This window comes from Enterobacter cloacae complex sp. 677-3DZ2D5B (assembly GCF_004136695.1).
Taxonomy (GTDB): Bacteria; Pseudomonadota; Gammaproteobacteria; order Enterobacterales; family Enterobacteriaceae; genus Enterobacter; species Enterobacter hormaechei_C.
The window spans coordinates 230,687-461,372 of sequence record NZ_QFLS01000005.1; the positions used below are offsets into that span (position 1 = coordinate 230,687).

Here is a 230,686-nt window from a genome sequence, read left to right on the forward strand (position 1 = left end):
TCTGCGTCAGGTCTTCCCCGAGCACCAGAACCGCATCATAGGATTCGATTTCGCGCAGCGCAGGCGTGTGAATGCCGCCTTCACGCAGCACTTTCAGCACCAGCTGGAGACGTTCCTGCTCGCCCTGGGCGATACCGGTGTAGAAGTTTTCCGCCCCAACCAGCTCGCGCAGCGCGAAGTTGCTTTCGATGCTGGCGCGCGGGGAGCCAATGCCGATCACTTTCTTCGACTGACGCAGAATATCTGCCGCGCCCTGCATCGCCTGCTCAGCGTTGAGGGTAATGACGTCATCGCCACGGCGCTGAACCGGCTGACGCGGACGGTCTTTCAGGTTCACATAGCCATAGCCGAAACGACCGCGGTCGCAGAGGAAGTAGTGGTTAACGGTACCGTTGTAACGGTTTTCGATACGACGCAGTTCGCCGTAACGTTCACCCGGGCTGGTGTTACAGCCGAGGGAGCACTGCTGGCAGATGCTTGGCGCAAACTGCATGTCCCATTTACGGTTGTAACGTTCAGAGTGGGTTTTATCGGTAAACACGCCGGTCGGACAGATTTCTACCAGGTTACCGGAGAATTCGCTTTCAAGCGTACCGTCTTCCGGACGACCGAAGTAGACGTTGTCATGCGCGCCATACACGCCCAGATCCTGACCGTCTGCATAATCTTTGTAGTAACGCACGCAGCGGTAGCAGGCGATGCAGCGGTTCATTTCGTGAGAGATGAACGGCCCCAGATCCTGGTTACGGTGGGTACGCTTGGTAAAGCGATAGCGACGGAAGCTGTGACCGGTCATGACGGTCATATCCTGAAGGTGGCAGTTACCGCCCTCCTCACACACCGGACAGTCGTGCGGGTGGTTGGTCATCAACCACTCCACCACGCTTTCACGGAACTGTTTGGCTTCTTCGTCATCAATCGAAATAAAGGTGCCTTCGGCGGCTGGCGTCATACAGGACATCACCAGGCGACCACGCGTGTCTTCCGCGTTTTGATATTGCTTCACCGCACACTGGCGGCAAGCACCGACGCTGCCCAGCGCCGGATGCCAGCAAAAGTACGGAATATCGAGGCCAAGAGACAGACAAGCTTCCAGCAGGTTGTCCGCCCCGTTGACTTCGTATTCTTTGCCGTCTACATGAATCGTAGCCATTAGCATGCTTCCAGTTGGCTCGGCCGAAACCGAGCGTTAATCAAAATTCTGTTTTTACCAGCGCGCTTTCAGCAGGTTCGGCTGAATACCATTGATCGAATGGGTATTGCTGAACGGCTGCTTGATGCCTGCTTCGAATTCGTCGCGGAAATATTTAATCGCGCTTTGCAGCGGCTCGACGGCGCCCGGTGCGTGGGCACAGAAGGTTTTACCCGGTCCTAAGAATCGACACAGTTGCTCAAGTGTCTCGATATCGCCAGGCTGGCCTTCGCCACGTTCGATAGCACGCAGGATCTTCACGCTCCACGGCAGACCATCACGGCACGGTGTGCACCAGCCGCAGGACTCGCGGGCGAAGAACTCTTCCAGGTTACGCACCAGGGATACCATGCCGATCTCGTGGTCGACGGCCATCGCCAGCGCGGTACCCAGACGGCTACCTGCTTTACCAATGCTTTCGAACTCCATTGGCAGGTCAAGGTGGGCTTCGGTCAGGAAGTCCGTCCCTGCCCCACCCGGCTGCCAGGCTTTGAATTTCAGGCCATCGCGCATGCCGCCGGCGTAGTCTTCAAGAATTTCGCGTGCGGTGGTGCCGAACGGCAGCTCCCAGACGCCAGGGTTCTTCACGCGACCGGAGAAGCCCATCAGCTTGGTACCGGCATCTTTGCTTGAGGAGATGCCCTGATACCACTCCACGCCGTTCGCAAGGATCGCCGGGACGTTACACAGGGTTTCGACGTTGTTGACGCAGGTCGGTTTACCCCACACGCCGGAGCTTGCAGGGAACGGTGGCTTGGAGCGCGGGTTCGCGCGGCGGCCTTCCAGGGAGTTAATCAGCGCGGTTTCTTCACCGCAGATATAACGCCCGGCACCGGTGTGCACGAACAGCTCGAAGTCAAACCCGGTGCCCAGGATGTTTTTACCCAGCAGTCCCGCTTCGGTGGCTTCGGCAATCGCGCGACGCAGGTTTTCCGCCGCTTCGATGTATTCGCCGCGCAGGAAGATGTAGCCACGGTACGCTTTCAGCGCGAACGCGGAGATCAGCATGCCTTCCACCAGCAGGTGCGGCAGCTGTTCCATCAGCAGACGGTCTTTATAGGTACCCGGCTCCATTTCATCGGCGTTACACAGCAGGTAACGGATGTTCATGGATTCATCTTTCGGCATCAGGCTCCACTTCAGACCGGTGGAGAAGCCCGCACCACCGCGGCCTTTCAGGCCAGACTCTTTCACCGCGTTAACGATGTCGTCCGGCGCCATGCCGCCAAGGGCTTTACGCGCACCGGCATAGCCGTTTTTGCTCTGATATTCGTCGAGCCATACCGGCTGTTTGTCATCACGCAGACGCCAGGTCAGCGGATGCGTCTCAGCAGTACGAATTACAGTTTTCATTTGTACTGCTCCAGCAGGTCAGGAATCGCTTCCGGCGTCAGATGGCTGTGAGTGTCCTCATCAATCATCATGGTCGGCCCCTTGTCGCAGTTACCCAGGCAGCAGGTTGGCAGCAGAGTAAAGCGTCCGTCGAAGGTGGTCTGGCCCGGCTTGATATTGAGTTTCTTCTCAATCGCAGCCTGAATGCCCTGATAACCGGTGATGTGGCAGACCACGCTGTCACAGTAGCGGATCACATGGCGACCTACCGGCTGACGGAAGATCTGGCTGTAGAACGTGGCTACGCCTTCTACGTCACTTGCCGGAATGCCCAGCACTTCTGCGATCGCATAGATCGCCCCATCCGGCACCCAACCACGCTGTTTCTGTACGATTTTCAGCGCTTCAATGGACGCCGCACGCGGGTCTTCGTAGTGGTGCATCTCGTGCTCAATGGCGGCACGCTCTGCTTCACTCAGCTCAAAAGCCTCGGTTTGTGGTTGTTGATTCTCGTGCATAATTAGCGGTCCACATCTGACATAACAAAATCGATACTACCCAGATACACAATCAGGTCGGAGACCAGACTGCCGCGAATGGCGGCCGGGATCTGCTGCAAGTGCGCGAAGCTTGGCGTACGCACGCGGGTGCGGTAGCTCATGGTGCTGCCGTCGCTGGTGAGGTAGTAGCTGTTGATACCCTTGGTCGCTTCAATCATCTGGAAGGATTCCTGTGCCGGCATGACCGGGCCCCAGGAAACTTGCAGGAAGTGGGTGATCAGGGTCTCGATATGTTGCAGCGTGCGCTCTTTCGGTGGCGGCGTCGTCAGCGGGTGATCCGCCTTGAACGGGCCTTCCGGCATGTTGTTGAGGCACTGCTCAAGGATGCGCAGGCTCTGGCGCAGCTCTTCCACTTTCAACATCACGCGGGTGTAGCAGTCGGAAACACCGCCGCCAACCGGGACTTCAAAGTCGAAGTTCTCGTAACCAGAGTAAGGACGCGCTTTACGCACGTCGAAATCAATCCCGGTCGCACGCAGGCCAGCACCGGTAGTCCCCCACTCCAGCGCTTCTTTCGCGCCGTAGGCAGCAACGCCCTGGGAACGGCCTTTCAGGATGGAGTTACGCAGCGCGGCTTTCTCGTAAGACGCCAGACGTTTCGGCATCCAGTCGAGGAATTCACGCAGCAGACGGTCCCAACCGCGCGGCAGATCGTGCGCCACACCACCGATACGGAACCAGGCTGGGTGCATACGGAAACCGGTAATCGCTTCCACCAGATCGTAGATTTTCTGACGGTCGGTAAAGGCGAAGAAGACCGGCGTCATCGCGCCGACGTCCTGAATGAACGTGGAGATGTACAGCAGGTGGCTGTTAATACGGAACAGTTCAGACAGCATTACGCGAATCACGTTAACGCGATCCGGGACGGTGATGCCTGCCAGTTTCTCAACGGCCAGCACGTATGGCATTTCGTTCACGCAGCCGCCGAGGTATTCGATACGGTCGGTATACGGAATGTAGCTGTGCCAGGACTGACGTTCGCCCATCTTCTCGGCACCACGATGGTGGTAGCCGATGTCAGGGACGCAGTCGACAATCTCTTCGCCGTCAAGCTGAAGGATGATACGGAACGCACCGTGCGCAGAGGGGTGGTTTGGACCCAGGTTGAGGAACATGAAGTCCTCGTTTTCGGTGCCGCGCTTCATGCCCCAGTCTTCCGGCTTGAAGGTCAGCGCTTCCATCTCCAGATCCTGCTTGGCTTTGGTTAGCTCAAACGGGTCGAATTCGGTGGCGCGTGCCGGGTAGTCTTTACGCAGCGGGTGGCCGGTCCAGGTCTGCGGCATCATGATGCGCGTCAGATGCGGGTGGCCGTCGAAGGTCATGCCGAACATTTCCCAGGTTTCACGCTCGTACCAGTTGGCGTTCGGGAAAAGTTTGGTGATCGTCGGCAGATGCATGTCGTTTTCAGACAATGCCACCTTGAGCATGATATCCGTGTTGCGGTCTATTGAGATCAGGTGGTAGAAAACGGAAAAATCCGCGGCAGGGAGACCCTGGCGGTGCGTTCTCAGACGTTCGTCCATGCCGTGTAAGTCAAACAGCATGACGTAAGGTTTTGGCAATTTCTTGAGGAAATCGACAACTTCCAGTAATTGCTCACGCTTCACCCAAACAACGGGTACCCCGGTGCGGGTGGCCTGAACAGTAAAGGCATCCGGCCCAAAACGGTTGCGCAGTTCGCCAATGACCGGGTCATCGAGATGATCCCGAGTCTGCCAGGCGGCTTCTTGCGCGGTTAAGTCGGTCATATTGTTCACCATTGCAAATGGTCCGTGGTGACTGTTAAGCCTGGCTTCGCGCTATTTGAGTAGTGATATGCGAAGGTGTTCTCCAGGCCCACAGGCGCAAATTAAATTTCGTCAGGCGTACGCAGGTTGGTGACGGCAATACGTTCACCACGTTTACGCTCGCGCTCAGACTGCATGTTCGCGCGATAGACACCCTGATCGCCAACAACCCATGAAAGCGGGCGTCGTTCTTTACCAATTGACTCCTGGAGCAGCATCAGCGCCTGCATATAGGCCTCTGGACGCGGCGGGCAACCCGGGATGTACACATCCACCGGAATGAACTTATCAACGCCCTGCACAACGGAATAAATGTCGTACATACCGCCGGAGTTTGCACATGCGCCCATGGAGATAACCCATTTTGGCTCCAGCATCTGGTCATAAAGACGCTGAATAACCGGTGCCATCTTGGTAAAGCAGGTCCCTGCCACCACCATCAGGTCAGCCTGACGCGGAGAAGCACGCAGTACCTCGGCCCCAAAACGCGCAACGTCATGCACCGCAGTGAATGACGTCACCATTTCAACGTAGCAGCAAGAAAGGCCAAAGTTGTATGGCCAGATGGAGTTCTTACGACCCCAGTTGACCATGTCGTGCATGGCATGTTCGAGCTTGCCCATGTACACGCTTTTGTTGACTTCTTGCTCCAGGGGGTCGGTTACGATCTCCTGTTTTTGCAGGGGGTAACGGTCATTCTCACCGTTAGGATCTATGCGGGTGAGCGTATAATCCATCTTATTGCCTCGCTGTTACTGCTGACGATTAGAGATACTGTTTTCCGGGTTGATGTGTTCACGGCGTGAACGCACAGGTGTCCAGTCCAGCGCGCCAATACGCACCAGATAAACCAGACCGGCCAGTAACACTAAAATGAAAATTGCGGCCTCGACAAAGCCCACCCAACCACTTTCGCGAATGGAGGTAGACCACGCGAAGAGGTAAAGCGCTTCCACGTCAAAAATGACGAAGAACATGGCTACCAGGTAAAACTTGGCAGACAGGCGTAAGCGAGCGGTACCTACTGAATCAATACCTGATTCGAAAGGTGTGTTTTTGTGCCTTGCGCGGGCGCGACCGCCCAGGAACCAGCCGCCGACTAACATCAGGCAGCACAGGCCAATGGCTACAATAAGAAAGATTGCGAATGCCCAGTGATGAGCGATGACTTCTGTGGATGTTGACATACTCATTGCTTACTCATCAAAAGTGATACCGACGACACTGCTCTTGCTGGCAGATGGGCATCACATCGATTCATGGGGAGGAACAAAATAACCTTACACTAACTGTCAGAAATGAGACATAGACAGCAAAATGATGGGGTTTTTTACTCCTTTCTATAACCTTTTGTCAACTTTAACAAAGGTTTCTTCACATTAAATTACAACGTGCGATTCTCATTAACATTTGGTGCCCTTTAACCCTGGTGGGTACATGACTTTCCGTCAAATGCATCTTGTTGAATCGTGTCCGTTTTGGAAGTAAAAAAAATAACCCTCCTATTTTGACAGGATTTGCCAACGATTCCTCCCCCCAAATGGGAGTATTTTCTTGATCTGAGACACGCTTTTGTTAATTCAATCAAAAAAACAGCAACATATTTCCTGTTTTATTAACATCGGTGGGGTATGAGGTAAGTTAGAACAGGTCTTGTTTACATCTTAATCAAAAGCATTTTCTGCATTGATAAATAAGCGGTATTTGCTTTATCCCTGCTCCGCCCGCGGTTATGAATAGCAAAAAAAACCACTCGCAGGAAAAAATCATGCGAGTGGCTCTTTTTTGCACTTACATTTTGTTACGAGAATTTTGAGGGAATGATCACTCAAAATCCCCTTCCACGATCAGGGAGTCATCCCCTCCTTCGGGAGTAACAGCCGCGTACTGCCATGGATTGTGGTAGTTTTCCATTGCCTCGAATACCACTTTTGCCAGCTCGTTGTTGCTGGCGGCGTTATGGCACAGCAGGTACTCCGTATCCGGCAACGACGGGAGTCCCTCGGATTGACCCAGCACACGCAGATCGGGGCTCATCATTTCCACCGGACGGGCCGTTACGCCAAGCCCAGCCTTCACCGCCGCTCGCACTGCGGGCAAGGTTGACGCCACGTACGCCAGGCGCCATGGAATACTGGCTTCGTTGAGCGCTGCCAGCACCATATCGCGGAACGGACTGGGATCATCCAGCAGGACCAGGGGTATCGGCTCACCTTTCTGCAATACATACTCCGCGGCACAGTACCAGTGCGTTGGAGAAGTACGCAGCGTCAGGCTGTCAAACTGGCCAGGTCGATGCGTGGTGACCACCAGGTCAACCTCGTTTTCTGTCAGCATCTCAACCATGAAGGCATTGCGTTTAACGCTAACGTCCAGGGCAAGCTTCGGATAAACCGAGCTAATTCGGTTGAGAAGGAAGGGTAAAATGGTATCTGCTGATTCATCTGACGCCCCTAATGTTAACACTCCCTGAAGGTTGCTAAACATTAATGACATACAGGCTTCATCATTAAAGCGCAGTATCTTTCTGGCATAACCCAGAAGCTGAATACCATGTTCTGTTAAAAGCTTATTACGCCCATGACGCGCAAAAAGCTCTTTACCAACCAGTTGTTCCAGCCGCTGCATTTGCTGACTCACGGCGGACTGGGTACGGCAAACGGCGGCAGCAGCTGCTGCAAAAGTGTTGAGATCGGCGACCGCAACAAACGTTCTCAGCAGATCGAGGTCGAGATTCATTATCGGACGATTTGCATTTATCATATCTTTTCACTTTCAGGTTGCTCGTGCGGAGCTGCCCGGGTTGAAGCTGTGTGTAACAGTTAAGCAATTCCTTCTGAAGAGTTTCCCTCGCATCCCGGCCCGGCAGACTGCCTGACAGATAGTTATTGTACTGCGGTATATCACCAGTCAGAAATCACGTTTCATGACGTTATTTTTATTCTCTTGCGTCCAGGATATTTCTTTGTTTGCAGGTCGATGTAAATACCATAAAGAGTAAGACATGTTTTCTGCCATCTATATCGCAGCGTTGCCAGCGTAGCAAGATGTGACTTACCCAATCAGCCAGAGATAACTTTAACAATAACAATCGATTAATACAGAAAAGCAGAAGCCGATATACGTAACAGGCCTATCGCTATGCTGCATTCCCGAAACACATCTTAACCCAAATCCACTATATTTATAAGTCTTATTGCAATATTAAGGAGTTACCGCCAATGATAAGCAACTACACTCTTTTTATTAAAATTAACGAAAGTTGCATTTTCGTCGTTAATAATAAATAAAGTTTAATTTAGATTCAGGCCATTCATTAATAACCCTTAACATTAATTTCACATGAGTAACTTTTAGCCTGGCTTTGCTAATATGGCAATCGGTATCTCAGCATTCAGGTTTTACGAATGATCACTCAGGGGGACTAATGCATCAGCCCGAATCGTCTTTTTATTTACACCAGAATAAAATTCATAGTTACATGCAATTTTTAGCATAAAAAACCCATTAATAACCTTTATCACGATAAATTCAGGCACAAAATCACTCCGTCGTTAGAGTAAGCGATCACAGCGACATTCCCCGGTGGAACGAAATCTTCTTCTGTGCGCCCTTCAAAACGAAGCGCGGGGGGAGTACATTGTTCCGTGCACACTTCCACGGCAGGAAGTTGCAATAATAGCGAAAAGGTTAAAGGTTCATGTCCCCTATCGAAAAATCCAGCAAGCTCGACAACGTCTGTTACGACATCCGTGGCCCGGTACTCAAAGAGGCAAAACGCCTTGAAGAGGAAGGCAATAAGGTTCTGAAACTCAACATCGGCAACCCCGCGCCATTTGGTTTTGAAGCGCCGGATGAGATCCTGGTGGATGTGATCCGTAACCTGCCCACTGCACAAGGCTACTGCGATTCAAAAGGGCTTTACTCCGCCCGTAAAGCCATCATGCAGCACTATCAGGCTCGCGGTATGCGCGACGTCACCGTTGAAGATATCTACATTGGCAACGGTGTCTCGGAACTGATCGTTCAGGCGATGCAGGCGCTCCTGAACAGCGGCGATGAAATGCTGGTTCCTGCCCCAGATTATCCGCTGTGGACGGCTGCGGTGTCCCTGTCCAGCGGTAAAGCGGTGCACTACCTGTGCGACGAATCCTCTGACTGGTTCCCGGATCTGGATGATATTCGCGCCAAAATTACCCCGCGCACCCGGGGTATCGTGATCATTAACCCGAATAACCCGACGGGCGCGGTCTATTCAAAAGAGCTGCTGATGGAGATCGTCGAGATCGCCCGCCAGCATAACCTGATCATCTTTGCCGACGAGATTTACGACAAGATCCTGTACGACGCGGCGCAGCACCACTCTATCGCCGCGCTGGCACCCGATCTGCTAACGGTCACCTTTAACGGACTGTCTAAAACTTACCGCGTTGCCGGTTTCCGTCAGGGCTGGATGGTACTGAACGGTCCGAAAAAACATGCGAAAGGCTACATTGAAGGGCTGGAGATGCTGGCATCCATGCGTCTGTGCGCCAACGTACCGGCGCAACATGCGATCCAGACAGCACTCGGCGGCTATCAAAGCATCAGCGAGTTTATCGTTCCAGGCGGCCGCCTGTATGAACAGCGCAACCGTGCATGGGAATTGATTAATGATATTCCGGGCGTCTCCTGCGTGAAGCCTAACGGCGCGCTGTACATGTTCCCGAAAATCGACGCGAAGCGCTTTAATATTCACGACGACCAGAAAATGGTGCTTGACTTCCTGTTGCAGGAAAAAGTGCTGCTGGTTCAGGGTACGGCGTTTAACTGGCCGTGGCCGGATCACGTGCGTATCGTCACCCTGCCGCGCGAAGACGATCTCGAAATGGCCATCAGCCGCTTCGGGCGCTTCCTCTCCGGGTACCATCAGTAGCGCTGACTATCCGCCGGGTAGCGCTGCGCTTACCCGGCCTGCAACATCCGCAAATTTGCATCTTCCCTCCCCTCCCCGCACAATGAAGTCTGTCGCAGTGAAGACATAAGGTAACCTATGAGTCAGAGTCATTTCTTTGCCCACCTCTCCCGCCTGAAACTCATCAACCGCTGGCCGCTGATGCGCAACGTGCGCACTGAAAATGTGTCTGAGCACAGTTTACAGGTTGCCATGGTCGCGCACGCGCTGGCCGCGATTAAAAACCGCAAATTCAACGGGCAGGTGAATGCCGAACGTATCGCCCTGCTGGCGATGTACCACGATGCATCGGAAGTGCTGACCGGGGATCTGCCTACGCCGGTGAAATATTTCAACTCGCAGATTGCCCAGGAATATAAAGCTATTGAGAAGATTGCCCAGCAGAAGCTGATCGACATGGTGCCTGAAGAGCTGCGCGATATCTTCGGGCCGCTCATCGACGAGCATCAGTATACGGAAGAGGAGAAATCCCTGGTTAAGCAGGCCGATGCGCTGTGCGCCTACCTGAAGTGTCTGGAAGAGCTGTCCGCCGGGAATAACGAATTTTTACTGGCAAAAACGCGTCTGGAAAAAACGCTGGAATCTCGTCGCAGCGAAGAGATGGACTACTTTATGCGCGTGTTTGTGCCGAGCTTCCATTTGTCACTGGATGAGATTAGCCAGGATTCGCCGCTGTAGTTTTTTGCCGGGTGGCGGCTCCGCCTTACCCGGCCTACGTTTCTGCACTCACGCTAAAACGGGAATAACACCGGAATTAACACCACGCATACCAGCATTACCAGCACGGTGAACGGCACACCCAGCTTCACGAAATCACTGAACCTATAATTCCCGGGCCCCAGCACCAGCGTATTGACCGGGGAAGAGACCGGCGTCATAAATGCCGCGGACGCCGCCATCGCAACCATCATCGCAAACGGATACGGCGAAACGCCCATCGATTTTGCCATCGCCAGCGCAATGGGCGCCATCAGCACCGCCGTTGCGGTATTGGAGATGAACAAACCAATGGTGGCGCACATGACGAACAGGCAAACCATCATCAGGTACGGACCATATCCCCCGCCCGCGTCCATTAAGCCTTTTACGATCAAATCCACCCCGCCGGTTTTCTGTAGCGCCAGGGCGAAGGGCATCATCCCGACGATGAGAATGATGCTCGGCCAGTGAATCGCTTTGTAAGCGCTTTCGGCGTCGATACAGCGGAATTTGCCCATTAACAGACAGGCGATTATTGCCGCCACCGGGTTAGGGATCTCGTCCGTCAGCATCAGGGCAACCATCAATACCAGGCAAAAAATTGCATGGGGCGCCTGGCTGTGCGCCGGTGATGCATCGCTCTCTTCAATCGGCATATTTAGCACCACAAAATCGCGGCCTTTCTGCCCGAGCTGGCTAATCAGTTTCCAGTTGCCGACCACGAGGAAGATATCCCCCAGCAGGATCGGCTCATCCACCACCGCCCCTTCAAGGGCTACGCCATCGCGCTTCAGGCCTACCACGTTGAGGCCATAGCGGGTACGAAAGCCGATTTCACGCACGGTTTTGCCCAATAACTCCGATTCCGGGATCAGCGACACCTCGGCCATTCCCACATCCAGCGCCTGGTCAGAGAAATACTCGCCGCGCAGGACCATCGGCTCCAGCAGCTGCTCACTACAAAACTCCCGCAGATCCACGTCTGCGGTGGACATATCAATCAGCAGGACGTCACGCGCGCGAAACTCTGACACCCCGTTCACGTTAACGATCACCCGACGAAAACGACGCCAGCGCTCAACCCCGATGACGTTCGCGCCATAGCGTTCGCGTAGCTTAAGGTCATCCAGCCTCTGCCCCACCATAGGCGACCCCGGGCGGATAGCCAGACGTCGGGCACGCCCGGTCAGACGATACTCTTTAATCAGATCGCGGAAAGAGCGCCGCTTCCAGCCCTCTTTGGCTTTATCCTGCTTCTCCCCTTTCAGCGCAAAACGGGTCAATAGCATATAGATAATGCCCATCACCAGTACCACCAGCCCGATCGGCGTAACGCTGAAAAAGCTAAACCCCTCAAGCCCCTCACGGATCAGTTCGCTGTTCACGACGAGGTTCGGCGGCGTCGCGACCAGCGTCATCATGCCGCTGATGAGCCCGGCGAAGCTCAACGGCATCATCAGCCGCGAAGGGGAGATCTGCATCCTCATGCAGACGCTCAGCACGACCGGAATAAAGATGGCCACGACGCCCGTAGAGCTCATAAACGCGCCCAGCCCGGCGACCGTCAGCATCAGGTAAATCAGCATTTTGGTTTCGCTGCTGCCCGCTACTTTCACCAGCCACGACCCCATCATTGTCGCCACGCCGGTGCGGACCAGCCCGTCGCCAATAATAAACAGAGCGGCAATCAAAATTACGTTGGGATCGCTAAACCCGGAAAAGGCTTCCGGCAGGGAAAGGGTACCGCTTAGAACGAATGCGACAATCACAAACAGGGCGACGGCATCCATGCGCACCTTGCCCGTGGCAAAAAGAATGATGGCGATTAACAGCAGGCTCAGGACCCAAATCAGTTCACCGTTCACAACATGTCCTTGTCAGTGGAGGAGAAGCAATTCTGCCATAAAAAAGCCCCGGTAATGCGGGGCTATATCATGGGATTACATTTTTAGCGAGACGGTTACAACTCCGTCTGACACCTTCGAGACGTCGATGGCGGTCAGGGTGTTAAGCACGAAATCCGCCTCCTCCAGCCGGGGGGAACCCGCCGGGACGTTAACGGCAATGACGTGGCTTCCGGCGTTCAGCCCGGCCAGCACGCCTGCCGCCGCGTCTTCCACCACCACGCACTCCGCTGGCGCCAGGCCAAGCAGTTCTGCGCCGAGCAGGAACGCATCCGGTTCAGGCTTGCCGCGCTTCACGCGCTCAGCGGTAATGAAGACGTCCGGCGTCGGCAAACCTGCCGCCTTATGGCGTGCATGCGCGACGGGAACCGAGCCGGAGGTGACGATAGCCCACGGGATCTGCGCTTCATTCAGGTGCTCAAGCAGTTCGCGCGCACCGGGCAGCGCGGTGATATCCTCGGTATCGGTAGCTTCAATCTGCTCAAGATAGCGGAACTCCGCCTGAATCTCTTCCTCAGAACGTCCCGCAAGGAAGTGCCGCAATGAGGTAATGGCCTGTTTGCCATGGATGAAATTTAGTACGTCCTGATGGTCAATGCCGTGCCGGTCGGCCCAGTGGCACCACGAGCGCTCCACCACCGGCAGCGAATCCACCAGCGTACCGTCCAGATCAAACAGAAAACCTTTACACTGCACACGCACCTCCGTCAGGCATTAATGATTTGTTGAATTTCGTTGCTGCTTAAATGGTACTGGCGCGGACAGGCGTGCCACGCGCTCAGCATACGTTGATACTTATCCCACATCGGGGTCTGGGCGTTGAAGCCGTGCGTACCCGCATCAAAATGGGTGTAGCGCCCTTCGGTATTCACCATAAAGCGTACATAGCTCAGATAGCGCGCTTCCGTCGCAGCATCAAAGCCCAGGAACGTCACGCGGCGCTCGTCAATGGTCTGCTGGTCCTTCAGATTGGTCCAGGACACATGCAGCGCATGGTACATCTCCATGATGTCGATAACGATACGGCAGGTTTCCTCTTTCAGTTCGCCAAATTCGCGATCCAGTTCGCGCATCTGCAAGCCAAAACCACGTTCAACAATGGTTTGCAGGCGGCTGTAGCGCGCAGCGTTATCGGGATCAAGCATAGTCATCATCTTGTACTGGTTAGACAAAATCAGACGTTGAGCATGGGTCATTTCCATCTTTCGACTCCTGTAGCGCATTGCACTGTAAAAAAAAGACACGGTAACTGATTGTTACTGTGCCTTCTTTTGGTCGTCGTTTCGATGATCAATCACAAGTCATCGAGGAATGTTTTATCAAGCTGTTTAAACGCACGCTTGAGGGTATCCGCCAGCGCCTGATAGTCCGGCTTACCTTCAACCGGTGCCAGCGCCTGGCCAGCCTCTTCCAGTTTTCCACGCACTTCATAAAACCAGTGTAAAATAGAAGGCGGAAGTGGCGTGACGGAACGTTTACCTAACCACCATAGCCCCTGCATCGGCAGGCTTAACGCAAAGAGCGCCGTCGCGACGGCAGGGCCAAGCTGTCCACCTAACGCTATCTGCCAGCACAGGGTAAAAACGGCAATCGGGGGCATAAAGCGAATCGCATAGCGCGTGGCGCGAATAGTGTGATTTTCAATAAACATGGGCGCGAGGCGCTTTTCCATCGGCCATGTCTTTGCGTAATGCTGTCCCCGACGAAACAGACTAAAAAAGTTCACGGACGGGATTTCGGGTGTCGACATGGCTGTACCTCAACTTCACATATAAAAATTAAAATTTTCGTGCAAAACCACAACAGGCTATGACAACGTTCAAAATATTTTGTCATAGCTACCCCGTATCGGGTATCCTGTGCCAGCCTGATAGGGCCGTAGACGATAAGCGTTAACTCGTCAAATTATCGCATATTATGCCATTGTCTGAAAAATGTTCAAAATGGCTTAAAATCATAGGTATTTCTTTCATCCTGCCAGAATGTTCGTTTGGCATGATGTTAATCATAAATGTCTGGGTCAGCATGCGTTACGCTTTTAGACTCACTGACGTTTTTTTAGCCACGTATCAATAATAGGTACTTCCATGTCGAGTAAGTTAGTACTGGTTCTGAACTGCGGTAGCTCCTCACTGAAATTCGCCATCATCGATGCGCTCAACGGTGACGAGTACCTCTCTGGTTTGGCCGAATGTTTCCATCTGCCTGAAGCACGTATCAAGTGGAAGATGGACGGCAGCAAACAAGAAGCGGCTTTAGGTGCAGGCGCCGCTCACAGTGAAGCGCTGAACTTTATCGTTAACACTATTCTGGCACAAAAACCAGAACTGTCTGCTCAGCTGACCGCAATTGGTCACCGTATCGTCCACGGCGGCGAAAAATACACCAGTTCCGTGGTAATCGACGACTCCGTGATTCAGGGTATCAAAGACTCTGCGTCTTTCGCACCGCTGCATAACCCGGCTCACCTGATCGGTATCGCTGAAGCACTGAAATCCTTCCCGAGTCTGAAAGACAAAAACGTGGCCGTGTTTGATACTGCGTTCCATCAGACCATGCCGGAAGAGTCTTACCTCTATGCCCTGCCATACAGCCTGTACAAAGAGCACGGCGTCCGTCGTTACGGCGCTCACGGTACCAGCCACTTCTATGTGACTCAGGAAGCCGCAAAAGTGCTGAACAAGCCGGTTGAAGAAGTCAACATTATCACCTGCCACCTGGGCAACGGTGGTTCTGTTTCCGCTATCCGCAACGGTAAGTGTGTTGACACCTCTATGGGTCTGACCCCGCTGGAAGGTCTGGTGATGGGTACCCGTTCCGGTGATATCGACCCGGCGATCATCTTCCACCTGCACGACACCCTGGGCATGAGCGTTGACGACATCAACAAAATGCTGACCAAAGAGTCTGGCCTGCTGGGCCTGACCGAGGTCACCAGCGACTGCCGTTACGTTGAAGACAACTACGCAGAAAAAGCTGACGCTAAACGTGCAATGGACGTTTATTGCCACCGCCTGGCGAAGTACATCGGTTCTTACACCGCGCTGATGGAAGGCCGTCTGGATGCTGTTATCTTCACCGGTGGTATCGGTGAGAACGCGGCAATGGTACGTGAACTGTCCCTGGGCAAACTGGGCGTTCTGGGCTTCGAAGTTGATCATGAGCGTAACCTGGCTGCCCGCTTCGGCAAGTCTGGCTTCATCAACAAAGAAGGCACCCGCCCTGCTATCGTTATTCCAACTAACGAAGAGCTGGTCATCGCGCAAGACGCACACCGCCTGACTGCCTGATTCCACACCGCCAGCAATGCTGGCGGTGCTGTTTTGTAACCCGCCCAACGCGGCGGTAACGAAAGAGGATAAACCGTGTCCCGTACTATTATGCTGATCCCTACCGGAACCAGCGTCGGCCTGACCAGCGTCAGCCTCGGCGTGATCCGCGCTATGGAACGCAAAGGCGTTCGTCTGAGCGTCTTTAAGCCTATCGCCCAGCCACGTGCCGGTGGCGATGCGCCAGATCAGACCACCACCATCGTTCGCAAGAACTCCAATCTGCCAGCGGCTGAACCGTTGAAGATGAGCCACGTTGAATCTCTGCTCTCCAGCAACCAGAAAGACGTGCTGATGGAAGAGATCATTGCCAACTACCACGCAAACGCGCAGGACGCGGAAGTGGTGCTGGTTGAAGGCCTGGTCCCGACCCGTAAACACCAGTTTGCCCAGTCTCTGAACTTTGAAATCGCGAAAACCCTGAACGCAGAGATCGTTTTTGTGATGTCTCAGGGCACGGATACCCCAGAGCAGCTGAAAGAGCGTATCGAACTGACGCGCAGCAGCTTCGGCGGTGCGAAAAACACCAGCATCACCGGCGTGATTGTTAACAAGCTGAACGCGCCAGTAGATGAGCAGGGCCGTACGCGTCCTGACCTGTCCGAAATTTTTGACGACTCCTCCAAAGCGAAAGTCATCAAAGTTGACCCGGCTAAGTTGCAGGATTCCAGCCCGCTGCCTGTTCTGGGCGCGGTGCCATGGAGCTTCGATCTGATTGCCACCCGTGCAATCGATATGGCGCGTCACCTGAACGCCACCGTGATCAACGAAGGCGATATCAACACCCGCCGCGTGAAGTCCGTAACCTTCTGCGCACGTAGCATTCCACACATGCTGGAACACTTCCGCGCAGGTTCACTGCTGGTGACCTCTGCTGACCGTCCAGACGTGCTGGTTGCAGCGTGCCTGGCTGCAATGAACGGCGTGGAAATCGGTGCAATTCTGCTGACCGGCGGCTATGAAATGGACGCGCGTATCAGCAAGCTGTGCGAGCGTGCGTTCGCCACTGGCCTGCCAGTCTTCATGGTGAACACCAACACCTGGCAGACCTCCCTGAGCCTGCAAAGCTTCAACCTCGAAGTGCCGGTTGATGACCACGAGCGTATCGAGAAAGTTCAGGAATACGTTGCGGGCTACATCAATGCGGACTGGATCGAATCCCTGACTGCGACCTCCGAGCGCAGCCGTCGTCTGTCTCCTCCAGCCTTCCGTTACCAGCTGACCGAGCTGGCGCGTAAAGCGGGCAAACGCGTGGTTCTGCCAGAAGGCGACGAACCACGTACCGTTAAAGCGGCAGCCATCTGTGCAGAACGCGGTATCGCGACCTGTGTGCTGCTGGGTAACCCGGATGAGATCAACCGCGTTGCGGCGTCTCAGGGCGTTGAGCTGGGCGCTGGCATTGAGATCGTTGACCCGGAAGTGGTTCGCGAAAGCTACGTTGCTCGCCTGGTTGAACTGCGTAAGAACAAGGGCATGACCGAAGCCGTTGCGCGCGAGCAGCTGGAAGACAACGTCGTGCTGGGTACGCTGATGCTGGAGCAGGACGAAGTTGACGGTCTGGTTTCCGGTGCGGTTCACACCACCGCGAACACCATCCGTCCACCGTTGCAGTTGATCAAAACCGCACCGGGCAGCTCTCTGGTCTCCTCCGTGTTCTTCATGCTGCTGCCTGAACAGGTTTATGTTTACGGCGACTGCGCGATCAACCCGGATCCAACCGCAGAGCAGCTGGCAGAAATCGCTATCCAGTCTGCGGACTCCGCGATTGCCTTCGGTATCGAACCGCGCGTCGCGATGCTCTCATACTCCACCGGTACCTCTGGTGCAGGTAGTGACGTAGAGAAAGTCCGTGAAGCGACCCGCATTGCGCAGGAAAAACGTCCGGATCTGATGATCGACGGCCCGCTCCAGTACGATGCCGCGGTAATGGCTGACGTGGCGAAATCCAAAGCGCCGAACTCGCCGGTTGCAGGTCGCGCTACCGTGTTCATCTTCCCGGATCTGAACACCGGTAACACCACCTATAAAGCGGTACAGCGTTCAGCAGACCTGATCTCCATCGGGCCAATGCTGCAAGGCATGCGCAAACCTGTGAACGACCTGTCCCGTGGTGCGCTGGTAGACGATATCGTCTACACCATCGCGCTGACGGCGATCCAGTCTTCGCAGCAGCAGTAATGTTTTGCCGGATGGCGCTTCGCTTATCCGGCCTACAGGACCGTAGGCCCGGTAAGCGCCAGCGCCACCGGGCAACAAAAAGGCGACCACACGGTCGCCTTTTTTTATTACAACAGCTCCCGCGCCGCCGACACAATGTCATGTGCCGTCAGGCCATACTCCTTTTGCAAGAAGTCCTGCGTGCCCACCTGACCATATCGTTCCTTCACCCCCACCCGACGCAGGGGCACCGGACAGGTTTCCACCAGCACTTCCGCCACCGCCGACCCCAGCCCGTTGTGAATGCTGTGGTTTTCGCAGGTCACAATACGCCCGGTTTTCTCGGCATAGTTTTTCACCAGCATCCGATCGATAGGCTTCAGGGTAAACATGTCGATGACCGCTGCGCTTACCCCCTCCTGCTCCAGCTGGCGCGCCGCCTCCAGCGCTTCCGCCACCATAATGCCGTTAGCAATCAAGGTAATATCGGTTCCCTCGCGCAGCACGTTGCCCTTGCCGATGGTGAAGGTTGACCCCGGGGCATACACGCTCGGGGCTTGTTTACGGATGGTCCTCACCCAGTAGAAGCCTTCCAGGTCGATAAGCTGACGCAGCACATCTTCGAACATCACCGCATCGGTCACCTCCAGCACCACTGAATGCGCCAGACCGCGCACGATGCCCATGTCCTCGAACGACATATGCGTCCCGCCGTTGTGGCAGGCCGTCACGCCCGCATCCGAGGCAATCACCTTCACGTTATTGCGCTGGTAGTCCAGGGACATAAACAGCTGGTCGAAGCAGCGACGGCTGGCAAAGGCGGTAAAGGTATGGACGAACGGCTTACGTCCGGTGAGCGACAGCCCGGCGGCCGTCCCAATCACGTTAGCCTCCATAATGCCGCAGTTGATGACGTGCTGTGGATAATCACGCGCTACGCCGTCCATCGCCATCGAACTCATCAGATCCGCTTCGAGCGCAATAATCTCGCTCCCGGCCTCAATCTGTTTTGCCACAAAACCCGCGTAGACCTTACGCATCTCAACGGCATCTTTCTGTCCTGTCGGTGCAACCTTAATCATGTGAAGCCTCCAGTTGGCGAATCGTCTCGTTGAGCGCCGCTTTGCTCTCCTCAGTTAATCGCAGGTGATGCGAGTTGCTGAGCTGTTCCAGGTATGGCACCCCCTGCCCTTTGATGCTGTCGAGGATCACCACCCGCGGACGCGCATCGGCCGCAGGGATCGGCGCGGTCACCTCCAGCAGCGCCGGAATGTCATCCCCTTTCACCGTCACCACGTCAAAACCAAAGGCGCGGAATTTGCCTTCCAGGTCGAAGGCGCTGATGATTTCGTCCAGCTCGCCGTCGAGCTGCTGTTTGTTCCAGTCCACGAATACCGTCAGGTTGTTCAGTCGATGGTGAGCAATAAACTGGAAGGCTTCCCAGCACTGTCCTTCGTTCAGCTCCCCGTCACCGACGATGCAGAACACCCGGTTTGGCCTTCCTGCCAGCTTGTGCGACAGCGCCATGCCGCCAGCGATGGAGATCCCCTGCCCCAGTGATCCGGTGGTGGCATCCACGCCGCGTGTTTTCAGGCGATCCGGGTGACTTGGCAGACGCGTCCCGTTCTGGTTCAGCGTGCTCAGCTCTTCAATCGGGAAGTAGCCCTTAATCGCCAGCGTACTGTACAGCGCCGGGCCCGCATGGCCTTTCGACAGCACAAAGTAATCGCGCTCTGGCCAGTCCGGATCGGCCGGGTCAATTTTCATCACCGCGCCGTACAGCACCGCCAGCGTTTCAACGACTGACATGCTGCCGCCGTAGTGCCCAAAACCCAGCTGCGTAAGGGATTTCAGCGTCTCAAGGCGAATCTGACGCGCCAGTTCGGTTATTTCATTCTCATTCATGATTTGGCTCCGGGGTTTTCCTGCGCGTTACCGCTGGCAGGTTTGTTTTTAGCGAAGACGTTGTAGGCCACCAGCAGCGCGAACAACACAACAACCAGTCCGGTGATGGCAAACGGCGACAGGAAGCGCGCCAGGTTGCCCAGCACAATCCCGACCGCACCAAAATCAGCGTCCGAGAAGGTCGTATTCGCAAAGCCAATTGCGCCCAGAACAGGCAGCAGCAGGACCGGGAGGAAGGTGATCAGCAGGCCATTAGCAAAGGCGCCAATCATTGCCCCGCGGCGTCCACCGGTGGCGTTACCAAACACGCCCGCCGTTGCACCGGTGAAGAAATGCGGCACGACGCCCGGCAGGATCAGCACCCAGCTAAACTGACCGCAGATGAACAAGCCCACAATCCCGCCGACGAAACTAAACAGGAAGCCAATCAGCACCGCGTTTGGCGCATACGGGTAGACTACCGGACAGTCCAGCGCAGGCCGCGCATTGGGCACCAGTTTTTCCGAGAAGCCAGTAAAGGCCGGGACGATTTCCGCCAGAATCAGGCGCACGCCCTGCAAGATGATGAACACGCCTGCCGCGAAGGTGATGGCCATAATGATGGCGTACACCAGGTAGTTCTGGCCGCCGCTGAAGGTGGCCTCCACGTACTCACGTCCGGCGCTCACCGCCATGATCAGGTAGATAATCATCATGGTCAGGGAGATGGAGATTGAACTGTCACGCAGGAAGCTAAGGTTCTTCGGCAGGTTCATCTCTTCGGTGGAGCGCGAACCTTTACCGACCTTGCTGCCAATCCAGCCGGACAGCACGTAGCCCAGCGTGCCGAAATGACCGAAGGCGATCTCATCGTTGCCGGTAATACGCTTCATATAGCGCTGCGCAATCGCCGGGAAGAAGGCCATAATCAGGCCGAGGATCAACGAGCCGGTAAAGACCAGCCCGACCCCCTCGAAGCCTGCAACCGTCAGGATCACGCCAATCATGCATGCCATGTAGAAGGTGTGATGCCCGGTGAGGAAGATGTATTTCAGGCGGGTAAAGCGCGCAACAATAATATTCGCCACCATCCCGAAGGCCATAATGAGCGCGGTGGAAGCGCCATATTTTTCCAGGGCAATCGACACAATAGCTTCATTGTTGGGAATAATGCCCTGAATATTAAAGGCGTGCTCAAACATACCGCCGAGCGGATTTAATGAGCCCACCAGCACGGTTGCGCCGCCGCCCAGTACAATAAAGCCGAGAATGGTTTTAATTGTGCCTTTTACCACATCCGAAAAGGCTTTTTTCTGCGCCACAAGACCAATCAGGGCAATTAAACCGACCAGCACTGAAGGGACTTTTAAAATATCAACAACGAAGTTCAGCGTTTCAAGGATAAACATATCCACCTCGCCTTATCAGGATTATTGTCTTTCGAACCAGGCGCGCAACTGCGCTTCGAGTTCGTTAATATCGATGATATTGTTGATCACCACCAGCTGGCTTTCCGGCACGCTGGCGCTGGCGGCAATGTCTTTCGCCATTACAAACAGGTCCGCCGCGCCCGGCGTAGCCGAGGAGAGATCGGAGTGTTCAACCTCGGCCTCAATTTCCAGTTTTTTGAGCACCTTTTTAATATTCATTTCGACCATAAAACTGCTGCCCAGGCCGGAGCCGCAAATAGCCATGATTTTCATTGTTATCCCCTTTTTTGAGTAGAGTACGCCCCATCACGCTGATGCGTAATGTTGAGATGAATCGGATTAAATAATTAAATCAGAAGCGATCGATGATGGTTTTTATCTCCTCCAGCGTATTCGCCCGATGTAATTCAGCCATATCTTCGTCGCTGGAAAATAATTCCGCTAAGGCTGAGATCATTTCGATATGGCTATGCTTGTCCGGCGCCGCCAGCATCACAATCACATCGACGGGGTCAAACTCACCGGCACCAAAAGAGACACCCTGTTTCAGTTTTAATAATGACAGGCCAAGTCCTTTCGCCCCTTCTTCCGGTCGCGCATGGGGCATTGCCAGCCCTGGAGCCAGCACATAGTAGGGACCTAACGTGTGATGCTGCTCGATGATAGCCGTGACATATTCCGGCGCAATGACCTGCAAATCCAGCAGCGGTTTCGCGCACAGTTCCAGCGCCTGGGGCCAGCTTTCAACGCTATCCTGTAGGATGATGGTTGTATCATATATCCACTTTTTGAGCATTTTTCACTCCCGCTAAAGACCAGACATGGGCAAACTCTATTCAACCCATCAATTAATGACTGCGATCGCGATCACAAAGATAGCGCTACCAACAACTAACATGCAGAACTGTGATAGCGCTATCAAATTACTGTCATGGTGCGAAATCACAGCAAAAAAAGGGATTTAAGGCGTATACTGCCTGTCACGTAAAATGAAGGATGAAACTGAATCGCGTCCTGTCAGCAGGAAGAGGTATGTCTTTAACCCGAAAACGGCGCAGTACCGGAAAAGTAACGCTCGCGGATGTCGCGCAGCTTGCCGGCGTAGGCACGATGACTGTTTCCCGTGCCCTCCGCACGCCCGAACAGGTTTCCGATAAACTGCGTGAAAAAATTGAAGCCGCGGTGCAGGAGCTGGGATACATGCCCAATCTTGCCGCCAGCGCACTGGCATCGGCATCGTCATGGACGATTGCGATGGTTGTACCCAATCTTTCCGAAGCTGGCTGTTCCGAGATGTTCGCTGGGCTACAGCAGGTGCTCCAGCCAGCCGGATATCAGATCATGCTGGCGGAATCTCAGCATCGTCTTGAACAGGAAGAGAAACTGCTTGAAACGCTGTTGGCCTCGAACATCGCCGCGGCGATACTGCTCAGCGTCGAGCACTCTGATACCGTGCGACACTGGCTAAAAAACGCCTCTATCCCGGTGATGGAAATGGGTGCAATGCGTGCCGATCCGATTGATATGAATATCGGGATTGATAACGTCGCCGCCATGTATGAACTTACCGAGATGGTGATTCAGCGCGGCTACCAGAATATCGGCCTGCTGTGCGCTAACCAGGAACAGTGGATTTTTCAGCAGCATTTGCAGGGCTGGTACAAGGCGATGCTGCGCCACCACCTGGCGCCGAACAGAGTGATTAATGCCGCCATGCCGCCGAACTTCTCCACCGGCGCGGCACAATTGCCAGAGTTCCTGCTGGCGTGGCCGGAGCTGGATGCGCTGGTGTGCGTGTCAGATGAACTGGCCTGCGGCGCGCTGTATGAATGCCAGCGTCGGCGCATCAAGGTGCCGGACGATTTAGCGGTCGTAGGTTTTGGCGACAGCGACGTCAGTCGCGTCTGTCAGCCGCCGCTGACGACGATGGCAGTACCGCATCGCAAGATTGGGATTGAAGCCGGGAAAGCGTTACTGGAACGTCTTAATGACGGAGACTGGCGCGACCATAAACCCATCGCGTCCAGCCTGTGTCTGCGGGAAAGCTGTTAAGGCTTACTCAGCCTCTTCCTCTTTTTCCGCCTTATTTTCCGGTTTAGCGGATTCGTTTTTGGCGTTGCGGGTCATCCACAGCGCCAGTGCTTTAAGGGAATCCGGCGTGAATTCGTCGCAACGCGCGGTGATCTCTTCCGGCGTCATCCAGCTGACTTCGCTCACTTCCTCTTCCTGCAAGGCGAACGGACCGTGGGAAACGCAGCTAAACAGCCCGCCCCAGACGCGGCAATGCTCATCTTCAAAATAAAACTGGCCGTGCTCGGCAAACGGCACGCCAGCGATACCTAACTCTTCTTCCGCTTCACGACGCGCGGAATCCAGCAGCACTTCATCGGCCTGCACGACGCCACCCGCTGTGGCATCCAGCATACCAGGAAGAAAATCTTTGGTGTCGGTGCGACGCTGGACCAGAATCTTGCCCATGCCGTCATGAACAACGATGTACGTCGCGCGGTGACGCAGACGCTCCGCACGCATTTGTTCGCGGCTGGCCTGCGCGATCACTTCATTTTCTTCGCTGACAATGTCAACCCATTCAGTACTTGCCAAATGATTCTGCTCCACCATCGGGAAACCTTCTCGTCTAAGCGCTCTTTCGGCGCGTTTGCAGTTGTGGTGTAACTTACGGATTAATCGCTATCTGCGCAATAACTTGCTGATCATTAAGTGCGATAACGCTTAATGTCCCGTCTTCATACATGCCGTAGCTTGCCGGGTTGCCGCCTTTAGGAATGCTGACAGACCCGGGGTTAAAGTGATAAAACGCCCCGCGCTTTTCCGCCACCGGAATATGAGTATGACCATAAACCAGGACATCGCCAGCGGCGAGTGACGGCAGGTTATCCGGGCCGAACAGGTGCCCGTGGGTCAGGAACAAACGGCTGTTTTCCATCAACACCTGTTGCCAGGGAGCGGTGATGGGAAAATGCAGCAGCATCTGGTCAACTTCACTGTCACAGTTGCCGCGAACGGCGATAATGCGCGAGGCAAAATGATTAAGTTTTTCCGCCACCTGCGCGGGAGCATAGCCTTCCGGCAACGCATTGCGTGGGCCGTGATTTAACACATCGCCCAGGATCACCAGCCATTGCGCCCCGCTTTGGGCGAACAGAGAAAGCACGCGTTCGGTCGCGGGCAGCGATCCATGAATATCCGACGCAAACATCAGTTTCATCAGTTACTCCTCGGGAATACAGACTGCCCCTATCATACCTCAAGCGTCCCGTCTTATCAGCCCGCGCGCTTAGCAGAGAGTGCCAGATAGCGCTGTACCGACGCGCGTTGCCACTGGAATGTGGCGTAATCCACCAGCAGTTGTGGGACGTCATCCCCGTTGAGGATCAGGCGATTGAGCATCAGCGCCAGATCGATGTCGGCAATACACCACTCGCCAAACAGGTTGGGGTTACCCTGCGCCAGCAGCGATGACGCAGTTTCGATCAGCTTCCGGGCGCTGGATAAGCCTTCCTCACTGAGGGCGGGCTTTTTGACGCCAGCGAACACCACGTCCGTAGAGCGTTCTGTGCGAATCGGCACCAGGTCGCTACGCAGCCACGCCTGGATCTGGCGGGCGCGGGCGCGCTTTTGCAGATCGTGAGGATAGATGCGTTCCCACTCAGGCGGGGCAAAGCGGTCCTCAAGGTACTCGTCAATCGCCGAAGATTCACTCAACTCAAAACCGTCGATCTCCAGCACAGGGACTCGGCGAGTGAGCGCGTAGCCCTGCCACTGAGGCTTCAGGTGTTCGCCGCTGTCCAGGTCAACGGTTTTCAGAGTAAAAGTAAGCCCCTTTTCTGCCAGCGCCACATAAACGCTCATGACATAAGGAGAAAAAAAGTTCGCATCGGACCACAACGTTATTACAGGCTGGCTCATAACATCCTCTTCGGCTGATCGGTTTTCACTCAACATATAATCTCTTTGCCTCGCTGTCACTTGATGAAAACTCACGATTTACAACAAGCACCTATACTGATTTTTCATGGCAACACTATTCGCACTGACAGGAGTTGAGAATGATAGATCTCTATTATGCCCCCACCCCTAATGGCCATAAGATCACACTCTTTCTTGAAGAAGCCGAAGTGGACTACCGGATCATTCGCGTGGATATCAGTAAAGGCGACCAGTTCCGCCCCGTTTTTCTGGCCATCTCGCCCAACAATAAAATTCCGGCCATCATTGATAACCTGCCCTCTGACGGCGGCAAACCGTTAAGCCTGTTTGAGTCCGGAGAGATTTTGCTCTATCTGGCAGAGAAAACCGGCAAGCTCCTGAGCGGTGAGTTGCGCGAGCGTCATCACACGCTGCAATGGTTATTCTGGCAGTCGAGCGGCCTCGGGCCGATGCTGGGGCAGAATCACCACTTTACGGCCTATGCGCCGCAGACGATCCCTTACGCCATTGAGCGATATCAGGTCGAAACCCAGCGCCTGTACGGGGTACTGAACCGTCGGCTGGAAAAATCACCGTGGCTGGGAGGTGAGCATTACAGCATCGCAGATATCGCCTGCTGGCCGTGGATCAACACCCATGAACGCCACCGGATCGACCTGGCCACTTATCCGGCGGTGAACAACTGGTTTGAGCGCATCCGGACCCGCCCGGCCACCGAACGCGCCATGCAAAAAATCCATCAGATTTGATCCTGCGCCCCGTTGGGTGCAGGTGTTCTCCTCATGTATGATGAGGTGAAAATACTGACACGGAGAAGACCTGCAATGTCCCAGCATGACGCTATTATTCGTATAAAAAACTTACGCTTACGCACTTTCATTGGTATCAAAGAGGAGGAGATTGCGAATCGCCAGGATATCGTGGTGAATGTAGTGATCCACTATCCGGCAGACAAGGCGCGCGCCAGCGAAGACATCAATGACGCGTTGAACTATCGCACGATCACCAAAAGCATCATCCAGTACGTTGAGAACAACCGTTTTGCGCTACTGGAAAAATTAACTCAGGATGTGCTCGACATCGCACGCGAACACCACTGGGTCACTTATGCTGAAGTGGAGATCGATAAACTTCACGCCCTGCGCTACGCCGACTCCGTCTCCATGACGTTAAGCTGGCAGCGCCAGGCGTAAACCTGGAGGTTGTATGAAGATCCTGCTCACCGGCGGTACGGGCCTGATTGGTCGCCATCTCATTCCACGTTTGCAGGCGTTGCATCACGACATTACCGTGGTCACGCGCAGCCCGGAGAAAGCGCGCCAGGTGCTGGGCACCGGCGTTGAGATCTGGAAAGGCCTGGCGGAAAGGCAGGATCTGAACGGCTTTGACGCCGTCATCAACCTTGCAGGCGAACCAATCGCCGATAAACGCTGGACCGAAGAGCAAAAACAGCGTTTATGCAGCAGTCGCTGGAATATGACCGAAAGGCTGGTTGAGCTGATTCGCAACAGCGAGACGCCGCCCTCGGTGCTGATTTCAGGCTCTGCTACAGGCTACTATGGCGATCTTGGTGAAGTGGTGGTGACCGAAGAAGAGCCGCCGCACAACGAGTTTACCCATAAACTCTGCGCCCAATGGGAGCGTATCGCCTGCGGGGCGCAGAGCGATAACACCCGCGTCTGCCTGCTGCGCACCGGCGTGGTGCTAGCTCCGAAAGGCGGTATTCTCGGTAAAATGTTGCCGCCGTTTAAAATGGGGCTTGGCGGGCCCATCGGAAACGGTCGTCAGTATCTGGCGTGGATCCATATCGACGATATGGTCAACGGTATTCTCTGGCTGCTGGATAACGACCTGCGCGGGCCGTTTAACATGGTGTCTCCGTATCCGGTACGTAATGAACAATTTGCTCATGCCCTGGGTCATGCCCTGCATCGCCCGGCGGTGCTGCGCGTGCCTGCGACGGCGATTCGTCTGCTGATGGGTGAGTCTTCGGTGCTGGTACTGGGCGGGCAGCGCGCGCTGCCAAAACGGCTGGAAGCGGCCGGGTTTACGTTCCGCTGGTATGACCTGGAAGAGGCGCTGGGGGATGTGGTGCAGTGAATATGTTAGAGTTATACGCCATGTCTGGATGATATGGCGTAACTATGGCAACCATCACCACAACCCGGCTTAACCTCACCCCTTTCGAACCTTCTGACTGGGCATTCTTCCGCTCTCTGCGCGAAGACCCCGCCATCATGCGCTATATGGCCGCTATTACACCGGAAAAAGAGACGCGCCGCGTATTTGCCGCACGCCTGATGGCGGAGCATGTCTTTGTGATCCGTCTGCATAACGACGTTACGCCGCTCGGGGATATCGGCCTGCAAATCAGTGCGGCGAACCGTGAAGAGGCGGATATTGGCTACACGGTTGTGCCTGCCGCGCAGGGAAAAGGCATTGCCAGCGAAGCGCTGCGCGCGGTGTGTGAGTATGCATTTAACCAGACGGGCGTGAAGGCGATAAACGCGTACGTGCTGGCGGATAACGTCGGGTCGGTGCGGGTCCTTGAGAAAGCGGGTTTTGTGCGCACGCAGGTGCTGGAGAAGGCGTACGAGATTAACGGCGTACGGTATGACGACTGGGTGTATCGGCTCGAGTGTTGAATGCCGGGCGGCACTGCGTTTGCCCGGCCTACGGTTTTTGTAGGCCCGGTAATCGAAGCGCCACCGGGCAATTGGGCGGCTCTGCGGCCTGATGCCCTCACCCCGGCCCTCTCCCACAGGGAGAGGGAGAAAGGCCAAACCTACTTCAACGAGCCTTTCAGGAACTGCTGCAAACGCGGGCTTTGCGGGTTCGCCAGCACCTCGTCCGGATGACCCTGCTCTTCAATCTTGCCCTGATGCAGGAAGATAACGTGGTTAGAAACGTTACGGGCGAAGCCCATCTCGTGCGTCACCACCACCATTGTTTTGCCCTCTTCCGCCAGCTTCTGCATGATGCGCAGCACTTCGCCAACGAGTTCAGGATCCAGCGCGGAAGTCGGTTCGTCAAACAGCAACACTTCCGGCTCCATCGCCAGCGCACGGGCGATAGAAACACGCTGCTGCTGCCCCCCTGACAGGTGCACCGGATATTTGATCCGCTGCCGCTCGTCGATACCGACTTTCGCCAGGTATTTGACCGCACGCTCGCGGGCTTCCTGCTTGCTTAAGCCGAGCACCTGAACCGGCGCTTCCATCACGTTCTCCAGCACCGTCATGTGGCTCCAGAGATTGAAGTGCTGGAACACCATTGTCAGACGCGTACGCAGCAGTCGTAGCTGATTTTTATCCGCCACTTTAAGCTGGCCGTCTTTATCACGGACCATGTTGATGTTCTGTCCGCTCACCACAATCGACCCTTCGCTCGGCTTTTCGAGGAAGTTGATGCAGCGCAGGAAGGTACTTTTACCCGAACCTGATGAGCCGATAATACTGATCACGTCGCCCGCGTTAGCCTCCAGCGACACCCCTTTCAGCACTTCATGTTCGCCGTAGCGCTTGTGCAAATCAATTACGTTTAATTTGTTCTCAGCCATCATAAATTCTCAGTGCGTCGACGGTTTTATATGCTGCAACCAGCGTTTTTCAGCCTTACGGAACAGGCTGATCAGGACGTAAGAAATGATCAAATAGAGCACTGCCGCAATGCCAAACGCCGTAAACGGCTGGTAGGTGGCAGAGTTAATATCGCGGGCAATCTTTAACAGATCCGGTACCGTGGCGGTAAACGCCAGTGCCGTCGAATGCAGCATTAAAATCACTTCGTTGCTGTAGGCCGGCAGCGCAATACGCAGCGCCGAAGGCAGAATAATACAGCGGTAGAGCTTCACGGACGAGAAGCCGTACGCGCGCGCCGCCTCGATCTCACCGTGCGGCACAGAACGGATGGCCCCGGCGAAGATCTCGGTGGTATAGGCGCAGGTATTGAGGGTCAGCGCCAGCACCGTACAGTTCAGACCGCTGCGGAAGAACGCATTCAGCATTTCAGTGCCTTTTACGATCTCAAGCGTGTACATCCCGGAATAGAACACCAGCAGCTGTACGTACAGCGGCGTACCGCGAAACACGTAGGTGAACAGCCAGATAGGGAACTGAATAAATTTATTGTTCGACACGCGGCCAATGGCAAGAAACACCGCCAGAATGCCGCCCATTACCACCGAGGAGATCAGCAGCCACAGCGTGATCGCCACGCCAGTAAAGCGGTAGCCATCCGTCCAAAGCAGGGATTTCCAGTACTCCTGAATAATCTCAATCACAGGTCAGCCCTCTTCACACCCACGGAGTAGCGACGTTCGAGCAGAAGCAGCACACCATTGGAGACGGTCGTAAAGACCAGATAGATTACGCCGCAAACCACCGCAAAATAGAACGGTTCCCAGGTGCTTTTACCTGCCAGCTGCGTGGCCTTCACCACATCTTCCAGACCCAGCAGGGAGACCAGCGCCGTTGCCTTGAGAATAACCTGCCAGTTGTTCCCGATGCCCGGCAGCGCGTAGCGCATCATGGCCGGGAACATGATCCGGCGAAACGTTTGTGAGGAGGTAAAACCGTAGGCGGTCGCCGCTTCAATATGCCCTTTCGGCACGGCCATGTAAGCGCCGCGGAAAGTCTCAGTGAAATAGGCACCGTAGATAAAACCAAGGGTAATAATACCGGCCACCATCGGGTCGATATCGATCTGCTCCATGCCGATGGCATCCGTTACGCCGTTAAGTGCGATTTGCAGGCCGTAAAAGATCAGCAGCATCAGCACCAGGTCAGGCACGCCGCGAATCAGCGTGGTATAGCCTTCAAATATCAGCGCCAGCGGTCTGTTGGCGGATAATTTAGCCCCCGCGCCCGCCAGGCCTATCAGCACCGCCAGCACCACGGAGCTGATAGCCAGCTCAAGGGTGACAAGCGCGCCCTGTAAAATAACGCCAGAAAATCCGTACAGCATACCGCGTGCCCTGTCGTCTCGTGAGTGGTGGAACCGTGTCTTTTCCCCTCCCGGAACGGGAGGGGCCGCACGTTATCAGACGGGGCGATTAGCCGCCGTAAACATTAAAATCGAAGTACTTTTTCGCCAGCTTGTCATAGGTGCCGTCCGCGCGCATCTCGGCGAACGCTTTGTTCAGGGCTTCACGCAGTTCGTTGTCTTCTTTACGCAGGCCCATACCGGTGCCAACGCCAAAGAGTTTTTCGTCCTTAATGGACGGACCGCCGAACTTGTAATCTTTACCCACAGGCTGTTTCAGGAAGCCTTCGCTTGCCGCCACTTCATCCTGGAATGCTGCATCAATGCGGCCTGCCGTCAGGTCTGCGTAGATGTTTTCCTGACCCTGGTAAGAAACAATTTCAATCCCCTTTGGCGCCCAGTGCTCGTTGCCGTAGGTTTCCTGCGTAGTACCCTGCAACACGCCCACGCGTTTGCCTTTCAGAGATTCAAGGGTTGGCTGAATGTCAGAGGATTTCGCCACCACCAGACGTGAGTCCGCCGCGTAGAGTTTGTCCGTGAAGGCAATCTCCTGCTGACGTTTTTCAGTGATGGACAGGGAGGACATGATCACGTCAATTTTCTTCGCTTTCAGGGACGGGATCAGCGCATCCAGCGGGTTTTCAACGTAGGTACATTGCACTTTAATGCGTTTGCACAGCTCGTTAGCCAGATCGATGTCAAAACCGACCAGTTCTCCCTTCGCATTCTTCGATTCGAAAGGTGCATAGGTTGGGTCAGTTCCAATACGAATTTTCTGCGGAATTGCTGCGAATGCCGCGGTGGCGCTGGAAAAAGCCAGTACCAGAGAAAGTGACAACACCAGTTTTTTCATATCTGTCCTCAACAAACTGTCTTAATACGAGATTTTTACGACGACGGGGTGTTGCTAATGTGCCATTAATCCCCTCATTCAGGCAAAGATTAATGCCTTTGAACGGGAATTTTTGCATTATAAATGCTTAACTATGCACACAGCGATCCAGCATGGTGCATGCGTTGCACCATACTGGAACACAACCCCACAGAGATGCACCACTTCAGTGCATCTCATTCAGGCATTAATCACCGTAGACGTTGAAATCGAAGTATTTCTTCGCCAGTTTGTCGTAGGTACCGTCTTTACGCAGCTCATTAAACGCTTTGTCGAAGGCGGCTTTCAGCTCGGTATCATCCTTACGCAGGCCAATACCGGTACCGTCGCCAAAGTATTTTTTGTCTTTTACCGACGGGCCGGCAAAGGCGTACTCTTTACCCGCAGGCTGTTTCAGGAAGCCTTCGCTCGCGGCGACTTCATCCTGAAACGCGGCATCCAGACGGCCTGCCGCCAGGTCAGAGTAGATCAGATCCTGGTTCTGGTAAGCCACCACATCGACGCCCTTCTCGCGCCAGTTTGCATTGGCGAAACCTTCCTGGGTCGAGCCCTGAAGCACGCCAACATGTTTGCCTTTCAGCGAGTCGATGGTCGGCTGGATTGGCGAGCCTTTCGCGGCAATCAGACGTGAGTCGGCAGCGTAGAGCTTCTCAGAGAAGGCAATCTCCTGCTGACGTTTTTCCGTGATGGAGAGAGAAGAGATAATGGCATCAATTTTCTTGGCTTTCAGCGACGGGATCAGCGCGTCAAAGTCACTGCCCACCCATGTGCATTTCACTTCCAGGCGTTTGCACATCTCATTTCCCAGATCGATATCAAACCCCACGAAGTCGCCTTTCGCATCCTTGGAGGAGAATGGCGCGTAGGTTGCGTCTGTACCGATACGAACTGTCTGTGGAAGCGCTGCATAGCTACTTGCTGCCGCACTCAAGCCCACGAGCAAAGACAGAGCCAGAACCGTCTTCTTCATACATTTACCCTCAAGAACCGTGATTTTATTATGGTTTATGTTGTGTGTTGTGTTGCAGGCTGCTCTTGCAGGTCTTATGCCACATTGTCGTCGGGATAAAACTACGACGTTAAATATGTTAATAAAACGTTGCGATACTGCCTTAATGGTGAAAGATAGCAGGTCTGCCGAACGAACCGGAAAGAGAAAAAAGGAAAAAGCGAATTAAATGTCGAGGATATGATCGCGGTTGCAGTTTTGCCCTGAAACAGGGCAAATTGTCTTTCCATGCACCTTGTTTGTGCACAGCTTCACGCCCCCTGCCAGCGGGTAAAGAGATCTTCCGGCAGGTCGATATCGAACTGATCCAGCACGCGGTTAACGGTCTGGTTGATGACATCGTCCAGCGTTTGCGGACGATGATAGAACGCGGGGACCGGCGGCATAATCACGGCCCCCAGTTCGGCTGCCTGCGTCATTAAACGCAGATGTCCCAGGTGCAGCGGCGTTTCCCGCACGCAGAGCACCAGAGGACGACGCTCTTTCAGCACCACATCCGCTGCACGCGTCACCAGCGTGTCGGTATAGCTGTTTACAATGCCGGAAAGGGTTTTAATCGAACAGGGCAAAATAACCATGCCGGCCGTTTTAAACGAGCCCGAAGAGATGCTGGCGGCGATATCGCGGGCATCGTGGACAACGTCAGACAGGGCCTGAACGTCGCGCAGAGAGAGATCGGTTTCAAGAGAGAGGGTCTGACGCGCCGCCTGGCTCATCACCAGATGGGTTTCTACGCCTGCAACGTCACGCAGCACCTGTAACAGCCGGACGCCATAAATCGCGCCGCTGGCACCGCTGATCCCTACAATGAGTCGTTTCATGATTTTCGCCCTTGCTGATTTCAGGGCAGACTGTGCAGGATTTTACTGGGAGTTGCAAGTGAGGGCGAGCGCCCTCACCTGCATACGCATCAACCTTCGTTGTGCATCTCTAAGCTTTCGAGATCGTTTTGCAGCTGGACGGCTTTCGCATCGTCGTTACGCAGAGAATCCAGATAGTCGAGATACTGCTGGTCAACGTCTTTCGTCACGTAGATCCCATTGAATACCGAGCATTCGAACTGCTGAATATCCGGGTTCTCGGCGCGCACCGCGTCGATCAGATCGTTCAGATCCTGGAAAATCAGACCGTCGGCACCGATGATCTGCCGGATTTCGTCTACTTCACGACCGTGAGCAATCAGCTCGTTAGCGGTTGGCATATCAATGCCATACACGTTCGGGAAGCGAATTTCCGGCGCTGCGGAGGCAAGATACACTTTCTTCGCCCCGGCCTCACGCGCCATCTCGATGATCTGCTCAGACGTCGTGCCGCGCACAATGGAGTCGTCCACCAGCAGCACGTTCTTGTCGCGGAACTCGGCGCGGTTAGCGTTCAGCTTACGACGTACTGACTTACGACGCAGCTGCTGGCCCGGCATGATAAAGGTGCGGCCCACGTAGCGGTTTTTCACGAAGCCCTGACGGTACGGCTTGTCCAGAATACGGGCAATCTCCAGCGCGATATCACAGGAGGTTTCAGGGATTGGGATGACGACGTCGATGTCGAGATCGTCCCACTCGCGGGCAATCTTCTCGCCCAGCTTCGTCCCCATATTGACGCGCGCGCTGTAAACGGAAATCTTGTCGATGAACGAGTCCGGACGCGCGAAGTAAACGTATTCGAACAGGCACGGGTTGCTCACCGGATTGTCGGCGCACTGACGGGTAAACAGCTGGCCCTTCTCAGTGATGTAGACCGCTTCGCCTGGCGCGACATCACGCAGGAATTCGAAGCCCAGAGTATCCAGCGCCACGCTTTCGGAGGCAACCATGTACTCGGAACGGCCATCGCCGAGATCACGTTTGCCGAGCACCAGCGGGCGAATGCCATTTGGATCGCGGAAGGCCACCATGCCGTGACCGATGATCATCGCCACGCAAGCATACGCGCCACGGATCTGGCGATTAGTCGCGGCAACGGCAGCAAAAATGTTGTCTGCTTCCAGCGGATAATGGCGGAAGTTATCCAGCTCGCTGGCAAAGATATTGAGCAGGATTTCAGAATCAGAGGTGGTGTTAATGTGGCGACGTTTCTCTTCAAACAGCTTTTTACGCAGCTCGTGGGCATTGGTCAGATTGCCATTGTGGGCAAGCGTGATGCCATACGGGGAGTTAACGTAAAAAGGCTGAGCCTCAGAGGCGCTGGAACTGCCAGCAGTAGGATAACGAACGTGACCGATCCCCATATTACCTTGCAGACGCTGCATATGGCGGGCTTCAAATACATCGTTTACCAGGCCGTTCGCCTTGCGTAAACGGAAGCAGTTGTTTGCATCAATGGTGATGATACCCGCAGCATCCTGCCCACGGTGCTGAAGCACCGTTAACGCGTCATAAATCGACTGGTTTACCGGCATGAAACCGGCGATACCGACAATACCGCACATTCGTCTTTTCCTCGTTAAGCCACATCTCAGGGTTTATGCCCTGGGCAAGAAACTCGACGAGCTTTGCAGATAGTCAAAGAACCATCTGATGATGAAGCTGAACTCCGGAATGAGCTGCGATTTTTGCCAGTCTTCACTTTTGGAGAACCCGGTAAAGGTATCCAGGAAGAACAGGATCGCGGCCACAATGAGCACGCCTCGCAACGCGCCGAAACAGATGCCGAGCACCCTGTCCGTTCCTGACAGACCGGTTTTCTCGACCAGCTGACCTATCACGTAATTGACGATAGCGCCGACAATCAGCGTCGCGATAAACAGCACCGCGATGGCGATTCCGTTTCGGACCAGTTCATCTTCAAAGCCCGTGAACCAGACAGACAGGTAAGTGTAGTAATGACTGGCAACAAAGAAAGCACAACCCCAGGTTACCAGCGATAACGCTTCACGAACAAAGCCACGGATCAGGCTAACCAGACAGGAAAAACCAATCACCGCAATGATGGCGTAATCAATCCAGACCATATGTGTCCCACGATTTAACGCCCTGTCATCCAGTTCGGGGCGAATTCTAACAGAAAAAGAAAACGTTTGCGTAGGGATTTCCTTCCCACGCGTAAATAAAAAAGGCGCTGAAAAAATGCTCAACGCCCCGCACCTTTGACGTTTCTGTGAACGTCTGCCTCCCCCTCACCTCGGCCCTCTCCCTCAAGGGAGAGGGAGTAAACCGACCCCTCGCCCCTTTGGGGAGAGGGCCAGGGTGAGGGGATAATTTCTATCAGTTGGCGCTGTAGTTCATCACCACACCGCTCAGGCCGGAGATTTGCTTCAGCTCGCCAAGCGAACCTTTGAGCTTATCTTTCGACGCATCCGGCCCCACGAGGATACGCGTAATTTTACCCTGTACCGGCGTGGTGGGTGAAGTATAAACACGGTATCCCGCGCCGCGCAGTTTACTCACGATCTCATTGACCTTATCTGCATTTTTCAACGCACCGAGCTGAACGACATAGGCTTTGCCGGTAGGGGCCGCGTCCTGTTTTGCCTGCGGTGGCGTTTCTGAAGCGGCTGCCAGTTGCTCGGCCGCTTTATCCCGCTGCGGTTTCGGCTGCGGCTTCTCCACCGGTTTCGGCTTCTCAACAGGCTTAGGCTGTTCTACCGGCACCGGATCAATCTCGATGTTATTGTTCGTCGCCAGGCGCGAGGGATCGAGCGACGGCGCGGCTGCATCACCTGCGCGCACCTCTTCCGCTGCGCCTTCTGGCGGCTGGGCAGGCAGCGCCTGCGTTGCCGCTGGCAACATATCGGGCTCGTCGCGATCGCCCGGTTTGGGTACCAGCGGAATGGCCGCAAATTCATCCTGGTAATGCTTTTTCTGCCCGTCGAGCAATCCCGGGAGAATAATCACCCCGAGCGCGACCAGCACAATGGTTCCTGTTAAACGGTTCTGAAACTTACTCGCCACCGGTTCTCCCCGCGTCCATCACTTCCATGACATGTGCCACCGTGTGGAATGACCCACACACCAGCACGGTATCTTCTGGTTTAGCCTCCGCCATCGCGGCACGCCAGGCCGAAACCACACTGCTGTAGATTTCGCCTTTGCCGAGATGTTCCATCAACTGCTCAGCAGTCGCGCCGCGCGGCCCTTCCAGAGGAGCACAATACCAGCTATCGACCACACTCTCCATGCAGGCCAGCGTGCCGCCGATATCTTTATCATGAAGCATACCGATAACCGCCAGCACGCGCCCGGTTTTTGGTAACGATTTGAGACGTCCTGCGAGGTACGCCGCCGCATGCGGGTTATGTGCAACATCCAGAATCAGACGCGGTGACTCACTCACAATCTGAAAACGTCCTGGTAACAGTGCGTTCTGAATGCCATCGCGGATTGCCTGCTCGCTTACCGCTAATCCGCTGGCGCGCAGGGCTGCCAGCGCAGTCGCCGCGTTAGGCTGTGGCACCTGCGGCAGGGGCAGACTCTCCAGCACGCCCTGCGCATCGCTGAAGCGCCAGCCGTTGTCCTGCACCTCATACTGCCAGTCCACGCCGCGACGCAGCAGACGAGCGCCCTTCTCTTTCGCTACCTCAGCGATGGTATGTGGCATGTCCGGTTCGCCTACCACGGCAGGCTTATTGGCCCGGAAAATACCGGCCTTCTCACGGCCAATGCTCTCGCGGTCCGGGCCCAGCCAGTCGGTGTGATCCAGCGCGATGCTGGTGACGACGGCGACATCCGCATCCACCATATTGGTGGCATCCAGACGCCCGCCCAGCCCCACTTCCAGGATCACCACGTCCAGCTGCGCCTGCTTAAACAGCCACAGCGCCGACAGGGTGCCATATTCGAAATAGGTTAATGAGGTTTCGCCGCGCGCCGCTTCGATAGCGGCAAACGACGCCGTATGGGCCGATTCCGCCAGCTCGGTGTTTTGCACCCGCACGCGCTCGGTATAGCGCACCAGATGCGGCGAGCTGTAAACGCCAACTTTGTACCCCGCCGCCATCAGGACAGATTCCAGCGTGCGGCAGGTGGTGCCTTTACCGTTAGTGCCGGCGACGGTAAACACGAAAGGCGCGGGTTCCAGCACGTCAAGACGCGCGGCAACCTGGCTTACGCGCTCAAGGCCCATGTCGATAGTTTTACTGTGCAGGTTTTCCAGATAAGAAAGCCACGCGGCCAGGGGCGACGTGGCTTGAGGAATGCTTTTATTTTCCATGATGCCCGGTTGTCATTAACGGTTTAGAAAGCAAAAGGGCAGCGCCATTCGGCCCTGCCCTTTTCAGTTATCAGGCCTCGGGTTCCTGATCCGGTACCACCACGCCTTCGCGCGGCTCGTCCGGGTTCGGCGCCGGCAGATTCATCAGCTTCGCCAGAATGCTGGCCAGTTTCAGGCGCATTTCCGGACGGCGGACGATCATATCGATAGCGCCTTTCTCAATGAGGAACTCACTGCGCTGGAAGCCCGGCGGCAGTTTCTCACGTACGGTCTGCTCGATAACGCGAGGACCGGCAAAGCCGATCAGCGCTTTTGGCTCCGCGATGTTCAGGTCGCCCAGCATGGCGAAGCTTGCAGAAACGCCGCCCATGGTTGGGTCGGTCAGTACCGAAATGTACGGCAGACCGCGCTCCTGCATTTTCGCCAGCGCCGCAGAGGTTTTCGCCATCTGCATCAGGGACATCAGCGCTTCCTGCATACGTGCGCCACCGGAGGCGGAGAAGCAGATCAGCGGGCAGTTGTCTTCCAGCGCCTGCTCAACGGCACGCACGAAACGCGCGCCGACCACGGAGCCCATTGAGCCGCCCATAAAGGAGAACTCAAACGCGGCGGCAACCACCGGCATTTCATGCAGGGTGCCCTTCATGACGATTAGCGCGTCTTTCTCGCCGGTCTCTTTCTGCGCAGAGGCCAGACGATCTTTGTATTTTTTGGAGTCGCGGAACTTGAGCACATCTTTTGGCTCCAGTTCGCTGCCCAGTTCTACCAGAGAACCTTCGTCCAGCAGGCTATGCAGGCGGTTGCGCGCCGACATACGCATGTGGTGGTCACACTTCGGACACACCTCAAGATTGCGTTCCAGCTCTGCGCGATACAGAACCTGGCCGCAGCTATCACACTTCGTCCATACCCCTTCAGGAATGCTCGCTTTACGCGTTGGGGTAATGTTGCTTTTAATTCGTTCAATCCAGCTCATTGATAACCTTTCTGCCTGAACCTGGTCGTATGCCAGTTTTGCTGTAAGAGGCGAATAATGCCATTTTTGCCTCCAACAGACCATGAATGTTGCACATTAAAACATAACAGCCCGAAACTTTGGATAAAAAAGTGGTCGAACCGCCAGCGTGCATTTACTTCGCTTGCTTTGCCGCCGCGCGTTTGTGACGGATAATTTCGATGACGCCAGGCAGTACGGAAAGCACAATAATCGCTACAATCAGTAACTTAAGGTTTTCCTGAACCACCGGCAGATCGCCAAACAGGTAGCCCGCATAGGTAAACAGCAGTACCCACAGCAGTGCGCCCACCACGTTATACATTGCAAAATGACGATAGGACATGTGACCCATTCCCGCCACAAACGGTGCAAATGTACGCACAATAGGCACAAAACGGGCAAGGATAATGGTCTTACCGCCATGGCGCTCATAGAACGCATGGGTCTTATCTAAATAACTGCGGCGGAAAATCTTCGAGTCCGGATTACTGAACAACCGCTCGCCAAATACCCGCCCGATGGTGTAGTTGACCGCATCACCAACAATCGCGGCGATGATCATCAGGACGACCATCAGATGGACATTCAGGTCATTCGTTGGCAGTGCGGATAACGCGCCCGCCACGAACAGCAGTGAATCTCCCGGCAGGAACGGCGTAACCACAAGGCCGGTTTCACAGAACAGAATGAGGAACAGAATGGCGTAAACCCAGACGCCGTACTGCGCGACCAGCTCCGCCAGGTGAACATCAATATGCAGGATGAAATCAATCAGAAAACGTATTACGTCCATATTGTCTAAGCCCTAATTGCACCTTTGTTTAGTCCGCTAAAAACAGCGGGCCCATTGGCGGTTTTGGCAGGTCGAACCGGTCCGGATAATCCACCGAAACCAGATACAGCCCTTCCGCTTTCGCCGTTGCTGCCGCAAGCGTTCTGTCCTTCGCTGCAAGCAGTTCTGCAATCCAGCTCTCCGGCTGGTGTCCGGCGCCCACTTCCATCAGGCTGCCCACAATATTCCGCACCATATGATGTACAAAGGCATTGGCTTTGATATCCACCACCACATACGCGCCATACCGACTGACGTTAATGTGCATGACGTTACGCCACGGCGTACGGGACTGACACTGCACCGCACGAAACGACGTAAAATCATTCTCTCCAATCAGACACTGCGCCGCACGCTGCATACGTTCTGCATCCAGCGGTTCATAAAAATGCGTCACGCCCTGGCTTAACACCGCCGGGCGCAGGCGCTGGTTATAGATGACATAACGGTAGCGCCGCGCCGTCGCGCTGAAACGCGCGTGAAAATCATCCGGCACAGCTTTCACCCAACGCACGGCAATGTCACCAGGCAAATTCGCATTTACACCCAGCGTCCAGGCCGCGTCTTTGCGCACGGCGGTGGTGTCAAAATGCACCACCTGCCCCGTGCCGTGAACGCCGGCATCGGTGCGGCCCGCGCAGAAGACGCTTATCGGTTCATTCGCTACCTGAGAGAGCGCTTTCTCCAGCTTCTCCTGGACGCTGCGCACCTCATTCTGCCGCTGCCAGCCATAGTATTTACTGCCATCGTATTCAATTCCGAGGGCAATTCTGTGGACCGGCTTTTGTTCCACATCTGACATCAGTACAGATACTCCTGCACCAGTTTTTCCGCGATTTTGACCGCCATCAGCGCGCCGCCGAAACGCACGTTGTCGGCAACAGACCAGAACTGCACCTGCTCAGGCATACCGTAATCGTTACGCACACAGCCCACAGAGAGATGCGCGCTGCCGGTGGCGTCGCCCACCTGCGTCGGGAATTCGCTCTCTTCGGACAGGACAATGTCCTCTCCGCGGCCAAACGCGTCGCGGGCTTCTTCAGCCGCCAGCGGACGCAGGGCTTCAAACCCGACCATCTGCGCGTGGCCGTAAAAGACCGGAGACTGCACGACATTCGCGGAGATCATCAGCCCGTCATCCTGCAAAATTTTGCGTGCTTCATCGACGATACGACGCTCTTCCCGCACCGAACCTTCACGATCCGGCAGTAGCGGCAGCATGTTGAACGCCAGCTGGCGGCCAAAGAAATCATCTTCGTCGATCGGGATACCGTTCAGCAGCTTCGCGCTCTGCCCTGCCAGTGCGTCTACGGCTTTTTTGCCGTTAGCGGAGGCTGACAGCAGGCTGGTCACGGAAATACGCGACAGGCCACCGTCGTCGATCAGCGGCTTCAGCGCGGTCAGCAGCTGGCTGGTGAGGCTGTTCGGTACTGCAATGATGTTGCGGTTGCGGTAGTCAGCCAGCACAAACGGGTTGACGTCCGGCACCACCAGCGGCACATCCGGCTCCAGGGAGAACAGGCCGCTCAGGTCGATCACCAGACAGCCTGAATTTGTCGCTTCTTCAATGTAAGACGCCGTGGCTTGCGCACCTGCGGCAAAAAACGCCAGCTGAGCCTGCGTCCAGTCAAACGCGGCGGCGTCCTGCACCATCAAGGATTTCCCGCCGAAACGCAGATGTTCTCCTGCGCTGTCGGTACGCGCCAGTGCGTAAATCTCACCCACCGGGAACTGACGCTCAGCAAGGGTTTCAAGCAGGGCTTCGCCCACGGCGCCAGTGGCACCCAAAATGGCAATGTTCCAGCCTTCAGACATGGTGGTTTACTCCAGAAATAAAAAGCGTCCCTGCCGGAGCATCCGACAGGGAGCATTAAGAAGACATTAACGTGCCGGGTGGTGAACGGCGTTAAATCCCAGTTTATGCAGCAGCCCCGCCGCTGACGCGTCATCGCACATGACATACAGGGAAGACCACTCGCGGCGCTCAAGGTAATTTTTGCGTAGCTTGTCAAACTCACCCGGAATACCCGCCACTTTACGCAGCAGCGCGTCATCGCGGCGCACATCATACACCAAATGCACCAGTCTTTTCAGCGTTGCCTCATCCAGCAGGCCATGAAGGGTAATGCGGCCAAATTCCGGGGCGGGCAGCAGCGTATCCAGCGCCACCTGCTGCGGATGGCCGATAAAGGCGCTGTAAGCCTCAAACACCTGGGTTGTGCCACGCGCTTTGCCTTCAAGGGTATAACCCGCGATATGTGCGGTACCTACGTCTACCTTATCCAGCAAGGCGACGTTGAGATCCGGCTCTGGCTCCCAGACGTCCAGCACGACGCTAAGCTCTTGTTCTTCGTCGAGACATGCCAGCAGCGCCGCGTTATCCACCACCGGTCCCCGGCAGGCATTTATCAGAATAGTGCCAGCCTTCAGACGGCGGATCAGCTTTTCGTCGGCCAGGTGCAGGGTCTTATACGGCCCCTCTTTAAAGAGCGGCGTATGGAAGGTGATGACGTCGCACTCGTCGACCAGCTCATCCAGTGTGCGGAAGTCGCCTTCATCACCGTTATCCTTACGCGGCGGATCGCACAGCAGGGTGCGGATTCCCCAGGCTTCCAGACGCTTTTGCAGACGTCCGCCCACGTTGCCCACACCCACAATCCCGACGGTGCGATCTTTCAGCGTAAAACCATCGCGCTCGGCCAGCATCAATAGCGAGGAGAAAACATATTCCACGACGGCAATGGCGTTACAGCCTGGCGCCGCGGAAAAACCAATCCCCGCTTGCTTAAGCCACTGGTCATCCACATGATCGGTCCCGGCCGTTGCCGTCCCGACAAATTTAACCCCTTTGCCGGTGAGCAGCGCCTCATTTACTTTAGTCACCGAGCGCACCATCAGGGCGTCTGCATCGTCCAGTTCGCTGACCGGAATCGGGCGACCAGGGACAGCCTTAACCTCACCCAGGCGGCTGAACAGCTCACGGGCGTAAGGCATATTTTCATCAACGAGGATTTTCACGTCTGAGTACCTGTTTGAGAGGAAGTAAACCTGCCAAGTGTGCCATAATCTCGCCGCCGGGCATATATCTCCGCCCGGTTACGCAGAGTTTGACTTTAAGGATTTTTGACGATGCAGCCCATTTCAGGTACGCCTCCGCGCCCTCCGGGTGAAGGCCCCGTAACGCCCAACACGCCAGGCGAACAACCGCTCTCCACGCAGCAACGCACCGTACTGGAGCGTCTGATCACGCGTCTTATTGCGTTGACCTCACAGCAAAACGCAGAGGTGTGGGCCGGCGTGAAGCACGATTTGGGCGTCAGAAACGATGCGCCGCTACAGTCGCGCCATTTCCCTGCCGCCGAACAAAACCTGAACCAGCGTCTTACCAGCGCACAGCAGCAACATACCACCCGCCAGATTATCTCGCAGCTGACCGAGCTGTTGGGCCAGGGGAATAATCGCCAGGCGGTGAGTGATTTTATCCGTCAACAGTACGGTCATACCGCCCTGAGCCAGCTTTCGCCGGAACAGCTGAAAACCGTGTTGACCCTGCTGCAAAGCAATCAGCTTTCTATCCCGCAGCCGCAACAGCGCCCGTCTACAGAACGGCCATTGCAGCCTGCGGAGCATAATACGCTCAAGCAGATGGTCACTAAGCTGGCTGCCGCAACCGGCGAACCAACAAAGCTTATCTGGCAATCCATGCTGGAACTTTCCGGTGTGAAAGCGGGCGAGATGATCCCGGCAAAACAGTTTACCCATCTGGTCACCTGGCTCCAGGCGCGTCAGACGCTCAGCACCCAGAGCGCCCCGACCCTGCACAGCGTACAGGCGGCGCTGAAACAACCGCTGGAACCGCACGAGTTCGATACGATCCGGGATTACGCTCAGCAGAGCTGGCAGGCTACGCCGCAAACGGTGCTGACCACCGCCCAGGTGCAGGATGTGCTCAATCAGATCTTCGTTCGCCGCGCCGAGCGGGAAGGCGGCGTGCCGGAGGTAAGAAACATTCAGCCGATCTACAGCCCGCTGTTTGCCCCCGTAGTTGATACGTTCAAAACGCTTTCTGCCCGTCCGGGATTGATGTTGATCGCGTTGGTGATTGCGCTGGCGATTTTCTGGCTGGTTGCGTGAGGATTTGCCCGGTGGCGCTTCGCTTACCGGGTCTTCAACGGCTCGAACAGTAGGCCGGGTAAGGCGAAGCCGCCACCCGGCAACATACTACCGCTTGCGAAACGCCACCATCGTCACCACAATCCCCACCACCGCTGACACCGCACCGGCCAGGAAGACGGAAGGATAGCCAAACGACGTTGCAAGCAGCCCCGCCAGCGGCCCGGTGATGCCGTATGAGATATCCTGAAACGCCGCATAGCCGCCCAGCGCCGTGCCGCGCACCTGCGGAGCCACGCGCTTCACCACTTCAACGCCCAGCGCCGGGAAGATCAGCGAGCAGCCGCAGCCGGTTAACGCCGCACCCAGCAGCGCAACGGATGCGGACGGCGCCTGCCAGAGCAGTACCAGCCCCACGGTCTCAATGACAAGTGACGCCACGGCCACCTTCACGCCGCCAAAGCGATCCGGCATCCAGCCAAACAGCACGCGCATCAATACAAACGCGCCGCCAAAGGCCGTCAGCGTAAAGCCCGCCATCGCCCAGCCGCGGCTCATGAAATAGAGGGAGACAAAGGTACCAATAACCGCGAAGCCCACCCCCTGAAGCGCCAGCCCAAGCCCCGGCTGCCAGATTTGCCCCACCACGCTCCACAGCGAAGGACGCTCGCCTTTATGGGCGGGCACCTTACGCACCGAACCGTTAAACGCCCACGCCAGCAGCGGCAATACCATGGTGGTGCCTGCCAGCGCCGCAAAACCAAACTGGCTGTGGATCAGCAGCCCCAGCGGCGCGCCTGCCGCCAGCGCGCCGTAAATCGCCATCCCGTTCCAGGACATCACTTTTCCGGAACGCGCAGGTCCCACCAGCCCCATTCCCCAGGTCAGGGTGCCGGTCAGCAGCTGGCTTTCGCCAAAGCCGAGGATCAGGCGCCCTACCACCAGCAGCGCGAATTTATACGCTGCATCTATTGGCAACAGCGCCGCCAGCAGCCAGGCTCCCCCCGCCAGCCCGCAGGCAAACATGCCCTGCAACGCCGAGCGTTTTGCGCCGTGCTGATCCGCCAGGCGACCGGCGTAGCCCCGGGTTAATACTGTCGCTAAAAACTGAATGCCCACCGCAATGCCGACCATGGTGTTGCCATAGCCCAGCTCCTGGTGAACGAACAAGGGGATCACCGGCAGCGGCAGGCCAACGGTCATATAGGTCAGAAACACCGCAAAGGCGATGCGGAAAAGGGAAAGGTTCCCGGAAGGAGCGCTCTTCTCAGGGGTAACAGCCTTCATGCATAACTCCGTGTTCAGGCATAAAAAAAGGGAGCCGCGCGGCTCCCTTCTACTATACCTTCAAACGCTTACGCTTTCAGCTTACGCATCACCAGCGTGGCGTTAGTGCCGCCGAAACCGAAGCTGTTGGACATAACGGTCGTCAGCTCACGTTCGGTGGTTTCAGTCACGATGTTCAGGCCAGCCGCCTGCTCGTCCATCTCTTCGATGTTGATGCTTGGCGCGATAAAGCCGTTTTCCAGCATCAGCAGAGAGTAGATCGCTTCCTGCACGCCCGCCGCACCCAGAGAGTGACCGGTCATGGCTTTGGTTGCAGAGATAGCCGGGCTGTTGTCGCCGAACACTTCACGGATCGCACCCAGCTCTTTCACGTCGCCTACCGGCGTTGAGGTGCCGTGGGAGTTCAGGTAGTCGATTGGAGTATCAACACCGTGCATCGCCATCTTCATGCAGCGCACCGCGCCTTCACCGGATGGAGCAACCATGTCAGCGCCGTCAGACGTTGCGCCGTAGCCCACGATCTCAGCATAGATGTGCGCGCCACGCGCCAGCGCGTGTTCCAGCTCTTCAACCACAACCATACCGCCGCCGCCAGCGATAACAAAACCGTCGCGGTGTGCATCATAAGTACGGGACGCTTTGTCTGGCGTTTCGTTGTATTTGGTGGACAGTGCGCCCATCGCGTCGAACTCACAGGCCATTTCCCAGCCCAGCTCTTCGCCGCCGCCAGCAAATACGATGTCCTGTTTGCCCAGTTGGATCTGCTCAACCGCATTACCGATACAGTGTGCGGAGGTCGCACATGCGGAGCTGATGGAGTAGTTCACACCGTGGATTTTGAACGGCGTTGCCAGGCACGCGGAAACCGCTGAACCCATGGCTTTGGTCACAACATATGGACCGACCGCTTTCAGGCCGCGCGGGCTGCGCATGGCGTCAGCACCGAACACCTGAGCTTTAGAAGAACCGCCGGAACCTGCAATCAGGCCCACGCGTGGGTTGTTCTGGTAAACGTCTTCGCTCAGACCAGAATCCTTGATCGCTTCCTGCATGGAAAGATAGGCGTAGATAGAGGCATCGTTCATGAAACGAACCACTTTACGGTCAATTAAACCGGTGGTGTCCAGTTTAACGTTACCCCATACGTGGCTACGCATTCCAGAATCTTTAAACTCTTCAGAGAAAGTGATCCCGGAGCGTCCTTCACGCAGAGATGCCAGGACTTCCTGCTGGTTATTACCGATGCTGGAAACGATGCCCAGGCCAGTAATCACTGCACGTTTCATTCAATACCTCTGTAAGTCGCACTATAAAAAGTTTCGAGTCGCACAATAGCGTACACTTGTACGCCGAACAAGTCCGATCAGCCATTTTCTGTGGAAATTTGCACCGATGGGCTCACATCGCTAAGATCGTGCCACTGCCTGTCGGACGAGTAACTTACGTGAAACAAAACGCCATACAACCTGCCAACCTCGAATTCAACGCTGAGGGTACACCTGTTTCCCGAGATTTTGATGACGTCTACTTTTCTAATGATAACGGACTGGAAGAGACGCGCTATGTCTTCCTCGACGGAAATCATCTCAGCACCCGCTTCCCTGAGCATCCGCGCAGTCTGTTCGTCGTGGCGGAGAGCGGTTTCGGCACCGGGCTGAATTTTCTGACCCTCTGGCAGGCGTTCGATCAGTTTCGCGCTGCATACCCCGAGGCTACCTTACAAAGATTACATTTCATCAGTTTCGAAAAATTTCCGCTTACCGCGCACGATCTGCGGCTTGCCCATCAGCGCTGGCCGGAGCTTGCCCACTGGGCGGAACAGCTTCAGACCCAGTGGCCACCGGCTATCGGCGGCTGTCATCGTCTGATTCTGGATGACGGACGCGTCACCCTCGACCTGTGGCTGGGCGATATTAACGACCTGACCGATAAGCTTGATGACTCAATGAATCAGAAAGTGGACGCCTGGTTCCTGGACGGTTTTGCGCCCGCTAAAAACCCGGACATGTGGAGCCCGCACCTGTTCAGCGCCATGGCACGTCTGGCGCGCCCGGGCGCGACGCTTGCTACCTTCACCTCCGCGGGCTTTGTCCGTCGTGGGTTGCAGGAGGCGGGGTTTACCATGCGGAAAACCAAAGGCTTTGGCCGCAAACGCGACATGCTGGTCGGGGTGATGGAACAGGATCTGGCGATCCCGGTGCAGGCCCCCTGGTTTGCCCGCCGCGCCAGCACCTCGCGTGAGGTCGCTATTGTGGGCGGGGGTATTGCCAGCGCCCTGCTCTCGCTGGCGCTGCTGCACCGTGGCTGGCAGGTGACGCTCTACTGCGCTGACGAGGCGCCGGCGACGGGCGCATCAGGCAACCGTCAGGGCGCGCTTTATCCCTTATTAAGTTCACACGATCCGGCACTGTTCCAGTTCTTCCCGGCGGCGTTTACGTTTGCTCGCCGCCTTTACGATAGCCTGCCGGTTGCGTTCGACCACGACTGGTGCGGCGTGACGCAGCTCGGCTGGGATGAGAAGAGCCAGCAGAAAATCACACAAATGCTGTCGCTGGGGCTGCCGGAGGACATCGCCCATGCAGTGACGGCACAGCAGGTTGCTGAGACCGCTGGTGTCGACACCGGCTGCGGCGGAATTCAGTATCCACTCGGCGGCTGGCTATGTCCGGCTGAACTGACTTCTGCGGCGATAGCCCTCGGGCAGTCGCGTGGGTTGACAGTGCATTATGCCCATAAGGTTCAATCGCTAAGCCGCACTGCGCACTGGGAACTGCGTTTCGCTGACGGTAAAGAGGCCCAGCATGCCAGCGTTGTGCTGGCCAACGGACATCATATCAGCCAGTTTACCCAGACAGCATCATTGCCGGTTTATCCAGTCGGCGGCCAGGTGAGCCATATCCCGACCGCGCCCCAACTGAGCAAACTGCGTCAGGTGCTGTGTTACGACGGCTACCTGACGCCGCAAAATCCCTCCAACGGCCATCACTGCATCGGCGCCAGCTACCATCGCGGTGAAACAGATATGCATTACAGCGAAGCGGATCAGCAGCAAAACCGCCAGCGCCTGGTCGACAGTTTTCCGGATGCGTCGTGGGCGAAAGAGGTTGATGTCAGTGAGGGTCAGGCGCGCTGCGGCGTACGCTGCGCGACCCGCGATCACCTGCCGATGGCGGGAAACGTGCCGGACTATGACGCCACGCTTGAAGTCTATCAGGATCTTGCAGACAGCAAAGAAACGGCGGTAAGTGCGCCCGTTCACCCCGAGCTGTTTATGCTGGGTGGCTTAGGCTCGCGGGGATTGTGCTCCGCGCCGCTGCTGGCTGAAGCGTTAGCCGCGCAAATGAGCGACGAGCCGGTTCCGCTGGACAGGGTTACGCTCGCGGGGCTGAATCCAAACCGACTGTGGGTGCGGAAATTGCTGAAGGGGAAAATGGTCAAGTAGGGTGCGGTCTGGTGCCCTCACCCCGGCCCTCTCCCTGTGGGAGAGGGCGGTGATACACTTACTTCGCTTTCGCCTGCTGGAACAAATTATCCCACATGCCCAGCACTAAAGACTGGTCGCGCGGAGAGAGTTCCCCGGCCTGAATAGCGTTTTCCAGGCTGCGAGTGACTTCCGCGTGAACGGCGTCGGCAGAGTGATCGTCCCCGGCTTCCAGCGCGGCTACCGCCAGCGTCAGGTGACCACGCAGATAACCGCTGGCGAACAGCTCATCATCACTGGCGTGTTCCACCATGTCATCAATTAACGCCAGAATGCGTGATTCAAATTCTGCGATCATCTTCTTTCCTCTGTTAAAGATCTTCCGGCCACGGGAAGCGTTCCGCCGTGATCTCCGGCGTGTGGTAATAATTCTGTAAAGCCTCGATCAGGCGTGCCGGACGTGCCGGGATGCCTTTCTCAAGATATTCCATCACCTGCGCATGAACGCGGCGCTGGAAGACGATACGGTCTGGCTCGAAGTCGCCTTCGAGGTTGTCACAGCTCACGTTGAACGGGAAACCCGCCGCCACGCAGAACAGCCATTCCAGCGCCTGGGGTTTCACCTCCACATCTTCAAACTGCCCCTGGGTGGCGGCGTCGCGCCCGTCCGGGCAGTACCAGTAACCAAAGTCCACCAGCTCGCGACGCGCTTTCCCGGCGATACACCAGTGCGAAATTTCGTGCAAACCGCTGGCGTAAAAGCCGTGGGCAAAGATGATGCGGTTATACGGAACCTCGTCATCAGCTGGAAGATAGATCGGTTCGTCGTCGCCTTTAATCAGACGGGTATTAAAATCATCAGCAAAACAGCTATCGAAGATCTCAATCAGCTGTTCGTAGTTATGCGTACTGTTCATTAGTTCATCCCCAACCAGGTGAGGATCTCCTGTCCATGGCTGTCATAAAGAAGTTTGGCGCTCATCACCGCCGAGACGACAACAATCATCGGGCGGATCAGCTTTTGCCCTTTGCTTAATACCAGACGCGAGCCTGCGCGCGCGCCCAAAAACTGCCCTGCCATCATCACAAACCCGGTTGCCCAGATAACCTTGCCGCCAATGATAAACAGCAGCAGACCGCCGACGTTGGAGGTCGCGTTGAGGACTTTGGCGTGGGCGGTGGATTTGGCGAGGTTGAACCCGGCCAGCGTCACGAATGCCAGCGCGTAAAACGAGCCTGCCCCCGGGCCAAAGAAGCCATCGTAAAAACCGACGCAGCCACCGGCGATCAGCGCAAACGGCAGGCCGTGAAGGCGACGCTGTCGATCTTCTTCCCCGAGCTTTGGCATGAGTAAGAAATAGAGGCCGATACAGATAACCAGCAGCGGCAGGATCTGGCGCAGAATGTCGGACTGTACGTGCTGGACCAGCAGCGCGCCCGCCGTTGAGCCAATAAACGTCATCAGGATATTGAGCTTCTGATCGGCGAGATTCACCACTTTACGCCGAATGAAATAGAGCGACGAGGAGAGCGAACCGCCGCATGCCTGGAGTTTGTTGGTGGCAAGCGCCTGGGCAGGGCTCATGCCTGCCGCCAGCAACGCCGGAACGGTGAGCAACCCGCCGCCGCCCGCCAGGGCATCGATAAATCCGGCTAACATTGCAACAAAAAAGAGCACCGCCAGAAGCAGCGGTGACACCATGAACAGATCGACGAAATTATCCATTAAAGTACATGCTCATCCAGTAGCGCCTGGCAGGAAGGCGGCAACGGAGGCGGTGTCTTCTTCTCAGGCTTAGAGGTTCCAGGCTTGGCTGGTTCAAACCAGCTTTGCAGTTCGTAACCACAACCATCGCCAGGCGGTGGCAGCGGCTGATCTTCACATTCCAGGCTGTTCGCCGGGCAGCGCAGGCGAACATGCATATGGGCACGATGCTGGAACCACGGGCGCACTTTACGCAACCAGTCGCGATCCGTTCCCGCATCCAGGCAAAGCTGCTGCTTGATGGCCGGATTAACAAAGATCCGCGTGACGTCGTTATCCTCTGCCGCCAGCTTAATCATGCTGGAAATTTCCGGCGACCATCGTGAGGCGACGACCCGTTTACCGTCGGCCGAGACCAGATCCAGCGCCTGCGGTTTCAGCAGCTGCGCTGAGCTCCAGCGCGTTTTCGGCAATTGCAGGAAGATATCCACATCCAGTCCGGTCTGGTGGCTGGCGTGACCGCCGTTAAAGCGGCCACCGGCAGGCATCCCCATATCGCCAATCAGCATCGTGCCCAGCCCCAGATTATGCACCTGGTTGCCAAGACGCTGAATAAAAAGCACCAGGTCAGGATGGCCGAAATAACGGCGCTGGTCGGTGCGCATCACCTGATAGGTATCCGATTGCAGCGGAAGTTCCTGCGCGCCGACGATACACCCGTTGGAGAAAGCGCCAATGGACTGCGCGCTCCCCGCTACCGGGTGGGTGATTTTCTGCCACGGCGTAGCGGCCAGGCTTGCTCCACTGGCCAGCAGCGCCAGCAGAGCGATTGCGGTTTTTTTCATAGTTACCAGCGTGGAATGGTGGTCGTCACATCCGCATTCTGCGCGCGCTGGCGCAGGAAGTGATCCATCAGCACGATCGCCAGCATCGCTTCTGCGATCGGTACCGCGCGGATCCCCACGCACGGATCGTGACGCCCTTTGGTGATCATCTCAACTTCATCGCCAGCGCGGTTAATCGTGTGGCCCGGCACGGTAATGCTGGACGTTGGCTTCAGCGCGATATTGGCAATAATTTGCTGCCCGCTGCTGATGCCGCCCAGAATGCCGCCCGCATGGTTGCTCTGGAAACCCGCCTTCGTGATTTCGTCGCGGTTCTGGCTGCCGCGAAGCTTAACCACGTCAAAACCGTCGCCGATTTCAACGCCTTTCACCGCGTTGATGCTCATCAGCGCGTGGGCGATGTCGGCGTCAAGGCGGTCAAATACCGGCTCGCCCCAGCCAGCCGGCACGCCGTCGGCTACCACGGTGACTTTCGCACCAATGGAATCGCCCTCTTTTTTCAGGCCACGCATCAGCTCATCCAGCGCGTCCAGCTTGTCGGCATCGGCGCAGAAGAACGGGTTAAGTTCTACCTGCTCCCAGTCTTTGATGGCCAGCGGAATGTCGCCCATCTGGGTCAGACAGCCGCGGATAACGATGCCGAATTTCTGCTGGAGATATTTTTTGGCAATCGCCCCTGCCGCCACGCGCATCGCGGTTTCACGTGCGGAAGAACGTCCGCCGCCGCGATAGTCGCGAAAGCCATATTTTTGTTCGTAGGTGTAATCAGCGTGGCCCGGACGGAAGACGTCTTTAATCGCGCCGTAGTCCTGAGAACGCTGATCGGTGTTTTCAATCAGCAGACCAATGCTGGTCCCGGTGGTACGGCCTTCAAATACGCCGGAGAGAATTTTGACCTGGTCCGGCTCGCGACGCTGCGTGGTGTAGCGAGAGGTACCCGGACGCCGGCGGTCAAGGTCATGCTGTAAATCGGCTTCGGTCAGTTCGATGCCTGGCGGGACGCCATCAACGATACAACCCAGTGCCAGACCGTGCGACTCGCCAAAGGTGGTCACACGGAATACCTGTCCAATACTGTTTCCTGCCATCACGGCTCCGATGTTGTTGTTTGTGTTTGAGCGTTGTGAAACGGGCCGAAGCCCGCTGGATTAATCTTTGTAAATACTGAAGTATTCGCGTGCATCAAGCAGCTGCGCCTTGGTCAGCATAAAGACGCCGTCACCGCCGTTGTCGAACTCAAGCCAGGTGAACGGCACATCCGGGTACTGCTCTATCAGATGTACCATGCTGTTGCCCACTTCACAAATCAGAACGCCGTCGTCGGTCAGATAATCCGGCGCGCAGGCCAGGATGCGGCGGGTCAGCTTCAGCCCGTCAGAGCCGGACGCCAGACCCAGCTCCGGCTCGTGACGGTACTCGTTCGGCAGGTCGGACATGTCTTCTGCATCCACGTACGGCGGATTGGTGACGATCAGGTCGTATTGCAGCGTCGGCAGGTCGCGGAACAGGTCAGAGCGGATAGGCGTGACGTGATGAATCAGCCCGTGCTCTTCAATGTTGTGTTCGGTGACGGCCAGCGCGTCGGTGGAGATATCGACGGCGTCCACTTCCGCTTCCGGGAAGGCGTACGCGCAGGCAATGGCGATGCAGCCGCTGCCGGTGCACATATCAAGAATGTGCTGCGGCTGATGGTTAATCAGGCCGTCAAAGTGGTTGTTGATCAGCTCGCCAATCGGCGAGCGCGGCACCAGCACGCGTTCATCAACATAGAACTCATGGCCGCAGAACCAGGCTTTGTTGGTCAGGTAAGCCACCGGAATGCGCTCGTTCACGCGACGGATCACGCGCTCAACGATGCGGTGTTTTTCGCTGGAGGTCAGGCGCGCGGTGCGCATGTCTTCCGGAATATCCAGCGGCAGATAGAGAGACGGCAGCACCAGCTGAACGGCCTCATCCCACGGGTTATCCGTACCGTGGCCGTACCAGATATTGGCGGCGCTGAAGCGGCTAACCGACCAGCGCAACATGTCCTGTATGGTATGCAGCTCGTTTACTGCTTCATCGACAAAAATTTTATCCACTCTTTCCTCCAGGGCATGCTCGCATAATTTTCGGCGGCTAGTTTGCCATGAAGACGGCGATAAATCAGCAATGACGCGTGTCGCTTGAGGTTAAAAAATGCGTTTAGTCGGGTACACTATCGGAAATACGAGATGAGAATGACGAATGAAAAAGAAAACATCGCTCAGCGAGGAGGATCAGGCTCTCTTCCGCCAGCTGATGACCGGGACGCGTCAAATCACGCACGACACCATTGTCCATCGCCCGCAGCGTAAAAAAATCAGCGAGGTTCCGGTCAAACGTCTGCTCCAGGAGCAGGCCGATAACAGCCACTATTTTTCAGATGAGTTTCAGCCGCTGCTCAATACTCAGGGTGCGGTGAAATACGTGCGCGAAGACGTCAGCCATTTTGAACTGAAAAAATTACGCCGGGGAGATTACTCGCCGGAGCTGTTCCTCGATCTGCATGGGTTGACCCAGATGCAGGCGAAACAGGAGCTGGGGGCGTTGATCGCGGCATGTCGTCGCGAGCATGTTTTTTGCGCCTGCGTAATGCACGGCCACGGCAAACATATTCTTAAGCAACAGACACCGCTGTGGCTGGCTCAGCACCCGCACGTGATGGCGTTTCATCAGGCACCCAAAGAGTACGGCGGAGATGCCGCATTGCTGGTATTGATTGAAGTGGAGGAGTGGCAGCCGCCAGAGTTGCCCTGACAGGATGGCGGGAGGCACGCTGCACCCCGCCATATCGCACGTCACGTCAGATGGCTTTTGCCATCTTCAGGTTGCACGGACTCATTTGCCAGTTAAAGACCCCTTTGCCGGTTTCGTCGAGGGTGACGTTGGCAATGGCGGACGTAGTGAACATCGGTGGCGTTTCGCCCGGGCACAGCTCAGATACCAGATAGCCGACCAGCGGCAGGTGGGAAATGACCAGTGCGGAAGCGACACCTTCATTGCACAGCGCCTGAAGATAAGCACTGACAAGGCCAACATCGCCACACGGCGTAAGTTCAGGGAGCACATCCACACTGGATGGCAGGTTCATACACTCCCCTACCACATCCAGCGTCTGTTCTGCCCGCAGGAACGGACTCACCAGAACGCGTTCAATGTCCACTTTTTGACCTTTAAGCCATGTCGCCATCTGACGGGATTCGTCGCAGCCACAGACGGTTAAAGGACGTACTGAGTCACTGGCGGCATCGAGTGCCGCGTCGCCGTGACGCATGATAAAAACTTGCATATTGCACCGCTTTTGTTAACCAGAATCACCGGCGTTGACTACCCGCGATTAATGCTCTGAGGTAGAAAACCCGATGGCCGGGCATTGTGCCTGATCCATTCGGTGAATGAAACGCTGTTTTTTACCTCAATGGCGTAAGTATAGTCAATCTCTGTTTACAATTTCGCCAGAACAGGTTCCATCACCTCAGGATTTACCCTTCTTTGACTTCAGTTTACGCAATCAGTTTCCCTTACGGGCCAGAATGTCTGACCCCGTTCCGCCATCTGCAATAATTCGTCACAAGGTGTAAACCGTGGACCATATTGCGAGGCCAGACGTTGCAGAATCGCAACCACTTCACCCGCCCCGAGGGTATCCATATACCGGAACGGACCGCCAAGGAATGGCGGAAAACCGATACCAAACACGGCGCCGATGTCGCCGTCGCGTGCGCTCTTGATCACCTGCTCACCAAAGCAGCGCGCCGCTTCATTGAGCATCATCATTACGCAGCGCTCAGCACACTGAACCGCCGACAATTTTGCCTGACCCGTGACAGGAATAAGCGCATAAACCGAAGGGTCGACCTGTTTCTTGCTTTTACGCCCTTTCGCGGCGTAAAGATAGAAACCGCGTTCATTTTTTCTGCCTTTGCGATCGTCCTTCAAAATTGCAGAAACAAAGTTTGCAGGCGGCGCAAAACGATCGCCATAAGCCGCTTCCAGCACAGGGATAATTTTAGTCCCCGTATCAATTCCTACCTCATCCAAAAGTTGGATTGGGCCGACGGGGAAACCAAACTTCACCAGAGCGTCATCGACGTGCTCAATTTTCTCCCCTTCCGTCAGCAACCGCATCGCTTCGTTAATGTACGGCGCCAGAATGCGGTTGACGTAGAAGCCGGCTTTGTCCGCGACCACAATCGGGGTTTTGCCCTGTTTTTTCGCCAGCTTCACCACGGTGGCAATAGTTTGCGGGCTGGTTGTGGCATGCGGGATAACCTCCACCAGCGGCATTTTTTCGACAGGGCTGAAATAGTGCAGCCCTATTACCTTCTCCGGGCGCACGGCTTTCGCCGCGATGTCGCCGATCGGCAAAGACGAGGTGTTTGACGCGAAAATGGTGTGCGGCGCGCAGTGCTGTTCAACGTCCGCCACCATCTGCTGCTTAAGGGCCAGATCTTCGAACACGGCTTCAATCACCAGATCGCGGTGTGCAAACCCACTGTAGTCGGTGGCGCCAGTGATCATCGCGAGGGTTTTATCGCGCTCACTGGCCTTGATATGGCGGCGTTTCACTTTGCGATCAAGGTTCTGCCAGCTGTACTGCAACGCATGGTTGATACCCTTAGGGTTGATATCTTTGATACGTACGGGCAATTTGCCTTTGCTGGCGGTGACAAATGCGATGCCGCCGCCCATCAGCCCACCACCCAGAACGCCAACGGCGCGCAGCAGAGCCGGTTCAGCTTCACTGCCCGGATCTTTTTTAACCTCCGTGCTGGCAAAGAAAATGCCGCGCAGCGCCTGCGACTGCGGCGTCATCGCCAGCTCGCCAAAGGCTTTCGCTTCCGCAGCATAACCGCTGCTGCTGCCCTGCGATAAACCGGTTTCAATCACCTTCAGAATGCGCGTCGCTGCCGGATAATTCCCTTTGGTTTTTTGCTCGGTTTTTTTACCCACCATATTGAACAGCAGCGTGCGCCCCAGCGGCCCGGCGAGGATACGCTCGCGCACCGGCAGAGGGCGTTTCGCCTGACGACCTTTCAGCGCCCGCTCAACGGCGGCCTCAAGCAAGATGGCGTGCGGAACGACCTCATCAACCAGACCCGCCTTTAATGCCTGACGGGCGCGCAGCTGTTTACCGGTTAAAATCATCTCCAGCGCCGTACTGACGCCCACCAGACGCGGCAGGCGCTGCGTGCCACCTGAACCGGGCAGCAATCCAAGCTGTACCTCCGGCAGTCCGAGTACCGTTTTCGCATCGTCGGTACAAATGCGGCTGTGACAGGCCAGCGCCAGCTCAAGCCCACCGCCCAGGCAGGCCCCGTGGATCGCAGCGACAACGGGTATCGACAGCGCATGGATCTCCGCCATTACCTGCTGCCCTTGACGCGCCAGGTCTTCTGCTTCCTGAGCGCTTTTCGCCCGGGCAATCATGTTGATATCGGCCCCGGCAATAAAGTTATCCGGCTTTGCCGAGATAAATACCAGGCCACGTATCGCTTTGTTTTCGCGGATCTGTCTGAGCATCGCACGCACCTGAACGCCGAACTCGGCCTTCAGGGTGTTCATTTTTTCGTCGGGTACATCAATGGTGATAACAGCCACGTTATCAAGGCGAACAGCCAGGTTAAATGCAGATGTCGTTTCCATTATTCAGCCTCCAGAACCATTGCTGCACCCAGGCCGCCCGCCGCACAGGCGGTAACGAGACCAAAACCGCCGCCGCGGCGACGCAGCTCGTGCAAAGTCTGGGTTATCATTCTCGCGCCGGTCGCCGCAAATGGATGGCCGTAGGCGATGGATCCGCCAAGCACGTTAAACTTACTCTGATCCACTTCGCCGGTCGCGTGGGCGCGGCCCAGCACGTCGCGGGCAAAACGTTCGCTCGCCAAAAGCTGCACGTTTGCCAGCGTTTGTGCGGCAAAGGCTTCGTGCATATCAATTAACGTGAGATCGGAGAGCGTTAGCCCCGCGCGCTCCAGCGCCAGCGGCGTGGACCAGGCCGGACCGAGCAGCATGTCCTGCCAGACATCAATGGCGGTAAAGGCGTAGCTACGCAAATAGCCCAGCGGTGTGATGCCAAGCTCTTTCGCCCGGGATTCCGTCATCAGGATCACGGCGGCGGCACCGTCCGTCAGTGGCGTACTGTTGGCCGCCGTAACGGTGCCATGTTTACGATCAAACGCCGGGCGCAGTTTTGCGTAATCCTCCAGCGTCGAGGTGCCACGGATATTGTTATCTTCCACCAGCGGTTCGCGGAAAGGCGGGATATAAGCAGTCATCACCTCGTCGGCAAGTTTGCCTTCCGACCAGGCCTTCGCAGCGAGCTGATGCGAGCGATGCGCCAGTGCATCCTGCTGTTCGCGGGTAATACCGTAGGTTTTTGCCATCTGCTCGGCTGTATCGCCCATGCGCAGGCCGGTGGAGTATTCAGCAACGGCAGGTGGCACGGGCATGAGGTCGCGCAGGCGTAAACGCGAGAAGAGTTTAAGCTTTGCACCGGTAGTGCGAGCTTTGTTAGCATCCACGAGGATGCGGGCCAGCTGTTTGCTGACGCCGATGGGCAGCACGGAGGAGGAATCCGCGCCGCCGGCGATCCCCGCGCGAATGGTCCCCGCCATCAGGCTTTCCGCCACGTTCGCCACCGCCTGGAAACTTGTGGCGCAGGCGCGGCTGACGCTGTAGGCGTCGGTATGAACATTCATGCCGGTACCCAGCACGATTTCACGCGCGATATTGGGTGCTTCCGGCATCTGCACCACCTGGCCGAAAACCAGTTGCTCAATAACCTCTGGCGGGATCTCGCTGCGAGCCAGCATCTCCCCCACCACCATTTTTCCCAGATCGACAGCCGGTATACCGTGAAACGCGGTTGCCTGACGCGCAAACGGCGTACGTAACCCGCTGATAATGGCAATGCGGTCACCGTGTCGGGTGATAAGCGGTAATGCCTGACTCATAACACTCCCCTGTAAAAAAATTTTGCGCGCACATTAAGTGGTCTGACCTGATAATAGTCTTAACTATTTTTTTACATTGAGCCAATCGGGGAAGCGAAAAATTGCGAGCTAAGGCACAGAGAAGAAAAAGAAAATGCCCCTGCATAGCAGAGGCATTTGTGAGATTTGTTGCCGGGTTGCGGCGTTGCCTTACCCGGCCTACACGATCATAGGCCTGTGCAAAAAGTATTAACGCAGGCCTAACTGGAAGATCAGCGTTTCTGCTTCGCAGGCGAACACAAAGTCGATATCCAGCTGCACGCCGCCTTCTACTTCCGTGAAGGTGGATTTGATTTCACACGGATCGGATTCGACTTCACGCGCGCGCTGGCTCAGCGCGGCCAGCGTTTCTTCCGCTTCAGCACGGTTAGGGAATACGCGGCTGTAAGAGGCGGTGCAATCGGTGTTGTCCATAATGGTGCCAACATCCATACAGCAGCAAACCGGGGTTTCATCAGCACTGCATTTACTCATAGCTCAATTTCCTCTGTATTCGCGCAGGGCGCGAGATAAACACGATGCGTCTATTTTACGCCCCCGGACGAGCCCCCTCCAGCCGTTAATGGCGCAAAATCGGATAAGTGAGCAATATCACACTAAAAAATGATCTAAAACAAAATTCCCCTTTTCAGAGGAATCGCACTGGTCACAATTTTGCCAACCAGATCTCGTTTCAAGAAACATATCTGAAAATATTAATAAACAAACTTGCAACATCCCAGCTGGTCAGACCTATACTCTCGCCACTGGTCTGATTTGTAAGTCATACCTCAGACCCTACACTTCGCGCTCCTGTTACGGTATGTAACAATTATTGAATAAAAATAACTCAATGAGGTTATGGTCATGAGCCAGAAAACCCTGTTCAAACAAACTGCTTTAGCAGTTGCAGTGGCAATCGTCTCAACGTCCGCCTGGTCAGCGGGCTTCCAGTTAAACGAATTTTCTTCCTCTGGCCTTGGCCGTGCGTATTCCGGGGAAGGTGCGATTGCCGATGACGCAGGCAACGCGAGCCGTAACCCGGCGCTGATCATGATGTTTGATCGCCCTACCTTCTCTGCCGGTGCGGTTTACATCGATCCTGATGTCAATATTTCTGGCAAATCTCAGTTCACCGGCGCAGATCTGAAGGCGGATAACATTGCGCCGACCGCGTGGGTGCCTAACCTGCACTTTGTTGCGCCAATCAATGAACAGTTTGGTTGGGGTGCCTCTGTCACCTCTAACTATGGCCTGGCAACGGAGTTCAATAACAACTATCCGGCCGGGGAATACGGCGGTAAAACCGACCTGACGACCCTGAACCTTAACCTGAGCGGCGCATATCGTCTGAACGATAACTGGAGCTTTGGTCTGGGCTTTGATGCTGTCTACGCTGATGCAAAAATCGAGCGTTATTCCGGGGAGCAAACTGCTGCGCTGCCGAAAAACAGCAATAAAATTGCCAGCCTGAAAGGCGATGAATGGGGCTACGGCTGGAACGCCGGTATCCTGTATGAACTGGATAAAAACAACCGCTGGGGTCTGACCTACCGCTCAGAAGTGAAGATTGACTTCGATGGCGATTACAAAAGCGGCATCCTGAGCCCAGTCAACGGTATGGTCCCAGGCGCGGGCACCACCATTCCATGGGGTACCTCGAATCAAACCGTACCGGGTTCACTGTCGCTGCATCTGCCAGAAATGTGGGAAGTGTCAGGTTATAACCGCGTTGCGCCGCAGTGGGCCATTCACTACAGTCTCGCGTATACCAGCTGGAGCCAGTTCCAGGAGCTGAAAGCCACCGGCAGCAACGGCCAGACGCTGTTCTATAAAGACGAAAGCTTCCACGATGCTTACCGTATCGCGCTTGGTACGACCTATTATATGGATGACAACTGGACGTTCCGTACCGGCGTGGCATTTGATGACAGCCCGGTACCGGCAGATAAGCGTTCTATCTCCATTCCGGATCAGGACCGTTTCTGGGTGAGTGCGGGGTCAACCTACGCGTTCAACGAGAATGCCTCTATCGACGCGGGCGTGTCGTACATGCATGGACAGAAAGTGACCTTCCAGGAAGGCCCTTACGAGTTTACCTCTGAAGGTAAAGCCTGGCTGTTTGGTACCAACTTCAACTACGCGTTCTAATCCCAACACGATTAAAAAAGGTGAGCATTGCTCACCTTTTTTATTTATTCCGAATCGATATCTTTTAATTCGTTCTCGATGGCTTTCGCGTTCGGATTATCTTCCGGCTTCAGCTTACCGCCGTTGGCAATAAAGTCATGGTTCTGGAAGTAGGCCTCGCGGACCATGATGTACGGATCGGAAGACTGACGCAGCAGACCGTCAGAGTCCAGCAGTTGCGCACGTGTTTCAATTCCTTCCACGGTCCATTTACCAATCGACAGCGGCCAGGTGAGCCATGACAGCACCGGATACAACGTATCCACCATGTCGCCGCCATCATCACGCACGGTAAAGCTGCCGTAGAATGGCAGGTGCACATACGGCCCATAACCTACGCCATAATGCCCCAGCGTGCTGCCGAAACGGTGCGGCTGTTCACGCTGTAATTTCGGGTTCGCCATGCCCGCGACATCAATTAAGCCGCCCATACCCAGCAGGGAGTTCAGGAAGAAGCGGGTGAAATGCACCATCCCCTGATACGGGTCGCCCTGGAGGAAGTAGTTGACCATAACCGCTGGCTCTTCCAGGTTACTGGTAAAGTTGCTCAGCCCGTTACGCGCCGGCTGCGGAACGTAGTCACGCCATGCCACGGCAACCGGACGAACCAGATACGGATCCAGCACATTATAGTTAAAGCTGTACATTGAACGGTTAAATCCTTCGAGAGGATCGGAGCGTCCCGTTTGCTCGCCAGAGCTGGCGCAGCCCACAAGCATTGTTACGCCCAGCGCAAGCGCCGACAGCCGAAGCTTCATAAATTTCTCCCTGTTCAATATGGCTATCGTTGAATGCCATCTGTGACGGAGCCGGTGATGCTCCGCCTGAAACGTGCAAGTGATTGTAACAGCACGCTTACCGATGTCTACGAGGACAATGACGACCCGCTCGCGTCATCACGCTAATTTCAGCATAGCCTGTCTTTCAGAATTCGTTTCGCTGGCAATTTTATATTGGCTTTGAAAGAGATGTCTCACCTTTATTGCCATTTACAGCAATTTAAGAGCATCCCCACGGGCAAGGCGCTAAAAGCCGCTACGCTTAAATGAGCAATTACCCCGAAGGAGCTGTTATGAAAGACATTAACGAAGAAAAAATTGGCGAGAACAATGAAGAACTTGAGATTGAAAGTGAAGAGAAAGACCGGGGAGAAGAGATAGAAGTCGATGAAGATCGCCTGCCGTCACGCGCCATGGCTATTCATGAGCATATTCGCCAGGACGGGGAAAAAGAGATGGAGCGCGACGCGATGGCCCTGCTGTGGTCAGCCATTGCAGCCGGTCTGTCAATGGGCGCCTCTTTGCTCGCCAAAGGGATATTTCACGTTCAGCTGGAAGGCGTACCGGGCGGGTTTTTGCTGGAAAATTTAGGCTACACGTTCGGCTTTATTATCGTCATTATGGCGCGACAGCAGCTTTTTACGGAGAATACCGTCACTGCCGTACTGCCCGTCATGCAAAATCCGACCCTCGGTAATTTCGGTTTACTGATGCGCCTGTGGAGCGTCGTGCTGCTGGGGAACCTCATCGGTACGGGTATAGCCGCCTGGGCGTTCGAGTATATGCCAATATTTGATGAACCGACCCGCGACGCATTTGTGAAAATTGGCATGGATGTGATGAAAAACACGCCGGTTGAAATGTTCTCTAATGCCATAATTTCCGGCTGGATCATCGCCACTATGGTGTGGATGTTCCCCTCAGCGGGCAGCGCGAAAATCGTGGTGATTATCCTGATGACCTGGCTTATCGCACTCGCCGATACCACGCACATTGTTGTCGGAACCGTTGAAATCCTTTATCTGGTATTTAACGGCACACTCCACTGGAGCGACTTTTTCTGGCCGTTCGCCCTGCCAACCCTCGCAGGCAACATTTGTGGCGGGACCTTTATCTTTGCGCTGTTGAGCCATGCGCAAATCCGTAACGACATGTCCAACAAGCGTAAGGCCGAGCTTAAGGCTCAGGAAAAAAAGGATAAAACTGCCGAAAAATCGGCGTGAACGGTGACTCTTTGACCAGTCAGGCGGCAATGCGCTTAACGAAAAGTGTAAATAACGCTATACTCTTGCCGCTTCGTCCCCTTAGTTAAATGGTTAAAGTGCACATTAAATTCAATTAACTGATTTTATTAAATATAAACACCAACAAACCAATTATTATGTACCCATATGTGTACACAAGCCGATTTAAACCTTTACTTGACGCAGCATTGCTCTGAAGCTTAAATACTGTATATCCAAACAGTAAACAATGGAGCACATAATGTTTGTTGAACTGGTTTATGACAAACGCAATGTAGAGGGGCTTGAAGGGGCCAGAGAAATTATTCTGGCCGAACTGACGAAGCGGGTGCACCAGATTTTCCCTGATGCCGAAGTGAAGGTGAAGCCGATGCAGGCAAACGGCCTGAATAGCGATGCCAGCAAAAGTGATCGTGAAAAGCTGAACCGCATGCTGGAGGAAATGTTTGATGAATCCGACATGTGGCTTGTGTCTGAGTTTCCGACAGTTCGCCAGGTGGGTATGTGACAAAATCTGGCAGCCATCATTTATCTGGCTGCCAACATTTAATTACGAACCAGATTCATTCTCCGCAGCTTCCAAAGCTTCTTCCTGTCGTTGATTCCATACACTGTTTTCAGGCATGTCGAGGCGAACGTCGATCCAGCTGTTGGCCGGAACATCCATAGGAGCCCCTTTTGTTTTGACGATCTCCCCTTCATCGCTCAGCATGTATTTCCGCTTAAAAAGCCGAATCGTCAGCCCACCGCTTTCTGTTTGCTCAGCTTCAACAACACCCAGCTCCCCCATGCCGCCAGGGTCCATAGGCGGGAGGAGTTGCCAGCCAGAAGAAGCCAGACCGGCTGAACCGGTAAGCGTATAAACACCTACATCAAGACGAGAAATACTGATTCCTTCAGCTTCTGCATTCGCCGTACCGCAGCCGCACCAGATAAAATCATTTTCATCAATATCTGTGCGCTGATTCTCGTTCTGAGATTTCACGATTCTGGCCACCGGCGAAGCTGCTTTCAGCGTGCCATCGGAGGCTTTAGTGGTATTTTCAGAAGTGTAAACAACTGAGCCTGGCTTCACGGACAGCATTGTTGAGAATGCATCGGTGCTATTATTTCTTCCTGCGATTTGGTAAGAGACGGCACCACCAATGCCTGCAACACCTGCCCTAAAACGAGGAGTACCGTTAACCATCACCGTATGAGCCCATACACTACCAATAGTTGAAAGTCCTTCAACGGTGAAAGCGTAAGGGTTACCAGCGATACCGGCGATATTCAGGGAATTCGTTAACGTTCCTCCGCCAGTACCAAGAGCACCAAGTGCTGTTAGCGCTTCATTAGCTGTTTTCGCTCCAGTACCGCCCTGAGCGATGCTGAGAGCAGTTGTTAATCCGCTCAGGCTGGTAATGTCGCTGTTTGCCCCTTTCTTCGCCAGCGATTTCTGACCCGGTACGGTAACGGCAGTGCCATTGATAGTTATGGTGACATCAGATGTCCCGTTCATTACATCAGCGAACCCGCTCATGTAGCGCTGGTACATCGTGAAGGTTTCAGCGATATCCTGCGCCAGCCCATCCACGCTCAGACTGTCACTCAGAAGAATGGCAAATCGGGTTCCGGCGGGAACTGCTGGGTTAGCTGCTGGCGTTACGGTGAGACTTGTTGCGCTGCCGATGGTGGTAATCTGAAATACCTGCACAGGGCTGGTCATTGCAATAACGGTACAGCCGTTACGAATAAGAGAACCAGCAGCAGTGAAGTTTGTGCCGGTACCTGTAAGGGTGTTTCCGCTGATGGCGATAGTGCCAGTGGTATAAATCATGTTTTCTCCAGGCAATAAAAAAACCCCGCCGGAGCGAGGTTTGTTAAAAAGACAGTTTATTCAGACGTACATATCGGGGAGAACGGGAAGGTTCAGTGGCGTTACCGTGTCATTACCAAAAATTGCATACCGCTCGCGCCCCAGATATTTCCCACCCTGAACTGAAGCACTGCCGTTCTGTATTTTTATTCCGAACATTCTATACACGTACATGCCATTAACTTCGTGAGCCATCAGCCCGAACCTACCCAGCGGAACATACCCGCTGCCGATGCTCACGGCATTTTTTGAAGGCGTCCAGAGCTGGTTGAGGTAGACGAAAGGCCGCTTTGTCGTTGAAAACGTGCAGGCCCCGGCTGCATTGAAGATGTTTAGCCCCGTTCCCGGCTGCGGCGTCACACCACTGGCGAATATGACGATATCAATCGTGCCGGTTGTCGGAGCGTCATCGTTGGTGGATGGAGGGCTGAAGAACCTGACCGTGTTGCCATCGAAATCGACTGTGTTACCGCTATTGCAGCGCCCAAAGACGATATATTTGGACTTGTCGTATCCCGCTATTGTGGGAACTGCCCAGCCGCCAGTGGGGACATTGACGGTCCCCTTCCAGATACACTGCCCTGACTGCGTGGCATTGGTAATCGCCAGGAAGTCAGTACTGTCATCAATAAGCAGGCCTTCTCCTTTACGCTGGCCAGGAGGAAATATCTGCCAGATGCTTCCGGGGAACGTGTACGTACTCTCACGCTCACTGATGCTTACGTCCTTCATCGTGGAGTTCTGCGTCACACGGCCACCGGATATGGTGACCGAGTTCATTTTATGAAGCAGCCCTGAATCAAGGTAAGCTGTCGCGTGCGGGATAAACAGCACCTGCGCCCCGGAAACATAACCGGCAATATCAGCGTATTTGGCTTTCTGGTAGCCACTGTCAAAGTAGGCTCCAAAAGACGGGCACCGAAGACCCGCCGTTATCTCCATCCGCTTTCCGCCATCATTCAGATCAATTAGTAGTCCTCTTGGCATGTTATGTCCATTCTCCAAGTACGATACGGCCGCCTCCGGTCAGGTTGATAGTTACACCATTACTGTCTATCACCGTCGCCTTGTTCGGCCCACTGAATCCAAAGTTACCCGTTGTGGCGTAAATCGAGCCACGAACGGTCACGTTGTTAAACACGGCATACCCGGACTTGTTGATATGCCATCCGACATTCCCTGTCCCATCCCAGGTTGATGACTGGATGTAATTACCGATTTTACTGTTACCGATCGTCCCCTCCCCGATAACAGCATCGCGGATTATCAACTGACCATTTTGCGTGGTGAAGACGATGGTAGGGGTTCCTCCTGCCTGCATCATCACTGCAAAACGATCTGCGAGGAATAATACCTGCGACTGCATGCCAGATGGAGTATTCTCAACACCAATCCCCATACCAGCAGCATACTGTTTTCCGTTCGCATCCACGGCAACCTTGATGCTGTACATCGCCTTCAGGTCGCCGTTGACGTTCGCAATGGCCTGCGCGTTGGTGGTGATCGCTGAAGTGTGCCCGTTGATGGTCGCCGTAATGCCGTTTATCTGCGTCGCGGTGGCCTGCTGGTAATCGGAGAACGTCTGATTCAGGCTGTTGATGGATGCCTTGTTGCCGTTCACGTCAGTCTGCAAACTTAGCAGCGAACGTGCTGTTGCCTCCCTGTCGCTTGCCATGACGTTATCAATACGATCGATGTCGGCCTTGCTGTCACCGTACTGCGCACTGAGTCTCACCCGCTGATCAGCCTGCGCCAGCGTACTCGTTATTAGCGCGATAGCGTTATTCTGGATGCCGCCGCTGGCAGTATCGGTTCTTGCTCCCAGCTCCTCCAGGCGGGATGCCATTGATGAAGTCGTGTCTGTGACAACCTGTCGCAACGTGGTGATATCAGCAGTGTTTTGTGAGCTGGCTTGTTCAGCCGCATCTGCCTTACCTGATGCAGCGTCAGCTTTACTCGAAGCCGAATCAGCTTTATCAGAAATGACCTGAGTGCTCGCAGTGAGCTGATCAACAGCAGTAGCCCTTGCCTGAGCTTCATCTGACAGAGCCTGCCTTACCTCGGTAACTCCCGCCTCGTTCTGCGCAGTTTTTGCCTCAAGACGGGTAACATCCGTTACGCGCGCCTCCGTTTCAGTAGCGATCACCTCCCGGAGCTGTTCGAATGTCGCAGAGTTAGCGCCCTGTTGGGCTGTCTGGCGCACGACAACATCGGCAATAGCCAGCGCGTTGCCGATGATTGCTTCTGCTGTCTGCTTATTCGAACCTACGGCGGCAGCCAGCCCATCGGCGTTCTCCTTAATTGCATCAGAAAGCTCGGCCAGTTTCTCGCTACTGTCTACAGCACTTTCAATCAGATCCTTAAATACCTCGGAATCTTTAATCTCCTCCAGGATCGCATCGGTGATATCGGATACATCGATGCTGGCCTGACCGCGCACAAAGTCTGTATACCCTGATTCGTTTCCGCTTCGGTCAACCAGCTGCGCGCGGTACCAGAAAATTTGTCCAGCCTTAAGGCCCATCTGCTGATATTTGCGCTGCGGGTAAGGCACATCGGCCAGCAGCATCGCATCGTCTTCCGTCCCGGTCGGGCTGTACTGAATTTCCGTCTTCAGCGTGTCGTCGGTGTTCGCCGGGAATCCCCAGCTCAGCTCGATACCGAATACCACATTATCGGAAGCGATGAAGCCGACCGGTTTCGGCGGATTGCCCACTTTACCCGTAAGATTTACTTCTGATGATGTCGCCCATACTGATGAAACGTCGCTGGCGTTCACCGCCCTGACACGGACCAGATAGCGACCCGAGTAGATACCCTGCACTTCAAAGCCGAGAGAAGACGTTCGGGGCACACTAATCCAGTTGCCGCTGTCACGCCGCCATTCCGCCTCGTAAGCAACTGCACCCTGAACAGAATCCCAGGCAACGCGCATAGTGGTAATCGCAATGTTCTGGTTAACCGTAGAGTAACTGTCTACGACAATATTTCCTGGTGGAGCCTGAACCCCGGGTGGAATGACACTGACTGGCCGCTCGTCCAGTCTTGCGCCGGTATCAACGGCGGAATAGATGTCAGGGTTGTAAGTCGTCCCGGTGACTTCGAAAGTGCCGTCGTTGTTGTCCCGCGTTCCCGTAACACGGAAAAGCGCTATAAACAGATCGTCAGAGTCCACACCCCAGTTACATTCAGCCTCCGGCGTTTCGCTGTAGGATGTGGTGACAGTGACTGTGTTTCCGTTAACGGCCTGGACGGTTCTGGCCTGAGCTGCGCCTGATGGAAGATTCAAAAACAGCCGGTTCCCGGCCTTCACATCAGCGGCGCGATCGAGGGTTATGTTGCGACCGTTAACCGCACTCACCCTGCCGCCGATAGTTCTTCCGGCCAGCTCGTTAGCAGCCACGCCGATCACCTCCCCGACAGGTGGAACGTCCATGCCCGTGCTGAAGGTCACTACCTCGCCGATACCGTTAGTGAGCAGCGCCCAGCGCCCCCGCCGGTTTGCCTCTGACTGCCTGGTGCAGCCGATCGCAGTCATTTCGAGCTGACGATAATCGAAGCGCATGGCCAGATCGTTATCGTAAACAGGCTCAGGCGTGTCTTTATAGTGGTTGGCTGGGTCTGACCAGTTCACCAGCGCGGCAGTGTTTCGGGTGGTTTCACTCGGATCCGCAAAGGTAAATTTTCCTTCAACAACGCTGGCGTGGTTATAGATGTGCCACACATCCCGTGGCATATCAGCCAGGACATACATCTTATTGTCGCCCCAGTACGTCATGCCGCGAAATATACCCGCCAGATCACGAAGTACGGTCCAGGCGTCATTACGGTCCTGGATATAAACGTTGCAACGAAAACGAGGCTCCGTCCCACTTCCGCCCTTGCCATCTGGTACCAGTTGATCGCAATACTGGGCGATGCGATAAAGTTCCCATTTGTCTATCTGAGTCGCATCGATTCTTTGACCCAGCCCGAAGCGCTCGTTCAGAATGATGTCGTAATAAATCCAGGCAGGGTTATCCGTCCACGCCCATTTAAATACGCCCTCCCATGTACCAGAATAAGTGCGGGTTTCAGGATCATAAGTATCAGGTACACGGATGATTCGCCCTTTCGGATTGCACACAACCTGAGGAATGCCATTAGGGAACTGCTTTGCGTCAAACTCAACATACAGCAGCGCTGTGTTAACGTAGCGAAGTTTGGCGTCAATAATTTCAGTAACGGCCATAACGCGCATGGTGTCGACGATATTCACGCTCGTGGAATCCGGCGTGATTCTGCGAACCCGCAACTGCCATCCAGTCGAGGCTTTCGGAAGATTGACGCGGTGACTGCGCTCATAAAGCGACGTGGTTTTGTCATCAACAGCACCGTTAACCACCGTTTCATACGGCCCGCCATCGACCGACAGATCGATAGCATACTCGACGCGGGTGCCGACTTTATCACCGTTTTTTTTCTGGAGTAAAAGAGTTGGCCACCCCAGGCGAATTCGCAGCGCAGAGAGCTGCGTGTTGGATACCGCGCGCACGTACGGCACAGCCTGTTTCAGCTCATATGAAACCTGAAGTTCGTTTTCAATGCCGGGGAAGCCCTGAATGTAGTCCTGGTCCTGAGTACCGGAACGGAACTCATATTTCACATTATTGAAGTTATAACTTCCGTCGGCGTTCTGAAGAGGCGTGTAGGAAGATGAGTCACCAAGAAAAATGTTTTTACCATCAAGCCCGCCAGCGAACTCACCCTCTCCAAGCGCAATCAGCACCTTTGCCCTTGCAATGGACTGAATGCTGTCCGGTGCTTCAACGGGTGTTCGGGTCTGATTGCTGCCACCTTTACCGCGGCCTTTGATGATTGTCGTCGTCATATCGCGTCCATAAAAAAGCCACCGTCAGGTGGCTTGCAGTACGTGGTTTGGTTTATTGCTGATCTTCTGCATAAACCCCGGCGGATATAATGGCGCCGCCAATTTCCCGTTGCCCATAAAGCAGGGGGACGGGATTGCCAGATGCCGTCGTGTTAACGGGACCACCAAACGCATAGGAGGGTTTGTTATCAGGTTCCTGACGCATTCGCAGACCTGAAACCTGAGGAGAGAGCATTTGCACTACACCGCCAACGGCCATAGCGGCACCAACGGAAAACATGAGGTTACTTGCTGCGATACTAACTCCCGGCATCCATATGGCAGCAGCGACCAGAGCCGTTCCGAGCAACGCCTGGAAAACTCCAGCTCTTTTACTACCCCTTATCACAGGGATTATTCTTAACTCATCACCCGGCCCCAGGAGTTCAAACTCTTCGTGCCCAATATTGCGACGATCCCGGAAAATAACAAAATCCAGCCCCTTTGCCCGAGCCTCACGCAGGTAAGCATCAAAGCCATCAATGGTGTTAGATAGCGCCCTGAAAACTTCGCTGGCGGACGTTAGTGCACGGCGATGTTTCCTGCCAAATCGCTGAGCCATTGAGCCGCTGAGTTTGATAACGGTTTTTCTTTCCATTACATCAAATCCTTATAACGCAGAATTTTGATGGTACGGTCACGGTAATAGCCACCGTAGGGAATACGCTGGCTTAGCTGGCCATACATGTGATGCAGTAGCATGTTGCCATCAAGCAAAATCCCGGCATGGTTCGGGACGGTGGACTGAACCTGCATGATAACCATGTCACCTGGCTGAGCGGGACCGTCGTACTCACGGAAACCGCATTCCTGCCAGTTATCCATATAGAGGTTTTCACCCTGCTCCCACCAGTGGCGATCTACGCTGTAGTTGGGCAGTTCAATGCCGTGCTCGATGCGGAAATAGTCCATGATGAGAGACCAGCAGTCTGCATACCCGAGTACAAACTGGCGCCCTGTGAGGGGGCGGTCTCCGCGAGGCATGACGGTGCGAATGTCGCCCTCCGGCCACGATGCAATAATCCAGGGCAGTTCCGTGGCATCACACATCAGCATGTCGAGCTCGCTCGGCTGAGTTGTTGCCCCGTCGCCGGGATGGCTGTGGACGATCGCCACCACAGTGCCCTGCTCTTCGGCGGCCGCATAATCCTCAGGATTAAGTTCAAATTGCTCAGTCGGCGACTCAGCATTATTTTTGCAGGGGATGTATTTCTCCACCCGCCCCTTCTGAATAACCACGCCACAGCACTCCTCGGGGAAGGATGCGGCGGCATGCGCCAGAATGGCGCTAACTGTTTTGTCGCGCATGATTATCCTCTCAGAAGTGAAGCGCCGGGGAACCCGCCATAATCCAGCTGTTCATTCTCTCCGAAGCGAGGTTTACAGCCCGTTGACAGCAATCCGGAGCAAACATCCTGTGAAGGATCGTCCACCCGATTGCCGTCTTTATCGAACCAGCCGTTTTGCCCGGCGTAGGTGCAGCCGTTCCCGGTTTTGTACCAGCCCCGCATGCACCACGTGCACATTGGCTGAATTTGCCGGGTCGGAATGAGTTGCCCTCGCAAATCGGCTGGACTTGAAAGCTCAAACTCTACGGTTTCATCGTCTGACCCTGATTTACGGTCGATGTAATAAACCTGTTTGCGCTCCTCGTTGGGATTCGCAGTCGGGTTCCCATCAGGGAAGTTTCTGGCGTCCAGGTAATGGGCGAAGGTGTCATGGATGATCACCTTTGCTTTAGCCATCCCCTGAAACCTGCGGCAAAGCGCGCCAATCGTGCCGCTGATGTTTGCAACGGTGAGAGACGGCCGTGAACTCTGGCCGTCACTGCTGACAGATATGCCGGTCAGTTCATACGGCCACGCGCCATACTCCTGCCCCTGCCACCACACCGACTTCGGCTCAAGTTTTGACTCGTCGCCGCCTGCGGCGATGATTTCCGCCTCGGTATGGGGGATTGTCTCGTTGTGAAAGCGAAGAATACCCGCACCGAACGCTGAGCCGTCCACCTCGATCAGGCGGACGCGCTTACCCGGTTCCAGTTTCTGGACATCAGATGAAATGCTCATGGATGGTATGCCTGTATGAATGTGCTGCTGAGGGTGTATTTTTTGTTGCCGTGGGTAGATATCTGGAAGGATTCCGCGCGCCATAAACCTGAAGGCTCAAGCGGCGGCTTCCAGATAAATGACTTCCATCCTGTATGTCTGTTCAGAAAGTTTTTAATGGCCTGAATGTAAGCCTCGTCGCCGGTAAAGCTCACGCTCCACTGAGGTGTTACCGGGTTGATGCCGTCCCCGGCCACCTGTGTATAGCCATCGCCAAACTGCGCCTTTCGGTTACGAAAACTTGTATCAACCTGAGAGGCAACCTTTGGGCACCAGCTGAAGGTTTCGACTGCCATGGTTAAACTCCCTTGATTAATCGCCACAGAGGCGATCCCGGCATGCTGGCCTGTTCGTTAATGACGCCAGTGATGGCATCCTTAAGCTGCCTGCCTGCTGCTCCGGCAGTGCCCTGACTGGACGCCTGTGGAGATCCGCCCTGAATATTGATATCGCCGAAGTTAACTGAAGGCACACCACCAGAGACCTGAGGAGTACCGACTGCCCGAACGCCCAGCGACCCATCAGCAGCACGCGTGAGCGGCATAATGGCTTCCGGACCTGCCTCGGCAAAAACCCCTGCACCTTTGGCAAAAGCAAACAACTGAGGCGTCTGAAAAACGCCATTGCTGTAGGCGCTCAGGGAAGGAGAGTCATAAACATTACCCTTCGCATTAAAGGTAAAGTTCGCGCCAGCATTCTGAATAGCGGTACCGCTGCTGGCGGTTGCGGCTGACGAGGCACCAAAACTGAACAGTGATCCAATTGAGCTGACGCCATTAGCAACAGCCATGTTCACCAGAACGTTCTGGATAATCTTCAGTACGCTCACGCCCCAGTCCTTCCAGCTGTCAACGTTGCCATTGAGCATGTCGGTGATCGTGGTGACCGCGCCACCCATGGCCTGCTTCATGCCGTCAGCGGCCATGGAAGAATAATCAGTAGCTTCGTCCACCCAGTTCGCATAACCCTCAGACAGTCCCGTCATCCAGTCGTCACGCTGCGCATCAGAAGCTGCGTAATATCCCTCCTGGTCGCGCAGGCGCTCTTCGAGGTAGCGCTTATTAAGTGCCAGCCCCTGCTGATAGAACGTCTCGTCGATTTCACCAGCCTGACGCTGGCGGAGAAGATCGGTATTCTTCTGCTCAAACTCCTTACGCAGATTGAACTGCTCCTGAAGTCTTTCACGAAACCTGGTTCCCTGCCCGTAGCCCAGCAGTTGCGCTTCATTGGCTGCGCGGGCGCTTGCGTTACTGTCAGCAAGGTTGGCTTCGTAATTTCGCAGTTGCTCACGTAATTTAACCTGGTCAATCAGCGCAGCATTCTGCAATACCGTCTTTTTCTGGGCTTCTGTCAGAGAAGCAAGTTCGCCCTGGCTGACCTGGTATTTAACCTTCGCCAGTTCAGTATTCTGGCCTTGCAGGGCAATCTGCTCTTTTTGCTGCTTGATAAGGCGCTTATACACATCCTCGGTTTTCTCGCCTTCGGTTTTACCGCCCTTCGCCTTAGGTTTGTTGGCCTCATTATTCCGCCATTCAGCAAGACCGTTATTAATAAACTCCTGACGGCCTGTCTGGAATTGCGGATCACTGGTTAATCCCAGGTCATCGGCTGCATAACTCAGTCGCAGGCGCTCTTTTGCTTCACCCTTCAGGCGTGACAACTCCAGATCCCGGCGGCTCTTTTCGAGTGCATCGGTTTGCTTTTTGTTGAGATCGGCCTGAGGGAGTCTGAGCGGGACGTTAGCCAGCCCTTGCCGGGCCATTAATAGCTGATTTCCCAGACCCAGCAGACGGTTAAATTCAGTATGCTGACCATTCATCATGATCATCGACTGATATACCGCATTCTGTCGCCAGGCTTGTTCGCGTATTAAATCATTACGACGCCGCTCAATTTCTTCGAGAGCCTGCTGTATGCCGCGAGATTTATCTCGCATGTCATTCAATTTTCCCTCTTCAACAGCGAGTTGATCCGTAACAATAGCTATCGCTCTCAGTATATTTGCATCATTCTCGCTGGTAATGCCCGGTTTTCCACGCGATGCATTCAAATCATCGATCTGGGTCTTCAGCTCACCAACCTTTTTGGCTTGCTCATCAATCAGACGATTTTGCTCTACCAGAGCACCAACAGTCCTCCCCCTATTATCGTCTGTTTCAGACAAAGACATGCGGGAAGTTTTTTCTCGTATCTCGTCGATTTGACTGGCATATTCCTGAGCAGAACGCCGAGCCTGCTCCTGATTCTGATACATCGCATACCAGGCACCAGCACCCAACATGACCAAACCCGGTATTCCGCCGATGAGACCAAGTGCACCACTCATCAGGCGAGTACCAACTGATGTTACATTGTTGAGATTTCGCTGGGTGGAGACGCGATTTGCCAGATTCCTGTCTCTGGCTGCCTCCGCAGAAGCCAGTCGTCTTTCAGCAATAGCCTGAGCGTCGGCATTTTTTGCAGCCACCAGCCCTGCCTGCGCACGCTCAAGCGCAGTTCTGGCCCTGACTTTTTCTGTGGCGGAGCCACTTGCAAGAGCAGTGGTCAGCCTGGCTTGAGCTGCTGTGACTTTGGCTTCCGCTGCCGCAATTTTTTCTTGCTGAGCGGCCTGAACATCTGCACTTCGCGATCTTTGAACAGCTTGCTGGGCTCGATAAACTTCTGCCCTTGAAGCTGCAACAGCAGACTGAGCCGCTTTATCCTGCGCGACAGCAAGGGCAACCTCTGATTTCGCAGCTGAAATTAGCGCACCTGTTGCGCTACTGGCGCTGGTTACAACTCCGCTGAGGTATCTTGCCAACCCAACACCAACAAGCGCCCCAGCGACTGTTGTAATTGTTGACATATTGTCAGCAACGTCATTCAGCGCGCCGCTCACTGCTGATGAAGTAAAAGAATCAAGCGTCTGGGCAACATTATCCAATCCGCCAGACAACGCATCAGTAGCACCGGTTGCCTGGTTTACACCGCCCACCCAGGCCATGAATGAGTTAGTTACTTTTTGAAGGGATCCGGAAACCGTTTGTGGCATGCTGGCAAATTCGCCCTGCAATGCTCCTAACTGGCTCATTAAAGCTGGGACAACCTTATCGATCGTAAGCTGTCCCTGGTCAGCCATGCTCTTGAGGTCTTTACGGGCTACACCCATTCCCGCAGCCAGAGCGCGGATTACCCGATCACCGGCTTCGTTAACGGCATTAAATTCTTCACCACGAAGAACGCCTTGTGCGAGCGCCTGGCTGAACTGAGTAATAACAGAGCTCGCCTCCTGAGTGTTAGCCCCGGAAAGTTTTAGGCCGGTAGAGACAGCTTCGGTAATTTTCAGAACTTCGTCAGAGCTATAGCCGTACTCGCGCATTGAGGCAGCTGCTCGGGAAAAAAGGTTTGCGTTATCTGAAAATGCCGTGCCGGTTCTTTGGCTGATTTCCATTAACTGACGCTGTGAAGCGGCAAAATCGTCAGCAGAAGATGATGCCTGTTTAAGACGAGCGTTTACGGAGTTCCACTCATCAGCAATCTGCACAATTTTACCCGTTGCAAAAGCTGCCGTAGCTGCGGCGGCAGCCCTTCCAGCAGATGCAAATCCGGCAGTCAAATCAGAGAGCGCCCTTTCGCTCTCTCTGGCAGCAGCAGCGGCCTGCCGACCACCATTCTGCATAGTGCGGTAATAATCCTGCCCCATTCGTGAGGCGCGGGAAATTTCCGTCTGGAATGATTGCGAGTTAGCGGAAATTTTGATTATTAACTCACGTAATGTTGCCATCAATTTTCTCCAGGCGAAAAAAAAGCCCATCAACGGGCTTTTTGTTGTGATATAAACCTCATGGCTTGTCTAAAAATTCTCTTAGAGCTTCCGATTTATTGCATGAATCTTTATTAATCGTCATCCCTGCCTCTTTTTGCTTTTGACAGAAATAGTAGTAATCATCGTTTGTTTTTATATAGCCCATGAATTTAAAAAAAGCCTTTTTACACAATTCAGGATTTGCATGATCAGAGCAAATCGTAGACGTATAGCTTTGCAACTCATTTGGTTCTAATGGAGCCAGTGTTTGAGTTGCATTTGAAACACAACTGAAACCAAAAAATAATACAAATAAGACTAGTTTTTTCATTGCCTTCACCAAATCATAAAAAAACAATCCTATTATTTTGCAGTTCATTTGTCACTGAGTTGCAGCTGTAAGTGCAGCCTCAAGCCCTGCAAACGGGTCCTTCGGTTCTGATTGCTCATCGCCACCCCATCGCAGGATCGCATCGTCCAGCGGTACTTTTGCCCCCTGCGAGCCGTAGATGGCAGAGACGAGCTGAGCTGCCTGAATGTCACCACGAATATCGCCAACCGGACTTTGCCTGTCGTACTCAATCCACATTAGAAGCTCGCTTGCCGTCATATTCTGCCGAAGCTCTGAGAGCGTGCGCCCCATCCGGAGCGCAAGCGACATCAGAAACTTTACGCCGGGGGTTGAGACTTTTCCCGCGCTTCGTCCGCATTGTTGATCAGGTCAAGAGCCTGTTTGAGCAGGCGTGAATGGACGGGGCCGTAGATTTCACGCACCTGCTCTTCTTCGTCTACGCTGAATACCGGTTGCTTATCGGTGTCGCACAGGACGTCAATGAAGAGCACCACGTCAGCGCAAAGATTACGGTGCGCCTTTTCCGATACCGACACATTTTCATCGTCAGCACCCGCTTTCACCACTTCCTGCCAGCGCAGCCAGGCTTCACCTGACGGCTCACGGAGAACCACTTTGACGCCTTCCCACTCAGGAACGGCGACCGTCTTATGACGAAATCCCGACATCTTTGCCAGGGCGAGATTTTTAATATTCTTCATGAGACCTCTCAGGAGCCAGACTCGATGTTTTCAGGCTTACCTTTCAGGCGCAGGGAGAACGTTGCCGCCACTACGCCGTTGGTACCTGAAGACCAGGTGTGCTGGCGGATTTCAGCCAGGAACTTAAAGCCCTTGCCGGACGGGAAAATGACCTGGAAAGCGTAGGTCGTATCGTTGTCATACGCATCACGCAAGGCGTCCTGCGCCGGATTCTTGTAGAAGTTGCCGGACAGAGAGATTTCTGACGGAGAAGGCAGGCCGTTGATGTTCTCCTGCTCGGTAGAGCAAAGTGTTGTTACGTCGATATCCTGCTTCTGACCACCGGTGAACTGAATTTCTTTGATGGTGCAACTCAGATCGAGGAAGGTTGCGGAATCCATCGTTTCTTTGGTGGCTGGCAGGGAGGAAATAAGGATCTTCGTCAGCTGCGATTTTTCATAAAGTGCAGACATAGCTGTCTCCTGGAAAAAGAAAACCCGCCATCAGGCGGGTTCGTTGGGTGAATTAATTGTCAGGGGGTAACTTTAAAATCCAGGGTGGCACGGTAGAGCCGATAATCTGGCTCGTAACCGGGGATTTTTACCACCTCTGTAGGGTTTAAGGGCTTAAGCGAAGCGAGCGCCAAATCTCTCAGGGTGCGTGATTCAGTGATCGTAGTGGAATACACATCTACCTGAATGGAAACCCTGCTCTCTGCCTGGCCGCACAGCACGTCAGCGGAAACATCATCGACGATGGAAAAAATAATCCAGGGTGGCGAGACAGACGGTTTTCCGTCACTACCTAATGGCGCAACATAGGGGTATACCCGTCCTTCTGCCAGGGAAGAAAGCAAGGCGTAGATATTATCTTCATTCACTTGCTCAATACCTCATCAATAGCCTGATTCATCCTGGCAATGGCGACGCTGGCGGCCTCTTCCTCGCGAGTATCGTAAGCGGGTCGCACAAACGGATGTGCAGGCATGTTCGCGGTGCCCAGCTCAACGAATCGCCAGTAAAAGGCGTTTCTCGGGTTATTCGCCTTCATCGTGTTATCGCTGTTTCCGGTGCGCGGGTTAACGCCACGAATATGGACGCCGGAAGAAATCTCCCCGCGGCGGCGGCTTTTTTGGGTCACCACCACCACGTTTTTTTTCAGTTTGCCGGTTCGTTCAGGCGCCCTTTCTACCACCTCGTCTTTCAGAACCTCTGCACCAGCTCGAGTGGCATCACGCAGAACTTTGTTGTTTTCGGCGCGGCTCAGTAATTCCAGATCACGGGAAATCGCTTCAAGGCCAGAAAAATCAAGACTGATATCAATCACTTTTCCGCTCCATTTTTGCAGAGTATTTCCAGCCTGGTGGCTTTGCTGTCGGGTATGGGGGGACTGATGATATTCAGTACCGCGCCTTTAAATGGTCCTGTGAGCACCTTTAATCTTGACGCAGCAGTCACATCACGCCGGAAACGGACCCACACCCGGATCGTTGCCTGCGCCGTTTCCGCACCCGATTGCAACTGCTCCCTGCCGCTGATACCCAACACTTCCGCCCATATGGTCTTTCCCTCCCGCCACTCTTCAACCGGCTGGCCTGTCGTATCACGAAAAGAAGTAAAGTTCAGGATAGTAACGCGATGGCGTAATCGACCTGCCTGCATACTCCCTCCTACGTTCCCGGTCTTTTGCGGTGCTGTTTGAGAATCGCCTCAACACCGAATGGAATAGTATTGACGCTGTCGTGACTTACTGGCTCTCTGTTCTCATACCAGTGCGATACCAGCAACATCAGGGCCAGCTTGACATCGTCATCAATTACCAGTCCATCCGGGTCATCTTCCGGAACAGCGTCATCATAAAGATGGCGATTAACAATTTTTTCGGCATGTTTCAGAGAGGCATTAAGGTACAGTTCCAGCATTACATCTTCGGCATCGTCATCACTGTCGATGCGGCATTGGTAGCGAAGCTCTTGTATGGATGGCTTCATTTGGTTTTCCCGCGTTTTGTTACCGCTGGCTCTGGCTCTGGCTCTGGCTCTGGCTCTGGCTCTGGCTCTGGCTCTGGCTCTGGCTCTGCAGGGACATGAACACCGCCACCACCAAATTTGATAATGCCTAGTTCGGCAGCAATTTCCTCAGCGCGGACAGGTAGCTCACCGTCCGGATACACCCCTGCGGGAATGGATTCGACAATACAACCATCTGGGGACCACTTAAGTTCACGCAATAATTCAGGCATAAATCACCTCGAAAAATCGGGGCCGAAGCCCCAGAGAATTAAGCGCCAGTGCCGATCTGCAGCAGTTTAATGGCCTGAGAATCCACCAGCATTCCCCCGGTTCGTTTGGTGGTGTAGAAACCAACGAATGGTTTTTTGGTGTAGGGGTCACGAAGAATGCGGGTGCCGATGCGGTCAACAATGGTGTAACCACGCTTGAAATTGCCAAATGCAATTGCTTTAGCATCAGCCGCGATATCCGGCATCTGTTCGTTCTCTGCCACACCGTACCCGGCCAGAGAGGAAGGCTGACCCAGTTCCAGACCAGGACGCCACAGGTAGTTGCCTTCTGAATCTTTCAGGATTCGGATAGCAAACAGACTGTTGTTGTTCATCATGAACTTAGCGCCATTACGATGCACTTTACGCAGCGTGTAGACCAGTTTGATGATCGCATCAGCCGTTACGCCTGCCGCAGCGCCAGAGAGAATGTGCTGGAGAGTACCAAATGCACGAGTCTTGTCAGGATCAAGCGTGGAAGCGTATGCCAGAAAACCTTTCGGCTTCTTCGTCCCGTTACCGCTGGTAAAGGCGATTTCTTCCTGCTCTGCAAACTCAATTGCCAGTTCGCTGTTGATCCAGTCTTCGACGTTGAAAAAGGCATCATCCAGCATGGTTTGAGTCGCCTGCGGGTTACCGTAAATTTCTCCCATGAACGGCTCAATCTGACCGAGTTTAGACGCATCGGTTTCCGGGCGGGCATCAGTTTCACCAACCCAGCCGGAAGCCGTACCGCCGAGATTAACCAGTTTTTTATAGTTAGCGCCGCCGACTGTGATGGTTGTCGCCTCCTGGCGCATCACCACTTCATCTTTCAGAAGATTAAGGATCGTGCGATCCAGCTCTTCCGGCACGGCATAGCCACCATCTTCATCCACACCTACCTGCAGAGCTTTGCGTTCAAGTTCGCGCAGCCCGTCATCTTTACCCTTGCGCATAAAGCCAATGAAAGCGGTTTTATGTTCGCTTGCGGCTTTGCTCTGAGGACCACCGGCTGGACGTTTAACCTGCTTCAGTTCCTCTTCCAGCGCAGATTTAAGCTCATCCAGTTCAGACAACTTGCCGTTTAAGGTTTCAACCTCCCCCGCCAGCTTGCCCTTTTCCTGTTCAACTGCTTCCAGGCGCTTATCGTTCTTTTCTTTGAACGCATCAAACTTCGCCTGCAGTTCCTGCGCGACCTGCTCTACGTCTTTAACGTCAACTGACATAATTAACTCCTGATTAAAATTTGATGTTTTTCAGTGCATCCAGTGCGGTACTCACTTCATCAACATCACGCTGTGAAAGTGAGCTATAACCCCCGGCCATGAATGCTTTAGCCTGGGTGCGTGAGAGCCCAACATCGCGCAGGACTCGTTCAATACTTTTTTGAGAAGGGATTTCTCCGCGGGAAAATGCGCTTTTGACATCACTTACACGCGCTTCATCGTTCGACGGAAACGTGACGAGACTGACTTCCCACAGGTCGATCTCTTTGAGAAGGAACACGCCCTTAACACGGTCGTACTCCCAGTCTTTCAGCATGTAACCAATAGAAAGGCCGGTTAAAGAACCGGCCTTCATGTGGGCGTGTGCGCGTTTTGAAAGGGGATCGTCATCAATGAGTAACCGGCCTTTAACATAAAGGCCAACCTCATCTTCCTTCATCTCAGTGTAAATACCGATGGGTTCATCCATACGGTGCTGCCAGAGTAATGCAGGGAGAGCATTCTTTTCTTTCCATGCCTGAAGGGAGGACGAAAAAGCGCCTGGCACAACAACATCATCGTAGCTGTCCTTTACGCCAAAAACAGAGCCATAGCCTTCAAACTCCCCGCTGTCGCTGACAGACTTTAGCTGTAGCGGAATATCCAGCCGCTGTTTAGTCATCGGCATTATGTTGTTCCTCGGTTGTTTTGTTCTTGCTGCTGTCTGACGGCTTCGTCGTCATGTTCATTGGCGTAAGGTAAATATCTCCGCCTGCGCGTGGGTTAAGTTCTTCAAGTTCCCGGCAGTCATTTGGTGAGTAAATACCCCAGTTAATGCCTGTTGAATACGCCTCAAATCGCGACTTCATATCCCCGCGCAGCAATGCGCCGGCATTGAATTTTGCGTAGTACACACCCTGCTTTGATTCCTTCACCAGCCCGATGTTGATTCGCTGCTCAATACGGGTCATATACGGAACGAGTGAATAATTGATAAACCCCATGCCGAGATTTTCAATATTGTTAAACGTCGAGCGGTCAGTGTTCTGCACCATGTGCATCGGCACCCGGAACAGGCGGCATATTTCCTCCAGCTGGAATTTTCTGGTCTCAAGGAACTGACTGTCTTCCGCATTGAGAGCCATTGACTTCCAGTCCAGTCCCATTTCGAGAATCATTGGTCGGTGCGCGTTGCTCAGCCCGAGGTGACGATCCTCAAAATCTTTTTTCAGCCTTGCGTAAGCAGCATCAGTGAGCGTTTGTTCAGTACGGAGTACGCCGGAGGTAACCGCGCCATTTGAGAACAACCGCGCCCCATGTTCCTCTGTTGCCATTCCCAGAGATATTGCTTCTCTTGCATAGGCTATAGGGTTCAGTCCCACCAGCCCGTCAAAGGTAAGCGTTCTGACATGCCAGATATCATCCTGCCCAAGCACATCTGTTGAGCCATCGGGGAATGTTACCTGGTAAACCGGCTGCCACTGGCTGTTAAGCTTTGGTTCAACACACCCGGGGTCAATGGGAAGAAGCTCCACCACCTCGCCAAGCGCTTTAACTTTGTAGGCGTAAAAATTACCGCGAAGACAAAGACAGACAATGACCAGTTCCCAGAACTCCTGGGGGGTCATGTAATCATTTGGCTTCATCGTCAGTAATTTATGCAGCCTTTCGGAAGTCGCTTTTTGTTTACTGTTTCCGGTTATCTTGTAAAGGTTACAGGGCAGCATGCCCATCGACTCAGCAAGAACACGGATGCAACCGAAAACCGCTGTAAGCCGCATGGCTTTCTGGCTGCTTACCCTTTTCCCTGTATAGGTGTCGTAAGTCATTCCCACTGCTTCAGCGAGTTCTGCCGCAGTAGTGACAGGGGCATCACTTTTTTTGAACATTCCGGGGAAAAACATCAGTCAGTCCCTCCTCGCAATGTTTTCCCGGCCAGCGAAAGCGTGCGGGAAACCAGCCATGACCAGATAAGGCAAAGCATACCGGCACTGATTAAACCTCCTGGCGGATAAATCATCCATACACCAAACGAAAGCAAAATAGCGCCCATCACCCCGATCAGCGGGGCGAGAATCATCAGGATCATAACTGCCTCTTTATAATGAACGGACGCCGTAACTTTCCAGATGGTCAGAGAGGCTGTCCTGTTGTTCGCCGCCGTTTACAAGCATGCGGCTCATTGCGGTAAACAAGGCGGCAGGCCCGTCTATTTTCGCTTCTGGCGTGGATTTGTTCGGAAAAATATTGTCGTTTTTGTCAGGCTTGACGGTGACGTTAGACATCATCCAGTTCATAACCGGATGATTGCTGTGATGAAAACGCCCGCCATAAACCAGAGACTCCACCTCTTTCATTGACTCAGAAAAGTTTCTGACCGTCTGCGGAACCTCCACCAGCGGTACACCCTCTTCTGCCAGAGCCAGGCTAAACTGCGTTGCGCTCCAGGGGTCGAACCCTGTTTCCTTCAGGTTTTCGCCGCTAATCCATTCCAGAAAATCTGCTTTAATCTGCGCATGATCAATAACATCACCATCGGTCAGTTCCAGCTTCCCAAGCTCAGCCCATTTGCGATACATCTGCGCCATTTGAGCGGAACATTTTTCCAGTCGCCCTTCTGGTAACCAGAATTTAAAGTCTGCGTGCGCATGGCCGTTATCTGCCCGCCAGAGTTTTACCGCAGCGCAAATATCAATCTTGTGGGCCAGATCCACGCCAGCCCACATCGGGTAAGTTCTCAGCTCATGACGGGGGGCGATAAACTCGCAGTTTTCCCACTTAATCATGTCCATCCAGGCTGACTCAGCGGTCACCCAGATATTCATGTGTTTGGTGAAAAAGTTAACCCTGGCGGAAACCTGTTCTTTGGCCTTCTTAGCCAGACGGCGAAGGTCATCCCAGCGCTTACAGATACCGAGTCCGGGGTTAGCCTTTTGCCAGACCGTTTCATCAAACGGATCATCATCTTTATCCAGGGTGAAGATGATGGCGAAAAAGGTATCATCCTTCACCGCGCCTTCCACTTCGCTGTTATAGCCACGCAGCACCTTAATGGCATAATCGCGCAGCTCGTAACAAATCCCTTCTTTGTTAAACCCGGCAGTCGTTATACCAAACAGGAGAGACTGCAATCGTGCGCCGGTTGCAGTTTCCAGAACGTCCCAGACATCACGGGTTTTATGCGCATGAAGTTCGTCGACGATGCCACAATGGATATTGAGACCATCCAGATTGTTGGCATCAGAAGAAAGCGGCTCAAACTTGGATGCTGTCTGCTCCTGGTAAATCGCCAGTTTATTGAACTCAAACAGTCGCCCCAGTGTGGGTTTCGCTTTTTTAACCATGTTTTTCGCATCTTCAAAAACGATGCGAGCCTGATCCCGCGTTGTCGCTGCGGAATAAACCTCTGCCCCGCCCTCACCATCGGCGCCAGCCATATAGAGACCAACGCCAGAGGATAATGTCGACTTGGCGTTTTTACGGGCTACCTCGTTATATGCCGTGCGAAACCTGCGAACCATCACAGGACGGCCACTGCCATCATTACGCAGCACAACTTCGCCTGTTTCTTCATTTACCAGGGGAATAACAAAACCGAATATGTTGATCAGAATGAAAATATGCCAGTCCATCAACTCAATCGGCTGGCCTGCCAGTGCTCCTTTTACATGAGGCACGAATTTATAGAAATTGAGGATGTGCTGTGCGCGGGGCTCGCTGAAATAGATACCACGTTCCTCACCGTATTTCAGATCATCAAGAAAACGCTGGCAGGCGAGGCGGACAAATTCACAAGTGATAACTTCACCGGCAACGACGCGTTCGGCGTAACGTATCCCATCGGCAACTTTAGCCATTAGTCCCTCGCTTTCATAAATTCAGTAATAAGATCAACTTCGCCCGGAGTTTTTGTACTTACCTTAGCTCGACTGGCAGGCGTCATTCCGAACTCACCAAGCATGGCTCGCAGCCTCTTCCAGGCGTCGGCTTTCATCATGGCTGCCGGATGCGGCTTGATCATGCGTATTTCACGTTCTTTCCCTTCATCAGCATCATCATCGCTGTATACCGCATAGGTATAACCTTCCCGATCCAGCGTTTCACAATGATGGCGGTATTCCGTATACGCCTCTACCAGCAACTCCAGAGCCCTGGCATCCAACTGAGATATGACGCCAATGGCATCAAGTTCTTCGGCCATCCGCTTAAACCAGTACTTCCCCTGCTTGTCGAAATGCTTGGGAACTGGGGGGACCCCTTTAGGTGGCTGCGGTTCGTTTTTGTTGATTGGTCGTTTGGATGGGTTACCCCTCACCAAACGCAGATGGGTAGGGGTTTTCGGCGGTCCTGACATAATCGAAAACTCCTATTAATCATCGGCTGGGTGACCCCAAAAAAAGTTTTCTAACCTGCGGCGATGTGAAGAAAGGCTAGGCGGCGGTCCTTTAGGTGGCAGGCTCCAGAGATTTGACCCGCCCCTCCCCATGGCCGAACGAGATGATAATGATTATCATTTGATTCGTTCGCGCCCTGTTTTGGTGCGGTGGCAGGGCCAGCAAAGACTTTCGAGGTTTGAGTCATCATCAGTACCGCCGTGTGCCTTTGCCTTGATGTGGTCAACTGTCTTTGCAGGTACTACACGCCCACCGCGCAGGCAGTTCTGGCAAAAATGGTTGTCGCGCTTCAGGATGCGCGCACGCATGATATCCCACGGTCTACCGTAGCCACGCTCGTGGCGACTCTTTCCCTGTTGATGCTGTTGCCAGCCTTCATTGCGGTGCTTCTCGCAGTATCCTGAGCGATCAGTGGTTGTGCCAGGGCAGCCACGCTTACGGCACGCTCGTGGGATTAATGCCGGCATGATTGAAAGCTCGTCCAAATCATTCCACCGGGCTTCAGTGCGTTGCGAATAGCATCGCCAACTACATCATTCACTGCCTGTTGCAGAGCAACGGTTGATGCTGCCTGAGCATCTATCGCAGTCTGAATGGATGTAAACAGATCGCTTTCGCGTACAGCCTTGACAACCAGTTCTTGCATCTCGTCGGTTAGTCGCGTCTTGGTGGCTATGCCAGTCGCTGAAGCAATTGAACTGATTGGTTCAGCGGTAGCTTTATCGCCATCAGCGGGATTAGCCACATCATGACTAATTGCCCCAGGGAAACCACAGAAAGCCAGACCACCATTGAAGGCCGTCTCTTCATTATTGCTGGCTGATTGAGCGGCTTCATTCACCTTAAATCGGTCAGCCTCAAACGCTACCTTGCGCTGGTCACCTTCAACACAGAGATACATGCTAGCTTTCAGGACTTTAAATGCATCGCTGTTACGGATTTTGTTATCCAGTTCACAAATAATCTTTTGTACGTCTGTGGTGTCTATCTCAACACGAACCTTTATCGCTCGTACTAATGGTGCGCGCGGTTCATCAGATACAGATGGACCCTTATCGTCCACTGGCGCTGGCTGACGCTTATTTACCGTGACAGAGGAGGGAAAGTACTCAGGGATACCATTCACCTCGCGGCGCGCGCCCCACGCATCATATTTTGCCGTGCCAGCCGCACTTTGTAGTTCGATACCTTCATTGGTTTCAATAACGTGAAGGCTGCGCATTGCATCTTTTAGGCTTAAAGGTTTTTTCATTTTTAATACCCTTTTAGACGTGAGCCTTTCGCACTGCAAAGCCGCCGAAAGTTAACGGTTTGCCCAGGCTCACAGCTGAAAGACTTTCTTTGATGTGCGCGTGCGATGCGCATAAAAAAACCCCGCAAATTGCGAGGCCGACTTATCCCCTGAAAGGGATATTCAGTGCTTTATCCCTCAGAGGGGATAACCATTATCAAGCCCACCAGCAGGTGAGCTTTTTGTAATGGCTACGATTCCACCGCGTTATGCAGCACTTCCTGACGGGAAATATGCTCGTAACGAGATACCGTCTTCCCGTTCTGGTTCATCACGTAGGCGACCTCGCCGGGTTTAAGGAAAACATTTTTGTCCATTCCAGATACCGCGATGCTCTGCTGTTTGGGATTAAAGCCAACGCTCAGGCCGCAATGAATCTCTTCGCCGCCGCCCGGCGACATCACTTTTACTGTTAACATGCTTCTTCTCCTTCTTCTGGTAATAAAAAGCCCCGCTATTGCGAGGCTATAGGTTGGTTTCAGGACTAATTTATTTTTGTGCAGTGGCTAACCACTACCCTGTTCTTTTCTGCACCTCTGGCTTCAGCCATCGCTTCGGTGTAACCAGTCAGGCTATCTAAGAAAGAATCACCTTTATTAACCCTCATCACAAAATTTCCTTTCTCACACAAATTCCAGTCCTGGTCATAATATTCCCAGGTTAAAAGATATTCGGACATGTAAAGCTCCTTGAAAAATATGTCCGAAAACATTATCACAGGCACTCGGGGAATGCCTGCTGTAATGCCTTAACCCAACTTAGCTCGCACCAGCGCATCTTTGGCTTCAAGCAGTTTGCGTAAGCCTGCTGACTTTTCCGCGCTGTCTGGCAGGGTTTCGTCCATAAGCGCCGCGAGATCACCGATTGGCTTACTCACTTCCTGAAGGTGAGACGGGAGATGCTGATACGCGAAATACTTCATGATTGGAGATGACATTTTTTATCCTCAGTCCACATAGAAATCGTCATTAAGACAACGACGGTTAGATCTGCTGGCGTTGTGCGGGCAGGCGTTAGAATTGTGACCGGTGGCGCCGCAGTAGCTACAGCGCAGATTCTCCCGGTGAGCATTGCCGTTCCATGTATGCGGGCAATTCTCGCGGGTGTGCAAACCAGAACCACAAAAGGTGCATCGCGTGTAACTCATGGGCTGACCTTCTGGCAGTTCGCCTGCCACGCTTTGTTATGCGCCAGGATGTCGCGCTTCGTCTGGCGGTCCAGAACATCCCAGTCATGAGCGGTGCCGTAAATGGGTCTAACCCAATCGCAGGCAGTGTCCACTACCTCAACCCTTACGGGTCCAGTTTGTGCGCAGCTCACGATCAACATCATCGCCAGGCATATGGTTAACGGTCTGCTGTACATTGCTGGCCTCTTTCGTTGTCTCTACCCGGCGTTCTGCTGCTGCGACCATTGCCGCTGCGTTATCTTCGGTACGCTGCTGATCTGCTTTTGCTTCTGCTTTGCTTGAGCCGCGAATATGGCCCAGGCCGAAAGCGCCAGCGATGGCGGCAATGACTGCTGCAGCAATACCAATTAAAGTTTCAAACCCCATAGTGACCTCACACCAGCACAGATTTCGCCAGGTTAAACAGGGTGCGCCGTTGTTCCAGCCCGTTACGGCCGCCGTTGATAAGCAGCGTCACGCGCTCCACGTCGCCGGAATGGAGCAGGCATCCGTGAGAGACATAGAACCATGCAGCGGAGCGCGCAGCATATTCATCCTGTTCCAGCAATTCAGGCTGGGTTACAAGGTCCAACTTCAGCGCGTGGCCACAGTTGCGATAGTTGCTGAGCCCAGTGATTTGCTTCAGGCCGCGACCGCGATATTTCCAGCCATCACCAGCGACCTGATTGCCAAGGTGTTCTTTTCCCCACTCACCACCGTATACCAGATTGGCGATCGCTTTCTGGTTTGCCGGTTGCGTTGCCGTTCTGCCAAGTGCGGCGGCCTGCTGTTGCGTGATGCGGTGGCTACCGAACGTCGGTACCAGGTTTTCAGCCGCGTAATTCAGGTTTTCCACCAGCCGGGTAAATCTGGTGCTTTCGTGCCCCATCTGGGCAATAAACATGGCCTGGTCAAGCGGTGCTGTGATGCCGTATTCCTTCATGGCAGCGTCGATATGTGGAAACCAGCGCGCAGCTAACCCGGCGCTGATACCAGCCGCCTTCTGAAATTGTGATTGGTTCATTAGTGCCTCAGTGCATCAATCAGGCGCGCCATGTTTCCCCGTGCCCAGAGAAGAGCAGCGCAAATCAGAACGTTCACAAGCACCACAAACCAGTGCGATTCGTGATACAGGCCAAACAGGTAACGGAAAGGGACGCTGGCATAAACCAGCACCGTGAAATAAGCCATCAGCGATATCAGTGGACGATGTCTCGCCCCTCCACGCTGGTAAAACATGAGGGCAAGAACGATTACCCCGCAGATGATGGCATTCGCCATTGCACTCGGATCACTTGTTACCATTGCTGGTCCCTCCTCCACGTAAACGAGAGAGAATTCCAAACAGGCTACCCAAATCCTGGCTGTTGACGAACGTCAGCAGCTTAATCGCAATAGCGGCTACGATTACCGCGCCCAGCGCATCAAGTGGCCTGTCGCTATACCCCGTCCATTTGGAGAAGTAAGAGCCAAGAAGTGGAGCGCCAATAACGCCGAAGATGAATGAGGTGATGAAGTAGCCCACCAGCTTAAGGCGGCTGATATTAACCGCCGTAGCGACATAGAACACTGCACCAGCGAATGCGCCAAACACCACACCATAATCAATGCCGGTTGCCAGGCCGAACATGCTGGCCCCCATCAGACCACCAGCCGCTACCGTAGTGCCAGAAACAGGATCGGACATTTAGCCCCCTCTTATTGCCGTGAGTCCTCTCAGAACGAGGGGAAACAAAAAAGGCCGCCCAAAGGCAGCCCTTAAAATAAAAAACCCGCAGCAGTGGCGGGTTTATGTTTTGTTCTGTTGCTCAGTTCGCTTTAACGTCCCGAGCATAACACAATTTAAGCACTTTGCGCGCAAACTTTCAAGCTAAATTTGTCGTCATTTGTTCCGAATGCGTCACACATTGGTGCGTAAAGCATCGATTCTGCAAGATTTAGCCAGACATCAACTCGGCTCTCACAAGTACGCAAGCACCACTCAGGATGTTTTTTGTTCAGGTCGCGAGCCATCGCTTTTTTACTGAGGCGTTTAATGTAACGATCCTCAATTAACCAATATAAATTTTTATGGTCTGCCTGGATGAGCACCTTGCAAAGCACTGAGTTAACGATCAGAGCTTCTTCGTCTGTGCAGAACGCCAGACCACTTTTATGTTTGCTTTCGAGTAACTCTTTGAAGAATGCTTCCAGTTCTGGCTTCTTGATACCGGCTTTTTTCATGCGGCGCAGGGCATCATTGATGGCGGTCTTTGTAACTTTCCCTGCCGCGAGCAGTTGGTTAAACATATTTCCGCCAGAACCACCGCCGATATAAGACCATCGCCCCCACATGCGAAGCTTGCCCTGAATCCAGAGACTTTCGAGAGTCCTGAGGCGAATCATTTCGCCTTTTTTCCCAACTTCAGATGGATTAATCATTGGCGTTCACCTCTTTTATCTGTCCTGTAATAATTTCAATGCTGTTGGTGCATTCGTTTCCCCAGCGGTCCCATCCTTTCCATTCTTCCCGAGCGAATATTTCGATTCTTTTCACTTCTCCGTAAAGTTTTTCCAGTCGGTTCCTTACTTCCCACGGCTTCGCGCTATGTTCGCCAAGGCAGGTATGAACAACCTGTTTTACCGATGCGCTGACGCGGGTTAATCCTGCGCCTCGGGTTGCAATCAATACATCTTCTGTATTGCTGCGCGTATGGTTCCCGCCATTCATGCGGGTTTCACGGTCCAGCATTTCCAGCAGATCGTTAAAGTCCACCAGCTCTCCGGTGTTCAATGCCTTATTGAAGCGATCAGCGGCATTTTGATTCAGCTTCACCCACGTAAACCCTTTCATCGTTCTGACACGGAAACCCCAGGATTCCGCCAGCTCTACTGCTTCCCGGTTGTGTGTCCCGGTGTACCACATTGCCAAAACAGCGTTTTCAGCTGCCAGTGACCATATTGGTAAACGCTTAAGTTCCTCCATGCTCATTGTGCTGTAATGATTACAGGCAGCTCCGTTACTGATTTTGTTGCCATATTCCCAGGGTGGGTCACAGTAGATCAGTTGGTAATTCATGCAGCGCTCCGGTTTTTCAGCTCGCGAGTTTTACGGCGGTATTTGGCCGCAATTTCTTCCAGGTCTTCTTTTGAGTAATTCTTCGCTTCGTGTGGCCCCTCCAGCCATTCCACCAGCTCTAGCCCGTACCAATTAATTAAGGTTTCTCGGTACCGGGCATGAACCGTCTTATTTTTTGCTGTGAACCGGCCAGCGCCACCATTACAGGCCTTGCATTGTCGATAGGCATTTTTCTCTTCGAACCGAAGTTCAGGACGAGCGCCTACACTCATGAAGTGACCACAATCCCATTGACCGCCAAAGATCATCGGCGGGTGATATTCCCCGCAGGATGGGCAAGCTTTGCCCACGTCACGCTCGCGGATGAATGCATTGAATGCTGTCTGAGCCTTCTTAAGAAAATAACCCCGAGGCTGCAGCGCTTTTTTGCGCATCTTCAGCTTGTCCTTTCTTTCGGCCTCTGCCTTTTTGGCTTTGAGCGCACGGTTGTGACCTATAGCGCACAGAGGACCGCAGACCTTTTGCAGGTCACGATCTGGTGTGAAGGTCTCCCCGCAGTGAGCGCATTTTTTCGGTTTGTAAACCTTCAGTTTTGTTTTAACTGGTTTCTTCACTGCTTCATCCCTCTGTGAAATACCCATTCGAATACTTCTGAACCATTCAGAAGCAGATCGTTAAAGTCACCCTGTGCAGGCCAACGAACCGAGACGCTTTCCAAATCGTTCTTTGCGTGTAAGTTTGCAGCTGCACATTCGAATGCAGCTGCGTGACCGGCACCGTTCGCGTCGGAGTCTGCGAAAATAATGAGATTCTTTACCCCTGCAGGAACACGGAACTTCTTCATGAAAGCAGTGTTCATCGTTGCCCAGGTGTTGCATTTGGTGATCTGATGGCACGCCAGCGCGGTTTCGATACCTTCAGCGATGCCAAGCGTTGAGGCTGTAGGGAACATGCGAATTGCAACGGATTTAGCAAACTCCAGGTAACTATCCTCCTGCAGCTTCATCATCTTTTTAGATGCGCCGCCTGTGTTTGCTTTCTTGTCGCCGTCCAGGAGGGTGCGGTGCAGATAACACAGCTCGCCACGGTCATCAGTAGCCAGGGCATAGATGGCCTGAAGGTTTTTCCCGTCGACTGGCTGCGTATCGCAGAACCTGATGCTTTCAGCAGGAAGCGTATTTATTCCCCTTCCCTTCAGATATCTGTCAGCGTTGGTACCTCGTAACGGAATTAGCTTTGCAAACTTACGGCTCACCCTTTCTCGCTGTTGCGCCAGAGATGTACGCACGGGATTTGCAGCAGAGCGAGCAGCGGTGTACTCATTGCCGATAAGCTTGTCCACTTCCGAAGCGAGAACCTTAAACTCTTTGCCCGTTGCGCCAGTCAGCAGGGTCCATCCGTCGCCGGAACCACATACACAAATGAATGACCCGGTGCCGTTCTTGTTGTCACACCGGAATTTGCCCTTGCGACCGCATAACGGACACTCTCCCTTGAAATGATTTTTACCAGTAATGCCAGGCAGGCCGTAATACTCGAAAATTTCAGACCAGCGGCCAATGGCGGCTTGTTTGGTATTCATGCGGCTTGCTCTCCCTGTTTGTTTTTGCCTTTTGCAAAGGCGATTTGCTTGGATTTGATGTAATTGCTGACTTCAGGTGTGATCTCTTTTGGCGTGTGGTGAAGTCCGCGCGGCCAGACACCGAATTTCTGTCGATAGGTATGAGCACACCAACCGTCACTTACAGGTCGGCCCTGCGTTGCTCGGGTGCGCTGATAAAAAAGAATCTGTGACCACCAGGATTGCTTCTGCTCACTGGTGAATTTGACTTCCGCTTTGCTGACCTTCGTCAGTCCACGGGATTTATCGGTTTCAACGTCTTCCCCAGCCAGTGGTTTAAAACCACACTTCGGACAGATGTAAATTCCGGCAGGTTTTACGTAATGGCATTGACTGCACTCTTTCGGCAGTTTTTCCGGCTCGTCAGCTTTTACAACTCGCTGCGGGGCATCTTCCATTCCGTCTGAAGACGACGGGAGATAGTCATATTCAATATCATCGGGGTAGCCAAGTTTATTGACCGTCCCGCTGTGATCGAAGATCAGGCAGTAGTCTTTGCCAGGGGCCGCACGTAAACCACGGCCCAGCGTCTGAATCCAGCGCATTTCGCTTTTGGTTGGACGGGCAAAAATGATGCAGCGGACGTCGCTATCAAATCCGGCTACTAGTACACCAACGTTAATGATGATTTTGGTAATACCCTGCTCAAATCGGCGGATGGTCAGCTGGCGTTCGTCGTGTGGTGTGCTGGCAGTCATGACTTCAACCGCTACACCGGCACGCGAAAATTCCATGGTCACATAGTTCGCATGAGCAACATCCACGCAGAAACAAATCGTCGGCCGGTCTTCTCCATTCTCAAGCCAGTTTTTTACGATGTCGCCGACCAGTTTGGCTTCACTCATAACTTTACTGAGTTGGCCTTCTTTGTAATCACTCCCATAACCAGCGACATAGGACGTTTCAACACCTGAAAGATCGGGGTGTGACGGTGCGTAAAACTCATATTTACTAAGAGCGCCAATAGCGATCAGCTCTTTCATCGTCGTTGGCTTAATCAGACGCTGATAGTAATTGCCCAAGAATTTAGCGAAAGGTGTTCCAGAAAGGCCGATCACCTTCGTTGAAGTGTTACGGGTTAGGTTGTCGATAACTTCCAGAAGCTTTTTGCGCTTCAGGTGTGCTTCATCAACGATCAGCAGTTCGATATTGTCAGGAAATTCACGTCGAATAAGCGTATCAGCGCTCGCAATCTGAATGAGCGCGTTTGGGTTGTACGACGGATGATCACGCCAGACATAACTGATCTCTTCGCCAGGAAGGCCATATTCCATGAAACGCGTTGCTGTTTGGTCCAGCAGAACGGTGTAAGGCGCAACAAACATTACACGCATCTGACGACTTACAAATCCGTCAGTGATCAGCGCTGCAATGGCAGTTTTGCCAAAACCAACAGGTGCATAGAGCATGAAAGAATTATTTCCCTTCCATGCGCTGCGCAACATGTTGAGTGCGACGATCTGTTTCTCACGCGGCTGGATGTTAAGCATTGGCTGATACCTCCCCAAATGCTTTCGCAACCAGATCGGCGATTACAAACTTTTGACGCTGACGCTGTACCGAAAGCACAACGGTTTTGGTCCCGTCTTTACGCATCCGGCCTTTGAGAAAGCCACCGTGGATGTGCCGAATAAAATATTCAGAATTAGCCAGACGTGGAATGCTGCGCACCCGGCCAAGATTGCTGACTTCGTAAGCTTTGGAATAAAGCTCTACTGGGACTGGAGCCCATTTTTCGTTAGCTTCTGAATAAATCATTTAAATCTCCTTTTGGATGGCTAAACGTCTGGATTTCCAATCGACGGTTTAACCCCATACAGTGATCTATCTGTTAGATCGATCTCTTCTGGTAAAGCTGTTCCAGCCCTTCGGGCTAAAACCCAACACCGCCCCCTTTCCCCCAAACCAGATTTAAAAATTCATACCCTGGGTGGGGGTGACGTATATCCCCTGACTGCCGGGGTATACCTCGTGCAAAACTCTCGCAATCGGCGATTAGCATTCCGCCGTGCTGCGTTCTGCTGCCGGAATGACACAGGTTCAGCGTCGAACGCTTCCTGGTACGCCTGCGCATACGCAATCGCGATTTTTTCCCGCATACCTGCCGGGAGCGTTGATAACTGCTCTTTAATCCACGGGGCGTCCTCACGAGCAAAAACCGTGGGCATAGTCACGTGGAAATTTTGTTCCTGATACATCGGCCCTCCTGATTACATGGTGAGCCTGTAAGGAGTTACTCTCGCTTTGGTTTTCGTCGACCAAAGACGGCAAGGATGGAATTCACTTCTTCCTCTCGGGCGGCAAGATGCTTTCTGTGGTAAAACCTGATTTCATCAGCTTCGGCTTCATCAATGACCCCATCTTCAAGGGCAAGATTGATGACCTGATCCACATGCCCACGCATGGCGGCTGTTTTCATGGCTTTATTGAATAATTCGACCCGATCGAGTTCTTCAAACTTGGGGACCTCCACCAGCAATGCTCCGCGTCGCTTTGCGAAGTAATCAGCCAGTTCGGCGGTATCTGAAATATCTTCCATCGCCTCAAGTTCAGCGACTTCGAAGAACCGGCACCCGTTTTTCTCATACAGGTTGTTATTAAACTGCGTGACGGTCATACCAAGAGCGCCAGCCATAGCCTCACGCCCGCCGGGGTATGCCTTACACATTGCTTTCACAACTTCTTTGAGACTTTGCTCTACCATCTTGAATTTTCCTTGGTAGTTACGGCTAGGCGGCTGAATCAGTAGAATTTTGATAAAGCGACTGATCAAACTTCAAAAGTCCGTTGGTGATTTTCTCAACCTGATACGCCCTAACTTCTGGAATAATCTCAGGCCATTCGGATACTGAAGGATGCTTGATTCCTAGGGCTGTCGCGGTTTTACAGACACCTCCGAAATAATTAATAACTTCGGATTTCCTCATGTTTGTTCTCCGACGGTTTAATTTAGACTTAATGTAGGATATCCAACATAACAATGTCAAGAATCCTACACAGCAAAAGTGGTAGGATTGCCTACATGATGAATATGAGTGACCGTATCCGCCAAAGGCGGAAAGAGTTAAAACTGACACAGCAAGCACTGGCTGAGATGGCTGGTGTGAATCGAGTCACGGTTACAGGGTGGGAAAAGGATGACTACCAACCGAACGGAGCAAACCTACAGTCTTTAGCGAATGCACTTCAATGTGATCCACTTTGGCTTGTATCTGGCAAAGGTGACCCTAAGCCCAAGCTCAATCTGAAACCCGAGATATTCAGTGTAAAAGAAGTGCCGTTAATTTCATGGGTTCAAGCCGGTTCCTGGACAAGAACTGATCCGGGAGTAAGGGCTGACGATGCTAAAGAATGGGTATATACCACCGCGCTAGTTTCTGACGGTGCTTTTGCTCTGCGGGTGCGTGGTGATTCAATGACTAACCCGTCAGGGGCTCCATCTATCCCTGAAGATTCAATAATCATCGTTGAGCCTGACATCATGGACATCGAAGCCCTTAATGGGAAAATCGTTGTTGCATACCTTGATGGAGGCCATGAAGCCACACTTAAAAAGCTTGTTGTGGACTGGCCTTACCGTTATTTAGTGCCATTAAATCCACATTACAAGCCTATTGAGTGCGGAGAAAACTGCACAATCGTTGGCCTTGTTAAACAAGTGATCATGGACTTCTAAGCCTCCTCCCCAACAAGCCGAGCTCTCGCTCGGTTTTTTTATGCCCAAATAGTTCACGTTGGTTTTCCTACATACATCCTTGACACCACAATGTTGGATATCCTACATTAAGCACATCAACAGCGGTAAGGTACCCAACCGTAACGTTTAAAACGTCGGTTTGCTGGAGATGGTCGAACGGCGCGACTTTAAACCATGCGTCGGAACCGTGGCGGGACAGGATGTCGGCAATACGGGGCAAAAAAAGATTTATTCCAGCCTCTTCATGGTGAGGGGGTTGGGCTGAATCAACACCAGTTAGCAATGCTAAACGAGATACGGAGCACACAGTAATGTCATTGCGTTGTGTCAACGATTTCAGGAGGTTATAGTGCCATTATTAAAGCTACCAGATGCAGGTAACAACATGGCAAATGCACAGTACGAGAAGGGAAAAATAGTACTCGAACACTCAAAAAACCAAGTAAAAAAAGCTGGAGAGTGTATACGTAAAGGAAATGGCGATATCGAAAAAGCTATCGAAATTATCCAGCAGTATCGCGCCGCACATCTTTACCCATTGATGATTATAAAAAATCTGGTATGGAAGCATGCACAGAAGATAAATAAAAACGCGATTATAGCGCGGCGTTTAAAACGACTCCCGACAATCATTGATAAGCTTCGACGCAAAACGCTGGATGGCGTCACCCCAAACTCTATTGCAGTAACGAGAATGAGTGATATTGGCGGCTGTCGTGTTATTGTTGAAAATAGATTACAATTGCTTTTGTTGGATTCATCTCTTGACAAAAGTAGAACCACGCATAAATCAAAAGTTAAAGATTACATAAAGTCACCAAAGTCTACAGGATACCGTGGCATTCATCGGATTTATACCTGCTACGATAAAGATGAAGCTCACCAATGGAAAGGATTCGATATTGAGGTTCAGTTAAGAACAAAGCTTCAGCACTTGTGGGCTACGACTATTGAGGTGGTCGACTTATGTGAAGGCCGTACACTTAAAACGAACCCCTTTGAATCAAACCCATCATGGGTTAATTTTTTCAGGCTAATGAGCGAATTTATAGCTGAAGAAGAAGAGTTTATAACTCTAACCCCGCAAGAAAAAAATCAGATCAAAATAAGATTAATGAGTTTAAATGATAAGCTCAATGCAATAGAAAAACTGAAGTCATTCAACAGGTTATTTTCAGATAAGGATTTAGACTTATCAAAAATAAAAGGTGGGTATGTTATCATTGCCTTAAAAGGTAATAAAATATATTACAAAGCGTATACGCCATTGCAAAAACATTTGGCTATTCAAGCTTACTCAGCCGTTGAAAAGGATGAAGAGGCGAACGGCCTGTTTGTAGAAATGGATGATTTACGCAAATTATCTTACGCATATCCTAACTATCTTATTGATACAAGATTTTTCATAGATAAGTATGAACTTTATACCAGTACAAATTATTGGACTAGGCCTAGGTAGTTTAATCCATAATTTAACAAGGTCGCAAAAGCGGCCTTTTTTATTGCCTAAGTCTTGGCGGTTATCCAGTCTTCAACCATTCCAACAGGAGGAAGATGATAATGTTCTGATGGCTGACCGCCCTTTTTCTTCAATGTGTCCGCTTCCGGTGTTGGCTGGGTTTCCCTGCCCAGCGCGGGTTCAACTCCTGCCGGATACCCTATCTATCGGTGACCAGTATGACCTTCCGTAACGTTAATTTTCAGTACGGCGATCTGATGCGCGCCCCTCGTGGTGTGCAGGCTGTTCGCAACCCAAAAACCATCGCTAGTATCTGGCGGCGTAGCTGGCTGTGCAGGTTGCTTATCCAGAAAGGCGATCCAAATAGTTAACTGGAGATATTTATGTCCGAAAATAAAAACACCACGCCGTTTAGTCAGCAACTTGCCTATATCAATAAAGGCACGCTGGATGCTGAATTAACCGAGGCGCTGGCAGAAGTTATTAAGGCTGTTCGAGAAACAGGTAAGAAAGGCGCTGTTACTCTGACGCTGAACTGTGCAATGCTGAACAACCGCGATGAAAACACCATGAAGGTTACGCCAAAGGTCACTCGCACTATTCCAGAGCTTGACCGTGCAGACACCATCATGTTTGCCACTGCCGATGGCGATTTGCTCCGCGATGACCCTTCACAAACCCAGTTGGATTTGAAAGTCATTGAGCCAAAAACTCAGACTGCACCAATCAAGCTGGCCCAGTAATACCTATCTAACCAACCGTTCTAATCTGAAAAGGAAATATTCAATGTCTCATATTGAAGGCTCTGCCGTATCCGAAATTCGTGATCTGGTTTCTGCAAACCTGAAAACACAAACTGATATCCCGTCTGTTGTCGTGCCGGAGGGCTTTGAAGTCAAGTCGCTTGAAAGCCTACAGCTGGCACCGTCACGTATTCGTCAAGCTGCAAACCTGATCTCCCCTGGGTCTCTGATCGCTTACATTCAACGTTTCCGTGATTCTCGTACTGTTGTTTTCGCAGATAAGACCAAAACGCGAATCGTAGCCGTGTTGGACTTCCATCAGGATGCAGAAAAACCAAGCTGGGCCGCACACAAGGCCGTTTATGACTGCCCGTTCTCTGATGAATGGAAAGCCTGGGTTGCTGCTGATGGGAGCAAAATGGACCAGATTAACTTTGCTGAGTTCCTGGAAAACAACATTCAGAATGTCGCGCCGGTTAGTGATTCATATCTAGGGCCGTCAGGAACTGAACTGCTGGAAATGGTTCTCGCATTCCAGGAAACCCGTAAGTCAGAGTTTAAGTCCGTTAAACGTCTTTCTGATGGCACCTGCCAGTTCCAGTTCAGCGATGAAAAATCCGGTTCTGGCAACACCAAAATGCCAGAAAAAATCAGCCTGGCAATTTCACCATTCCATAACGGTTCGCCGTATCAGGTCGATGCCCGTATCCGTTATCGCCTGCGTGACGGTCAGTTAATCCTCTGGTATGAGCTGATCGAACCTAAGAAAGTTGTTGAGCATGCATTCCAGGAAATCGTCACTGATATGGAAAACCAGCTCGGTGAAGACCTGCCTATTTACGAAGGCTCCATTTAACCCATCAATACCGTGTGTTGTTTTATGCGCCCCCATTCGTGGGGGCGTATAGCAAAGCATTCCCTGAAAGAAGGTGATCATATGCCAAGCTTAGGCCAGCTCTATAACGATAAAGACGCCGGATTAACCACCCGAAAAACTTACAACGTACCAGTAGATAAAATTTATGCCGAGGAAGGCTACAACGTTCGTGAACTTAACCAGGCGCATGTAGAAGAATTCCGCGATGCCTTTATTGCCGGGGAATATATACCGCCGCTTGCCGTAGAAGTTACTGAGCGCGGGGTGAAAGTGATCGACGGCCACCACCGTTATCATGGCGCGTTGGCTGCTATCGCAATGGGGCACGATATTGTTCGTCTTGAGTGCAAAGATTTTGTAGGCAGTGAGGCTGACAAAATCGCCTTCATGGTGACCAGTTCTCAGGGGCTGGCATTGACTCCACTTGAACGAGGCGCAGCTTATCATCGCCTTCAAAATCAGGGGTGGAGCCCTTCAGAGATAGCGTCAAAAGTTAAACGCTCTGAGTCAGATATTCTTCAGCACCTCCAGCTTCACGAATGCACACCGTATATCAAAAAGCTCGTTCGTGACGGCTCAATGAATTACGCAATCGCAATCGGTATATCTCGTGAGCATGGTGTTTACGCAGATCGTGAAGCTTCACGTCTGATGAAAAAAGCCGAGGCAGCTGGAAAGAAAAAAGTTACCAAGAGCATAGCCAGCCCTCAGTTTAATGCTGGAAAAGCCAGGAAGTTCCTTGAACTTATTTCCTCTTGTACAAAGGATTCCGGGGAAGGGCTAACCATTGAAATTCCACCAGCAATACAAGCCGAAATCACATCTATTCTTCGGGAGTTTCGTCACGAAACTGACGAGGCTGCACCATGAAAAAAATATCCGAACTGATGATGTGGTCCCTGTTCTTTTCTCTCTTAACAGGGATTGGGTTAACTGCTGGATTCTACTGTTTCATCGGGACTGTAAAGCTGATCGCGAGGGTAATAGCATGAAAATTGAATACCAAGACATGGGGCCCACTGCAAAAATCATAATCACCAGCACCGTATTCGAGTTTCGCCGACACGTTCGGGTTGTTGATACGATTTTGATGTGTACTCCTGGAGTCATTGCGGATCGCCGTGGTTTCTTCCTCATGAAAACGGTGATTTCAGGTCGCTCTAAAGAAATGCTTCGCGCCAATAAAACAGCAGTGCGTGAGGTAAACCGATGATCATCATTGCCAATGAGTAAGAGGCCCATCGTGGAAAATTATCACTTACCACGCTGTCCTAATTGCGGTATGTCACCCTCTTTGAAGGTTCGTAGTCGGGGAATGAACTGGGGATCGGCAGAAATTCGTTGCTCGAATGGCTGTTCGGGTATGCGCGCCGGATTTTCGTACCCGCCAGATCATGAAGCTGAGGCCCGAAAAGAGCTGCGCGAAAAATGGGAAAAACTGGTGAAGGACAAAGCCCAATGAGCACTATTACCAAAGAGTTCACCAAAGAGCAGTTACAGCAAATCGAAGCAGCTGCGAAAGAAGTCCTGTGGCCTGTCGTGTGGTCGGAAAAGAAAGCACGAGAGCACTTCAGTGAAAAAATAACTGCCAAGGTGGTACTGAAGCTGGCGCGTATCGCGCTGGCATCGCTCGAAACGGAGCCTGCGATTCACCGCTGGCGTCGTGTGACCGTTGAGCCATACGGCCCTTATCCTTGGCATTACGGTAATTTTATCGGCTTCTCAAAACCCGTTGAGGGAATTGAGGACGAGTATTTTTACTCCGCCCCGCCAGCGCCGGTAGTTCCTGATGAGGCTATAAGTCTTGCCGTTGATGGAATAATGTCTACTTACGCAGATAATCAGGACGAATGCCGGAAACGTATTAGAAATCATATTGAAGACGCCTGCCGCGCCGCCATGCAGGGAGCAATGCAGCAGGAGGAGACGGTAAAATCAAAAAAGTAGATCGCTGCGATGTCTGCACTGAAGGCGCTCGCGGCGGGTGTGGTACGTGTGTTTTTAACGGTAATTTTTGATGAGGTATTTATGACTACTACTGATTTTATGGAGGAGCAGGAAGTATTCGACCTGCTCAAAAAGAAAAAAACTGCTGTTTGGCGCTTACGCAAAGAACGTGGTTTCCCCAATCCTGTTCTCACATATCCGTCACGCTACAGCCGTAAAGCAGTTATGAAATGGATTGAAGAGGGCGGCGTCAACCGAGCTGTTTAACATGCCAGAATATTTTATCGGCATACATTTCATAAGCCTCTTTCTGCTCCACCAGCCAGTCGTGTTTGTTGTACACGGCCATCACACCACCCAGTTCATGCCCCAGCATCTTTTCGGTGACATGGGGCATAACTCCCTCCCCTGACAAATTCGTTACCAGTGAGCGCCTGAAATCGTGCGTTCTCCATTCAGGTATATCAATTTTATCCCTTAGTTTTTTCATGTAGAGATTTGCTGACGAACGATCTATTGCCTTATCCAGTTCCTGGCCAGGGAACAGGACGGTGTTACCCGAATTTAAAAGCCTCTCTACAAAAGGCTTTACCTGCTCAAAAACAGGACGACGAATAACATTCCCCATTTTTGAATGCTCAGCTGGAGTAGTCCAAATAAGATCGTCCATATTGAATTCACTGTTAGTAGCCAGGCGAAGTTCTGACAATCTGGCTCCCCACAACAACAACAGTTGGTGAAGCACCTTGTTGGAAGTAACGATCTTGTTGTTTTCCAGCGCGAGCCATATTTTTGCCAGTTCGGTATAGGTTAAAACCCTGCTACCAACATCCGGCTTCTTTCCTATCGTCTTAACGCTGAGCTTCAGAACCTCGCACGAAGGTATGAGTTGTCGGCTGATACACCAGTTCATTACTGATCGCAGCTGCAGGAGAAGTACCCTGGCCTTTTTGCCGTTTTTCTTTTCCTGCTTATCGAAAAACCTAACCCATGCTGAAACAGGGATGTTGACGACGGGGGCATCCGGGAATTCTGTGTACATAGTGTTGTACACAACTGACTTGTATAAAGTCTGTGTATTAGGCTTCAGGGTTTCAACATACTTGTTCCACCACTGATCGAGACACTCTTTCAGCGTCAGCTCGCCATCCTCTTTGGCAAAATAATTTTTAGGGTTTAGCCCCTTGAGGTACAATTCGCGCATCTCGCCGACTATTACGCGCGCTTCTTTCAGAGAGGTAGCTGGATAGCGTCCAATAGAAAGGCGAACAGGTTTACCGTTCCATCGGTACCGAAACTGAAACGTAATCGTTCCGGTAGGGGTTATACGCACGCTGAGACCGTCGCCATCTGTTACTTCTGGCGCGCCGTTGTATGGCTTGTCATTGATGCTGCGTAGTTTGGTATCACTGAGGGCCACGGCTCTGTATCCTGTACACACTGATTTTCAGCATTCTGTACTCAATCTGTACGCAATGGCAAGTGAACCAAATGATTTTCTTTGCGTACAGACATGAACGAACAGGAAATAAAAGAGACTAAAAGCTTGAAGCTGCGTGGACTATTGGGATAACATGCAACACAAGACGAACACTTAAAAATCAGTTATTTCTACGTCCTCTTAGTTAAATGGATATAACGAGCCCCTCCTAAGGGCTAGTTGCAGGTTCGATTCCTGCAGGGGACACTTCTGTATTTCCTTACGCCCCCTTCCAAAGCTCCACGCAGTTTCGGCCACGCCGTTTCGCGCCGTATAAAGCTTCATCCGCCGCCTGAATCAATCGCTCGTAATCGGGATGCCCGTTGAACATCGCCACGCCTATCGAGAGGGAGAGCGGGATAATATCGCCGGTTGGGGAGTTAACCTTGATTTTTTCCACCCGCCTGCGGATACGCTCGGCGATTCGCAGCGCGTCCACCTCTGAGATTTCCGTTAGCACAATCAGAAATTCATCGCCGCCGTAGCGAAAAACGTAATCACAGGTTCGCACGTTGTCGTAGAACGCGCCGGAGACTTTTCGCAGGATCTCGTCCCCGGTATTGTGCCCCCAGGTATCGTTGATTTGTTTAAATTTGTCGACGTCAATCAGCAGCGTCGAGAGCTTTGTTCCCGCCCGGGTGGCGTGCAGGATTTCGCGTTTGAAGATGGTTGGCAGGAAACGGCGATTCAACAGGCGGGTCAGGACATCAACCCCCACCTCGTGTCGCGACACTTCGTCAAACAGTTCGCGCAAAAGCGTGATGATTTGCGAGAGCGTATTACGCATTCGCTGCAAGAATTTATCCCGCTGCGCTTTATCACTCAGACCCTGCCCTGAAAGACGGACCTCGTTAAAAAGGTCATCGAATTCCTGAATCAGACGAGAGATATGACCGGCCTCAGCGATCCCGCTGAAATAGTGCCGACCTTTATGGCTAAACCACAGTCCAAATTCAGACTGCCCCAGCGGCAGACTGTTGCCGATACTGGAATTAAGCGTGATCTTATACAGAAGCACCATTTCCCATGACAGCAGCGCCGCGGTCTGTCTCTCCTTCTCCTCTTCTGCGTTCTCCATTAAGGAAAAGATGCGGTAATTTTCGTCCTCTTTCGCCGCATTGTTCTCGCTAAATACATAGGCCCGCGACATCACTTCCATGGCCAGATCGATACTGTTAATCGCGTAGTGATAAATATGCAGCTTCACCTCAGGCGAATGGGCGCTGGTAGTAATGACAGGTAACAGCAGCTTTTTCAGAACACGGAAGCCCATTTCAACTAAATCAACCGAAATACCAATACGGGCATGAACATCCGCAGCGCGCTGCTGCGCCCGCATCTGCTCTTCAACCTGCTCCACACGGCATGAGAGCACATCAATAAGCCAGCGACGAAGCGCCTCCTGAAGCTGCCTCTCCACCTGTTCGGTGGTCAGGAATTCAGCTGCCGACGGATCTGCCAGCACAACACGATAGAATTCAGCGACCAGGGGCGTTGCGTTGTCCCTGGCAAGCTCAGTCGCAAGCCGATGCACATCGGGATCGGTTTCATTAATTAGCTTCACCCACTCTTCTTTCACCGTTTGCAGGTAGGTTTCCATGGTCTGCACCTTCAGGAGGCATGCGGGAACGCAGATTTAACAATAGCAAAATCAAACCACTCCGCAATTGCCGCTTTTTTAAACAAAAACGAGTGATAGCTCATAATGTATAACGGTGCTACATTATGCCGCCCACCCAAGTCAGCAATGGCCAGGCAACGTCGTAAAGAACGGTAAAGCCTGCAACCATGACCTCGTCCTACGGTCTTAATGGCACGTGGTATCGCGAAGTCTGCGCTACCTTCACAGGCTTTACATAGGTTCCACTATTTTGTCTCAATCCAAATTTCAGCGGGCGTTTCTGCACCCGCGCTACTGGTTTACGTGGTTTGGCCTTGGCGTACTTTGGCTGCTGGTTCAACTTCCTTATCCCGTGATCCGTTTCCTGGGTTCGAAGCTCGGCAGCGCATCGCGTCACTTCCTTAAGCGTCGTGAGTCCATTGCCCGAAAAAATCTCGAACTTTGCTTTCCGCATTACAATGCGCAGCAGCGCGAAACGCTGATTGCGGAAAACTTTAAATCTATCGGTATGGCGCTGCTTGAAACCGGTATGGCCTGGTTCTGGCCAGACGAGCGTGTCCGTAAATGGTTTGACGTGGAAGGTCTGGATAACCTGAAACGTGCCCAGATGCAAAACCGCGGCGTGATGGTTGTGGGTGTGCATTTTATGTCGCTTGAGCTGGGTGGCCGCGTTATGGGCCTTTGTCAGCCGATGATGGCAACCTATCGCCCGCATAACAGCACGCTGATGGAATGGGTACAAACGCGGGGCCGCATGCGTTCAAATAAGGCGATGATCAGCCGTAACAATTTGCGCGGTATGGTTGGCGCCCTGAAAAAAGGTGAAGCAGTCTGGTTTGCCCCGGATCAGGACTACGGTCCTAAAGGCAGCAGCTTTGCCCCTTTCTTTGCGGTTAAAGATGTCGCTACGACGAACGGTACCTTTGTGATTTCACGTCTCTCAGGCGCCGCGATGTTGACGGTGACCATGGTCAGAAAAGCGGATAAGTCAGGCTATCGTCTGCATATCTCCCCAGAGATGGCGAACTATCCTGAAGATGAGAGTGAAGCCGCGACCTTTATCAATAAGGTGATTGAGTTTGAGATTATGCGTGCGCCTGAGCAGTATCTGTGGATGCACCGCCGCTTTAAAACCCGTCCCCTGGGCGAAGCCTCACTCTATATCTGACCCCTTTCGAAGGTTAGTTTCGCTAAGAAACTAACCTTTTCAAACACCTGTAATCACAGTGCGTAACGGCTTTTATCGACCGTCGCTCAACAGGCATTTATTGCGTACCGAAATCAAACTGTCGCCGTTCCACGACACTCGTAAGTGTCGGAAATTATTTAAAAAAATGCCTCTTGTCACTCCTGAAATTTAGGCGTACATTAGCGCCGTCTGGCGACAGGAAAGCACAGAATTCAGAGCTGAAGTTAGCGACGTAACGGGATAATTCCGATTTCCCCTTTCGCATGATTTCAACTCTCTATACTCAGTTGGACTCTGTTTTTTTAATGCGTACCGGAAGATACGCGGAGCGATGAAACGTGAAATATTTCTTTATGGGCATTTCGGTTATTGTTTTAGTTTGGGCCGGAACGTTTGCTCTGATGATCTAGTTAAGAAAATGCAGTCAAAAAAACAGGCGCCGTTGGCGCCTGTTTTTTTTGGTGTCCGTTACGACTCGGGTTGTTCCGCAACGCTCTTCGCTGCAAGCAGGCCATCCGCACGGAACATGCTTTTAATGCCCCGCACTGCCTGACGGATACGGTCGCTGTTTTCAATCAGCGCGAAACGCACATGCGTGTCACCGTAGTCACCAAAGCCAATGCCTGGAGAGACGCAAACCTTCGCATCCTGAAGCAGTTTTTTGGCAAATTCCAGAGAACCCATCGCCGCATACGGCTCGGGGATTTTCGCCCAGACGTACATGGAGGCTTTAGGCATTTCCACCATCCAGCCTGCTTCATGAAGCCCTTTTACCAGCACATCACGACGGCGTTTGTACTGAGCGGCAATATCGAGCACGCACTGCTGATCCCCTTCCAGCGCCGCGATGGCCGCAACCTGTAACGGCGTAAAGGTGCCATAGTCATGGTAGCTTTTAATACGCGCCAGGGCACTCACCAGCGTTTTGTTTCCCACCATAAAACCAATTCGCCAGCCCGCCATGTTGTAGCTTTTCGACAGGGTGAAAAACTCAACCGCCACATCACGGGCACCCGGTACCTGCATAATTGACGGCGCTTTCCAGCCATCATAAACGATATCGGCGTAGGCGAGATCGTGTACCACCAGCACGTCGTAACGCTTAGCCAGCGCGACCACTTTCTCGAAGAATTCGAGTTCAACGCATTGTGCCGTTGGGTTTGACGGGAAACCGAGGATCATCATTTTCGGCTTCGGATAGCTTTCACGAATCGCCCGTTCCAGCTCGTTAAAGAAGTCGACGCCTTCCACCAGCGGGACAGAACGCACCTGCGCCCCGGCAATCACCGCCCCATAGATATGAATCGGGTAGCTCGGATTCGGCACCAGTACGGTATCGCCGTGATCCAGCGTCGCCAGCATCAGGTGGGCCAGCCCCTCTTTGGAGCCAATGGTCACAATCGCTTCATTTTCAGGATCGATATCGACCTGATAACGATCCTGATACCAGCGGGAGATCGCCCGACGTAAGCGTGGAATGCCGCGTGAGGTGGAATACCCATGGGTATCGGGACGCTGGGCAACCGTGCAGAGTTTCTCAACAATGTGCGGCGGCGTTGGGCCGTCAGGGTTACCCATACTGAAATCGATAATGTCTTCGCCGCGCCGACGCGCAGCCATTTTCAGTTCAGCAGTGATATTGAAAACATAAGGGGGGAGACGATCGATACGCGTAAAACGGCGTTCAGGACTGAATTCAGCCATAGATTCCTCAGAGTCACGTTAGCGCCCGGACCGTCCGAGCGACGCTGCCACCCGTGTGGCATGCTTAGAAAATAACCTGAAGAAAAAGAGGCTGTCGAGAGGATAACGGCAAAACAATATTTTGCTCTAAAACGGGAATGCGATTGCAGTGAAAAGCGGAACTCCTATCGCGAACAGGCAGTTTTAAGCTCTACAATTTAACACAATATTTTCAGTATCGTTACCTGACGTTTCTCCCCAAACGGAAAAGCGCCGGCTTTCAGTCAAAAGCCAGCAATCCCCTTTGAGAATTATGGTTTTTCCCCATTTGATAAATCTGATGGATAGCTGGTCATCAGGCCCTATGTTTTCTATCATAGATTTTTCCCGTTTTCCCAGGCCTGACCGTGCACGAAATCTTCAATATGCTCCTCGCGGTGTTCGACCGCGCGGCATTAATGCTGATCTGTCTCTTTTTCCTTATCCGCATCCGCTTGTTCCGCGAACTGTTGCATAAATCTGCCCATTCGCCAAAAGAGCTGCTGGCCGTCACGTTTATCTTTTCGATGTTTGCCCTGTTCAGCACCTGGTCCGGGGTGCCGGTAGAAGGCTCGCTGGTGAACGTGCGCATCATCGCCGTCATGTCGGGCGGGATCCTCTTTGGTCCCTGGGTCGGGATTATCACAGGCATTATCGCTGGCACCCATCGATACCTGATTGATATTGGCGGCGTGACGGCAGTTCCCTGCTTTATCACCAGCATTATTGCCGGGCTGCTCTCGGGCTGGATTAACCGCAAAATCCCGAAAAAGCAGCACTGGCGTGCGGGGATTATCGCGGGGATGGTCTGCGAAACGCTGACCATGATCCTGGTCATCGTCTGGGCGCCAACCGTTGCGCTGGGGCTGGATATCGTCTCGAAGATCGGTATTCCGATGATCCTCGGGAGCGTCTGTATCGGTTTTATCGTGCTGCTGGTGCAAAGCGTGGAAGGCGAAAAAGAGGCCAGCGCCGCGCGTCAGGCCAAGCTGGCGCTGGATATCGCCAACAAGACGCTGCCGCTTTTCCGGCACGTTAACGCCGAATCTTTACGTCAGGTTTGCGATATCATCCGCCGTGATATTCATGCCGATGCGGTCGCTATCACCAATATTGATCACGTGCTGGCTTACGTTGGCGTCGGTGAGCACAATTATCGCGACAGCGACGACACCATCAGCCCAACCACCAGACAGGCGATTAACTACGGAAAAATCATCATTAAAAACAATGACGAAGCCCACCGGACGCCAGAGATCCACTCAATGCTGGTGATCCCGCTGTGGGAAAAAGGCGTGGTCACGGGGACGCTGAAAATTTACTACTGTCATGCGCACCAAATCACCTCCTCGCTCCAGGAGATGGCGATTGGCCTGTCGCAGATCATCTCCACTCAACTAGAGGTTTCGCGTGCAGAGCAGCTGCGCGAGATGGCAAATAAGGCAGAGCTGCGCGCCCTGCAAAGCAAGATCAATCCCCATTTTCTGTTTAACGCGCTGAACGCTATCTCCTCTTCCATCCGTCTGAATCCGGACACCGCGCGGCAGCTGATATTTAATCTGTCGCGCTATCTTCGCTACAACATTGAGCTAAAAGACGACGAGCAGATCGACATCAAAAAAGAGCTGTATCAAATCAAGGATTACATCGCGATCGAGCAGGCTCGCTTTGGCGATAAGCTGACGGTCATTTACGATATTGATGAAGAGGTCAACTGCGTGATCCCAAGCCTGCTGATCCAGCCTCTGGTGGAAAACGCCATTGTTCACGGTATTCAGCCGTGTAAAGGCAAAGGCGTGGTAACAATTAGCGTAACGGAAAGCGGTAACCGCGTGCGTATCGCCGTGCGCGATACCGGGCACGGCATCGATCCGAAAGTTATCGAACGCGTCAAATCAAACGAAATGCCAGGCAACAAGATCGGACTGCTGAATGTGCATCACCGGGTCAAACTGCTGTACGGTGACGGGCTGCATATTCACCGCCTTGAGCCGGGCACCGAAATTGCCTTTTATGTTCCGAATGAGCGAACGCCCGTGAATGCCCCCATATCCTTGTTGCCGTAGGCCGGAGTAACAGATGAAAGTCATCATCGTAGAAGATGAATTTCTGGCTCAACAGGAGTTGAGCTGGCTTATCAAAACCCACAGCCAGATGGAGATTGTTGGCTGTTTTGAGGATGGTCTGGACGTGCTGAAATTTTTACAGCATAACCGGGTCGACGCGATATTCCTCGATATTAATATTCCGTCGCTGGACGGCGTCCTGCTGGCGCAAAATATCAATCAGTTCGCCCACAAGCCGTTTATTGTGTTTGTCACCGCGTGGAAAGAGCATGCCGTGGAGGCCTTCGAGCTTGAGGCGTTTGACTATATTCTAAAGCCGTACCAGGAGTCGCGTATTATCAGCATGCTGCATAAGCTGGAAGCCGCGTGGCAGCAGCAGTCCTTACCCGCCAGTGCCAGCCCGGTAGCGCGGGAAAACGACACAATTAATCTGGTGAAGGACGAACGGATCATCGTCACGCCTGTCGACGATATTTACTATGCCGAAGCGCATGAAAAAATGACATTTGTCTATACGCGGCGTGAATCCTACGTCATGGCGATGAACATCACCGAATTCTGCAATAAACTCCCGGCCGCCCACTTCTTCCGCTGCCACCGCTCGTTCTGCGTCAACCTGAACAAGATCCGCGAAATCGAACCCTGGTTTAACAACACCTATATATTGCGGCTGAAGGATCTGGATTTTCAGGTGCCTGTAAGCCGCAGCAGAGTGAAAGAGTTCCGCCAGCTCATGCACCTGTAGCACGTTCCCTCTCCCGCAGGAGAGGGAAATGAGCGTCAGAGGATCTGACCAAGAACCTGACGCAGATGCGCGCCGGATCCCAGTAAGCCTGGGTTGTCGTGGACAATCAGGTAAACAGGAATGTCCTGGACATAGCTCCTGAAGCGGCCTTTGTCTTCGAAGCCGCCACGGAAGCCGGAGGCGGTAAAGAAATCGAGGAAGCGCGGCACGATCCCGCCCGCAATATAGACCCCGCCAAAGGTGCCAAGGTTCAGCGCCAGGTTGCCGCCAAAACGCCCCATGATGACGCAGAACAGCGACAAAGCACGGCGGCAGTCAATACAGCTGTCGGCCAGCGCGCGTTCGGTCACATCTTTCGGTTGCAGATTTTCCGGCAGACGACCGTCTGATTTGACAATCGCCCGATACAGGTTCACCAGACCCGGACCAGAAAGCACCCGCTCGGCCGACACGTGACCAATCTCGGCGCGTAGCTCCTCAAGAATAATGCCCTCTTCTTCGCTGTTCGGCGCAAAATCCACGTGACCGCCCTCGCCCGGCAGGCTGACCCAGCGTTTGTCGACGTGGACCAGGTGCGCCACCCCCAGACCGGTTCCCGCGCCGTAAACGGCAATCGGTTTGCCTTCAACCGGGGCCGTACCGCCGAACTGAATCAGATGCTCTGGTTTAAGCATTGGGATAGCCATGGAAACCGCAGTGAAGTCGTTGATAATTTCAAGGTGCGAGAAGCCGAGGTTTTTCCGCATTTCGGCAATTGAGAAGGCCCACGTGTGGTTGGTCATCGCCACCCAGTCGCCGGTAATCGGACAGGCGATGGCGATACAACCGTCTTCAACGCTCACTTTATGCTCTTCCAGATAGACGCGAACCACCGCTTCCAGGCTTGGGTAATCCAGCCCTGAATAGGTTTTCGCCTGAGAAATTTCACCACTGTTCACATCGCACAGGGCAAGGCGCGCGTTAGTGCCGCCTACATCACCTACCAAAGCATACTTTGTCATTCTTCTACTGCTCCGCTAAAGTCAGAATAAATCTTTGGGACACTGTAAATTCAAGGCGTGATAACAACAACGACCAGAAGGTGACTGCCCATGGATTATCGATCTTCGTCACATAATAACTTTACCGTTTCAGCACCTTTTGCACTATTGCCACAATGCTGATTGTGCAAAGTAACGTTAAGCCGTTTTGTACAAGGAAATCATCATGCTCCATCCGCGAGCCAGAACCATGCTGTTATTGGCTGTCCCGGCGCTGATTATTGGCGTGGCGTCGAGCCTGGTGCTCATCGTCGTCATGAAAGTGGCGGCGGTGCTGCAAACGATTTTATGGACCGCGCTTCCGGTAAAACTCGGCATCAGCATTGACTCGCCGGGCTGGATCATGGTGATGCTGACCCTGACCGGGATTGCCGTAGGGCTGGTGATCCGCTATAGCCCGGGCCATGCCGGGCCGGACCCGGCACTGGAACCCTTGATTGGCGCGCCTGTCTCCCCCTCGGCTCTGCCGGGGCTTATCATCGCGCTGATAATCGGTCTTGCGGGCGGCGTAAGCCTCGGGCCTGAACATCCCATTATGGCGGTGAATATCGCGCTGGCGGTCTTTCTGGGGGCGCGTCTTTTCCCGCGCGTTGGCGCGCTGGACTGGACGATCCTGGCCTCCGCTGGCATCATCGGGGCGCTGTTTGGCACTCCGGTCGCGGCTGCGCTCATTTTTTCGCAAACGCTCAGCAGTGATCATGAGGTGCCGCTTTGGGATAAACTCTTCGCGCCGCTAATGGCCGCCGCTGCGGGAGCCCTCACCACCAGCCTGTTTTTCCATCCCCATTTTTCACTCTCCATTCCCCACTACGGCCAGATGCAACTCACCGATATTTTCAGCGGCGCCGTCGTCGTCGCGATCGCCATTGCGTTGGGGATGGTCGCGGTGTGGTGTCTTCCTCGCCTGCATCGCCTGATGCACAGGCTGAAGCATCCGGTGCTGATTCTGGGCATGGGGGGTTTTATTCTGGGCGTTTTAGGCGCTATCGGCGGGACGGTTACGCTGTTTAAGGGTCTGGACGAGATGCAGCAGCTGGCCTTCAGCCAGGTCTTCAGCGTCTCAGATTATCTGCTGTTCGCGCTGGTGAAACTGGCGGCGCTGGTGGTCGCGGCGGCCTGTGGTTTCCGGGGAGGTCGTATCTTCCCGGCGGTATTTGTTGGCGTCGCGCTGGGGCTGATGCTGCATGAGCACGTTGACGCTGTCCCTGCGGCGATTACCGTCTCCTGCTCCATTCTGGGGCTGGTACTGGTGGTCACGCGCGATGCGTGGCTGAGCCTGTTTATGGCGGCCGTTGTCGTGCCGGATACCACGCTTCTGCCGCTGCTCTGTATCGTGATGTTGCCCGCCTGGCTCCTGCTGGCGGGCAAACCGATGCTGATGGCATGGCGAAACGACAGGTAATCAGGCGTTATTGCGCGCCTCCAGCGCTTTGGTCAGCGCGCTCAGCAGCGGCGGAATATCGGCTTTCGGCAGCATGACCTCGATCAGCGAAAGCCGCTCATGGTGTGCCACTTTATCCAGCACCTCCGCCAGCGCTTCCGCTTCGCTGACGCGCCAGCACTCTGCCTGAGGCGCCAGGCTCAGCGCCTGCGGTATCTGCGTCCAGTTCCAGAGGGCAATATCGTTATAGCGCTGCTCCGGCCCGTGGATGGCCCTTTCCACCGTGTATCCTTCGTTGTTAAGCACCAGAATAATCGGGCGCTGCTTGTCGCGCAGCATGGATCCCAGCTCCTGAATGGTCAACTGCGCGGCGCCGTCGCCCGTCAGGACAATCACGCGTCGATTCGGACACGCCGTTTGCGCGCCAAACGCCGCCGCCAGCGTGTAGCCAATCGATCCCCACAGCGGCTGGACGATAAAGTTCACGTCCGCCGGTAAACGCAGATCGATAGCGCCGAAAGCAGACGTCCCCTGGTCAGCCAGAATAATGTCTCCGGGGCGAATAAACGTTTGCAGGGTACGCCAGAAGCTCTCCTGAGTCAGCGCCCCTTCAATAGTCGGGAACGAAAAGCCGCTGTGATCCGATGGCGCTCGCGTATCACGAACATAGGTTTTACACAGCGCTGTCAGCGTTTCAATGGCCTCCCTCATCGGGATACCCGTAAACCAGACGTCGCCGACGCGGGACGCGTGAGGCTGAACCTCTATCGTCTGGTCTGGCGTAAGCTGGTGGGTAAATCCGGCAGTGAGCGTATCGGTAAAGCGCGTGCCAATGCACAGCACCGTATCAGCACCCTCGATGGCCTCTTTGACCGGCGCGGCGCTCGCCGATCCGCTGTAGGTGCCGTAAAAACCGCTCTGTCGTTCGTCAAAAATGCCCTTGCCCATCAGCATGGTGGCGTGTGCCATCGGCACCTCTTTCACCCACGTCTGAAGGGCCGCGCGCAGACCGTGGCGGAGTACCAGGAAGTCCGCTAACAGCGCGGTGCGTTTGCTCGTAGACAAGCGCTTTTCGGCAGCCTCACGGAACGCCTGCAAGCAGGCTGAATCGGCCGGTGCGGGGTTAACAGTGAGAGCGCTTACAGGAGGTGTAGCGGCTTTTTTCGCCACATCGGCGGGCAGCATCAGATAGCCCGGACGGCGCTCCCGCAGCATGGTGGTCAGGACTCTGTCAATTTCATAGCAGGCGTTTTGTTCCGTAAGCACCGCCTGCGCAACGGTGATGGGTTCGCTCATATGATAGAAGTGGCGGAACTCGCCGTCGCCCAACGTATGGTGCAGCAACTCTCCTCGCTGCTGCGCCGCCATACCCGGGGCCCCTACAATATGGAGGACGGGAACATGTTCGGCAAAGCTGCCCGCCACACCGTTCATGGCGCTTAACTCCCCAACGCCGAATGTCGTCAGGAGTGCGGCAAAGCCCTTACAGCGGGCATAGCCGTCTGCGGCGTAAGACGCGTTCAGTTCGTTGGCACAGCCCACCCAGCAGATGTCCGGGCTATCTATCACGTGATCGAGAAATTGCAGGTTATAGTCGCCCGGCACGCCAAACAGATGATCGGCACCACAATCTGTTAGTCGGTCCAGCAGGTAATCGGCGACGCAATAGGGGGTACGCATATTATAAGTGTCCTTCTGACGTTGACCTCACTCTGAGTATTAAATAAGCGTGAAGCGTGTCCAGAATTGACGACAATCAGGGGCTGGAAAGAATGCTTTACGAAAAAAGCTGCGCTATGCTCATTTTCTTCAGATTAGTGTAAACGTATACACGGATGTTTCTTTCCAGCGCCAGAGGTCTCACAAATGGGTTATCAGCCTGACAAAAATCGTTATCAGACAATGCAATATCGCCGCTGTGGGCAAAGCGGTCTTAAGCTTCCCGCCATCTCGCTGGGGCTGTGGCATAATTTTGGCGACGCGACGTTGCTCGAAAACAGCCGTCAACTTTTACAGCGTGCTTTCAATTTGGGTATTACGCATTTTGACCTTGCCAATAATTACGGCCCGCCTCCTGGTTCGGCCGAACGTAATTTTGGGCGCATTTTGCAGGAGGATTTCCTGCCCTGGCGCGATGAGCTGATCATCTCCACTAAAGCGGGCTACACCATGTGGGACGGGCCTTATGGTGACTGGGGCTCGCGTAAATATCTGATCGCAAGCCTGGACCAGAGCCTCAAGCGTATGGGGCTGGAGTATGTCGATATCTTCTATCACCACCGCCCGGATCCACACACGCCGCTACGTGAAACCATGAAAGCGCTTGACCATGTGGTGCGTCAGGGCAAAGCGCTGTACATCGGTCTGTCCAACTACCCGGCAGAAATGGCACGGCAGGCGATTGAAATACTGGAGGATCTGGGCACGCCATGTTTGATCCACCAGCCGAAGTACTCCATGTTTGAACGTGCGCCTGAAGAGGGGTTGCTGGACGTGTTGCAGCAAAAAGGGGTGGGATGTATCCCCTTCTCTCCACTGGCGGGCGGACAGTTGACCGATCGCTATCTGAACGGCATCCCGGCGGATTCTCGCGCAGCAAGCGGCAGTAAGTTCCTTAATCCGGAACAGATCACCGACAAAAAGCTGGAAAAGGTACGTAAGCTGAATGCGCTGGCGGAAAAACGGGGGCAAAAGCTGTCGCAAATGGCACTGGCCTGGATCCTGCGCCACGATGCGGTGACATCCGTGCTCATCGGCGCAAGCAAGACCCGACAAATTGATGATGCAGCAGGCGTGCTTGAAAATTGTCGGTTCACGGCAGAAGAGCTCAAGATGATAGATACGATCCTGTCCAGTTCAGATTAAAAACACTTTTAGCAAAAAGTGCTCTCGTTCATGATTTAGGAGTTGAGGCGATGAAACGAATGTTTACCAACTCGTAAAATTGCGTTAACAGGTCGCACAGCGGCCCCGATCGTGAAGGAGAAGAGTATGTTCAGGTCACTGATTCTTGCAGCGGTATTACTGGCTTCGGCCCCGCTGGTCGCCAATGCGGGCGAAATCACCCTGTTGCCATCGATTAAATTACAAATTGGCGATCGTGATGACTACGGCAGATACTGGGACGGTGGCTACTGGCGCGACCGTGACTACTGGCATCGCCATTATGAATGGCGTCAAAACCGCTGGTGGAAACACGATAACGGCTATCACCGTGGCTGGGATAAGCGTAAGGCTTACGAACGCGGCTACCGCGAAGGCTGGAAAGATCGTGACGACCGCCGTGGCGGCTGGGGTCACGGAAAAGGCAGAGGCCACGGTCACGGCCATCACCATTAACAACAAAAAGGAGCCTTCCGGCTCCTTTTTCTTTTACAGGCCTGCGGCTGTGCCTATCAGCAACCACAAGTTTAACGCCACCACCACGACCACAATGGCCCACCCGGCGCGTTTCACCCACGTCGAATTCACCAGATCGCCCATCAGTGATTTGTTGCTGGTGAAGATCAGCAGCGGCACCAGCGCCAGCGCAATCCCGAAACTCAGCAGCACCTGACTCATCACCAGAATGCGGGTCGGATCCAGTCCCATCAGGATCACAACAAAGGAAGGCAGCATCGTGACCGAGCGGCGAACCCACAGCGGAATATGGAAACGTACGAACCCCTGCATCACCACCTGCCCGGCCAGTGTCCCCACAACCGTAGATGAAAGGCCCGCAGCAACCAGGCTTAAACCAAAAATAGTGGCAGCGGCATGACTCAGCAACGGCTCCAGCGTCAGGTAAGCCTGGTCAAGATCGGCAACCCCGGTATGCCCGTTAAAGTGGAACGCGGCGGCGGCGGTGGCCATCATCGCCAGATTCACAAATCCGGCAATGGTCATCGCGATAGCCACATCCCATTTCGAGGCGGAGTAGCGCTCTTTACTCGTCCCGCCATGCAGATTCTGGGTTAATGAAGAGTGTAGATAAATGACGTGCGGCATAATTGTCGCCCCCAGCACCCCGGCAGCCAGAAAAACGGCTTCAGAAGTGGGTAACGACGGGATCACCATCCCTTTCGTCAGCTGCGCCAGATTCGGCTGGGAGAAAATCAGCTCAACAATATAGGCGGCAGCGACGAACAGCAGCAGGCCGCCGATAACTTTCTCCAGCGGTTTTTGCCCCCGCCGCTGGAGCATCAGAATCAGGAAAGTGGCGATACCGGTTAGCACGGCCCCCTGAAGCAGAGATACGCCCAGAATAAGCTTAAAGCCGATCGCCGCCCCGATAAACTCGGCGAGATCGGTGGCCATGGCGATAATTTCCGCCTGAACCCAGTAAAACCAAACTGCCGGACGTGGATAATGATCGCGGATTTGCTCCGCCAGGTTTTTTCCGGTAGCAATACCCAGCTTCGCGGAGAGCATCTGAATCAGCATCGCCATCAGATTGGCCCAGACCACAACCCACAGCAGTTTATAGCCGAAACTGGCCCCGGCCTGAATGTTGGTCGCAAAATTACCCGGATCGATGTAGCCAATCGCGGCAATGAATGCCGGTCCCATTAATGCGAGCCGCAGCTTGCGTGCCGCTCTGCCGCTGCTACTCTCTACGCGACTATTCGTCATTTCTGCCTCTGGAAATATAGCCTTTGCTATGTTTTATGCTATCAAAATGAGAATGATTATCAAGTTCATTTGAAATGGTTAACATGATTTCTCTGATAGCCAGGAACGATAGACAGGCAGGTGGAGCAAGGTCACAGAATGTGAAAATGCGCAGACATTTGTGAAGCGTAGCACACAAACTTAACTTTTCACTCATTTACCTAACATAACAAAAATGTATTGTTGATCACTATTTTTGAGACTCGTCACAGGATGTAACTATAGTGTGGGCTTGATCTCGTTTTCTTTGTGCTTGTTACATAGAATGTGCACGGAAATTAAACCTGCCTCATATTTGGAGCAAATATGGACCGCGTCCTTCATTTTGTCCTGGCACTTGTTGTCGTTACTGCACTTGCATTGCTGGTCAGCACAGACCGCAAAAAAATTCGTATTCGCTATGTTGTCCAGCTGCTGGTCATTGAAGTTTTACTTGCGTGGTTCTTCCTGAACTCCAACGTAGGCCTCGGCTTCGTGAAAGGCTTCTCCGAAATGTTCGAAAAACTGCTCGGATTTGCCAACGAAGGGACAAACTTCGTCTTTGGCAGCATGAACGATCAGGGTCTGGCCTTCTTCTTCCTGAAGGTACTCTGCCCTATCGTCTTCATCTCTGCCCTGATCGGTATCCTTCAGCACATCCGCGTTCTGCCGGTGGTTATCCGTGCGATCGGCTTCCTGTTATCGAAAGTTAACGGCATGGGTAAACTGGAATCCTTTAACGCAGTCAGCTCACTGATCCTCGGTCAGTCTGAGAACTTCATTGCGTATAAAGATATCCTCGGCAAGATGTCCCGTAACCGCATGTACACCATGGCGGCAACCGCAATGTCTACCGTTTCCATGTCTATCGTGGGCGCGTATATGACCATGCTGGAACCAAAATACGTGGTTGCGGCCCTGGTTCTGAACATGTTCAGCACCTTTATCGTGCTTTCGCTGATTAACCCGTACCGCGTGGATGCCAGCGAAGAGAACATTCAGATGTCTAACCTGCACGAGGGGCAGAGCTTCTTCGAAATGCTGGGTGAATACATTCTGGCGGGTTTCAAGGTTGCAATTATCGTTGCCGCGATGCTGATTGGCTTTATCGCGCTGATCGCTGCGCTGAACGCCCTGTTTGCGGCCGTACTCGGTATCTCCTTCCAGGGCATTCTGGGCTATATCTTCTACCCGGTTGCCTGGGTGATGGGTGTACCGGCTCACGAAGCGTTGCAGGTGGGCAGCATCATGGCAACGAAACTGGTATCCAACGAATTCGTGGCGATGATGGATCTCCAGAAGATTGCCAGCACACTCTCCCCACGTGCGGAAGGGATCCTGTCCGTCTTCCTGGTCTCCTTCGCGAACTTCTCTTCCATCGGTATCATCGCTGGCGCGATTAAAGGCCTGAACGAAGAGCAGGGTAACGTGGTTTCTCGCTTTGGCCTGAAGCTGGTTTACGGTTCAACGCTGGTGAGCGTCCTGTCTGCCTCTATTGCAGCACTGGTTCTGTAATTCATACCGCGTAATAAAAACCGGGAGTCCTCGCTCCCGGTTTTTTTATGCTTCCAGCGCCGTCAGAGGCTGGGGTTTACCAATCAAATAGCCCTGCAAATAATCTACGCCAAATCGCAACAACATCTCGCGTTGTTCAGCCGTTTCCACATATTCAGCCACCACACACAGCGATTTCGTTTTTGCCATGTTGCAAATGGACTGCACGATCATCGCATCCATGCTGTCGGTGCAGATATCTTTCACGAAGCAACCATCGATCTTAATGATATCGGCCTCCAGCCGCTTCAGGCGCTCAAAGTTGGCATAGCCGGTACCAAAGTCGTCTATGGCAATGCGGAAGCCGTAATCACGCAGCTGCTGGATATTTTTGATGCTGCTTCCCGAGTCTGAGAAAGCCTGTTCCTCGGTGATCTCAATGATGATATTTTGCGGCGCAATGGCGTAGCGTTCAAAAAGCGCGATGATCTCAGCCGCAATCTCATTTTGCATCAGCGTCAGCGGCATTAGATTGACGGAGAAGCGCGTTCCTGCACGTCCGGACGGATGGCTGCGCATCCACATCAGCAATTTTTCCAACACGTTCAGGTCAAACCGGTGGCTCAGGTTGAACTGAGCAATCAGCGGAATAAAGCGGTCAGGGGTGATGATCTCGCCATCGCTTTCCAGCCTGGAGAGGATTTCAAAGTACCCTTCTCCGCGCGCGTTGTGAATTGGCTGGGCGTAAAGGTGAAGACCGCCGATATCAAGGGCGCGTTTTATGCGGGCCAGCATTAGCACCCTGTCCGTCGTCTGACCAGAGACATCATCCAGACTGTTGGTTAACGCCAGAACGTTATGCCCGCCACAGGATTGCTCGGACAGCCAGCTCAGCTGACCCAGCGTGTGGTGCAGGCTTTCCCCATCCGGTACTTCGCCCCAGGAGGCGCCAAACTCAATGTCGAGCTCAGTCTTGTTCCAGACAATCTTACGGCTGTTCAGATGATCAACCATGTATTGCAGACGTTCAGCCGTGCCCGGACCCAACAAGACCACCACCAGCTCACTGCCTGGCAACTGAAAGAGCTTCTCGTCTTTTTGCAATAACGGTTGCAGCGACGCGGTGATCATCTTTTTACAGTGTACACGCATGAGGATGCCGTAATGACGGCTCAGAAATTCCAGATTATCCAGGCGCAGGCAGCAGATTTTGGCTTCGGGATGGTGCTGTAAAAACACTTCCAGCGCACGAATGTTAGGCAGACCGGTGAGCGGATCGGTAAGCGCCCTCTCCTGCCACCCCTGTTTCAGCCATTCACTTTTCTGATAGATCCGCGACATGTAAAGCAGGCAGATGGCGAAAGAGATCAGTACCGACAAGATAAAGGAGAGCGAGTGGCCCGATTCAACGCCATTAAGAAAATTATAATTGTAGGTCAACAGCATGAGCGCCGAGGCCGCCCAGAGTAAAGAGATGAGCGCATAGCTCAGACGACCAATCCCCAGGGTAAAAAGAATAAAAACGATTGGCATCAAATAACCAGCAATAAACTGTGACTCGAAAGGCGCGCACAAAATAGCGATCATCGAGACCAACAGCATCAGCCACACAACGATAAATAACACTTTTTTGTGACAAAAGAGGGGCTTCACGCTTCGCCGCCAGAATGTTCGGGCATACCGGGGATTAATTATCATTCTTAACGGGTAGTAGAACATCATGGTGAAAATCAGGGCGGCACAAATCAGGCTTTGAATATCGATAACGTTATAAATTGCAGAGCATTCGCCGAAATAGGAGGAGATTGTCACCGGAAAATTAAATAAATATCCCGCCAGATACATCGATAATTTGATGCCTACAGGAACCACAAATCCGAGCCAGAAAATACGTATACCGATGTACTTATTCGGGATGCTGTGTCGCCAGCGTTTGCCCAGCATCAGACGGATGACGCCACAGGCAGCGAAGACGGCAAACGTCTGACAAATTAATAACACGGAAGATTGTAGTAATGCTAAATCAAAGTAATAAATGTTAGTAACACTAAATCCAATCAGTAAAGGAATGATTGCCCGACGTCCAAATAACAATACGATGGCGAGCATGGCGCTTAAGGGCAACCACGCTAAATAAACATCATTTTCGTTGACGATAGCGCGCGGGGAGATATAACGGGAAAAGGGGATCGTAATCAGGCTTAACGCCAGGACAATCATAAATATTTTTACATTATTGTAAATTTTTCTATTCATTAATCCGTGTGATCTATTTAACCATCGTCTTATTGACCGGATGGATAATAGGTTTATTAATTGCACGAATCAAGTTCAGGTCTATTTATAGACTTGTTTATTGATTTGGATTGAGGTGATGTATAGAAAACGACATTGCTGGCAACAAAAAGAGTCTAAACATTTTACAAGATATAAAAAAACCCCCGTCTTGCGACGAGGGTTTAAATTTTGGTGGAGCTAAGCGGGATCGAACCGCTGACCTCTTGCATGCCATGCAAGCGCTCTCCCAGCTGAGCTATAGCCCCACATGTTACTTTACCTACCGCACTCTGTTGGGTTCAGAGTTTGGTGGAGCTAAGCGGGATCGAACCGCTGACCTCCTGCATGCCATGCAGGCGCTCTCCCAGCTGAGCTATAGCCCCGTCGTAAAGCTGTCATGTTGACGGGCGGCATAATATGAATTCCGCCGCAGAGTGTCAACGGCAAATTCAACCTCCGCCTTTCAACCGCCGAAAAATCATGCAAATGAATCACTTTGCGAGCCTGCTCGCAGCCAGGAGTTAAGCTTGTCACGTTTTCACGTAAAACGGTGCTATAAAATGAACCACTAATTAACCCCACAGATATTCAGGAAATTGTATGATCAAGGAACGAATGACGCCAGAAGAGTTAGCCCTGCTGACTGGCTATAGCCGACAGACCATCAATAAATGGGTACGCAAAGAGGGTTGGATTACATCGCCAAAGCCAGGCGTTCAGGGTGGCAAGGCGCGTCTGGTACACGTCAATGAAAAAGTGCGCGACTTTATTCGCAGCGCGCGCAGGGCAACAGAGACGCCGGAACTGCCAGATACGTACCACGAGGGCTCGCTTCATGCCCTGCTCCTGACGCTGGCGAATGAAATGACGCCGGAAGAGCAAAAGCAGATGACATCGCTGTTACTGCGGGAAGGGATTACCGGCTTGTTACAACGTTTAGGGATTCGCGACCAACGCTGATATGAAAAGATTACGCAGCAAAATGACCACGGAAGAGCTGGCGGACAGTCTGGGCGTAGCCCGACAAACCGTTAATCGCTGGATACGACAGAAGGGATGGAAAACGGAGGGTATCAACGGTGTAAAAGGCGGAAGAGCGAGGGTGATATGTATTGATGCGCACGTTAAGGAGCACATCATTAGCCTTCCTGCCATTCGTAACCGTCGGGCTGTTTACCATGTGGCGGAAAGCCCTTCCCACTACGGCGTGGCAACCTCATCCAGCCTGCTTCCACAAATTATCGACTCGCTGGAAAACATGACGACTGTCGAACAGGAACGTTTGCACAAGTTGCTCGCTCGTGAAGGGTTGCAGGGTTTTCTCACGCGTCTTGGTATTGCTGAATAACAGGCATAAAAAAACGGCAGGTTACCCTGCCGTTTTTTGTATTACACGAGCATTACTGCTGGCTTTCGCGCTCAGCAATAAAGTCCAGCGCTTTGTTGATACGCGCAACGCTACGTGATTTGCCGATGGCATGAACGGTCACGTCCAGCGCCGGAGACTGGCCTGCCCCCGTCACCGCAACGCGCAGCGGCATACCGACTTTACCCATGCCAATTTCCAGCTCATCAGCGGTAGCCTGAATCGCGTGGTGAACATTTTCCGCAGTCCATTCGGTAATGGCTTCGAGTTTGTCACGCACCACTTCCAGCGGCTGACGCGCAACCGGACGCAGGTGTTTCTTGGCCGCGTCGGCGTCGAACGCGTCAAACTCTTCATAGAAGTAACGGCAGCTTTCAGCAATTTCTTTCAGCGTTTTGCAACGCTCGCCAAGCAGCTTCACCAGATCCGCCAGTTCAGGGCCCGTACGGGTATCGATGTTTGCCTGTTCAATGTGCCATTGCAGATAAGTCGCTACATATTCTGGCTGCATGGTATTGATGTAGTGATGGTTCAGCCACAGCAGTTTGTCAGTGTTGAACGCGCTGGCTGATTTGCTGACCGAGTTCAGAGAGAACAGCTCGATCATCTCTTCGCGGCTGAAGATCTCCTGGTCACCATGAGCCCAGCCCAGACGCACCAGGTAGTTCAGCAGCGCTTCCGGCAGATAGCCGTCATCACGGTACTGCATCACACTCACCGCGCCATGACGTTTGGACAGCTTTTTACCGTCGTCACCGTTGATCATTGATACGTGCGCATATACCGGTACAGGTGCGTTCAGCGCTTTCAGAATGTTGATCTGACGCGGGGTGTTATTGATATGGTCTTCACCACGGATCACATGAGTGATTTCCATATCCCAGTCGTCCACAACTACGCAGAAGTTATAGGTTGGCGATCCGTCAGTACGACGAATGATGAGGTCATCCAGCTCCTGGTTGCTGAATTCGATCGGACCACGGATCTGGTCATCAAAGATAACAGAGCCATCCTGCGGGTTAGCAAAACGCACTACGCAAGGCTCGTCAGCAGCATGCTCGCTGTGGTCATGGCGGCAACGACCGTCATAACGCGGTTTTTCGCCTTTTGCCATTTGCTCTTCGCGCAGCGCATCCAGACGCTCCCTGGAGCAGTAACACTTATAGGCCGTGCCTGCCACCAGCATCTCGTCAATTACGGCGTTATAGCGGTCAAAACGTTTGGTCTGGAAGTATGGGCCTTCGTCCCACGCCAGATTCAGCCAGTTCATCCCATCCATAATGGCTTCAATTGCTTCCGGCGTTGAGCGCTCCAGATCGGTGTCTTCAATACGCAGCACAAACTCACCGTTGTTGTGACGTGCGAAAAGCCAGGAGTAGAGAGCGGTACGTGCACCACCGACATGCAGATAGCCTGTCGGGCTCGGCGCGAAGCGAGTTTTGATTTTCATGAAATGGCCTTACGTTATAAAGATGCCGGTAATCGGCAAATTCCGGGAAGAAAACAATGGGCAATATTCTATCACTGTGGGCCGATTCCTCAATGTCGATCACTTTATCCGGTTCGAGATTGCTGTTTTTGTTTATAAATCATGCGCCACAGTCCGTTTTGCGATCGTTTTGACTAATTTTACGACGAACGAATAAAAACTTTAGAAAATGCGTTGACTCATTTTCAACTCTCCCTATAATGCGACTCCACACAGCGGGGGTGATTAGCTCAGTTGGTAGAGCATCTCCTTTACACGGAGGGGGTCGGCGGTTCGAGCCCGTCATCACCCACCATCTACTTAGGTAGACTCGCAGTGTAGATAAGAATTGAGATTGGGCGATTAGCTCAGTTGGTAGAGCATCTCCTTTACACGGAGGGGGTCGGCGGTTCGAGCCCGTCATCGCCCACCATTCTCACCTTATCGCAGCAGTTCCGAAATGGGCGATTAGCTCAGTTGGTAGAGCATCTCCTTTACACGGAGGGGGTCGGCGGTTCGAGCCCGTCATCGCCCACCATTTCGGGTCGTTAGCTCAGTTGGTAGAGCAGTTGACTTTTAATCAATTGGTCGCAGGTTCGAATCCTGCACGACCCACCAATGTAAAAAAGCGCCCTAAAGGCGCTTTTTTGCTATCTGCGACATAGCACATCCCCATTGCAGCCAGACCGCTTGTTTTACTCAAGCTCACGCCTTCTTTGCCGATACCTCTATTTTATGGCGAAAAGGATCTCAATATGACAACTCTTAAGCCCGTTTCTCTGTCGGCGATGGAAATCGGCAGCGTAGATAACAGCTCCGGCGGAAACGACATTGCTTCTCAAATCACCCGTCTGACCAAACAGATAACGAAAGTCACTCAGCAGCTCAAAGAAGTGGCCATGGGTGATGCCACAGCAGAAGAAAAGCAAAAGCAGCAAGAATTACTCGAATCTCAGCTGGCTATGTTGCAGGCACAGCTGGCGCAATTGCAGCGTCAGCAGGCCGAAGAGGCGATGCCAAAGCAGGAAAAAGGTGAGGCAGTCGCGGAAGGCATCAATAAGCCCTCCGCAGAACATCAGATTAATATCTACGTCTGATTATTGGTTTCGTTAAAAAGTGGATCGCGTGTGCGGGCCTCCATCAAACGTTCGGCCTGCATACGCACCACATCCCAGCAGGCATGCGCCGCGCCGGAAAGAGACCTGTTTTTACGGCGTACCAGCATCAGCTGGCGTTCGACACAGGGTACGAAACGCTTCACCGTTAAACGACTCCCCTGCGGCAGTGGCAGCGCCAGCGCCGGCAGAACGCTGATGCCAATCCCCGCTTCGACCATGGGGAACAGCGTGGCAGGATGCCCGATCTCCTGCACAATGGTTGCCTTAACACCCTGCGCGGTCAGTGCGGCATCTATCAGCGGGCGGCTGCCTGATGCATAATCCTGTAACACCAGGTTTGCCCCCTGCAAGGCCTGCCAGGCCACCTGCGGCAGCGATGCCAGAGGATCATCATCGCGGCAGAGCAATAAAAAGGGCTCCGAGAGTACCACTTCACATTCCAGGTCGCTTACCGCTCCGGGATCAATAACGATGCCAAAATCCACATCCCCCTGACGGATACTCTCAAGTACCCACTGCTGCGGCCTGTCATGCAAAACAAAATCAATATCCGGATAGCGGTGATTACTTTCAGCGATGCACTGGGGAATAAGATGCGCCGAAATCGTCTGGCTCGCCGCCACTCTCACGGTGCCGGAAAGCTGTTGTCCGAGCCGGCCGACATCCCTGAGCGTACTGTTCAGTTCATCCAGCAGCCTCTCCAGACGCATTGCCAGCTGCTGTCCCGCTTCGGTGAGCACCACTTCTCGCGTCGTGCGGTCGAGCAGCTTCACGCCCGTTTGCGTTTCAAGCTCCTTAACGCTATGGCTCACCGCCGACTGACTGAGGCCAATGATCTCCCCTGCCCGGCTAAAGCTGCGGGCCTGCGCGACGGTGACGAAAACGCGAAGCTGACGTAACGAATAATTCATCTGTTTAATTCATGAATGGATGCAATAAATCAATTTTATTTCTCAAAGGGAAGAAAGCACAATAGCGGCATCTGTTTTCAGGAGTGATTATGAAACTTTTTCGTATCCTTGATCCGTTTACGCTGACCCTGATTGGTGTCGTCTTGCTGGCCTCGTTCTTCCCGGCGCGGGGCAGTTTCGTTCCGGTTATTGAAGGACTGACCACGGCAGCTATTGCCCTGCTGTTCTTTATGCATGGCGCCAAACTCTCCCGGGAAGCCATTATTGCAGGCGGTAGCCACTGGCGACTGCATCTGTGGGTAATGTGCAGCACTTTTATCCTCTTCCCGGTTCTGGGCGTGCTGTTCGCCTGGTGGGCGCCGGTGAATGTCGATCCGGCGCTGTATACCGGGTTCCTTTATCTGTGCATTTTGCCGGCCACCGTGCAGTCTGCAATTGCCTTTACCTCGCTGGCGGGCGGTAACGTCGCGGCGGCGGTTTGTTCTGCTTCCGCTTCCAGCCTGCTCGGGATCTTTGTTTCACCGCTGCTGGTCGGTCTGCTAATGAACATGCACGGGGCGGAAGGCAATCTGGAGCAGGTGGGTAAAATTTGTCTGCAACTGCTGCTGCCGTTTGTGCTCGGACACTTATCCCGTCCCTGGATTGGGGAGTTTGTGGCGAAACATAAAAAATGGATCGGGAAAACGGACCAAAGCTCCATTCTGCTGGTGGTTTACACGGCCTTCAGCGAAGCCGTGGTGAACGGCATCTGGCACAGGGTGGGTGCTGGATCGCTGCTGTTTATTGTGGTGGTAAGCATCGTTCTGCTGGCCATTGTCATCGCGGTTAACGTCTTTGTGGCCCGCAAATGCGGCTTCAACAAGGCCGATGAAATCACCATTGTATTTTGCGGATCGAAAAAGAGCCTCGCCAACGGGATCCCGATGGCCAATATCCTGTTCCCGACGTCCGTCATTGGGATGATGGTGTTGCCGCTGATGATTTTCCATCAGATCCAGCTGATGGTGTGTGCGGTACTGGCGCGGCGTTACAAGGCGCAGACTGAAAAGCTGGCGCAGGAAGAGACCCACGCCGCGAAAGTTTAAGGACGTTTCATGGGCTGAACCAGCTGGGTCAGCCCCTCTGTTTTGATCAGTAACGTGATAGCCATCAGCTCGCCCAGACGCCCGGCGGGGAACTCATCCTTACGGGCAAACCACAGCAGATACTCTTCCGGTAAATCAATCAGCCTGCGACCCTTATATTTACCGAACGGCATCTCTGTATTGGCGATCTCAACGAGCTGCTCTTTTTCCACGTCACTCTCCTAACAGGCGCATCATTTCCGCTTCGTCGATTATCTCGATGCCAAGCTCCTGCGCTTTTGCCAGCTTCGAACCGGCCGCTTCCCCGGCAATCACCAGGTCGGTTTTCTTCGATACGCTGCCCGCCACTTTTGCCCCCAGCGCCACCAGGCGCGCTTTCGCGTCATCGCGTGAAAGCTGACTCAGGCTGCCGGTCAGCACCACCGTTTTACCGGCAAACGGACTGTCGATCTCTTCGGCATTAACCACTACCGGTGCGGGCCAGTGAATGCCCTGTTCCAGTAATTTACCGATCACTTCACGGTTGCTCTCTTCGGCGAAGAAGTTGAAAACGTGGGTGGCGACCACAATGCCGACATCAGGGACTTTCTGTAGCTCGTCGATGGTGGCTTTCTCCAGCGCGTCCAGCGTGCCGAAATACGCCGCCAGCCCTGCCGCCGTCGCCTCTCCGACTTCACGAATGCCGAGCGCGTAAAGGAAACGGGCAAAGGTGGTGTTTTTGGCCGCCTCGAGCGCGTTAACAATGTTCTGGGCAGATTTCGGTCCCATACGATCAAGACCGGTCAGCTTACCTGCCGTCAGGGTAAAGAGGTCCGCAGGCGTATGGACGTACTCTTTCTCAACTAACTGGTCGATAATCTTGTCACCCATTCCGTCCACGTCCATCGCCCGGCGGGAGACGAAGTGCTTCAGGGACTCTTTACGCTGCGCGCCGCAGATTAACCCGCCCGTACAGCGAGTTACCGCTTCACCTTCCACGCGCTCAACGTCAGAACCACATACCGGACAGTGGGCTGGAAACTCGATGGCACGGGTATCGGCAGGACGTTCAGACTCCACAACGTTAACCACCTGTGGGATCACATCACCCGCGCGGCGAATCACCACTTTGTCACCAATTCGCAGCCCCAGACGCGCAATTTCATCGGCGTTATGCAGCGTGGCGTTACTTACCAGCACGCCAGCCACCTGCACAGGCTCCAGACGCGCCACAGGCGTAATGGCCCCCGTACGTCCGACCTGAAACTCCACGTCGCGAACGAAGGTCATCTGCTCTTGCGCCGGAAACTTAAAGGCCACCGCCCAGCGTGGCGCACGGGCCACAAATCCCAACTGTTCCTGCAACGCCAGCGAATTAACCTTGATCACCACGCCGTCAATATCAAACCCGAGCGTGGGACGATCTTCTTCAACCTTGTGATAGAACGCCAGCACCGCCTCCGGAGAGTCGCAGAGCTGCACGCGGTTGCTTACCGGTAATCCCCACTCTTTGAACTGCATTAAACGACCCAGGTGGGTATCTGGCAGATCACCGCCTTCCAGGATCCCGACGCCGTAGCAGAAGAAAGTAAGCGGTCGCTTCGCGGTGATACGCGGATCGAGCTGACGCAGCGAACCTGCCGCCGCGTTACGCGGGTTAGCAAACACTTTCCCGCCGGTTCGACGCGCTTCTTCGTTGATCTTCTCGAAGCCCGCCTGCGGAAGGAACACTTCCCCGCGCACTTCCAGCCGGGCGGGAATGTTATCGCCACGCAGTTTCAGCGGGATCGCACGAATAGTGCGCACATTGGTGGTGATGTCTTCCCCGGTAGTGCCGTCGCCGCGCGTTGCGGCACGCACCATCACGCCGTTCTCATAAAGAATACTGACGGCCAGACCATCCAGCTTTAGCTCGCAGCACCAGCTCAGATTGTCGACGCTCTTCAGGCGATCCTGCACGCGCTTGTTGAAAGCCAGAAAACTCTCTTCATCAAACACGTTATCCAGCGACAGCATCGGCACTTCGTGGCGCACCTGGCTGAAAGCGCCCAGCGGTTCCGCACCGACGCGCTGCGTTGGAGAATCGGGCGTAATCAGTTCGGGGTGCTGAGCTTCCAGCTCGCGCAGTTCACGCATCAGGCGGTCATACTCCGCATCCGGCACTTCCGGTGCGTCCATAACATGATAGAGATATTCATGATGGCGAAGCGTGGTTCGCAGTTCAGTAAGTTGTTGTTCGATTGAGTCCATATCGCACCATCAATGAGAAAAACCCCCGACAGGCGGGGGTTGAGGAGGAGTTAAGTTAACGCGACGATTACGCGTTCGCTTCCTTAACTTCGCGGATGCGGTCCTGATACTCGCGCAGTTTCTGCGGCGTCATCATTCGACGCTGATCGTCGAGCACCACACCGCCCACTTCGTCGGCGATGTGCTGAGCGGACTGTAGCATCAGCTTAAAGTTTTGCAGCTCGTCACCGTAGGACGGCACCTGCATAAAGATCGTAACGCCTGGCGTGACGAAATCACCGGTCATTTCCGGGTCAAACGTGCCTGGATTGACCATATTGGCCAGGCTGAACAGCGCCGGACCGCTGCCGTCAGGACTCAGGTGGCGATGGAAAATATTCATGTCGCCGAACTTGAAGCCTGCCTGTTGGATGCTGTTAAGCAGCACATCACCGTTCAGATGGGTGCCATGATGAGCAGCCACGTTCATAATGATCACCGCTTCTTTACGCTGCGGCTTTTCAACAACCGGTTCTGGCTCTGCAACCGGCTCTGGCTCAGCGCGCGGGGCGGGCTGTGGCGCAGGCGGTTCAGGCTGCGGCTGCGGTTGTTGTACCGGCTGCGGCTGCTGAACAGGCTGTGGCTGATGCACTGGCTGCGGCTGCTGAACAGGCTGTGGCTGATGCACTGGCTGTGCAGGCTGTTGGACAGGTTGCGGCTGTACAGGCTGTGGCGCAACGGGCTGCTGTTGCACAGGCTGGTGCGGCGGATGACGAACAGGTTCTTCCACTGGCGGCGGCGCTGGCTGGCGCGGCTGGGCAGAGGCATACGGTGGTTGATACTGGTGCTGCGGAGCGCGGGGGGCCTCATGCTCTCCATGCGCTGCGCCGGGCGCAGTATTGACCCGATGAACACGAACTTCACCCACGCCGTCGTCGTCAAGACCGTCGATGTCGTCTTCAACGTCATCGTCGTCACGACTGGACTTCATCCGCTTCAGTGGACGATCGCGAAACATAGAGGAACGCTCTTTACGGCTGGTCCAGAAACCATGTACCAGTAAAGCGATTATGGCGATCGCGCCAACAATGATTAATATCAGACGCAAATCCTGCATCATTATATTCTCTGTTGTTCTAACACCTTGCCACCACGGCAAACATTTACTCACTAAGAGTATTTGCCGTTTACGTCAAGTGCAAGTGTATGCAGAGCATTCACAGCATAAAGATGAACTAAATCGTGCTTTTTGCTGGTTTTTCGAACATTTCCGAACTGGTCATTGGCCCGTAACTGGATAATATAGGCGGGCAATTCCACTGGTTGTGTAAAAAGGAGTACAGCCTGGTATGGTTTCAACATCTTCTTCTGCCTCACGCAGCGGGGTCTGGTACTTTTCTCAGGGCTGGAAACTGGTCTCCCTGCCGGGCATTCGACGCTTCGTTATTTTGCCGTTACTGATCAACATTATTCTGATGGGCGGGGCCTTCTGGTGGCTGTTCACCAGACTGGAAACGTGGATCCCTTCCCTGATGAGCTATGTGCCGGACTGGTTACAGTGGCTAGACTACCTGCTCTGGCCGATTGCGGTTATCTCCGTGCTGCTGGTTTTCGGCTATTTCTTTTCGACGATAGCAAACTGGATAGCCGCGCCGTTCAACGGTCTGCTGGCCGAACAGCTTGAAGCGCGCCTGACCGGTGCGACGCCACCTGACACGGGCGTATTGGGGCTCGTGAAAGATCTCCCCCGCATCATGAAGCGTGAATGGCAGAAGTTCGCCTGGTACCTGCCGCGGGCGATTGTGCTGCTTATCCTTTATTTTGTACCCGGGATTGGCCAGACGGTCGCGCCCGTGCTGTGGTTCCTGTTCAGCGCCTGGATGCTCGCTATCCAGTACTGTGATTATCCGTTCGATAACCACAAAGTGCCGTTTAAAGAGATGCGCACTGCCCTGCGCACTCAGAAGGTTGCCAATATGCAGTTTGGCGCGCTGACCAGCCTGTTTACCATGATCCCTTTCCTGAATTTGTTCATCATGCCCGTTGCCGTATGCGGCGCGACGGCGATGTGGGTGGACTGCTACCGTGCTAAGCACGCGTTATGGAAGTAATGCAAAAATGTGTAAAAGAGGGGTGGCTTATGCCGCCCCTTATTCCATACTGATCCCCATTATTTCCTTGCAGCATATAGATATGCGATTTCCTTACTTCCCCATACCTGTTCAACAGGTATGCTGGGTCGGTATCCCAATTTCATACAGTTAAGGACAGGCCATGAGTAAGATTTATGAAGACAACTCGCTGACTATCGGTCATACGCCCCTGGTTCGACTGAACCGTATCGGTAATGGACGCATTCTGGCGAAGGTCGAATCTCGTAACCCAAGCTTCAGCGTTAAATGCCGTATCGGTGCGAATATGATTTGGGATGCTGAAAAGCGTGGCGTGCTGAAACCTGGCGTTGAGCTGGTTGAACCCACCAGCGGCAATACCGGTATCGCTCTGGCCTATGTTGCGGCGGCGCGTGGCTATAAGCTGACGCTGACTATGCCTGAAACCATGAGCATTGAGCGTCGTAAGCTGCTGAAAGCGCTGGGTGCGAACCTGGTCCTGACCGAAGGCGCGAAAGGCATGAAGGGCGCGATTCAGAAGGCCGAAGAAATCGTCGCCAGCGATCCGGCAAAGTATCTGCTGCTCCAGCAGTTCAGCAACCCGGCCAACCCGGAAATTCATGAGAAAACCACCGGCCCGGAAATCTGGGAAGATACCGACGGTCAGGTTGATGTGTTTATCTCCGGCGTAGGCACCGGCGGTACGCTGACCGGGGTGTCTCGCTATATTAAAGGCACGAAAGGTAAAAAAGATCTGATTACCGTTGCCGTTGAGCCAACCGACTCGCCGGTTATCGCTCAGGCGCTGGCAGGCGAAGAGATCAAACCAGGTCCGCACAAAATCCAGGGTATCGGGGCTGGCTTTATTCCAGGCAACCTCGATCTGAAGCTGATCGATAAAGTGGTCGCCATCACCAATGAAGAAGCCATCTCTACGGCGCGTCGCCTGATGGACGAGGAAGGCATTCTGGCGGGTATCTCTTCCGGTGCGGCGGTTGCGGCAGCGCTCAAACTGCTGGAAGACGAAACCTTTACCAATAAGAACATTGTGGTTATCCTACCGTCTTCGGGTGAGCGTTACTTAAGCACAGCACTGTTTGCCGATCTCTTCACAGAGAAAGAACTGCAACAGTGATGCCAGCATGTTAAAAACGCGTAAAAAAGCACCTTTTCAGGTGCTTTTTTGTGGCCTGCTTCAAAGTTTTACCCCTCCTGGCATTGCTTCACCCCGTTGGGTCTGGTATTTAAACCAGCAATTATTTTGATGCGCGAAATTAATCGGTGAACGAAATAGCGCTGCTGAATCGATTTTATGATTTGGTTCAAGTCTTGCTTTCACTGCATAATGTTTAATGACGATTGAAACGTCAGCGCTAACTATACAGGCTAAAGTTAAGTCGCCAGGCTAGACTTTAGTTCCACAACACTAAACCTATAAGTTGGGGAAATACAATGTTCCAGCAAGAAGTTACCATTACCGCTCCGAACGGTCTGCACACCCGCCCTGCTGCTCAGTTTGTTAAAGAAGCGAAAGGCTTCACTTCTGAAATCACTGTGACTTCCAACGGCAAAAGCGCTAGCGCAAAAAGCCTGTTCAAGCTGCAAACTCTGGGCCTGACTCAGGGTACCGTTGTTACCATCTCCGCCGAAGGTGAAGACGAGCAGAAAGCAGTTGAGCATCTGGTTAAGCTGATGGCTGAACTCGAGTAAGTTTACCGGGTTCTTTTCAATATCAGTCACAAGTAAGGTAGGGTTATGATTTCAGGCATTTTAGCATCCCCGGGTATCGCTTTCGGCAAAGCATTGCTGCTGAAAGAAGACGAAATCGTCATTGACCGGAAAAAAATTTCTGCCGACAAGGTTGATCAGGAAGTTGAACGTTTTCTGAGCGGTCGTGCCAAGGCATCTGCGCAACTGGAAGCGATTAAAACTAAAGCTGGCGAAACTTTCGGTGAAGAAAAAGAAGCCATCTTCGAAGGGCACATTATGCTGCTCGAAGATGAGGAGCTGGAGCAGGAAATCATAGCCCTGATTAAAGATAAAGGCATGACAGCCGACGCGGCTGCGCATGAAGTTATCGAAGGTCAGGCATCTGCCCTGGAAGAGCTGGACGATGAATACCTGAAAGAACGTGCGGCTGACGTACGTGACATCGGTAAGCGCCTGCTGCGCAATATCCTGGGTCTGGCCATCATCGATCTGAGCGCGATTCAGGACGAAGTTATCCTGGTTGCCGCTGACCTGACCCCGTCTGAAACCGCACAGCTGAACCTGAACAAGGTGCTGGGTTTCATTACTGACGCAGGTGGACGTACCTCCCACACCTCAATCATGGCGCGTTCTCTGGAGCTGCCAGCCATCGTGGGTACCGGTAGCGTTACCTCTCAGGTTAAAAACGACGACTATCTGATTCTGGATGCCGTAAACAACGTGGTTTACGTCAACCCAACTAACGATGTGATCGAGCAACTGCGCGCCGTTCAGGAGCAGGTTGCTACCGAGAAAGCGGAACTCGCTAAACTGAAAGATCTGCCAGCCATCACGCTGGACGGCCATCAGGTTGAAGTGTGCGCTAACATCGGTACCGTACGTGACGTTGACGGCGCTGAGCGCAACGGCGCGGAAGGTGTGGGTCTGTATCGTACTGAATTCCTGTTCATGGATCGCGACGCTCTGCCAACGGAAGAAGAGCAGTTTGCAGCGTACAAAGCGGTTGCGGAAGCGTGCGGCTCGCAGGCGGTTATCGTCCGTACCATGGACATCGGTGGCGACAAAGAGCTGCCGTACATGAACTTCCCGAAAGAAGAGAACCCGTTCCTGGGCTGGCGTGCCGTGCGTATCGCCATGGATCGCAAAGAGATCCTGCGTGACCAGGTTCGCGCTATTCTGCGTGCCTCCGCTTTCGGTAAACTGCGCATCATGTTCCCGATGATCATCTCTGTTGAAGAAGTGCGTGCACTGAAGAAAGAGATCGAAATCTACAAACAGGAACTGCGCGACGAAGGTAAAGCATTTGACGAATCCATTGAGATCGGCGTGATGGTGGAAACACCGGCAGCCGCGACCATTGCGCGTCATTTAGCCAAAGAAGTTGATTTCTTTAGTATCGGTACCAATGATTTAACGCAGTACACCCTGGCAGTTGACCGTGGTAATGATATGATTTCACATCTCTACCAGCCAATGTCACCGTCCGTACTGAATTTGATCAAGCAAGTTATTGATGCTTCTCATGCAGAAGGTAAATGGACTGGCATGTGTGGTGAGCTTGCAGGCGACGAACGTGCTACACTTCTGTTGCTGGGTATGGGTCTGGACGAATTCTCTATGAGCGCCATTTCCATCCCGCGCATTAAGAAGATTATCCGTAACACGAACTTCGAAGATGCGAAGGTGTTAGCAGAGCAGGCTCTTGCTCAACCGACAACGGACGAGTTAATGACGCTGGTTAACAAGTTCATTGAAGAAAAAACAATCTGCTAATCCACGAGATGCGGCCCAATTTACTGCTTAGGAGAAGATCATGGGTTTGTTCGATAAACTGAAATCTCTGGTTTCTGATGACAAGAAAGACTCCGGAACTATTGAGATTGTTGCTCCGCTCTCCGGCGAGATCGTCAACATCGAAGACGTGCCGGATGTAGTGTTTGCTGAGAAAATCGTTGGTGATGGCATTGCTATCAAACCAACTGGCAACAAAATGGTTGCTCCAGTTGACGGCACCATCGGTAAAATTTTTGAAACCAACCATGCGTTCTCTATCGAATCCGATAGCGGTATCGAACTGTTCGTTCACTTCGGTATCGACACCGTTGAACTGAAAGGCGAAGGCTTTAAACGTATCGCGGAAGAAGGCCAGCGTGTTAAAGTTGGCGACCCGGTAATTGAATTCGATCTGCCACTGCTGGAAGAAAAAGCGAAGTCTACCCTGACTCCGGTTGTTATCTCCAACATGGACGAAATCAAAGAACTGATCAAACTGTCTGGCAGCGTTACCGTGGGTGAAACCCCGGTTATCCGCATCAAGAAGTAATTCTTGCCGCACGGTAAAATGGCGCCTTCGGGCGCCATTTTTGTTTATGCAGGCAGGATAAGCTCGTCATAGCCTTTCGACTGCGTATAGATCATCACGTCAGTCACCCTGTCGCCCGCCATGCGAATGGCGTCGGCCACGGTTTTACCCCCGACGATACCGCTCACCAGCTCCGAACAGAACAGATCCCCCGTCCCTTTCAGATCCGTCTCTACGCGCGGGTGCGCGCTAACGGTAACACCTTCTTCGCTCACCAGCACGACGTGTATATTCTGCGGATCGTCAGCCACTGGCGCACTAGTGATAGCCACCCATTTCAGCGAGTTGGACAGCAGCCCCTGCGCGGCGGCAATGGCGCTCTCCGGCGTACGGCACGGTTTGCCGCTCAGCACTTCCAGTTCATACACGTTGGGCGTAATGCCCTGGGCCAGCGGGAGCAGATGCTCACGGTAAGCTTCAGGAATATCCGGCTTCACGTACATCCCGCTGTCGATATCCCCGATTACCGGGTCAACCAGCACCAGCAGATCGGGATGTTGCACTTTGATCGCCTTCAGCCACTGCGCCAGCAGCACGATCTGGCTGGCACTGCCCATATACCCGGTTGTCACCGCTTTTAACTCGCGTAAAATCTCACGCTCTTCCAGCGCCTTCAGGTAGCCGCTGAACCACTCGTCCGGGATCACCCCGCCGTAGAAGGTGTCGTAGTGTGGCGTATTGCTGAACAGCACCGTCGGCACGGCGGTAACGTTCAGCCGGTGGGTGCGAATATTCGGCACCGCGATGCTGTTTCCCACGCTGCCGTACACCACCTGCGACTGTACGGCGACAATATCGGTTTGCTGCGCCCGGGTGTTATCCCGGAATAAAATCATCTCCATGACGCTTAAATCCCCGCCCCCTGCGAATAACTCTCTTCACCAAAGACGCCGGTAGACAGGTAACGGTCGCCGCGATCGCAAATAATCGCTACGACCACCGCTCCCGGCGTGGACTCAGCCACCCGGATCGCGCCCGCTACGGCACCGCCAGAGCTGACGCCGCAGAAGATGCCTTCACGTACGGCCAGCTCACGCATGGTATTTTCCGCCTCGCGCTGATGAATATCCAGCACCTGGTCCACAAGCTGCGCATTAAAGATGCCCGGCATATACTCCGCCGGCCAGCGGCGGATGCCCGGAATACTGCTCCCCTCTTCCGGTTGCAGGCCGACAATCGTCACTGGCTTATCCTGTTCACGCAGAAAGCGTGACACACCGGTGATCGTGCCCGTGGTCCCCATGCTGGAGACAAAGTGGGTGATGCGCCCGGCGGTTTGCTGCCAGATTTCCGGGCCGGTGGTGGTGTAGTGCGCGTACGGGTTGTCCGGGTTGTTGAACTGGTCGAGCAGCTTGCCTTCCCCGCGCTCCGCCATCGCTAACGCTAAATCTCGCGCCCCTTCCATCCCCTGCTCTTTGCTCACCAGAATCAGCTCGGCCCCGTAGGCACGCATGGCGGCACGGCGCTCCTGGCTCATGTTATCCGGCATCAGCAGCTTCATACGATAGCCTTTCAGGGCGGCTATCATCGCCAGTGCGATACCGGTGTTACCACTGGTGGCTTCGATCAGCACATCGCCGGGCTTTATCTCGCCGCGCTTTTCGGCCTGAACAATCATCGACAGCGCCGCCCGGTCTTTCACCGACCCCGCCGGGTTATTGCCTTCAAGTTTGACCCAGATTTCGCTGCCGTTGTCACACCCCATGCGCTGAAGTTTGACCAGAGGGGTGTTGCCGATGGTGTGTTCGAGTGTATTCACGATTTTTACTCAATAAAAAGCCCGGTAAGCATCACGCCACCGGGCGAAAAACATACTCAATAACCTATCAGGCTGACTCCGCCAGAGCAATATCCTCGCGCGTCTCGATGCGCTCGTTGCCGTGATAAATGCGCGCGTGTTGCAGCCCCACAAACAGGCGTTCCCCCCGGTGCGGCGGCTCGTCGTCACGCATAACCACGGTCAGCGGCTCGGTGTACCAGCCCAGGGGCTGTACCACCAATTGGGTGTAGTGGCCTTTAGGGCTAGCTTCCAGCACCTGCACCGGAAGCGGTGAATCCAGGCTGGTACGGCGGCTGACGTCCACTTCCCACGGACGCAGGAACAGATCCACCGGCCCCTGATGCGCGGAGGTATACCCCAGCGGCCAGCGGTGCGCGCCAACGTGGAACTGACCGCCGCGAATGGTGCCCTGAAGGCGGTTTACTTCTCCCATAAACTCCAGCACAAAGCGGGTCGCCGGTTCACGCCAGAGCTGCTCTGGCTCGTCAACCTGCTCAATGTTGCCCTGACTCATTACTACCACGCGGTCGGCCACTTCCATCGCCTCTTCCTGATCGTGGGTCACGAAAACGCTGGTGAACTGGAGTTCCTCATGCAGCTGACGCAGCCAACGGCGCAGCTCTTTACGCACCTGCGCATCCAGCGCGCCAAACGGTTCGTCCAGTAGCAGGATTTGCGGTTCAACGGCTAACGCACGCGCCAGCGCCACGCGCTGCTTCTGCCCGCCGGAAAGCTGAGCCGGGAAGCGGTCCGCCAGATGTGCAAGCTGCACCATCTCCAGCAGTTTGGTCACTTTCGCTTTGATGGCGGCGGCATCTGGACGTTCACGACGCGGCAGCACGGTCAGGCCAAACGCAATGTTGTCAAATACCGTCATGTGGCGGAACAGCGCGTAATGCTGGAATACAAAGCCCACTTTACGGTCGCGGGCGTGCAGGCGGCTCACGTCCGTACCGTGGAAGCGGATATGTCCGCTGGTCTGGTGCTCAAGCCCGGCGATAATACGCAGCAGCGTGGTTTTACCGGAGCCAGACGGCCCCAGCAGCGCCACCATTTGTCCGGAAGGGACATCCAGCGAGATATCATTCAGCACCTGGGTGCGACCAAAAGACTTCTTAATATTGGCAATCTCAATGCTCATGATTTCCCTCCTGATGCTGACGTTTTTCCTGATTCTCTAAACGCCACTGCACCACACTCTTCAAAAACAGGGTCAAAATGGCCATCAGCGTCAGCAACGCTGCGGCAGTAAAGGAACCGACAGTGTTGTAGTCCTGTTCCAGTAATTCAATCTGTAACGGCAGCGACAGGGTTTCGCCGCGAATCGAGCCGGATACTACCGACACCGCGCCAAACTCACCGATCGCACGGGCGTTGGTCAGCACCACGCCGTAAAGCAGTGCCCAGCGGATATTCGGCAGCGTGACGCGGCGGAACATCTGCCAGCCGGAAGCGCCGAGCAGCACCGCGGCTTCATCTTCATGGCTGCCCTGGCTGAGCATCACTGGCACCAGCTCGCGCACCACGAACGGACAGGTGACAAAGACGGTCACCAGCACCATCCCCGGCCAGGCGAACATGATTTGCAGGTCGTGTTCATCCAGCCAGCCGCCCAGCGGGCCATTGGAGCCGTAGAAGAGCAGATAAACCAGACCCGCCACCACAGGAGACACCGCAAACGGGATATCCAGCAGGGTCAGCAGCAGCTGACGCCCCGGGAAGTTAAAGCGCGTTACCAGCCAGGCCAGCAATACGCCAAACACCAGATTCACCGGGACAGTGATCAGGGCAATCATCACCGTCAGCCAGATGGCGTGGAGCATGTCCGGATCGGCCAGATTTTGCAGCGCGGGCATAATCCCTTTGCTGAAGGCCTGTACGAAGATGTACACCATCGGCACGACGAGAATGAATGCGGAGACCAGCACGCCGGTACCAATCAGAAACCATTTGCCCCAGTTGATGCGGGGCGCGTCATAGCGCTTCAATTGCGTAACTTCCGCCATCAGTGACCTACCACACGTCGACCAAAGCGACTTTGCAGAGTGTTAATCGAAAACAGTAGCAGCAGCGACGCGGCAAGGATCACCGAGGCAATCGCGCTCGCGGCCGGATAATCAAACTCCTGCAAACGGACAAAAATCATCAGCGAGGTCACTTCGGTTTTCCACGCGATGTTCCCGGCGATAAAAATGACCGCGCCAAATTCACCGAGGCTGCGGGTAAAGGAGAGCGCCACCCCCGCCAGCAAGGCCGGAGAAAGTTCCGGCAGAACAACCTTACGGAAACTCTGCCAGCGCGTGGCGCCCAGGGTTTCCGCGGCCTCTTCGTATTCGGGTCCTAACTCTTCCAGCACCGGCTGCACGGTACGCACCACAAACGGGATGCTGGTAAAGGCCATCGCCACCGCGATACCGAGCCAGGTATAGGTCACTTTGATATCAAACTTCGCCAGCCACTCACCGTAAAAGCCGTTCACGGAAAACAGCGACGCCAGCGTCAAACCGGCCACTGCCGTCGGCAGGGCAAAGGGCAGATCCATCAACGCGTCGAGGAGCGTGCGGCCCGGGAAGCGATAGCGGGTTAAGATCCACGCCATCAGCAGGCCAAACACGCCGTTAAAAATCGAGGCCACGAACGCAGACAGCAGCGTGACCTTATAGGCCGCCACCACCTGAGGGTTGGTGACCACTTCCCAGTACTGGGACCAGCTCATCTCAGCGAGCTGCATCACCAGAGCGCTGAGCGGTAACAATAAAATCAGACAGACGAACAGCAGGCTGGTCCCGAGGCTTAAGGTAAAACCCGGCAGCACACGTCTTGTTGATCCTGCAAACATTACTTACGCCCCGCCGCCAGCAATTTGTCTAACTCACCGCCGCTGGCAAAATGCGTTTTCATCACCTCAGGCCAGGCGCGGAAATGATCTTCCACGCGGAACAGCTCGGTCTGCGGGAATTTGTCTTTCAGCTTGCTCATCACGTCCGGGTTGTTGACACGGTAGTAGTAGTCGGTGATAACGGTCTGCGCCTGCGGGCTGTACAGATAGTTCAGGTAGGCTTTCGCCGCCTTTTCTGTGCCGTTAGCCTTAACGTTTTTATCCACCCACGCCACCGGGAACTCGGCCAGAATGTTGGTTTTCGGGATAACCACTTCGAAGCCCTGCGCTTCGTACTGTTTACGAATATTGTTCACCTCGGATTCAAAGCTGATCAGCACGTCGCCCAGCCCGCGTTCGGCGAAGGTAGTGGTTGCGCCACGACCGCCGGTATCAAACACCTCGACGTTTTTCAGGAACTGGGTCATAAACTGTTCGGTTTTCGCTTTATCGTTACCGTCAGCTTTGTCCGCCGCGCCCCACGCCGCCAGATAGGTGTAACGTGCGTTGCCGGAGGTTTTCGGATTCGGGAAGATCAGCTTGACGTCAGAACGCACCAGGTCGTTCCAGTCGTGGATGTTCTTCGGGTTGCCCTTGCGCACCAGGAAGCCCATGGTGGAGTAAAATGGCGAACTGTTGTTCGGCAGGCGGCTTTGCCAGTTCGCCGGGATCAGTTTGCCTTTGTCGTGCAGGATCTGCACGTCCGTGACCTGGTTGTAGGTCACCACGTCCGCTTTCAGCCCCTGCAAAATGGCCAGCGCCTGCTTGGATGAGCCAGCGTGCGACTGTTTGATGGTCAGCTTGTCGCCGTTGTTCTCTTTCGCCCACTGCTGTTCAAATGCGGGATTAAGGGTGGCAAACAGCTCGCGCGAAACATCATAAGAACTGTTCAGCAACTCGGTTGCCTGCGCCTGCGCCACCAGCAGTAAACCTGCCAGTGCCAGCGATCCTTTTTTCAGTACAGTAACGGCCATTGCGCACCCTTATAAATGTGATGACTATCTTATAGTCATAATATTTATAACGGAGTCTAAAGGAGTAACGGTTTTATATACCGTTTGGTGATTTAGAAGCAGAAAAGGGAATAAGGGTGCGAGAGAAATTGCCGGGTGGCGCTAACGCTTACCCGGCCTACGAATGGAGAGCGATTTACAGCGCCAGCAGGCGCTCAACGGACGGCGCAAAGTAGTAGCCGCCAGTCACCGGACGGGTGAAGCGCAGCATGGCGTCACGCTTGCCGTCGGTATCGCCAAACATGCTCAGCAGCTGCTGTTCAATGTTGTAGAGGCGCGCGCAGTAAGCGCAGAAGTAAAGGCCGTGCGTACCGCTCGCGGTGCCGTACGGCAGGCTCTGGCGAACAATCTTCAGCCCCTTACCGTCTTCTTTAAGGTCAACGCGGGACAGGTGGGACGTGACCGGACGCGCATCGCCGTCAATCTCTTCATTGGCATCTTTGGTACGGCCAATCATCATCTCCTGGTCATGCACGCTCATGCGGTTGAGCTGCCTGAGGTTATGCTCCCAGCGCTGGACGAACACGTAGCTGCCGCCCGCGTCAACGCCATCCTTGATTACAGCCACCTCGCGGCGCGTCTCTTCCCCGGCCGGGTTTTCGGTGCCGTCGACGAAGCCGCTCAAATCGCGCTCTTCCACCCAGCGGAAACCGTGGATCTCTTCCTGCACGTCGATGCTGTCACCAAAGGCCTCAATCGCTGCCTGAGCGATGGAGAAGTTCACGTCGTGGCGCAGGGAGAGGATATGGATCAGGACGTCATACTGGGTGGCAGGCGCAAGACCTTTGCCATAAGGAATAAAATCTTTCAGCTCTTCTGCGCCTTCGCCGCCGCTCAGCTGACGCCAGACGGTATTGCCAAAGGCAACCACCGCGCCCAGATGGGCTTCGGGGAATTTGGCCTGGAAGGTGGCCAGTTTATCAACGAAAACTTTGCTGGCCGCGCGCAGGGCATCCACATCCCCTTTGACGTTGGCTTCAATCCAAATCGCCGCGCGGCAATGTTCTGGCAAAATGCCACTCTGAACCTGAGACATCGCTCCTCCTGAAAAAAAGATGCCACGACTGCGTGGCATTGATGGCGGCTATTATACCTGGATTTCAGCGAGGCGGCTTGCTCAGGCGCAAATTACTGCTTCCAGATAATTTTGCTCACTTTCCACTTTTTCAGGGTGTCGTCAGACGGCATTAACCCTTCCGGACCGTTCCAGGTGCCGCTGAATACATAGCTAATGTGCTGGCTGCCGTCGGCCTTACACTCGACCGCCACGCTCTCCTCCGACGGCACACTGGCGCAGTGGCCAAACGCTTTCTGGTAGAGCTCGCCAAACGGCGTACCTACCTTCACGCCACCTGAGGTCGGGATCTCTTCATCCATCACCGCAATGCGGTTGACCGTACCTTTATCGCCGTTGATGACCATCGCCACATTGTCGTCTTTCAACGCTTCGAAATAGCGCACGATGTTGCCGTTCTCGGTTTTCATGCCGCTGCGCAGGCGATAATCACTGCCGATGGCATCCTGAATGGCATCCTGATCCAGCGCCGTCGAGGCGGTAATTTTGCCCACGCCCTGCTCGGTCACTTCCGTTGAGGAACCAAACCAGTTCCACGGATAGGCCGCAGACCAGTTGATGGATGAGAGCGTGGAACAGCCGGTTAACGCCAGCGGGAGAGCGCATAAAAGTAAACGCAGCGATTTCATTGAGACGTCCTTACGTAGTAAATCAACGCTTGTTGGAGTGCAGTATCGGCAAAAAGTGCCGTTTTAATCTGGCTCTTGCGTAAAACAGGCGCGTAAACGGGGATTCGTGACCAGCCACAGCAGCGCGACAATATCCGCCACCACCAGCGCAATCCCGATACCTGATAGCGGCTCGCCGTACAGCCAGAGCACGGGCTGCCAGACCAGGAGCACAACCTGCGCCAGAATCAATAGCCAGCGAAGTGCGCGCCAGAAGCGCGGGAGGAACTGCCGCCGTCCGCTGCACAGGAACGCCAGCACCGCCGGTACACCGGGCAGTAACCCCAGCCAGAACGCATCGTGATCGGGATAAAAGAGATTCAGTAGCGTATCGCCCTGCCCGCGCGACGCGCCAGCCATCACGAACAGCACCCAGGTGCGGGCCTGCAACAGCAGAACGCACCAGAACAAAAAAGGCAGACGCAGACGACCGTGAACATCATAGTCGCCAGGGTGGAACTCAGTACTCTTCATCTTCGATCAGGCGCTTACCCAGCGTCAGTACATCCGCATGCTCGTAGCCCAGACGTTCATACATGCCCAGCACCACGTCGTTATCTTCCCGGACCATAATCTGGATTTTCGGGCAGCCACGGGCGATCAGCTTCTTTTCCAGACGGTTAAGCAGCGCGTTGGCGATGCCGCGCGCGCGGTATTCCGGGTGCACGCCCAGATAGTAGGCCGAGCCGCGGTGGCCGTCGTACCCGCCCATCACCGTCCCGACTACTTCGCCGTTGACCTCAGCGACCAGAAACAGACTGACATCGTGATTCACCTTCCGTTCGATGTCCATCTCCGGATCGTTCCACGGACGCAGCAGATCGCAGCGCTCCCAAAGGGTGATCACCTCTTCGAAATCTTCCTGGCGAAAAACGCGTATCTCCATGGTATTAACCGCCTTTTCGGGTTTAAAAACAGTGATTATGGCGTGAACAGGGCATTTAGCCAATAACCGGGGAAAAACTCGCCAAAATTTGGCATAATGTCACTTTGTCACGTATTGAAATGAAAAGTAAAACAATTCTCAATAAGGACTGTCGTAACGGGAAACACGATACGATATAACACCAGGACCCCAATTTTTACAATTCAGGCCGCATGAGCACATTCAAACCATTAAAAGCACTCACATCGCGTCGTCAGGTTCTCAAAGCGGGGCTGGCGGCCTTAACGTTAACGGGCATCGCAAAGCAGGCTCAGGCAAAAGAAGAGAGCACGCTTAAAACCAGTAACGGACACAGCAAGCCGAAAACCAAAAAAGCCGGCGCAAAGCGTCTGGTCATGCTCGATCCAGGCCACGGCGGGATCGACACCGGCGCCATTGGCCGAAACGGTTCGAAAGAAAAACACGTCGTGCTGGCAATTGCAAAAAATGTGCGCGCAATTTTACGCAGCAACGGTATTGACGCCCGCCTGACGCGCACGGGCGACACGTTTATCCCGCTGTACGATCGCGTGGAGATTGCCCACAAGCACGGCGCAGACCTGTTTATGTCCATTCACGCGGATGGCTTCACAAACCCTTCCGCCGCAGGCGCCTCGGTGTTCGCTCTCTCCAACCGTGGCGCCAGTAGCGCCATGGCGAAATACCTCTCCGATCGTGAAAACCGGGCGGATGAAGTGGCCGGGAAAAAAGCTACCGACAAAGACCATCTGTTACAGCAGGTTCTGTTTGATCTCGTGCAGACCGATACCATCAAAAACAGCCTGACGCTCGGCTCGCATATCCTTAAACGGATTAAGCCCGTGCACCGTCTGCACAGCAAAAGCACCGAGCAGGCCGCGTTTGTGGTGCTGAAGTCCCCGTCCATACCGTCCGTGCTGGTGGAAACCTCGTTCATTACCAACCCGGAAGAAGAGCGTTTACTCGGCACTAAGGCGTTTCGTCAGAAGATCGCGAACGCCATCGCCTCCGGGGTCATCAGTTATTTCAACTGGTTCGATAATCAAAAAGCGCACTCCAGGAAACGTTGATGAAACCGAATGCACAGCTGGTCAAAACTTTCCTGATGCAGTTACAGGACGCGATTTGCCAGAAACTTTCCGCCGCAGACGGCGGTGAATTCCAGGAAGACACCTGGCAGCGCGAAGCGGGCGGCGGCGGGCGCAGCCGCGTGCTGCGTAACGGCGGTATTTTTGAACAGGCCGGGGTCAACTTCTCCCACGTCCACGGTGATGCAATGCCAGCGTCCGCCACGGCGCATCGGCCTGAACTGGCGGGCCGCAGCTTCGAGGCGATGGGCGTCTCGCTGGTAGTGCATCCGCATAACCCGTTTGTGCCAACCAGCCACGCCAACGTGCGCTTTTTCATCGCGGAAAAACCGGGGGCCGATCCGGTCTGGTGGTTTGGCGGCGGTTTCGACTTAACGCCTTACTATGGCTTCGAAGAGGATGCCGTGCACTGGCACACCACCGCGCGCGACCTCTGCCTGCCGTTTGGCGAAGACGTTTACCCGAAATACAAAAAGTGGTGCGATGACTATTTCTATCTGAAGCACCGCGACGAGCAGCGCGGCATCGGCGGGCTGTTCTTTGACGATCTCAACACGCCGGATTTTGATACCGCGTTCAGCTTTATGCGCGCGGTGGGTGAAGGCTTTACCGATGCCTATCTGCCGATTGTCGAACGCCGCAAAAACACCGACTACGGCGTGCGCGAGCGTGAGTTCCAGCTTTACCGCCGCGGGCGCTACGTGGAGTTTAACCTGGTATGGGATCGCGGGACGCTGTTTGGCCTGCAAACCGGTGGGCGCACGGAGTCCATTCTGATGTCGATGCCGCCGCTGGTGCGCTGGGAATACAGCTACGCGCCAAAAGAAGGCAGCCCGGAGGCTGCCTTGAGTGAGTTTATTCGGGTTCGGGACTGGGTGTAACCCTTACCCCTCACCCCGGCCCTCTCCCCAAAGGGGCGAGGGTGAAAAGACGGCTCGGAGCTGTCCCCTCTCCACTCAGGGGAGAGGGTTAGGGTGAGGGGTGGGGTTAATTACAGCGGCTGCGTCTGTGCCTCAACCACCGCCAGCGCCACCATGTTGACGATACGACGCACGGAGGCAATCGGCGTTAACACATGCACCGGTTTTGACACCCCCATCAGCACTGGCCCTACGGTCACCCCTTCAGAACTCGACACACGCAGCAGGTTATAGCTGATACGCGCCGCTTCCACGTTCGGCATAATCAGCACGTTCGCCGAGCCTTTCAGCGGGCTGTCCGGCATGCGTTCGTTACGGATGCTCTCCACCAGCGCGGCGTCGCCGTGCATCTCGCCGTCGATCATCAGCTCCGGCGCACGCTCGCGCACCAGGTCCAGCGTCTGGCGCATTTTGCACGCCGCCGCGGATTTGGATGACCCGAAGTTAGAGTGCGACAGCAGCGCCACTTTCGGCTCGATACCAAAGCGGCGCACGGTTTCCGCCGCCATCACGGTGATTTCCGCCAGTTCCTCCGGGGAAGGATCGTCGTTGACGTAGGTATCGGCGATAAAGGTGTTACCGCTTGGCAGCAGCAGCGCGTTCATTGCGCCGGCAGTATGGACGCCCTCGCGATAGCCGAAGATCTCCTGCACCACGCTGAAATGCTCATGGTACTCGCCGATGGTGCCGCAGATCAGCGCATCCGCCTCACCGCGATGAACCATGATCGCGCCGATCACCGTGGTATTGCTGATCACCGCCCGCTGCGCCTGCTCCTGGGTGATCCCGCGACGCTTCATGATCGAATAGTATTCGTTCCAGTACTCTTTGAAGCGCGGATCGGATTCGTTATTGACGATCTCAAAGTCGACGCCCGGCTTAATTTGCAGACCCAGCTTCTGAATACGCATCTCGATCACGCTCGGACGACCAATCAGGATCGGTTTCGCCAGCCCTAAGGTGATCAGCTCCTGCGTGGCATGCAGCACGCGCGCCTCTTCCCCTTCCGCCAGCACCACGCGCTTCGCGTCAGCGCGCGCCTGGGAGAAGATCGGCTTCATAAACAGGTTGGTTTTGTAAACGAACTCGGTGAGTTTATCGACGTAGGCATCGAAATCTTCAATCGGCCGCGTCGCCACGCCGGAGTCCATCGCCGCTTTAGCCACCGCTGGCGCGATCTTCACGATCAGACGCGGGTCAAATGGTTTAGGGATAATGTAGTCGGGGCCGAAGCTCAGATCCTGATCGCCGTAGGCGGAGGCCACCACTTCGCTCTGCTCGGCGTGCGCCAGCTCTGCGATAGCATGAACGGCGGCGAGCTTCATCTCTTCGTTGATTGCCGTAGCGCCGACGTCCAGCGCACCGCGGAAGATGAACGGGAAGCAGAGCACGTTGTTCACCTGGTTCGGGTAGTCCGAACGTCCGGTACAGATGATCGCGTCTTCACGCACCGCCTTCGCCAGCGGCGGCAGAATTTCCGGCTCCGGGTTCGCCAGGGCCAGGATCATTGGCGCGCGCGCCATCTTCTGCACCATCTCCTGGGTCAGTACTTTCGGGCCTGAACAGCCGAGGAAAATGTCGGCACCTTCAATGACGTCTTCTAGCGTGCGCTTGCCGTCGTCTTCCACCGCATAGGCCGCCTTGGTTTCCGCCATGTTTGGCTCGCGGTCTTTGTAGATCACGCCCTTGGAGTCGCAGACCACAATATTGTGCTTCTGCATGCCCAGCGCCACCAGCAGGTTCATACAGGCGATGGCCGCGGCGCCTGCGCCGGAGACCACCATGCGCACGTCGGAGAGATTTTTCTCTACCACGCGCAGGCCGTTCAGAATGGCGGCGGTACTGATAATCGCCGTGCCGTGCTGGTCGTCATGGAACACGGGAATGTTCATACGCTCGCGCAGCTTCTGCTCGATATAGAAACATTCCGGCGCTTTGATGTCTTCCAGGTTGATGCCGCCGAAGGTCGGCTCCAGCGCCGCCACCACGTTGATGAATTTATCCGGATCCAGTTCGTCCACTTCGATATCGAAGACGTCGATACCGGCAAATTTCTTAAACAGAACGCCCTTCCCTTCCATCACCGGCTTACCGGCCAGCGCACCGATGTTCCCTAACCCCAGCACCGCCGTACCGTTAGAGATAACGGCCACCAGGTTGCCACGGGCGGTGTATTTGTACGCTGCCAGCGGATCTTTTTCGATTTCCAGGCACGGAGCAGCCACGCCTGGCGAGTAGGCCAGCGCCAGATCGCGCTGGGTCGCCAGCGGTTTGGTCGGGGATACCTGGATTTTACCCGGAACAGGAAACTCGTGAAAATCGAGAGCGCTTTGTTTTAACTGATCATCCATCTTGTTATTCCTTTCACGTTTCGGTCAAAAAGGGTGATGTTGACGTTCCTATGCACACCCTGGTGTGCCGCATAGTATCGCCGCAGGCAGGCTCCTAAACTTTGAAGGCTGCCAAACTCTCACCATTGCAGAATAAAAATTGTTATCAATTTATAACAACCATGTTACCCGTCTCAGACAGCAATGCCTCCCCCGTCTGCTATGCTTTTTTGTTAAGTCCATCATGATTTTCTCAGAAGTGTGAACTAACGCACTCGACTAACTCTTTTATTTCCAAGGAGTAATTATGAACCAGCTAGACGGCATCAAACAATTTACCACCGTGGTTGCAGACAGCGGCGACATCGAGTCGATTCGTCACTACCAGCCGGAAGACGCGACCACCAACCCCTCGCTGCTGCTCAAGGCGGCCGGTCTTGCGCACTTTAGTCATCTGATTGATGACGCCCTTGCCTATGGCAAACAGCGCGGGCAAACGCAGGAGCAGCAGGTCGCCGAGGCCAGCGACAAGCTGGCGGTCAATATCGGTGCGGAAATTCTTAAAAGCATACCGGGACGCGTCTCCACCGAAGTGGACGCCCGCCTCTCGTTTGACCAGGAAAAGAGCATCAACAAGGCTCGCCGCCTGGTGGAACTCTACCAGGAGCAGGGGATCGATAAGTCACGCATCCTGATCAAGCTTGCGTCTACCTGGGAAGGCATCCGCGCGGCGGAAGTGCTGGAGAAAGAGGGGATCCACTGCAACCTGACGCTGCTGTTCTCCTTCGCCCAAGCGCGTGCCTGCGCCGAAGCGGGCGTGTTCCTGATTTCACCGTTTGTCGGACGTATCTACGACTGGTATCAGGCGAAACAGCCAATGGATCCGTACGTGGTGGAAGAAGATCCCGGCGTGAAATCGGTGCGTAATATCTACGATTATTACAAGCAGCACCGCTACGAAACCATCGTGATGGGGGCCAGCTTCCGCCGCACCGAGCAGATCCTGGCGCTCGCGGGCTGCGACCGGCTGACCATCTCCCCTGACCTGCTGAAAAAGCTTCAGGAGAGTGAAGAGACGGTGATCCGCAAGCTTGTGCCGACCTCTACCGTTCTGCCAAAACCAAAACCCATGACCGAAGCGGAATTCCGCTGGGAGCACAATCAGGACCCAATGGCCGTGGAAAAACTGGCGGACGGCATCCGTCAGTTCGCCGTCGACCAGCGCAAACTCGAAGATCTTCTCGCTGCCAAACTTTAACCTTGCCACGGAGTGAACTATGTCCCGTAAAGAGCTCGCCAACGCCATTCGCGCCCTCAGCATGGATGCCGTACAAAAAGCCAATTCCGGCCACCCTGGCGCCCCCATGGGTATGGCTGATATTGCCGAAGTGCTGTGGAACGACTTCCTCAAGCACAACCCGACCGATCCGACCTGGTACGATCGCGACCGTTTTATTCTCTCCAACGGTCACGCATCGATGCTGCTCTACAGCCTGCTGCACCTCTCCGGCTACGATCTGCCGCTTGAGGAGTTAAAAAACTTCCGCCAGCTGCACTCCAAAACGCCGGGCCACCCGGAGATCGGCTATACGCCGGGTGTTGAAACCACTACCGGCCCGCTGGGCCAGGGGCTGGCGAATGCCGTCGGCCTGGCGATTGCAGAGCGTACGCTGGCCGCGCAGTTCAACCAGCCCGACCACGAGATTGTCGATCACTACACCTATGTCTTTATGGGTGATGGCTGCCTGATGGAGGGGATCTCCCACGAGGTCTGCTCGCTGGCGGGCACCCTGGGCCTGGGCAAGCTGATTGGCTTCTACGATCACAACGGTATCTCCATTGACGGGGAAACCGAGGGCTGGTTTACCGACGACACGGCAAAACGCTTTGAAGCCTATCACTGGCACGTGGTGCACGAGATCGACGGTCACGATCCTGAGGCGGTGAAAAAAGCGATTCAGGAAGCGCAGAGCGTGAAGGACAAACCGTCCCTGATCATCTGCCGCACCACCATCGGCTTCGGCTCGCCGAACAAAGCGGGCAAAGAAGAGGCGCACGGCGCGGCGCTGGGTGAAGAGGAAGTGGCGCTGACCCGCCAGAAACTGGGCTGGAAACACCCGGCCTTTGAGATCCCAAAAGAGATCTACAAGGCCTGGGATGCTCGCGAAACAGGTGAAAAAGCGCAGCAGGCCTGGAACGAGAAGTTTGCCGCTTACAAAAAAGCGTATCCGGATCTGGCGGCTGAGTTTACCCGCCGCATGAGCGGCGGCCTGCCGGAAAACTGGGAAGAGAAAACCCAGGCGCTGATTGAAAACCTGCAATCCAACCCGGCGAAAATTGCCACCCGTAAGGCATCACAAAACACCCTAAACGCAATTGGCCCAATCCTGCCCGAACTGCTGGGCGGATCGGCGGATCTGGCGCCAAGTAACCTTACCATCTGGTCCGGCTCTAAATCCCTGAAGGAGGACATTGCCGGGAACTACATCCACTACGGCGTGCGCGAGTTCGGGATGACCGCCATTGCCAACGGCATCGCCCACCATGGCGGCTTCGTGCCGTACACCGCTACCTTCCTGATGTTTGTCGAATATGCCCGTAACGCGGCGCGTATGGCGGCTCTGATGAAGGCGCGGCAAATCATGGTGTACACCCACGACTCCATCGGACTGGGTGAAGATGGGCCGACGCACCAGGCGGTAGAGCAGCTGGCGAGCCTGCGCCTGACGCCAAACTTCAGTACCTGGCGTCCGTGCGATCAGGTTGAAGCGGCAGTGGGCTGGAAGCTGGCCGTAGAGCGTCATAACGGACCCACGGCGCTGATCCTGTCGCGCCAGAACCTGGCGCAGATCGAGCGCACGCCGGAGCAGGTGAAAAATATCGCCCGCGGCGGGTACATCCTGAAAGACAGCGGCGGCAAGCCAGACGTGATCCTGATTGCCACCGGTTCAGAGGTGGAAATCACGGTAAAAGCGGCGGAGAAACTAACCGCCGAGGGTCACGCGGTGCGCGTGGTTTCCCTGCCTTCAACGGATATCTTTGATGCCCAGGATGAGGCGTACCGCGAATCGGTGCTGCCTTCAAACGTCGCGGCGCGCGTGGCGGTTGAAGCTGGCATTGCCGACTACTGGTACAAATATGTGGGTCTGAAAGGGGCGATTGTCGGCATGAAGGGTTACGGTGAATCCGCCCCGGCCGATAAGCTGTTCCCGTACTTCGGCTTTACCGTTGAGAACGTAGTGGAGAAGGCGCTGAGCGTGCTGTAGTGCGATCTGCGTTGCCGGGTGGCGGCTGCGCCTGACCCGGCCTACAAATCGGCAAAACCCTACCTTGTGATCCACAGCGTGGGCCAGGCATCTGGCCCATTCCAGTTATCACAGCTTGGCTCTTCCGCGTAGCGTACCAGACGGAAGCGCTGGCCGTTAAAACGCCAGCGGGTCTGGATCCCACAGTCGCCAATCCCGCGTCCCAGCGCCAGCGTGGTCAGCTCGCGCGTTTTTTCATCGAAGCTGGCATTCATCAGCTCCATGTCGCTACTCTGGCTGGAAGGGGTAAACGGCAGACGCAATCTCACGCTCCTGGCCGCAAACGGTTTTTTACGCGACACCAGCCACGCCAGGTCGACGGTGTTGTACGCCCCCGCCTCACAGCTGATGATCATCAGCGCTTTGTCATCGGTCAGCGCGGTCACGCGCACCTCACGCCGGTTCGGATCGAGAGAGCACTGGCTGTGGTTCATGCGCCAGTTACCGTAATCCAGCAGATCGTTCAATTCGTTATGCGTCAGCGGCGTTGGCGTGGGGTTCACCACCGCCACCTTTTTTAATGCCGGCGCAGGCGGCACGCTCAGCGGTGGACTATCCCCTTTTTTAATCCATGCCGTTTCACTTCCGACGCGCTTTTGCTGGGCATCGATAAACAGCAGCGCCGCTTTCAGCCCAGCCAGAGAGATTGTCTGCTTCCCCCCGCGCAGAGTCAGCGCCTGATCTTCCTGAATGGTCTTCAGAAACGTGGTGATGGTGCCCGTATCGTCTGTTTTAAGATGCCAGGGGGTTAACTGCCAGTGTTGCGACGTGAGTTTAAGCGGCACATTGTCGAGCAGCAGGCGCGGGGCGATGTCAGGCTCTTTCACCGGAGGCACCGAAAGCCCACCGAGATCAATGCGCAGGCTGGCGTCCGTTTTTGCCCCCGCACTGCGGCTCAGCGACATGACCAGACCGCGATGCTCGCCAGTGTTGCGCGCTACGCAGAAGTTCTGGTTATTGCAGGTCACCTGCCAGTCTGAAAAAGACTGCTGCGCAGGCGCAGCCCACACCCGAGGCGCGGGAAGCACGCAAATGAAGAAGAGAAGAAAAACGCAGTAGCGCATGAACGGCACAGCCCCGGAAACGAATAGGTCAATCTGGGGCGTATCTTCGTGCCCTGGGCGGGCTGGCTCAATCGGATTTATCGGATAGATTTATCTGAAATACAACTTATCGCGCTTCCGCCGCGGCATTCATCAGCCCGCTGGTTTGCAGATATTGCAACAGGATCACCGCTTTACCGTCGCGGATCTCGCCGCGTTTCACCATGTCGACAGCCTGCGCGAAAGGCATTTCCAGCACTTCAATGTCTTCGTCGTCCACGCCACCGCCCCGGTGCGTGCGCTGGGCATCGGTATATTCCGCAATGAAGAAGTGGATCAGCTCGGTAACCCCGCCAGGGGACATAAACAGCTCAAAGACTTTCTGCACCGTCCCCACCTCAAAACCCGTCTCTTCAATGGCTTCTTTGCGGATACACACTTCCGGCTCATCGTCGTCCAGCAGACCTGCACAGGTTTCAATCAGACGTCCGTCCGCGTTGCCATTGACCCATGTCGCGATGCGAAACTGGCGGATCAGCACTACGCTTTGCTTTTCACGGTTATACAGCAGAATGGTTGCACCATTGCCCCGGTCGTAGACTTCGCGTTTATGGCGAATGACGTCCCCGTTCTTACGGGTGAGATCGTAAGTGATGTTACGCAGGACAAAGTAATTTTCAGAAAGGATTTTGTCTTTAATAACGCTAATGTTCGGGGACATACGGGCTCCACGGCAAAATGAGTCTGTTTATACTACGCCGTGAAGCCCGCTTTGTCGCCCGTCTGCGTTAATGCATGTTGCGCGGCGGCACGCCAAGCCAGTCCATGATCCCCTGCGCGGCATGGCGCCCTTCCGCCATCGCGGTGACCACCAGATCCGCACCGCGTACCGCATCACCGCCAGCAAAAATCTGCGGATTCGAGGTCTGGTAGCGATAACGGCTCTCCACGGAGGCCCTGATGCGCCCCCAGTCGTCGGTGTCGACGCCCTGCGCCTGAAGCCACGGCATGGCGTGCGGATTAAACCCAAACGCCATGATCACCGCATCCGCTGGCATGACAAACTCACTGCCCGCCACCGGGACAGGACGACGCCGCCCCTGCGCATCCGGCTCGCCCAGACGGGTGCGCAGCATCCGGATACCGTTGACCTTCCCGTCGGTATCCAGCGTGAGCTCAACCGGCTGGACATTAAATTCAAAGGCCGCGCCCTCTTCTTTCGCGTTTTTAACCTCTTTCTTTGAGCCCGGCATGTTGGCCTCGTCCCGCCGATAGGCGCAGGTGACTTTCGCCGCGCCATGTCGCAGCGCGGTGCGCACGCAGTCCATCGCCGTATCGCCCCCGCCCAGCACCACCACGTTTAACCCCTGCGTGTCGATAAACGGCTCGTCTGCGGCAGGGTCAAGGCCCATCACGTTCCTCGTGTTCGCCACTAAAAACGGCAGCGCGTCGTACACGCCCGGCGCGTCTTCGTGAGGGATACCCGCTTTCATGGAACGATAGGTCCCTACGCCGATGAACAGGGCATCGTAGTCGTTTTGCAGTTGGGCCATCGATACGTCTTTTCCCACCTCGCAGTTCAGCTCGAAGCGGATGCCCATCGCGCTGAATATCTCTCTGCGCCGCGCTAACAGGGATTTATCCAGCTTGAAGGCCGGAATACCAAAGGTCAGCAATCCGCCGATTTCCGGATGGCGATCGTAGACCGTCACACCGACGCCGCTGCGCACCAGTACGTCGGCGCAGGCCAGCCCTGCCGGACCGGCACCGATGATGGCGACGCGCTTACCGACCGGCTTAACGTGGCTGACGTCCGGCGTCCAGCCCATCGCCAGCGCCCGATCCGAGATATACCGTTCGATATTCCCGATGGTTACCGCCCCTGACGCATCCCGCAGGGTGCAGGCGCCTTCACATAATCGATCCTGTGGACAGACGCGGCCGGTAATTTCCGGTAAACAGTTAGTCTGGTGAGAAAGCTCAGCCGCACCGATGATATCCCCCGCCCCGATCCGCTCAATCCACTGTGGAATATGGTTATGCAGCGGGCAGGTCCACTCGCAAATGCTGTGGTCGCCACATTTCAGGCACCGGGATGCTTCGCGCTGCGCCTGTTCCGGGCGAAACGGCAGGTAGATCTCGTTAAAATGACCTGCGCGCGCGTCGGGGCTGAGCTTATCCGGCTCACCGCGCGCCGGGGTGTTTTGCATCTGTTGCCGTTTGGTTTGCGGAGGGACTGACTGAACCGCCTCGCTGTGCCACGGCAGCGCGTCCAGCCTTGCGCTGCGCTGTCGGCGCTGCTTAACCAGCTTATCCAGCACGGCTGGGGTGGCAAGCGTAAGCACCTCTGCCGGGCAGTTTTCAACGCAGGCCGGGCCTTGCGGCCTTTCCAGGCAGAGGTCGCATTTGTGCGCCGAGGCCTTTACGCTGTCGTTTTCCAGCGGGGCGATCAGCATGTCCATCGTGCCAAACGGACAGGCCACCACGCAGGCTTTACAGCCAATGCATTTTTGTTGATTGACCTGTACGCTGTCGCTGTGTTGCGTGATGGCTCCGTTCGGGCAGCTTTGCGCGCAGGGCGCGTTTTCACAGTGGTGGCAGGTCACGGGGCTTTTTCGCAAGCCTGAGGTAAGGACCGTAATGCGGGGATGAAAATGGCGCTCGCTCAGCGCGTGCTGCTCCCCGTTGTGCGCCATCACACAGGCAACTTCGCAGGTGCGACAACCGATACACTGTTGAGCGTTGGCCATAATAAAACGATTCATAACAACACCTGTTTTTGGTTCAATAACCTTATTCTTTCTATTGTTATCGTATTTACCCACAGCGGCATGGCGACGCAATGTTCAAATGCCCTGGAAGGCGAACTATTTCCAGTGAACCTGTGGCAGATCAATTTAATTCAGGAAGCCGATGAGTGACCGTTAAACGCCCCGTATCGGGAAGCCTGGCTCGGGCTTTCTTTTCGATGATTGTCTTGTCCGTTCTGATCAGCGCCATTGCGCTGGTTACGCTCGCCAGCAGCCAGCGCGACGCCGAGGCGATTAACATTGCCGGTTCGCTGCGTATGCAGAGCTACCGCCTGGGCTACGAGTTGCAGCGCGCCAGCCCGTCGCTGGCGGAGCACCGTGCGTTCTGGCAGAAAACGCTGAGCGCGCCTGCGTTGCAGAAGCTAAACCGCTGGTACGTGCCAGAGGACGTCAAACAGCGTTACCAGCAGTTGCACCTTGGCTGGCAGGAGATGGACACGCGAATCGCCAGCGGCGATACCGGGTGGTATCAGAGCCACATTGAGGATTTTGTGGGCCGGATAGATGCCTTTGTGCTGGCGCTACAGCACTACACCGAACATAAAATTCAGCTGGTGATTTTCATGTCGCTGACGGGCGGCCTGGGCATCCTGCTGCTGGCGGTGGTGACCCTGCGGCGCATCCGCCGTCAGGTTGTGCTGCCGCTGAATAATCTGGTGGCGGCGAGCGAACGTATCGAACAGGGGCAGTTCGACACCCCCGCACCGGATATTATGCTTCCCAACGAGCTGGGCCAGCTTTCCCGCGCCTTCAACCATATGTCGGCGGAATTACACACCCTGTACCGTTCCCTGGAGCACTCCGTTGCCGAAAAAACCCGCCACCTGAATGAAGCGCATCAGCAGCTTGAAATGCTGTTCAAATGCTCACAGGCGTTGAATACCGGGCAGATAGACAGCCACTGCTTCCGGCATATTTTGCAGATTGTGCATGACTATACGCAGATGAATTACCTGCAATTGCGCACCAGTGACGACTGGCAGCTTTACGAAGGACAGGAGTCCCCGGGCGAGAAAATGCACAATTTACCGGTGTTAATGCAGGACACCCTGTACGGCGAACTGCGCTGGCAAAGCGCGACCGGGGATGTTCCGCTGCCGCTCATGGAAAGCGTGGCGACGATGCTGGGCCGGGGGCTCTATTTCAATCAGGCGCAGAAACATTATCAGCAGTTGCTGCTGATGGAAGAGCGCGCCACCATCGCGCGCGAGTTGCATGATTCGCTGGCGCAGGTGCTCTCCTATTTGCGTATTCAGCTTACGCTGCTGAAGCATGCCGTGCCGGGCGACAATGCCCCGGCGCAGACCATCATTACGGACTTCTCCCGCGAGCTGAATAACGCCTGGCATCAGCTACGCGAGCTGCTCACCACCTTCCGCCTGACGCTCAATCACGCCAATCTTCCTGCCGCGCTACAGGAGTCTCTTGACGGGTTGCAAAGCCAGACCAGCGCGAAGTTGGTGCTCGACTGCCGTCTCTCATCACTGGCGCTGGACGCGCAAAAACAGGTGCACCTCTTACAGATTGTGCGTGAGGCAGTGCTGAATGCGATTAAACATGCCGATGCGAGCGAGATTGTGGTCAGCTGCGTCACCATCGCGGACGGCACTCACACGGTCACGATCCGCGACAACGGTATTGGTATCGGCGACGCCAGTGAACCGCCGGGGCATTACGGGCTGAATATCATGCGCGAACGCGCGGGACGGCTCGGCGGAACATTACACTTTTCTCAGCCGCCACAGGGCGGGACACAGGTCAGCGTGACGTTCCGGACACCTGCGGCGCAGGCTGAAAAATAGCGGGAAAGAAGGCGCGCTGAAAAAAGCGCATGATAATTTACATTATCTCCTTTATTTCTCCACGTTTGACCTGGGCCTTACCGCTAAAGTTAGGCGGGCAATAAACAATAATGACGTGCAGCAAAACGAGGTCACACTTTAATGGCGAATTTTTTCATCGATCGCCCCATTTTTGCCTGGGTGCTTGCAATCCTGTTGTGTCTGACGGGTGTCCTGGCGATTACTTCCCTTCCTGTTGAGCAATACCCCGACCTCGCGCCCCCCAACGTGCGTATCACGGCGAACTATCCTGGCGCCTCGGCACAGACGCTGGAAAATACCGTCACGCAGGTTATCGAGCAGAACATGACGGGTCTTGATAACCTGATGTACATGTCCTCGCAGAGCAGTGCCACGGGCCAGGCGACGGTAACCCTGAGCTTTACGGCGGGCACGGATCCGGATGAAGCGGTGCAGCAGGTGCAAAACCAGCTGCAATCGGCCCTGCGTAAACTGCCTCAGGCGGTGCAGAACCAGGGGGTGACCGTGCGTAAAACCGGTGACACCAATATTTTGACCATCGCGTTTGTTTCAACCGATGGCTCGATGGATAAGCAGGACATCGCGGACTACGTCGCCAGTAATATTCAGGACCCGCTCAGCCGTATCAACGGCGTGGGGGATATCGACGCCTACGGCTCGCAGTACTCCATGCGTATCTGGCTGGATCCCAACAAGCTGAACAGCGTGCAGATGACCGCCAAAGATGTCACCGACGCTATCGAATCGCAGAACGCCCAGATTGCCGTGGGGCAGCTCGGCGGTACGCCGTCCGTGGATAACCAGGCGCTTAATGCCACCATCAACTCCCAGTCGCTGCTCCAGACGCCTGAACAGTTCCGCGATATTACTCTGCGCGTGAATCAGGACGGTTCGGAAGTGCGTCTGGGGGATGTCGCCACCGTGGAAATGGGGGCGGAAAAATATGACTACCTGAGTCGCTTTAACGGCAATGCCGCGTCCGGACTGGGGGTAAAACTGGCCTCCGGCGCCAACGAAATGGCGACCGCGCAGCGGGTGTTAGAGCGTCTGGATGAACTGTCGCATTACTTCCCGCACGGACTGGAGTACAAAGTCGCCTACGAAACCACCTCATTCGTAAAAGCCTCCATCGAAGATGTGGTGAAAACCCTGCTCGAAGCTATCGCGCTGGTGTTCCTCGTGATGTACCTGTTCCTGCAAAACTTCCGCGCCACGCTGATCCCCACCATTGCGGTGCCGGTGGTGCTGCTGGGAACCTTTGCGGTGCTGTATGCCTTCGGTTACAGCATCAACACCCTGACCATGTTCGCCATGGTGCTGGCCATCGGCCTGCTGGTGGATGATGCCATCGTGGTGGTGGAAAACGTCGAGCGCATTATGAGCGAGGAAGGGCTTTCGCCCCGCGAGGCCACGCGCAAATCGATGGGACAAATTCAGGGCGCGCTGGTCGGTATCGCCATGGTGCTGTCGGCGGTATTTATCCCGATGGCATTTTTTGGCGGCACCACGGGCGCGATTTATCGCCAGTTCTCGATCACCATCGTCTCTGCAATGGTGCTCTCCGTACTCGTGGCAATGATCCTTACCCCTGCCCTGTGCGCGACGCTGCTCAAACCGCTGCATAAGGGCGAACACCACGGTCAAAAAGGCTTCTTCGGCTGGTTTAACCGCATGTTTAACCGCAATGCGGCGCGCTATGAAGCGGGCGTGGGTAAAGTACTGCACCGCAGCGTGCGCTGGATGGTGGTTTATGTCCTGCTGCTCGGCGGCATGGTCTTCCTGTTCCTGCGGCTGCCAACCTCGTTCCTGCCGCTGGAAGATCGCGGCATGTTTATTACCTCCGTACAGTTACCGAGCGGCTCGACCCAGCAGCAGACCCTGAAAGTGGTGCAGAAGGTTGAGAACTACTTCCATACGCAGGAGAAAGATAACGTGGTCTCCGTCTTCTCCACCGTCGGCTCTGGCCCCGGCGGTAACGGGCAGAACGTGGCGCGTATGTTTGTGCGCCTGAAAGACTGGGACCAGCGCGACAGCGATACCGGCTCCTCCTTTGCCATCATTGAGCGTGCAACCAAAGCGTTCAACAAAATCAAGGAAGCGCGCGTTTTCGCCAGCAGCCCGCCCGCCATCAGCGGCCTGGGCAGCTCAGCCGGGTTTGATATGGAGCTTCAGGATCACGCGGGTGCCGGGCATGACGCGTTGATGGCTGCTCGCGATAAACTGCTCGAGCTGGCCGGGAAAGATCCGCAGCTTACCCGCGTTCGTCATAACGGTCTGGATGACAGCCCTCAGCTACAGGTGGATATTGACCAGCGTAAAGCGCAGGCGCTGGGCGTCTCCATCGACGACATTAACGACACCCTGCAAACGGCATGGGGCTCAAGCTACGTAAATGACTTTATGGATCGCGGCCGCGTGAAGAAGGTCTACGTTCAGTCTGCCGCCAAATACCGCATGCTGCCGGACGATATCAACCGCTGGTATGTGCGCAATAACACCGGCGGCATGGTGCCGTTCTCGGCGTTTGCGACGTCACGCTGGGAGACCGGTTCGCCGCGTCTGGAGCGTTACAACGGCTATTCGGCGCTGGAGATTGTCGGTGAAGCCGCGCCGGGCGTCAGTACCGGTACCGCAATGGACATTATGGAAAAACTGGTTCAGCAGTTACCGACCGGCTTTGGCCTGGAGTGGACGGCGATGTCCTACCAGGAACGGCTTTCCGGCGCTCAGGCGCCTGCCCTGTATGCTCTTTCGCTGCTGGTGGTATTCCTCTGCCTGGCGGCGCTGTATGAAAGCTGGTCAGTGCCGTTCTCGGTGATGCTGGTGGTGCCTCTCGGGGTCATCGGCGCGCTGCTGGCAACCTGGATGCGCGGCCTGGAAAATGATGTCTATTTCCAGGTCGGACTCCTCACCGTGATCGGATTGTCGGCAAAAAACGCCATTCTGATCGTCGAATTTGCCAATGAGATGAATGCCAAAGGTCACGAACTGATGGCCGCCACGCTGCACGCCTGTCGTCAGCGCCTGCGTCCGATCCTGATGACCTCTCTGGCGTTTGTGTTTGGCGTCCTGCCGATGGCCACCAGCTCCGGCGCAGGCTCCAGCAGCCAGCACGCAGTGGGTACGGGCGTTATGGGGGGAATGATATCCGCGACGATACTGGCTATCTATTTCGTACCGCTGTTCTTTGTGCTGATACGTCGTCGTTTCCCGCTGAAGGATAAGCCGGAATAACCCGTTGAAATAAAAAAAGGCGGCTTTACAGGCCGCCTTTTTATTGTGTGATTCTTTCACACTATGGTTATTTTAGTTAATTAAGTGCTCTTGCATTTCTTACCGGAAATTCATTTACGAAGCATGCCTTCGATAAAATCTTTCCAGTTCCCCAGTTCACGTTCAATCATAACAACCTCTCTTATTATTATGCGCATTCTACGAAAACGTATCATCATTGTGAAGCCACTTTAACCGATTGCTGTGATTGAGCCCTGCTGTACTGGTAGGTTTAGGATCACTATGAGCGTTGCCGGTTAAATTTTATGTGACCTACAGCAATATTTTGAAATAGTCGGAAAAATGACAGCATTTTTAATTTCCCCCTGAGTTTATTGGCAATTTAAACAGGGTGGACAACTATGCTTAAAAGATGAAAGACTATTCAGCTTACAGCTGTTCGTTGAATTATGGAGAATTGTAAATCCCGAAAAATTCCGAATGTGTTATATTCCACTCAAGGATATATCTTCGAAAATATTGAACATTAAATCCACAAAAGAACAAAAGGATTCACTATGGTTGTGATGTACGGCATTAAGAATTGCGACACGATTAAAAAAGCCCGCCGCTGGCTGGAAGCACACAACATCGACTATCGCTTCCACGATTACCGTGCCGACGGGCTTGACCCCGCGTTTCTCCATTCCGCCATCAACGAACTGGGATGGGAAGCGCTGCTGAATACCCGCGGGACCACCTGGCGAAAACTGGATGAATCTCTCCGGGCCACGATCAACGACGCCGACAGCGCAGCCAAATTGATGCTTGAAATGCCGGCAATCATCAAACGCCCATTGCTCTGCAAGCCAGGTCAGCCTATGCTGCTGGGTTTCAGTGAAACCCTTTATTCAGATTTATTCGTTGAGGTGTAGTCTATGTCATGCCCGGTCATTGAGCTGACTCAGCAGCTTATTCGCCGTCCTTCCCTTAGCCCGGACGACGCAGGTTGTCAGGCATTAATGATTGAGCGCCTGCGTGCCATCGGTTTTACCGTGGAGCACATGGATTTTGGCGATACGCAGAACTTCTGGGCATGGCGCGGTCAGGGGGAGACGCTGGCGTTTGCCGGACATACTGACGTAGTTCCCGCGGGCGACGCAGACCGCTGGATCAACCCGCCTTTTGAGCCGACCATCCGCGACGGCATGCTTTTCGGACGCGGCGCTGCGGACATGAAAGGTTCCCTGGCTGCGATGGTCGTGGCGGCAGAGCGTTTCGTCGCCCAGCATCCGAACCATAAAAACCGTCTTGCGTTTTTGATTACCTCCGACGAAGAAGCCAGCGCCCATAACGGCACCGTGAAGGTCGTTGAGGCGCTGATGGCGCGCAATGAACGTCTGGACTACTGTCTGGTGGGCGAACCGTCCAGCACCGAAGTGGTGGGCGATGTTGTGAAAAATGGCCGCCGTGGATCCCTGACCTGCAATTTGACTATTCATGGCGTGCAGGGCCACGTTGCCTATCCGCACCTGGCGGATAACCCGGTACACCGCGCCGCGCCGATGCTGAACGAACTTGTGAGCATTGAATGGGATAAAGGCAATGAATTTTTCCCGCCAACCAGCATGCAGATAGCCAACATCAAGGCTGGCACCGGCAGCAACAACGTCATTCCCGGCGATCTCTTCGTCCAGTTTAACTTCCGCTTCAGCACCGAACTGACTGACGAGATGATCAAAGCGCGAGTGATTGCGCTGCTCGAGAAATATCAGCTGCGCTATACCCTCGACTGGTGGCTGTCTGGCCAGCCGTTCCTGACGCAGCGCGGTAAACTGGTGGATGCGGTAGTGAACGCCATTGCGCACTATAATGAAATTAAGCCACAACTGCTGACAACGGGCGGCACGTCTGACGGACGCTTTATCGCCCGCATGGGCGCACAGGTTGTCGAACTGGGTCCGGTTAACGCGACGATTCACAAAATCAATGAATGCGTGAACGCTGCCGATTTACAACTGCTGGCCCGCATGTATCAACGTATTATGGAGCAACTCGTCGCCTGACGGGTGCTTAAAGAGGATTAGCGAATGGACTGGCTTTCAAAGTACTGGTGGATTCTGGTGTTGGTATTTCTGGTAGGCGTGCTGCTTAACGTGATTAAAGATCTCAAGCGCGTTGACCACAAAAAGTTCCTTGCCAACAAACCGGATCTTCCGCCGCACCGTGATTTTAACGACAAGTGGGACGATGAAGACGACTGGCCGAAGAAGGACCAGAAGAAGTAATCGCTCTGTTTCCCCTCTCCCTAAGGAGAGGGGACACCTCACATAAACTCGACGATATCATCGTCATTCGGCTTCGCGCCGCTGAGCGCTTCATCAAAGTAGTGCTTCGGTACGGTATAACGCAGATGATCGAGCGCGAACTGCATGCTGCGATCGTCAATGGCATGCCCCAGATCGTCTACAATATCCAGCGTCACATCTCCACCCTCGCGCATCAGCGTCTCCTGGGCAGCTACTGCATGCGAAAGCTCAATTACCCGGTCTTCCCCCCCATGAATGAGATGGATCGTGGTCTGCGTGGTCGCGCTTTGCGGTAACGTCGCAAAACGCCCGTTAAAGGCAATCACGCGGGACACCAGTCCGGGCTGCGCTTTTACGCTTTCCAGCGACATGATTGAGCCCTGAGAGAAGCCAATCAGCGCCGTTGCGTCGGCGCCTACGCCGCTCTGCTGCTGCCAGTAACGCACGGTATCGATAAAGGCTGGCATAACGGCATCAATACGCGCCTGACGATTCTCCTCCGTCACGCCCTCGACGGAAAACCACTGCCGACCGTCCGGACCGCACGGCTCCACGCCGCCGATGCTGACGATCAGCGCGTGTGGGAAAACGGGTGCAAACCAGCTGCCAATCTGTCCCATATTGACGGCATTGTCGCCCACGCCATGAAACAGAAGCAGGAGCTGTTTAGCAGGCGTATCCGGGCTTTGCACAACAAAATGGTCATGTTTCATGGCGATCTCCTTAATTGATAAGCAGGATTTTACGCCTCTGCGGGGTAATGACCATGCCACTTTACTGAAGAAGTCATTGAAAAAATTGCCATTGCAAAATGTCGGCTTTCAGCTGCTGGCTACGGGAGTAATCAAGCCTTTCAAGCGCGCGTGCGGTTTCCTCGCGTAGCTTCGCCAGCAACGCTTTGCGCCCGAAATCGTGCGTATTCCCTTCCATTTTCCCGCGCAGCGCCGGGAGTGGGATGTCCACGGCTAACACCAATCGCGTTAGCGCCGCAACCGAGGTTGAAAACGCCCGGTGAGCAAAGGCAAACCCCGCCAGCTCCAGCCAGTCATCACTATTAAGGGTAGCTTCCCATGCATCCGTCACCGGGATCTTTTCGCCATTCCAGGCCGACAGGACGCGCATATCACGACATAAACGCTGATGCGCCTGTTCGCAGAGCTGATGCCCCGCCTCGCTCAGCGGCAGCAACGCCATCGCCGTATAGCACCCGCTGGTGGCTTCCCGGTGGCTGCCCATCCGCACCAGCACAAACCCGCACTGCCGCCAGAAACGCCACAGCTCGTCGGTATAGCCAAAGCTGACCGAGAGATAATCTTCTCCGCTGGCACTGCGGATCAGCCGCTGGCCGATGCCTTCCCGCTGGCGATGGGGATGAACCGCAATGCGGCTGACGCGTCGGCCTTTCAGCGTCGCCGCGAGCGGCGAACCGCCGTGCGCCGCCAGCGACTGCGCCACCAGATTTCCACGCGGCCGACGAAACCCCGCCCATACTGCGCGGCTAAGTTCAGGGGGTAATCCCCCCTCCTCCACCAGCCAGAGCGCGCCCGCGATCTCCGCGCCCGCCTGAGCAACAGCAAAGTGCTGGCCGGGGGCGTCCATCATCCGGCGTAAATCGAGGGGGGACGTTCGGTAGTGCGCGGCACACAGCAGTTCATACACGCCTGCCCCGCGCGCCGGATCGTTCTCCCATATCCCGGGCTCCAGCGACGTTAAACGTACCTCCCCTGCCGGTTTGCGATCGATAAGCGCATCGTCGAACAGCAGCGCGTTCGCCACTATCCGCTCAAGGGGGCATCCGGCAGCCCAGCGAACTGGCGTGGATAAGGTATAACGCCGCAGCCCGCTGAACCGGGCGCAGAACTTCAGCAGGAATCCCCTGCCCGTGCCTTCATAACCCTGCACCGTGGTGGTCAGCAACACGCGGGGAAAGCGCGACACCAGCTTCTCCAGCAGCGGGCCGGGGATGGCGGCTGCCTCATCGACAATCAGCCAGTCAGCTTCTGTGGTGGAGGCCAGCAGCGCATCCGGGGCCATAAAGTGAAAATGTTCCCCGGCGAAACGCGCGATGACATCCGTCGCCCCTTTTGCCGGTGCCGTCACTACTGCACTCCCCTGAATGCCGCTCAGCAACATGCCCGCCAGGGCGGACTTTCCCCGTCCACGCGGCGCCGTCACGGCGGCCACGCCCGCAGGCATGGTCAGAAGAGCGTCGAGGATTTCAGCCTGCTCGCGCTGCGGTTCACCGCTGGCGGGCTGCCAGGCGGGTAAATCTGGCGCAACGGGAAGGCACAGAGGACGATGTTGATGCCAGACGATGGCATCTGAATCGGCGGCAAGCATCCGGCAAAAGTGGTGAACAAAGTGCGGGGTGGCGATCGGCTCTGCGCTGTCGCTCCAGCGCAGAGAATCCCTGTCGGGCCTGTCAGCCCAGACGGAGAACGGCGGCACCAGCAGCACCAGAAGGCTTCCGGCGCGCAGGGTCCCGCTGAGGGCGGCGAAGGCCGAGACGTCAAACCCGTCTCGCGCGTCAAAAACGGCGTGCAGGTATTCACGTCCCAGCAGGCCGCTGATGGCCTTAGAGGGGTTTTCCTCCAGCCACAGCCAGTCTCCTGGTAACGTATCGCGCAGATGGGTCGCCTGGCTCAACGTCCACGCTTCATCGCCGCTGAGCACCACCAGCCGGCGGTGCCCGGTACGCTGAAGCTGGTTAACCAGCTGTTCAAACCCCAACATCACATAGCTTTGCCGAAGGTATTACACTGCGACGGGTTGCCGCTGTCGAAGCCACGCTTAAACCAGCTGTAGCGCTGCTCTGAGGTGCCATGGGTAAAGCTGTCCGGCACAACGCGCCCCTGGCTCTGCTGCTGCAAGCGATCGTCACCAATCGCCTGTGCGGCATTCAGGGCCTCTTCCAGATCGCCTGTTTCCAGCACGCCCTGCTGCTGCATGCTGTGTCCCCAGACGCCAGCGAAGCAGTCGGCCTGAAGCTCCATGCGTACGGACAGACGATTCACCTCCGCCTGAGACGCATTCTGCTGCATCTGACGCACTTTAGGCTCAATGCCGAGGAGCTTCTGCACATGGTGGCCGACTTCATGCGCGATCACGTAGCCCTGGGCAAAATCGCCGTCGGCGCCCAGCTTGCTTTTCATGTCGTCATAGAAGGAGAGATCGATATAGACGGTGCTGTCCGCCGGGCAGTAGAACGGCCCCATAACGGACTGCCCGGTGCCACAGCCGGTGCGGGTTGCGCCCCGGTACATCACCAGTTTTGGCGGCTGATAAGTCCGCCCCATTTTCTCGAACTGCTGACCCCAGGTATCTTCGGTCGTCGCGAGAATAACGGAAGTAAATTTCGCCGCTTCATCTTCATTCGGGCTGATGGAGCGCTGAGAATACTGCTGCTGTTGCCCGGTTTCACCGGTCATCAAACCGGTCAGGTCGACACCGTAGTAGCCCGCCACCAGCACGACGACCAGCAGAATAATGCCGCCCTTGCCGCTGGGTAACCGGAAACCTGGCCCGCCCATAGACGGACCACCGCCACCACTGCTGCGTCTGTCTTCTACGTTGTCACTTTCACGACGCCCTTGCCAGCGCATAAACACCTCGAACTATTCCATTTATAATAGCTATGATCGTAGGCGGTTAATGAAAGGATTACCATAGTAAACAAGGATAAGACGCCAAAGGATGCCCACATCCTTTGGCAAATGCGCAGTTTAGTCGAGCTTAACGCCTAAACGGTGAGCAACCGCTTCGTACGCTTCGACCACGCCACCCAGACTCTGGCGGAAACGGTCTTTGTCCATTTTATCCAGCGTCTCTTTGTCCCACAGGCGGCTGCCGTCCGGAGAGAATTCGTCGCCCAGCATCACTTCGCCTTTGTACAGACCGAACTCCAGCTTGAAGTCGACCAGGATCAGGCCCGCGTCATCAAACAGCTTTTTCAGCACGTCGTTGGCTTTGTAGGTCAGTTCCTGCATGCGCGCCAGGTTCTCTTTGCTTACCCAGCCGAAGGTTTCACAGTAGGATTCGTTGACCATCGGGTCATGCATGGCGTCGTTTTTCAGGAACAGATCGAACAGCGGTGGATTCAGTTCGATACCTTCTTCAATGCCCAGACGCTTCACCAGGGAGCCTGCGGCACGGTTACGGATCACGCACTCAACCGGCACCATATCCAGTTTTTTTACCAGACATTCCGTATCGGACAACAACGCTTCCATCTGAGTCGGGATACCGGCTTCGGCCAGTTTGGTCATAATGAAGTGGTTGAACTTGTTGTTCACCATGCCCTTACGATCGAACTGCTCAATGCGTGCGCCGTCTCCTGCTGACGTATCATTGCGGAATTCGAGCACCAACAGATCCGGGTTTTCCGTGCTGTATACGGTTTTCGCTTTGCCACGATACAACTCAGCTTGCTTCTGCATCTTCATTACTCCTGGTGTGATGATTTGTATTCAAAACTGGCCATATTATGCCACGCACACGTTTGCGTAGCACGAAAATAAAAAGGGCTGGAATAACCAGCCCTCACTATTATTTGCTGAATGCGGCCTGGAAGGCAGCGACCAGCGCATCGTTCTGCGCCTGGGTCAGCGTGTGTCCTTTCGGATCGATAAATTGCAGGCTGCTGCGGTTATCGAGGTCGCCGACCTGGATTTTGTAGTCACCGGAAGGCAGCTGTGGATCGCTTGCCCCCAACTCCTGCCAGGCGCTATCAGACAGCGGCTTATAGGTCGCTGTGATACTGCCCGTTGAACGGGTGCTGTCAGTCACCTTCATGCCCACTTTTTCAAGCGTTGCTGGCAGACGCTGCCAGGTCTGGTTAAACGGCGCACGCACCACCAGCATCGGCAGACCGGTATCGTCTGCACCGCTCTGCACATCAAAGGTTGAGCCGTTACGGTTCTGCGCGGCGTTTGCGGCATCGGTAGCGTTCTTATCCAGACCCGCTGCAATCACGTTCAGCATTTCAGTGCTGTAGCGCTGCATGGCGGACGGATCGGCAACCGGTTTACCTGCCTGCTCAAGATTCAACAGCTTAACGGTAACCGCCTGCTGATAACCCTGCGGCTTAACGGAGACTTGATAACGACCACGGTACTGCTGGTCTTCATCGAGACGGTTCCACTCAATCCAGTCGGTAGTTAAAGCTTGGCTGGCGTCGTCGCGTTTATCAATCGTATAGTTTTTCGACTGAATGAAGCTTACAACCTGCGGCCACAGCGTTGTACCGCGTGCGCTTTCCACCAGCAGAGAAGCTGTATCACCGGTGAACTGCGTGCGCGCGCCGCTCACGAGCGCCAGAGGCTGAGCTGGCGGACGAATATCGAGCGCTTTACCCACCAGGCCGCTGCCGTTGGTAACCGGAATATTATAATCACCGTTCTGGATCGGCAGGATCATGCCGGCAGGCGCGTGAAGTTCAGCAAGCGGCGGCGCATCCAGATAGGATTCATCACCGCTCACCTGGCGCTTGTAGCGCGAGTCTGAACTACAGGCAGCGAGGAGCATAACAAGCGAAACACCCGCAACCTTCGCCAGGCGCGACTTCTGTACTGAATAAGCCATCAAATCTCCCTAAACTTTACAGCAAACCGGCATGCTTCAGCGCGCCAGCGACAATTTCACGACCGTGGTCGGTAATCGGTGTCATTGGCAGACGCAGCGTGTCGGTTGCTACAAGCCCCAACTCCTTACATGCCCATTTCACTGGGATCGGATTGGGTTCGACAAATAATTTATTGTGCAACGGCATCAGACGCTGATTAATCACGCGAGCTTCATCAAAGTGACCGGCTGCGGCCAGTTTGCACATGTCAGCCATATCGCGCGCCGCCACGTTCGCCGTCACGGAAATCACGCCGTTACCACCGAGCTGCATAAAGTCCAGCGCGGTCGCATCATCACCGCTCAACAGGATAAAGTCGTCTGAAACCAGCTCTTTGATCTGATGAACGCGGCTTAAGTTCCCTGTCGCCTCTTTAATCCCGATAATATTTTTTACTTTCGAGAGACGGCCAACGGTTTCCGGCAGCATATCGCAACCGGTACGGGACGGAACATTATACAGAATTTGTGGCAAGTCAGTATGTTCAGCGATGGCTTTGAAATGCTGGAACAAACCTTCCTGAGTAGGACGGTTGTAATAAGGGGTCACCGTCAGACAGCCGACAATGCCGCTGTCGTTAAAACGTTGGGTCAGACTGATAGCTTCTGCGGTTGCGTTTGCGCCCGTCCCCGCGATGACCGGAATACGCCCGTCCGCCAGTTCCAGGGTCAGCATCACAACGTCGCCGTGCTCTTCGTGGCTCAGCGTAGCGGATTCACCGGTAGTCCCTACCGAAACGATCGCCGAGGTTCCATTGGCGACATGGTAATCAATGAGCTTCTTCATGCTTGACCGGCAGACATTACCTTTTTCATCCATCGGTGTAACAAGCGCGACAATACTTCCCGTGAACATGAGCCATCCTCTGTGCGAACAAGAGCCTCAATGTTACGTTTGGAACTGTAATAAAAGCAAGCGACCTGAGGCTCTCAGGCGGTTGTATGCATGTTTTTTTTATGCTTTCCTTAGGAAGACTTAACCACGCAAAGGAAGAACAGGTTTGACAACCTCATCACAACATTACCTGGTTATCACTGCGCTGGGTGCTGACAGGCCGGGTATCGTGAATACCATCACTCGCCACGTGAGCAGCTGCGGCTGCAACATCGAAGACAGCCGGCTGGCTATGCTTGGCGAAGAGTTCACGTTCATCATGCTGCTTTCCGGAACATGGAATGCCATTACCCTCATCGAATCTACCCTGCCGCTGAAAGGCGCAGAGCTGGATTTACTGATTGTGATGAAGCGCACCACCGCGCGCCCGCGTCCGGCTCTGCCTGCCACGGTCTGGGTACAGGTTGAAGTGCCTGATTCACCTCATCTGATTGAACGTTTTACGGCGCTGTTTGACAGCCATCAGATGAACATTGCCGAACTGGTTTCCCGCACACAGCCGGGCGATGAAAACGCAATCCCGACGCTGTTTATTCAAATTACCGCACACAGCCCTGCCTCGCAGGATGCGTCAAATATCGAGCAAGCGTTCAAAGCCCTCTGTACAGAATTACACGCGCAAGGCAGTATAAGCGTCGTCGATTATTCGCAGCACGAACAGGATGGAGTTGAGTAATGAACCCACTGAAAGCCGGTGATATCGCACCGAAATTTAGCTTACCGGATCAAGACGGCGAGCAAGTAAATTTGACCGACTTCCAGGGACAGCGTGTTCTGGTCTATTTCTACCCGAAAGCCATGACCCCGGGCTGTACCGTACAGGCCTGCGGTCTACGCGACAACATGGATGAGTTGAAAAAGGTCGGTGTGGAAGTGCTGGGCATCAGCACCGATAAGCCAGAGAAGCTGTCACGTTTTGCGGAAAAAGAGCTGCTGAACTTCACGCTGCTTTCCGATGAAGACCACCAGGTTTGCGAGCAGTTTCGCGTCTGGGGTGAGAAGTCCTTTATGGGCAAAACGTACGACGGTATTCACCGTATCAGCTTCCTGATTGGCGCTGACGGTAAAGTTGAGCACGTGTTTGATGATTTCAAAACCAGCAACCACCACGACGTGGTGTTGAAGTGGCTGAAAGAGAACGCGTGATCATTTTAGTGCCGGGTGGCGCTGCGCTTACCCGGCCTACAAGGTATATGCAAAACGGTAGCGCATGCTACCGTTTTTAGTGTTTGCCCCCCTCTCCCCGTGGGAGAGGGTTGGGGTGAGGTCATCAGCCCGCACTAAATCTACTTATCTTCCACCGCCGGCACATCCGGCCACGCGTGGACCACGGCTTTAATCAGCGTCGCCAGCGGAATGGCGAAGAATACCCCCCAGAATCCCCACAGCCCGCCGAAAATCACCACTGACAGGATAATCACCAGCGGATGCAGGTTAACGGCTTCTGAGAACAGCACCGGTACCAGCAGATTTCCGTCCAGTCCCTGAATAATCAGGTATACGGCGAAACAGCTCCAGAACTCCGTACCCAGACCAAACTGGAACAGCGCCACCCCCACAACCGGAATGGTCACCACAAACGCGCCGATATACGGGATCAGAACCGAGAATCCGACCAGCACCGCCAGCAGCAGCGAGTAGTTCAGCCCGAAGATCACGAAGCCAATCCAGGTCGCCACGCCCACCACAATCATCTCCAGCACTTTGCCGCGAATGTAGTTGGTGATCTGCTGGTTCATCTCCTGCCAGACCTGACCGGCGAGACCGCGATTGCGCGGCAGCACGCGGCGCACCGCGTTCAGCATCTGCTCTTTATCTTTGACCAGGAAAAACACCATTAGCGGCACGAGAACAAGGTAAACCGCCAGCGTCAGCAACCCCACCAGCGAGGCCAGAGAGTATTTCACCACCGAATCACCCATGGTCATGATGCGGGCGCGCATGTTTTCGGCCATCGCATCGATAATCCCGGCGTCCATCAGCGCAGGATAGCGGCGCGGCAGCGTGGCGGCAAAATCAGACAGTTTATTCAGCATGCCGGGCATATCACGGATCAGGTAGATCCCCTGTTGCCAGGCGATGGGCATCACCACGAAGGACATCAGCAGCAGAATACCGACAAACAGCACCAGGACAATGCTGGTCGCCCAGCGGCGGGAACAGCCGATATGTTCCAGACGCGCGGTGGGCCACTCCAACAGATACGCCAGTACAATCGCCACCAGTAGCGGTGCCAGCAGGCCACTAAAGAAGAACAGGATACCGAATCCGGCAACCAGAATGACCAGCAAAGCAATGGCTTCCGGGTCGCTAAACCGACGCCGATACCACTGCATTAACATTTCGAGCATACAACCCTTCCCTGAATCGAATGGCGGGAGTGAGACGGTGAATTGTATCTAACTGTCACAAAAAAGACTTTCCTTTTTGTTTCACTGTCAGGTTTCGCAACACCCTGATGAATGGGATTTTCTTCATCTCTTAACACGGCTACACTCGCAGAGCAGCGGAGATGAACGTTATGCGGGTTCATCGGTCAAATTAGCACATCCAAAATACAGGACAGTGGTTATGTTCAGGCAGTTGAGAAAAACACTGGTTGCGACACTGATTGCCGCCGTGACGGTGGGTCAGGTGTTGCCCGCTTTCGCTGACTCGTCCGATTCATTGCCGGACATGGGCACCACGGCAGGAAGCACGCTCTCCATCGGGCAGGAGATGCAGATGGGTGATTATTACGTACGCCAGCTACGCGGCAGTGCTCCGCTGATTAACGACCCTTTGCTGGTGCAGTACATCAACGGTCTGGGGATGCGGCTGGTGGCGCACGCCGACTCGGTAAAAACGCCCTTCCATTTCTATTTAATCAATAACGACGAAATCAACGCCTTCGCCTTCTTTGGCGGGAACGTGGTGCTGCATTCGGCGCTGTTCCGTTATTCCGATAACGAAAGCCAGCTGGCGTCCGTCATGGCGCACGAAATTTCGCACGTCACCCAGCGCCATCTGGCGCGTGCAATGGAAGATCAGAAGCGTAACGCCCCCCTGACCTGGGTGGGCGCGCTGGGTTCCATTTTGCTGGCGATGGCCAGCCCGCAGGCCGGGATGGCGGCGCTTACCGGGACGCTGGCGGGGACGCGTCAGGGGATGATCAGCTTTACCCAGCAGAACGAGCAGGAAGCAGACCGCATCGGCATTCAGGTTTTACAGCGTTCCGGCTTTGACCCGCAGGCCATGCCGAGCTTCCTGGAAAAACTGCTCGACCAGGCACGCTACTCGTCGCGCCCGCCTGAAATTCTGTTGACCCACCCGCTGCCGGAAAGCCGACTCTCGGATGCCCGTAACCGTGCCAACCAGATGCGTCCGGTCGTGGTGCAGTCTTCGCAGGATTTCTACATGGCCAAAGTGAGAACGCTTGGCATGTACAACTCCGGTCGTAATCAGCTCACCAGCGATCTGCTGGACGCGCTGGCGAAAGGCAACGTGCGCGAGAAGAACGCGGCGCAGTATGGTCAGGCGCTCCAGGCGATGGAGGCCAGCAAGTACGATGAAGCGCGTAAAGCGCTACAGCCGCTGCTGGCGTCGGCGCCTGACAATCCGTGGTATCTTGACCTCGCCACCGATATCGATCTGGGGCAGAAAAAAGCGACCGATGCGATCAATCGTCTGAAAGGGGCGAAAGACATTCGCAACAATCCGGTATTGCAGCTTAACCTGGCGAACGCCTACTTACAGGGCGGCCAGCCCGGCGAGGCGGTGATCATTCTGAACCGCTACACCTTTAACAATAAAGATGACCAGAACGGCTGGGAACTGCTCGCCCAGGCCCAGGGGCAACTGGGTAACCGCGATCAGGAGCTGGCCGCGCGTGCGGAAGGCCTGGCGCTGGCGGGTCGCCTCGATCAGGCCATTTCCCTGTTGAGCAGCGCCAGCTCACAGGTGAAGCTTGGCAGCCTGCAACAGGCCCGCTACGATGCGCGAATCGACCAGCTGCGCGGCCTGCAACAACGCTTTAAGCCGTACGAGAAGATGTAATAAAGGAGAAGTCATGACAGACGCGGTAAAAATTTACCATAACCCTCGCTGCTCCAAGAGCCGCGAGACGCTGAATCTGCTGAAGTCTAACGGCATCGATCCGGAAGTGGTGTTGTATCTGGAGACGCCGCCGGATGCGCAGACGATCCGCCAGCTGCTGAAGATGCTTAACATGGGCAGCGCACGCGACCTGATGCGTCAGAAAGAAGATCTGTATAAGTCGCTTAATCTGAACGATACCAGTCTCACAGAAGATCGGCTGATTCAGGCGATGGTCGACAATCCAAAGCTGATTGAGCGCCCGATTGTGGTGGCGAACGGCAAGGCGCGTATCGGCCGTCCACCGGAAGACGTGCTCGGGATCGTCTAATCGTTACGCCGCAGCGCTTCCAGAAACGCCTGCGGCGTACGCTCTCCCAGCTTTTTCTGCGCTTTTCCCCGGTTGTAAAACTCACACAGTTGGATCAACAGCGCTCCCGCCGGTTCACTGTTCACCCGCGGAATGATCTCACGTAACGGCACGGTGGCCTGAAGGGCAAGATAATACTGTGAATGCACTTTTACGGTGACGTTATGCTCCGGCAAGTTCACTGCCAGCCCAAAAGTCTCAACAGATTGAATATCAGCCGGACAGGCAGCCAGCACCTCGTTCGTCCAGCGGGTCAGCAACTGCGGCGAGACACCGGCATAAAGCCGGGCGTAGCACCAGCCGCTAACGGGTTCACGCGCCCAGAGCAGGTGTTGCTCCCCACCGTCGTCCATATGCAGCGATAGCGGCTGATGATGCAGAAGTAGCTTCTGCGGCATGATACCGGCCTTCAGCGCCTTTTTGCCCTGCAACGACGCCCCCTTTTGTCTTACCGAAGCCGGTTTGAGGTAGCGGTTCAGGGTCGCGCGGGAAACGGCGATCCCGAGTCCGTCATTCACCAGCAGCAGCAGTTCATCCAGCGGTGCACCGGTGATATCACGCAGAGCATTTATTAGTGCTGCCTGCTCTTGTCTCAACGCTTTATGTATCACTTTTGGCGTGGTGTGGTTATCCGAAACCTGGTCGCGGTTGCGCCAGCGCCTGACGGTGGTGACCGAGATACCCAACTCAACGGCAAGCTCTCTGTCGCTTTTATCTGACTGCTGAAGATAACGACGGATACGCGGTGTGGTGGTGGCGTTGGCATGCAGTTTGATTTCCATCGCGTCTCTCTCCGCAACTAATCTTATGAGATTTATATCAGAGCAGCGAATGCTTTGTGACCGATTTCACCTTTCGCTCGCCGCGCTTCACTGATAATCCACAGACATAACATAAACAACACCTCTCAATCTTGTACGGAGTTCACAATGAACAATGTTCTGGGATTTCTTGAAGCAAAACTGATGCCGCTGGCGGCGAAAACGGCCCAGCAGCGTCATCTTGGGGCCATTCGTGGGGCCTACGTTTCATTCATGCCGTTTATCATCGTCGGCTCCATCCTGCTGGTGATCTCCTCCTTCCCGAATCAGGCCTATCAGCAGTTTATGTCTCAGGCCTTTGGTGAGAGCTGGAGTGCGATTATAGAGATCCCGTTTAACGCGGTGTTCTCAACCATGTCGCTGTTTATCAGCTTCCTGGTGGCCTACCGCCTGGCTGAGCATTATGGCGAGGACCGCATCTCCTGCGGCATCCTGGCGCTGGTCGCGTTTCTGATCCTGACGCCCTTTATCAAAGTGGCGGAAAACGGCGGCATTACCGTGATGCCGGTGGAGTGGATTGGCAGCAAAGGGCTGTTCGTGGCGATGATCGGTTCCCTGCTGTGGACGGAACTGTTCTGCTGGCTGAAGCGCAAAAAGCTGGTCATCAAAATGCCGGACGGCGTGCCTCCTGCGGTGCAGGAGTCGTTCGCGGCCCTGATCCCGGCCCTGCTGGTGATGATTCTGGTGCTGCTTATCCGCATCATCTTTGAAAACACCCACTACCACACCATCCACCAGTTTATTTATGAAGTGGTTGCCACCCCGGTGCGCCACTACGGCACCTCTTATTTCGGGGCGCTGATGACCGTATTCAGCATCACCATTCTGTGGTCAGTGGGCATTAACTCAGGTTCGATGATCAACGGGATTATTCGTCCGCTGTGGATGGAGAACCAGACCGACAACATCGCCGCGATTCAGGCGGGAACGACGCCGCCGCACATCATCACCGAACAGTTTTTTGACATGATCTGGATGGGCGGCGCGGGCGCCACGCTGTCGCTGGTGATTGCGATGCTGATTTTCGCCCGCAGCAAAAACATGCGCGAAGTGGCGCGCCTCGGTGCGGGTGCCTCGGTGTTTAACATCAACGAACCGATTCTCTTTGGCCTGCCGGTGATCATGAACCCAATCATGCTCATCCCGTTCAATCTGGTGCCGCTGGTGCTGGTCACCGTGCAGTATTTGGCGATGAAAATTGGTGCGGTCGCCGTCACCACCGGGGTGTTTATCCCCTGGACGCTGCCGCCGGTCATCAGCGGCTTTATTGTCACCGGGCACCTGAGCGGCAGCGTGATGCAGCTGATCAACCTGCTGATTGGCGCCATGCTGTACCTGCCTTTCATGCGTATCCTGGATAAACAGTACCGCGCGGCGGAAATAGCCAGCGTTACGCAAACCGACACCACCCTTGCAAAACAGGAGTAAAGCATGTGGGGAATTATCGCAACCTGGCGAATGGCGCTTGAAGGGGTAACGGAATCCGCGTCTGCCCTGGCTGCGGGCAAACCTGTCGCTGCGGCGGTAGTGGATGCCGTCGCCGCCGTCGAGGACTTTCCGTTTTATAAATCCGTCGGCTACGGCGGGCTGCCCACCGAAAACGGCGAGGTAGAGCTGGACGCGGCCTATATGGACGGCGACACGCTGGCGTTCGGCGCCGTGGGGAATCTGGTGGATATCGCCAACCCAGTGCGCGTGGCGCACGCGCTCAGCCGCCAGCGCTATAACAGCCTGCTGGTCGGCCAGGGCGCGCGCGAATGGGCGCTGAGTCAGGGCTTTGCCGATAAAACCATGCTCACGGATCGCGCCATGCAACACTACCGTAAGCGCTGCCGCGAAACGCTGGATAAGGGGTTAAGCCCCTACGACGGACATGACACCGTCGGCATCATCGGCCTCGATAAACAGGGCTCGATGAGCGTCGCCACTTCCACCAGCGGCCTGTTTATGAAAAAACGCGGTCGCCTCGGTGACTCACCCATCATCGGCTCCGGCTTTTACTGCGACAGCGAAACCGGCGCGGCCACCGCCACGGGCGTCGGTGAAGATCTGATGAAGGGCTGTACCAGCTACGAAATCGTTCGCCGGATGGCGCAAGGCATGACGCCGCAGCAGGCGGCGGATTCGGTCGTGTTCGAACTGGAAGACAAACTGATGTCGCGCTTCGGTCGCGCGGGCGATCTCTCCGTGGTGTGCATGAACAGCAAAGGAGAATTTGGCGCCGCGACCAACATCAAAACCTTCTCGTTCGTGGTGGCGACGGCTCGCCAGCCCCTCACCGTTTTCCGTACTGAACGCCTGCGGGAGAAAACGCACTATCACGCGGTAGATGATGAGTGGATGCAGGCCTATGCCGCGCGGATCCGCGCACCGATTGAGGAGTTATGATGATCACGTACCAGTTTATCAACGCGCTTTCAGACGCGAAGCCGCAGAGCCATTTGATTGCGCGCGCTGACAGTTCCCTGTTACCGGATAGCGCTCTTATCGCTGAAATGCGCCAGCAGAGCACCGTCGCGGACGCGCGCTTTGGCTGCGCGCCGTTTGCCCGCATCACTCTGTTGCCGGATGCGCTCTGGCATGACGCCCTGACCGAAGGGTTGATCACGGCCCTGCGACCGCTGCTTACCGCCCCCGCCAGCGCCGAACTCGTGCTGGACGTGACGGATATCGACGATGTGGTGCTGGCGCAGGTACTGCGTTTTCTCTTTAATCAGGCGCACATGCTCAGTGACCTGAAGCTGAAGAAGACGGACGAAGCGCTGCGCCTTACCTGCATCACTGCCCTCTGCCTGCCGGAACAGCAGGCGAAGCTGGAGACGACCTTCCGCCAGCAGCAGGCCATTGCGCTCGGCATGGTTGCGGCACGACGTCTGGCGGATATGCCATCCGACCGCTGTACGCCGCAGTTTGTGGTGGAAGAGGCGCAAAAACTGTGTGCCGCCAGCCCTGCTCTGCGCTGCGAGGTGTTGGATGAAAAGCAAATTGTTGAGCAGGGGCTGGGGCTACTGCACGCCGTTGGCAAAGGGGCGACCTGCCCGCCTCGCCTGCTGGCTATTCACTATAACGGCGTGTCTGATGGCCCGGTGCGCTGCTACGTGGGAAAAGGCATTACCTTTGACACCGGCGGCCTGTGGCTGAAGGAAGGCGCGGGCATGTACACCATGAAATATGACATGTGCGGCGCGGCTAACGTGCTCGGGCTGATGCTGACCGTTGCGGAGCTGAAATTACCCGTGCGCATCATGGGCGTGCTGGCGCTGGCGGAAAACGCCATCGGCCCCGACGCCATGCAGCCCGGCACGGTGGCAACAGCCTGCAACGGCATTACGGTGGAAATCAACAACACCGATGCCGAGGGCCGGCTGGTGCTGGCAGACGCTATCGCCTGGGCGAGTCAGCGCCATCCGCAGGCGCATTATATTATTGATATGGCGACCTTAACCGGAGCGGTGGTGAAAGCGCTGGGGTATGAGCTGAGCGGGCTGATGACCCAGGATGAGCCGTTGCGTCAGGCACTGACGCTCGCGGGCAAACGGAGCGGCGACGAGGTGTGGTCCCTGCCGCTGGATGCGAGGCTGAGAAAGCAAACCGACAGCGCGATTGCCGATCTGTGCAACACGCCGACCAACAATGCGGCGATCAGCGCCTCGGCGGCGTGGCTGCTGCACCATTTCTGCCCGCCGACTATTCCGTGGGCGCATCTGGATATCAGCGGGACGGCGCTGTGGCGAGAAAACGGACGGAGCGTGGCGTCGGGAAGACCGATTCCGCTGCTGGTGGAGCACTTGTTGGGGGATCTTTAGCCGGGTGGCGGCTGCGCCTTACCCGGCCTGCAAGGTATGACGGGTTTTCGTAGGCCCGGTAAGCGCAGCGCCACCGGGCAAAAAACTCAAAGCTTAAGAATATCTTTCACAAACGGAATGGTCAGCTTGCGCTGGGCGGTGATGGAGGCGCGATCGAGCTGATCGAGCGTATCAAAGAGCGTGCGCATCTCCCGATCCAGACGCTTGAGCAGGAAGCGCCCTACGTCTTCCGGCAGTTCAAATCCGCGCAGTCTGGCGCGCAACTGAAGTGCCTGGAGTTTGTCTTCATCCGACAGCGGTTGCAGCTTGTAGATTTGCCCCCAGTCCAGACGAGACGCCAGATCCGGCAGCCCCAGATTGAGCTGGCGCGGCGGACGATCGCCGGTGATCAGCAGCCGGGTTTTGCCCGACTCCAGAATGCGGTTGTAGAGGTTAAAGATCGCCATTTCCCACGGTTCGTCCCCCGCCACGCATTCGATATTATCAATGCAGACCAGGGAGAGATGTTCCATGCCCTCCAGCACCTCAGGCACAAACCAGGTGCGTTTATCCAGCGGCACATAGCCTACCGCGTCACCGCGCGCAGAAAGCTCCGCACAGGCGGCATGCAGCAGGTGGCTGCGTCCCGCGCCTTCGCGTGACCAGATATAGATGTATCCGCTGTGTTCCTGGCGCAGCACGTTTTGCAGTGCAGCCAGTAAAGAGGGGTTATCACCCGGCCAGAAACTCGCGAAAGTTTCATCGTCAGGGAGATAAAGTGGCAGAGAGAGCTGTGCCGGTCCGTTCAGAAATACCTCAACCAGAGATCTTACATAAAATCGGAATGGAGTTTAACACGGAACCTGCAAGGAGAGAACCGGGCGATCCTTCGCCCGGCATGACGATCAATGTGGCGCTTTTTCGCTGTCGTCCGCGTCCAGCACCACCTCTTCCGGGCGGATCACCGAGATCAGCTTGAAAATCAGGCTCAGGCCGACGCCGACGATGGTCGCCAGCGCCATACCCTTCAGCTCTGCCGCGCCGATGTGCACCTTCGCGCCGCTCACGCCGATAATCAGGATAACGGAGGTCAGGATCAGGTTCTGCGCCTTGCTGTAATCCACTTTGGATTCAATCAGCACGCGAATACCGGAGGCACCGATCACCCCGTACAGCAGCAGAGAAACGCCGCCCATCACCGGCACCGGGATAATCTGGATCGCTGCCGCCAGTTTACCAACGCAGGAGAGCAGAATGGCGATGATCGCCGCGCCGCCGATAACCCAGGTGCTGTAGACGCGGGTGATCGCCATTACGCCGATATTCTCACCGTAAGTCGTGTTTGGCGTGGAGCCGAAGAAACCAGAGATGATGGTGGAGAAACCGTTGGCAAACATGGAGCGATGCAGGCCCGGGTCGCGGATCAGGTCGCGCTTCACGATGTTCGCCGTCACCACCAGGTGGCCGACGTGCTCAGCAATCACCACCAGCGCGGCAGGCAGAATGGTGAAAATGGCGAACCATTCAAAGCGCGGGGTGTAGAAGGTTGGCAGCGCGAACCAGTGCGCCTCGGCAATCGGGGTGGTATCCACAACGCCCATCACGAAGGAGAGCGCGTAACCCGCCAGCACGCCGATCAGGATTGGGATAATCGCCATAAAGCCGCGGAAGAGGACGGAACCGAATACCGTCACGCCCAGCGTCACCAGCGAAATAATAATGGTTTTAGAATCCGGTGACTGACCGTCCGCAGGCAGCAGCCCAGCCATGTTCGCCGCCACGCCCGCCAGCTCCAGGCCGATGACGGCAACGATGGCCCCCATTGCCGCAGGCGGGAACATCACGTCCAGCCAGCCGGTACCGGCTTTCTTCACGATGAAGGAGACCAGGCAGAACAGCACGCCGCACATGATGAAGCCGCCCAGCGCGACCTCATAACCCAGCGGCAGCAACAGCAGTACCGGGGAGATAAACGCGAAGCTCGACCCGAGATAGGCCGGGATTTTGCCTTTACAGATGAAGAGGTAAAGCAGCGTACCGATGCCGTTAAACAGCAGCACGGTAGCCGGGTTAATGTGAAACAGGATTGGCACCAGCACGGTTGCGCCAAACATGGCGAACAGGTGCTGCAAACTAAGCGGGATTGTCTGTAAAAGCGGCGGTCTTTCACTCACCCCGATAGCACGGCGCGTCATAGTGTTTTCCTCTGAGTGTCATTGTTGGTTTTTATTCAAAAAAAAGCCGACTATCAAAGTCGGCTTCTTTATCGTTATTCGATTATTTAGTACCAAAAATCTTATCGCCGGCATCGCCGAGCCCCGGGATGATGTACCCGTGCTCGTTCAGTCCCTGGTCGACAGACGCGGTATAGAGTTCAACGTCCGGGTGCGCTTTTTCCAGCGCCGCGATACCTTCCGGCGCCGCAACCAGCACCAGCACTTTGATGCTGCTGCATCCCGCTTTTTTCAGCAGGTCGATGGTGGCTATCATCGAACCGCCGGTCGCGAGCATCGGGTCAACCACCAGCGCCATACGCTCATCGATGTTAGAGACCAGCTTCTGGAAGTACGGGACCGGCTCAAGCGTCTCTTCGTTACGGTAGATACCCACCACGCTGATACGCGCGCTTGGGACGTGCTCCAGCACGCCTTCCATCATGCCCAGACCCGCACGCAGGATTGGCACCACGGTAATTTTTTTACCTTTGATCTGCTCAACCTGTACCGGGCCGTTCCAGCCTTCGATGGTCACTTTTTCCGTTTCCAGATCAGAGGTCGCTTCGTAGGTCAGCAGGCTACCCACTTCAGAAGCCAGTTCGCGAAAACGCTTCGTGCTGATGTCATGCTCACGCATCAGGCCCAACTTGTGTTTAACGAGTGGGTGTTTCACTTCCACAATCTTCATTCTCTTTCTCCTCTGAGGTGGCATCCGCAAAAAAATCGCGGGATTATACCGCTTTTTTCGGATTAGGCCATACCCATCTTGCTTGACGTATATCAATCAAAGTGATTTAGAGACAAAAAAACCGGAGGCGAAGCTCCGGCTTGGGTGCGGGTTCTGCCCGGTGGCGCTGCGCTTACGCGGGCCTACGTGTAGTGTAGGTCGGGTAAGCGTTAGCGCCACCCGACAATTACAGGTTATCGCCGTTGCTGGCAATCACCTGCTTATACCAGTCGAACGATTTCTTCTTGCTGCGGTTCAGCGTGCCGTTACCTTCGTTATCTTTATCGACAAAGATAAAGCCGTAGCGTTTCTTCATCTCGCCGGTGCCGGCAGAGACCAGGTCGATACAGCCCCACGGCGTGTAGCCCATCAGATCCACGCCGTCTTCCACCACCGCTTTTTTCATCTCGCGGATATGGGCGGAAAGGTAGTCAATGCGGTACTGGTCGTTCACCGTGCCGTCGCTCTCCTGCACGTCGATCGCGCCAAAGCCGTTTTCCACAATAAACAGCGGCAGCTGATAGTGATCCCAGAACCAGTTCAGGGAGTAGCGCAGCCCGACAGGATCGATCTGCCAGCCCCAGTCCGATTTCTGCACGTACGGGTTAGAAACCAGGCTCTTGCTCTCGTCGTAATCCAGCGTCGGATTATCCGCCGTCGCTTTGGTAGCGAAAGACATGTAGTAGCTGAACCCGATGTAATCCACGCAGCCCTGCGTCAGCGCCACTTTATCTTCTTCGGTAATATCCAGCGCGAAGCCGCGACGTTCAAAGTAGTTGAGCAGATGCTGCGGATACTTGCCGCGCACGTGAACGTCGGTGAACCAGTAGCGGCGATGCATGGCGTTCATCGCCATCATCATGTCGTCCGGGGCACAGGTCAGCGGATAGATGGGGCACATGGCAATCATGCAGCCGATTTGCAGTGACGGGTTGATCTCGCGCCCCGCCTTCACCGCCAGAGCACTGGCCACCAGCTCATAGTGCGCCGCCTGGAACATCACCGGCTCGCGATCTTCTCCCGGCGCATATTTCAGCCCGGAGTTGGTAAACGGCGCAAAGTCTTCGTGGAAGTTGGCCTGGTTGTTGATCTCGTTAAAGGTCATCCAGTACTTCACTTTATGCTGGTAGCGCTCAAAAACGACCTTCGCGAAGCGGACAAAGAAGTCGATCAGCTTACGGTTGCGCCAGCCGCCGTATTCCGTCACCAGGTGGAAAGGCATCTCGAAGTGGGAAAGCGTGATCACCGGCTCGATGCCGTGCTTCAGGCACTCGTCGAACAGATCGTCATAGAATTGGAGTCCCGCTTCGTTCGGCTCCAGCTCGTCGCCTTTCGGGAAGATACGCGTCCAGGCGATGGAGGTGCGAAAGCATTTGAACCCCATTTCGGCAAAGAGTTTGATGTCTTCTTTATAGCGGTGATAGAAGTCGATGGCTTCGTGGTTTGGGTAATTTTGCCCCTCCATCACGCCGTTGGTGATTTCACGCGGTACCCCATGGGCACCTGCCGTCATGACATCGGCAACGCTCACGCCCTTGCCGCCCTCTTTCCAGCCGCCTTCAAGCTGGTGCGCCGCAACGGCCCCACCCCACAGAAAACCTGCTTTAAATCCTGACATTCGCTATCCCTCATTCTGCGTTATTTTCTGCAAAAACAGTTACAGAAACCGGTTTCAGTTTGATGATGTGCAAAGGGGATTGCCGTTGCAAGCAGATCGCCGAAACCGGTTTCATTTTCGTGAACAGAGTCAAGTTTGTTGCCCTGGACAGGCCGCACAGAAAAAAAGATCCCCACGCCGAGAATAGGCTCGCAAACGTTTGCCTGGACTGTTAGAATTGCGCCGATTTTTCTTACTAGCTATGCAATCGCGTGGGGATTTAAGCCGTGACCAACAAAACTTCTCTCAGCTACAAAGATGCCGGTGTTGATATTGACGCAGGTAATGCGCTGGTTGACCGAATCAAAGGTGTGGTGAAAAAAACCCGCCGCCCGGAAGTGATGGGTGGCCTGGGTGGATTCGGCGCACTGTGCGCGCTGCCGCAAAAATATCGTGAACCTGTGCTGGTCTCGGGTACGGATGGTGTCGGTACAAAACTGCGCCTGGCGATGGATCTTAAGCGTCACGATACGATTGGTATCGATCTGGTGGCGATGTGCGTCAACGACCTGGTGGTACAGGGCGCTGAGCCGCTGTTCTTCCTGGATTACTACGCGACCGGCAAGCTGGACGTGGATACCGCAGCCAGCGTCATTAACGGTATCGCCGAAGGCTGCCTGCAATCCGGCTGTGCGCTGGTCGGCGGTGAAACCGCAGAAATGCCTGGCATGTATCACGGTGAAGATTATGACGTCGCAGGCTTCTGCGTCGGCGTGGTAGAAAAATCAGAAATTATCGACGGCAGCAAAGTGGCTGACGGCGATGTGCTGGTTGCGCTGGCCTCCAGCGGTCCGCACTCCAACGGCTACTCTCTGGTGCGTAAGATCCTCGAAGTGAGCGGTTGCGACCCGCTGACCACCGAGCTGGACGGCAAACCGCTGGCCGATCACCTGCTGGCCCCGACCCGCATCTACGTGAAAAACGTGCTGGAGCTGATTGAGAACGTTGACGTGCACGCCATCGCTCACCTTACCGGCGGCGGCTTCTGGGAAAACATTCCGCGCGTGCTGCCGGATAATACCCAGGCGGTGATCGACGCCTCCTCATGGCAGTGGCCGTCCGTCTTCAACTGGCTGCAAACCGCAGGCAACGTGAGCGAGCATGAAATGTACCGCACCTTTAACTGCGGCGTGGGCATGGTTATCGCCCTGCCCGCCAGCGAAGCGGATAAAGCGGTTAAGCTGCTGACAGAAAAAGGTGAAAACGCGTGGAAAATCGGTACGATTAAAGCTTCCGATTCCGAACAGCGTGTGGTCATTGAATGAAAAACATCGTGGTGCTCATTTCCGGCAACGGAAGCAATTTGCAGGCAATCATAGACGCCTGCAAACAGAAGAAAATCAATGGCACCATTCGGGCAGTATTCAGCAACAAGGCCGATGCATTCGGCCTTGAGCGCGCGCGGGAAGCGAACATTCCTGCGCACGCGCTGGAAGCCAGCCAGTTCGCCGGGCGTGAAGCCTTTGACCGTGAGCTGGTGCAGGAGATTGACGCCTACGCGCCTGACGTGGTGGTGCTGGCAGGCTACATGCGCATCCTGAGCCCGGCTTTTGTTGCACACTACGCCGGACGACTGCTCAATATCCACCCTTCCCTGCTACCAAAATACCCCGGTCTGCACACCCATCGTCAGGTGCTGGAGAACGGCGATGAGGAGCATGGTACCTCCGTGCATTTCGTTACCGACGAGCTGGACGGCGGTCCGGTCATTTTGCAGGCAAAAGTACCGGTCTTTGACGGTGACAACGAAGACGACGTGACCGAACGTGTACAGGCTCAGGAACACACCATTTATCCGCTGGTGGTAAGCTGGTTTGTTGACGGCCGTCTTGAGATGCGCGACGGCGCAGCCTGGCTGGACGGAGTGAAGTTGCCCCCGCAGGGTTATGCTGCCGAAGAGTAGTCTGTTTGAATTGCCCGGCGGCGCTTCGCTTGCACGGGCCTACGGTCCCGTAGGTCGTGGTAAGCGCAGCGCCACCCGACATCCCCTCCCCCAACCCTCTAAATTCCCCAATAAAAAAATAACTGTCATACTTTTCTGGCACTGTTGGACATATCGTGGAAATGCTCGCCATAATAAGGACGAGACGGATTTACCACGTCCTGTGATTGAACTGGAGTGTGAGCTGTAATGGGTCAGGAAAAGTTATACATCGAGAAAGAGCTAAGCTGGTTAGCATTCAACGAACGTGTACTTCAGGAAGCGGCCGATAAAACCAACCCGCTGATTGAACGTATGCGTTTTTTAGGCATCTATTCCAACAATCTGGATGAGTTCTACAAGGTTCGCTTCGCCGAACTGAAACGCCGAATCATCATCAGCGAAGAACAGGGCTTAAACTCCCACTCGCGACATCTGCTTGGAAAAATCCAGTCTCGCGTCATGAAAGCCGATCAGGAATTTGATGGCCTCTATAACGAGCTGCTGCTGGAAATGGCACGCAACCAAATCTTCCTGATCAACGAACGCCAGCTCTCCGCGAATCAGCAAAACTGGCTGCGCCACTATTTTAAACATTATCTGCGCCAGCATATCACCCCGATTCTGATCAACCGTGAAACCGATCTGGTGCAGTTCCTGAAAGATGACTACACCTATCTGGCGGTAGAAATCATTCGTGGTGAGACCATTAACTACGCGCTGCTGGAAATACCGTCTGATAAAGTCCCACGCTTTGTAAACCTGCCGCCGGAAACCCCGCGCCGACGTAAGCCGATGATCCTGCTGGATAACATCCTGCGCTACTGCCTGGACGATATCTTCAAAGGCTTCTTCGATTACGACGCGCTCAACGCCTACTCGATGAAGATGACCCGTGACGCCGAGTACGATCTGGTGCATGAGATGGAGGCCAGCCTGATGGAGCTGATGTCTTCCAGCCTCAAGCAGCGCCTGACGGCAGAGCCGGTGCGGTTTGTCTATCAGCGTGATATGCCGGACGCAATGGTGGAGATGCTGCGCGATAAGCTGACCATCTCCCGCTACGACTCCATTATTCCCGGCGGGCGTTACCACAACTTTAAAGATTTCATTGGCTTCCCGAACGTCGGCAAAGCCAATCTGGTGAACAAACCGCTGCCGCGCCTGCGCCATATCTGGTTCGATAAGTTCCGCAACGGGTTCGACGCCATCCGCGAACGGGATGTACTGCTCTACTATCCGTATCATACCTTTGAGCACGTGCTGGAATTGCTGCGTCAGGCCTCATTCGATCCGAACGTGCTGGCGATTAAAATCAATATTTATCGCGTGGCGAAAGATTCCCGCATCATCGATGCGATGATCCACGCGGCGCACAACGGCAAGAAAGTGACCGTGGTAGTTGAGCTCCAGGCTCGCTTCGACGAAGAGGCCAACATCCACTGGGCGCGCCGACTGACGGAAGCGGGCGTGCACGTCATCTTCTCCGCGCCGGGGCTGAAAATTCACGCCAAGTTGTTCCTGATCTCCCGTAAAGAGGGTGACGAGGTGGTGCGCTACGCCCATATCGGTACCGGGAACTTTAACGAGAAAACCGCGAGAATCTACACCGACTATTCGCTGCTGACTGCCGATGCCCGCATCACCAACGAAGTGCGTCGGGTGTTCAACTTCATTGAGAACCCGTACCGCCCGGTGAGCTTCGATTATCTGCTGGTGTCACCGCAGAACTCACGGCGCCTGCTGTACGATATGATCGACAAAGAGATTGCCAATGCGCAGAACGGCTTGTCGTCCGGCATTACGCTGAAGCTCAACAATCTGGTGGACAAAGGCCTGGTGGACCGCCTGTACGCGGCCTCCAGTTCTGGCGTTCCGGTAAATCTGCTCATTCGTGGCATGTGCTCGCTCATTCCGGAACTGGAAGGCATTAGCGATAACATCCGCGTGATCAGCATTGTGGATCGCTATCTTGAACACGATCGCGTCTATATTTTCGATAACGCCGGTCATAAGCGCGTATACCTCTCGTCCGCCGACTGGATGACGCGTAACATTGATTACCGTATTGAAGTGGCGGCACCGCTGCTGGATCCTCGCCTGAAGCAGCGTATCCTGGACATTATCGAGATCCTGTTCAGCGATACGGTGAAAGCACGTTATATCGACAAAGAACTCAGTAATCGCTATGTACCGCGCGGCAATCGCCGTAAAGTGCGCTCGCAGCTGGCGATTTACGATTACATTAAATCACTTGAGCAACCCGATTAACCTATGCCAATAAACGATAATACCCCACGCCCGCAGGAGTTCGCTGCGGTCGATCTTGGCTCAAACAGTTTCCATATGGTCATCGCCCGCGAGGTGGATGGCGCGATGCAGATCATCGGTCGTCTGAAGCAGCGTGTGCATCTGGCCGATGGTCTCGACGCGCGTAACATGCTGAGCGAAGAGGCTATGGAGCGCGGGCTGAACTGCCTGTCGCTGTTCGCAGAACGTCTGCAAGGCTTTTCACCGTCCAGCGTCTGCATCGTTGGAACGCATACGCTACGCCAGGCGCTGAACGCGCCGGAATTTCTTAAGCGCGCGGAAAAGGTTATCCCCTACCCGATTGAGATCATCTCCGGTAACGAAGAAGCGCGCCTGATTTTTATGGGCGTGGAGCATACGCAGCCGGAAAAAGGCCGCAAGCTGGTGATTGATATCGGCGGTGGCTCCACGGAACTGGTGATTGGCGAAGACTTCGAGCCGCGTCTGGTGGAAAGCCGCCGTATGGGCTGCGTCAGCTTCGCGCAGATGTATTTCCCGGGCGGCATCATCACCCGCGAAAACTTCCAGCGCGCGCGCATGGCCGCCGTACAAAAACTGGAAAATCTGGCCTGGCAATACCGTATTCAGGGCTGGAACGTGGCGCTGGGCGCATCAGGGTCGATTAAAGCGGCCCATGAAGTGCTGCTGGCGATGGGTGAAAAAGACGGGTTTATTACGCCTGAGCGCCTGGTGAAACTCACCGAAGAGGTGCTTAAGCATAAGAGCTTCGACGCCCTGAGTTTGCCGGGTCTGTCCGACGAACGTAAAGCCGTGTTCGTACCGGGGCTGGCGATCCTCTGCGGCGTGTTTGACGCGCTGGCGATCAAAGAACTGCGCCTCTCTGACGGCGCCCTGCGTGAAGGCGTGCTGTATGAGATGGAAGGACGTTTCCGTCATCAGGATATTCGCAGCCGTACCGCGCAGAGCCTGGCCAACCAGTACAACATCGACCGTGAACAGGCGAAGCGCGTTCTCGAAACCACGGTGCAGATGTACGAGCAGTGGGAGGAGCAAAATCCTAAGCTGGCGCATCCGCAGCTGGCCGCACTGTTAAAATGGGCCGCCATGCTGCACGAGGTGGGGCTGAACATTAACCACAGCGGAATGCATCGCCATTCAGCCTATATTCTGCAAAACAGCGATCTGCCTGGCTTCAACCAGGAGCAGCAAACCATGATGGCGACGCTGGTCCGCTATCACCGCAAAGCCATCAAGCTCGACGATCTGCCGCGCTTTACGTTGTTTAAGAAAAAGCAGTTCCTGCCGCTCATTCAGCTGTTGCGCCTGGGCGTATTGCTCAATAATCAGCGACAGGCGACCACCACGCCGCCGACGCTGAAGCTAAAAACGGATGACTATCACTGGACGCTGAGCTTCCCGCACGACTGGTTCAGCCAGAACGCGCTGGTACTGCTGGATCTGGAAAAAGAGCAGCAGTACTGGGAAGCGGTCACCGGCTGGCTGTTGAAGATTGAAGAAGAGAGTTCTGAGGCGGCAGCGTAACGGCTCAGGCGCTCTCCTGAGAAGGCTCCGTGTCGAGCAACGTATCAAGCTCAGCCGGCAACCCAATCAAATAACCCTGCACATAATCGATACCTAGCGCGTGCACCGCGCTACGTATCTCTTCTGTTTCCACATATTCCGCCACCACCAGCATTTTCTTCATCCGGGCCAGATGGCAAATAGAAGCCACAATCTGGTAATCCAGGCTGTTGCTGACAATATTGCGAATAAAACCGCCGTCGATTTTGAGGATGTCGGCGTCCACGCTTTTTAACCGCGCATAGCTGGCGTAGCCGGTGCCAAAATCATCAATGGCGATCCGGATGCCCATTTTTTGTAATTTCCTGAGGGTAGACGCCGCCAGATCCGCATGACCAAAGGCGCTGCTTTCGGTCACTTCAAAGATCAACTGCCATGCTTCAACGGCGTATTTGGCTAACAGGCGGCTCACTTCAAGCGGGAACTGCGCCCGGTAGACGGTAGAAGGTGCGAGGTTGATCGCAAAGCGCTGGCCCGGCAACCGCTGGCGGTGCTGTGCCAGGAAACTCAACGTACGCTCCAGTACCCATAAATCGACACGCGACGATAAACCAAACTCCTGTGCTATGGGCAGGAACTGTTCGGGAAAGATCAGCGCCCCATTATCATCACGCATTCGCAGCAGCACCTCGTGATAACAATCGCCGCGCAGCCCGCGAACGGGTTGAACCAGCAGGGTAAAAGCGTCCTGCTCCAGCGCGGCCTGTAAACGGCTCATCATCGCGACCTTATCTTTCAGGCTACGCTGCAAGTGAACAGCCCCGCGCTGCTGAAGATTTTCCGGGTGGTTGGTAGAAAGGGAGAGATCGGCCACGATGCCCAGCTCCCCCAGCACCAGATAGAGGTGATTGACGGGTGAGCGCACATAGCAATAGCTTATGCCGACCTGAGGCTGTACCGGCATACCATCCCAGACAAAAACGAACTGCTTGATATGCTCGTCCAGCGTCTCAATGCGCTGTTGATGCGACTCCGCATCCAGACGCACCGCCATGTCATACCCGGTGAGGTGATAGACTCGCTCATTGGGCTGAAGAGTGCCGTTTATCCATTGCGCCAGCTGCTGTTTATACTGGATCCGCAGCATCACGCCGTAATTGCGTCCCAGTACCTCCAGCTCGGGCACGCGCAGTAAACAGAGCGCTGACCACGGATGACTGGCCAGCTCGCGCGACAGCGCCCGCAGGTTGGGCATATGCACCACCGGATCGAGAAAAGCCTGACTGCGGGAGCGAATATTGATGGCGCGCTGGCGTGTCGCCAGCATCGACATGTACGTCACAACGAAGGAAAAGACCAGATAGCTGGATGAGGTGATCGCCAGCTGAATGCCATACCCCTCTTGCACCGGAATGTAGTGATAAAAAAAGTGAATCGACACCAGCAGGACCGGCGTCCAGATGAGTGACATCAGCTTGTAGCCAAAGCGCATCGCCCCCCAGAACATCACGGGCATCAGCAGGGACAAGGTGTAGTTGGTACTGAAAATGGAACTGTTTGCATTCATGGGCAGCAGCAGCATGACCAGCAACCCGCCCAGGGCTAAAAACCACACCACAAACTCAACGGCCGTCACCTTTTTGTCTATTTGCGCGCGGAGCTGGGACATCAGTCCCTTGATATAGCGTGGATGCCGTATCAGGCGGATCAGCAGGTAGCTTAGCGGCACGCCCGTCAGCCCGCTCACCAGTAGCCCCTGATAGTTAATAAGTGTCCGAATATTGAGGGGATTTAGTCCCGCGAGGCTCTGGCGGCTCTCATAAATGCCGAGATAAACCGCAAACTGAAACAGCACCAGAAAAAGCGTTGCCGGACAAAACACCTGCCAGAAAATACGCTGCCCCATCAGGCGTATGTCACCGTAAGCGGTCATATTACGCCGGGGCGCAAATACGCGATAACCGCCCCAGCTGAGCACCAGAGGAACGATAAAATGCAGAATGCCAGCCACGGTTTCAAATAACCCAACGGAGGGGTAATAACGTAAAAATAGCGATACCACCACCCCGGGGAGGGCTTCCAGGCCAAAGAACAACATCAGCGCCAGCAGAAAAGAGAGCGGGAGATAATAGAGCGCAACGATACCGTCACCCAGCTGCGTTAAGGTATTAGCCACACTTAGTACCGGGAGTAACACGACGGGTAAAATAAGAGGAAGTGCCCACCAGCGGTCTTTATTTTGCTTCAGGATGTGGTGAATATTCATAGATGCTCGTTTACAACCCTTGCGCTCCAGAGGGTAAAGGAAGACAGGCATCCAACCTGACGTACACGTTGCCCGGAAAATTCCTGGCAAGCACAGTGGAGGAGGGATTTTAAATATCAACGACGGGATGCGGTTGACCTAAATCAAATTAATTTATCTGAATAAACCTTTCTTACGTTTTTTTTGAATATTTTTCCTGTAATTATCAATGCGATAAATAAAAGCGTTGTTTTTAATAACATAAATTAATGTAAGCATTGACGGTATTTTACATTTCGCCGAATTGACCCAGACTTGCGGCTGTGCCTTAATAGCCGTATCGCCCAAAAGGGTATACTCAGGAAAAGAAAGTGAGTCAGGCTACGCGTATGCGAAAACGACATCGATTTAACACCCGGATGACCCGCATCATACTGCTCATCAGTTTCCTGTTTTTCTTTGGCCGCTTTGTTTATTCCTCCATTGGCGCCTGGTATCACCATCAGGACAAAATTCAGTCGCAGCAATCAAGCCTCGTAGTGGATTCGCCCGAGCGCTAACGTCCATGTTCACGCTGTAACAGCCGAATAATTACCGTCATCCCTTTGCTGAGGATCTTATCCTGACGCATCACTATCGCCAGTTGCCGGCGCAGAACGGGCGTTAACGATTGAACGCGTAATCCCTCCCGGTCGTCGGCATGCTCCACCGCCATTCGCGGCACAATACTGTAGCCCAGCCCTGCACGTGCCATGCGTTTGATGGCCTCAATACTGCCAAGCTGCATAACCGGTGAGACGGCTAGTCCGCGGGCTTCAAACCAGCCGTCAATCAACGTTCGCGTACCGCTGCCCGACTCAAACGCAATGAGCGGCTGAGCGTATAAAGAGTCTGGCGTAAACTGCTCCCCTTCTTCCGGCTGAACCTGCGCGCCAATCCAGACAAACTCTTCCTCCATCGCGTGCATAATCGCCAACGTACGACCGCTCGCCGGTAGCGTGACCAGCCCCATATCCAGCCGATTCTCCTCAATCGCCCTGACGATATCTGGCGTATTTCCCGTCGTCACTCCGATCCGTAACAGGGGATACTCCTCACGAAGCTGCTGCAACAGCGCTGGAAGCAGATGAATACAGGCCGTCGCGCCCGTGCCAAGCGTGATGGTGCCGCTCACTTCCTGATTGAATGCGCTAACCGAACGAATTGTCTCCTCAACCGCCAGTTCAAGACGTTCACCGTGCACCCGTAGCGCCTCACCGGCAGCAGTGGCTTTGATTCCACGCCCCGTACGTTCGATCAGCCGCGTCTGAAGAAACTGCTCCAGCTGGCGTATTTGCAGGCTGACGGCGGGCTGGGAAATACCCATTACATCTGCTGCCGCAGAAAAGCTGCCGCGTTGAACGACCAGACGAAAAGTGGCGAGGTGTCCCAGATTGAGCGTCGTCATGCAAAGTTTCTCTTATAGGGTGAATAAGGATACGGCTCTGCCAGCACAATACCGCGCCCTGTATGCTCGGGACAACTGCCTAACGGAATGAAAAATAATGGAAACACCTGCACTCCCTCGCCGTCTTGCGCTCACTGCGGGATGTAATCAACTCATTAACTGGGGGATCTCCTTTTACATGCCGGGAACCTTTGCTCATGCCATTACAGCAGACCGAAGCTGGTCGTCCCCCAAAATCTATCTTGGCCTGACGCTGGCCATGCTGGTTATGGCTATTGTCTCGCCGTTTGTCGCTCCTCTGCTGGCGCGCTTTGGTGGACAAAGGGTGGTAATGAGCGGGACCTTGCTGATCGCCGTAAGCTGTCTGTCAATGGCCTTTACGCCCACACTTTCAGGCTGGTATGGCGCCTGGTTGCTGACCGGCATCGGGATGCGCCTGTCGCTGTATGATGCGCTTTTCTCCGCTCTTGTGAACCTATACGGACCGCAGGCACGCAGGACAATCTCTCGTGTCACCCTGGCAGGCGGGCTGGCGTCCGCTGTCTTTTGGCCGCTGGGAGACGCCTTACTGAACGTGATGGGTTGGCAGGATGCGCTGAAGATCTACGCCCTGTTCGGTCTGCTCAGTGCCCTGCTTCTTCGGCGCTTCCCGCGCCAGCGCTTTACGGTCAAGCCCAAAGCATGTACGCAGGTTTCCCCTCATGACAGGCGTAATGGCTGGCTTTATGCAACCTTCATTGCTCTCATCACCTTCGTCTCTAACGGCACCTCTACACACCTTCCCGAATTTATCGCCAGCTTCGGCCTGCCGGTCGCCGTCGGCATGCTGTGGGGAATGGGGCAGACCGGTGCGCGCCTTATGGAGGTGCTGGCAGGGGCGCGCCTCACTCCGCTAAAACTGACGCTTTTCACTGCGCTCGCCATGCCGCTTTGTTTTCTCATCGGACTGAGCAGCGACATGCTGGCCTGGTGTGCCGCCGGATTTGTGTTCGGCTTTGGTGCCATTAACGGGCTGGTGACTATCGTCAAAGCGACGCTACCCCTGGAACTGTTTAGTACAGAGCGCTATGCCAGCCGCACGGGGCTGCTGCTTATTCCAGGCCAACTGATGGCAGCAGCCTCTCCGTTTGCGTATGCGTGGCTGAATAAGTCGCTGGGTATAACAGGCGGAATGTGGGTTTCCGCAGGACTGACGCTGGTCATTGCGGGGTTCGCAGTGGCGCTCGTGCGCAGCCCAGGCAAACAAACTGTATCGCACTGTATCCCGAGCGCTACGCTGACAAACCGGTACAAAACGCCCGCAGAAGCAAACATCCCCGATACATAAAAATGGTCTTCTGTATCCCTCGCCATAATAAACTGATGAGGAGAGACACAGATGATTCGTCGATATTTCCTGCTTCCTGTATTTGCGCTGACGTCCTTTGCTGGCGCACTGGCCGCACCGTTGGATGGCCTGAGCGCCGCTGATGTTAATGGCCCGGCCGCCGTAGCGCCGCAGGAAAAACCCCAGCCGCCAGCAAAACTGATCGTCGACCCACCGCTGGCGGGACCGCTGAGTAAAGGTGCAGTCTTTATTCAGTACCGCGTCGAAAACCTGCGCATTGAACCTGTATTTGGACCCGACGCGCTGAAAGTCACTCCGCGTATCGGCCATATTCACGTTGTGGTGGATGACGCGCCCTGGCACTGGGCTGATACCAGCGGCGAGCCGGTGATCCTGGTCGGGCTGCCCGCCGGGAAACACAAGGTAACCATCATCGTTGCCGACCCGACGCATAAGCCCATCGACCATAAAACCGTTGAATTCACCGTGCCGCCACACGCCGCGGTTCACCACTTTTAAGGAGCCTGTTATGAAAGCATTGTCTGTATTAACAGCGGCGCTGCTGGCGGTTTCCACCAGCGCGCTGGCAGAGACGAAAGCCAGCGTGGTGCTGGTGCACGGGGCGTTTGCCGACGGCAGCAGCTGGAATAAGGTGATTACCCGGCTGCAAAAACACCATACCGAGGTCATTGCGGTACAACTTCCGCTCACGTCTCTGAAAGATGATGTCGCCGCCACGCAGCGTGCTATCGCCCGGGCTCATGGCGACGTTGTGCTGGTCGGGCACTCCTGGGGCGGGTCGGTAATCAGCGAAGCGGGCAATAATGCGCGGGTGAAGTCTCTGGTTTACGTTGCCGCTTTTGCGCCGGATTCCGGCCAGTCGACCGCAGATCTGGCAGACAGTTATCCTGCTCCGCCAGGGAGCGCCAGCCTCGCTAAAACGTCAGAGGGGTATTTATATCTGCCGACAAAAGCGGTCAGCGAGAATTTTGCCCCTGACGTGAAGGACGTTGAGCGCAGCGTGATTGCCGCGACGCAAAGCCCTATTAAGGCCGATGCGTTTGGGGAGAAAGTCGCGCATGCCGCCTGGCATGACAAACCGAGCTGGTATGTGATCAGCAAAAATGACCGGATGATCAATCCTGAGCTTGAGCGCGCAATGGCGAAGAAAATCAACGCCAACACCACGGAGGTAGCGGCAAGCCATGTATCGATGGTCAGCCAGCCGGACGTCGTTACCCGTACGATTGAACAGGCGTTATCGGGTCAACAGTGATAAAAAAGCCCGCATGATGAACGGTCCGACTTCGGGCCACGCCATCCTGCGGGCTTTATGCACTTCTGGCTCCTGCAACGGGGTTATGTGCGGTTTTCACAAACGCGCCTTCCCCCCACTCTTAACCATCAGAAGCTGTACGTCACCTTCAAACTTCCCACAGGAGACGTTTTTCGCTGAACAATTGGGCTATCGCCAGCCTCTCCCGTCAGCTGCGTAACGCCAGCTGCGGCAAGCAGGCTCCAGCGGGAGGTGAGCTTATGAGTCCAGTCCAGGTTCAGCGAATACGCATATAGTCCCGATCCGGCATCGTGTCGGGCAAAACCCGATGCGGCCGACTGGGCGGCATTCACCCCGTAATAGGTTTGCACGTACTTACTGGATCCCCAGCTACCGGTCAGCGCCAGCGTTAACGCATTTTTCGAAGATGTATAGATCGGGCTGGCAATGCCGAAATGCACAGCCTCACCATTGTCTCTCTCAGAAACCGGAACCTCTGCCTGCAACTGCACGGTCAGCCAGTCAGTCACCCTGTACCCCAGCCCTGGCACAACGATAGCTGAGCCTTTAATGTCACCCATTCCCCGCAGGTCGTCGCTGCCGGAGGCGATCGAATCGCTGCTTACGTCGCGATCCTTACGTCCAGCGCGATAGCTCAGCGCTGCATTGTAGTCCAGGTTACCAAAGCTGTTGCCGTAGCCGATCCCCCGCGTGGTGCTGACAAAAAAACCATTTGCCATCGCGTAATCAACCACCTGAGCCGCAGAGACCCGGCTCTTGTCCGAACCGGAATAGCGTGGCGCAACATCCACGCCGCCTCCCAGGGTTAACACGTTGCCCTGGCGCTGATCTGCCGCCAGGGCCGTGGTAGCCAGTAACGCCAGGACGGCCCCCGGCAAGATGCTTTTCATGCTGCGACCGATGCGTGAACGGGGGAAACTATGACGCAGTGTGATGTTTCTCATTAAAGAAGCCCTTTGGATTCAGATAATTGCGATACAAGCGGTGTTAAACGCCAGAGCGCTCATTCTGAATACTCACCTTAAGGTTCTTATGAGCCGTAAATGAAGAAATGCTGAAGCAAGTGAAGGTTCTGTAAACCCTGAAGAATTCCTGATACCGTTTTTTCTTCAGTTGTTCTTCATGCACTGTTGATACAGTTACCAATGTGAAAATTCTACTAATTGAAGACGACCTGGATCTCGGCAACGGCGTACGTATCGCCCTTGCAGATCAAGGATTTGATGTCATATGGGTACGCCGCAAAGAGGATGCGCTGCATCAGCTTGGGATCTGCGTGCCGGAACTTATTTTGCTAGACCTGGGGCTGCCCGATGGCGATGGCATGAGCCTGATGACGCGCCTGCGTCAACAGCTTAAGGGCGTCCCCGTCATCATCCTGACGGCGCGAGGCACGCTACAGGACCGCCTGTGCGGTCTGGATGCAGGCGCAGACGATTATCTGGTCAAACCTTTTGTTCTCGCCGAACTGCTGGCGCGCGTGAGAGCCCTTGCGCGGCGCAGTTACGGTTTTGAAAATGAGGCAATAGAAATTCGCGGTTTGTCGCTTCATATTCCGACGCGTCGCGTAACGGTGAGCGCACGCCACGTTGAGCTGACGGCAAGCGAATATGCGCTGCTTGAAACGTTAATGCTGCGCGCCGATCGCGTGCTTACGCGACGGTATCTGGAAGAAAGGTTATTTGGCACGAAAGAAAACCTCAGCAACGCACTTGATGTGCATATGGGTAACCTGCGGCGAAAAATTGGCGATGGCTTTGTGCGAACGGTGAGAGGCGTTGGGTATGTCATTGATACCGTACCCGTTCAGAAGGCGGCTGGTTGATGCGTAATTTTTGGCACCACCTCAGGCTTCCCACACTGGTCAGGCGAATGCTGGTCGCCCAGATGCTGCTGCTTACGTTGCTCTGGTGTCTCTTTTTAACCTTCATTTTGCTGGAAGACCTGCGTAGTCCTCCCATACTGACGGGCAATGAGACTTACGAAACCGTTTTTTCCCTGGTAGAGAGCATGGACGATCGCCCGCAGGCGCGTAATGCCGTGCTGGCAGCGTTCAGCAAGGCGCTGCGGGAGGGCTATGGCGGCGGTGAAGACCCGGAGCTGTCCATCAACCTCATTGTTCGCAAGAATAACGAGATTATTTTTTCTTCGGATGGTGCGCCAACGGGGGTAAAAAATAGCCGTCTGGGGGTCATGCAGCATGTCCAGAGTGAGGACCATACATGGACAAGCCGTACCCTCAAATCCGCGCATTCCGACGTGGAGGTCACCCTTTTTACCCCTGCCGGTAGCTGGAATTTCTTTATCTATCTGAACTCGCGCGGCTACTACGTCATGCCGCTAATGATATGCATCCCTTTTCTTCTGTTCCCCGCGTGGCTGTCCATCCGCATCGCGATGCGCCCCTGGAACAAGGTGGTAGATGAAATTTCATTGCGCACGCCGGACGATCTCTCGCCTTTAAAAGCCGTTCCCAGACACAGAGAGCTTCGCCAGACGGTCGACGCGATTAATGACTTTCTGGCCAGGGTGCGGGAAAGCGCCGAAAGGGAAAAAATGTTTATTGCCGATGCCGCTCACGAACTGCGTACGCCTCTGGCCGCGATGCGGATCAACGTCGAGGCATTGCAGTCCTGGGTCATCAGCGAAAGCCAGCAGGAACTGCTTGCGGGCATTGTTCGCAGCAATAGCCGTGCTGCGCGTCTCGTCAATCAGCTTCTGCTGATGATGCACAGCGAAGCACACATCAGCACGGTGATGTCGCCTGTGCCGCTGACAACGCTTATTCAGGAGCGAATGGCTGCCCTGGAACCGCTGGCGTCCGGACGCAGAATTGAGTTTGAATTCTTCGCCGACGATGAAATCCATGTCGCAGGCATTCGGGAACGTCTGGTGTCGCTGATCGACAATTTAATTGAGAATGCCGTGAAGTACAGTCCCGAGGGTGGACGCATTGAGGTGCAACTGCAATCGCGTGATAAGTGCGCTCAGCTGCGCGTCTCAGACGCGGGCCCCGGTATCCCGATTGAACTGCGGGAGCGCGTGTTCGACAGATTTTTCCGCGATCCTAATCAGACCCAAAGCGGGAGTGGACTGGGGCTTGCCATCGTCAAAGCCGTTACGCAGCAACACAACGGCAGGGTCAATCTGAGTACGTCAGCCGAAGGTGGTCTTATGGTGACCGTTGATTTCCCGAATCCGGCGTTCGCATGAACGTAAACCCGGCGCTACACGTCCTGACATGTGTCAGCGCAGCGTTACTTCACGTATGCCGCAGATTGCTTCAATAAAATTACCGTATTTGTTATATTGTTACTTACTGATTATTCACCTCTGCGGTGCCAAAAAGAACAAGATTCACCGCAACCCAGGACAGAAAAATGTTAGATTACCGCTTCCCGACAGCTTTGCAGATGGTTCTCAGCGTAGCGATGGCGGAGCAATCGGGTGAACGTTCGACGAGTGCAATCCTGGCTTACGGCCTGGAAGCGAATCCGAGCTTTATCCGCAAATTAATGGTTCCTCTCGCCCGCGACGGCATTATCGTCTCCACGCTTGGCCGCAACGGCTCTATTCATCTTGGCCGCCCGGCTGAAGAGATCACCCTGCGTGATATCTACCTTTCCGTCACTGAAGATAAAAAGCTGTGGGCGTCCCGTCCTGACGTCCCGGCCCGCTGCGTGGTCAGCGCCAACGCCTGCTGGTACTTCAAATCAATCGCTGATGAAGCGGAGCAGGCTTCGTTAGCGGTTTTAGCGCGCCATACCGTCGCCAGCGCGCTGGAAGAGGTGAAAAAAGCCGATACCAGCGGGTGCGATCCGGTGCCGGAACTCTGTACGCAGCATAAAAAAGCGCCTTAATCCTGACAGACTGCGAAAAAAAAGCCGCCTTCATTGTGAAGGCGGCTTTTTGCTATCTGCTACGTCCTACGCAGGCAACACCTCTCTTTCCGCTTTGCCGCGCGTCACGAACTTACGCAGCGTCACGTAAAAGACCGGCGTCAGGAACAGACCAAACAGCGTCACGCCCAGCATCCCGGAAAAGACGGTGATCCCGGTGACGCCGCGCACTTCTGCCCCTGCCCCGTGACCAAGGATCAGTGGAATAGTCCCGGCAATAAAGGCGATAGAAGTCATTACAATCGGGCGTAAACGCAGGCGGCACGCCTCCAGCGCAGCCTCCATGATGCCTTTGCCCTGAATTTCCAGTTCGCGGGCAAACTCAACGATAAGAATCGCGTTTTTACAGGCCAGCCCCATCAGCACAACCAGCCCTACCTGCACAAAGACGTTGTTATCGCCCCCGGTCAGCCAGACGCCGAACAGCGCGGAGAGCATCGTCATCGGCACGATGAGGATCACCGCCAGCGGCAGCGTCCAGCTTTCATACAGCGCCGCCAGCACCAGGAACGCCAGCAGCACTGCGACCGGGAAGACGATCAGCGCCGTGTTGCCCTGGGTGGCCTGCTGGAAGCTCAGGTCCGTCCATTCAATATTCATCCCGTTCGGCAGGATCTGCTTAGACATAGCGTCCAGCTGCGTCATCGCCTGCGCGGAAGAGAGCACGCGCGGGTCGGCATCACCAATCAGATCCGCCGCCGGGTAGCCGTTGTAGCGGATCACCGGGTCCGGACCGTAGGTGGTCGTGATGTTCACCATACTGCCAATCGGCACCATTTCGCCCTGGCTGTTGCGGGTACGCAGATTCGCAATATCTTCCACGCTGTCGCGGAACTGCCCGTCGGCCTGCGCCATCACGCGCCAGGTACGCCCGAACTGGTTGAAATCATTGACGTACGACGAGCCCAGATAGGTTTGCAGCGTCCCGAAGAGATCGGTCAGCGACACGCCCTGCGCTTTCGCCTTATCGCGGTCAACCTGGACGTCCAACTGCGGCACGTTAGCCTGGTAGGTTGAGATGGGGAAATGCATCCCCGGCGTCTGCATAATCGCCCCGGACATGGTGTTCACCGCGTTTTGCAGCGCGCCATAGCCCAGACCAGCGCGATCCTGTATGTACAGCGAATAGCCCGACCCCTGACCCAGCCCTAAAATCGGCGGCGGCAGAATCGAGAAGCCAAAGCCCTGCTGGATTTGCGCGATTTTCGCGTTGATCTCCGCGTTAATTTCCGCCGCGGAATGTTTACGCTGGTCGAACGGCTTCAGGCCAAAAAAGACCGTCCCGGTGTTCGGCGTATTGGTGAACTGGAGCGCATTCAGGCCAGGAAACGCGACCGCATAATCCACGCCTTCGGTATTCATCCCGATTTCGCTCATTTTGCGGATCACCGCATCGGTACGCGCCAGCGACGAGCCTTCCGGCATTTTCACGCCGCCAATCAGGTACAGCTTATCCTGCGTCGGAATAAACCCGCCGGGAACGGCTTTAAACATCACCCCCGCAGCGCAAAGCAGCAGGAAATAAACCACAAACACCGCCCCGCGTCGGCCGAGCGTTTTGCTCACCAGCCCCTGATAGCCAGTCGAGCTGCGGTGGAAAAAGCGGTTAAACGGACGGAAAATCCAGCCGAACAGACGATCGATAAGCCGGGTCGGGAAATCTTTCGGGGCGCCATGCGGCTTCAACAGCAGCGCGGCCAGCGCTGGCGAGAGCGTCAGCGAGTTGATGGCGGAGATCACCGTGGAAATGGCTATCGTTACCGCAAACTGTTTGTAAAACTGACCGGTCACGCCGGAGAGGAACGCCATCGGAACGAATACCGCACAGAGCACCAGCGCAATGGCAATAATCGGCCCGGACACCTCACGCATCGCCTGATGCGCTGCCGCAAGTGGGGCGAGCCCCTCTTCGATATTTCGTTCGACGTTTTCCACCACCACGATGGCATCGTCCACTACGATACCAATCGCCAGCACCAGCCCGAATAGACTCAGGGTATTCAGCGAAAAGCCCAGCAGGTAGAGAATACTGAAGGTACCCACTACCGATACCGGCACCGCAATCAGCGGGATAATCGACGCGCGCCATGTTTGCAGGAACAGAATGACCACCAGCACCACCAGCACCACGGCTTCCAGCAGCGTTTGCACCACCGCACGGATTGAATCACGCACGAAGACCGTCGGATCGTAAGGTGCCGCCCACTTCATGTCTGCCGGGAATCGCGTCGACAGTTCGTCCATTTTGGCGCGCACCGCGTTAGACAGATCGATGGCGTTCGCCCCAGGAGACTGGAAGATACCAATCCCGACCGCATCTTTATTGTTCAGCTGGGAACGCAGGGCATAGCTCCCGGAACCCATTTCAATCCGCGCCACATCGCGCAGGCGGACGACCGTACCATCCTGCGTTGTTTTCAGGACAATATTGCCAAACTCTTCTTCGGTATGCAGGCGGCCCTGGGCGTTAATGGAGATCAGGAAGTCGCTCTCTTTCGGCAGCGGCTCGGCGCCAAGTTGCCCGGCAGACACCTGCACGTTCTGCTCCTGCATCGCCGTGACCACGTCCGAGGCGGTCAGCCCGCGCGCCGCCACTTTATTAGGGTCCAGCCAGACGCGCATCGCGTACTCACCGGAGCCGAAAATCTGGATCTGGCCGACGCCGGGCAGGCGCGCCAGCTCATCCTTCACCTTCAGCGTGGCGTAGTTGCGCATATACAGCGAATCGTACTTACCGTTTGGCGAAAACAGATGCACCACCAGCGTCAGCGTGGGCGACTGCTTCTGGGTGGTAATGCCCAGACGCCGCACGTCCTCCGGCAGACGCGCTTCGGCCTGCGCGACGCGGTTCTGCACCTGAACCTGCGCCTGATCCGGGTCAGTCCCCGGACGGAAGGTCACGGTGGTCACCAGCACGCCGTCCGAGCCCGCGACGGATTTCATGTACATCATGTTCTCGACGCCGTTGATCGCCTCTTCCAGCGGCGTCGCCACGGTCTCGGCAATCACTTTCGGGTTGGCGCCCGGGTACTCCGCGCGCACCTGCACGCTTGGCGGCACGACGTCAGGGTATTCGCTCACCGGCAGCAGCGGGATGGCGATTAACCCTGTGATAAAAATCAGAATCGACAGGACGGCAGCAAAGATCGGCCTGTCGATAAAAAAGCGGGAAAAGTCCATGGGTTGGATTCTCAGGTCAAGGGATCAGTTGAGGGCGGCGCTGGCGGTCATGGCAACGGTTTTGGCGTTAACCGGCATACCCGGCATAAACACTTTCTGTAAACCCTCGACGATGACTTTGTCACCTGGGTTCAGCCCCTGCCGCACGATGCGTAAACCGTCTGCCAGACGACCCGGCGTAATGTCGCGACGCTGCGCTTTCCCCTCTTTATCGACGATATAGACGTATTTACGATCCTGATCGGTCAGCACCGCTTTGTCGTCGATAAGCGTAGCTTTGAACTCCGCGCTGCCCGGCAGGCGTACTCGGGCAAACAGTCCCGGCGTGAACTGACGCTGTGAGTTATCCAGCAGCGCGCGCATGCGGATGGTCCCGGTGCTCGGCGTGAGCTGGTTATCCAGGAAATCCACTTTGCCCTGATGGGGATAGCCCTCCTCGCCCGTCAGGCCAATCTCAACCGGCAGCGCCGTGTGATTGCTGGACGCCCCCTGCCCGCTGCGGGCCAGGTTTTGATAGTGAAGGTAGGTTGACTCGTCCACGTCAAAGTAGACGTACACCGTCTTCTGCGAGACCAGCGTGGTGAGGACGCTGGCGGTATCGCCCGCAGTCACCAGGTTCCCGCTGGTGATCAGCGCCCGGCTGGCGCGACCATCGATAGGCGCAGTCACTTTGGTGAAGTCCAGGTTGAGCTGGGCTGCGTCAACCGCCGCCTGCGCGGCGCGAATGTCGGCCTGCGCCTGAACGGCAGCCGAGCGACGCTGCTCCCACTCTTCCCGTGAGACCAGATGGGTATTGATCAACTTATCGGTACGGTTGGCTTCACTTTGCGCGAGGCTGGCCTGCGTTTTGGCTCTTGCCAGGTTCGCCTGCGCCTGTTCCAGCGCGGCGCGATAGGTTCGGTCATCGATGGTGAACAGCACCTCGCCCTTCTTCACTTCCTGGCCGTCGGTGTAATTCACTTTCTCAATGTAGCCGGACACGCGCGGACGCAGCTGAACGCTTTCCACCGCTTCAATGCGACCGTTAAAGCTGTCCCACTGGCTAATGGATTTCACCACCACGTCAGCAGCGCTGACAACGGGCGCTTGCGGCGCGGCATTTTGCGCGACGCTGTCATCGCACCCGACGAGAAGCACGGAGAGTAAAACCACCCCCATCGCGCTCAGATGAAAGTTACCCCAGGTTTTTTGCAGGCTCATTATTTTTATTCCGGTTATTGTAGCCGCCGGGCAAGACGCAGCGGGAGACGCCGCGCCACTTCCTTTGTCCGGTAGCTGGCTTAAGGCCATTTGTGTCGTTCATCGCCACAAAACTGTAACAGTTGCGAATACACTATTCGCGGCGATTGTAGGAAGGCGCTTAACTAAGTGCAAGAATAATTGTTGCACTTTATGTGCTATTTGCGGCAAAGGTAAATCACGTGTTTTGAACAGGGATTTAAATGCAACAATAAAACTTGCAATTAATGTAAAAACGGGTCACCTTTAAGTGCAACAAACAAAGATGCTTTTTAATACGTGGCGTAGGGGGAAGCAAGATGAACACGGGTGCATTCATTCACGATTTACTCGACTGGATCGACAACAACCTCGATAGCCGTCTGGACATTGAAACCGTCTCCAGGCGAGCCGGCTATTCGAAATGGCACCTCCAGCGGCTTTTCAAAGAACATACCGGCTCCCCTCTCGCCGAATATATTCGCGCGCAAAAGCTGCAAAAATCGGTTGAGCGCTTAGCCCACAGCGATGAACCGATTCTGAACGTGGCGATCGCGCTGGGCTTTGACTCTCAGCAGTCCTTCAATCGCAGCTTTAAGCGTCAGTATGGTCAGGCGCCAGGGGCATGGCGACGCAGTATCGGCTGCCGTGGATCCCGGCAGATGAGCCAGTAGCTCACGTCCCGTTCGGATATCAGCTACAAAAGAAAAACCCTCTGTAAACAGAGGGTTTTATCAGTCTTACCTGCTTATAACTTCGCAGGAAAGGTTATGGGCTTACTCCCACTCGATCGTCGCCGGTGGCTTGCCGCTGATGTCATACACGACACGCGATATGCCATTGACTTCATTGATTATTCTGTTAGACACGCGGCCTAAGAAGTCATACGGCAGGTGCGCCCAGTGCGCGGTCATGAAGTCGATGGTTTCCACCGCACGCAGGGAAACAACCCAGTCGTACTTACGGCCATCGCCCATCACGCCGACGGAGCGTACCGGCAGGAACACGGTGAACGCCTGGCTCACTTTGTTGTACAGGTCAGCTTTGTGGAGCTCTTCGATGAAGATCGCGTCCGCGCGACGCAGCAGGTCGCAGTACTCTTTCTTCACTTCGCCCAGCACGCGTACGCCGAGGCCCGGGCCCGGGAATGGGTGACGGTAGAGCATGTCGTACGGCAGCCCCAGCTCCAGACCGATTTTACGCACTTCGTCTTTGAACAGCTCACGCAGCGGTTCCACCAGACCCATCTTCATCTCTTTCGGCAGGCCGCCCACGTTGTGGTGAGATTTGATAACGTGCGCTTTACCGGTTGCGGAGGCCGCAGACTCGATCACGTCAGGGTAGATAGTGCCCTGCGCCAGCCATTTCACGTCTTCCAGCTTCAGCGCTTCTTCGTCGAACACTTCCACGAACACGCGACCGATGATCTTACGTTTCGCTTCCGGATCGTTCTCGCCTTTCAGCGCGTCCAGGAAACGCTGCTCGCCTTCCACGTGAACGATGTTCAGACCGAAGTGGTCGCCAAACATGTCCATAACCTGCTTCGCTTCGTTCAGGCGCAGCAGGCCGTTATCCACGAAGACACAGGTCAGGTTTTTGCCGATGGCGCGGTGCAGCAGCATCGCGGTCACAGAGGAGTCCACGCCACCGGAGAGGCCGAGGATCACTTTGTCATCGCCAACCTGCTGGCGGATACGCTCCACGGCGTCGTCGATGATTTTTGCCGGGGTCCACAGGGCTTCACACTGGCAGATGTCACGCACGAAGCGCTCCAGCATGCGCATACCCTGACGGGTATGGGTCACTTCCGGGTGGAACTGCACGCCGTAGAAACGTTTTTCTTCGTTCGCCATGATGGCGAACGGGCAGCTTTCGGTGCTGGCAACGGTCACGAAGTCGGACGGGATGGCGGTAACCTTGTCGCCGTGGCTCATCCACACGTCCAGCAGCGGCTTGCCGTCTGCGGTCAGGGAGTCTTCGATACCGCGCACCAGCGCGCTGTCGGTGACAACTTCAACCTGTGCGTAGCCGAACTCACGCTCGTTAGAGCCTTCTACGTGGCCGCCCAGCTGCATCGCCATGGTCTGCATACCGTAGCAAACGCCGAACACCGGTACGCCCGCTTCGAACACGTACTGCGGCGCGCGCGGGCTGTTCTCTTCGGTGGTGCTTTCCGGGCCGCCGGACAGGATGATGCCGCTTGGATTGAATTCGCGAATCTGTGCTTCCGTGACATCCCACGCCCACAGCTCACAGTAAACGCCCAGCTCACGCACGCGGCGCGCCACCAGCTGAGTGTACTGAGAACCAAAGTCCAGGATGAGAATGCGATGTTTATGAATGTTTTCCGTCATTGACGCTAATTCCGAGGCAAGTGAAACAAAACAAAGCGCCCGGCATTGAGCCGGGCGCGGAAATTTATCAGGAGCCCAGACGGTAGTTCGGGGACTCTTTGGTGATCGTCACGTCGTGAACGTGGCTCTCCTGGATACCCGCACCGCTGATGCGTACGAATTCCGCTTTGGTACGCAGCAGGTCAATGGTACCACAGCCGGTCAGACCCATACAGGAGCGCAGGCCGCCCATCTGCTGGTGAATGATCTCTTTCAGGCGGCCTTTATACGCCACGCGACCTTCGATACCTTCCGGTACCAGTTTGTCAGCAGCGTTATCGGTCTGGAAGTAACGGTCGGAGGAACCTTTGGACATCGCGCCCAGGGAGCCCATACCGCGGTAGGATTTATAAGAACGCCCCTGGTAGAGTTCGATTTCACCCGGAGATTCTTCGGTACCGGCCAGCATGGAGCCCACCATCACGGCTGCGGCACCTGCGGCGATCGCTTTAGCGATGTCGCCAGAGAAGCGGATACCGCCGTCAGCGATAACCGGAATGCCGGTGCCTTCCAGCGCTTCAACCGCGTCAGAAACCGCCGTGATCTGCGGCACGCCTACGCCAGTGACGATACGGGTGGTACAGATAGAGCCAGGGCCGATACCCACTTTCACCGCGCTGCAACCCGCTTCCGCCAGCGCGCGAGCGCCTGCGCCTGTTGCCACGTTACCGCCGATAATCTGGAGATCCGGGTATTTAGCACGGGTTTCACGAATACGTTGCAGAACGCCTTCGGAGTGGCCGTGGGAGGAGTCAATCAGCAGCACGTCAACGCCTGCGGCAACCAGCGCGTCAACGCGCTCTTCGTTACCTGCACCCGCGCCAACCGCAGCGCCGACGCGCAGACGGCCATGCTCGTCTTTACAGGCGTTCGGTTTACGTTCTGCTTTCTGGAAATCTTTAACGGTGATCATGCCGCGCAGGTGGAAGTTCGCGTCCACAACCAGCGCTTTCTCAACGCGTTTTTCGTGCATTTTCGCCAGCACCACGTCGCGGGTTTCGCCTTCACGCACGGTCACCAGACGCTCTTTTGGCGTCATGTAGACGCTTACAGGCTGGTTCAGGTCAGTCACGAAACGCACGTCACGACCGGTAATGATGCCGACCAGTTCGTTGTCTTCAGTGACTACCGGGTAGCCTGCAAAGCCGTTACGCTCGGTCAGGGCTTTCACTTCGTGCAGCGTGGTGGTTGGCAGAACGGTCTGAGGATCGGACACAATACCGGATTCATGCTTCTTCACGCGGCGAACTTCTTCCGCCTGACGCTCGATAGACATGTTTTTGTGGATAAAGCCAATGCCGCCTTCCTGTGCCAGGGCGATAGCCAGACGCGCTTCAGTCACGGTGTCCATTGCTGCGGAGAGCATAGGAATGTTCAGACGAATGGTTTTCGTCAACTGCGTGCTGAGGTCGGCAGTATTCGGCAGAACGGTGGAGTGAGCGGGAACGAGGAGGACGTCGTCAAACGTCAGTGCTTCTTTAGCAATACGTAGCATGGGCAATATCTCTGACCTGGGTGGTTAAATATTGCCGTGGCATTATACAGAGCGTAACCGATTGCATCCACACTTTTTTGAAAAAAATGCTTGCGCTCACCTCTCAGCAGGTTACTATCGACTGAATAACTTGCTGATTTAGAATTTGATCCCGCTCACATGTTATCCTCTCAATCCCCCTCAATCTATACTGTCAGCCGCCTTAATCAGACGGTGCGTTTGCTGCTTGAGCAGGAAATGGGACAGGTCTGGATCAGCGGTGAAATCTCTAACTTCACGCAGCCTGCTTCCGGCCACTGGTACTTTACGCTGAAAGACGACACCGCTCAGGTGCGCTGCGCGATGTTCCGCAACAGCAACCGTCGCGTGACGTTCCGTCCTCAGCATGGCCAGCAGGTTCTGGTTCGCGCCAACATTACCCTGTATGAGCCGCGCGGCGATTATCAGATTATCGTCGAGAGCATGCAGCCCGCCGGTGAAGGCTTGCTGCAACAGAAGTACGAGCAGCTAAAAGCCATGCTTTCGGCTGAGGGATTGTTCGACCAGCAGTTTAAAAAACCCCTTCCCTCACCAGCCCACTGCGTTGGGGTTATCACGTCGAAAACCGGTGCGGCCCTGCACGATATTTTGCACGTCCTTAAGCGCCGTGACCCTTCCCTGCCCGTCATTATCTACCCGACTGCCGTTCAGGGTGACGATGCGCCGGGGCAGATCGTGCGCGCCATTGAGCTGGCGAATGCGCGTCAGGAGTGTGATGTCCTGATCGTCGGGCGCGGCGGCGGCTCGCTGGAAGACCTGTGGAGCTTTAACGACGAGCGCGTGGCGCGGGCAATCTTTGCCAGCCTTATCCCGGTGGTAAGCGCCGTCGGCCATGAAACGGATGTGACGATAGCGGATTTTGTCGCGGATTTACGCGCGCCCACGCCGTCCGCGGCGGCAGAGGTAGTCAGCCGTAACCAGCAGGAGCTGCTGCGTCAGATCCAGAACGGGCAGCAGCGCCTGGAGATGGCGATGGACTACTTCCTCGCCAACCGTACCCGCCGCTTTACCCAGCTTCACCATCGTCTGCAACAGCAGCATCCGCAATTGCGTCTGGCGCGTCAGCAAACCGTGCTGGAACGTCTGCGTCAGCGGATGAACTTCGCGCTGGATAACCAGCTTAAGCGGGCGGTATCTCGCCAGCAGCGCATGACGCAGCGTCTGAACCAGCAGAATCCACAGCCGAAGGTTTATCGCGCACAAACGCGTATCCAGCAGCTTGAGTATCGCCTCGCGGAAAATATCCGCTCACGCCTGAGCGCCACCCGCGAGCGTTTTGGCAATGCGGTCACCCATTTGGAAGCCGTCAGCCCGCTCTCCACGCTGGCTCGCGGCTATAGTGTGACCACCGCGACGGACGGCAAAGTGCTGAAACAAACGAAACAGGTTAAAGCCGGGGATGTGCTCACCACCCGGCTTTCTGACGGCTGGGTCGAGAGTGAGGTAAAAGAGATCAAACCGGTGAAAAAAACGCGCCAGCGTAAAAGCGGATAAATCTTCGCCGGTTACAAACTATACTGCTGCTATTGCCTTTTTTGATAAGGAGAGCAGCATGCCCCATCTTCATAGCGTCATCCCTCCGTATATTCTTCGTCGTATTATCGAAAGCGGTTCAGAGCCCCAGCAGCGCTGCGCCCGTCAGACATTAACCCATGTGCAAACCCTGATGGCGCATATGCCGGGCAAACCCGCCGCGCCGCATGTGAATAAAGCCGGTCAGCTTGAGCGTGACATCTACGATGCGAAACAGACCCAGGAGCTGCCGGGTAGCCAGGTGCGCTATGAAGGCCAGCCCTCCAACGGCGATGTGGCGGTGGATGAAGCGTACGATTATCTGGGGATCACCCATGATTTCTTCTGGAAGGAGTATCAGCGGGATTCGCTCGATAATAAGGGGCTGATCCTGACCGGTACCGTGCATTACGGCCGTGAGTATCAAAACGCCTTCTGGAACGGCCAGCAGATGGTCTTTGGCGATGGCGACGGGGAAATCTTCAACCGCTTCACCATTGCCATCGACGTGGTGGCGCATGAGCTGAGCCACGGTGTGACGGAGACCGAAGCCGGGCTCATTTACTTTGAACAATCTGGCGCGCTGAACGAGTCGTTATCCGACGTGTTTGGTTCGCTGGTGAAGCAATACTATCTTAAGCAAACCGCCGACCAGGCAGACTGGCTGATTGGCGAAGGGCTGCTGGCAGCGGGGATTAACGGCAAAGGGCTGCGCTCCATGTCTGAACCCGGCACCGCCTACGACGATCCCCTCCTTGGCAAAGATCCGCAGCCCGCGCACATGAAAGATTTCATCAAAACGCGCGAGGATAACGGCGGCGTACACCTCAACTCTGGCATCCCCAACCGGGCGTTTTACCTGGCCGCAACAGCAATCGGTGGCTACGCCTGGGAAAAAGCGGGTTATGCCTGGTACGACACGGTTTGCGATCGCAACCTGGCGCAGGATGCGGATTTTGACGCTTTCGCAAAACTGACGATCGCCCACGGCGAGAAACGCTCCGGTAGCGACGTTGGGGCGGCCATTAAACAAGCCTGGGAACAGGTGGGAGTACTGTAATGCAGGTACCGGAACTGACGGATGACGCCGTGGTTGAGCTGGCCCGGGAAGGCGGCGTCGCCTTTATTCCTAAGCTGAGCGGTCAGCGCACGATCGCCCTCTCCACGCTCAACGAGGCACAGCGTCAGCGCGTGGTGAATATTCTGGAACAGGCTATCCCGCGCGGACAGCCACCGGGCCAGGCGTCGTCTCCGGGCAGCGGCGATCAGCGCTATTTTCGCATTCAGATAATCTGGACCCGGCACAATCAGGCGCAGTATACCGATATTATTGTGCTGGTTCCGGAGCAGGAAGCGCCGGAATCGCTGATCGAGCTATGGCAAAAAGGAGAAGGCTGCGTGTGCGATTAAGCCCCAGCCCTGACGAACTCGACGCGTTTGTTTGAGATCAGCCCGTGGCCGTTCTGACAGAAGTAATCCACCGCGCCGCAGGCCTTGAGTACCTGAAGCGGCTGATGGCAGTCAGGGCAGCGCGCTTCGAGGGGAATATCTTTATTGCAGCTGTCGCAGTGCGCGATACCGTTTTGCGGCTCGAGCGCTGCGTGGCAATCCGGACAGGTAATCGACATGCTCTCTCCTGTTGAGTTGGGCCGGGACAGGACAACTGCCCCGGCAGACTGAATAGTATCAGGCTTCGGTAGCCGGTTTAGTTTGCGCATTTTCCAGCATGCGACGTACCGGAACAATGAGGACGATCAGCACCGCAGCACAAATCAGCAGCGCGATGGAGCAACGGGCAAAGAGGTCTGGCAGCATATCCAGCTGGTCGGCCTTCACGTGACCGCCAATCAGCCCCGCAGCCAGGTTACCCAGCGCACTGGCGCAGAACCACAGGCCCATCATCTGGCCGCGCATTCTTTCCGGAGCCAGCAGGGTCATGGTCGCCAGACCAATCGGACTCAGGCACAGTTCCCCGAGCGTCAGCATCAGGATACTGCCCACCAGCCAGAACGGAGAAACCCCTGCCCCACCGTTGCTCAGTACGTTCTGCGCCGCCAGCATCATCAGGCCAAAGCCCGCCGCTGCACACAGAATACCGATCACGAACTTGGTGATGCTGCTCGGACGAATGTTTTTGCTCGCCAGCTTCGGCCATGCCCAGCTAAATACCGGGGCCAGCAGAATGATGAACAGGGCATTAATCGACTGGAACCACACCGCCGGGATCTCAAAATCACCGATCATGCGGTTAGTGTAGTCGTTGGCGAACAGGTTGAAGGAGGTTGGCTTCTGCTCGAACGCGGACCAGAAGAACGCGGCGGAGACCAGCAGAATAAAGCACACCAGCAGCCTTGCGCGCTCTTTGCGATTCAGCCCGGCGAAGATGAACAGATAGATGAAGTAGAGCGCGACGGAGGCGGCAATCACATACACCAGCACGCTGGCGACCGCGACCGGATTAATCACAATCACGCCCTGGGCAATCAACGTAACGATGATTGCAACACCCACAGCCAGCGCCAGCAGCCAGGCGCCCACGCCGTTACGTTTCACTACCGGACTGTTCCAGGTGGAGTCCAGACCGACTTCGCTGTCGTAACGCTTCATGGCCGGAACGGCAAACACGCGGAAGATAATCAGGGCGACCAGCATCCCAATACCACCGATTCCAAAGCCCCAGTGCCAGCCGTGGGTTTTAATCAGCCAACCGGAAATCAGAGGGGCAATGAACGAGCCCATGTTGATGCCCATATAGAACAGCGAGAAACCGCCGTCACGACGCGCATCGCCCTTTTTGTACAGTGTCCCCACCATGACCGAGATACAGGTCTTGAACAGGCCGGAGCCGAGCACGATAAACATCAGGCCGATGAAGAACAGGTTGTCGCCCATGATGGCCGACAGGGCAATCGACAGGTGCCCAAGCGCAATCAAAATCGAACCGTACCAGACGGCCCGCTGCTGGCCGAGCCAGTTATCCGCCAGCCAGCCGCCCGGCAGCGCGGCGAGGTACATGGTGCCGGCAAAAATACCGACAATCGCCGAGGCGTTTTCACGCGCCAGGCCCATTCCGCCGTCATACACGGTGGCGGCCATAAACAGGATCAGTAGCGGGCGAATACCGTAAAACGAGAAACGCTCCCACATCTCGGTGAAGAACAGCGAACCGAGCGGATAAGGATGGCCGAAGAAGGTTCGGCTCTCTTTTTGATTAACAGAGGATTGCATAATTCTCCCGAAAAGGTATGTGTCGTGCTTGTAAACACCAGCATGTACGCCGAACGGTTACGTATCCGATCGATTTTTTACATGCGGCGAAATGTTGGTTAACCATTTGATAACCAGGCGCTAGTTTTGTCTAGTACCGAACCCTGGACTTTAAGACGAAAATTCGACGATTGTCTACTTTCTTAGATATAAACATGGTTCAAAGCGAATAGTGATTGACATCACACAGGGAAGGCGGGCCTTTTGAATGAGCGAAAAAAAACCCGCGACAGGCGCGGATTTTAGTGAGATCGGTAAGGATTATTTGCTTTTCTTAATGTGCTTAATCAAACGCTTACGCTTACGCATCTGGTTCGGCGTCAGGGTGTTGCGTTTATTCGCAAAGGGGTTTTCCCCTTCCTTGAACTGAATACGGATAGGCGTACCCATCACGTCCAGCGACTTGCGGAAGTAGTTCATCAGGTAGCGTTTGTAGGAGTCCGGCAGATCCTTCACCTGGTTACCGTGGATCACCACGATAGGCGGGTTATATCCCCCGGCGTGAGCATATTTCAGCTTCACGCGACGACCGCGCACCAGCGGCGGCTGGTGGTCTTCAGCAGCCATGTTCATGATACGGGTCAGCATCGCCGTGCTCTGACGGCGGGTAGAGCTGTCATAGGCTTCACGAACGGATTCGAACAGGTTGCCGACACCACTCCCGTGCAGGGCAGAGATGAAGTGAACGCGGGCAAAGTCGATAAAGCCCAGACGGAAGTCCAGCGTCTCTTTCACCTGCTCGCGCACTTCATTGCTCAGGCCGTCCCACTTGTTGACGACGATAACCAGTGAGCGCCCACTATTGAGGATAAAGCCGAGCAGAGAGAGATCCTGATCGGAGATACCTTCACGTGCGTCAATAACCAGCAGCACCACGTTGGCGTCTTCAATCGCCTGAAGGGTCTTGATCACCGAGAATTTTTCAACCACATCGGTGATTTTCCCGCGCTTACGCACCCCTGCGGTGTCGATAAGTACGTACTCACGTTCATCGCGCTGCATTGGAATGTAAATGCTGTCACGCGTTGTGCCTGGCATGTCGTAAACCACTACGCGCTCTTCACCGAGAATACGGTTAGTAAGCGTAGACTTACCTACATTTGGGCGGCCCACGATAGCCAGCTTGATAGGCAGATCCTGAGGGTTGAAGTCGTCTTCCGGCTCTTCCTCTCCTTCTTCTCCGGCTTCAAACTGCGCCCAGTATTCAGCGTCCTCATCCACCTCTTCCGGTGGGTTTACTTCATCAACCCACGGCAGCAGAACGGTTTCCAGCAGGCTGGTGACGCCACGGCCATGCGAGGCCGCGATAGGATAGATATCGCCCAGGCCTAAAGACCAGAAATCCGCAATGGCCTGATCGGCATCGATGCCGTCAGTTTTGTTCGCCACCAGGAAGGTTGGCTTTTCGCGTGAACGCAGATGTTTAGCGATAGCAGAATCCGCGGGCATCAGGCCAGCGCGAGCATCCACCATAAACAGAACGACATCCGCTTCTTCGATAGCCAGCAGAGATTGCTCTGCCATGCGGGTTTCTACGCCGTCTTCCGTACCGTCAATACCCCCGGTATCGATACAGATGAACTCGCGTCCTTCCACCTCTGCACGACCGTACTTACGGTCACGCGTCAGCCCCGGGAAATCCGCAACCAGCGCATCACGGGTGCGTGTTAAACGGTTAAAAAGAGTGGATTTTCCAACGTTAGGGCGCCCGACAAGCGCGACCACAGGTACCATGTTTGAAGCCTCATAAAATTCAAAATAACGTCGCTTTCGCAGCGTTTTTAAAAATGTCAAAACGGCTCCTGAGTGAACAGGAGCCGTTTAGTATACTACAACCGCCGTGTAATTAACGCGTGATCGCGTACAGCGTGCCGTCTTTTGCCTGAATCAGCAGTTTGCCGTCAGCCACAACGGGCTCCGTCAGGAAGCCTGAGCTATCCACTTTCTGCTGTGCCACGAAGCGGCCATTCTCTGGATCGATCCAGTGCATATAGCCTTCGCTGTCGCCCACCACCAGGCTGCCGTTATACAGTGCCGGTGCGGTCAGCAGACGGTGCAGCAGATCGCTTTGCGTCCACAGCGTTACGCCACCTTCGGTGCTCAGCGCCAGCAGGCGGTCGTTCTGATCCACCATATAAATACGGTTGCCGTCGACGATGAAATCGTTCACGGAACCCAGCTCACGTTTCCACATGATCTGGCCGCTACGCAGGTCCAGCGCCGTCAGGTTGCCGTTATACGCCAGCGCGTAAACCACACCGTCGACGATAACTGGCGTGGTGTCCACGTCACTCAGACGGTCGATTTCAGTTGAACCGGTCGCCTGGGAAATACGCTGCTGCCAGATCATCTGGCCCTGCTGCATCAGTACCGCGCTGACACGGCCGTTGTCACCGCCCACAATGGCGGCACCAAATGCGGTTGCCGGAGCAGATTCACCACGCAGAGACAGCGCTGGCATATCCAGGTTAACCGTCCATTTTACCAGACCATCGGCTTCGTTCAGCGCCTGCAACTGGCCGTTGCTGGTATGGATCAGCACCAGGCCGTCGCTGACAACCGGACGCGACAAGGATTCACCGGCAACGGTGGTCTGCCATGCAACCGAACCGTCGCTGGCATTCAGCGCGTAAACCTGCGCTTTTTCGCTGCCCACATACACGTGACCGCCAGTAACGGTCAGGCCGCCAGAAAGCAGTGCAGGTTTACGGGAGAACCAGCCGTCTTTTTCCGCCAGGTTAATGGACCATACTTCTTTTCCGTCATCAGCGTTCAGCGCTTTAACGGTGCCTTTGCGATCGGCCGCATAGACAACGCCGTCAGCAAATGCCGGGTGCAGGTTGGAATAAAAATCGCCAATACCATCGCCTACGGAAGTGTCCCAGGCGGTGGATGGGGTGAACTGGTTTTCAACCGTCGGCAGCGGGGACATTTTAACAACGTCTTCTTCGCCACTGAACAGTGAACAACCACTCAATAACGTAACAGAAAGCAGTCCTGGCAGAAGTAATTTACGCAATTGCATTGGGTCCCTCTCAGACGGACAAATTATTTATTTTCATCTGCATCATTTCGCTCAGCGCAGGTGAAGCTTTACTATCCACGCCAGCTTGCCACGCTTTACGCGCGCCCGCTTTATCACCCTTACTCAGCAGTGCTTCACCGCGAAGATCGGCAACAATAGCGGCAAAGCCTTCGCCTTTGATGGTATCAAGCGTTTTGAGCGCGTCGTCGGCTTTTTTCTGCTGAACCTGGATACGCGCCAGACGCAGATTGATCACCGCTTTCAGATTATCGTCACTGGCAGCAGCAAGCCCCTGAGACAGTTGCGCAGCGGCTTTGTCCAGTTCGTTTTTATCAACATACTGCTGAGCCACTTCCAGCGCAGCCAGCGCGCCGTAGGTGTTTTTGTTGTCAGCGGCAAATTTCTCCGCAGCCGTCAGCGTTTGCGGCTGATCGGCACGGATTGCGCTAACGGTATTTTCGTAGTTCAGGGACGAACCGCGAGCAGAGTCAGCCTGATGATTGTTCCAGTAACGCCAGCCTACCAGCGCACCAACACCTAAAATAACCCCTACAACCAGTGCTTTGCCGTTTTCAGCAAAGAAGCGTTTAACCGCATCAACCTGGTCGTGTTCGTTCTCGTAAATTTCCACGCAGTCCTTCTCCTTAGCCCAATAGAGTGCGCAAGTGCGCCGCAACGCCATCCTGCGTTACCGTAGTTTGCTCACCAGAGCGCAGGTCTTTAACTACCACTTCGCCGATGGCCACTTCGGACTCACCCAGCACCAGTGCGATACTTGCGCCCCACTTATCGGCACGAGCAAACTGTTTTTTAAAGTTGCCGCCGCCGTGGTTGGTCATCAGCTTAACGTCCGGCAGCGCATCGCGCACGCGTTCGGCAAGCTGCATTGCCGCAGACTGCGTATCCGCACCTGAGGCCACCAGGTATATATCGACAACAGGATCGGCTTTAAATTCCGGATTAACTGCCTGAACCAGCAAAACAAGTCGCTCAAGGCCCATCGCGAAGCCTACTGCCGGTGCTGCGCGACCACCCAGTTGCTCGACCAGACCGTCATAACGACCGCCAGCACAGACGGTGCCCTGCGAACCGAGGCTGGTGGTGACCCACTCAAATACGGTGCGGTTGTAGTAGTCCAGACCGCGCACCAGACGCTGGTTAACGGTATAAGCAATGCCCGCCGCTTCAAGCAGCTTGCACAGGCCGGCAAAGTGTTCGCGGGAATCCTCATCCAGGTAGTCACCCAGCGCTGGCGCATCGTTCAGCAGCGCCTGTACGTCAGGATTTTTGGAATCGAGTACGCGCAGCGGGTTGCTGTACATACGACGCTTACAGTCTTCGTCGAGCTTCTCTTTGTGCTGTTCCAGGAACGCCACCAGCGCATCGCGATAGTTCGCACGCGCTTCCAGAGAACCGATAGAGTTCAGCTCCAGGGAAACGTGCTCAGAAATACCGAGCGCACGCCACCAGCGGGCAGTCAGCATAATCAGTTCGGCATCGATATCTGGTCCTTGCAGACCAAACACTTCCACGCCAAGCTGGTTGAACTGACGGTAGCGGCCTTTTTGCGGACGTTCGTGGCGGAACATCGGGCCGATATACCACAGGCGCTGCTCCTGATTGTACAGGAGACCATGTTCGATGCCGGCGCGTACGCAACCCGCCGTCCCCTCAGGACGCAGGGTCAGGCTGTCGCCGTTGCGGTCCTCAAAGGTATACATCTCTTTTTCAACCACGTCGGTTACTTCGCCGATCGCGCGTTTGAATAACGGGGTCTGCTCTACAATCGGCAAACGAATTTCGCTGTAACCGTAGCTGCCGAGCACCTGCTTCAGTGTGCCTTCAATGCGCTGCCAGATGGCGGTTTCGCCAGGCAGATAATCGTTCATGCCGCGGATGGCTTGAATGTTTTTTGCCACGTTTATTCTCTTTCTATATACAAAAAAGAACCCAAAGAATGGGTTCAATCATACATGGGAAGCAGCCTGCTTCCCATCACGTTATTTTTCAACCTGCTGAACGCTGATGCGCTGCGCTTCGTCCATCATCGTCGCTTTTGCACGAATGCGGGCTTCGAGCTGGTCGATCATGTCACTATTATCCAGACGATCTTTACGAACGCCATCCTCATAGAGACCACTTTTCTTGTTACCGCCGGTCACGCCCAGCGTGGACACCAGCGCTTCACCCGGACCGTTCACCACGCAGCCGATGATGGAAACGTCCATCGGGGTGATGATGTCTTCCAGGCGCTGCTCCAGAGCATTCACGGTGCCGATCACGTCAAACTCCTGACGTGAACAGGTTGGGCAGGCGATGAAGTTGATCCCACGCGCGCGGATACGCAGTGATTTCAGGATGTCGAAACCGACTTTGATCTCTTCCACCGGATCGGCGGCCAGGGAGACGCGTAACGTGTCGCCGATGCCTTCAGAGAGCAGCAGGCCGAGACCAATCGCCGATTTTACCGAACCGCTGCGCAGACCGCCCGCCTCGGTGATGCCAAGATGCAGCGGCTGATCGATCTGTTTTGCCAGCAGACGATACGATTCAACGGCCAGGAAGACGTCAGACGCTTTCACGCTCACTTTGAACTGATCGAAGTTAAGGCGATCCAGATGATCGACGTGACGCATGGCGGATTCGAGCAGCGCCTGCGGCGTCGGCTCACCGTACTTTTCCTGGAGATCTTTTTCCAGAGAGCCAGCGTTTACGCCGATACGGATTGGAATGTTTTTGTCGCGGGCGCAGTCAACCACCATGCGAATGCGCTCTTCGTTGCCGATGTTGCCTGGGTTAATACGCAGACAATCGACACCGTATTCAGCGACTTTCAGCGCGATACGGTAATCGAAGTGAATATCGGCAACCAGCGGAACACTCACCTGCTGCTTGATCAGTTTGAACGCCTCGGCGGCGTCCATGGTAGGCACAGAGACGCGAACAATGTCCGCGCCGACGCGTTCTAATGCTTTGATTTGATTGACCGTCGCTTCTACATCCGTAGTACGCGTATTGGTCATCGACTGGACGGCGATAGGCGCCCCATCGCCGATTGGCACGTTCCCAACGTAAATCCGTTTCGATTTTCTACGTTGAATAGGAGCCTGGTTATGCATGTAAAATCTCCCGCATTGCCCGTCTGTTACTGTGCTGCTGATTGTTCGGCATTAACGGTAAGACGCGCAACCTGGTTAGTTCTGATAAAGCGGCTCAGATCGACAGGTTTTCCTTGATACTGGATCTGTACCGCTGCCGGTGCGCCGATTTTAAGCTTGTAAGGTGCCTGGCCCGTTAGATTTAACGTGCCATCTTTACGTTGCAGGCCGCTGAACAGCTTTTTACCTGTCGCGTCAGTCACTTCCAGCCAGCAATCAGCCGTAAAATTCATCACCAGCGCATTCGGGTCCACGGCAGGTGCCGCCGTGCCAGCCGGGTCAGTTGGCAGTGACGCCGCGGTGTTCTCTGCCGGTGCCGTTGCCGCAGGGGCGGTATCAACATTGGCCTGAGAAGGTGATACGACCGCGTTCTGATCCTGGGTCTGGGTGGCTGGCGCGGTATTCGCCGTCGCTTCTGGCGTCGCCGCTGGCTCGGTTGCAGGCGTGTTGCTTGCTGCCGACTGAGGTTCGCTGGAGGTCGCCCCTTCGGTGCTCAACGGCACGCTTTGCGCGCCGTTATTACCAGACTGATTAAGCTCAGCGGAGGACTGATCGGCCATGGTGGTGATCTCTTCCTGCTGCGCTTTGTGGTTTTGCCACCACCATGCGCCCGTCAGGCCGACAACCACAAACAGGACCAGCCAGGTAAAGCTCATCAGCCAGCCATCGCGTTTTTTACGACGTTTACCCAGAGAGAAGCTTTGCATCGGCGCAACTTTTGCCGCACGCACAGGCGCCTGCTTCTCCATCATCGGCAGTAATTCGTCTTCAGGGATATGAACCAGTTTGGCGTAAGAACGGATATAACCGCGCAGAAACGTTGAAGCCAGATCGGCGGGTGCCTTATCTTCTTCAATATCGCGAACGGTGGAAACCTTCAGGCACAGGCGTTCTGCAACGGCTTGCTGGCTAAGTCCGAGTTGTTCACGGGCGTTGCGAAGACGAACGCCAGTGGAGAGTGCTGCATTTTGATCGTGAGTGGCTTCAGTATTCATTCGCTACAACTACTGGTACGTGAAAATAAGGGTTCAGGTGCCGGTGAGTCACAATGCCACCCGCACCGCGAAACTTTAGGTCAGTTAACCTGGAACAAACAGTATAAGACTGTCGGGCCGCAGATGACAGCGCTGGCAGGCCTTCACGCTAAACTGTTGTTACGTCGTTACATACTGCCCGAAAGTCGTATGAAACGCACCGTAATTATTAATCAGTCGTGATGATTGTGACTGAATATTCAGTAAATTAATGCTTCACGGCGCAAAAAATGCGCCGTGTCTGCATAATAATCAAACGGTTTTAACCGCGATTGACTCACCCTGCATACGCTTACGCAGCGTACGCTTGGTACGGTCAATAACGTCACCCGCCAGCTGGCCACAGGCTGCGTCGATATCGTCGCCACGCGTTTTACGTACGATGGTGGTGAAACCATACTCCATCAGCACTTTTGAGAAGCGATCGATACGGCTGTTCGAGCTACGGCCATACGGCGCGCCCGGGAACGGGTTCCATGGGATCAGGTTGATCTTGCATGGCGTATCTTTAAGCAGTTCAGCCAGCTCATGTGCATGCTCGGTACCGTCGTTAACATGATCCAGCATCACGTATTCAATGGTCACGCGGCCCTGGTTAGCGTTGGATTTCTCAAGGTAACGGCGCACGCCAGCCAGGAAGGTTTCGATATTGTACTTTTTGTTGATCGGCACAATTTCGTCACGGATGGCGTCGTTTGGCGCGTGAAGAGAGATGGCCAGCGCAACGTCAATCATATCGCCCAGTTTGTCCAGCGCAGGCACCACGCCGGAAGTAGAGAGCGTAACGCGGCGCTTGGACAGACCAAAACCGAAATCGTCGAGCATAATTTCCATCGCCGGAACGACGTTGGTCAGGTTGAGCAGCGGTTCACCCATCCCCATCATCACCACGTTGGTGATTGGACGTGTACCGGTGACTTTCGCCGCGCCCACGATTTTCGCGGCACGCCAGACCTGGCCGATGATTTCCGACACGCGCAGGTTACGGTTAAAGCCCTGCTGCGCCGTAGAGCAGAATTTGCACTCCAGCGCACAGCCCACCTGAGAAGAGACGCACAGCGTGGCGCGATCGTCTTCCGGGATATACACGGTTTCAACGCGCTGATCGCCAACGGCAATGGCCCACTTGATGGTGCCATCTGAAGAGCGCTGCTCTTCCACCACTTCCGGTGCGCGGATTTCAGCCACTTCTTTAAGCTTATTGCGCAGCACTTTGTTGATGTCCGTCATGTCATCAAAGTTGTCGCTGCAATAGTGGTACATCCATTTCATGACCTGATCGGCACGAAACGGCTTCTCGCCCATCTCTTTAAAGAACTCGCGCATCTGCTGACGGTTCAGGTCCAGCAGGTTAATTTTTCCATTTTTATTGGGAACCGCAGGAATGGCGACTTCGGAGGTATTCACTAATTCAGACATAATTTTTTCCGGCCTCGTTGTTACACGTTGTGGCCCTTGGTGGGTTGAAAAGAAACGCCCCGGTAAGCAGTCTGCTCGTCCGGGGCGTTGCATTGTACAAAGTCTGGCGCAGGGATGCCACGTTTGCACGCGGCATTTACGAAATTATTAGCGAGTGCGCGGGCACACTTCGCCTTCAGCGAAGAAGAACGCGATTTCGCGCGCAGCAGATTCAACAGAGTCGGAACCGTGGGTGCCGTTCTCGGTGAAGCTGTCTGCGTAGTCGGCGCGCAGAGTACCTGCCAGTGCGTTGTCCGGGTTGGTTGCACCCAGCAGATCGCGGTGACGCTGTACCGCGTTTTCGCCTTCCAGTACGGATACCACGATTGGGCCAGAAGTCATGAACTCGACCAGACCGTCAAAGAATGGGCGACCTTCGTGCTCAGCGTAGAAACCGCGAGCCTGTTCAACGGTCAGGTGCAGCATTTTGGTGCCAACGATCTTAAACCCTGCTGATTCAAAGCGAGCGAAGATGCTGCCAATAACGTTTTTTGCCACCGCGTTTGGTTTGATGATGGAAAAAGTACGTTCAATAGCCATTGATAACCTCTGTAAAATGTTCTGTTGTTTTTGCATACCTGAGTATGGTGTGGCGCGGATTATAAAGAGCAATAGCGCCATTGCCTATGGTTATGCATAACATTTTTTTAAAATGAGACGAAGATTAGCAACAGCTCGTATTTCGCATACCGTGTTGATGATGAAAACAGAGCGGACACTGCTTTTCATCAGACGTAAATGACCAGAAATGACGGTGGCACGTCAGGCAAATGGCTTCATATGCCGGTATGGTCACACTTTTCGCCGTTCCTTCTGTTTGCGTCACGTTTATCGCCCCATGCTGGCATACCGCTTCGCAGCCGCCGCACCCCGTACAGCGTCCGGTTTCTACGACCAGTTCAGCGTTCTCAAACCGAATCGCGTTTTCCGTACAACTCCGCCAGCACGCGCCGCACAGTACACAAGATTCGGCATCGAGAGTTGTCTCTGCCTCGCTAAACGCAGAAAACGCCCTGCGCAGATCACGCTGACCGGGCACGACGCTACAGACCCGGACATCCTCACGGGGAACGTGCATCAGCGCACGCCGGGCGGTATTAACCTCGTTGACGGGTATATGTTTAAACGCCCACGCCGCTTCACCGCGTCGACGAAGCGCCAGATTCAGCCGGGCAATCGCCAGCAACCAGTCAGGATTCTGTTCCGCGTCGATACTGATAAAACGAACGTGGTACTGCGCGTGCCACAGCAGAAGCTCATTCACCCCTGGCGCACGGTCAGTAAACGGCCCAACAAGCGTATCGCCACTCAGAAAGCGTTTTCGCGGCGTGATGCCGGTGATGGCCCCAGCGGGGCAGACGAACAGGCAGTCACCGCATTCAATACAGCGGCTGTCATCAACCGAGACGCCTGAGTCGGTAAAAGAAAAAGCCTGCACAGGACAGACGTCCGCGCAGGCACAGCAGGAAGAGTGGCGAAAACGACGACGGACGCACGCATGCGTCACGTCCATCGCCGGGGCAAAGGTTAATCCGCCCATCAGCCAATACTGAAGAAAACAAAGCGCAGCATCAGCTCACCCACAATCAGCAAGGCGCTGCCCAACAGCATTGTGCCTCGCGCCGCTTTTAAGCCGCCCGCAGCAAAGCACAGCATACCCGCAACGGATACGCACCAGCTCAGCAGATGAACGGTTCGCAGTTGCTCCAGCATCTGTAGCGGTGCGTGAGGGAACGTCACCACGGTGTGGTCCATAGCCGTAATATCTGCCAGCCAGACGGGCTGCATCACCAGACGTGCAATCACCAGCAGCGTGATAATGACAATCGCCGCACGCACGGTTGACTGGGAACGCGTCCCAACGGCCATGCAGGCTGAGCCGATAATCCCCACCGAACCGATAAACAGCACCAGAGTGTTAACATGCTGCCATGTCACCACGGATGCGTGCATGTAGATCTGCGCCATGCAGAACACATCGACTAAACCAACCAGACCTGCCACAACCAACAGTGGCTTCCAGCCTGGCTTTTTGACAAACATCAGCAGCGTTGCGAAGCCAAGCGCCGCAAGATAAAGACTGGCAAAGATAATCTCACGGCTCAGCCAGGAGCTGGATACGTGGCGCAGCGCGTTAAGAGCATTAAGCGGATAGCCCATGTGCAGCGCGGAGGCGAGCAGCCCCAGGCTCGCCAGCACAAACGCTCCGGCAGCCGGCAGCAGCGCGCTACGTTGCGTGCTTCCGAACGCCAGCCACAGCGTAACGCCAACCGATCCTTGCAGGAACAGCGTAAAAATCAGCAGCGGTAACTCATGCATGACGTTTCCCCTCTTTCTCTGCGCCCTGATGCGCTTTGATCACCAGGTTTGGTTTGGTGATGGAGGAATCAGGCAAGCCTTTCACATCACAGACCGCACCATACTTCGCCCGCAGTTCATCAATCGGCCCGAATTTAATCGCTTCGAGTGGACAGGTTGCCACACAGACGGGCTGCTCTCCCTTCGCCTGGAGATCCACGCAGAAATCACATTTGGACATCTGCCCGGTCTGCTCGTTGAGCTGTGGCGCGCCGTAAGGGCAAGACCACGCGCAGTAGCCGCAGCCGACGCACTTATCAGTATCAACGCGCACAATGCCGTCACCCGGACGCTTGTGCATCGCCGTGGTCGGACAGTTTTTAGTGCAGATTGGGTCTGCACAGTGGTTACAGGAAATAGAGAGCGTGTAGGCAAACACATTGTTGCTGACGCCGCCCTGCCCGGTTGGGATGAAATTCCCGCCATTGACTTCATAAACGCGACGGAAACGACGTCCGACCTCAAGGTTGTTTTTATCTTTGCACGCCACCTGGCATGCCTTGCAGCCCGAGCAGCGAGAAGAGTCGATATAAAAACCCAGCTGTTTGTCGCTCACCGGTGCGTAATGTTTAAACTGACTCATGCTTTAGCTACCTCCACCAGCATGGTTTGATGGGAATTCCCTTTCGCAAGCGCGGTAATACGGGCGGAACTGAGCACGTTCGCGCAGCCGCCTTTATCGATACCCTGCTCGTCCGGCTGCCACCAGGCGCCTGCCTGCATGGCCACCACGCCTGGAATGATGCGCGGCGTGACCTCCGCCGGGATCTCGCAAATGCCGCGCGCGTTATGAATACGCACGGTATCCCCCTGCGCAATGCCGCGCTTTTGCGCATCCTGCGGGTTGATCCACAGCTTTTGCTGCTGCGCCTCAATTAACCACGGGTTGGCGTACTGGGTGGAGTTAGCGCGGTTTTTCCCTTTCCAGGTGATCAGCTGGAGCGGGAAGGTTTTCGCCAGCTCGTCTTCCGGCCCTTCATGGGCAGGCACGTAGTGCGACAGCGCCGGAATTTCCGGGTGATGCATGTCGTACAGACGCTTCGAGAAGATCTCAATTTTTCCGGACGGCGTCGGGAACGGATGATTCTGCGGATCGCGAATGTTGTCTTCAAAGGCAACGTACGGCGCGCTTTTGAAAAGATGCTGACGCGTCTTCTGTAGCGTCGCGAAGTCCGGCAGGTTTTCATCCGGCATGGACAGCCGCGTCTGCTCCCAGATGTGCTCAATCCACGCTTTTTCGTCACGGCCCTCGCTGAACGCTGGCTCGACGCCAAGCTTAGCAGCGACCTCCCGCAGCCAGTCGTAGTCTGAACGGCGTTCAAATTCAGGTTCAATGAGCTTTTCTGACAGGATCAGATAGCTTGCCGTGCCCCAGGTTTCGCCGATATTCCAGCGTTCCATAAAGCTGGTTTCCGGCAAAAGCAGGTCGGCGTATCTGGCGCTAGGCGTCATAAACAGATCGCTTGCGACGATAAACTCGATTTTCGACTCGTCTTCCAGGACACGGGTTGCCTGATGAAGATCCGGGTTCTGGTTAGCCAGATAATTGCCCGCCAGCGAGAACAGGATGCGGATATTGCTGTCCAGCTTCTCAGCATCCTTCAGGCCATCTTCCGCGGTTACCTTAGAAGCATCATCAGCAGCCTGCACCCAGTTCATGACCGAAATTTTGGCTTTGACCGGGTTATCCGGCATCTCTGGCCCGGCCGCAAATTTGCGGTTTGCGCAGCCTCCATAGCCTGCTGCCCAGCCGCCTTTCACCCCAACGTTACCCGTCAGCGTGGCCAGTATCGTCGAGCCGCGCGCGGTGCGCTCGCCGCAGTTGTGACGCTGCGGTCCCCAGCCCTGGATCAGCGCGGCGGGTTTGGTGGTTGCGTAGTCGCGCGCCAGCTGACGAATAGTTTGTGCAGGCACGTGAGTGATTTTCTCTGCCCACTCGGGCGTTTTCGCCACGCCATCCTTTGCACCGCTCAGGTAAGCCATCAGGGATTCATTGGCCGGAACGCCTTCTGGCATGGCGTCTTCGTCAAAGCCCAGGGTGTAGCGTTGAATAAAGTCGCGATCGTGCAGATTATCCGTGACGATCACATACATCATCGCGTCCATCAGGGCGTTGTCCGTGGCAGGAAGCAATGGGATCCACTGATCGGCAAGGGAGGAAACCGTATCGGAATAGCGTGGGTCAACAACGATAAAGCGCGTGCCGTTTTGCTTCATCTTCTGGTAGAAGTGGTTGCTGTGCCCGAAGATGGTTTCCGTCGGGTTATGCCCCCAGAGAATGACCAGTTTGGTGTCCAGCAGCGTGTCCAGAGAGCTGCCGCTGGCGGCGGTGCCATAGGTATACGGCGTTGCCGCCGCCGTGTTACCCATACTGACCGAGTGATAGCTTTCGAGATAGCCGCCGGTTAAGTTGAGCAGACGACGAACCATTTTATCGCCGGAAAAGGTCCCGCCGGACACCGCGGTGCCCACATGAACATAGCGTGACGCAGCACCGTATTTTTGCGTAATAGTTTTTAATTGATTCGCAATAAGGGTGGTGGCTTCATCCCAGGTAATACGTTCGAATTTTCCTTCGCCACGTTTACCCACGCGTTTCATTGGATATTTAAGCCGATCGGGATGATAAACAAATTTCCGATAAGCCCGACCACGAACGCAGGCGCGCATCACTGGCATCTGCGGATCCAGCGCGTTATCCGGTCGCGTTGAAATTCGGGTCACAACGCCATCACTGACGTGAGCACGAATATCACACTTGCCGCCGCAGTCAAACGTACTACAGGTTTGCACCACTTTTTCTTCAGGCGTAGCGTCTGAAACCGCCGCGTCCTGTGCCTGTACTTTGCCGGTTTTGACGACAAACGGCAGGGCGGCGAGCGCCGACCCTGCCTGAATAAAATGACGCCGGGATATAGCGGGAATAAGCCCTTCTCCCTGATGTTTATTTTTTTTCATTGCTCGTTCCTTCAAATAAAAACGCATTCTCGTTTTTTTTCAGGAACGAATATTGATAATTATCAAGCTAACTCTTGAGGAGTAACACTTAGCGATCTAATTCAAAATTCACCGTCACCGTTTGTCCTGTTTCATCTAATACAATTAATTGATATTTACCAGGCAAATATAATTGCAGTGAATAATTCTTCTGATGCCCGTCCAGCGGTTCGCCATTCAAAAACCACCATCGTTGCCCCTCCCCGCCGCTGGTTGAAACGTTGAGGGTAATATTTTTCTCACCTGGAAGACGTTTAATTACCGCCCCTTCTCTGACGCCTGACAACATCAGCGGCGCCGCATTATGGTTATCCAGCGGAGGGCAAATCGCTGAACGGGCGGGGAGACGAGCAGCCCGTTTTTCGGCAGCAGGCAGCCAGGGCTCCAGCGGCAACGGCCAGACATCCAGCACTTTTTCTGTCGCATCAGGACAATCCGCCGCAACGCGTTTGCCTTCTTTATCCAGCCAGACCGGGAAACGGATCCCGCGAATACCTTCCTGTTCCGGCAGCAGCAGCGTAGGCGGTTCACTGCCTTCCAGCAGCCAGGTTGACAGCCGACGCCGACAGTTTTCGCTCCCTTCAGGCAGGGACTGGCCCCCCGGCCAGCAAATCACGCCCCGTCCTACGCTTGCGGGACGCGGATCGCGCGGCAGGCGCGCTTCATCCACCATCGAGCGGGACTGAAGCATGTTATTGACCTGATTCAGGAGCGGTACCGCGCTGGCGAAACCAAACTGCCCGGCAACGGGCGTGCCGTCCGGGCGTCCGGTCCAGATTCCGATGACATAGCGGGCATTCAGGCCGATGGCCCAGGCATCCCGGTAGCCATAGCTGGTGCCCGTTTTCCACGCCAGCGGCGCAACCTGGGGCAGCGCACTGTCCGGCAGGGGCTGTGCTTCATTAGCGAGAATGCGACGAATAATCCACGCCGCCCCCTGCGATAACAGCGGACGTTCGATCAGCGGATCGCCCGGCTGTAAACGCAGCCGGCCCGCCTTACCCTGACGCGCAAAGGCGCTATAGGCGGCAGCGATATCAGCCAGGCGTGCGCCTGCGCCCCCCAGGATCAGAGAGAGGTTGGGCTGTGCCCCCGCAGGCAGAATGAGCGGTAATCCCGCGTTGCTCAGCATTCCGGCAAAACGTTTTGGGCCGTACGCTTCCAGAACCTGCACCGCAGGCAGGTTGAGGGAACGCACCAGGGCTTCGCTCATACTGACCGGCCCATGGAAGCCGCTGTCAAAGTTGCCGGGACGATAATCCCCCGTTTTTCTTGGAACATCCTGTAATAACGAAGCGGGATGGATCAGACCATCGTCCAGCGCCATGCCATAGATGAATGGTTTGAGAACCGATCCCGGCGATCGAATCGCATTGACCATATCTACGTGGCTGAAACGGCTGTCATCATTGATATCTACCGAGCCTACCCAGCCACGCACTTTCATGGATGTATGATCCACGACGATCATCGCCAGCGAACTGCGGGCGGGCAGGCGTGATTTCCAGTTCATTGCCAGCTCTTCAAGCTGTCGTTGCAATGCTGCATCCAGCGTGGTGACTATTTTTGTGTCACGACTTTTACTCAGCATCATGCGGGAAAAGAGCGGCGCCAGCTGCGGCATCTGCCGGGGGGCCAGCCAGACCGGCTCTTCACGGGACTCTTTCACCTGCTTCTCAGACCAGACGCCCTGAGTCAGCATGCGGTCGAGTACTTTGTTCCGCGCCGCTTCGGCACGTTCCGGCCAGCGGTCCGGGCGCAGACGGCTGGGTGCTTGTGGTAGTACAGCCAGCAGCGCCGCGTCGGAATAGCTCAGCTGAGACGGCGGTTTGCCAAGGTAAGTCCAGCTTGCCGCGCCCACGCCCTGCAACGTGCCGCCAAACGGGGCACGGTTCAGATACAGCGTCAGGATTTCACGCTTGGAGAGATGCCACTCCAGCTGCATCGCCCGCCACAGCTGACGAATTTTACCGCCAAAGGTTCGCGGATGCGGATCCAGAAGGCGTGCCACCTGCATGGTAAGCGTGCTCCCGCCAGAAACCACTCTCCCGGAGGTGAGATCCTGCCAGGCGGCACGCACTACAGAAAGCGGATTGACGCCCGGGTGATCCCAGAACCAGCGATCTTCATACTGGATCAGCGCCTCGAGATAGCGTGGGGAAACCTCTTTAATGGTAACCGGATAGCGCCAGATGCCTTCGCTGTCGGCAAAACGCCACAACGGAACACCCTGCTCATCCACCACCACTCGCGCAGGGTTGACCTCTTTCAGGGGCAACGGCCACACGCGGTCAGCGACGACAATCAGCCCCCCTGAAACGAGAAGCGCTCCCGCCAGCCACAGCCAGCGGGAGCGAATCAGGCGTGCTATCCGCATCTTACGGAACAACGATCAGCGGGCCACTGGCCGCCCCCGTTGCCCGCCACTGCGGAACGTACATGGACTCGACCATCGGAACAGGCACCTGGTAGGTTCCCGGCGTAACGGCACGGGCCAGGTAAACCAGCGTGACCGGCTGACCTTCATTGACCGGCACCGCGGCCACAAAGCGATCGTCGCGGAATTCCATGTGCTGAATATCAGACTGTTGCATCTGATTCAGCAGGTTTTGCACTTCACTGCCGCTGTCCTGCAAGCTGGCGCTGCTGCTCGCCAGATTCTGGTTTTCCAGCTCCAGACCTGCCGGGAGCAGATCCACCACCAGCGCATCCGGCACGTTCTGGCTGGCCTTCACTTCCAGCCATACCAGAACCAGTTCACCGCTCTTCAGAGAAGAGAGCGACTTGCTGCTGCCATCTGTCGCCAGGATATGACGTTCAATCTGCAAGACATTCGAGGATGGCTGAGGCGCATACTCCGGATAGCCAGTAGTGTCCAGTCGTACCCACAGCGGCGTAGTGCCGGTATTCGTCATCTGCAACGCACCAATCTGATCGCCGTTCAGGTTTTCTACCTGCGCTTTATCACTGCTCTGGGTCTGTTCAGAGAGGGAGGTCGTTGCCTGCCACGCACCTGACAAGGTTTGCAGTGATCGTCCGGCCAGGAACAGCGCATTGCTCTCCTGGGTAGACAGCCAGCGCTGGCTGAACGCGTCTTCAGATAACGCGTTCAGCAGCCTGTTTTGCGCATCCGGCAGCAGCTTGTACTCTTCCAGCAGGGAGAGCATCAGGGCATTATCACGCAGCTGGCTGCCGTAATCCGCCATCCAGTTTCGGCTGTCGTTACGGGGTGTTTTGAGAGCCAGATCCAGCGCCTGCTGGCTGCGCGGTGCATCCCCCATCAGTTTGAGTGCCATGCCCAGCTGCATCAACGGAAGCCCGGAAGCAGCCTGAGCGTGGCGCTCCCAGATTTCACGCAGCGCACCGAGCGGCGCTTTTTGCTGACGCGCCAGCACCAGCGAAGCATACGCCTGGACAGCAAATTTGCTGGCCTGGGTGTCGTCGCTGTAGCGGATGGACATCATGCCCGGATCCTGTAAATAGCGCAGCAGTCGGCTGTTGGCGTTATTCACCGCCTCGGCAGGCACGCTGTAACCCTGCTCCCCTGCCCGCACCAGGAAGTCCGTGACATAGGCGGTCAGCCAGTACTCTTCCGGGCCGTTTTTATCCCACAAGGCAAAACCGCCATCGTCACGCTGCATTTGCAGCAGACGGGAGATCCCGATATCAATGGCCGCACGGCGTTTATCGTCGGTATCGCCTTTAATGCCCAGTGCCTTCAGCTGTGCCGCGTTGGTGTAGAGGGACGGGAACAGGCCGCTGGTGGTCTGCTCAAGACATCCATACGGATAGGCCTGAAGTTCACGTATGTAGCGCGCCAGGTTCAAAGGTGGTTTACCGCTGAGCAACAGCTGCCCCTGTAGCGTGGCAGGCGAGAAACCTTCGATATGCTGTGCTGGCGCACTCCAGGATTCGCCAGGATTCAGCATCGTGCCCGTATTCACGGTTTGCGCCGGGAATGCGGGACGCACGCCAATTTTCCAGCTCTTCTGCTGCGGCGCAAACGTCTCACCTGGGAGCTGAAGGCCCGTCACCTGAGCAGTCACTTCCCCATCGCCATAGCCCTCCAGGGCACGCACCGGTATAAACAGGGTGCTACGTGCGCCAGGCGGCAGCTTAACCGGCTCTGGCTGAGCACCTTCGAGCGACAACTTACCGGCTGCGGTTAACGTAATGCTCAGCGTTTGCGGCTGGTCAGTCAGGTTAGTCAGGTCCAGCGTCAGGCGGGAGGTATCGCCACTTGCGAGGAACCGCGGCGTGTTAAGCTCGGTGATAATCGGAGCCGCCACAATGATTTTGCTTTCGCTGCTGCCAAAATCGTCTTCCGTCCAGGCCTGCGCCATCAGACGCAGTTCACCGTTGAAATCGCCAATCGGCAGCGTGATGGTGCCTTCGCCGTTGGCATCAAGCGTAACCGGCTGCGCCTGCTGGGCAATAATGGTGACATGGTTCACCGGTGGCTTACCGCCGCGTTTCAGTTCATCGCCGTCTCCGCCAAAGCGCAGTGCGGCCAGACGTCCCTGACCTTCAATCACCTGGCCGTAAACATCATAGATGTCCGCGCCATAGCGCTTCTGACCGAAGAAAGCTTGCCACGGATCCGGCGTGACGTAGTCGGTAATGTTCAGCACGCCGCTATCGACAGCCGAGACCAGCACGTTCACCTTCTGTGGCACAGCCCCCTCTTTTACGCTGGCTTTCACTTTCACAGAAAGCGTCTGGTTCGGACGCATTTTTTGCGGGTTATCCAGTGCGATGTTCAGGCGACGATTTTCGTCCCCCATTGGCAGATGCAGCAGGCCAACCGCCCGTTTTGGCGTGGCGGATTTTGATTTATCGCCAGGACGAACCACCAGCGTGCTGAGATAGAGATCGTGACGTTTCCAGGCCTTGTCGACCGGGATAGCGAGATCCAGACCGTTAGCCGGTACGTCGATCTCTTTCCACCACAGCGGCCCTTCACTGGACTCGATCATCGCATAGCCCTTGCCTGCGGCCGGCGCGGCGATGTGCAGTTGGATGGTATCGCCTGGCTGATAGGATGGCTTATCCAGTTTCAGCGTCACGCGGTCAGGGCGCGCGGCCCCGGTGCCGTCGCTGTTATCCTGCCAGCTGTAGCCTGCCCAGAAGCGCACGCTGCTGACCATGTCATCAGGGGCTTTCACTTCCAGACGGTATGAGCCCCACTCCACCGGGAAGGTGACTTTACCGGTTTCATCGGCCTTGAGGTTTAGCTCCTGCTCGCCCTCAACCAGATCTTTTTGATCAAACTGAGACTGCCAGCCCTCACTCTCGGACCAGTTCCAGAAGTAGTCACGACGCTCGCGAATCAGTCGTACCTGTAATCCGGAAACGGCCTTTTTGGCTCCGCTGGCATCGGCATAGACGATGTCGAAGCTGGCGTTGCCGTTCTCGTCGACGATCGGCTGGTTGACGGTAGTATCGGTACGGTAGTCGTAAACGGCCTTGCTGGCGAACTGAGGGCGAATACCCGGCAGCTCAGCCGCCGGCCAGATGGACTGCTCAGCACGACGCGTCACCGGACGCCCACCTGATTCCAGCAGGCTGGCCTGCAAAATCAGTTGCAGCGGCGAGTGCGCCTCTTTCCACTGGCTTTCGGTGGTAACCTGTCCGCGCCCCTGTTCGTCCAGCGTAAGCTGCACTTCATCCAGGCTGCGGCTCAGGTTCTCCTCGGCAATATCACCGAACTGGAAGCCAGGCAGCGCAGGCACCGCGTCACGTAGCGGACGCAGGAAAAGCTGGCCTTGCAGAGAATTGCCGTTAGCTGGCGCGCCGTACAGGTAATAGCCGACCACGTTAAAGTCGACGTTATCCTGCGGTGAAACCGGCGTTTTTTGTCCACTCAGGTTGAGCGCCATGCGCTCAGGCATAAAATCTTCGACGTGGAAATCCCACATGCGCTGCTGGTTATCCCCCGTATTCGCGCGAATATGCCACATGCCGGTCTGGGCGCCGCTATCAAGCGAATAGTTGAAGCGATAAAGGCCATTCTCAGGTTGCACAACGACCGTACGCGCCACCTGTCCGTCCGGACGCAGCACGTCAAGTTTTACCGGTTGATCGGGAAGCGGTTTGCCATCGCTGTCGCGAAGCAGGCCGTTAAGGATCACCGTTTCACCCGGACGATAGAGATCGCGCGGGCCAAACATAAAGAACTGTTTGCTGTAACCCGGGTTACCGGCGATATCAAACTCCGCCAGATCCAGCGCCGGAAGTTTGAGGTCAAGAAGCGTGGTCTGGCCATCTTTACTGGCCAGGATCAGCGCGGCTTCTTTATCGGTTTCCAGTTTCGCATGACCATCGGCGTCGCTGTTCGCCTCGGCCAGAGTCTGCCCTTTATCGTTCAGAAGGGTAATGGTCACGCCTGACTGCGCCGCACCGTTTTCAAGACTCTGGGTGAAGATGTCCAGGCGGTTATGATAACGGTGAGCGGACAGCCCAATATCACTTAAGGTAAAGAGCGTCGCGGCGTTACTGTAGTTATAGTGACCAGCCTGATTCATCACGGCGATATAGACGCCAGACTGCTGGAGCGGCTTAATATCTTTGAGCGGCAGGAGCAGTTTTTCACGCGTGTTGCGCGCCGGGTTGAGGTCGAAACGGCCGGTGTAGACCAGTTCCGCCATCTTCAGCAGATTGTCAGATTCCCAGTTGGTCAGCGAGTTACGGTACTCCCACTGGCTGACAAACGAGGCCAGCGACTCCGGCTTAACGCGGTAGAAGTTCACGTCCACATTGTTGACGTTGAGCGCCATCACCGGCAACCCTTCCACCATTTTACCCGGCAGCAGCGATCCGCGGCTGGCGAATCCGACCGTCGGTTCAACATCCCGGGTGGTGATCGCTTTTTCATAGTCAATGCCGAATGTCGCTTTGTTCAGCGCCAGCAAATCACGTTCGACGGTGACAACCAGATTACGATTCGGCTCCAGATGGCGCAGGCGCAGCTCTTTCAGATTGGGGGCCAGTTCCCAGGCGCCGTCCACTTTGCCGCTTTTTTTATCCACCACATGTACCGTTTTCGCAAAATCCTGGCTGGGATCCAGCGGTACAGAGAAGGTCAGAACCAGCGTCGCGGCGCCGTCGAGTTGCACTTCCGAGGCATCCAGCAGCGTCAACGTCTTACCCTGACTCTGCGCGGCCAGCTTAGCCAGCTTTTCAGGATCCGGTGTCGCCGGGGTTTTCTGTTCTGATGCAGTAGACGCTGCGGGGGCAGCGGCCTGAGGTTTGTCGTCGCTGTTATCACAGCCGACAAGCGTAAA

Annotated in this window: 220 protein-coding genes, 7 tRNA genes and 1 pseudogene (2 of these 228 cut by a window edge); 76 read left to right on the forward strand and 152 right to left on the reverse strand. The window is 54.9% G+C overall.

Annotation, left to right across the window (positions count from 1 at the left end):
- From nuoG to lrhA, 7 genes are all read right to left on the reverse strand, one after another.
- A protein-coding gene (gene nuoG, locus DD597_RS08270) for an NADH-quinone oxidoreductase subunit NuoG (RefSeq protein ID WP_063158790.1) crosses the window boundary here: on the reverse strand, positions 1 to 1,153 show its beginning. Its footprint begins 1,571 nt before the window's first position; the window shows 1,153 of its 2,724 coding nt (coding positions 1-1,153); it begins with the start codon at positions 1,151 to 1,153; the stop codon falls past the left edge of the window.
- A 54-nt stretch (positions 1,154 to 1,207) separates the two neighbouring features.
- The gene (gene nuoF, locus DD597_RS08275) at positions 1,208 to 2,545 is read right to left on the reverse strand and encodes an NADH-quinone oxidoreductase subunit NuoF (RefSeq protein WP_003861487.1); all 1,338 of its coding nucleotides are present in this window, start codon (positions 2,543 to 2,545) and stop codon (positions 1,208 to 1,210) included.
- The gene (gene nuoE / locus DD597_RS08280) at positions 2,542 to 3,042 is read right to left on the reverse strand and encodes an NADH-quinone oxidoreductase subunit NuoE (protein ID WP_003861486.1); all 501 of its coding nucleotides are present in this window, start codon (positions 3,040 to 3,042) and stop codon (positions 2,542 to 2,544) included. The genes nuoF and nuoE overlap by 4 nt, the downstream gene beginning before the upstream one ends.
- Positions 3,043 to 3,044: 2 nt before the next feature.
- Positions 3,045 to 4,847, reverse strand: coding sequence for an NADH-quinone oxidoreductase subunit C/D (nuoC, locus tag DD597_RS08285; RefSeq protein WP_003861484.1), 1,803 nt, complete (start codon positions 4,845 to 4,847; stop codon positions 3,045 to 3,047).
- A gap of 89 nt (positions 4,848 to 4,936) precedes the next feature.
- Complete coding sequence (nuoB, locus tag DD597_RS08290) at positions 4,937 to 5,611, reverse strand: NADH-quinone oxidoreductase subunit NuoB (protein WP_003861482.1); 675 nt, start codon at positions 5,609 to 5,611, stop codon at positions 4,937 to 4,939.
- A gap of 15 nt (positions 5,612 to 5,626) precedes the next feature.
- Complete coding sequence (gene nuoA, locus DD597_RS08295) at positions 5,627 to 6,067, reverse strand: NADH-quinone oxidoreductase subunit NuoA (protein WP_003861475.1); 441 nt, start codon at positions 6,065 to 6,067, stop codon at positions 5,627 to 5,629.
- Positions 6,068 to 6,698: 631 nt separating this feature from the next.
- The gene (lrhA, locus tag DD597_RS08300) at positions 6,699 to 7,637 is read right to left on the reverse strand and encodes a transcriptional regulator LrhA (RefSeq protein ID WP_003861473.1); all 939 of its coding nucleotides are present in this window, start codon (positions 7,635 to 7,637) and stop codon (positions 6,699 to 6,701) included.
- Positions 7,638 to 8,574: 937 nt separating this feature from the next.
- Here lrhA and alaA point away from each other — a divergent pair.
- On the forward strand, positions 8,575 to 9,789 hold the full coding sequence (gene alaA / locus DD597_RS08305) for an alanine transaminase AlaA (RefSeq protein ID WP_003861471.1): 1,215 nt from the start codon (positions 8,575 to 8,577) through the stop codon (positions 9,787 to 9,789).
- 117 nt (positions 9,790 to 9,906) lie between these two features.
- Positions 9,907 to 10,506, forward strand: coding sequence for a 5'-deoxynucleotidase (gene yfbR, locus DD597_RS08310; protein ID WP_003861468.1), 600 nt, complete (start codon positions 9,907 to 9,909; stop codon positions 10,504 to 10,506).
- Positions 10,507 to 10,559: 53 nt separating this feature from the next.
- On the opposite strand, the gene DD597_RS08315 is transcribed toward yfbR, so the two are convergent.
- The 4 genes from DD597_RS08315 to yfbV all read right to left on the reverse strand — a co-directional run bounded on the left by DD597_RS08315 (position 10,560) and on the right by yfbV (position 14,181).
- Positions 10,560 to 12,392, reverse strand: a complete 1,833-nt coding sequence (locus tag DD597_RS08315; protein WP_023314585.1) for an SLC13 family permease — start codon at positions 12,390 to 12,392, stop codon at positions 10,560 to 10,562.
- A gap of 75 nt (positions 12,393 to 12,467) precedes the next feature.
- Positions 12,468 to 13,127 carry a sugar phosphatase gene (locus DD597_RS08320; protein WP_129256084.1) on the reverse strand — a complete coding sequence of 220 codons (660 nt, stop codon included), beginning with the start codon at positions 13,125 to 13,127 and terminating at the stop codon, positions 12,468 to 12,470.
- An 11-nt stretch (positions 13,128 to 13,138) separates the two neighbouring features.
- The gene (locus DD597_RS08325; protein ID WP_003861461.1) at positions 13,139 to 13,633 is read right to left on the reverse strand and encodes a YfbU family protein; all 495 of its coding nucleotides are present in this window, start codon (positions 13,631 to 13,633) and stop codon (positions 13,139 to 13,141) included.
- A 92-nt stretch (positions 13,634 to 13,725) separates the two neighbouring features.
- Positions 13,726 to 14,181, reverse strand: a complete 456-nt coding sequence (gene yfbV / locus DD597_RS08330) for a terminus macrodomain insulation protein YfbV (RefSeq protein WP_129256085.1) — start codon at positions 14,179 to 14,181, stop codon at positions 13,726 to 13,728.
- Between the two features lie 337 nt (positions 14,182 to 14,518).
- Between yfbV and ackA the strand changes: the two genes are divergently transcribed.
- Positions 14,519 to 15,721 carry an acetate kinase gene (gene ackA / locus DD597_RS08335; protein ID WP_015572267.1) on the forward strand — a complete coding sequence of 401 codons (1,203 nt, stop codon included), beginning with the start codon at positions 14,519 to 14,521 and terminating at the stop codon, positions 15,719 to 15,721.
- Positions 15,722 to 15,796: 75 nt separating this feature from the next.
- The gene (gene pta, locus DD597_RS08340; protein ID WP_022651538.1) at positions 15,797 to 17,938 is read left to right on the forward strand and encodes a phosphate acetyltransferase; all 2,142 of its coding nucleotides are present in this window, start codon (positions 15,797 to 15,799) and stop codon (positions 17,936 to 17,938) included.
- Positions 17,939 to 18,045: 107 nt separating this feature from the next.
- Here the strand turns inward: pta and DD597_RS08345 are convergent, their stop codons facing one another.
- The 5 genes from DD597_RS08345 to DD597_RS08365 form a co-directional block, all read right to left on the reverse strand.
- Positions 18,046 to 18,999 carry a transketolase family protein gene (locus tag DD597_RS08345; RefSeq protein ID WP_003861452.1) on the reverse strand — a complete coding sequence of 318 codons (954 nt, stop codon included), beginning with the start codon at positions 18,997 to 18,999 and terminating at the stop codon, positions 18,046 to 18,048.
- On the reverse strand, positions 18,992 to 19,822 hold the full coding sequence (locus tag DD597_RS08350; RefSeq protein ID WP_045308694.1) for a transketolase: 831 nt from the start codon (positions 19,820 to 19,822) through the stop codon (positions 18,992 to 18,994). The genes DD597_RS08345 and DD597_RS08350 overlap by 8 nt, the downstream gene beginning before the upstream one ends.
- On the reverse strand, positions 19,819 to 21,210 hold the full coding sequence (locus DD597_RS08355; RefSeq protein WP_003861449.1) for a PTS ascorbate transporter subunit IIC: 1,392 nt from the start codon (positions 21,208 to 21,210) through the stop codon (positions 19,819 to 19,821). The genes DD597_RS08350 and DD597_RS08355 overlap by 4 nt, the downstream gene beginning before the upstream one ends.
- Positions 21,211 to 21,231: 21 nt before the next feature.
- The gene (locus DD597_RS08360; protein ID WP_003861447.1) at positions 21,232 to 21,504 is read right to left on the reverse strand and encodes a PTS sugar transporter subunit IIB; all 273 of its coding nucleotides are present in this window, start codon (positions 21,502 to 21,504) and stop codon (positions 21,232 to 21,234) included.
- Positions 21,505 to 21,583: 79 nt separating this feature from the next.
- The gene (locus DD597_RS08365) at positions 21,584 to 22,027 is read right to left on the reverse strand and encodes a PTS sugar transporter subunit IIA (RefSeq protein WP_022651541.1); all 444 of its coding nucleotides are present in this window, start codon (positions 22,025 to 22,027) and stop codon (positions 21,584 to 21,586) included.
- Positions 22,028 to 22,263: 236 nt separating this feature from the next.
- Between DD597_RS08365 and DD597_RS08370 the strand changes: the two genes are divergently transcribed.
- Positions 22,264 to 23,283 carry a LacI family DNA-binding transcriptional regulator gene (locus tag DD597_RS08370; protein ID WP_003861441.1) on the forward strand — a complete coding sequence of 340 codons (1,020 nt, stop codon included), beginning with the start codon at positions 22,264 to 22,266 and terminating at the stop codon, positions 23,281 to 23,283.
- Positions 23,284 to 23,286: 3 nt separating this feature from the next.
- On the opposite strand, the gene yfcD is transcribed toward DD597_RS08370, so the two are convergent.
- From yfcD to yfcF, 3 genes are read right to left on the reverse strand one after another with little or no spacing between them, the layout of a single operon-like run.
- The gene (gene yfcD / locus DD597_RS08375) at positions 23,287 to 23,853 is read right to left on the reverse strand and encodes an NUDIX hydrolase YfcD (protein ID WP_003861439.1); all 567 of its coding nucleotides are present in this window, start codon (positions 23,851 to 23,853) and stop codon (positions 23,287 to 23,289) included.
- Between the two features lie 55 nt (positions 23,854 to 23,908).
- Positions 23,909 to 24,460, reverse strand: a complete 552-nt coding sequence (gene yfcE, locus DD597_RS08380; protein WP_017692997.1) for a phosphodiesterase — start codon at positions 24,458 to 24,460, stop codon at positions 23,909 to 23,911.
- A 56-nt stretch (positions 24,461 to 24,516) separates the two neighbouring features.
- A complete protein-coding gene (gene yfcF, locus DD597_RS08385) occupies positions 24,517 to 25,161 on the reverse strand; it encodes a glutathione transferase (RefSeq protein WP_022651542.1) in 645 nt (214 codons plus the stop codon).
- A 140-nt stretch (positions 25,162 to 25,301) separates the two neighbouring features.
- Between yfcF and yfcG the strand changes: the two genes are divergently transcribed.
- The 4 genes from yfcG to DD597_RS08405 all read left to right on the forward strand — a co-directional run bounded on the left by yfcG (position 25,302) and on the right by DD597_RS08405 (position 27,827).
- Positions 25,302 to 25,931, forward strand: a complete 630-nt coding sequence (yfcG, locus tag DD597_RS08390; RefSeq protein ID WP_003861434.1) for a GSH-dependent disulfide bond oxidoreductase — start codon at positions 25,302 to 25,304, stop codon at positions 25,929 to 25,931.
- Between the two features lie 75 nt (positions 25,932 to 26,006).
- Positions 26,007 to 26,375, forward strand: coding sequence for a dihydroneopterin triphosphate 2'-epimerase (gene folX / locus DD597_RS08395; protein WP_003861432.1), 369 nt, complete (start codon positions 26,007 to 26,009; stop codon positions 26,373 to 26,375).
- A 13-nt stretch (positions 26,376 to 26,388) separates the two neighbouring features.
- Positions 26,389 to 27,282, forward strand: a complete 894-nt coding sequence (locus tag DD597_RS08400; protein ID WP_003861430.1) for a TIGR01777 family oxidoreductase — start codon at positions 26,389 to 26,391, stop codon at positions 27,280 to 27,282.
- A gap of 44 nt (positions 27,283 to 27,326) precedes the next feature.
- Positions 27,327 to 27,827 carry a GNAT family N-acetyltransferase gene (locus DD597_RS08405; RefSeq protein ID WP_023325002.1) on the forward strand — a complete coding sequence of 167 codons (501 nt, stop codon included), beginning with the start codon at positions 27,327 to 27,329 and terminating at the stop codon, positions 27,825 to 27,827.
- A gap of 140 nt (positions 27,828 to 27,967) precedes the next feature.
- Here the strand turns inward: DD597_RS08405 and hisP are convergent, their stop codons facing one another.
- The 15 genes from hisP to pdxB form a co-directional block, all read right to left on the reverse strand.
- On the reverse strand, positions 27,968 to 28,741 hold the full coding sequence (gene hisP, locus DD597_RS08410) for a histidine ABC transporter ATP-binding protein HisP (protein ID WP_129256136.1): 774 nt from the start codon (positions 28,739 to 28,741) through the stop codon (positions 27,968 to 27,970).
- Between the two features lie 9 nt (positions 28,742 to 28,750).
- Positions 28,751 to 29,464, reverse strand: coding sequence for an ABC transporter permease (locus tag DD597_RS08415; protein ID WP_003861424.1), 714 nt, complete (start codon positions 29,462 to 29,464; stop codon positions 28,751 to 28,753).
- A complete protein-coding gene (locus DD597_RS08420; RefSeq protein WP_015572256.1) occupies positions 29,461 to 30,147 on the reverse strand; it encodes a histidine ABC transporter permease HisQ in 687 nt (228 codons plus the stop codon). The genes DD597_RS08415 and DD597_RS08420 overlap by 4 nt, the downstream gene beginning before the upstream one ends.
- Positions 30,148 to 30,235: 88 nt before the next feature.
- Positions 30,236 to 31,018: a histidine ABC transporter substrate-binding protein HisJ gene (gene hisJ / locus DD597_RS08425; RefSeq protein WP_023295090.1), complete on the reverse strand. Its 783-nt coding sequence runs from the start codon at positions 31,016 to 31,018 to the stop codon at positions 30,236 to 30,238.
- A 226-nt stretch (positions 31,019 to 31,244) separates the two neighbouring features.
- A complete protein-coding gene (gene argT / locus DD597_RS08430; protein WP_072139481.1) occupies positions 31,245 to 32,027 on the reverse strand; it encodes a lysine/arginine/ornithine ABC transporter substrate-binding protein ArgT in 783 nt (260 codons plus the stop codon).
- Between the two features lie 290 nt (positions 32,028 to 32,317).
- The gene (locus tag DD597_RS08435; RefSeq protein ID WP_023314587.1) at positions 32,318 to 32,887 is read right to left on the reverse strand and encodes a UbiX family flavin prenyltransferase; all 570 of its coding nucleotides are present in this window, start codon (positions 32,885 to 32,887) and stop codon (positions 32,318 to 32,320) included.
- A gap of 89 nt (positions 32,888 to 32,976) precedes the next feature.
- Complete coding sequence (gene purF / locus DD597_RS08440; RefSeq protein ID WP_008502595.1) at positions 32,977 to 34,494, reverse strand: amidophosphoribosyltransferase; 1,518 nt, start codon at positions 34,492 to 34,494, stop codon at positions 32,977 to 32,979.
- Positions 34,495 to 34,527: 33 nt separating this feature from the next.
- Positions 34,528 to 35,016, reverse strand: a complete 489-nt coding sequence (cvpA, locus tag DD597_RS08445) for a colicin V production protein (RefSeq protein ID WP_000262116.1) — start codon at positions 35,014 to 35,016, stop codon at positions 34,528 to 34,530.
- Positions 35,017 to 35,269: 253 nt separating this feature from the next.
- On the reverse strand, positions 35,270 to 35,956 hold the full coding sequence (dedD, locus tag DD597_RS08450) for a cell division protein DedD (RefSeq protein ID WP_003861412.1): 687 nt from the start codon (positions 35,954 to 35,956) through the stop codon (positions 35,270 to 35,272).
- Entirely contained in the window at positions 35,946 to 37,214 is a 1,269-nt protein-coding gene (gene folC / locus DD597_RS08455) for a bifunctional tetrahydrofolate synthase/dihydrofolate synthase (protein ID WP_129256086.1), read from the reverse strand. The genes dedD and folC overlap by 11 nt, the downstream gene beginning before the upstream one ends.
- A gap of 70 nt (positions 37,215 to 37,284) precedes the next feature.
- The gene (gene accD / locus DD597_RS08460; protein WP_003861408.1) at positions 37,285 to 38,190 is read right to left on the reverse strand and encodes an acetyl-CoA carboxylase, carboxyltransferase subunit beta; all 906 of its coding nucleotides are present in this window, start codon (positions 38,188 to 38,190) and stop codon (positions 37,285 to 37,287) included.
- 154 nt (positions 38,191 to 38,344) lie between these two features.
- Positions 38,345 to 39,004: a DedA family protein gene (locus DD597_RS08465; RefSeq protein WP_003861406.1), complete on the reverse strand. Its 660-nt coding sequence runs from the start codon at positions 39,002 to 39,004 to the stop codon at positions 38,345 to 38,347.
- A 28-nt stretch (positions 39,005 to 39,032) separates the two neighbouring features.
- Positions 39,033 to 39,845, reverse strand: a complete 813-nt coding sequence (gene truA / locus DD597_RS08470) for a tRNA pseudouridine(38-40) synthase TruA (protein ID WP_001286071.1) — start codon at positions 39,843 to 39,845, stop codon at positions 39,033 to 39,035.
- Positions 39,845 to 40,858 carry an aspartate-semialdehyde dehydrogenase gene (locus DD597_RS08475; protein WP_032659656.1) on the reverse strand — a complete coding sequence of 338 codons (1,014 nt, stop codon included), beginning with the start codon at positions 40,856 to 40,858 and terminating at the stop codon, positions 39,845 to 39,847. Before DD597_RS08475 ends, truA begins: the two co-directional genes overlap by 1 nt.
- Positions 40,859 to 40,924: 66 nt before the next feature.
- Positions 40,925 to 42,061: a 4-phosphoerythronate dehydrogenase PdxB gene (gene pdxB / locus DD597_RS08480; RefSeq protein WP_003861401.1), complete on the reverse strand. Its 1,137-nt coding sequence runs from the start codon at positions 42,059 to 42,061 to the stop codon at positions 40,925 to 40,927.
- Between the two features lie 111 nt (positions 42,062 to 42,172).
- Here pdxB and flk point away from each other — a divergent pair, with 111 nt between their 5' ends.
- Positions 42,173 to 43,177: a flagella biosynthesis regulator Flk gene (gene flk, locus DD597_RS08485; protein ID WP_032659659.1), complete on the forward strand. Its 1,005-nt coding sequence runs from the start codon at positions 42,173 to 42,175 to the stop codon at positions 43,175 to 43,177.
- An 87-nt stretch (positions 43,178 to 43,264) separates the two neighbouring features.
- Here flk and DD597_RS08490 read toward each other — a convergent pair whose 3' ends face one another.
- On the reverse strand, positions 43,265 to 44,443 hold the full coding sequence (locus tag DD597_RS08490) for an MFS transporter (protein WP_045894489.1): 1,179 nt from the start codon (positions 44,441 to 44,443) through the stop codon (positions 43,265 to 43,267).
- A gap of 68 nt (positions 44,444 to 44,511) precedes the next feature.
- Entirely contained in the window at positions 44,512 to 45,729 is a 1,218-nt protein-coding gene (fabB, locus tag DD597_RS08495; protein WP_003861395.1) for a beta-ketoacyl-ACP synthase I, read from the reverse strand.
- A gap of 158 nt (positions 45,730 to 45,887) precedes the next feature.
- Here fabB and mnmC point away from each other — a divergent pair, with 158 nt between their 5' ends.
- Positions 45,888 to 47,885 (forward strand): bifunctional tRNA (5-methylaminomethyl-2-thiouridine)(34)-methyltransferase MnmD/FAD-dependent 5-carboxymethylaminomethyl-2-thiouridine(34) oxidoreductase MnmC, encoded by a 1,998-nt coding sequence (mnmC, locus tag DD597_RS08500; protein ID WP_129256087.1) that lies wholly within the window; start codon positions 45,888 to 45,890, stop codon positions 47,883 to 47,885.
- 58 nt (positions 47,886 to 47,943) lie between these two features.
- Here the strand turns inward: mnmC and DD597_RS08505 are convergent, their stop codons facing one another.
- The 6 genes from DD597_RS08505 to prmB are packed head-to-tail and all read right to left on the reverse strand — an operon-like array spanning position 47,944 to position 52,495.
- Positions 47,944 to 48,222, reverse strand: a complete 279-nt coding sequence (locus DD597_RS08505) for a YfcL family protein (protein ID WP_003861391.1) — start codon at positions 48,220 to 48,222, stop codon at positions 47,944 to 47,946.
- 13 nt (positions 48,223 to 48,235) lie between these two features.
- Entirely contained in the window at positions 48,236 to 48,781 is a 546-nt protein-coding gene (locus DD597_RS08510; protein WP_023314593.1) for an elongation factor P hydroxylase, read from the reverse strand.
- Positions 48,781 to 49,590 carry a sulfite exporter TauE/SafE family protein gene (locus DD597_RS08515; RefSeq protein ID WP_003861386.1) on the reverse strand — a complete coding sequence of 270 codons (810 nt, stop codon included), beginning with the start codon at positions 49,588 to 49,590 and terminating at the stop codon, positions 48,781 to 48,783. Before DD597_RS08515 ends, DD597_RS08510 begins: the two co-directional genes overlap by 1 nt.
- Complete coding sequence (gene mepA, locus DD597_RS08520) at positions 49,590 to 50,414, reverse strand: penicillin-insensitive murein endopeptidase (protein WP_003861385.1); 825 nt, start codon at positions 50,412 to 50,414, stop codon at positions 49,590 to 49,592. The genes DD597_RS08515 and mepA overlap by 1 nt, the downstream gene beginning before the upstream one ends.
- 2 nt (positions 50,415 to 50,416) lie before the next feature.
- Positions 50,417 to 51,502: a chorismate synthase gene (gene aroC, locus DD597_RS08525; protein ID WP_023314595.1), complete on the reverse strand. Its 1,086-nt coding sequence runs from the start codon at positions 51,500 to 51,502 to the stop codon at positions 50,417 to 50,419.
- A 60-nt stretch (positions 51,503 to 51,562) separates the two neighbouring features.
- On the reverse strand, positions 51,563 to 52,495 hold the full coding sequence (prmB, locus tag DD597_RS08530) for a 50S ribosomal protein L3 N(5)-glutamine methyltransferase (protein WP_003861381.1): 933 nt from the start codon (positions 52,493 to 52,495) through the stop codon (positions 51,563 to 51,565).
- A 145-nt stretch (positions 52,496 to 52,640) separates the two neighbouring features.
- Between prmB and smrB the strand changes: the two genes are divergently transcribed.
- Entirely contained in the window at positions 52,641 to 53,192 is a 552-nt protein-coding gene (gene smrB / locus DD597_RS08535; protein ID WP_045343757.1) for an endonuclease SmrB, read from the forward strand.
- A 46-nt stretch (positions 53,193 to 53,238) separates the two neighbouring features.
- Here the strand turns inward: smrB and sixA are convergent, their stop codons facing one another.
- From sixA to DD597_RS08555, 4 genes are all read right to left on the reverse strand, one after another.
- A complete protein-coding gene (gene sixA / locus DD597_RS08540; RefSeq protein WP_003861375.1) occupies positions 53,239 to 53,724 on the reverse strand; it encodes a phosphohistidine phosphatase SixA in 486 nt (161 codons plus the stop codon).
- A 209-nt stretch (positions 53,725 to 53,933) separates the two neighbouring features.
- Positions 53,934 to 56,081 (reverse strand): fatty acid oxidation complex subunit alpha FadJ, encoded by a 2,148-nt coding sequence (gene fadJ, locus DD597_RS08545; RefSeq protein ID WP_048210149.1) that lies wholly within the window; start codon positions 56,079 to 56,081, stop codon positions 53,934 to 53,936.
- Positions 56,081 to 57,391, reverse strand: a complete 1,311-nt coding sequence (gene fadI / locus DD597_RS08550) for an acetyl-CoA C-acyltransferase FadI (RefSeq protein ID WP_022651548.1) — start codon at positions 57,389 to 57,391, stop codon at positions 56,081 to 56,083. The genes fadJ and fadI overlap by 1 nt, the downstream gene beginning before the upstream one ends.
- Positions 57,392 to 57,619: 228 nt before the next feature.
- Complete coding sequence (locus DD597_RS08555) at positions 57,620 to 57,904, reverse strand: YfcZ/YiiS family protein (RefSeq protein WP_003861368.1); 285 nt, start codon at positions 57,902 to 57,904, stop codon at positions 57,620 to 57,622.
- 372 nt (positions 57,905 to 58,276) lie between these two features.
- On the opposite strand from DD597_RS08555, the gene fadL reads away from it, so the two are divergent.
- Positions 58,277 to 59,560, forward strand: a complete 1,284-nt coding sequence (gene fadL / locus DD597_RS08560; RefSeq protein WP_129256088.1) for a long-chain fatty acid transporter FadL — start codon at positions 58,277 to 58,279, stop codon at positions 59,558 to 59,560.
- Between the two features lie 44 nt (positions 59,561 to 59,604).
- Here the strand turns inward: fadL and mlaA are convergent, their stop codons facing one another.
- Positions 59,605 to 60,357, reverse strand: coding sequence for a phospholipid-binding lipoprotein MlaA (gene mlaA / locus DD597_RS08565; RefSeq protein ID WP_003861365.1), 753 nt, complete (start codon positions 60,355 to 60,357; stop codon positions 59,605 to 59,607).
- 314 nt (positions 60,358 to 60,671) lie between these two features.
- On the opposite strand from mlaA, the gene DD597_RS08570 reads away from it, so the two are divergent.
- Entirely contained in the window at positions 60,672 to 61,601 is a 930-nt protein-coding gene (locus DD597_RS08570; protein WP_003861364.1) for a formate/nitrite transporter family protein, read from the forward strand.
- 262 nt (positions 61,602 to 61,863) lie between these two features.
- A complete protein-coding gene (locus tag DD597_RS08575) occupies positions 61,864 to 62,130 on the forward strand; it encodes a DinI family protein (RefSeq protein ID WP_000497435.1) in 267 nt (88 codons plus the stop codon).
- Positions 62,131 to 62,172: 42 nt separating this feature from the next.
- Here the strand turns inward: DD597_RS08575 and DD597_RS24835 are convergent, their stop codons facing one another.
- The 41 genes and pseudogenes from DD597_RS24835 to DD597_RS08785 form a co-directional block, all read right to left on the reverse strand.
- On the reverse strand, positions 62,173 to 63,441 hold the full coding sequence (locus tag DD597_RS24835; protein WP_165298113.1) for a phage tail protein: 1,269 nt from the start codon (positions 63,439 to 63,441) through the stop codon (positions 62,173 to 62,175).
- Positions 63,442 to 63,501: 60 nt separating this feature from the next.
- On the reverse strand, positions 63,502 to 64,467 hold the full coding sequence (locus DD597_RS08585) for a DUF6453 family protein (protein ID WP_033487176.1): 966 nt from the start codon (positions 64,465 to 64,467) through the stop codon (positions 63,502 to 63,504).
- Between the two features lies 1 nt (position 64,468).
- Positions 64,469 to 68,350, reverse strand: coding sequence for a phage tail protein (locus tag DD597_RS08590; RefSeq protein WP_129256089.1), 3,882 nt, complete (start codon positions 68,348 to 68,350; stop codon positions 64,469 to 64,471).
- Positions 68,351 to 68,402: 52 nt separating this feature from the next.
- Entirely contained in the window at positions 68,403 to 68,987 is a 585-nt protein-coding gene (locus tag DD597_RS08595; protein ID WP_047359589.1) for a tail assembly protein, read from the reverse strand.
- Positions 68,987 to 69,697, reverse strand: coding sequence for a C40 family peptidase (locus DD597_RS08600; RefSeq protein ID WP_023296258.1), 711 nt, complete (start codon positions 69,695 to 69,697; stop codon positions 68,987 to 68,989). The genes DD597_RS08595 and DD597_RS08600 overlap by 1 nt, the downstream gene beginning before the upstream one ends.
- Positions 69,698 to 69,699: 2 nt before the next feature.
- Positions 69,700 to 70,458, reverse strand: coding sequence for a phage minor tail protein L (locus tag DD597_RS08605; RefSeq protein WP_006809150.1), 759 nt, complete (start codon positions 70,456 to 70,458; stop codon positions 69,700 to 69,702).
- Entirely contained in the window at positions 70,455 to 70,793 is a 339-nt protein-coding gene (locus tag DD597_RS08610) for a phage tail protein (RefSeq protein WP_129256090.1), read from the reverse strand. Before DD597_RS08610 ends, DD597_RS08605 begins: the two co-directional genes overlap by 4 nt.
- A 2-nt stretch (positions 70,794 to 70,795) precedes the next feature.
- Complete coding sequence (locus DD597_RS08615) at positions 70,796 to 74,260, reverse strand: phage tail tape measure protein (RefSeq protein ID WP_129256091.1); 3,465 nt, start codon at positions 74,258 to 74,260, stop codon at positions 70,796 to 70,798.
- Between the two features lie 58 nt (positions 74,261 to 74,318).
- Positions 74,319 to 74,612 carry a hypothetical protein gene (locus tag DD597_RS08620; protein WP_001549116.1) on the reverse strand — a complete coding sequence of 98 codons (294 nt, stop codon included), beginning with the start codon at positions 74,610 to 74,612 and terminating at the stop codon, positions 74,319 to 74,321.
- 51 nt (positions 74,613 to 74,663) lie between these two features.
- Complete coding sequence (locus tag DD597_RS08625) at positions 74,664 to 74,942, reverse strand: DUF4035 domain-containing protein (protein ID WP_006809154.1); 279 nt, start codon at positions 74,940 to 74,942, stop codon at positions 74,664 to 74,666.
- Positions 74,943 to 74,950: 8 nt separating this feature from the next.
- Positions 74,951 to 75,334 carry a phage tail assembly chaperone gene (locus tag DD597_RS08630; RefSeq protein ID WP_001549114.1) on the reverse strand — a complete coding sequence of 128 codons (384 nt, stop codon included), beginning with the start codon at positions 75,332 to 75,334 and terminating at the stop codon, positions 74,951 to 74,953.
- A gap of 32 nt (positions 75,335 to 75,366) precedes the next feature.
- Positions 75,367 to 75,786 (reverse strand): annotated as a pseudogene (locus tag DD597_RS08635) (phage tail tube protein); the annotation flags it as partial.
- A 59-nt stretch (positions 75,787 to 75,845) separates the two neighbouring features.
- Positions 75,846 to 76,193, reverse strand: a complete 348-nt coding sequence (locus DD597_RS08640) for a DUF3168 domain-containing protein (RefSeq protein WP_045619482.1) — start codon at positions 76,191 to 76,193, stop codon at positions 75,846 to 75,848.
- On the reverse strand, positions 76,190 to 76,639 hold the full coding sequence (locus DD597_RS08645) for an HK97-gp10 family putative phage morphogenesis protein (RefSeq protein ID WP_058671167.1): 450 nt from the start codon (positions 76,637 to 76,639) through the stop codon (positions 76,190 to 76,192). The genes DD597_RS08640 and DD597_RS08645 overlap by 4 nt, the downstream gene beginning before the upstream one ends.
- Positions 76,636 to 76,974, reverse strand: coding sequence for a phage head closure protein (locus DD597_RS08650; protein ID WP_104717539.1), 339 nt, complete (start codon positions 76,972 to 76,974; stop codon positions 76,636 to 76,638). The genes DD597_RS08645 and DD597_RS08650 overlap by 4 nt, the downstream gene beginning before the upstream one ends.
- Positions 76,975 to 76,982: 8 nt before the next feature.
- Complete coding sequence (locus tag DD597_RS08655) at positions 76,983 to 77,303, reverse strand: head-tail connector protein (protein WP_016150483.1); 321 nt, start codon at positions 77,301 to 77,303, stop codon at positions 76,983 to 76,985.
- Positions 77,300 to 77,554, reverse strand: coding sequence for a hypothetical protein (locus DD597_RS24840; protein ID WP_165298115.1), 255 nt, complete (start codon positions 77,552 to 77,554; stop codon positions 77,300 to 77,302). Before DD597_RS24840 ends, DD597_RS08655 begins: the two co-directional genes overlap by 4 nt.
- Before the next feature lie 38 nt (positions 77,555 to 77,592).
- The gene (locus DD597_RS08660; RefSeq protein ID WP_016150485.1) at positions 77,593 to 78,801 is read right to left on the reverse strand and encodes a phage major capsid protein; all 1,209 of its coding nucleotides are present in this window, start codon (positions 78,799 to 78,801) and stop codon (positions 77,593 to 77,595) included.
- 13 nt (positions 78,802 to 78,814) lie between these two features.
- Entirely contained in the window at positions 78,815 to 79,468 is a 654-nt protein-coding gene (locus DD597_RS08665; RefSeq protein WP_129256092.1) for an HK97 family phage prohead protease, read from the reverse strand.
- Complete coding sequence (locus DD597_RS08670; protein WP_129256093.1) at positions 79,455 to 80,684, reverse strand: phage portal protein; 1,230 nt, start codon at positions 80,682 to 80,684, stop codon at positions 79,455 to 79,457. Before DD597_RS08670 ends, DD597_RS08665 begins: the two co-directional genes overlap by 14 nt.
- Positions 80,684 to 80,869 (reverse strand): hypothetical protein, encoded by a 186-nt coding sequence (locus DD597_RS08675; protein ID WP_008323320.1) that lies wholly within the window; start codon positions 80,867 to 80,869, stop codon positions 80,684 to 80,686. The genes DD597_RS08670 and DD597_RS08675 overlap by 1 nt, the downstream gene beginning before the upstream one ends.
- 10 nt (positions 80,870 to 80,879) lie before the next feature.
- Positions 80,880 to 82,637 (reverse strand): terminase large subunit, encoded by a 1,758-nt coding sequence (locus DD597_RS08680; protein WP_129256094.1) that lies wholly within the window; start codon positions 82,635 to 82,637, stop codon positions 80,880 to 80,882.
- Positions 82,637 to 83,134, reverse strand: a complete 498-nt coding sequence (locus DD597_RS08685; RefSeq protein WP_129256095.1) for a phage terminase small subunit P27 family — start codon at positions 83,132 to 83,134, stop codon at positions 82,637 to 82,639. The genes DD597_RS08680 and DD597_RS08685 overlap by 1 nt, the downstream gene beginning before the upstream one ends.
- A 156-nt stretch (positions 83,135 to 83,290) precedes the next feature.
- Positions 83,291 to 83,641 carry an HNH endonuclease gene (locus DD597_RS08690; RefSeq protein WP_071949306.1) on the reverse strand — a complete coding sequence of 117 codons (351 nt, stop codon included), beginning with the start codon at positions 83,639 to 83,641 and terminating at the stop codon, positions 83,291 to 83,293.
- A complete protein-coding gene (locus DD597_RS08695; protein WP_242512650.1) occupies positions 83,629 to 84,426 on the reverse strand; it encodes a hypothetical protein in 798 nt (265 codons plus the stop codon). Before DD597_RS08695 ends, DD597_RS08690 begins: the two co-directional genes overlap by 13 nt.
- A gap of 230 nt (positions 84,427 to 84,656) precedes the next feature.
- Positions 84,657 to 84,884, reverse strand: a complete 228-nt coding sequence (locus DD597_RS08700; protein ID WP_057060355.1) for a hypothetical protein — start codon at positions 84,882 to 84,884, stop codon at positions 84,657 to 84,659.
- A 65-nt stretch (positions 84,885 to 84,949) separates the two neighbouring features.
- Entirely contained in the window at positions 84,950 to 85,144 is a 195-nt protein-coding gene (locus tag DD597_RS08705) for a hypothetical protein (protein ID WP_129256096.1), read from the reverse strand.
- Positions 85,145 to 85,213: 69 nt separating this feature from the next.
- The gene (locus tag DD597_RS08710; protein ID WP_022648762.1) at positions 85,214 to 85,402 is read right to left on the reverse strand and encodes a hypothetical protein; all 189 of its coding nucleotides are present in this window, start codon (positions 85,400 to 85,402) and stop codon (positions 85,214 to 85,216) included.
- A gap of 206 nt (positions 85,403 to 85,608) precedes the next feature.
- Positions 85,609 to 85,746, reverse strand: a complete 138-nt coding sequence (locus DD597_RS08720; RefSeq protein ID WP_230941248.1) for a hypothetical protein — start codon at positions 85,744 to 85,746, stop codon at positions 85,609 to 85,611.
- 4 nt (positions 85,747 to 85,750) lie between these two features.
- Positions 85,751 to 86,020 carry a hypothetical protein gene (locus DD597_RS08725; RefSeq protein ID WP_057060356.1) on the reverse strand — a complete coding sequence of 90 codons (270 nt, stop codon included), beginning with the start codon at positions 86,018 to 86,020 and terminating at the stop codon, positions 85,751 to 85,753.
- Between the two features lie 7 nt (positions 86,021 to 86,027).
- Positions 86,028 to 86,657 carry a glycoside hydrolase family 19 protein gene (locus tag DD597_RS08730; protein ID WP_129256098.1) on the reverse strand — a complete coding sequence of 210 codons (630 nt, stop codon included), beginning with the start codon at positions 86,655 to 86,657 and terminating at the stop codon, positions 86,028 to 86,030.
- Positions 86,657 to 86,938 carry a phage holin family protein gene (locus tag DD597_RS08735; protein ID WP_045338888.1) on the reverse strand — a complete coding sequence of 94 codons (282 nt, stop codon included), beginning with the start codon at positions 86,936 to 86,938 and terminating at the stop codon, positions 86,657 to 86,659. The genes DD597_RS08730 and DD597_RS08735 overlap by 1 nt, the downstream gene beginning before the upstream one ends.
- A complete protein-coding gene (locus tag DD597_RS08740; RefSeq protein WP_017145563.1) occupies positions 86,925 to 87,320 on the reverse strand; it encodes a phage holin family protein in 396 nt (131 codons plus the stop codon). The genes DD597_RS08735 and DD597_RS08740 overlap by 14 nt, the downstream gene beginning before the upstream one ends.
- Before the next feature lie 155 nt (positions 87,321 to 87,475).
- A complete protein-coding gene (locus DD597_RS08745; protein WP_048206689.1) occupies positions 87,476 to 88,054 on the reverse strand; it encodes a DUF1133 family protein in 579 nt (192 codons plus the stop codon).
- The gene (locus DD597_RS08750; RefSeq protein WP_048206688.1) at positions 88,047 to 88,691 is read right to left on the reverse strand and encodes an MT-A70 family methyltransferase; all 645 of its coding nucleotides are present in this window, start codon (positions 88,689 to 88,691) and stop codon (positions 88,047 to 88,049) included. Before DD597_RS08750 ends, DD597_RS08745 begins: the two co-directional genes overlap by 8 nt.
- A complete protein-coding gene (locus DD597_RS08755; RefSeq protein WP_129256099.1) occupies positions 88,688 to 89,332 on the reverse strand; it encodes a recombination protein NinG in 645 nt (214 codons plus the stop codon). The genes DD597_RS08750 and DD597_RS08755 overlap by 4 nt, the downstream gene beginning before the upstream one ends.
- Positions 89,302 to 90,273, reverse strand: coding sequence for a toprim domain-containing protein (locus DD597_RS08760; protein WP_048206686.1), 972 nt, complete (start codon positions 90,271 to 90,273; stop codon positions 89,302 to 89,304). The genes DD597_RS08755 and DD597_RS08760 overlap by 31 nt, the downstream gene beginning before the upstream one ends.
- Positions 90,270 to 91,802, reverse strand: a complete 1,533-nt coding sequence (locus tag DD597_RS08765) for a DEAD/DEAH box helicase (RefSeq protein WP_129256100.1) — start codon at positions 91,800 to 91,802, stop codon at positions 90,270 to 90,272. Before DD597_RS08765 ends, DD597_RS08760 begins: the two co-directional genes overlap by 4 nt.
- Complete coding sequence (locus DD597_RS08770) at positions 91,795 to 92,070, reverse strand: NUMOD4 domain-containing protein (RefSeq protein ID WP_048206684.1); 276 nt, start codon at positions 92,068 to 92,070, stop codon at positions 91,795 to 91,797. The genes DD597_RS08765 and DD597_RS08770 overlap by 8 nt, the downstream gene beginning before the upstream one ends.
- A 475-nt stretch (positions 92,071 to 92,545) precedes the next feature.
- Positions 92,546 to 93,016: a YmfL family putative regulatory protein gene (locus DD597_RS08780; RefSeq protein ID WP_048206682.1), complete on the reverse strand. Its 471-nt coding sequence runs from the start codon at positions 93,014 to 93,016 to the stop codon at positions 92,546 to 92,548.
- Between the two features lie 25 nt (positions 93,017 to 93,041).
- A complete protein-coding gene (locus DD597_RS08785) occupies positions 93,042 to 93,239 on the reverse strand; it encodes a Cro/CI family transcriptional regulator (protein WP_064503097.1) in 198 nt (65 codons plus the stop codon).
- Between the two features lie 95 nt (positions 93,240 to 93,334).
- Here DD597_RS08785 and DD597_RS08790 point away from each other — a divergent pair, with 95 nt between their 5' ends.
- The 8 genes from DD597_RS08790 (at position 93,335) to DD597_RS08830 (ending at position 99,302) form a co-directional block, all read left to right on the forward strand.
- A complete protein-coding gene (locus tag DD597_RS08790; protein WP_048206680.1) occupies positions 93,335 to 93,988 on the forward strand; it encodes a LexA family transcriptional regulator in 654 nt (217 codons plus the stop codon).
- Between the two features lie 370 nt (positions 93,989 to 94,358).
- Positions 94,359 to 95,468, forward strand: a complete 1,110-nt coding sequence (locus tag DD597_RS08795) for a RelA/SpoT domain-containing protein (protein WP_223604519.1) — start codon at positions 94,359 to 94,361, stop codon at positions 95,466 to 95,468.
- Positions 95,469 to 95,851: 383 nt separating this feature from the next.
- Positions 95,852 to 96,211: a hypothetical protein gene (locus DD597_RS08800; RefSeq protein WP_047352688.1), complete on the forward strand. Its 360-nt coding sequence runs from the start codon at positions 95,852 to 95,854 to the stop codon at positions 96,209 to 96,211.
- A gap of 43 nt (positions 96,212 to 96,254) precedes the next feature.
- On the forward strand, positions 96,255 to 97,067 hold the full coding sequence (locus tag DD597_RS08805; protein WP_047352689.1) for a YfdQ family protein: 813 nt from the start codon (positions 96,255 to 96,257) through the stop codon (positions 97,065 to 97,067).
- Positions 97,068 to 97,148: 81 nt separating this feature from the next.
- Positions 97,149 to 97,958: a DNA-binding protein gene (locus tag DD597_RS08810; protein ID WP_048206678.1), complete on the forward strand. Its 810-nt coding sequence runs from the start codon at positions 97,149 to 97,151 to the stop codon at positions 97,956 to 97,958.
- 118 nt (positions 97,959 to 98,076) lie between these two features.
- Complete coding sequence (locus DD597_RS08820) at positions 98,077 to 98,301, forward strand: hypothetical protein (RefSeq protein WP_048206674.1); 225 nt, start codon at positions 98,077 to 98,079, stop codon at positions 98,299 to 98,301.
- A 245-nt stretch (positions 98,302 to 98,546) separates the two neighbouring features.
- Positions 98,547 to 99,035 carry a hypothetical protein gene (locus tag DD597_RS08825; RefSeq protein WP_063448874.1) on the forward strand — a complete coding sequence of 163 codons (489 nt, stop codon included), beginning with the start codon at positions 98,547 to 98,549 and terminating at the stop codon, positions 99,033 to 99,035.
- Positions 99,036 to 99,116: 81 nt separating this feature from the next.
- Positions 99,117 to 99,302 carry a DNA-binding protein gene (locus DD597_RS08830; RefSeq protein ID WP_165298120.1) on the forward strand — a complete coding sequence of 62 codons (186 nt, stop codon included), beginning with the start codon at positions 99,117 to 99,119 and terminating at the stop codon, positions 99,300 to 99,302.
- Here the strand turns inward: DD597_RS08830 and DD597_RS08835 are convergent.
- On the reverse strand, positions 99,286 to 100,455 hold the full coding sequence (locus DD597_RS08835) for an integrase family protein (RefSeq protein WP_032634979.1): 1,170 nt from the start codon (positions 100,453 to 100,455) through the stop codon (positions 99,286 to 99,288). The genes DD597_RS08830 and DD597_RS08835 overlap by 17 nt on opposite strands.
- A 195-nt stretch (positions 100,456 to 100,650) precedes the next feature.
- On the opposite strand from DD597_RS08835, the gene DD597_RS08840 reads away from it, so the two are divergent.
- Positions 100,651 to 100,722 (forward strand) — tRNA-Arg (locus DD597_RS08840).
- Positions 100,723 to 100,735: 13 nt separating this feature from the next.
- Here DD597_RS08840 and DD597_RS08845 read toward each other — a convergent pair.
- Complete coding sequence (locus tag DD597_RS08845) at positions 100,736 to 102,115, reverse strand: diguanylate cyclase (protein ID WP_003861362.1); 1,380 nt, start codon at positions 102,113 to 102,115, stop codon at positions 100,736 to 100,738.
- Positions 102,116 to 102,383: 268 nt separating this feature from the next.
- On the opposite strand from DD597_RS08845, the gene lpxP reads away from it, so the two are divergent.
- On the forward strand, positions 102,384 to 103,304 hold the full coding sequence (lpxP, locus tag DD597_RS08850; RefSeq protein ID WP_129256139.1) for a kdo(2)-lipid IV(A) palmitoleoyltransferase: 921 nt from the start codon (positions 102,384 to 102,386) through the stop codon (positions 103,302 to 103,304).
- Between the two features lie 359 nt (positions 103,305 to 103,663).
- Positions 103,664 to 103,735 (forward strand): membrane protein YpdK, encoded by a 72-nt coding sequence (gene ypdK / locus DD597_RS08855; protein WP_099458937.1) that lies wholly within the window; start codon positions 103,664 to 103,666, stop codon positions 103,733 to 103,735.
- A 58-nt stretch (positions 103,736 to 103,793) separates the two neighbouring features.
- Here ypdK and alaC read toward each other — a convergent pair whose 3' ends face one another.
- Positions 103,794 to 105,029: an alanine transaminase gene (alaC, locus tag DD597_RS08860; RefSeq protein WP_023314600.1), complete on the reverse strand. Its 1,236-nt coding sequence runs from the start codon at positions 105,027 to 105,029 to the stop codon at positions 103,794 to 103,796.
- Between the two features lie 386 nt (positions 105,030 to 105,415).
- Between alaC and DD597_RS08865 the strand changes: the two genes are divergently transcribed.
- Positions 105,416 to 107,113, forward strand: coding sequence for a sensor histidine kinase (locus DD597_RS08865; RefSeq protein ID WP_003861356.1), 1,698 nt, complete (start codon positions 105,416 to 105,418; stop codon positions 107,111 to 107,113).
- 13 nt (positions 107,114 to 107,126) lie between these two features.
- Complete coding sequence (locus tag DD597_RS08870) at positions 107,127 to 107,858, forward strand: LytTR family DNA-binding domain-containing protein (protein ID WP_023325009.1); 732 nt, start codon at positions 107,127 to 107,129, stop codon at positions 107,856 to 107,858.
- A 35-nt stretch (positions 107,859 to 107,893) separates the two neighbouring features.
- Here DD597_RS08870 and glk read toward each other — a convergent pair whose 3' ends face one another.
- Positions 107,894 to 108,859 (reverse strand): glucokinase, encoded by a 966-nt coding sequence (glk, locus tag DD597_RS08875; protein WP_003861352.1) that lies wholly within the window; start codon positions 108,857 to 108,859, stop codon positions 107,894 to 107,896.
- A 205-nt stretch (positions 108,860 to 109,064) separates the two neighbouring features.
- On the opposite strand from glk, the gene DD597_RS08880 reads away from it, so the two are divergent.
- Entirely contained in the window at positions 109,065 to 110,300 is a 1,236-nt protein-coding gene (locus tag DD597_RS08880) for an ion channel protein (RefSeq protein WP_129256101.1), read from the forward strand.
- Here the strand turns inward: DD597_RS08880 and ipdC are convergent, their stop codons facing one another.
- Positions 110,301 to 111,959, reverse strand: a complete 1,659-nt coding sequence (gene ipdC / locus DD597_RS08885; protein WP_022651551.1) for an indolepyruvate decarboxylase — start codon at positions 111,957 to 111,959, stop codon at positions 110,301 to 110,303.
- A gap of 186 nt (positions 111,960 to 112,145) precedes the next feature.
- On the opposite strand from ipdC, the gene mgrA reads away from it, so the two are divergent.
- The gene (gene mgrA / locus DD597_RS08890) at positions 112,146 to 113,144 is read left to right on the forward strand and encodes an L-glyceraldehyde 3-phosphate reductase (RefSeq protein WP_129256102.1); all 999 of its coding nucleotides are present in this window, start codon (positions 112,146 to 112,148) and stop codon (positions 113,142 to 113,144) included.
- Between the two features lie 126 nt (positions 113,145 to 113,270).
- Positions 113,271 to 113,618: a DUF2502 domain-containing protein YpeC gene (gene ypeC, locus DD597_RS08895; RefSeq protein WP_003861345.1), complete on the forward strand. Its 348-nt coding sequence runs from the start codon at positions 113,271 to 113,273 to the stop codon at positions 113,616 to 113,618.
- A gap of 33 nt (positions 113,619 to 113,651) precedes the next feature.
- Here the strand turns inward: ypeC and DD597_RS08900 are convergent, their stop codons facing one another.
- Positions 113,652 to 114,890, reverse strand: coding sequence for an Nramp family divalent metal transporter (locus tag DD597_RS08900; RefSeq protein WP_003861343.1), 1,239 nt, complete (start codon positions 114,888 to 114,890; stop codon positions 113,652 to 113,654).
- 345 nt (positions 114,891 to 115,235) lie between these two features.
- Between DD597_RS08900 and nupC the strand changes: the two genes are divergently transcribed.
- Entirely contained in the window at positions 115,236 to 116,423 is a 1,188-nt protein-coding gene (nupC, locus tag DD597_RS08905; protein WP_003861341.1) for a nucleoside permease NupC, read from the forward strand.
- A 45-nt stretch (positions 116,424 to 116,468) separates the two neighbouring features.
- Here the strand turns inward: nupC and DD597_RS08910 are convergent, their stop codons facing one another.
- From DD597_RS08910 to DD597_RS08920, 3 genes are all read right to left on the reverse strand, one after another.
- Complete coding sequence (locus tag DD597_RS08910; protein WP_129256103.1) at positions 116,469 to 118,658, reverse strand: EAL domain-containing protein; 2,190 nt, start codon at positions 118,656 to 118,658, stop codon at positions 116,469 to 116,471.
- A gap of 211 nt (positions 118,659 to 118,869) precedes the next feature.
- A tRNA-Ala gene (locus tag DD597_RS08915) sits at positions 118,870 to 118,945 on the reverse strand.
- A 41-nt stretch (positions 118,946 to 118,986) separates the two neighbouring features.
- Positions 118,987 to 119,062, reverse strand: a tRNA-Ala gene (locus DD597_RS08920).
- A gap of 217 nt (positions 119,063 to 119,279) precedes the next feature.
- Between DD597_RS08920 and DD597_RS08925 the strand changes: the two genes are divergently transcribed.
- Together DD597_RS08925 and DD597_RS08930 are read left to right on the forward strand one after the other, a co-directional pair.
- On the forward strand, positions 119,280 to 119,639 hold the full coding sequence (locus DD597_RS08925) for a YfeC-like transcriptional regulator (RefSeq protein ID WP_003861339.1): 360 nt from the start codon (positions 119,280 to 119,282) through the stop codon (positions 119,637 to 119,639).
- Position 119,640: 1 nt separating this feature from the next.
- Positions 119,641 to 120,027 carry a YfeC-like transcriptional regulator gene (locus tag DD597_RS08930; RefSeq protein ID WP_017383469.1) on the forward strand — a complete coding sequence of 129 codons (387 nt, stop codon included), beginning with the start codon at positions 119,641 to 119,643 and terminating at the stop codon, positions 120,025 to 120,027.
- A 52-nt stretch (positions 120,028 to 120,079) separates the two neighbouring features.
- On the opposite strand, the gene gltX is transcribed toward DD597_RS08930, so the two are convergent.
- A complete protein-coding gene (gene gltX, locus DD597_RS08935; protein ID WP_003861336.1) occupies positions 120,080 to 121,495 on the reverse strand; it encodes a glutamate--tRNA ligase in 1,416 nt (471 codons plus the stop codon).
- Positions 121,496 to 121,753: 258 nt separating this feature from the next.
- Between gltX and DD597_RS08945 the strand changes: the two genes are divergently transcribed.
- The 5 genes from DD597_RS08945 to DD597_RS08965 all read left to right on the forward strand — a co-directional run bounded on the left by DD597_RS08945 (position 121,754) and on the right by DD597_RS08965 (position 122,610).
- Positions 121,754 to 121,829: transfer RNA gene (locus tag DD597_RS08945), tRNA-Val, on the forward strand.
- A 41-nt stretch (positions 121,830 to 121,870) separates the two neighbouring features.
- Positions 121,871 to 121,946: transfer RNA gene (locus DD597_RS08950), tRNA-Val, on the forward strand.
- 29 nt (positions 121,947 to 121,975) lie between these two features.
- Positions 121,976 to 122,051, forward strand: a tRNA-Val gene (locus DD597_RS08955).
- Between the two features lie 4 nt (positions 122,052 to 122,055).
- A tRNA-Lys gene (locus DD597_RS08960) sits at positions 122,056 to 122,131 on the forward strand.
- Positions 122,132 to 122,268: 137 nt separating this feature from the next.
- Positions 122,269 to 122,610 (forward strand): FlxA-like family protein, encoded by a 342-nt coding sequence (locus DD597_RS08965; RefSeq protein WP_003861333.1) that lies wholly within the window; start codon positions 122,269 to 122,271, stop codon positions 122,608 to 122,610.
- On the opposite strand, the gene DD597_RS08970 is transcribed toward DD597_RS08965, so the two are convergent.
- Positions 122,601 to 123,542 carry a LysR family transcriptional regulator gene (locus DD597_RS08970; protein WP_003861331.1) on the reverse strand — a complete coding sequence of 314 codons (942 nt, stop codon included), beginning with the start codon at positions 123,540 to 123,542 and terminating at the stop codon, positions 122,601 to 122,603. The genes DD597_RS08965 and DD597_RS08970 overlap by 10 nt on opposite strands.
- 89 nt (positions 123,543 to 123,631) lie before the next feature.
- Here DD597_RS08970 and DD597_RS08975 point away from each other — a divergent pair, with 89 nt between their 5' ends.
- Complete coding sequence (locus DD597_RS08975; protein ID WP_003861330.1) at positions 123,632 to 124,627, forward strand: bile acid:sodium symporter family protein; 996 nt, start codon at positions 123,632 to 123,634, stop codon at positions 124,625 to 124,627.
- Here DD597_RS08975 and DD597_RS08980 read toward each other — a convergent pair.
- From DD597_RS08980 to zipA, 3 genes are all read right to left on the reverse strand, one after another.
- On the reverse strand, positions 124,624 to 124,839 hold the full coding sequence (locus DD597_RS08980; RefSeq protein WP_129256104.1) for a DUF3820 family protein: 216 nt from the start codon (positions 124,837 to 124,839) through the stop codon (positions 124,624 to 124,626). The two genes, DD597_RS08975 and DD597_RS08980, sit on opposite strands and share 4 nt — an antisense overlap.
- A gap of 1 nt (position 124,840) precedes the next feature.
- Complete coding sequence (gene ligA, locus DD597_RS08985) at positions 124,841 to 126,856, reverse strand: NAD-dependent DNA ligase LigA (RefSeq protein WP_032645659.1); 2,016 nt, start codon at positions 126,854 to 126,856, stop codon at positions 124,841 to 124,843.
- A 67-nt stretch (positions 126,857 to 126,923) separates the two neighbouring features.
- Positions 126,924 to 127,955: a cell division protein ZipA gene (gene zipA, locus DD597_RS08990; protein WP_032609784.1), complete on the reverse strand. Its 1,032-nt coding sequence runs from the start codon at positions 127,953 to 127,955 to the stop codon at positions 126,924 to 126,926.
- A 229-nt stretch (positions 127,956 to 128,184) separates the two neighbouring features.
- Between zipA and cysZ the strand changes: the two genes are divergently transcribed.
- The 5 genes from cysZ (at position 128,185) to crr (ending at position 132,979) form a co-directional block, all read left to right on the forward strand.
- A complete protein-coding gene (gene cysZ, locus DD597_RS09000) occupies positions 128,185 to 128,946 on the forward strand; it encodes a sulfate transporter CysZ (protein ID WP_058648644.1) in 762 nt (253 codons plus the stop codon).
- A gap of 163 nt (positions 128,947 to 129,109) precedes the next feature.
- On the forward strand, positions 129,110 to 130,081 hold the full coding sequence (gene cysK, locus DD597_RS09005; RefSeq protein WP_006811453.1) for a cysteine synthase A: 972 nt from the start codon (positions 129,110 to 129,112) through the stop codon (positions 130,079 to 130,081).
- A gap of 317 nt (positions 130,082 to 130,398) precedes the next feature.
- On the forward strand, positions 130,399 to 130,656 hold the full coding sequence (gene ptsH, locus DD597_RS09020) for a phosphocarrier protein Hpr (RefSeq protein ID WP_000487600.1): 258 nt from the start codon (positions 130,399 to 130,401) through the stop codon (positions 130,654 to 130,656).
- Between the two features lie 45 nt (positions 130,657 to 130,701).
- Positions 130,702 to 132,429, forward strand: a complete 1,728-nt coding sequence (gene ptsI, locus DD597_RS09025; RefSeq protein WP_023314613.1) for a phosphoenolpyruvate-protein phosphotransferase PtsI — start codon at positions 130,702 to 130,704, stop codon at positions 132,427 to 132,429.
- Between the two features lie 40 nt (positions 132,430 to 132,469).
- Positions 132,470 to 132,979 (forward strand): PTS glucose transporter subunit IIA, encoded by a 510-nt coding sequence (gene crr, locus DD597_RS09030; protein ID WP_003861316.1) that lies wholly within the window; start codon positions 132,470 to 132,472, stop codon positions 132,977 to 132,979.
- Positions 132,980 to 133,023: 44 nt separating this feature from the next.
- On the opposite strand, the gene pdxK is transcribed toward crr, so the two are convergent.
- The 10 genes from pdxK to DD597_RS09080 form a co-directional block, all read right to left on the reverse strand.
- Complete coding sequence (gene pdxK / locus DD597_RS09035; protein ID WP_003861313.1) at positions 133,024 to 133,860, reverse strand: pyridoxine/pyridoxal/pyridoxamine kinase; 837 nt, start codon at positions 133,858 to 133,860, stop codon at positions 133,024 to 133,026.
- Between the two features lie 5 nt (positions 133,861 to 133,865).
- A complete protein-coding gene (cysM, locus tag DD597_RS09040) occupies positions 133,866 to 134,777 on the reverse strand; it encodes a cysteine synthase CysM (protein WP_003861311.1) in 912 nt (303 codons plus the stop codon).
- Positions 134,778 to 134,844: 67 nt separating this feature from the next.
- Positions 134,845 to 135,939 carry a sulfate/thiosulfate ABC transporter ATP-binding protein CysA gene (cysA, locus tag DD597_RS09045; RefSeq protein WP_045896678.1) on the reverse strand — a complete coding sequence of 365 codons (1,095 nt, stop codon included), beginning with the start codon at positions 135,937 to 135,939 and terminating at the stop codon, positions 134,845 to 134,847.
- On the reverse strand, positions 135,929 to 136,804 hold the full coding sequence (gene cysW / locus DD597_RS09050) for a sulfate/thiosulfate ABC transporter permease CysW (RefSeq protein WP_003861305.1): 876 nt from the start codon (positions 136,802 to 136,804) through the stop codon (positions 135,929 to 135,931). Before cysW ends, cysA begins: the two co-directional genes overlap by 11 nt.
- Entirely contained in the window at positions 136,804 to 137,637 is an 834-nt protein-coding gene (gene cysT / locus DD597_RS09055) for a sulfate/thiosulfate ABC transporter permease CysT (RefSeq protein WP_003861303.1), read from the reverse strand. The genes cysW and cysT overlap by 1 nt, the downstream gene beginning before the upstream one ends.
- Positions 137,637 to 138,650 (reverse strand): sulfate ABC transporter substrate-binding protein, encoded by a 1,014-nt coding sequence (locus DD597_RS09060; protein WP_129256105.1) that lies wholly within the window; start codon positions 138,648 to 138,650, stop codon positions 137,637 to 137,639. Before DD597_RS09060 ends, cysT begins: the two co-directional genes overlap by 1 nt.
- A 175-nt stretch (positions 138,651 to 138,825) precedes the next feature.
- On the reverse strand, positions 138,826 to 139,725 hold the full coding sequence (locus DD597_RS09065) for a Dyp-type peroxidase (protein WP_003861297.1): 900 nt from the start codon (positions 139,723 to 139,725) through the stop codon (positions 138,826 to 138,828).
- Between the two features lie 92 nt (positions 139,726 to 139,817).
- Positions 139,818 to 140,393 carry an RpoE-regulated lipoprotein gene (locus DD597_RS09070; protein WP_045345545.1) on the reverse strand — a complete coding sequence of 192 codons (576 nt, stop codon included), beginning with the start codon at positions 140,391 to 140,393 and terminating at the stop codon, positions 139,818 to 139,820.
- Between the two features lie 63 nt (positions 140,394 to 140,456).
- Positions 140,457 to 140,906: a DUF2919 domain-containing protein gene (locus DD597_RS09075; protein ID WP_023325021.1), complete on the reverse strand. Its 450-nt coding sequence runs from the start codon at positions 140,904 to 140,906 to the stop codon at positions 140,457 to 140,459.
- Entirely contained in the window at positions 140,893 to 141,318 is a 426-nt protein-coding gene (locus DD597_RS09080) for a GNAT family acetyltransferase (RefSeq protein WP_003861292.1), read from the reverse strand. Before DD597_RS09080 ends, DD597_RS09075 begins: the two co-directional genes overlap by 14 nt.
- Before the next feature lie 212 nt (positions 141,319 to 141,530).
- Between DD597_RS09080 and amiA the strand changes: the two genes are divergently transcribed.
- Both amiA and hemF read left to right on the forward strand, forming a co-directional pair.
- Positions 141,531 to 142,406 carry an N-acetylmuramoyl-L-alanine amidase AmiA gene (gene amiA, locus DD597_RS09090; protein WP_023314619.1) on the forward strand — a complete coding sequence of 292 codons (876 nt, stop codon included), beginning with the start codon at positions 141,531 to 141,533 and terminating at the stop codon, positions 142,404 to 142,406.
- The gene (hemF, locus tag DD597_RS09095; RefSeq protein ID WP_045337255.1) at positions 142,406 to 143,305 is read left to right on the forward strand and encodes an oxygen-dependent coproporphyrinogen oxidase; all 900 of its coding nucleotides are present in this window, start codon (positions 142,406 to 142,408) and stop codon (positions 143,303 to 143,305) included. Before amiA ends, hemF begins: the two co-directional genes overlap by 1 nt.
- A 110-nt stretch (positions 143,306 to 143,415) precedes the next feature.
- Here hemF and maeB read toward each other — a convergent pair whose 3' ends face one another.
- The gene (gene maeB, locus DD597_RS09100) at positions 143,416 to 145,695 is read right to left on the reverse strand and encodes an NADP-dependent oxaloacetate-decarboxylating malate dehydrogenase (RefSeq protein WP_003863546.1); all 2,280 of its coding nucleotides are present in this window, start codon (positions 145,693 to 145,695) and stop codon (positions 143,416 to 143,418) included.
- A gap of 286 nt (positions 145,696 to 145,981) precedes the next feature.
- Between maeB and tal the strand changes: the two genes are divergently transcribed.
- Positions 145,982 to 146,932 carry a transaldolase gene (gene tal, locus DD597_RS09105; protein WP_023314621.1) on the forward strand — a complete coding sequence of 317 codons (951 nt, stop codon included), beginning with the start codon at positions 145,982 to 145,984 and terminating at the stop codon, positions 146,930 to 146,932.
- A gap of 19 nt (positions 146,933 to 146,951) precedes the next feature.
- Entirely contained in the window at positions 146,952 to 148,940 is a 1,989-nt protein-coding gene (tkt, locus tag DD597_RS09110; RefSeq protein WP_109949126.1) for a transketolase, read from the forward strand.
- Between the two features lie 59 nt (positions 148,941 to 148,999).
- On the opposite strand, the gene DD597_RS09115 is transcribed toward tkt, so the two are convergent.
- The 3 genes from DD597_RS09115 to aegA form a co-directional block, all read right to left on the reverse strand.
- A complete protein-coding gene (locus DD597_RS09115; protein ID WP_109949127.1) occupies positions 149,000 to 150,043 on the reverse strand; it encodes a DUF1176 domain-containing protein in 1,044 nt (347 codons plus the stop codon).
- A 106-nt stretch (positions 150,044 to 150,149) separates the two neighbouring features.
- A complete protein-coding gene (nudK, locus tag DD597_RS09120) occupies positions 150,150 to 150,743 on the reverse strand; it encodes a GDP-mannose pyrophosphatase NudK (protein WP_129256106.1) in 594 nt (197 codons plus the stop codon).
- A 67-nt stretch (positions 150,744 to 150,810) separates the two neighbouring features.
- Complete coding sequence (gene aegA / locus DD597_RS09125) at positions 150,811 to 152,787, reverse strand: formate-dependent uric acid utilization protein AegA (RefSeq protein WP_129256107.1); 1,977 nt, start codon at positions 152,785 to 152,787, stop codon at positions 150,811 to 150,813.
- Between the two features lie 152 nt (positions 152,788 to 152,939).
- On the opposite strand from aegA, the gene narQ reads away from it, so the two are divergent.
- Together narQ and acrD are read left to right on the forward strand one after the other, a co-directional pair.
- Positions 152,940 to 154,634 (forward strand): nitrate/nitrite two-component system sensor histidine kinase NarQ, encoded by a 1,695-nt coding sequence (gene narQ, locus DD597_RS09130; RefSeq protein ID WP_129256108.1) that lies wholly within the window; start codon positions 152,940 to 152,942, stop codon positions 154,632 to 154,634.
- 141 nt (positions 154,635 to 154,775) lie between these two features.
- Positions 154,776 to 157,889, forward strand: a complete 3,114-nt coding sequence (acrD, locus tag DD597_RS09135) for a multidrug efflux RND transporter permease AcrD (RefSeq protein ID WP_109949130.1) — start codon at positions 154,776 to 154,778, stop codon at positions 157,887 to 157,889.
- 110 nt (positions 157,890 to 157,999) lie between these two features.
- Here the strand turns inward: acrD and ypfM are convergent, their stop codons facing one another.
- Positions 158,000 to 158,059, reverse strand: coding sequence for a protein YpfM (gene ypfM / locus DD597_RS09140; protein ID WP_015572204.1), 60 nt, complete (start codon positions 158,057 to 158,059; stop codon positions 158,000 to 158,002).
- A gap of 387 nt (positions 158,060 to 158,446) precedes the next feature.
- Here ypfM and DD597_RS09145 point away from each other — a divergent pair, with 387 nt between their 5' ends.
- The 3 genes from DD597_RS09145 to DD597_RS09155 are packed head-to-tail and all read left to right on the forward strand — an operon-like array spanning position 158,447 to position 160,156.
- On the forward strand, positions 158,447 to 158,803 hold the full coding sequence (locus DD597_RS09145) for an ArsC family reductase (protein WP_015572203.1): 357 nt from the start codon (positions 158,447 to 158,449) through the stop codon (positions 158,801 to 158,803).
- Between the two features lie 3 nt (positions 158,804 to 158,806).
- Entirely contained in the window at positions 158,807 to 159,934 is a 1,128-nt protein-coding gene (dapE, locus tag DD597_RS09150; protein ID WP_003863566.1) for a succinyl-diaminopimelate desuccinylase, read from the forward strand.
- A gap of 24 nt (positions 159,935 to 159,958) precedes the next feature.
- Positions 159,959 to 160,156, forward strand: coding sequence for a YpfN family protein (locus tag DD597_RS09155; protein WP_000383991.1), 198 nt, complete (start codon positions 159,959 to 159,961; stop codon positions 160,154 to 160,156).
- A gap of 38 nt (positions 160,157 to 160,194) precedes the next feature.
- On the opposite strand, the gene ypfH is transcribed toward DD597_RS09155, so the two are convergent.
- The 6 genes from ypfH to dapA form a co-directional block, all read right to left on the reverse strand.
- Positions 160,195 to 160,890: an esterase gene (gene ypfH, locus DD597_RS09160; protein WP_045330450.1), complete on the reverse strand. Its 696-nt coding sequence runs from the start codon at positions 160,888 to 160,890 to the stop codon at positions 160,195 to 160,197.
- A gap of 73 nt (positions 160,891 to 160,963) precedes the next feature.
- A complete protein-coding gene (locus DD597_RS09165; protein WP_129256109.1) occupies positions 160,964 to 162,910 on the reverse strand; it encodes a tRNA(Met) cytidine acetyltransferase TmcA in 1,947 nt (648 codons plus the stop codon).
- Positions 162,910 to 163,779, reverse strand: a complete 870-nt coding sequence (locus tag DD597_RS09170; RefSeq protein WP_001303362.1) for a neutral zinc metallopeptidase — start codon at positions 163,777 to 163,779, stop codon at positions 162,910 to 162,912. Before DD597_RS09170 ends, DD597_RS09165 begins: the two co-directional genes overlap by 1 nt.
- A 120-nt stretch (positions 163,780 to 163,899) precedes the next feature.
- The gene (purC, locus tag DD597_RS09175; RefSeq protein WP_115469910.1) at positions 163,900 to 164,613 is read right to left on the reverse strand and encodes a phosphoribosylaminoimidazolesuccinocarboxamide synthase; all 714 of its coding nucleotides are present in this window, start codon (positions 164,611 to 164,613) and stop codon (positions 163,900 to 163,902) included.
- A gap of 109 nt (positions 164,614 to 164,722) precedes the next feature.
- Positions 164,723 to 165,757, reverse strand: a complete 1,035-nt coding sequence (bamC, locus tag DD597_RS09180; RefSeq protein WP_063158779.1) for an outer membrane protein assembly factor BamC — start codon at positions 165,755 to 165,757, stop codon at positions 164,723 to 164,725.
- Between the two features lie 16 nt (positions 165,758 to 165,773).
- On the reverse strand, positions 165,774 to 166,652 hold the full coding sequence (dapA, locus tag DD597_RS09185; protein WP_003860542.1) for a 4-hydroxy-tetrahydrodipicolinate synthase: 879 nt from the start codon (positions 166,650 to 166,652) through the stop codon (positions 165,774 to 165,776).
- 145 nt (positions 166,653 to 166,797) lie between these two features.
- Here dapA and DD597_RS09190 point away from each other — a divergent pair, with 145 nt between their 5' ends.
- Together DD597_RS09190 and bcp are read left to right on the forward strand one after the other, a co-directional pair.
- The gene (locus DD597_RS09190; RefSeq protein ID WP_000213743.1) at positions 166,798 to 167,367 is read left to right on the forward strand and encodes a glycine cleavage system transcriptional repressor; all 570 of its coding nucleotides are present in this window, start codon (positions 166,798 to 166,800) and stop codon (positions 167,365 to 167,367) included.
- A complete protein-coding gene (bcp, locus tag DD597_RS09195; protein ID WP_023325031.1) occupies positions 167,367 to 167,837 on the forward strand; it encodes a thioredoxin-dependent thiol peroxidase in 471 nt (156 codons plus the stop codon). The genes DD597_RS09190 and bcp overlap by 1 nt, the downstream gene beginning before the upstream one ends.
- A gap of 140 nt (positions 167,838 to 167,977) precedes the next feature.
- On the opposite strand, the gene DD597_RS09200 is transcribed toward bcp, so the two are convergent.
- Positions 167,978 to 169,042, reverse strand: a complete 1,065-nt coding sequence (locus DD597_RS09200; RefSeq protein WP_023314631.1) for an AI-2E family transporter — start codon at positions 169,040 to 169,042, stop codon at positions 167,978 to 167,980.
- A 220-nt stretch (positions 169,043 to 169,262) separates the two neighbouring features.
- On the opposite strand from DD597_RS09200, the gene bepA reads away from it, so the two are divergent.
- Both bepA and arsC read left to right on the forward strand, forming a co-directional pair.
- The gene (gene bepA / locus DD597_RS09205) at positions 169,263 to 170,726 is read left to right on the forward strand and encodes a beta-barrel assembly-enhancing protease (RefSeq protein WP_023314632.1); all 1,464 of its coding nucleotides are present in this window, start codon (positions 169,263 to 169,265) and stop codon (positions 170,724 to 170,726) included.
- Positions 170,727 to 170,739: 13 nt separating this feature from the next.
- Positions 170,740 to 171,096, forward strand: a complete 357-nt coding sequence (arsC, locus tag DD597_RS09210; RefSeq protein WP_003860549.1) for an arsenate reductase (glutaredoxin) — start codon at positions 170,740 to 170,742, stop codon at positions 171,094 to 171,096.
- On the opposite strand, the gene DD597_RS09215 is transcribed toward arsC, so the two are convergent.
- A complete protein-coding gene (locus DD597_RS09215; protein ID WP_003860550.1) occupies positions 171,093 to 171,917 on the reverse strand; it encodes a hypothetical protein in 825 nt (274 codons plus the stop codon). The two genes, arsC and DD597_RS09215, sit on opposite strands and share 4 nt — an antisense overlap.
- 147 nt (positions 171,918 to 172,064) lie before the next feature.
- Between DD597_RS09215 and celB the strand changes: the two genes are divergently transcribed.
- Genes celB through DD597_RS09230 form a run of 3 tightly spaced genes read left to right on the forward strand, consistent with a single transcriptional unit; the run spans position 172,065 to position 175,762 of the window.
- Positions 172,065 to 173,384: a PTS cellobiose transporter subunit IIC gene (gene celB / locus DD597_RS09220; RefSeq protein WP_003860552.1), complete on the forward strand. Its 1,320-nt coding sequence runs from the start codon at positions 172,065 to 172,067 to the stop codon at positions 173,382 to 173,384.
- 3 nt (positions 173,385 to 173,387) lie between these two features.
- Positions 173,388 to 174,344 carry a N(4)-(beta-N-acetylglucosaminyl)-L-asparaginase gene (locus tag DD597_RS09225; protein WP_063944233.1) on the forward strand — a complete coding sequence of 319 codons (957 nt, stop codon included), beginning with the start codon at positions 173,388 to 173,390 and terminating at the stop codon, positions 174,342 to 174,344.
- Complete coding sequence (locus tag DD597_RS09230) at positions 174,344 to 175,762, forward strand: M17 family metallopeptidase (protein ID WP_045337239.1); 1,419 nt, start codon at positions 174,344 to 174,346, stop codon at positions 175,760 to 175,762. Before DD597_RS09225 ends, DD597_RS09230 begins: the two co-directional genes overlap by 1 nt.
- 86 nt (positions 175,763 to 175,848) lie before the next feature.
- Here the strand turns inward: DD597_RS09230 and DD597_RS09235 are convergent, their stop codons facing one another.
- The 4 genes from DD597_RS09235 to DD597_RS09250 all read right to left on the reverse strand — a co-directional run bounded on the left by DD597_RS09235 (position 175,849) and on the right by DD597_RS09250 (position 180,302).
- Positions 175,849 to 176,550 carry a DnaA inactivator Hda gene (locus DD597_RS09235; RefSeq protein WP_211482948.1) on the reverse strand — a complete coding sequence of 234 codons (702 nt, stop codon included), beginning with the start codon at positions 176,548 to 176,550 and terminating at the stop codon, positions 175,849 to 175,851.
- A gap of 96 nt (positions 176,551 to 176,646) precedes the next feature.
- Positions 176,647 to 177,936 (reverse strand): uracil permease, encoded by a 1,290-nt coding sequence (uraA, locus tag DD597_RS09240; RefSeq protein ID WP_003860558.1) that lies wholly within the window; start codon positions 177,934 to 177,936, stop codon positions 176,647 to 176,649.
- 82 nt (positions 177,937 to 178,018) lie between these two features.
- Positions 178,019 to 178,645: a uracil phosphoribosyltransferase gene (upp, locus tag DD597_RS09245; protein WP_003860560.1), complete on the reverse strand. Its 627-nt coding sequence runs from the start codon at positions 178,643 to 178,645 to the stop codon at positions 178,019 to 178,021.
- A 226-nt stretch (positions 178,646 to 178,871) separates the two neighbouring features.
- Positions 178,872 to 180,302 (reverse strand): 6-phospho-beta-glucosidase, encoded by a 1,431-nt coding sequence (locus tag DD597_RS09250; protein ID WP_129256110.1) that lies wholly within the window; start codon positions 180,300 to 180,302, stop codon positions 178,872 to 178,874.
- A gap of 266 nt (positions 180,303 to 180,568) precedes the next feature.
- On the opposite strand from DD597_RS09250, the gene purM reads away from it, so the two are divergent.
- From purM to ppx, 4 genes are all read left to right on the forward strand, one after another.
- Positions 180,569 to 181,606 (forward strand): phosphoribosylformylglycinamidine cyclo-ligase, encoded by a 1,038-nt coding sequence (purM, locus tag DD597_RS09255; RefSeq protein WP_023300680.1) that lies wholly within the window; start codon positions 180,569 to 180,571, stop codon positions 181,604 to 181,606.
- Positions 181,603 to 182,244, forward strand: a complete 642-nt coding sequence (gene purN, locus DD597_RS09260) for a phosphoribosylglycinamide formyltransferase (protein ID WP_129256111.1) — start codon at positions 181,603 to 181,605, stop codon at positions 182,242 to 182,244. The genes purM and purN overlap by 4 nt, the downstream gene beginning before the upstream one ends.
- Positions 182,245 to 182,472: 228 nt before the next feature.
- Positions 182,473 to 184,533 (forward strand): polyphosphate kinase 1, encoded by a 2,061-nt coding sequence (ppk1, locus tag DD597_RS09265; protein WP_129256112.1) that lies wholly within the window; start codon positions 182,473 to 182,475, stop codon positions 184,531 to 184,533.
- A 3-nt stretch (positions 184,534 to 184,536) separates the two neighbouring features.
- On the forward strand, positions 184,537 to 186,075 hold the full coding sequence (gene ppx, locus DD597_RS09270; RefSeq protein WP_063158775.1) for an exopolyphosphatase: 1,539 nt from the start codon (positions 184,537 to 184,539) through the stop codon (positions 186,073 to 186,075).
- A gap of 4 nt (positions 186,076 to 186,079) precedes the next feature.
- Here the strand turns inward: ppx and DD597_RS09275 are convergent, their stop codons facing one another.
- The gene (locus tag DD597_RS09275) at positions 186,080 to 188,320 is read right to left on the reverse strand and encodes an EAL domain-containing protein (RefSeq protein ID WP_129256113.1); all 2,241 of its coding nucleotides are present in this window, start codon (positions 188,318 to 188,320) and stop codon (positions 186,080 to 186,082) included.
- Positions 188,321 to 188,688: 368 nt separating this feature from the next.
- On the opposite strand from DD597_RS09275, the gene DD597_RS09280 reads away from it, so the two are divergent.
- On the forward strand, positions 188,689 to 188,859 hold the full coding sequence (locus DD597_RS09280) for a YfgG family protein (protein WP_032659730.1): 171 nt from the start codon (positions 188,689 to 188,691) through the stop codon (positions 188,857 to 188,859).
- Here the strand turns inward: DD597_RS09280 and DD597_RS09285 are convergent.
- The gene (locus DD597_RS09285; RefSeq protein WP_045330470.1) at positions 188,856 to 189,746 is read right to left on the reverse strand and encodes a LysR family transcriptional regulator; all 891 of its coding nucleotides are present in this window, start codon (positions 189,744 to 189,746) and stop codon (positions 188,856 to 188,858) included. The two genes, DD597_RS09280 and DD597_RS09285, sit on opposite strands and share 4 nt — an antisense overlap.
- 97 nt (positions 189,747 to 189,843) lie before the next feature.
- On the opposite strand from DD597_RS09285, the gene DD597_RS09290 reads away from it, so the two are divergent.
- The 3 genes from DD597_RS09290 to DD597_RS09300 are packed head-to-tail and all read left to right on the forward strand — an operon-like array spanning position 189,844 to position 192,349.
- Positions 189,844 to 191,073: an MFS transporter gene (locus DD597_RS09290; RefSeq protein ID WP_022651562.1), complete on the forward strand. Its 1,230-nt coding sequence runs from the start codon at positions 189,844 to 189,846 to the stop codon at positions 191,071 to 191,073.
- Between the two features lie 51 nt (positions 191,074 to 191,124).
- Positions 191,125 to 191,592 (forward strand): DUF6130 family protein, encoded by a 468-nt coding sequence (locus DD597_RS09295; RefSeq protein WP_003860582.1) that lies wholly within the window; start codon positions 191,125 to 191,127, stop codon positions 191,590 to 191,592.
- A gap of 10 nt (positions 191,593 to 191,602) precedes the next feature.
- Positions 191,603 to 192,349 (forward strand): alpha/beta fold hydrolase, encoded by a 747-nt coding sequence (locus tag DD597_RS09300; RefSeq protein ID WP_023325040.1) that lies wholly within the window; start codon positions 191,603 to 191,605, stop codon positions 192,347 to 192,349.
- Between the two features lie 128 nt (positions 192,350 to 192,477).
- On the opposite strand, the gene DD597_RS09305 is transcribed toward DD597_RS09300, so the two are convergent.
- Entirely contained in the window at positions 192,478 to 193,314 is an 837-nt protein-coding gene (locus DD597_RS09305; protein ID WP_129256114.1) for a MipA/OmpV family protein, read from the reverse strand.
- Between the two features lie 203 nt (positions 193,315 to 193,517).
- Here DD597_RS09305 and DD597_RS09310 point away from each other — a divergent pair, with 203 nt between their 5' ends.
- The 3 genes from DD597_RS09310 (at position 193,518) to DD597_RS09320 (ending at position 196,230) form a co-directional block, all read left to right on the forward strand.
- On the forward strand, positions 193,518 to 194,195 hold the full coding sequence (locus DD597_RS09310) for a response regulator (protein ID WP_022651566.1): 678 nt from the start codon (positions 193,518 to 193,520) through the stop codon (positions 194,193 to 194,195).
- Complete coding sequence (locus DD597_RS09315; RefSeq protein WP_032609820.1) at positions 194,195 to 195,583, forward strand: HAMP domain-containing sensor histidine kinase; 1,389 nt, start codon at positions 194,195 to 194,197, stop codon at positions 195,581 to 195,583. Before DD597_RS09310 ends, DD597_RS09315 begins: the two co-directional genes overlap by 1 nt.
- A 167-nt stretch (positions 195,584 to 195,750) precedes the next feature.
- Positions 195,751 to 196,230 carry an Rrf2 family transcriptional regulator gene (locus tag DD597_RS09320; protein WP_003860591.1) on the forward strand — a complete coding sequence of 160 codons (480 nt, stop codon included), beginning with the start codon at positions 195,751 to 195,753 and terminating at the stop codon, positions 196,228 to 196,230.
- A gap of 66 nt (positions 196,231 to 196,296) precedes the next feature.
- On the opposite strand, the gene oqxB is transcribed toward DD597_RS09320, so the two are convergent.
- Positions 196,297 to 199,449 carry a multidrug efflux RND transporter permease subunit OqxB gene (gene oqxB, locus DD597_RS09325; RefSeq protein WP_129256115.1) on the reverse strand — a complete coding sequence of 1,051 codons (3,153 nt, stop codon included), beginning with the start codon at positions 199,447 to 199,449 and terminating at the stop codon, positions 196,297 to 196,299.
- 24 nt (positions 199,450 to 199,473) lie between these two features.
- A complete protein-coding gene (locus tag DD597_RS09330) occupies positions 199,474 to 200,649 on the reverse strand; it encodes an efflux RND transporter periplasmic adaptor subunit (protein WP_045349792.1) in 1,176 nt (391 codons plus the stop codon).
- A gap of 338 nt (positions 200,650 to 200,987) precedes the next feature.
- On the opposite strand from DD597_RS09330, the gene DD597_RS09335 reads away from it, so the two are divergent.
- Positions 200,988 to 201,341 carry a helix-turn-helix domain-containing protein gene (locus DD597_RS09335; protein ID WP_022651570.1) on the forward strand — a complete coding sequence of 118 codons (354 nt, stop codon included), beginning with the start codon at positions 200,988 to 200,990 and terminating at the stop codon, positions 201,339 to 201,341.
- Between the two features lie 102 nt (positions 201,342 to 201,443).
- On the opposite strand, the gene guaA is transcribed toward DD597_RS09335, so the two are convergent.
- Positions 201,444 to 203,021 carry a glutamine-hydrolyzing GMP synthase gene (guaA, locus tag DD597_RS09340; protein ID WP_003860599.1) on the reverse strand — a complete coding sequence of 526 codons (1,578 nt, stop codon included), beginning with the start codon at positions 203,019 to 203,021 and terminating at the stop codon, positions 201,444 to 201,446.
- Between the two features lie 67 nt (positions 203,022 to 203,088).
- Positions 203,089 to 204,555: an IMP dehydrogenase gene (guaB, locus tag DD597_RS09345; RefSeq protein WP_003860601.1), complete on the reverse strand. Its 1,467-nt coding sequence runs from the start codon at positions 204,553 to 204,555 to the stop codon at positions 203,089 to 203,091.
- 159 nt (positions 204,556 to 204,714) lie between these two features.
- On the opposite strand from guaB, the gene xseA reads away from it, so the two are divergent.
- From xseA to DD597_RS09360, 3 genes are read left to right on the forward strand one after another with little or no spacing between them, the layout of a single operon-like run.
- The gene (gene xseA / locus DD597_RS09350; RefSeq protein ID WP_045896653.1) at positions 204,715 to 206,088 is read left to right on the forward strand and encodes an exodeoxyribonuclease VII large subunit; all 1,374 of its coding nucleotides are present in this window, start codon (positions 204,715 to 204,717) and stop codon (positions 206,086 to 206,088) included.
- 58 nt (positions 206,089 to 206,146) lie between these two features.
- Positions 206,147 to 207,166: a M4 family metallopeptidase gene (locus DD597_RS09355; RefSeq protein ID WP_023325046.1), complete on the forward strand. Its 1,020-nt coding sequence runs from the start codon at positions 206,147 to 206,149 to the stop codon at positions 207,164 to 207,166.
- Entirely contained in the window at positions 207,166 to 207,516 is a 351-nt protein-coding gene (locus DD597_RS09360; protein ID WP_003860606.1) for a protealysin inhibitor emfourin, read from the forward strand. Before DD597_RS09355 ends, DD597_RS09360 begins: the two co-directional genes overlap by 1 nt.
- Here DD597_RS09360 and DD597_RS09365 read toward each other — a convergent pair.
- The 16 genes from DD597_RS09365 to DD597_RS09440 form a co-directional block, all read right to left on the reverse strand.
- On the reverse strand, positions 207,513 to 207,734 hold the full coding sequence (locus DD597_RS09365) for a zinc ribbon domain-containing protein (protein WP_129256116.1): 222 nt from the start codon (positions 207,732 to 207,734) through the stop codon (positions 207,513 to 207,515). The two genes, DD597_RS09360 and DD597_RS09365, sit on opposite strands and share 4 nt — an antisense overlap.
- Positions 207,735 to 207,792: 58 nt before the next feature.
- The gene (locus tag DD597_RS09370; protein WP_003860609.1) at positions 207,793 to 209,334 is read right to left on the reverse strand and encodes a peptide MFS transporter; all 1,542 of its coding nucleotides are present in this window, start codon (positions 209,332 to 209,334) and stop codon (positions 207,793 to 207,795) included.
- A gap of 300 nt (positions 209,335 to 209,634) precedes the next feature.
- Positions 209,635 to 211,107, reverse strand: coding sequence for a ribosome biogenesis GTPase Der (gene der, locus DD597_RS09375; RefSeq protein ID WP_003860611.1), 1,473 nt, complete (start codon positions 211,105 to 211,107; stop codon positions 209,635 to 209,637).
- Positions 211,108 to 211,219: 112 nt separating this feature from the next.
- A complete protein-coding gene (bamB, locus tag DD597_RS09380) occupies positions 211,220 to 212,398 on the reverse strand; it encodes an outer membrane protein assembly factor BamB (RefSeq protein WP_003860612.1) in 1,179 nt (392 codons plus the stop codon).
- 10 nt (positions 212,399 to 212,408) lie between these two features.
- Positions 212,409 to 213,029 carry a YfgM family protein gene (locus tag DD597_RS09385; protein WP_003860614.1) on the reverse strand — a complete coding sequence of 207 codons (621 nt, stop codon included), beginning with the start codon at positions 213,027 to 213,029 and terminating at the stop codon, positions 212,409 to 212,411.
- Between the two features lie 13 nt (positions 213,030 to 213,042).
- The gene (gene hisS, locus DD597_RS09390) at positions 213,043 to 214,317 is read right to left on the reverse strand and encodes a histidine--tRNA ligase (RefSeq protein WP_045336895.1); all 1,275 of its coding nucleotides are present in this window, start codon (positions 214,315 to 214,317) and stop codon (positions 213,043 to 213,045) included.
- Positions 214,318 to 214,398: 81 nt separating this feature from the next.
- A complete protein-coding gene (gene ispG, locus DD597_RS09395) occupies positions 214,399 to 215,517 on the reverse strand; it encodes a flavodoxin-dependent (E)-4-hydroxy-3-methylbut-2-enyl-diphosphate synthase (RefSeq protein ID WP_003860619.1) in 1,119 nt (372 codons plus the stop codon).
- A 26-nt stretch (positions 215,518 to 215,543) separates the two neighbouring features.
- Positions 215,544 to 216,551 (reverse strand): cytoskeleton protein RodZ, encoded by a 1,008-nt coding sequence (gene rodZ / locus DD597_RS09400; protein WP_023325062.1) that lies wholly within the window; start codon positions 216,549 to 216,551, stop codon positions 215,544 to 215,546.
- A gap of 291 nt (positions 216,552 to 216,842) precedes the next feature.
- Positions 216,843 to 218,009: a bifunctional tRNA (adenosine(37)-C2)-methyltransferase TrmG/ribosomal RNA large subunit methyltransferase RlmN gene (locus tag DD597_RS09405; RefSeq protein WP_003860623.1), complete on the reverse strand. Its 1,167-nt coding sequence runs from the start codon at positions 218,007 to 218,009 to the stop codon at positions 216,843 to 216,845.
- 147 nt (positions 218,010 to 218,156) lie between these two features.
- Complete coding sequence (gene ndk / locus DD597_RS09410) at positions 218,157 to 218,588, reverse strand: nucleoside-diphosphate kinase (RefSeq protein WP_003860625.1); 432 nt, start codon at positions 218,586 to 218,588, stop codon at positions 218,157 to 218,159.
- A gap of 124 nt (positions 218,589 to 218,712) precedes the next feature.
- Positions 218,713 to 219,588 carry a 4Fe-4S binding protein gene (locus DD597_RS09415; protein ID WP_129256117.1) on the reverse strand — a complete coding sequence of 292 codons (876 nt, stop codon included), beginning with the start codon at positions 219,586 to 219,588 and terminating at the stop codon, positions 218,713 to 218,715.
- Positions 219,588 to 220,367, reverse strand: a complete 780-nt coding sequence (locus tag DD597_RS09420) for a DmsC/YnfH family molybdoenzyme membrane anchor subunit (RefSeq protein WP_127675460.1) — start codon at positions 220,365 to 220,367, stop codon at positions 219,588 to 219,590. Before DD597_RS09420 ends, DD597_RS09415 begins: the two co-directional genes overlap by 1 nt.
- Complete coding sequence (locus DD597_RS09425) at positions 220,360 to 220,989, reverse strand: DMSO/selenate family reductase complex B subunit (RefSeq protein ID WP_003860631.1); 630 nt, start codon at positions 220,987 to 220,989, stop codon at positions 220,360 to 220,362. Before DD597_RS09425 ends, DD597_RS09420 begins: the two co-directional genes overlap by 8 nt.
- Positions 220,986 to 223,364, reverse strand: coding sequence for a DMSO/selenate family reductase complex A subunit (locus tag DD597_RS09430; RefSeq protein WP_304988653.1), 2,379 nt, complete (start codon positions 223,362 to 223,364; stop codon positions 220,986 to 220,988). The genes DD597_RS09425 and DD597_RS09430 overlap by 4 nt, the downstream gene beginning before the upstream one ends.
- Before the next feature lie 88 nt (positions 223,365 to 223,452).
- Positions 223,453 to 225,780 carry a peptidoglycan glycosyltransferase PbpC gene (pbpC, locus tag DD597_RS09435; RefSeq protein ID WP_129256119.1) on the reverse strand — a complete coding sequence of 776 codons (2,328 nt, stop codon included), beginning with the start codon at positions 225,778 to 225,780 and terminating at the stop codon, positions 223,453 to 223,455.
- A 1-nt stretch (position 225,781) separates the two neighbouring features.
- On the reverse strand, positions 225,782 to 230,686 hold the 3' portion of the coding sequence (locus DD597_RS09440; RefSeq protein WP_129256120.1) for an alpha-2-macroglobulin. It continues 48 nt past the right edge of the window; the window shows 4,905 of its 4,953 coding nt (coding positions 49-4,953); its start codon lies beyond the right edge, outside the window — the gene reads right to left on this strand; its stop codon occupies positions 225,782 to 225,784.

Coding starts and splice junctions, on each gene's coding strand:
- DD597_RS09370 (WP_003860609.1), bottom strand. CDS start 209,334: ATGCAATCCTCTGTTAATCAAAAAGAGAGCCGAACCTTCTTCGGCCAT.
- DD597_RS09230 (WP_045337239.1), top strand. CDS start 174,344: ATGATCACGTACCAGTTTATCAACGCGCTTTCAGACGCGAAGCCGCAG.
- yfbV (WP_129256085.1), bottom strand. CDS start 14,181: ATGTCGACACCCGAAATCCCGTCCGTGAACTTTTTTAGTCTGTTTCGT.
- tkt (WP_109949126.1), top strand. CDS start 146,952: ATGTCCCGTAAAGAGCTCGCCAACGCCATTCGCGCCCTCAGCATGGAT.
- DD597_RS09280 (WP_032659730.1), top strand. CDS start 188,689: ATGCGAAAACGACATCGATTTAACACCCGGATGACCCGCATCATACTG.
- DD597_RS08880 (WP_129256101.1), top strand. CDS start 109,065: ATGCTCCATCCGCGAGCCAGAACCATGCTGTTATTGGCTGTCCCGGCG.
- nuoE (WP_003861486.1), bottom strand. CDS start 3,042: ATGCACGAGAATCAACAACCACAAACCGAGGCTTTTGAGCTGAGTGAA.
- DD597_RS08785 (WP_064503097.1), bottom strand. CDS start 93,239: ATGAGGAAATCCGAAGTTATTAATTATTTCGGAGGTGTCTGTAAAACC.
- yfcG (WP_003861434.1), top strand. CDS start 25,302: ATGATAGATCTCTATTATGCCCCCACCCCTAATGGCCATAAGATCACA.
- DD597_RS08420 (WP_015572256.1), bottom strand. CDS start 30,147: ATGCTGTACGGATTTTCTGGCGTTATTTTACAGGGCGCGCTTGTCACC.
- DD597_RS09155 (WP_000383991.1), top strand. CDS start 159,959: ATGGACTGGCTTTCAAAGTACTGGTGGATTCTGGTGTTGGTATTTCTG.
- mlaA (WP_003861365.1), bottom strand. CDS start 60,357: ATGAAGCTTCGGCTGTCGGCGCTTGCGCTGGGCGTAACAATGCTTGTG.
- DD597_RS08475 (WP_032659656.1), bottom strand. CDS start 40,858: ATGTCTGAAGGCTGGAACATTGCCATTTTGGGTGCCACTGGCGCCGTG.
- DD597_RS08595 (WP_047359589.1), bottom strand. CDS start 68,987: ATGGAAAGAAAAACCGTTATCAAACTCAGCGGCTCAATGGCTCAGCGA.
- DD597_RS08490 (WP_045894489.1), bottom strand. CDS start 44,443: ATGAAGGCTGTTACCCCTGAGAAGAGCGCTCCTTCCGGGAACCTTTCC.
- DD597_RS08585 (WP_033487176.1), bottom strand. CDS start 64,467: ATGCCAAGAGGACTACTAATTGATCTGAATGATGGCGGAAAGCGGATG.
- bepA (WP_023314632.1), top strand. CDS start 169,263: ATGTTCAGGCAGTTGAGAAAAACACTGGTTGCGACACTGATTGCCGCC.
- yfbR (WP_003861468.1), top strand. CDS start 9,907: ATGAGTCAGAGTCATTTCTTTGCCCACCTCTCCCGCCTGAAACTCATC.
- cysZ (WP_058648644.1), top strand. CDS start 128,185: ATGGTTTCAACATCTTCTTCTGCCTCACGCAGCGGGGTCTGGTACTTT.
- DD597_RS08800 (WP_047352688.1), top strand. CDS start 95,852: ATGTCCGAAAATAAAAACACCACGCCGTTTAGTCAGCAACTTGCCTAT.
- aroC (WP_023314595.1), bottom strand. CDS start 51,502: ATGGCAGGAAACAGTATTGGACAGGTATTCCGTGTGACCACCTTTGGC.
- ypfH (WP_045330450.1), bottom strand. CDS start 160,890: ATGAAACATGACCATTTTGTTGTGCAAAGCCCGGATACGCCTGCTAAA.
- hisP (WP_129256136.1), bottom strand. CDS start 28,741: ATGGCTGAGAACAAATTAAACGTAATTGATTTGCACAAGCGCTACGGC.
- DD597_RS09145 (WP_015572203.1), top strand. CDS start 158,447: ATGGTTGTGATGTACGGCATTAAGAATTGCGACACGATTAAAAAAGCC.
- fadL (WP_129256088.1), top strand. CDS start 58,277: ATGAGCCAGAAAACCCTGTTCAAACAAACTGCTTTAGCAGTTGCAGTG.
- DD597_RS08325 (WP_003861461.1), bottom strand. CDS start 13,633: ATGGAAATGACCCATGCTCAACGTCTGATTTTGTCTAACCAGTACAAG.
- maeB (WP_003863546.1), bottom strand. CDS start 145,695: ATGGATGATCAGTTAAAACAAAGCGCTCTCGATTTTCACGAGTTTCCT.
- DD597_RS08610 (WP_129256090.1), bottom strand. CDS start 70,793: ATGGCAGTCGAAACCTTCAGCTGGTGCCCAAAGGTTGCCTCTCAGGTT.
- DD597_RS08975 (WP_003861330.1), top strand. CDS start 123,632: ATGAAACTTTTTCGTATCCTTGATCCGTTTACGCTGACCCTGATTGGT.
- DD597_RS08970 (WP_003861331.1), bottom strand. CDS start 123,542: ATGAATTATTCGTTACGTCAGCTTCGCGTTTTCGTCACCGTCGCGCAG.
- oqxB (WP_129256115.1), bottom strand. CDS start 199,449: ATGGACTTTTCCCGCTTTTTTATCGACAGGCCGATCTTTGCTGCCGTC.
- DD597_RS08965 (WP_003861333.1), top strand. CDS start 122,269: ATGACAACTCTTAAGCCCGTTTCTCTGTCGGCGATGGAAATCGGCAGC.
- DD597_RS09165 (WP_129256109.1), bottom strand. CDS start 162,910: ATGTTGGGGTTTGAACAGCTGGTTAACCAGCTTCAGCGTACCGGGCAC.
- DD597_RS09420 (WP_127675460.1), bottom strand. CDS start 220,367: ATGCATGAGTTACCGCTGCTGATTTTTACGCTGTTCCTGCAAGGATCG.
- arsC (WP_003860549.1), top strand. CDS start 170,740: ATGACAGACGCGGTAAAAATTTACCATAACCCTCGCTGCTCCAAGAGC.
- DD597_RS08590 (WP_129256089.1), bottom strand. CDS start 68,350: ATGACGACGACAATCATCAAAGGCCGCGGTAAAGGTGGCAGCAATCAG.
- fadI (WP_022651548.1), bottom strand. CDS start 57,391: ATGAGTCAGGCATTACCGCTTATCACCCGACACGGTGACCGCATTGCC.
- hisJ (WP_023295090.1), bottom strand. CDS start 31,018: ATGAAAAAACTGGTGTTGTCACTTTCTCTGGTACTGGCTTTTTCCAGC.
- ptsH (WP_000487600.1), top strand. CDS start 130,399: ATGTTCCAGCAAGAAGTTACCATTACCGCTCCGAACGGTCTGCACACC.
- DD597_RS09315 (WP_032609820.1), top strand. CDS start 194,195: ATGCGTAATTTTTGGCACCACCTCAGGCTTCCCACACTGGTCAGGCGA.
- nuoB (WP_003861482.1), bottom strand. CDS start 5,611: ATGGATTATACGCTCACCCGCATAGATCCTAACGGTGAGAATGACCGT.
- DD597_RS08700 (WP_057060355.1), bottom strand. CDS start 84,884: ATGTTAACAGTAAAAGTGATGTCGCCGGGCGGCGGCGAAGAGATTCAT.
- zipA (WP_032609784.1), bottom strand. CDS start 127,955: ATGATGCAGGATTTGCGTCTGATATTAATCATTGTTGGCGCGATCGCC.
- uraA (WP_003860558.1), bottom strand. CDS start 177,936: ATGACGCGCCGTGCTATCGGGGTGAGTGAAAGACCGCCGCTTTTACAG.
- argT (WP_072139481.1), bottom strand. CDS start 32,027: ATGAAGAAGACGGTTCTGGCTCTGTCTTTGCTCGTGGGCTTGAGTGCG.
- DD597_RS08750 (WP_048206688.1), bottom strand. CDS start 88,691: ATGAATTACCAACTGATCTACTGTGACCCACCCTGGGAATATGGCAAC.
- DD597_RS08705 (WP_129256096.1), bottom strand. CDS start 85,144: ATGTCCGAATATCTTTTAACCTGGGAATATTATGACCAGGACTGGAAT.
- lrhA (WP_003861473.1), bottom strand. CDS start 7,637: ATGATAAATGCAAATCGTCCGATAATGAATCTCGACCTCGATCTGCTG.
- ispG (WP_003860619.1), bottom strand. CDS start 215,517: ATGCATAACCAGGCTCCTATTCAACGTAGAAAATCGAAACGGATTTAC.
- amiA (WP_023314619.1), top strand. CDS start 141,531: ATGAGCACATTCAAACCATTAAAAGCACTCACATCGCGTCGTCAGGTT.
- DD597_RS08360 (WP_003861447.1), bottom strand. CDS start 21,504: ATGAAAATCATGGCTATTTGCGGCTCCGGCCTGGGCAGCAGTTTTATG.
- cvpA (WP_000262116.1), bottom strand. CDS start 35,016: ATGGTCTGGATTGATTACGCCATCATTGCGGTGATTGGTTTTTCCTGT.
- nupC (WP_003861341.1), top strand. CDS start 115,236: ATGGACCGCGTCCTTCATTTTGTCCTGGCACTTGTTGTCGTTACTGCA.
- DD597_RS08780 (WP_048206682.1), bottom strand. CDS start 93,016: ATGGTAGAGCAAAGTCTCAAAGAAGTTGTGAAAGCAATGTGTAAGGCA.
- cysA (WP_045896678.1), bottom strand. CDS start 135,939: ATGAGCATTGAGATTGCCAATATTAAGAAGTCTTTTGGTCGCACCCAG.
- bamB (WP_003860612.1), bottom strand. CDS start 212,398: ATGCAATTGCGTAAATTACTTCTGCCAGGACTGCTTTCTGTTACGTTA.
- hemF (WP_045337255.1), top strand. CDS start 142,406: ATGAAACCGAATGCACAGCTGGTCAAAACTTTCCTGATGCAGTTACAG.
- DD597_RS08365 (WP_022651541.1), bottom strand. CDS start 22,027: ATGCTCAAAAAGTGGATATATGATACAACCATCATCCTACAGGATAGC.
- DD597_RS08570 (WP_003861364.1), top strand. CDS start 60,672: ATGAAAGACATTAACGAAGAAAAAATTGGCGAGAACAATGAAGAACTT.
- DD597_RS08740 (WP_017145563.1), bottom strand. CDS start 87,320: ATGTCCGATCCTGTTTCTGGCACTACGGTAGCGGCTGGTGGTCTGATG.
- DD597_RS08655 (WP_016150483.1), bottom strand. CDS start 77,303: ATGAAGCCATCCATACAAGAGCTTCGCTACCAATGCCGCATCGACAGT.
- DD597_RS09305 (WP_129256114.1), bottom strand. CDS start 193,314: ATGAGAAACATCACACTGCGTCATAGTTTCCCCCGTTCACGCATCGGT.
- upp (WP_003860560.1), bottom strand. CDS start 178,645: ATGAAGATTGTGGAAGTGAAACACCCACTCGTTAAACACAAGTTGGGC.
- DD597_RS08515 (WP_003861386.1), bottom strand. CDS start 49,590: ATGGATAATTTCGTCGATCTGTTCATGGTGTCACCGCTGCTTCTGGCG.
- DD597_RS08405 (WP_023325002.1), top strand. CDS start 27,327: ATGGCAACCATCACCACAACCCGGCTTAACCTCACCCCTTTCGAACCT.
- ypeC (WP_003861345.1), top strand. CDS start 113,271: ATGTTCAGGTCACTGATTCTTGCAGCGGTATTACTGGCTTCGGCCCCG.
- DD597_RS09275 (WP_129256113.1), bottom strand. CDS start 188,320: ATGAATATTCACCACATCCTGAAGCAAAATAAAGACCGCTGGTGGGCA.
- dapE (WP_003863566.1), top strand. CDS start 158,807: ATGTCATGCCCGGTCATTGAGCTGACTCAGCAGCTTATTCGCCGTCCT.
- yfcD (WP_003861439.1), bottom strand. CDS start 23,853: ATGGTGGAGCAGAATCATTTGGCAAGTACTGAATGGGTTGACATTGTC.
- DD597_RS08845 (WP_003861362.1), bottom strand. CDS start 102,115: ATGGAAACCTACCTGCAAACGGTGAAAGAAGAGTGGGTGAAGCTAATT.
- DD597_RS08910 (WP_129256103.1), bottom strand. CDS start 118,658: ATGAATAGAAAAATTTACAATAATGTAAAAATATTTATGATTGTCCTG.
- DD597_RS08810 (WP_048206678.1), top strand. CDS start 97,149: ATGCCAAGCTTAGGCCAGCTCTATAACGATAAAGACGCCGGATTAACC.
- DD597_RS08465 (WP_003861406.1), bottom strand. CDS start 39,004: ATGGACGTAATACGTTTTCTGATTGATTTCATCCTGCATATTGATGTT.
- bamC (WP_063158779.1), bottom strand. CDS start 165,757: ATGGCTTATTCAGTACAGAAGTCGCGCCTGGCGAAGGTTGCGGGTGTT.
- guaB (WP_003860601.1), bottom strand. CDS start 204,555: ATGCTACGTATTGCTAAAGAAGCACTGACGTTTGACGACGTCCTCCTC.
- DD597_RS08615 (WP_129256091.1), bottom strand. CDS start 74,260: ATGGCAACATTACGTGAGTTAATAATCAAAATTTCCGCTAACTCGCAA.
- fadJ (WP_048210149.1), bottom strand. CDS start 56,081: ATGGAAACGACATCTGCATTTAACCTGGCTGTTCGCCTTGATAACGTG.
- DD597_RS08765 (WP_129256100.1), bottom strand. CDS start 91,802: ATGCTTAACATCCAGCCGCGTGAGAAACAGATCGTCGCACTCAACATG.
- DD597_RS08370 (WP_003861441.1), top strand. CDS start 22,264: ATGTCTTTAACCCGAAAACGGCGCAGTACCGGAAAAGTAACGCTCGCG.
- DD597_RS08745 (WP_048206689.1), bottom strand. CDS start 88,054: ATGATTAATCCATCTGAAGTTGGGAAAAAAGGCGAAATGATTCGCCTC.
- aegA (WP_129256107.1), bottom strand. CDS start 152,787: ATGAATCGTTTTATTATGGCCAACGCTCAACAGTGTATCGGTTGTCGC.
- pdxK (WP_003861313.1), bottom strand. CDS start 133,860: ATGGAGATGATTTTATTCCGGGATAACACCCGGGCGCAGCAAACCGAT.
- purN (WP_129256111.1), top strand. CDS start 181,603: ATGAAAAACATCGTGGTGCTCATTTCCGGCAACGGAAGCAATTTGCAG.
- DD597_RS09300 (WP_023325040.1), top strand. CDS start 191,603: ATGAAAGCATTGTCTGTATTAACAGCGGCGCTGCTGGCGGTTTCCACC.
- fabB (WP_003861395.1), bottom strand. CDS start 45,729: ATGAAACGTGCAGTGATTACTGGCCTGGGCATCGTTTCCAGCATCGGT.
- DD597_RS08665 (WP_129256092.1), bottom strand. CDS start 79,468: ATGCCGATGACTAAACAGCGGCTGGATATTCCGCTACAGCTAAAGTCT.
- DD597_RS08685 (WP_129256095.1), bottom strand. CDS start 83,134: ATGTCAGGACCGCCGAAAACCCCTACCCATCTGCGTTTGGTGAGGGGT.
- DD597_RS08660 (WP_016150485.1), bottom strand. CDS start 78,801: ATGTCAGTTGACGTTAAAGACGTAGAGCAGGTCGCGCAGGAACTGCAG.
- glk (WP_003861352.1), bottom strand. CDS start 108,859: ATGACAAAGTATGCTTTGGTAGGTGATGTAGGCGGCACTAACGCGCGC.
- alaA (WP_003861471.1), top strand. CDS start 8,575: ATGTCCCCTATCGAAAAATCCAGCAAGCTCGACAACGTCTGTTACGAC.
- DD597_RS09335 (WP_022651570.1), top strand. CDS start 200,988: ATGAACACGGGTGCATTCATTCACGATTTACTCGACTGGATCGACAAC.
- DD597_RS08620 (WP_001549116.1), bottom strand. CDS start 74,612: ATGAAAAAACTAGTCTTATTTGTATTATTTTTTGGTTTCAGTTGTGTT.
- ppx (WP_063158775.1), top strand. CDS start 184,537: ATGCCAATAAACGATAATACCCCACGCCCGCAGGAGTTCGCTGCGGTC.
- DD597_RS09225 (WP_063944233.1), top strand. CDS start 173,388: ATGTGGGGAATTATCGCAACCTGGCGAATGGCGCTTGAAGGGGTAACG.
- DD597_RS08760 (WP_048206686.1), bottom strand. CDS start 90,273: ATGAATACCAAACAAGCCGCCATTGGCCGCTGGTCTGAAATTTTCGAG.
- DD597_RS08825 (WP_063448874.1), top strand. CDS start 98,547: ATGAGCACTATTACCAAAGAGTTCACCAAAGAGCAGTTACAGCAAATC.
- ackA (WP_015572267.1), top strand. CDS start 14,519: ATGTCGAGTAAGTTAGTACTGGTTCTGAACTGCGGTAGCTCCTCACTG.
- DD597_RS08730 (WP_129256098.1), bottom strand. CDS start 86,657: ATGAACCAATCACAATTTCAGAAGGCGGCTGGTATCAGCGCCGGGTTA.
- DD597_RS09200 (WP_023314631.1), bottom strand. CDS start 169,042: ATGCTCGAAATGTTAATGCAGTGGTATCGGCGTCGGTTTAGCGACCCG.
- DD597_RS08400 (WP_003861430.1), top strand. CDS start 26,389: ATGAAGATCCTGCTCACCGGCGGTACGGGCCTGATTGGTCGCCATCTC.
- bcp (WP_023325031.1), top strand. CDS start 167,367: ATGAACCCACTGAAAGCCGGTGATATCGCACCGAAATTTAGCTTACCG.
- DD597_RS08690 (WP_071949306.1), bottom strand. CDS start 83,641: ATGCCGGCATTAATCCCACGAGCGTGCCGTAAGCGTGGCTGCCCTGGC.
- DD597_RS08625 (WP_006809154.1), bottom strand. CDS start 74,942: ATGTCGCTTGCGCTCCGGATGGGGCGCACGCTCTCAGAGCTTCGGCAG.
- DD597_RS08435 (WP_023314587.1), bottom strand. CDS start 32,887: ATGAAACGACTCATTGTAGGGATCAGCGGTGCCAGCGGCGCGATTTAT.
- yfcF (WP_022651542.1), bottom strand. CDS start 25,161: ATGAGCCAGCCTGTAATAACGTTGTGGTCCGATGCGAACTTTTTTTCT.
- der (WP_003860611.1), bottom strand. CDS start 211,107: ATGGTACCTGTGGTCGCGCTTGTCGGGCGCCCTAACGTTGGAAAATCC.
- DD597_RS09425 (WP_003860631.1), bottom strand. CDS start 220,989: ATGAGTCAGTTTAAACATTACGCACCGGTGAGCGACAAACAGCTGGGT.
- DD597_RS09080 (WP_003861292.1), bottom strand. CDS start 141,318: ATGGAGATACGCGTTTTTCGCCAGGAAGATTTCGAAGAGGTGATCACC.
- tal (WP_023314621.1), top strand. CDS start 145,982: ATGAACCAGCTAGACGGCATCAAACAATTTACCACCGTGGTTGCAGAC.
- ndk (WP_003860625.1), bottom strand. CDS start 218,588: ATGGCTATTGAACGTACTTTTTCCATCATCAAACCAAACGCGGTGGCA.
- DD597_RS09430 (WP_304988653.1), bottom strand. CDS start 223,364: ATGAAAAAAAATAAACATCAGGGAGAAGGGCTTATTCCCGCTATATCC.
- DD597_RS08770 (WP_048206684.1), bottom strand. CDS start 92,070: ATGATTTATTCAGAAGCTAACGAAAAATGGGCTCCAGTCCCAGTAGAG.
- DD597_RS09170 (WP_001303362.1), bottom strand. CDS start 163,779: ATGCGCTGGCAAGGGCGTCGTGAAAGTGACAACGTAGAAGACAGACGC.
- DD597_RS08675 (WP_008323320.1), bottom strand. CDS start 80,869: ATGATCCTGATGATTCTCGCCCCGCTGATCGGGGTGATGGGCGCTATT.
- DD597_RS08555 (WP_003861368.1), bottom strand. CDS start 57,904: ATGAGTAAATGCAGTGCTGATGAAACCCCGGTTTGCTGCTGTATGGAT.
- purF (WP_008502595.1), bottom strand. CDS start 34,494: ATGTGCGGTATTGTCGGTATCGCCGGTTTCATGCCGGTAAACCAGTCG.
- DD597_RS09070 (WP_045345545.1), bottom strand. CDS start 140,393: ATGAAATCGCTGCGTTTACTTTTATGCGCTCTCCCGCTGGCGTTAACC.
- DD597_RS09075 (WP_023325021.1), bottom strand. CDS start 140,906: ATGAAGAGTACTGAGTTCCACCCTGGCGACTATGATGTTCACGGTCGT.
- guaA (WP_003860599.1), bottom strand. CDS start 203,021: ATGACGGAAAACATTCATAAACATCGCATTCTCATCCTGGACTTTGGT.
- DD597_RS09060 (WP_129256105.1), bottom strand. CDS start 138,650: ATGGCCGTTACTGTACTGAAAAAAGGATCGCTGGCACTGGCAGGTTTA.
- DD597_RS08900 (WP_003861343.1), bottom strand. CDS start 114,890: ATGACGAATAGTCGCGTAGAGAGTAGCAGCGGCAGAGCGGCACGCAAG.
- ppk1 (WP_129256112.1), top strand. CDS start 182,473: ATGGGTCAGGAAAAGTTATACATCGAGAAAGAGCTAAGCTGGTTAGCA.
- DD597_RS09295 (WP_003860582.1), top strand. CDS start 191,125: ATGATTCGTCGATATTTCCTGCTTCCTGTATTTGCGCTGACGTCCTTT.
- DD597_RS08680 (WP_129256094.1), bottom strand. CDS start 82,637: ATGGCTAAAGTTGCCGATGGGATACGTTACGCCGAACGCGTCGTTGCC.
- DD597_RS08870 (WP_023325009.1), top strand. CDS start 107,127: ATGAAAGTCATCATCGTAGAAGATGAATTTCTGGCTCAACAGGAGTTG.
- purC (WP_115469910.1), bottom strand. CDS start 164,613: ATGCAGAAGCAAGCTGAGTTGTATCGTGGCAAAGCGAAAACCGTATAC.
- DD597_RS08805 (WP_047352689.1), top strand. CDS start 96,255: ATGTCTCATATTGAAGGCTCTGCCGTATCCGAAATTCGTGATCTGGTT.
- alaC (WP_023314600.1), bottom strand. CDS start 105,029: ATGGCTGAATTCAGTCCTGAACGCCGTTTTACGCGTATCGATCGTCTC.
- cysT (WP_003861303.1), bottom strand. CDS start 137,637: ATGTTTGCAGGATCAACAAGACGTGTGCTGCCGGGTTTTACCTTAAGC.
- DD597_RS09360 (WP_003860606.1), top strand. CDS start 207,166: ATGCAGGTACCGGAACTGACGGATGACGCCGTGGTTGAGCTGGCCCGG.
- rodZ (WP_023325062.1), bottom strand. CDS start 216,551: ATGAATACTGAAGCCACTCACGATCAAAATGCAGCACTCTCCACTGGC.
- ptsI (WP_023314613.1), top strand. CDS start 130,702: ATGATTTCAGGCATTTTAGCATCCCCGGGTATCGCTTTCGGCAAAGCA.
- DD597_RS09290 (WP_022651562.1), top strand. CDS start 189,844: ATGGAAACACCTGCACTCCCTCGCCGTCTTGCGCTCACTGCGGGATGT.
- smrB (WP_045343757.1), top strand. CDS start 52,641: ATGAAAAAGAAAACATCGCTCAGCGAGGAGGATCAGGCTCTCTTCCGC.
- cysW (WP_003861305.1), bottom strand. CDS start 136,804: ATGGCGGAAGTTACGCAATTGAAGCGCTATGACGCGCCCCGCATCAAC.
- DD597_RS09215 (WP_003860550.1), bottom strand. CDS start 171,917: ATGGAAATCAAACTGCATGCCAACGCCACCACCACACCGCGTATCCGT.
- DD597_RS09250 (WP_129256110.1), bottom strand. CDS start 180,302: ATGTCAGGATTTAAAGCAGGTTTTCTGTGGGGTGGGGCCGTTGCGGCG.
- DD597_RS09355 (WP_023325046.1), top strand. CDS start 206,147: ATGCCCCATCTTCATAGCGTCATCCCTCCGTATATTCTTCGTCGTATT.
- DD597_RS08350 (WP_045308694.1), bottom strand. CDS start 19,822: ATGAATGAGAATGAAATAACCGAACTGGCGCGTCAGATTCGCCTTGAG.
- folX (WP_003861432.1), top strand. CDS start 26,007: ATGTCCCAGCATGACGCTATTATTCGTATAAAAAACTTACGCTTACGC.
- DD597_RS09365 (WP_129256116.1), bottom strand. CDS start 207,734: ATGTCGATTACCTGTCCGGATTGCCACGCAGCGCTCGAGCCGCAAAAC.
- DD597_RS08630 (WP_001549114.1), bottom strand. CDS start 75,334: ATGAAGAATATTAAAAATCTCGCCCTGGCAAAGATGTCGGGATTTCGT.
- ipdC (WP_022651551.1), bottom strand. CDS start 111,959: ATGCGTACCCCCTATTGCGTCGCCGATTACCTGCTGGACCGACTAACA.
- accD (WP_003861408.1), bottom strand. CDS start 38,190: ATGAGCTGGATTGAACGAATTAAAAGCAACATTACCCCAACGCGTAAA.
- DD597_RS08820 (WP_048206674.1), top strand. CDS start 98,077: ATGAAAATTGAATACCAAGACATGGGGCCCACTGCAAAAATCATAATC.
- DD597_RS08650 (WP_104717539.1), bottom strand. CDS start 76,974: ATGCAGGCAGGTCGATTACGCCATCGCGTTACTATCCTGAACTTTACT.
- mgrA (WP_129256102.1), top strand. CDS start 112,146: ATGGGTTATCAGCCTGACAAAAATCGTTATCAGACAATGCAATATCGC.
- xseA (WP_045896653.1), top strand. CDS start 204,715: ATGTTATCCTCTCAATCCCCCTCAATCTATACTGTCAGCCGCCTTAAT.
- ligA (WP_032645659.1), bottom strand. CDS start 126,856: ATGGACTCAATCGAACAACAACTTACTGAACTGCGAACCACGCTTCGC.
- celB (WP_003860552.1), top strand. CDS start 172,065: ATGAACAATGTTCTGGGATTTCTTGAAGCAAAACTGATGCCGCTGGCG.
- dapA (WP_003860542.1), bottom strand. CDS start 166,652: ATGTTCACGGGAAGTATTGTCGCGCTTGTTACACCGATGGATGAAAAA.
- yfcE (WP_017692997.1), bottom strand. CDS start 24,460: ATGAAACTGATGTTTGCGTCGGATATTCATGGATCGCTGCCCGCGACC.
- DD597_RS24840 (WP_165298115.1), bottom strand. CDS start 77,554: ATGCCTGAATTATTGCGTGAACTTAAGTGGTCCCCAGATGGTTGTATT.
- DD597_RS09285 (WP_045330470.1), bottom strand. CDS start 189,746: ATGACGACGCTCAATCTGGGACACCTCGCCACTTTTCGTCTGGTCGTT.
- nuoF (WP_003861487.1), bottom strand. CDS start 2,545: ATGAAAACTGTAATTCGTACTGCTGAGACGCATCCGCTGACCTGGCGT.
- DD597_RS08790 (WP_048206680.1), top strand. CDS start 93,335: ATGATGAATATGAGTGACCGTATCCGCCAAAGGCGGAAAGAGTTAAAA.
- truA (WP_001286071.1), bottom strand. CDS start 39,845: ATGTCAGATGTGGAACAAAAGCCGGTCCACAGAATTGCCCTCGGAATT.
- DD597_RS08605 (WP_006809150.1), bottom strand. CDS start 70,458: ATGAGCATTTCATCTGATGTCCAGAAACTGGAACCGGGTAAGCGCGTC.
- DD597_RS08345 (WP_003861452.1), bottom strand. CDS start 18,999: ATGATTAAGGTTGCACCGACAGGACAGAAAGATGCCGTTGAGATGCGT.
- cysK (WP_006811453.1), top strand. CDS start 129,110: ATGAGTAAGATTTATGAAGACAACTCGCTGACTATCGGTCATACGCCC.
- folC (WP_129256086.1), bottom strand. CDS start 37,214: ATGGAAAATAAAAGCATTCCTCAAGCCACGTCGCCCCTGGCCGCGTGG.
- pbpC (WP_129256119.1), bottom strand. CDS start 225,780: ATGCGGATAGCACGCCTGATTCGCTCCCGCTGGCTGTGGCTGGCGGGA.
- DD597_RS09065 (WP_003861297.1), bottom strand. CDS start 139,725: ATGTCTCAGGTTCAGAGTGGCATTTTGCCAGAACATTGCCGCGCGGCG.
- DD597_RS09405 (WP_003860623.1), bottom strand. CDS start 218,009: ATGTCTGAATTAGTGAATACCTCCGAAGTCGCCATTCCTGCGGTTCCC.
- DD597_RS08735 (WP_045338888.1), bottom strand. CDS start 86,938: ATGGTAACAAGTGATCCGAGTGCAATGGCGAATGCCATCATCTGCGGG.
- mepA (WP_003861385.1), bottom strand. CDS start 50,414: ATGAAAAAAACCGCAATCGCTCTGCTGGCGCTGCTGGCCAGTGGAGCA.
- DD597_RS08510 (WP_023314593.1), bottom strand. CDS start 48,781: ATGAACAGTACGCATAACTACGAACAGCTGATTGAGATCTTCGATAGC.
- DD597_RS08355 (WP_003861449.1), bottom strand. CDS start 21,210: ATGTTTATCCTTGAAACGCTGAACTTCGTTGTTGATATTTTAAAAGTC.
- DD597_RS08670 (WP_129256093.1), bottom strand. CDS start 80,684: ATGTTTTTCCCCGGAATGTTCAAAAAAAGTGATGCCCCTGTCACTACT.
- sixA (WP_003861375.1), bottom strand. CDS start 53,724: ATGCAAGTTTTTATCATGCGTCACGGCGACGCGGCACTCGATGCCGCC.
- nudK (WP_129256106.1), bottom strand. CDS start 150,743: ATGTCCCCGAACATTAGCGTTATTAAAGACAAAATCCTTTCTGAAAAT.
- DD597_RS08755 (WP_129256099.1), bottom strand. CDS start 89,332: ATGGGTATTTCACAGAGGGATGAAGCAGTGAAGAAACCAGTTAAAACA.
- DD597_RS09415 (WP_129256117.1), bottom strand. CDS start 219,588: ATGGGCGGATTAACCTTTGCCCCGGCGATGGACGTGACGCATGCGTGC.
- DD597_RS08695 (WP_242512650.1), bottom strand. CDS start 84,426: ATGAAAAAACCTTTAAGCCTAAAAGATGCAATGCGCAGCCTTCACGTT.
- DD597_RS08830 (WP_165298120.1), top strand. CDS start 99,117: ATGACTACTACTGATTTTATGGAGGAGCAGGAAGTATTCGACCTGCTC.
- DD597_RS09115 (WP_109949127.1), bottom strand. CDS start 150,043: ATGCGCTACTGCGTTTTTCTTCTCTTCTTCATTTGCGTGCTTCCCGCG.
- DD597_RS08600 (WP_023296258.1), bottom strand. CDS start 69,697: ATGCGCGACAAAACAGTTAGCGCCATTCTGGCGCATGCCGCCGCATCC.
- DD597_RS08710 (WP_022648762.1), bottom strand. CDS start 85,402: ATGTCATCTCCAATCATGAAGTATTTCGCGTATCAGCATCTCCCGTCT.
- DD597_RS08725 (WP_057060356.1), bottom strand. CDS start 86,020: ATGGGGTTTGAAACTTTAATTGGTATTGCTGCAGCAGTCATTGCCGCC.
- nuoC (WP_003861484.1), bottom strand. CDS start 4,847: ATGGTGAACAATATGACCGACTTAACCGCGCAAGAAGCCGCCTGGCAG.
- DD597_RS09320 (WP_003860591.1), top strand. CDS start 195,751: ATGTTAGATTACCGCTTCCCGACAGCTTTGCAGATGGTTCTCAGCGTA.
- acrD (WP_109949130.1), top strand. CDS start 154,776: ATGGCGAATTTTTTCATCGATCGCCCCATTTTTGCCTGGGTGCTTGCA.
- DD597_RS09330 (WP_045349792.1), bottom strand. CDS start 200,649: ATGAGCCTGCAAAAAACCTGGGGTAACTTTCATCTGAGCGCGATGGGG.
- DD597_RS24835 (WP_165298113.1), bottom strand. CDS start 63,441: ATGATTTATACCACTGGCACTATCGCCATCAGCGGAAACACCCTTACA.
- DD597_RS08505 (WP_003861391.1), bottom strand. CDS start 48,222: ATGATCGCAGAATTTGAATCACGCATTCTGGCGTTAATTGATGACATG.
- DD597_RS08575 (WP_000497435.1), top strand. CDS start 61,864: ATGTTTGTTGAACTGGTTTATGACAAACGCAATGTAGAGGGGCTTGAA.
- flk (WP_032659659.1), top strand. CDS start 42,173: ATGCAGCCCATTTCAGGTACGCCTCCGCGCCCTCCGGGTGAAGGCCCC.
- crr (WP_003861316.1), top strand. CDS start 132,470: ATGGGTTTGTTCGATAAACTGAAATCTCTGGTTTCTGATGACAAGAAA.
- DD597_RS08930 (WP_017383469.1), top strand. CDS start 119,641: ATGAAAAGATTACGCAGCAAAATGACCACGGAAGAGCTGGCGGACAGT.
- DD597_RS08925 (WP_003861339.1), top strand. CDS start 119,280: ATGATCAAGGAACGAATGACGCCAGAAGAGTTAGCCCTGCTGACTGGC.
- nuoA (WP_003861475.1), bottom strand. CDS start 6,067: ATGAGTATGTCAACATCCACAGAAGTCATCGCTCATCACTGGGCATTC.
- gltX (WP_003861336.1), bottom strand. CDS start 121,495: ATGAAAATCAAAACTCGCTTCGCGCCGAGCCCGACAGGCTATCTGCAT.